The sequence below is a fragment of the Vibrio sp. DW001 genome (genome assembly GCF_029016285.1).
Lineage (GTDB): Bacteria > Pseudomonadota > Gammaproteobacteria > Enterobacterales > Vibrionaceae > Vibrio.
In genome coordinates, this window is the sequence record NZ_CP091975.1 from 3402619 (window position 1) to 3633304 (window position 230686).

At 42.2% G+C, this 230686-nt stretch carries 202 protein-coding genes, 13 tRNA genes, 9 rRNA genes, 1 pseudogene and 1 riboswitch (2 of these 226 running past the window's edge); of the genes and pseudogenes, 95 read left to right on the top strand and 130 right to left on the bottom strand.

Annotated elements, in window-relative coordinates; all coding sequences use genetic code 11:
- The 18 genes from L3V77_RS15490 to L3V77_RS15575 all read right to left on the bottom strand — a co-directional run.
- Positions 1-512 carry the 5' portion of a DUF6701 domain-containing protein gene (locus L3V77_RS15490; protein WP_275134939.1) on the bottom strand. The gene continues 3967 nt to the left of window position 1, outside the view, so only the first 512 of its 4479 coding nucleotides appear in the window; its start codon is at positions 510-512; its stop codon lies beyond the left edge, outside the window.
- Between the two features lie 2 nt (positions 513-514).
- Positions 515-985 (bottom strand): hypothetical protein, encoded by a 471-nt coding sequence (locus L3V77_RS15495; protein WP_275134940.1) that lies wholly within the window; start codon positions 983-985, stop codon positions 515-517.
- Positions 975-1739, bottom strand: coding sequence for a prepilin-type N-terminal cleavage/methylation domain-containing protein (locus L3V77_RS15500; RefSeq protein ID WP_275134941.1), 765 nt, complete (start codon positions 1737-1739; stop codon positions 975-977). The genes L3V77_RS15495 and L3V77_RS15500 overlap by 11 nt, the downstream gene beginning before the upstream one ends.
- Positions 1739-2347, bottom strand: a complete 609-nt coding sequence (locus tag L3V77_RS15505) for a prepilin-type N-terminal cleavage/methylation domain-containing protein (protein WP_275134942.1) — start codon at positions 2345-2347, stop codon at positions 1739-1741. The genes L3V77_RS15500 and L3V77_RS15505 overlap by 1 nt, the downstream gene beginning before the upstream one ends.
- On the bottom strand, positions 2337-2822 hold the full coding sequence (locus tag L3V77_RS15510) for a prepilin-type N-terminal cleavage/methylation domain-containing protein (RefSeq protein ID WP_275134943.1): 486 nt from the start codon (positions 2820-2822) through the stop codon (positions 2337-2339). Before L3V77_RS15510 ends, L3V77_RS15505 begins: the two co-directional genes overlap by 11 nt.
- Before the next feature lie 106 nt (positions 2823-2928).
- Positions 2929-3417 carry a type II secretion system protein gene (locus L3V77_RS15515; protein ID WP_275134944.1) on the bottom strand — a complete coding sequence of 163 codons (489 nt, stop codon included), beginning with the start codon at positions 3415-3417 and terminating at the stop codon, positions 2929-2931.
- A gap of 153 nt (positions 3418-3570) precedes the next feature.
- Positions 3571-4113 (bottom strand): prepilin-type N-terminal cleavage/methylation domain-containing protein, encoded by a 543-nt coding sequence (locus L3V77_RS15520; protein WP_275136794.1) that lies wholly within the window; start codon positions 4111-4113, stop codon positions 3571-3573.
- 77 nt (positions 4114-4190) lie between these two features.
- On the bottom strand, positions 4191-4544 hold the full coding sequence (locus L3V77_RS15525) for a hypothetical protein (RefSeq protein ID WP_275134945.1): 354 nt from the start codon (positions 4542-4544) through the stop codon (positions 4191-4193).
- Positions 4545-4651: 107 nt separating this feature from the next.
- Complete coding sequence (locus L3V77_RS15530; RefSeq protein WP_275134947.1) at positions 4652-5884, bottom strand: type II secretion system F family protein; 1233 nt, start codon at positions 5882-5884, stop codon at positions 4652-4654.
- A 46-nt stretch (positions 5885-5930) separates the two neighbouring features.
- A complete protein-coding gene (locus L3V77_RS15535; protein WP_275134948.1) occupies positions 5931-7658 on the bottom strand; it encodes a type II/IV secretion system protein in 1728 nt (575 codons plus the stop codon).
- On the bottom strand, positions 7648-8721 hold the full coding sequence (locus L3V77_RS15540) for an MSHA biogenesis protein MshN (RefSeq protein ID WP_275134949.1): 1074 nt from the start codon (positions 8719-8721) through the stop codon (positions 7648-7650). The genes L3V77_RS15535 and L3V77_RS15540 overlap by 11 nt, the downstream gene beginning before the upstream one ends.
- Entirely contained in the window at positions 8718-9563 is an 846-nt protein-coding gene (locus L3V77_RS15545; RefSeq protein ID WP_275134950.1) for an AAA family ATPase, read from the bottom strand. The genes L3V77_RS15540 and L3V77_RS15545 overlap by 4 nt, the downstream gene beginning before the upstream one ends.
- 2 nt (positions 9564-9565) lie before the next feature.
- Positions 9566-11194 carry a pilus (MSHA type) biogenesis protein MshL gene (gene mshL, locus L3V77_RS15550; RefSeq protein ID WP_275134951.1) on the bottom strand — a complete coding sequence of 543 codons (1629 nt, stop codon included), beginning with the start codon at positions 11192-11194 and terminating at the stop codon, positions 9566-9568.
- 21 nt (positions 11195-11215) lie between these two features.
- Entirely contained in the window at positions 11216-11491 is a 276-nt protein-coding gene (locus L3V77_RS15555; protein WP_275134952.1) for an MSHA biogenesis protein MshK, read from the bottom strand.
- A gap of 52 nt (positions 11492-11543) precedes the next feature.
- Entirely contained in the window at positions 11544-12185 is a 642-nt protein-coding gene (locus L3V77_RS15560; protein ID WP_275134953.1) for an MSHA biogenesis protein MshJ, read from the bottom strand.
- Entirely contained in the window at positions 12186-13652 is a 1467-nt protein-coding gene (locus L3V77_RS15565; RefSeq protein ID WP_275134954.1) for an MSHA biogenesis protein MshI, read from the bottom strand. It abuts the gene before it with no gap.
- A gap of 18 nt (positions 13653-13670) precedes the next feature.
- Positions 13671-15662, bottom strand: coding sequence for an RNase E specificity factor CsrD (gene csrD, locus L3V77_RS15570; protein ID WP_275134955.1), 1992 nt, complete (start codon positions 15660-15662; stop codon positions 13671-13673).
- A gap of 271 nt (positions 15663-15933) precedes the next feature.
- Entirely contained in the window at positions 15934-16515 is a 582-nt protein-coding gene (locus L3V77_RS15575) for a single-stranded DNA-binding protein (protein ID WP_275134956.1), read from the bottom strand.
- Positions 16516-16831: 316 nt separating this feature from the next.
- Between L3V77_RS15575 and L3V77_RS15580 the strand changes: the two genes are divergently transcribed.
- From L3V77_RS15580 to L3V77_RS15595, 4 genes are all read left to right on the top strand, one after another.
- Positions 16832-17455 carry a LuxR C-terminal-related transcriptional regulator gene (locus L3V77_RS15580; RefSeq protein ID WP_275134957.1) on the top strand — a complete coding sequence of 208 codons (624 nt, stop codon included), beginning with the start codon at positions 16832-16834 and terminating at the stop codon, positions 17453-17455.
- A gap of 103 nt (positions 17456-17558) precedes the next feature.
- Positions 17559-18434: a UTP--glucose-1-phosphate uridylyltransferase GalU gene (gene galU, locus L3V77_RS15585; protein WP_195704484.1), complete on the top strand. Its 876-nt coding sequence runs from the start codon at positions 17559-17561 to the stop codon at positions 18432-18434.
- A 143-nt stretch (positions 18435-18577) separates the two neighbouring features.
- Positions 18578-21412, top strand: a complete 2835-nt coding sequence (gene uvrA, locus L3V77_RS15590; protein ID WP_275134958.1) for an excinuclease ABC subunit UvrA — start codon at positions 18578-18580, stop codon at positions 21410-21412.
- A gap of 124 nt (positions 21413-21536) precedes the next feature.
- Entirely contained in the window at positions 21537-23369 is a 1833-nt protein-coding gene (locus tag L3V77_RS15595; RefSeq protein ID WP_275134959.1) for a Wzy polymerase domain-containing protein, read from the top strand.
- Positions 23370-23397: 28 nt separating this feature from the next.
- Here the strand turns inward: L3V77_RS15595 and L3V77_RS15600 are convergent, their stop codons facing one another.
- Entirely contained in the window at positions 23398-24519 is a 1122-nt protein-coding gene (locus L3V77_RS15600) for an alanine--glyoxylate aminotransferase family protein (protein WP_275134960.1), read from the bottom strand.
- 221 nt (positions 24520-24740) lie between these two features.
- A riboswitch (Lysine riboswitch) is annotated at positions 24741-24918 on the top strand.
- Positions 24919-25075: 157 nt separating this feature from the next.
- Between L3V77_RS15600 and lysC the strand changes: the two genes are divergently transcribed.
- Positions 25076-26377 (top strand): lysine-sensitive aspartokinase 3, encoded by a 1302-nt coding sequence (gene lysC / locus L3V77_RS15605; RefSeq protein WP_275136795.1) that lies wholly within the window; start codon positions 25076-25078, stop codon positions 26375-26377.
- A gap of 110 nt (positions 26378-26487) precedes the next feature.
- On the opposite strand, the gene metH is transcribed toward lysC, so the two are convergent.
- Positions 26488-30168 carry a methionine synthase gene (gene metH / locus L3V77_RS15610; RefSeq protein WP_275134961.1) on the bottom strand — a complete coding sequence of 1227 codons (3681 nt, stop codon included), beginning with the start codon at positions 30166-30168 and terminating at the stop codon, positions 26488-26490.
- A 193-nt stretch (positions 30169-30361) separates the two neighbouring features.
- On the opposite strand from metH, the gene L3V77_RS15615 reads away from it, so the two are divergent.
- Positions 30362-31681, top strand: coding sequence for a sodium:proton antiporter (locus L3V77_RS15615; RefSeq protein WP_275134962.1), 1320 nt, complete (start codon positions 30362-30364; stop codon positions 31679-31681).
- A 172-nt stretch (positions 31682-31853) separates the two neighbouring features.
- On the opposite strand, the gene metA is transcribed toward L3V77_RS15615, so the two are convergent.
- The 13 genes from metA to L3V77_RS15680 form a co-directional block, all read right to left on the bottom strand.
- Positions 31854-32798 carry a homoserine O-succinyltransferase gene (gene metA / locus L3V77_RS15620; protein ID WP_275134963.1) on the bottom strand — a complete coding sequence of 315 codons (945 nt, stop codon included), beginning with the start codon at positions 32796-32798 and terminating at the stop codon, positions 31854-31856.
- A 216-nt stretch (positions 32799-33014) separates the two neighbouring features.
- Positions 33015-33091: transfer RNA gene (locus tag L3V77_RS15625), tRNA-Asp, on the bottom strand.
- 94 nt (positions 33092-33185) lie between these two features.
- Positions 33186-33301 (bottom strand): 5S ribosomal RNA (gene rrf, locus L3V77_RS15630).
- Between the two features lie 122 nt (positions 33302-33423).
- Positions 33424-36316: ribosomal RNA gene (locus L3V77_RS15635) — 23S ribosomal RNA — on the bottom strand.
- 392 nt (positions 36317-36708) lie between these two features.
- Positions 36709-36784: transfer RNA gene (locus L3V77_RS15640), tRNA-Ala, on the bottom strand.
- Between the two features lie 86 nt (positions 36785-36870).
- Positions 36871-38423: ribosomal RNA gene (locus L3V77_RS15645) — 16S ribosomal RNA — on the bottom strand.
- Between the two features lie 548 nt (positions 38424-38971).
- Positions 38972-39087: ribosomal RNA gene (gene rrf / locus L3V77_RS15650) — 5S ribosomal RNA — on the bottom strand.
- A 122-nt stretch (positions 39088-39209) separates the two neighbouring features.
- Positions 39210-42102, bottom strand: a 23S ribosomal RNA gene (locus L3V77_RS15655).
- 386 nt (positions 42103-42488) lie between these two features.
- A tRNA-Val gene (locus tag L3V77_RS15660) sits at positions 42489-42564 on the bottom strand.
- A 52-nt stretch (positions 42565-42616) separates the two neighbouring features.
- A tRNA-Ala gene (locus tag L3V77_RS15665) sits at positions 42617-42692 on the bottom strand.
- Between the two features lie 32 nt (positions 42693-42724).
- Positions 42725-42800 (bottom strand) — tRNA-Lys (locus L3V77_RS15670).
- Between the two features lie 89 nt (positions 42801-42889).
- Positions 42890-42965, bottom strand: a tRNA-Glu gene (locus L3V77_RS15675).
- 160 nt (positions 42966-43125) lie between these two features.
- Positions 43126-44678, bottom strand: a 16S ribosomal RNA gene (locus tag L3V77_RS15680).
- Together the 16S, 23S and 5S rRNA genes with 6 tRNA genes alongside form the textbook arrangement of a ribosomal RNA operon.
- 359 nt (positions 44679-45037) lie before the next feature.
- Here L3V77_RS15680 and L3V77_RS15685 point away from each other — a divergent pair.
- Complete coding sequence (locus L3V77_RS15685) at positions 45038-45223, top strand: hypothetical protein (RefSeq protein ID WP_275134964.1); 186 nt, start codon at positions 45038-45040, stop codon at positions 45221-45223.
- Positions 45224-45311: 88 nt separating this feature from the next.
- Here L3V77_RS15685 and L3V77_RS15690 read toward each other — a convergent pair whose 3' ends face one another.
- The 7 genes from L3V77_RS15690 to dusA all read right to left on the bottom strand — a co-directional run bounded on the left by L3V77_RS15690 (position 45312) and on the right by dusA (position 52279).
- On the bottom strand, positions 45312-46091 hold the full coding sequence (locus L3V77_RS15690) for a phosphoadenylyl-sulfate reductase (RefSeq protein WP_275134965.1): 780 nt from the start codon (positions 46089-46091) through the stop codon (positions 45312-45314).
- Positions 46084-47799 (bottom strand): assimilatory sulfite reductase (NADPH) hemoprotein subunit, encoded by a 1716-nt coding sequence (gene cysI / locus L3V77_RS15695; RefSeq protein ID WP_275134966.1) that lies wholly within the window; start codon positions 47797-47799, stop codon positions 46084-46086. Before cysI ends, L3V77_RS15690 begins: the two co-directional genes overlap by 8 nt.
- Positions 47799-49616, bottom strand: a complete 1818-nt coding sequence (locus tag L3V77_RS15700; RefSeq protein WP_275134967.1) for an assimilatory sulfite reductase (NADPH) flavoprotein subunit — start codon at positions 49614-49616, stop codon at positions 47799-47801. The genes cysI and L3V77_RS15700 overlap by 1 nt, the downstream gene beginning before the upstream one ends.
- Positions 49617-49739: 123 nt before the next feature.
- Complete coding sequence (locus L3V77_RS15705) at positions 49740-49970, bottom strand: hypothetical protein (protein ID WP_195704494.1); 231 nt, start codon at positions 49968-49970, stop codon at positions 49740-49742.
- Between the two features lie 186 nt (positions 49971-50156).
- A complete protein-coding gene (locus L3V77_RS15710) occupies positions 50157-50804 on the bottom strand; it encodes a TIGR04219 family outer membrane beta-barrel protein (protein ID WP_275134969.1) in 648 nt (215 codons plus the stop codon).
- Positions 50805-50887: 83 nt separating this feature from the next.
- Complete coding sequence (gene pspG, locus L3V77_RS15715) at positions 50888-51097, bottom strand: envelope stress response protein PspG (RefSeq protein WP_195704496.1); 210 nt, start codon at positions 51095-51097, stop codon at positions 50888-50890.
- A gap of 192 nt (positions 51098-51289) precedes the next feature.
- On the bottom strand, positions 51290-52279 hold the full coding sequence (gene dusA, locus L3V77_RS15720) for a tRNA dihydrouridine(20/20a) synthase DusA (protein ID WP_275134970.1): 990 nt from the start codon (positions 52277-52279) through the stop codon (positions 51290-51292).
- A gap of 137 nt (positions 52280-52416) precedes the next feature.
- Here dusA and L3V77_RS15725 point away from each other — a divergent pair, with 137 nt between their 5' ends.
- Complete coding sequence (locus L3V77_RS15725) at positions 52417-53478, top strand: site-specific integrase (RefSeq protein WP_275134971.1); 1062 nt, start codon at positions 52417-52419, stop codon at positions 53476-53478.
- A gap of 96 nt (positions 53479-53574) precedes the next feature.
- Here the strand turns inward: L3V77_RS15725 and L3V77_RS15730 are convergent, their stop codons facing one another.
- On the bottom strand, positions 53575-54102 hold the full coding sequence (locus L3V77_RS15730; RefSeq protein WP_275134972.1) for a hypothetical protein: 528 nt from the start codon (positions 54100-54102) through the stop codon (positions 53575-53577).
- 137 nt (positions 54103-54239) lie between these two features.
- Positions 54240-54827 carry a S24 family peptidase gene (locus L3V77_RS15735; protein ID WP_275134973.1) on the bottom strand — a complete coding sequence of 196 codons (588 nt, stop codon included), beginning with the start codon at positions 54825-54827 and terminating at the stop codon, positions 54240-54242.
- A 136-nt stretch (positions 54828-54963) separates the two neighbouring features.
- On the opposite strand from L3V77_RS15735, the gene L3V77_RS15740 reads away from it, so the two are divergent.
- The 7 genes from L3V77_RS15740 (at position 54964) to L3V77_RS15770 (ending at position 58517) form a co-directional block, all read left to right on the top strand.
- Positions 54964-55224: a pyocin activator PrtN family protein gene (locus L3V77_RS15740; protein WP_275134974.1), complete on the top strand. Its 261-nt coding sequence runs from the start codon at positions 54964-54966 to the stop codon at positions 55222-55224.
- A complete protein-coding gene (locus L3V77_RS15745) occupies positions 55221-55394 on the top strand; it encodes a hypothetical protein (protein ID WP_275134975.1) in 174 nt (57 codons plus the stop codon). Before L3V77_RS15740 ends, L3V77_RS15745 begins: the two co-directional genes overlap by 4 nt.
- 2 nt (positions 55395-55396) lie before the next feature.
- Positions 55397-55636, top strand: a complete 240-nt coding sequence (locus tag L3V77_RS15750) for a hypothetical protein (RefSeq protein WP_275134976.1) — start codon at positions 55397-55399, stop codon at positions 55634-55636.
- Between the two features lie 40 nt (positions 55637-55676).
- Complete coding sequence (locus tag L3V77_RS15755; protein ID WP_275134977.1) at positions 55677-55898, top strand: hypothetical protein; 222 nt, start codon at positions 55677-55679, stop codon at positions 55896-55898.
- 144 nt (positions 55899-56042) lie between these two features.
- Positions 56043-56234 carry a hypothetical protein gene (locus tag L3V77_RS15760; RefSeq protein ID WP_275134978.1) on the top strand — a complete coding sequence of 64 codons (192 nt, stop codon included), beginning with the start codon at positions 56043-56045 and terminating at the stop codon, positions 56232-56234.
- Between the two features lie 42 nt (positions 56235-56276).
- Positions 56277-58160: a replication endonuclease gene (locus L3V77_RS15765; RefSeq protein WP_275134979.1), complete on the top strand. Its 1884-nt coding sequence runs from the start codon at positions 56277-56279 to the stop codon at positions 58158-58160.
- A 120-nt stretch (positions 58161-58280) separates the two neighbouring features.
- Positions 58281-58517 carry an ogr/Delta-like zinc finger family protein gene (locus L3V77_RS15770; RefSeq protein ID WP_275134980.1) on the top strand — a complete coding sequence of 79 codons (237 nt, stop codon included), beginning with the start codon at positions 58281-58283 and terminating at the stop codon, positions 58515-58517.
- 100 nt (positions 58518-58617) lie between these two features.
- On the opposite strand, the gene L3V77_RS15775 is transcribed toward L3V77_RS15770, so the two are convergent.
- On the bottom strand, positions 58618-59973 hold the full coding sequence (locus L3V77_RS15775) for an SIR2 family protein (protein ID WP_275134981.1): 1356 nt from the start codon (positions 59971-59973) through the stop codon (positions 58618-58620).
- Positions 59974-60182: 209 nt separating this feature from the next.
- Positions 60183-60497: a hypothetical protein gene (locus L3V77_RS15780; protein ID WP_275134982.1), complete on the bottom strand. Its 315-nt coding sequence runs from the start codon at positions 60495-60497 to the stop codon at positions 60183-60185.
- A 504-nt stretch (positions 60498-61001) separates the two neighbouring features.
- On the opposite strand from L3V77_RS15780, the gene L3V77_RS15785 reads away from it, so the two are divergent.
- The 5 genes and pseudogenes from L3V77_RS15785 to L3V77_RS15805 all read left to right on the top strand — a co-directional run bounded on the left by L3V77_RS15785 (position 61002) and on the right by L3V77_RS15805 (position 64108).
- Positions 61002-61184: an ogr/Delta-like zinc finger family protein gene (locus L3V77_RS15785; protein WP_275134983.1), complete on the top strand. Its 183-nt coding sequence runs from the start codon at positions 61002-61004 to the stop codon at positions 61182-61184.
- 134 nt (positions 61185-61318) lie between these two features.
- Positions 61319-61471, top strand: a complete 153-nt coding sequence (locus L3V77_RS15790) for a hypothetical protein (protein ID WP_275134984.1) — start codon at positions 61319-61321, stop codon at positions 61469-61471.
- 247 nt (positions 61472-61718) lie between these two features.
- Positions 61719-62747 carry a P2 family phage major capsid protein gene (locus tag L3V77_RS15795; protein ID WP_275134985.1) on the top strand — a complete coding sequence of 343 codons (1029 nt, stop codon included), beginning with the start codon at positions 61719-61721 and terminating at the stop codon, positions 62745-62747.
- A gap of 76 nt (positions 62748-62823) precedes the next feature.
- Positions 62824-63198 (top strand): annotated as a pseudogene (locus tag L3V77_RS15800) (GPO family capsid scaffolding protein); the annotation flags it as partial.
- 535 nt (positions 63199-63733) lie between these two features.
- Complete coding sequence (locus L3V77_RS15805; protein ID WP_275134986.1) at positions 63734-64108, top strand: VOC family protein; 375 nt, start codon at positions 63734-63736, stop codon at positions 64106-64108.
- A gap of 1332 nt (positions 64109-65440) precedes the next feature.
- Here the strand turns inward: L3V77_RS15805 and L3V77_RS15815 are convergent.
- Entirely contained in the window at positions 65441-66007 is a 567-nt protein-coding gene (locus L3V77_RS15815) for a hypothetical protein (protein ID WP_275134987.1), read from the bottom strand.
- Positions 66008-66747: 740 nt separating this feature from the next.
- On the opposite strand from L3V77_RS15815, the gene zur reads away from it, so the two are divergent.
- Positions 66748-67248 carry a zinc uptake transcriptional repressor Zur gene (zur, locus tag L3V77_RS15820; protein ID WP_195704498.1) on the top strand — a complete coding sequence of 167 codons (501 nt, stop codon included), beginning with the start codon at positions 66748-66750 and terminating at the stop codon, positions 67246-67248.
- Between the two features lie 11 nt (positions 67249-67259).
- Positions 67260-67721 carry a chemotaxis protein CheX gene (locus L3V77_RS15825; protein WP_195704499.1) on the top strand — a complete coding sequence of 154 codons (462 nt, stop codon included), beginning with the start codon at positions 67260-67262 and terminating at the stop codon, positions 67719-67721.
- Between the two features lie 128 nt (positions 67722-67849).
- On the opposite strand, the gene pgi is transcribed toward L3V77_RS15825, so the two are convergent.
- On the bottom strand, positions 67850-69502 hold the full coding sequence (gene pgi, locus L3V77_RS15830; RefSeq protein WP_275134988.1) for a glucose-6-phosphate isomerase: 1653 nt from the start codon (positions 69500-69502) through the stop codon (positions 67850-67852).
- A gap of 316 nt (positions 69503-69818) precedes the next feature.
- On the opposite strand from pgi, the gene L3V77_RS15835 reads away from it, so the two are divergent.
- A complete protein-coding gene (locus tag L3V77_RS15835) occupies positions 69819-70238 on the top strand; it encodes a secondary thiamine-phosphate synthase enzyme YjbQ (RefSeq protein WP_275134989.1) in 420 nt (139 codons plus the stop codon).
- A 48-nt stretch (positions 70239-70286) separates the two neighbouring features.
- Here the strand turns inward: L3V77_RS15835 and L3V77_RS15840 are convergent, their stop codons facing one another.
- Genes L3V77_RS15840 through L3V77_RS15850 form a run of 3 tightly spaced genes read right to left on the bottom strand, consistent with a single transcriptional unit; the run spans position 70287 to position 74004 of the window.
- A complete protein-coding gene (locus L3V77_RS15840) occupies positions 70287-71501 on the bottom strand; it encodes a BamA/TamA family outer membrane protein (protein WP_275134990.1) in 1215 nt (404 codons plus the stop codon).
- On the bottom strand, positions 71498-72595 hold the full coding sequence (gene alr, locus L3V77_RS15845; RefSeq protein ID WP_275134991.1) for an alanine racemase: 1098 nt from the start codon (positions 72593-72595) through the stop codon (positions 71498-71500). The genes L3V77_RS15840 and alr overlap by 4 nt, the downstream gene beginning before the upstream one ends.
- A gap of 14 nt (positions 72596-72609) precedes the next feature.
- Entirely contained in the window at positions 72610-74004 is a 1395-nt protein-coding gene (locus tag L3V77_RS15850; RefSeq protein ID WP_195704504.1) for a replicative DNA helicase, read from the bottom strand.
- Between the two features lie 229 nt (positions 74005-74233).
- Here L3V77_RS15850 and L3V77_RS15855 point away from each other — a divergent pair, with 229 nt between their 5' ends.
- Entirely contained in the window at positions 74234-74959 is a 726-nt protein-coding gene (locus L3V77_RS15855) for a DUF481 domain-containing protein (RefSeq protein WP_275136796.1), read from the top strand.
- A 71-nt stretch (positions 74960-75030) separates the two neighbouring features.
- On the opposite strand, the gene rplI is transcribed toward L3V77_RS15855, so the two are convergent.
- From rplI to fkpA, 17 genes are all read right to left on the bottom strand, one after another.
- Positions 75031-75483 (bottom strand): 50S ribosomal protein L9, encoded by a 453-nt coding sequence (rplI, locus tag L3V77_RS15860; RefSeq protein ID WP_275134992.1) that lies wholly within the window; start codon positions 75481-75483, stop codon positions 75031-75033.
- Between the two features lie 33 nt (positions 75484-75516).
- Positions 75517-75744, bottom strand: coding sequence for a 30S ribosomal protein S18 (gene rpsR, locus L3V77_RS15865; RefSeq protein WP_000090471.1), 228 nt, complete (start codon positions 75742-75744; stop codon positions 75517-75519).
- Positions 75745-75816: 72 nt separating this feature from the next.
- Positions 75817-76236, bottom strand: a complete 420-nt coding sequence (rpsF, locus tag L3V77_RS15870) for a 30S ribosomal protein S6 (protein WP_195704507.1) — start codon at positions 76234-76236, stop codon at positions 75817-75819.
- A gap of 265 nt (positions 76237-76501) precedes the next feature.
- Positions 76502-77236: a 23S rRNA (guanosine(2251)-2'-O)-methyltransferase RlmB gene (gene rlmB / locus L3V77_RS15875; protein WP_275134993.1), complete on the bottom strand. Its 735-nt coding sequence runs from the start codon at positions 77234-77236 to the stop codon at positions 76502-76504.
- A gap of 32 nt (positions 77237-77268) precedes the next feature.
- The gene (gene rnr, locus L3V77_RS15880; RefSeq protein WP_275134994.1) at positions 77269-79761 is read right to left on the bottom strand and encodes a ribonuclease R; all 2493 of its coding nucleotides are present in this window, start codon (positions 79759-79761) and stop codon (positions 77269-77271) included.
- Positions 79762-79904: 143 nt separating this feature from the next.
- Complete coding sequence (locus L3V77_RS15885) at positions 79905-80543, bottom strand: tetratricopeptide repeat protein (protein WP_275134995.1); 639 nt, start codon at positions 80541-80543, stop codon at positions 79905-79907.
- A 354-nt stretch (positions 80544-80897) separates the two neighbouring features.
- On the bottom strand, positions 80898-82196 hold the full coding sequence (locus tag L3V77_RS15890; RefSeq protein ID WP_195704511.1) for an adenylosuccinate synthase: 1299 nt from the start codon (positions 82194-82196) through the stop codon (positions 80898-80900).
- A 124-nt stretch (positions 82197-82320) separates the two neighbouring features.
- The gene (locus L3V77_RS15895; protein ID WP_275134996.1) at positions 82321-83253 is read right to left on the bottom strand and encodes a ChaN family lipoprotein; all 933 of its coding nucleotides are present in this window, start codon (positions 83251-83253) and stop codon (positions 82321-82323) included.
- Between the two features lie 255 nt (positions 83254-83508).
- On the bottom strand, positions 83509-84693 hold the full coding sequence (tuf, locus tag L3V77_RS15900) for an elongation factor Tu (protein WP_275134997.1): 1185 nt from the start codon (positions 84691-84693) through the stop codon (positions 83509-83511).
- Positions 84694-84836: 143 nt separating this feature from the next.
- Complete coding sequence (gene fusA / locus L3V77_RS15905) at positions 84837-86933, bottom strand: elongation factor G (RefSeq protein WP_275134998.1); 2097 nt, start codon at positions 86931-86933, stop codon at positions 84837-84839.
- Between the two features lie 170 nt (positions 86934-87103).
- Positions 87104-87574 carry a 30S ribosomal protein S7 gene (rpsG, locus tag L3V77_RS15910; RefSeq protein ID WP_195704514.1) on the bottom strand — a complete coding sequence of 157 codons (471 nt, stop codon included), beginning with the start codon at positions 87572-87574 and terminating at the stop codon, positions 87104-87106.
- A 97-nt stretch (positions 87575-87671) separates the two neighbouring features.
- Positions 87672-88046 (bottom strand): 30S ribosomal protein S12, encoded by a 375-nt coding sequence (rpsL, locus tag L3V77_RS15915; protein WP_005417208.1) that lies wholly within the window; start codon positions 88044-88046, stop codon positions 87672-87674.
- A gap of 240 nt (positions 88047-88286) precedes the next feature.
- Positions 88287-88562, bottom strand: a complete 276-nt coding sequence (gene tusB / locus L3V77_RS15920) for a sulfurtransferase complex subunit TusB (RefSeq protein ID WP_275135000.1) — start codon at positions 88560-88562, stop codon at positions 88287-88289.
- Positions 88563-88571: 9 nt separating this feature from the next.
- Positions 88572-88931, bottom strand: coding sequence for a sulfurtransferase complex subunit TusC (gene tusC / locus L3V77_RS15925; protein WP_275135001.1), 360 nt, complete (start codon positions 88929-88931; stop codon positions 88572-88574).
- Positions 88928-89320, bottom strand: a complete 393-nt coding sequence (gene tusD, locus L3V77_RS15930) for a sulfurtransferase complex subunit TusD (protein ID WP_275135002.1) — start codon at positions 89318-89320, stop codon at positions 88928-88930. Before tusD ends, tusC begins: the two co-directional genes overlap by 4 nt.
- Positions 89317-90039, bottom strand: a complete 723-nt coding sequence (locus tag L3V77_RS15935; RefSeq protein ID WP_275135003.1) for a transcriptional regulator — start codon at positions 90037-90039, stop codon at positions 89317-89319. Before L3V77_RS15935 ends, tusD begins: the two co-directional genes overlap by 4 nt.
- A gap of 147 nt (positions 90040-90186) precedes the next feature.
- Positions 90187-90999, bottom strand: a complete 813-nt coding sequence (gene fkpA / locus L3V77_RS15940; protein WP_275135004.1) for an FKBP-type peptidyl-prolyl cis-trans isomerase — start codon at positions 90997-90999, stop codon at positions 90187-90189.
- A gap of 136 nt (positions 91000-91135) precedes the next feature.
- Between fkpA and L3V77_RS15945 the strand changes: the two genes are divergently transcribed.
- Both L3V77_RS15945 and L3V77_RS15950 read left to right on the top strand, forming a co-directional pair.
- On the top strand, positions 91136-92119 hold the full coding sequence (locus L3V77_RS15945; protein WP_275135005.1) for a hypothetical protein: 984 nt from the start codon (positions 91136-91138) through the stop codon (positions 92117-92119).
- Complete coding sequence (locus L3V77_RS15950; RefSeq protein ID WP_195704521.1) at positions 92112-92339, top strand: SlyX family protein; 228 nt, start codon at positions 92112-92114, stop codon at positions 92337-92339. Before L3V77_RS15945 ends, L3V77_RS15950 begins: the two co-directional genes overlap by 8 nt.
- Positions 92340-92403: 64 nt before the next feature.
- Here L3V77_RS15950 and L3V77_RS15955 read toward each other — a convergent pair whose 3' ends face one another.
- The 5 genes from L3V77_RS15955 to kefG form a co-directional block, all read right to left on the bottom strand.
- Positions 92404-93357, bottom strand: coding sequence for an isoaspartyl peptidase/L-asparaginase (locus tag L3V77_RS15955; RefSeq protein WP_275135006.1), 954 nt, complete (start codon positions 93355-93357; stop codon positions 92404-92406).
- 119 nt (positions 93358-93476) lie between these two features.
- Positions 93477-94085 carry a peptidylprolyl isomerase gene (gene slyD / locus L3V77_RS15960; protein ID WP_275135007.1) on the bottom strand — a complete coding sequence of 203 codons (609 nt, stop codon included), beginning with the start codon at positions 94083-94085 and terminating at the stop codon, positions 93477-93479.
- Positions 94086-94189: 104 nt separating this feature from the next.
- Positions 94190-94387 carry a YheV family putative zinc ribbon protein gene (locus tag L3V77_RS15965; RefSeq protein WP_275135008.1) on the bottom strand — a complete coding sequence of 66 codons (198 nt, stop codon included), beginning with the start codon at positions 94385-94387 and terminating at the stop codon, positions 94190-94192.
- Between the two features lie 22 nt (positions 94388-94409).
- Positions 94410-96206 carry a glutathione-regulated potassium-efflux system protein KefB gene (gene kefB, locus L3V77_RS15970; RefSeq protein WP_275135009.1) on the bottom strand — a complete coding sequence of 599 codons (1797 nt, stop codon included), beginning with the start codon at positions 96204-96206 and terminating at the stop codon, positions 94410-94412.
- On the bottom strand, positions 96190-96786 hold the full coding sequence (gene kefG / locus L3V77_RS15975; RefSeq protein WP_275136797.1) for a glutathione-regulated potassium-efflux system ancillary protein KefG: 597 nt from the start codon (positions 96784-96786) through the stop codon (positions 96190-96192). The genes kefB and kefG overlap by 17 nt, the downstream gene beginning before the upstream one ends.
- A gap of 181 nt (positions 96787-96967) precedes the next feature.
- On the opposite strand from kefG, the gene L3V77_RS15980 reads away from it, so the two are divergent.
- The 3 genes from L3V77_RS15980 to L3V77_RS15990 all read left to right on the top strand — a co-directional run bounded on the left by L3V77_RS15980 (position 96968) and on the right by L3V77_RS15990 (position 100289).
- Positions 96968-98884 (top strand): ABC transporter ATP-binding protein, encoded by a 1917-nt coding sequence (locus L3V77_RS15980; RefSeq protein WP_275135010.1) that lies wholly within the window; start codon positions 96968-96970, stop codon positions 98882-98884.
- On the top strand, positions 98881-99342 hold the full coding sequence (locus L3V77_RS15985; protein WP_275135011.1) for a TIGR02444 family protein: 462 nt from the start codon (positions 98881-98883) through the stop codon (positions 99340-99342). Before L3V77_RS15980 ends, L3V77_RS15985 begins: the two co-directional genes overlap by 4 nt.
- Before the next feature lie 215 nt (positions 99343-99557).
- A complete protein-coding gene (locus L3V77_RS15990) occupies positions 99558-100289 on the top strand; it encodes a glutamine amidotransferase (protein ID WP_275135012.1) in 732 nt (243 codons plus the stop codon).
- Positions 100290-100326: 37 nt separating this feature from the next.
- Here the strand turns inward: L3V77_RS15990 and L3V77_RS15995 are convergent, their stop codons facing one another.
- Positions 100327-100779, bottom strand: a complete 453-nt coding sequence (locus tag L3V77_RS15995) for a hypothetical protein (protein WP_275135013.1) — start codon at positions 100777-100779, stop codon at positions 100327-100329.
- Between the two features lie 90 nt (positions 100780-100869).
- Entirely contained in the window at positions 100870-101466 is a 597-nt protein-coding gene (locus L3V77_RS16000; protein ID WP_275135014.1) for a LysE family translocator, read from the bottom strand.
- A 127-nt stretch (positions 101467-101593) separates the two neighbouring features.
- Here L3V77_RS16000 and L3V77_RS16005 point away from each other — a divergent pair, with 127 nt between their 5' ends.
- From L3V77_RS16005 to crp, 5 genes are all read left to right on the top strand, one after another.
- Positions 101594-102985 carry a PLP-dependent aminotransferase family protein gene (locus L3V77_RS16005; protein ID WP_275135015.1) on the top strand — a complete coding sequence of 464 codons (1392 nt, stop codon included), beginning with the start codon at positions 101594-101596 and terminating at the stop codon, positions 102983-102985.
- Positions 102982-103953 (top strand): hydrolase, encoded by a 972-nt coding sequence (locus L3V77_RS16010; protein WP_275135016.1) that lies wholly within the window; start codon positions 102982-102984, stop codon positions 103951-103953. The genes L3V77_RS16005 and L3V77_RS16010 overlap by 4 nt, the downstream gene beginning before the upstream one ends.
- Before the next feature lie 15 nt (positions 103954-103968).
- Positions 103969-104181 carry a YheU family protein gene (locus tag L3V77_RS16015; protein WP_275135017.1) on the top strand — a complete coding sequence of 71 codons (213 nt, stop codon included), beginning with the start codon at positions 103969-103971 and terminating at the stop codon, positions 104179-104181.
- A gap of 90 nt (positions 104182-104271) precedes the next feature.
- Positions 104272-105141: a phosphoribulokinase gene (locus tag L3V77_RS16020; protein ID WP_195704533.1), complete on the top strand. Its 870-nt coding sequence runs from the start codon at positions 104272-104274 to the stop codon at positions 105139-105141.
- 246 nt (positions 105142-105387) lie between these two features.
- Complete coding sequence (gene crp / locus L3V77_RS16025; protein WP_102523323.1) at positions 105388-106020, top strand: cAMP-activated global transcriptional regulator CRP; 633 nt, start codon at positions 105388-105390, stop codon at positions 106018-106020.
- Positions 106021-106098: 78 nt separating this feature from the next.
- Here the strand turns inward: crp and L3V77_RS16030 are convergent, their stop codons facing one another.
- Positions 106099-106572, bottom strand: coding sequence for a GNAT family N-acetyltransferase (locus L3V77_RS16030; protein ID WP_275135018.1), 474 nt, complete (start codon positions 106570-106572; stop codon positions 106099-106101).
- 139 nt (positions 106573-106711) lie between these two features.
- Here L3V77_RS16030 and L3V77_RS16035 point away from each other — a divergent pair, with 139 nt between their 5' ends.
- From L3V77_RS16035 to L3V77_RS16045, 3 genes are all read left to right on the top strand, one after another.
- A complete protein-coding gene (locus tag L3V77_RS16035) occupies positions 106712-106936 on the top strand; it encodes a hypothetical protein (protein ID WP_275135019.1) in 225 nt (74 codons plus the stop codon).
- Between the two features lie 166 nt (positions 106937-107102).
- Positions 107103-107276 (top strand): hypothetical protein, encoded by a 174-nt coding sequence (locus L3V77_RS16040; RefSeq protein WP_275135020.1) that lies wholly within the window; start codon positions 107103-107105, stop codon positions 107274-107276.
- Positions 107273-107446 (top strand): hypothetical protein, encoded by a 174-nt coding sequence (locus L3V77_RS16045; protein WP_275135020.1) that lies wholly within the window; start codon positions 107273-107275, stop codon positions 107444-107446. Before L3V77_RS16040 ends, L3V77_RS16045 begins: the two co-directional genes overlap by 4 nt.
- Positions 107447-107498: 52 nt before the next feature.
- Here the strand turns inward: L3V77_RS16045 and groL are convergent, their stop codons facing one another.
- A complete protein-coding gene (gene groL, locus L3V77_RS16050; RefSeq protein ID WP_195704534.1) occupies positions 107499-109145 on the bottom strand; it encodes a chaperonin GroEL in 1647 nt (548 codons plus the stop codon).
- 69 nt (positions 109146-109214) lie between these two features.
- Positions 109215-109505 carry a co-chaperone GroES gene (locus L3V77_RS16055; protein WP_275135021.1) on the bottom strand — a complete coding sequence of 97 codons (291 nt, stop codon included), beginning with the start codon at positions 109503-109505 and terminating at the stop codon, positions 109215-109217.
- A 253-nt stretch (positions 109506-109758) separates the two neighbouring features.
- Between L3V77_RS16055 and L3V77_RS16060 the strand changes: the two genes are divergently transcribed.
- Positions 109759-110028, top strand: coding sequence for a DUF3624 domain-containing protein (locus L3V77_RS16060; protein ID WP_275135022.1), 270 nt, complete (start codon positions 109759-109761; stop codon positions 110026-110028).
- Positions 110029-110055: 27 nt separating this feature from the next.
- Here the strand turns inward: L3V77_RS16060 and L3V77_RS16065 are convergent, their stop codons facing one another.
- From L3V77_RS16065 to argC, 5 genes are all read right to left on the bottom strand, one after another.
- Positions 110056-111540, bottom strand: coding sequence for an alkaline phosphatase (locus tag L3V77_RS16065; RefSeq protein WP_275135023.1), 1485 nt, complete (start codon positions 111538-111540; stop codon positions 110056-110058).
- 388 nt (positions 111541-111928) lie between these two features.
- Positions 111929-113803, bottom strand: coding sequence for an argininosuccinate lyase (argH, locus tag L3V77_RS16070; protein WP_275135024.1), 1875 nt, complete (start codon positions 113801-113803; stop codon positions 111929-111931).
- Between the two features lie 138 nt (positions 113804-113941).
- Positions 113942-115153: an argininosuccinate synthase gene (locus tag L3V77_RS16075; RefSeq protein ID WP_275135025.1), complete on the bottom strand. Its 1212-nt coding sequence runs from the start codon at positions 115151-115153 to the stop codon at positions 113942-113944.
- An 88-nt stretch (positions 115154-115241) separates the two neighbouring features.
- Positions 115242-116030, bottom strand: a complete 789-nt coding sequence (gene argB / locus L3V77_RS16080) for an acetylglutamate kinase (protein WP_275135026.1) — start codon at positions 116028-116030, stop codon at positions 115242-115244.
- Positions 116031-116038: 8 nt separating this feature from the next.
- On the bottom strand, positions 116039-117043 hold the full coding sequence (gene argC / locus L3V77_RS16085) for an N-acetyl-gamma-glutamyl-phosphate reductase (protein WP_275135027.1): 1005 nt from the start codon (positions 117041-117043) through the stop codon (positions 116039-116041).
- A gap of 156 nt (positions 117044-117199) precedes the next feature.
- Here argC and argE point away from each other — a divergent pair, with 156 nt between their 5' ends.
- The 3 genes from argE to L3V77_RS16100 all read left to right on the top strand — a co-directional run bounded on the left by argE (position 117200) and on the right by L3V77_RS16100 (position 122169).
- Complete coding sequence (argE, locus tag L3V77_RS16090) at positions 117200-118366, top strand: acetylornithine deacetylase (protein WP_275135028.1); 1167 nt, start codon at positions 117200-117202, stop codon at positions 118364-118366.
- Between the two features lie 234 nt (positions 118367-118600).
- On the top strand, positions 118601-121234 hold the full coding sequence (ppc, locus tag L3V77_RS16095) for a phosphoenolpyruvate carboxylase (protein ID WP_275135029.1): 2634 nt from the start codon (positions 118601-118603) through the stop codon (positions 121232-121234).
- Between the two features lie 395 nt (positions 121235-121629).
- Positions 121630-122169: a PadR family transcriptional regulator gene (locus L3V77_RS16100; RefSeq protein ID WP_275135030.1), complete on the top strand. Its 540-nt coding sequence runs from the start codon at positions 121630-121632 to the stop codon at positions 122167-122169.
- A gap of 77 nt (positions 122170-122246) precedes the next feature.
- Here L3V77_RS16100 and metF read toward each other — a convergent pair whose 3' ends face one another.
- The 3 genes from metF to L3V77_RS16115 all read right to left on the bottom strand — a co-directional run bounded on the left by metF (position 122247) and on the right by L3V77_RS16115 (position 126976).
- Positions 122247-123134, bottom strand: coding sequence for a methylenetetrahydrofolate reductase (metF, locus tag L3V77_RS16105; RefSeq protein ID WP_275135031.1), 888 nt, complete (start codon positions 123132-123134; stop codon positions 122247-122249).
- A 269-nt stretch (positions 123135-123403) separates the two neighbouring features.
- Positions 123404-125809 carry a bifunctional aspartate kinase/homoserine dehydrogenase II gene (locus L3V77_RS16110; RefSeq protein ID WP_275135032.1) on the bottom strand — a complete coding sequence of 802 codons (2406 nt, stop codon included), beginning with the start codon at positions 125807-125809 and terminating at the stop codon, positions 123404-123406.
- Positions 125810-126976: an O-succinylhomoserine (thiol)-lyase gene (locus L3V77_RS16115; RefSeq protein ID WP_275135033.1), complete on the bottom strand. Its 1167-nt coding sequence runs from the start codon at positions 126974-126976 to the stop codon at positions 125810-125812. It lies immediately after the preceding gene.
- 217 nt (positions 126977-127193) lie between these two features.
- Between L3V77_RS16115 and metJ the strand changes: the two genes are divergently transcribed.
- Positions 127194-127514, top strand: a complete 321-nt coding sequence (gene metJ, locus L3V77_RS16120; protein WP_195704547.1) for a met regulon transcriptional regulator MetJ — start codon at positions 127194-127196, stop codon at positions 127512-127514.
- 156 nt (positions 127515-127670) lie between these two features.
- On the opposite strand, the gene L3V77_RS16125 is transcribed toward metJ, so the two are convergent.
- Positions 127671-128930 (bottom strand): malic enzyme-like NAD(P)-binding protein, encoded by a 1260-nt coding sequence (locus L3V77_RS16125; RefSeq protein ID WP_275135034.1) that lies wholly within the window; start codon positions 128928-128930, stop codon positions 127671-127673.
- Between the two features lie 177 nt (positions 128931-129107).
- Complete coding sequence (gene rpmE, locus L3V77_RS16130) at positions 129108-129323, bottom strand: 50S ribosomal protein L31 (RefSeq protein ID WP_195704549.1); 216 nt, start codon at positions 129321-129323, stop codon at positions 129108-129110.
- A 319-nt stretch (positions 129324-129642) separates the two neighbouring features.
- Between rpmE and priA the strand changes: the two genes are divergently transcribed.
- The 7 genes from priA (at position 129643) to rraA (ending at position 137361) form a co-directional block, all read left to right on the top strand.
- A complete protein-coding gene (gene priA, locus L3V77_RS16135; RefSeq protein ID WP_275135035.1) occupies positions 129643-131844 on the top strand; it encodes a primosomal protein N' in 2202 nt (733 codons plus the stop codon).
- 180 nt (positions 131845-132024) lie between these two features.
- The gene (cytR, locus tag L3V77_RS16140; protein WP_195704551.1) at positions 132025-133029 is read left to right on the top strand and encodes a DNA-binding transcriptional regulator CytR; all 1005 of its coding nucleotides are present in this window, start codon (positions 132025-132027) and stop codon (positions 133027-133029) included.
- A gap of 131 nt (positions 133030-133160) precedes the next feature.
- A complete protein-coding gene (locus L3V77_RS16145) occupies positions 133161-133709 on the top strand; it encodes an SPOR domain-containing protein (RefSeq protein WP_275135036.1) in 549 nt (182 codons plus the stop codon).
- 134 nt (positions 133710-133843) lie between these two features.
- Positions 133844-134362, top strand: coding sequence for an ATP-dependent protease subunit HslV (gene hslV / locus L3V77_RS16150; RefSeq protein WP_275135037.1), 519 nt, complete (start codon positions 133844-133846; stop codon positions 134360-134362).
- Between the two features lie 29 nt (positions 134363-134391).
- Positions 134392-135726: an HslU--HslV peptidase ATPase subunit gene (gene hslU / locus L3V77_RS16155; RefSeq protein ID WP_195704554.1), complete on the top strand. Its 1335-nt coding sequence runs from the start codon at positions 134392-134394 to the stop codon at positions 135724-135726.
- A 100-nt stretch (positions 135727-135826) separates the two neighbouring features.
- Entirely contained in the window at positions 135827-136744 is a 918-nt protein-coding gene (locus L3V77_RS16160) for a 1,4-dihydroxy-2-naphthoate polyprenyltransferase (protein ID WP_275135038.1), read from the top strand.
- Between the two features lie 77 nt (positions 136745-136821).
- On the top strand, positions 136822-137361 hold the full coding sequence (rraA, locus tag L3V77_RS16165; protein WP_275135039.1) for a ribonuclease E activity regulator RraA: 540 nt from the start codon (positions 136822-136824) through the stop codon (positions 137359-137361).
- 105 nt (positions 137362-137466) lie between these two features.
- Here the strand turns inward: rraA and L3V77_RS16170 are convergent, their stop codons facing one another.
- Complete coding sequence (locus tag L3V77_RS16170; protein ID WP_275135040.1) at positions 137467-138096, bottom strand: response regulator transcription factor; 630 nt, start codon at positions 138094-138096, stop codon at positions 137467-137469.
- Positions 138097-138831: 735 nt separating this feature from the next.
- Between L3V77_RS16170 and L3V77_RS16175 the strand changes: the two genes are divergently transcribed.
- From L3V77_RS16175 to L3V77_RS16190, 4 genes are read left to right on the top strand one after another with little or no spacing between them, the layout of a single operon-like run.
- Positions 138832-139506, top strand: coding sequence for a hypothetical protein (locus tag L3V77_RS16175; RefSeq protein WP_275135041.1), 675 nt, complete (start codon positions 138832-138834; stop codon positions 139504-139506).
- 17 nt (positions 139507-139523) lie between these two features.
- On the top strand, positions 139524-139853 hold the full coding sequence (locus L3V77_RS16180; protein WP_275135042.1) for a carbon storage regulator: 330 nt from the start codon (positions 139524-139526) through the stop codon (positions 139851-139853).
- A gap of 5 nt (positions 139854-139858) precedes the next feature.
- Positions 139859-140533 (top strand): C39 family peptidase, encoded by a 675-nt coding sequence (locus L3V77_RS16185; RefSeq protein ID WP_275136798.1) that lies wholly within the window; start codon positions 139859-139861, stop codon positions 140531-140533.
- 12 nt (positions 140534-140545) lie between these two features.
- Positions 140546-141115, top strand: coding sequence for a hypothetical protein (locus tag L3V77_RS16190; RefSeq protein WP_275135043.1), 570 nt, complete (start codon positions 140546-140548; stop codon positions 141113-141115).
- 54 nt (positions 141116-141169) lie between these two features.
- Here the strand turns inward: L3V77_RS16190 and L3V77_RS16195 are convergent, their stop codons facing one another.
- Positions 141170-142132, bottom strand: a complete 963-nt coding sequence (locus L3V77_RS16195; protein ID WP_275136799.1) for a transporter — start codon at positions 142130-142132, stop codon at positions 141170-141172.
- 303 nt (positions 142133-142435) lie between these two features.
- Entirely contained in the window at positions 142436-142678 is a 243-nt protein-coding gene (gene zapB / locus L3V77_RS16200; RefSeq protein ID WP_275135044.1) for a cell division protein ZapB, read from the bottom strand.
- 324 nt (positions 142679-143002) lie between these two features.
- On the opposite strand from zapB, the gene glpX reads away from it, so the two are divergent.
- The 3 genes from glpX (at position 143003) to L3V77_RS16215 (ending at position 145222) form a co-directional block, all read left to right on the top strand.
- A complete protein-coding gene (gene glpX, locus L3V77_RS16205; RefSeq protein ID WP_275135045.1) occupies positions 143003-144010 on the top strand; it encodes a class II fructose-bisphosphatase in 1008 nt (335 codons plus the stop codon).
- Positions 144011-144173: 163 nt separating this feature from the next.
- The gene (locus L3V77_RS16210; protein WP_275135046.1) at positions 144174-144797 is read left to right on the top strand and encodes a metalloregulator ArsR/SmtB family transcription factor; all 624 of its coding nucleotides are present in this window, start codon (positions 144174-144176) and stop codon (positions 144795-144797) included.
- A 98-nt stretch (positions 144798-144895) separates the two neighbouring features.
- Positions 144896-145222, top strand: coding sequence for a DUF3135 domain-containing protein (locus L3V77_RS16215; protein WP_275135047.1), 327 nt, complete (start codon positions 144896-144898; stop codon positions 145220-145222).
- A 10-nt stretch (positions 145223-145232) separates the two neighbouring features.
- Here L3V77_RS16215 and L3V77_RS16220 read toward each other — a convergent pair whose 3' ends face one another.
- Together L3V77_RS16220 and L3V77_RS16225 are read right to left on the bottom strand one after the other, a co-directional pair.
- Entirely contained in the window at positions 145233-145661 is a 429-nt protein-coding gene (locus L3V77_RS16220) for a DUF805 domain-containing protein (RefSeq protein WP_275135048.1), read from the bottom strand.
- A gap of 17 nt (positions 145662-145678) precedes the next feature.
- Positions 145679-146026, bottom strand: coding sequence for a 5-carboxymethyl-2-hydroxymuconate Delta-isomerase (locus L3V77_RS16225; protein WP_195704566.1), 348 nt, complete (start codon positions 146024-146026; stop codon positions 145679-145681).
- Positions 146027-146257: 231 nt separating this feature from the next.
- On the opposite strand from L3V77_RS16225, the gene tpiA reads away from it, so the two are divergent.
- Complete coding sequence (gene tpiA, locus L3V77_RS16230; RefSeq protein WP_275135049.1) at positions 146258-147028, top strand: triose-phosphate isomerase; 771 nt, start codon at positions 146258-146260, stop codon at positions 147026-147028.
- Positions 147029-147227: 199 nt separating this feature from the next.
- Here tpiA and pfkA read toward each other — a convergent pair whose 3' ends face one another.
- The 3 genes from pfkA to L3V77_RS16245 form a co-directional block, all read right to left on the bottom strand.
- On the bottom strand, positions 147228-148190 hold the full coding sequence (pfkA, locus tag L3V77_RS16235) for a 6-phosphofructokinase (RefSeq protein WP_195704568.1): 963 nt from the start codon (positions 148188-148190) through the stop codon (positions 147228-147230).
- Positions 148191-148487: 297 nt separating this feature from the next.
- Positions 148488-149396: a CDF family cation-efflux transporter FieF gene (fieF, locus tag L3V77_RS16240; protein ID WP_275135050.1), complete on the bottom strand. Its 909-nt coding sequence runs from the start codon at positions 149394-149396 to the stop codon at positions 148488-148490.
- A 145-nt stretch (positions 149397-149541) separates the two neighbouring features.
- A complete protein-coding gene (locus L3V77_RS16245) occupies positions 149542-150051 on the bottom strand; it encodes a CpxP family protein (RefSeq protein ID WP_275135051.1) in 510 nt (169 codons plus the stop codon).
- A gap of 182 nt (positions 150052-150233) precedes the next feature.
- On the opposite strand from L3V77_RS16245, the gene L3V77_RS16250 reads away from it, so the two are divergent.
- From L3V77_RS16250 to L3V77_RS16260, 3 genes are all read left to right on the top strand, one after another.
- On the top strand, positions 150234-150920 hold the full coding sequence (locus L3V77_RS16250; RefSeq protein WP_275135052.1) for a response regulator: 687 nt from the start codon (positions 150234-150236) through the stop codon (positions 150918-150920).
- Complete coding sequence (gene cpxA, locus L3V77_RS16255; RefSeq protein WP_275135053.1) at positions 150920-152296, top strand: envelope stress sensor histidine kinase CpxA; 1377 nt, start codon at positions 150920-150922, stop codon at positions 152294-152296. The genes L3V77_RS16250 and cpxA overlap by 1 nt, the downstream gene beginning before the upstream one ends.
- A gap of 118 nt (positions 152297-152414) precedes the next feature.
- On the top strand, positions 152415-152894 hold the full coding sequence (locus L3V77_RS16260; protein ID WP_275135054.1) for a tRNA (cytidine(34)-2'-O)-methyltransferase: 480 nt from the start codon (positions 152415-152417) through the stop codon (positions 152892-152894).
- 48 nt (positions 152895-152942) lie between these two features.
- Here the strand turns inward: L3V77_RS16260 and L3V77_RS16265 are convergent, their stop codons facing one another.
- On the bottom strand, positions 152943-153461 hold the full coding sequence (locus tag L3V77_RS16265; RefSeq protein WP_275135055.1) for an FxsA family protein: 519 nt from the start codon (positions 153459-153461) through the stop codon (positions 152943-152945).
- 291 nt (positions 153462-153752) lie between these two features.
- Here L3V77_RS16265 and aspA point away from each other — a divergent pair, with 291 nt between their 5' ends.
- From aspA to L3V77_RS16295, 6 genes are all read left to right on the top strand, one after another.
- Positions 153753-155204, top strand: coding sequence for an aspartate ammonia-lyase (gene aspA / locus L3V77_RS16270; RefSeq protein WP_275135056.1), 1452 nt, complete (start codon positions 153753-153755; stop codon positions 155202-155204).
- A gap of 168 nt (positions 155205-155372) precedes the next feature.
- Positions 155373-157187, top strand: coding sequence for a protein-disulfide reductase DsbD (locus L3V77_RS16275; protein ID WP_275135057.1), 1815 nt, complete (start codon positions 155373-155375; stop codon positions 157185-157187).
- 318 nt (positions 157188-157505) lie between these two features.
- Complete coding sequence (locus L3V77_RS16280) at positions 157506-158141, top strand: response regulator transcription factor (RefSeq protein ID WP_275135058.1); 636 nt, start codon at positions 157506-157508, stop codon at positions 158139-158141.
- Positions 158142-158351: 210 nt separating this feature from the next.
- A complete protein-coding gene (locus L3V77_RS16285) occupies positions 158352-158618 on the top strand; it encodes a DUF4212 domain-containing protein (protein ID WP_195704578.1) in 267 nt (88 codons plus the stop codon).
- Between the two features lie 12 nt (positions 158619-158630).
- Positions 158631-160334: a sodium:solute symporter family protein gene (locus tag L3V77_RS16290; RefSeq protein ID WP_195704579.1), complete on the top strand. Its 1704-nt coding sequence runs from the start codon at positions 158631-158633 to the stop codon at positions 160332-160334.
- Positions 160335-160460: 126 nt separating this feature from the next.
- Positions 160461-161069, top strand: coding sequence for an NUDIX hydrolase (locus L3V77_RS16295; protein WP_275135059.1), 609 nt, complete (start codon positions 160461-160463; stop codon positions 161067-161069).
- A gap of 45 nt (positions 161070-161114) precedes the next feature.
- Here the strand turns inward: L3V77_RS16295 and L3V77_RS16300 are convergent, their stop codons facing one another.
- Positions 161115-164549 (bottom strand): PAS-domain containing protein, encoded by a 3435-nt coding sequence (locus L3V77_RS16300; RefSeq protein ID WP_275135060.1) that lies wholly within the window; start codon positions 164547-164549, stop codon positions 161115-161117.
- A 93-nt stretch (positions 164550-164642) separates the two neighbouring features.
- Complete coding sequence (locus tag L3V77_RS16305; RefSeq protein ID WP_275135061.1) at positions 164643-165809, bottom strand: 3-phenylpropionate MFS transporter; 1167 nt, start codon at positions 165807-165809, stop codon at positions 164643-164645.
- 187 nt (positions 165810-165996) lie between these two features.
- On the opposite strand from L3V77_RS16305, the gene L3V77_RS16310 reads away from it, so the two are divergent.
- The 7 genes from L3V77_RS16310 (at position 165997) to recG (ending at position 175544) form a co-directional block, all read left to right on the top strand.
- Complete coding sequence (locus L3V77_RS16310) at positions 165997-167823, top strand: DUF294 nucleotidyltransferase-like domain-containing protein (protein WP_275135062.1); 1827 nt, start codon at positions 165997-165999, stop codon at positions 167821-167823.
- Between the two features lie 2 nt (positions 167824-167825).
- Positions 167826-168461 (top strand): 3'-5' exonuclease, encoded by a 636-nt coding sequence (locus L3V77_RS16315; protein ID WP_275135063.1) that lies wholly within the window; start codon positions 167826-167828, stop codon positions 168459-168461.
- 232 nt (positions 168462-168693) lie between these two features.
- Entirely contained in the window at positions 168694-170634 is a 1941-nt protein-coding gene (acs, locus tag L3V77_RS16320) for an acetate--CoA ligase (RefSeq protein WP_275135065.1), read from the top strand.
- Positions 170635-170977: 343 nt separating this feature from the next.
- Positions 170978-171430 (top strand): type II 3-dehydroquinate dehydratase, encoded by a 453-nt coding sequence (gene aroQ / locus L3V77_RS16325; RefSeq protein WP_275135066.1) that lies wholly within the window; start codon positions 170978-170980, stop codon positions 171428-171430.
- A gap of 64 nt (positions 171431-171494) precedes the next feature.
- The gene (gene accB / locus L3V77_RS16330; protein WP_275135068.1) at positions 171495-171941 is read left to right on the top strand and encodes an acetyl-CoA carboxylase biotin carboxyl carrier protein; all 447 of its coding nucleotides are present in this window, start codon (positions 171495-171497) and stop codon (positions 171939-171941) included.
- Between the two features lie 15 nt (positions 171942-171956).
- Positions 171957-173300, top strand: coding sequence for an acetyl-CoA carboxylase biotin carboxylase subunit (gene accC / locus L3V77_RS16335; RefSeq protein ID WP_275135069.1), 1344 nt, complete (start codon positions 171957-171959; stop codon positions 173298-173300).
- A 165-nt stretch (positions 173301-173465) separates the two neighbouring features.
- Positions 173466-175544, top strand: a complete 2079-nt coding sequence (gene recG / locus L3V77_RS16340) for an ATP-dependent DNA helicase RecG (protein WP_275135070.1) — start codon at positions 173466-173468, stop codon at positions 175542-175544.
- Between the two features lie 28 nt (positions 175545-175572).
- On the opposite strand, the gene envZ is transcribed toward recG, so the two are convergent.
- The 3 genes from envZ to greB form a co-directional block, all read right to left on the bottom strand.
- Positions 175573-176916, bottom strand: a complete 1344-nt coding sequence (envZ, locus tag L3V77_RS16345; protein ID WP_275135071.1) for a two-component system sensor histidine kinase EnvZ — start codon at positions 176914-176916, stop codon at positions 175573-175575.
- 59 nt (positions 176917-176975) lie between these two features.
- Positions 176976-177695 carry a two-component system response regulator OmpR gene (gene ompR, locus L3V77_RS16350; protein ID WP_195704591.1) on the bottom strand — a complete coding sequence of 240 codons (720 nt, stop codon included), beginning with the start codon at positions 177693-177695 and terminating at the stop codon, positions 176976-176978.
- Between the two features lie 161 nt (positions 177696-177856).
- Positions 177857-178333, bottom strand: a complete 477-nt coding sequence (gene greB / locus L3V77_RS16355; RefSeq protein WP_195704592.1) for a transcription elongation factor GreB — start codon at positions 178331-178333, stop codon at positions 177857-177859.
- 188 nt (positions 178334-178521) lie between these two features.
- On the opposite strand from greB, the gene prmA reads away from it, so the two are divergent.
- From prmA to fis, 3 genes are all read left to right on the top strand, one after another.
- Entirely contained in the window at positions 178522-179409 is an 888-nt protein-coding gene (gene prmA / locus L3V77_RS16360; RefSeq protein WP_275135072.1) for a 50S ribosomal protein L11 methyltransferase, read from the top strand.
- A gap of 133 nt (positions 179410-179542) precedes the next feature.
- A complete protein-coding gene (gene dusB, locus L3V77_RS16365) occupies positions 179543-180511 on the top strand; it encodes a tRNA dihydrouridine synthase DusB (RefSeq protein ID WP_275135073.1) in 969 nt (322 codons plus the stop codon).
- 24 nt (positions 180512-180535) lie between these two features.
- Positions 180536-180832 (top strand): DNA-binding transcriptional regulator Fis, encoded by a 297-nt coding sequence (gene fis / locus L3V77_RS16370; RefSeq protein WP_195704595.1) that lies wholly within the window; start codon positions 180536-180538, stop codon positions 180830-180832.
- A 444-nt stretch (positions 180833-181276) separates the two neighbouring features.
- Here the strand turns inward: fis and L3V77_RS16375 are convergent, their stop codons facing one another.
- Complete coding sequence (locus L3V77_RS16375) at positions 181277-181744, bottom strand: Lrp/AsnC family transcriptional regulator (RefSeq protein ID WP_275135074.1); 468 nt, start codon at positions 181742-181744, stop codon at positions 181277-181279.
- A 109-nt stretch (positions 181745-181853) separates the two neighbouring features.
- On the opposite strand from L3V77_RS16375, the gene L3V77_RS16380 reads away from it, so the two are divergent.
- From L3V77_RS16380 to L3V77_RS16410, 7 genes are all read left to right on the top strand, one after another.
- Positions 181854-183014, top strand: a complete 1161-nt coding sequence (locus L3V77_RS16380; RefSeq protein ID WP_275135075.1) for a cystathionine beta-lyase — start codon at positions 181854-181856, stop codon at positions 183012-183014.
- Between the two features lie 91 nt (positions 183015-183105).
- Complete coding sequence (locus L3V77_RS16385; protein WP_275135076.1) at positions 183106-184272, top strand: Xaa-Pro peptidase family protein; 1167 nt, start codon at positions 183106-183108, stop codon at positions 184270-184272.
- A 134-nt stretch (positions 184273-184406) separates the two neighbouring features.
- Complete coding sequence (locus L3V77_RS16390) at positions 184407-185786, top strand: APC family permease (RefSeq protein ID WP_275135077.1); 1380 nt, start codon at positions 184407-184409, stop codon at positions 185784-185786.
- Between the two features lie 252 nt (positions 185787-186038).
- Positions 186039-186812, top strand: coding sequence for an aspartate/glutamate racemase family protein (locus tag L3V77_RS16395; RefSeq protein WP_275135078.1), 774 nt, complete (start codon positions 186039-186041; stop codon positions 186810-186812).
- A gap of 96 nt (positions 186813-186908) precedes the next feature.
- Positions 186909-188057: a M20 aminoacylase family protein gene (locus L3V77_RS16400; protein ID WP_275135079.1), complete on the top strand. Its 1149-nt coding sequence runs from the start codon at positions 186909-186911 to the stop codon at positions 188055-188057.
- Between the two features lie 209 nt (positions 188058-188266).
- Positions 188267-188647: a Rid family detoxifying hydrolase gene (locus tag L3V77_RS16405; RefSeq protein ID WP_275135080.1), complete on the top strand. Its 381-nt coding sequence runs from the start codon at positions 188267-188269 to the stop codon at positions 188645-188647.
- A gap of 319 nt (positions 188648-188966) precedes the next feature.
- Positions 188967-189542, top strand: a complete 576-nt coding sequence (locus L3V77_RS16410) for a hypothetical protein (protein ID WP_275135081.1) — start codon at positions 188967-188969, stop codon at positions 189540-189542.
- Positions 189543-189640: 98 nt separating this feature from the next.
- On the opposite strand, the gene L3V77_RS16415 is transcribed toward L3V77_RS16410, so the two are convergent.
- Positions 189641-189985: a DUF3316 domain-containing protein gene (locus L3V77_RS16415; RefSeq protein WP_275135082.1), complete on the bottom strand. Its 345-nt coding sequence runs from the start codon at positions 189983-189985 to the stop codon at positions 189641-189643.
- A gap of 200 nt (positions 189986-190185) precedes the next feature.
- A complete protein-coding gene (locus L3V77_RS16420) occupies positions 190186-191187 on the bottom strand; it encodes a substrate-binding domain-containing protein (RefSeq protein ID WP_275135083.1) in 1002 nt (333 codons plus the stop codon).
- 172 nt (positions 191188-191359) lie between these two features.
- Here L3V77_RS16420 and nhaC point away from each other — a divergent pair, with 172 nt between their 5' ends.
- From nhaC to L3V77_RS16435, 3 genes are all read left to right on the top strand, one after another.
- On the top strand, positions 191360-192829 hold the full coding sequence (nhaC, locus tag L3V77_RS16425) for a Na+/H+ antiporter NhaC (protein WP_275135084.1): 1470 nt from the start codon (positions 191360-191362) through the stop codon (positions 192827-192829).
- A gap of 62 nt (positions 192830-192891) precedes the next feature.
- Entirely contained in the window at positions 192892-194061 is a 1170-nt protein-coding gene (locus tag L3V77_RS16430; protein ID WP_275135085.1) for a MalY/PatB family protein, read from the top strand.
- A gap of 118 nt (positions 194062-194179) precedes the next feature.
- The gene (locus L3V77_RS16435; protein WP_275136800.1) at positions 194180-195073 is read left to right on the top strand and encodes an ROK family protein; all 894 of its coding nucleotides are present in this window, start codon (positions 194180-194182) and stop codon (positions 195071-195073) included.
- A 131-nt stretch (positions 195074-195204) separates the two neighbouring features.
- On the opposite strand, the gene zntR is transcribed toward L3V77_RS16435, so the two are convergent.
- The gene (gene zntR / locus L3V77_RS16440; RefSeq protein WP_275135086.1) at positions 195205-195603 is read right to left on the bottom strand and encodes a Zn(2+)-responsive transcriptional regulator; all 399 of its coding nucleotides are present in this window, start codon (positions 195601-195603) and stop codon (positions 195205-195207) included.
- A 218-nt stretch (positions 195604-195821) separates the two neighbouring features.
- On the opposite strand from zntR, the gene purH reads away from it, so the two are divergent.
- On the top strand, positions 195822-197414 hold the full coding sequence (purH, locus tag L3V77_RS16445; RefSeq protein WP_275135087.1) for a bifunctional phosphoribosylaminoimidazolecarboxamide formyltransferase/IMP cyclohydrolase: 1593 nt from the start codon (positions 195822-195824) through the stop codon (positions 197412-197414).
- 201 nt (positions 197415-197615) lie between these two features.
- Complete coding sequence (gene purD / locus L3V77_RS16450; RefSeq protein WP_275136801.1) at positions 197616-198905, top strand: phosphoribosylamine--glycine ligase; 1290 nt, start codon at positions 197616-197618, stop codon at positions 198903-198905.
- 113 nt (positions 198906-199018) lie between these two features.
- Here the strand turns inward: purD and L3V77_RS16455 are convergent, their stop codons facing one another.
- The gene (locus L3V77_RS16455) at positions 199019-199717 is read right to left on the bottom strand and encodes a DUF1481 domain-containing protein (RefSeq protein WP_275135088.1); all 699 of its coding nucleotides are present in this window, start codon (positions 199715-199717) and stop codon (positions 199019-199021) included.
- A 41-nt stretch (positions 199718-199758) separates the two neighbouring features.
- Positions 199759-200031 (bottom strand): nucleoid-associated protein HU-alpha, encoded by a 273-nt coding sequence (gene hupA / locus L3V77_RS16460; RefSeq protein WP_195704611.1) that lies wholly within the window; start codon positions 200029-200031, stop codon positions 199759-199761.
- 269 nt (positions 200032-200300) lie between these two features.
- Here hupA and L3V77_RS16465 point away from each other — a divergent pair, with 269 nt between their 5' ends.
- Positions 200301-201350 carry a hemolysin family protein gene (locus L3V77_RS16465; protein ID WP_275135089.1) on the top strand — a complete coding sequence of 350 codons (1050 nt, stop codon included), beginning with the start codon at positions 200301-200303 and terminating at the stop codon, positions 201348-201350.
- Positions 201351-201426: 76 nt separating this feature from the next.
- Here L3V77_RS16465 and L3V77_RS16470 read toward each other — a convergent pair whose 3' ends face one another.
- Positions 201427-202014, bottom strand: a complete 588-nt coding sequence (locus L3V77_RS16470) for a DUF416 family protein (RefSeq protein WP_275135090.1) — start codon at positions 202012-202014, stop codon at positions 201427-201429.
- Positions 202015-202083: 69 nt separating this feature from the next.
- Here L3V77_RS16470 and L3V77_RS16475 point away from each other — a divergent pair, with 69 nt between their 5' ends.
- Together L3V77_RS16475 and L3V77_RS16480 are read left to right on the top strand one after the other, a co-directional pair.
- On the top strand, positions 202084-203010 hold the full coding sequence (locus tag L3V77_RS16475; RefSeq protein WP_275135091.1) for a D-2-hydroxyacid dehydrogenase: 927 nt from the start codon (positions 202084-202086) through the stop codon (positions 203008-203010).
- Positions 203010-203597, top strand: coding sequence for a uracil-DNA glycosylase family protein (locus tag L3V77_RS16480; protein WP_275135092.1), 588 nt, complete (start codon positions 203010-203012; stop codon positions 203595-203597). The genes L3V77_RS16475 and L3V77_RS16480 overlap by 1 nt, the downstream gene beginning before the upstream one ends.
- Before the next feature lie 70 nt (positions 203598-203667).
- Here the strand turns inward: L3V77_RS16480 and hemE are convergent, their stop codons facing one another.
- Both hemE and nudC read right to left on the bottom strand, forming a co-directional pair.
- The gene (gene hemE, locus L3V77_RS16485) at positions 203668-204735 is read right to left on the bottom strand and encodes a uroporphyrinogen decarboxylase (protein WP_275135093.1); all 1068 of its coding nucleotides are present in this window, start codon (positions 204733-204735) and stop codon (positions 203668-203670) included.
- Between the two features lie 250 nt (positions 204736-204985).
- Positions 204986-205768, bottom strand: a complete 783-nt coding sequence (nudC, locus tag L3V77_RS16490) for an NAD(+) diphosphatase (protein WP_275135094.1) — start codon at positions 205766-205768, stop codon at positions 204986-204988.
- A 184-nt stretch (positions 205769-205952) separates the two neighbouring features.
- Here nudC and rsd point away from each other — a divergent pair, with 184 nt between their 5' ends.
- Positions 205953-206447 (top strand): sigma D regulator, encoded by a 495-nt coding sequence (rsd, locus tag L3V77_RS16495; protein ID WP_275136802.1) that lies wholly within the window; start codon positions 205953-205955, stop codon positions 206445-206447.
- Between the two features lie 245 nt (positions 206448-206692).
- Here the strand turns inward: rsd and rpoC are convergent, their stop codons facing one another.
- The 12 genes from rpoC to L3V77_RS16555 all read right to left on the bottom strand — a co-directional run bounded on the left by rpoC (position 206693) and on the right by L3V77_RS16555 (position 220664).
- A complete protein-coding gene (rpoC, locus tag L3V77_RS16500; RefSeq protein ID WP_275135095.1) occupies positions 206693-210898 on the bottom strand; it encodes a DNA-directed RNA polymerase subunit beta' in 4206 nt (1401 codons plus the stop codon).
- A gap of 120 nt (positions 210899-211018) precedes the next feature.
- Entirely contained in the window at positions 211019-215047 is a 4029-nt protein-coding gene (gene rpoB, locus L3V77_RS16505) for a DNA-directed RNA polymerase subunit beta (RefSeq protein WP_275135096.1), read from the bottom strand.
- 242 nt (positions 215048-215289) lie between these two features.
- Complete coding sequence (gene rplL, locus L3V77_RS16510; protein ID WP_195704621.1) at positions 215290-215655, bottom strand: 50S ribosomal protein L7/L12; 366 nt, start codon at positions 215653-215655, stop codon at positions 215290-215292.
- Positions 215656-215712: 57 nt separating this feature from the next.
- Positions 215713-216207, bottom strand: a complete 495-nt coding sequence (gene rplJ / locus L3V77_RS16515) for a 50S ribosomal protein L10 (RefSeq protein WP_275135097.1) — start codon at positions 216205-216207, stop codon at positions 215713-215715.
- Positions 216208-216542: 335 nt separating this feature from the next.
- Positions 216543-217247, bottom strand: a complete 705-nt coding sequence (rplA, locus tag L3V77_RS16520; RefSeq protein ID WP_275135098.1) for a 50S ribosomal protein L1 — start codon at positions 217245-217247, stop codon at positions 216543-216545.
- 4 nt (positions 217248-217251) lie between these two features.
- The gene (gene rplK, locus L3V77_RS16525; protein ID WP_195704624.1) at positions 217252-217680 is read right to left on the bottom strand and encodes a 50S ribosomal protein L11; all 429 of its coding nucleotides are present in this window, start codon (positions 217678-217680) and stop codon (positions 217252-217254) included.
- 131 nt (positions 217681-217811) lie between these two features.
- Positions 217812-218360 (bottom strand): transcription termination/antitermination protein NusG, encoded by a 549-nt coding sequence (gene nusG / locus L3V77_RS16530; RefSeq protein WP_195704625.1) that lies wholly within the window; start codon positions 218358-218360, stop codon positions 217812-217814.
- Between the two features lie 12 nt (positions 218361-218372).
- Positions 218373-218750 (bottom strand): preprotein translocase subunit SecE, encoded by a 378-nt coding sequence (gene secE / locus L3V77_RS16535; protein ID WP_195704626.1) that lies wholly within the window; start codon positions 218748-218750, stop codon positions 218373-218375.
- A 227-nt stretch (positions 218751-218977) separates the two neighbouring features.
- Complete coding sequence (tuf, locus tag L3V77_RS16540; RefSeq protein ID WP_275134997.1) at positions 218978-220162, bottom strand: elongation factor Tu; 1185 nt, start codon at positions 220160-220162, stop codon at positions 218978-218980.
- Positions 220163-220368: 206 nt separating this feature from the next.
- A tRNA-Gly gene (locus L3V77_RS16545) sits at positions 220369-220443 on the bottom strand.
- A gap of 34 nt (positions 220444-220477) precedes the next feature.
- Positions 220478-220562 (bottom strand) — tRNA-Tyr (locus L3V77_RS16550).
- A 26-nt stretch (positions 220563-220588) separates the two neighbouring features.
- Positions 220589-220664, bottom strand: a tRNA-Thr gene (locus L3V77_RS16555).
- A 207-nt stretch (positions 220665-220871) separates the two neighbouring features.
- Here L3V77_RS16555 and coaA point away from each other — a divergent pair.
- Positions 220872-221795, top strand: coding sequence for a type I pantothenate kinase (gene coaA, locus L3V77_RS16560; protein WP_275135099.1), 924 nt, complete (start codon positions 220872-220874; stop codon positions 221793-221795).
- 48 nt (positions 221796-221843) lie between these two features.
- Here coaA and birA read toward each other — a convergent pair whose 3' ends face one another.
- Positions 221844-222797 carry a bifunctional biotin--[acetyl-CoA-carboxylase] ligase/biotin operon repressor BirA gene (birA, locus tag L3V77_RS16565; RefSeq protein ID WP_275135100.1) on the bottom strand — a complete coding sequence of 318 codons (954 nt, stop codon included), beginning with the start codon at positions 222795-222797 and terminating at the stop codon, positions 221844-221846.
- The gene (murB, locus tag L3V77_RS16570; protein WP_275135101.1) at positions 222798-223838 is read right to left on the bottom strand and encodes a UDP-N-acetylmuramate dehydrogenase; all 1041 of its coding nucleotides are present in this window, start codon (positions 223836-223838) and stop codon (positions 222798-222800) included.
- Between the two features lie 65 nt (positions 223839-223903).
- Between murB and L3V77_RS16575 the strand changes: the two genes are divergently transcribed.
- Together L3V77_RS16575 and pssA are read left to right on the top strand one after the other, a co-directional pair.
- The gene (locus tag L3V77_RS16575) at positions 223904-224329 is read left to right on the top strand and encodes a GNAT family N-acetyltransferase (RefSeq protein WP_275135102.1); all 426 of its coding nucleotides are present in this window, start codon (positions 223904-223906) and stop codon (positions 224327-224329) included.
- Positions 224330-224549: 220 nt separating this feature from the next.
- Positions 224550-225890, top strand: coding sequence for a CDP-diacylglycerol--serine O-phosphatidyltransferase (gene pssA, locus L3V77_RS16580; RefSeq protein WP_275135103.1), 1341 nt, complete (start codon positions 224550-224552; stop codon positions 225888-225890).
- Between the two features lie 501 nt (positions 225891-226391).
- On the opposite strand, the gene L3V77_RS16585 is transcribed toward pssA, so the two are convergent.
- From L3V77_RS16585 to L3V77_RS16615, 7 genes are all read right to left on the bottom strand, one after another.
- A tRNA-Asp gene (locus L3V77_RS16585) sits at positions 226392-226468 on the bottom strand.
- Between the two features lie 94 nt (positions 226469-226562).
- A 5S ribosomal RNA gene (rrf, locus tag L3V77_RS16590) occupies positions 226563-226678 on the bottom strand.
- Positions 226679-226800: 122 nt separating this feature from the next.
- Positions 226801-229693: ribosomal RNA gene (locus L3V77_RS16595) — 23S ribosomal RNA — on the bottom strand.
- Positions 229694-230129: 436 nt separating this feature from the next.
- Positions 230130-230205, bottom strand: a tRNA-Val gene (locus L3V77_RS16600).
- A gap of 31 nt (positions 230206-230236) precedes the next feature.
- Positions 230237-230312: transfer RNA gene (locus L3V77_RS16605), tRNA-Lys, on the bottom strand.
- A gap of 89 nt (positions 230313-230401) precedes the next feature.
- A tRNA-Glu gene (locus tag L3V77_RS16610) sits at positions 230402-230477 on the bottom strand.
- Between the two features lie 125 nt (positions 230478-230602).
- Positions 230603-230686: ribosomal RNA gene (locus L3V77_RS16615) — 16S ribosomal RNA — on the bottom strand; it runs 1469 nt beyond the window's last position.

Below are 230686 nucleotides of genomic sequence, written 5' to 3' on the forward strand. Positions count from 1 at the left end.
CCAAATTCAAATACCGCATCATCGCTATATTGGCGACCAAAATTAGGCAATGAATCTTCGCAGCTAAAACTCGTCGTGTCATATATCTCACCAACAACATTTATATTGCCATTTTTTAGAACTTTTGTGATGCTATCTAGCGGCGCTCCCCAGGTGTTGGTATTGATTGATTTACGATAATAATTTAATTGATTCGTTGACGCATCATATGAAATAGCGGCGTTATATTGGTCCTGGAATGTGTTCCAATTTCTATATAAATCAGTATCGTATATTTCTGCCGTTTCTCCGGACGCTCGAGGTTGACTTGTACTTAGCACCCAAAAATCTTCATGATTACCGGGTTGTTGTATTTCTACGCCTTGCTCATAGAAAGCCCCATACAGATCAAAATAGATAGTAAAATCAGACTGACCTTTTACTGAACAGCTCGCATTATTCGCGGGTCCAGGGTCAAACCCCCAAGTAACAGATGAGAATAAAAACAAAGATATCGTAAGATAGAACTTCATATTCATTGCTCCACAGCCCTAAGCCAAACTTCTTGCTCACGCTGCACTTGAAAAATAGCGACAGAGCTGCAAATAGCCACGGTCGTTACGCGGAAATACTTAAGATCATCGGGCAGAGATGATACTGGTGCCGTACAGGTTACCTGTGGTGTGGAACAAGGCAGTCCTTCTTTTAAGTCTTCCCTTGCACTCGTGTTACCGCTAATGGAACTACAGTTGGTTACAAGCTCTGAAAGGCTGCCATCACCCCCAATTGGGTATAGCCGTGTTAGCGCCCATTCACTAGCCGAATTTGCTAAAAACCAAGCTTGGGTACCCAAGTTCTCTCTTGTTAACGTATCCTGATTCGACCATTTTATGCGCATTAAATTAGAGGCGAGCAAACTCATCACGACGACAATAAACACCGCCATAATGATCATATTCCCATGCTGCCTTTTCGACTTAGCACCGAACCTCTGCTTAAGGGACATTTAACACCTGCACATCATGTTTATAAGAGCTCTCTTCACCATTGCTATCAAATAATAGATCCATATGTACTAGACCTCCCCTCTGAAGGGTCGGCTCTTTGTAATAAAATTGACTGCCAGAGAAGCGCAGTCCATCACCCAGCGTACTTTTACTGCCTGAACCCACGCTTTTTGAAATAACCCCAGTGCTAGCAATACAATAGGACACCTGATTAGAATACGTATAGTAACGATTAGCGATCGAGTGGCTATCGAAATTGTCATTTACTTGATACGCATAAACCCCTGCACTTAGGGCTACCTCAATACAGCTCGTAACATTGGTATCGCGACACCCAGCTAAAGAGAGTGAACGACTATTGTCACTAAGATCACCGGGTTGACTCGGATTAATCGTAAGTCGATCCCCACTCGCTCCGCTTATGCGTTTCCCTTGATTATCAACAACGAACTGAAGCGTTCGATCGACCTCATTTCGTGAATAAAAACCCGCATTGTTGATAGGATAAAAGGTTAAACACTTATCGCCTTGGGAATCGTTCACGACATTAAAACTATTGGGTACTGCGTGACGAATTTCTCGTGTTATTTTTTCTATTACAAATCGAGCTTGATTCTGAATTCTCTGTCTATCAATGCTATCCGCATAGCCTCTGGACCCCATTTCTATTACTGAACTGGCACCAATAAAGATGATGCCCATAATAATAATAGTCATCACCATTTCAATAAGAGTAAAACCTTTAACTCTCATTAATAGTTTCCTCTATGAGCAACAAAATCGTACGAACCATAACTGCCCGCAACAATCTCTACTCTCACTTTCTTAAACTGGCTAGAACCACCAACACTCACTTTATCAACGGTCACATTAGCGGTGAAATTTGGATATTCATTACTAATAGAATTACCTAAAACATCACTCAAGCTCCCAGCTTCGCTCAATTCTTCATTACAATTCGCTTTGCTCGCGTCATTTGTATACCAACAACCGATATAATCATCCACGTCATTGAAATTTTCCGGTTGGCGAGTCGTGCCATCTAACTCATCAGTACCGGTGTCTGGGCCTAAAGATGTCGAACAAGGTACAGCGTTTCCGTTGGTATCATTTTCACCGCAACGAATGATCCCGCCATCGGGATCGCTATTATGATCATACCCTCTGGCTAAAATTTCTGTTGTTAAGCTGTTGGCTAATGCAGAGGCGCGGACTTCGTAATGTGAGCGAGCAGAGTCTTCTATCTGCGGGAATAGAAACGAAGTCAATGACACCATCGCAATACCGATAATAACGATAGCAACAATACTCTCTATTAGAGTAAACCCAGCCGATTTTATAGCAAAACGATTAGCAACCATAAACATACCCTACGCTATTAATACAAACACCGACGGTTTCCGTAGGGCTTTTTATATCAATTCTTACATTACTTGGTGTCGGTTCGCCTAGCAGGTCAAAATCCACCGTCATACTGGGTTCAAAGGTTACCTCTTCAGGTAATACTAGGTTATTACTACGTGAACTATCAGTGGCACTGCAGCTGGCTACGGAACCTAAACAACTAATGGTATTAATGGTATTACTGGTATTACTGACGACGGATAAACGGTATTCGTCTGAAAGGGTATTGGTACTATCTATATTCGATTGCATACGACCAAGCTGGATCTGGCGTATGATCGATATGGCTTGTTCTTGAGCGGCGTAAGGAGAAAAACTGGAGGAACCGATATAGCGGCTAGCCGCATAGACGGAAAGTATGCTAAGAAGGAGAATGACAACGACTAATTCAACAAGAGTAAAGCCGTTGTGACTGTCTGAGGTCGACTTCATAGATACCACACTTAAAGATCAATGCTAAGTATAAAATATGTTGTTAATAATAAGGCCAGCAACGTTTACTGACCTTATATTTAAATTAACACATCACATCGTCACATTATTTACAATCAGTCACGTTGACATTTACTGTTGGCGTGTTGCCACTTTGAGTTGGTTCTATGTATTCAACATAACATTTTGTAATCCCTGCATATGCCGTAATTGAGTCAGAAGCCAATGTCGCTCTATAGGTCGTCCCATCAGTGCTCACAAAACCAGCCCAATCCGTAGCATTGCCCAACCCAGTAACAGCTTCAGGCAAATCAGTAGCAGTAGGGTAACCAAATACAGTATTAATTGTAGTCGAACCTTCAGTAATTGAAGCGCCTGTAGCGCCTTTCGCTAACGACTCGATACCTTCAATGGCGGACTTACCAAATACAATACCACCAGCGCCATTAACTGCACCCGATAGACCTTGAATAGCCGAAACACGTGCATCTTCTTGCAAGTTCAAAAACCTAGGGGCCGCTGTAACAGCCAGAATACCCAGAATAACAATGACCACAACCAATTCGATTAGGGTAAAACCACCTTGTCTCTTCATAACTCACTCTCTCTAAATGAAATGTAACAAGCTCAGACCAACTGAATACTTGAATTTACTAATGAATGTCTACATTGCTGTCACTATAAGTAATAGCCAAGCAACAATACTTATCAATAGCGATATTTAAAGTAAACATCGCCATGTTAACGGTTAGTTGGTTAGGTTCACCAATACACGACCTGTCGTTATGTCGTACTCAAAATTATGATTAGTCGAGCCTTCCAACTGTGTGTAGGTGCAGGTGCCACTGTTGGTTGCCGCAGCAGAGTACCTTGCATCCGCATCCGAGGTATCATTTTCAACCACCGTTGGTGGGTTTTGAAGCAAGTTTTCCATCAACTCTAAACAAATCGCGTTTGTTGCACCTGTTGCACCCGAGTTCGCCGTACTTGATACAGCAAGTGGATAACCGTCGCGAAAGCCACTGTTATTCGATGAATCGGTGAGAATAAAGTCGACGCCGTCGTAATCGACAACATTAACATTATTAACCTGCGGCCTAGATTCTGCTTCCCATTGAGCTCGAGCAGAAAGCACCGCCGTTGCAAATCCGCCTGCAACCCCTTCAATACTTGCTTTTTTTGCTTCGTCAGTGATATCCAAAAACTTTGGCAATGCCGCTACGGCTAATAATCCGACCACAACAATGACAATGACCAATTCAACTAAAGAAAAACCAGTCTGTTTTTTCATACTGTCTTCTACCTTTTTTTCTGGAGCGCATTCTATATGCATAATTTATGTACTTGGTTAATTTTGCGTCAACTAATTCATTTAATTGATGTATCAATATTAATAGATAATTTTTTATCTATAATTTTCAATATTATAACATCGTGTTCTGTATAACTATAACTACAAATATAGTCATTTTTAATATTATCACTTTTTATGCTGTCTAGAGGACGCCCAAACACCTCTTTACTTTCATTTAACAACAAAAGCCAATAGCCACAATCAATGACACCTTCTTTTATCGGTAAGGGCCAACCTTCTGAATTAAAATGAATTTCTTTTTTATCCACTATCATCGTTTCTGGCCGTTTTTGAATCAACCAGTTCTCTTTATAGAAATTCGCTTTATTCAGCATTCTTTTTGCAGCGACCGCATACGCGGTTTCCATCGTTGTAACCTGTAGTTTATTCCCTATGGATAGAACGGATAGCGTCAATATGGATATCAATAATAGCCATACTGCAAATCGAGGTGATACCGACGGAATCACAATGGCTATCCTTTTCCCTGTATCGCGTCCAGCATCCCCCACATTGGTAGAAATATCCCCAACGCTAAGATCAATACAATACCGGCTACAAACACCAACAATATAGGTTCAATTCTCGCGGTTAATGTTTTAAGATCATAGTCAACTTCTCGATCATAAAAATCGGCCACTTCTAATAATAGCTCATCAATACGACCCGTCTCTTCACCTACGGAGATCATTTGAATAACTAATGGGGTAAAAATACCACTTTTGATGGCGGTATTTGAAACCGTACCCCCCGCTTCTATTGAACTTTTCATTGCCAATAGTCGCAATTCAAGGAATCGATTTCCCATCGCTTCTGCTGATAGCGCAATGGATTGGTTCAGTGGCACGCCTGATTTCAGCATGAGAGCAAACGTTCGTGAAAATCTCGCCATTTGAGCCCGGGTGACAATGCTACCTACTATGGGCATTTTTAGTCTAAAACCATCCCACTTCTCTCTGCCACTAGGGTTTGATGTCCATGTTTTAAACGCAAATAAGGCACCAAATATTCCAGCAATAATTGCCCCCCAATATGAGACAACAAAATTGGACGTGCCAATCAATATTCGTGTAGGTAATGGTAGGTCAACACCAAATCGACTAAACATACTGGCAAACTGAGGGATGACGAAGTAGTTCAAGATACCGAGTGCAAGCGTAACAAAGACGATGACGAAAGTAGGATATCGCATTGCGCTTTTTATTCGCTTTCTCGTCTCCAACTCTTGTTCATAGTAATTACTTAGCTGAAGCAATACCTCATCCAACCGCCCCGTATTTTCGCCCACGCTAATCATAGAAACAAACAGAGAGCTAAATACGTTGCTATGCATTCCCATTGACGCCGAGAGATTTCGCCCGTTAGTCAGTTCGGACACCACCTCTTCTAACGCTTTTTTAAGTTGTTTATTATCTGTATTAGAGGCCAATCCATTGATAGATCGTAGCAATGGAACGCCAGCTTTAGTCAGGCTATACATCTGACGACAAAATATAACCAGCACTTCTAACGGAATCGATGGCGTAAACAGTTTAACAAGATCAAAATTGGCTATTCCGCCGCCAGACGCACTACCAATAGTAATAGAGGTAGGAATAACCCCTCGATTCATCAAGGTGTCTGCAGCCAGCTCTTCAGTGGGAGCTTCTACATCTCCTACCACTTGTTTGCCATCTGAGCTTCGTCCCTGATATCGATAATTTGGCATGGATTATTTCTGACTCCGCATATTAGGGTCGGTTGACCTGTCGTGATTATAAATAGATAGGTTCTTTAGTGCCTGAAGCGTCACCTTCACCAAGGCCTAATACTTCATCCACACTCACTACACCTTGTAGAGCCAACTCCATTGCAGAAGTAAGCAAAGGTTTATACCCGGACGCTTTTCTCGCTTTTTTTGCAAATCCAACGGTGTCATCAGCACGAAGGGCGTCCATCATATCTTCTTCAAACTCTAACAGTTCAAATACACCAATACGACCTTTGTAGCCCGTCAGGTTACAGTTTTGACATCCACGTCCTTTCGAGAAGGAAGCATCGAGCTGATTAGGAAATCGGCTCTCTATCCAGATTTTCTGTGCGGTATCTAGTTCTGCCTTCGTACTACAATCTGGGCAGATCTTCCTAATTAATCGTTGAGCGAGCACCGCTCTTACGGAACTTGCGACAAGATAACCTGGCGCCCCCATATCGATCATCCTAAGAGCACTATCCACAGCATCATTCGTATGCAAAGTACTCAAAACTAAGTGACCAGTTAATGCGGCACGTAACCCAATTTCAACGGTCTCTTGATCTCGCATCTCACCCACAAGGATAATATCTGGATCTTGGCGTAAAAACGTCCGCAGAACGGTTGAGAAATCTAGATTGATTTTTGGGTTAACTTGAACCTGATTAACCCTTGGCAATCGATATTCAACGGGATCTTCTGCCGTGATTATCTTTTTAGACGCGTCGTTTAATTCTGACAGTGCACCATACAGTGTCGTTGTTTTCCCGGACCCTGTCGGGCCAGTGACCAATATCATGCCGTGTGGACGCTTGAGCTGATGCCTAAACCTTTCGAGAAGGTCTTTTGGTAGTCCTGATTCTTCTAACTTCCGAACCCCTGTTGTTTGATCCAAAAGACGCATGACAACCGACTCACCATGTTGAACGGGCATAGTAGACATACGTATATCAATGGAATGGCCTTTAGACCGAATATTAAATCGACCATCTTGAGGCAGCCTTTTTTCCGATATGTCTAAATTTGCCATCAGTTTTAATCGAAGGACCAATGCTGAGGCGATATTAACTTCATTCAATAACGTTTCATGCAAGATACCGTCGATTCGCTGCCTTAAACGCAACACATTCGAATCCGGTTCGATATGGATATCAGAGGCACCTACTTGTACGGCGTCTTCAAACAAAGAGTTGATCAGCTTAACAACGGTTACCTCATCACTATCGGCACCTTCCGTCAGACCAAAATCAAACGAATCCGTCGTTTGATGCTCTGCCTGTAGCTGCTCTGCAAATGAAGCGATCTCTTTGGTTCGGCGATAATAGCGGTCAAAGCCATCAACGAGTTGATGTTCCAATGAAATAACAAACTCTAACGTATATTGAGAAAGCCTTGTTAAGAGTGACTCTTGCGCAGGCAAATCAGCGGGATCACTCATTGCAACTCGCAATGTATCTCCATTTTTACCAATAACGAGAGCACGAAGTCGACGAGCATGTACCTCTGGTAGTAATTGAACCGCATCTATATCGATATCAGCACGACTGAGATCTATAACGGGTAACAACAACTGCTGAGAAAGAAATTCCAGCATCTGTGTTTCAGTTAAGAAACCCAACTGAATAAGCGTATCGCCAAGTTTTCTACCGGTCTTTTTTTGAGCAAGTAGAGCCTGTTCAACAGCCTGCTCTGTGATAATGCCCTCTTCTACCAACAAATCACCGAGTCTTTTTCTTAGTTTAATTTGCACCAGACGCGTCCTCTAGACTATTGAGAATGTTCAGGCGATCTCGTATAAATGATTGAGTCTGTTTTGAGACACCCACTCTTTCCGTTGCTTCTAGATACGATTTTTTCGCTTCTGGGTACATCATTTTCCTTTCTTGCTGAATGGCTAACCCTAACCACCACCGTGCATTATCTGGCTCTTTTTCTACTAACATTTGATAGGTTTCAAATGCGACAGCTGAATTCTTAATTTGCTGAGCAAGCGCTGCACGCATCGCAAGATAATCAGTATCCACATTCTGCGGTAAATAGATTAATGGACTCAACGCAGCTTCAGGTTGATTTTCCTTTACTAAGATTTTAGATAGAGCAATGCGAAGTACCTGGCTGTCTTCATTTAGTCTAATTCCATGTTGTAATAACTCGGCCGACTTGCGTAGATTTTTTTTGCCATAATAGAGTGCAGCCAGCCGCTTACGTGTTTCTTCATCCGATGATTGGTACCTCAGTGCGGTTTCAAATTCGGTAATAGCGCCATCTAAATTATTACTATCAAGCTCTTTTTTTCCTCTTTCAATCGCATAATTAGCCAACTGCAGAGGGCTCAGTTCTACTTGTTCCACCGCCATGGTACCTGCGCCTATAGAGCTCTCTTTTTCAACGATCGTCATGGATGGCTTAATTGGGGTATCTTTTTGCTTTGCTGGCGTCGATACCTGCGCGACTAAGACTGGTACAGCGATATTGGTGGCTTCTGTCGCTGTTGATTCGGCATAGACACTGATGTTTGCATTCTCGATTACCTTTGACGTTGGCGAAGAGTTCACCGAGGTCACTATCGTTGGCTGGATTAATTGAGCATCTTGTGTCGGTATAGATAATGGCTCTGCTATTGGTGTGCTAATTGTTGTCATCTGTTGCGAAACGGCCCAACCACCAATACATAGGCTTAAAGTAAACCCACCGACCGCCCAAGCCAAATTACTCGCACCTTTCACTGCCGTAATTTCTGCTCTCACTATCTTTGATACTTTGTCTACATCTTTATTCGCGATGTCGGCTAGGGCGTTATTAATCACACTCATGTCTGTCTCCAACCCCATAATATCGGCGTTTTGTATTTTGGTTTGAGCGCATCATAGGTATCTTGAATTGCGTCGTATATAAATTGGTTTTTTATTATTTTTTCTTGATTTCCAAACGCTAGAATCAGACTTTTATGGCAAATCTGATTGATCAGTCTAGGTATACCTTTGCTTGCTTTCCATATCGCTTTTTTCTGATTTAAAGAGAAGAGTAATTTGTCTCCACCACTCATCTCTATACGATATTGTATGTAGGCGCATGCCTCAGAAATGGTCAGTGGACGTAACTTGGCGCTAAAAGTAATTCGTTGTCTGAACTGTCGCATATGATTCGCTTCCAAACGCTCATCCAATTCTGGCTGACCAAACAGAACGATCTGTAAGAGCTTTTTGTCTTCCGTTTCCAAGTTACCGAACAAACGCAGCGTCTCTAAAGCTTCATCACTCAATGCCTGAGCTTCATCGATCAAAGTGATTACCTGCTTTCCATGTAAAGAGAGTTCCAACAACTTATCTTGAATCGCATCAACCATCTGACCCGGTTCGACATGCCCAATACCTAACTCTTTCGCAATCGCAGAACGTAGACCCTCACCTGAAAGAACGGGGTTGGGTAGATAAACCAGCCCAACATTATTCGGCAGCTGATTTATTAACATACGGCAAACCATGGTTTTTCCAGTCCCTACCTCGCCTGTAACCTTTATCACACCTTCACCCATCTTCACCGCAGACATGACCGTCTGGAGTGCTTCATAGTGTGGCGCTAGTCCTTGAAATAGCTCGGTCATTGGAGTCAATCCAAATGGCGTTTTTTCAAAGCCAAAAAAGGTTTGGTACATGATTACTCCGAGTCGGGGAACCACTCCTGCAAAAGATCACGAGAACGTTCTACTTCCTGCTGCCATGTATGTACACCAACAACCGTTGGTTTAAGTAAAATAACTAGCTCTGTTTTTTCGGTATATTCAGATGTGTTTCTAAACAAGTGACCTAGCCCAGGAATATCACCTAACAACGGCACTTTTGATACCCTGTCGAAGGTATTCGATTTCATCAAACCACCTATCACGACAACATCACCGTCTCGCGCCCTGATGATTGAATCGGACTCCCGAATCGATGAGCGAGCCATCGGGGCATCGTTAAGAAATTCATAGGTTTTCTCTTCTACATCAATGACGGCAGGATGAACGTGCAACATGACGTTTCCTTTTCCGTCTATCTGAGGAGTCACATCTAGAGATATACCTGAGAAAAATGGCGTTAACTCATACTCCGTTGTTGGAGTACTTGTATCTCCGACTTCGATATAATCTATTGTGACTCCAGTTACAAAGTACTCATCTACTCCAACTTTGATTACGGCCTTCTGGTTGTTAGCTGCTGTTACGCGCGGGCTCGAAAGCACGTTAAGATCGCCCTGCGTTGACATGAAACTCAACACGGCCTCAAAATTGCCATCGGAGATGGTGACATTGGTTTGACCACCTAGAAGTTCGCCTATCGTATCTTGCCCTGGTAATATTGTGGACACAGCCGTTCTGGCAATATCAACTGAACCGCTGCCTATAGACGCACCGATATTTGACCAGTTGATACCTTGTTGGTAACCATCGCTGAGTGTCACTTCTAATATCTTGGCTTCCAAAATCACTTGTCGTTGCAATCTCTCGTGAGAGATACTCAAAAACTGCTTAATATCCCGAATTTCACTAGGTTGCGCTCTAACCGTTAAGACACCGGCTTGCGGATTTACGGTCACGCTTCTTCCGTCTTCAGAGCCAATTAGACTCTCTACTGTGCTTTGAAGCTGAGACCAAAAATCACTTTCACTTGTGGTTTCAATGGTTGTTCCGCCGGTATTGCTGCTTGAGCTAGAATTGGAATTCGATGAACGGTTCGAATTTGACGAGTTCGAATTAGAATCACTATCGCTATTATCGTCATCATCTTCTGTAGAGACGGTACTGGTCGTAATACTGGTTAATGAGCGACCATTCCTTTTTAGTTGCAGATAATCAACAGGTAAGGTTTCTGTACGCATCCCTGCAGGGTAAACCTGTATGATTTTTCCTGTTTTAATAATGTCATAACCGTACATATCTCTTGCAACATTAAGTACCTCATCCAAGGTTACATCCGATAAATTAACCGTCATTCGACCAGAAACATTAGGATGAATTACGGCGCTATATTCCGTATCATTAATGATGCTGGCAAAAAATGTTTTGGCTTCAACGCCATCAGCCTGAACTCTGAATCGTTTTAAAGAGGTGAAAGCGATACCTGTATTGTTATCTAGTTCTGGCATCAAATCTGCTTGAACCGAAGCTGGCAACTCATCAAGACTTCGATTATTGGCATTATTCGCAGCTTCATTAAGTTCTTGCTTTATCTCAACAGGATCTCGGTGCCCCATTGAGCACCCCATCAATGACACAATTATAATTCCAACGACAACTTTACGCATAATAAGTATCAAACCTTAGTTCTAATTCTTTATATCTAATTTAAACAGAGCCAAATGATGCACAACATTTCCTCGCACTATTGTTACTTCTTTCTGTGTGATCTTTTTTACTTTGTAACCATTAATGAGATCGTTCACATTGGCCAACTTATCATCCAGCACCGCATAACAATTAGATTCCTCTCTGCACACAATACTTTGCAGAATAGGCACCGGATATGTTTTTTTTGTTTTTTTGCTAACAGCCGTCTTAGGTGCTACCCAATTTAAAGGGGCTGTTGGGTCTTGAGCTGCCACCGTATTCGATGCAACAAATATCAGGCACAATCCCACCAAATTCATTCGACAATTAACCACCAATGAACTCCTGTCTTGTTCCTAAGGTATATACCACCAGCACTAATTTCGCTTTAGGGTATGCGTCAACTTCATACTCAAAACTGCGCCAAAAATATCTCACCTTCATCGACTCTAATGCTGCAAGATAAGCCTTAATATCAAAATATTTTCCAGTCAGTTCTAACCTAACAGGATGTATAAAATAGCCCGCATGTTCGTTGGCGTCCGATAAGATTGCCTCTGCGGGAAGAGACTGAAGCGAGATAAGTTTAAGCGTCACGCTATTATCTAGAACCGTTTCAAGTACTTCAGCCATATCAGACGGCGAGAGCAACCCACCTACAAATTCAGCCAACTCAAATGAAAGATCCTGACTTTCATCAGATAACCGTTCTAATTGTATATCCAATTCGACATTAGGGTCAGAGAGTAATTGCTCTTTAAGCGCCGCTATTTCTGTTTCGAATTTGGTAATCAGTATTGATTCAGCCTTGTTCTGCTTCTTCTTTGCTGTACTTAGATTTTGAATAGGGTCAATTAATAGAGTGAGTAGGATAAAAAATAGCGCGACTAAACCGCCACCTGAAATTAACCATTTTTCTCGCTGAGATAACAATGCGAATTTTTCTGACAGCTGGTTCCAGCTCTGCATTTATTCTTCTCCTACAGAAAGAGCATTTTTTGATTCAACTTGAGTCACCAGTTCAAACGTAACGATGTCCTCTTCGTTTCGGCCAATATTCAAACTTTCAAAAGTTCTTCCTATCAGGTTAAGTTCCGTTTTAAATTGCTTGACCCATTTAGGAACACTACTTGGTGTCCTTGCTAACCCTTTGAGATTAAGTATTTTCTCATTCAGTTCTATATGAGATATCGAGATATCATCTCTGCCCAATTCAGACAGTGATGCCATGACGCCGGAATACCCTTCTTTCAAAGAATCATCAAATTGATTAATCGCCTTAAGCGTCGCTTTTTTCGCATCAATGTCAACAGTTAACCTGTCAATCGCTTTGAGCTTCGCTGGATTAGGTTTATGATTCGCAACTTGATAGCTAAGCGTTTCAAATTCATCCGCTAATCGTTCTTTGTTCCTTGTCTTTACCGTCAACGCCTGATCTATCTCAGCTAATTCGTAGTTCATATAGCCGTAATATCCCCCCATAACTAACGAAAGAAGAAGCCATGACGAAAAAACCGCTTTTAAAGTGAACCGTTCTTTTTTAGGCTTAAGGTGGGCAGGATATAGATTTATACCGTCATCAGGAATCAGTGGAAGCGTATTGCATAGTACCTGACCACATGACAGTTGGTCAGCCATATTCAACGCAGAAACTTGAGCACTCAAACGCTCAGATAAAGCACTAACTAACTCTTCCGTATTGTCCTCATCACAAAGTACTAGTAGATGATTGAGAGCCGCATCACGCAACTGAGATGACAAGTAATCGATTGATCTTTGCAATTCAAGAGCAATACTATCGAGCTGTAATTCACTTGAAGCCACTCCAGTCAATGGCGGTACAACACCTCGAATGACTCTTTGAAATCTATTTTTCGTCTCTACAAAAGCACTTATTTTATAGCTGTCTTTCATTCCGCGATAAAGCAGCATGAAATTATCTACATCACTCTGTACATACCCCCAAACTTCATCTTCTGGAACAATTCGAGACAAAGCAATATTCGCATTATCCAATATACCAATAAGCGGAGTTAGGTATTTTTTACTCAGAACATAAGCCTGTGCCCGTCGACCATCCGGCAACAAAGAAGCATCAGCTACTATATCCGTCACTCTTTCATTTACCAGATCTTTCAATAGAAACGGCAACGCAACCGACCATTCGTCTTTAGGAAGTTCTGGCTTATCTATTTGATAAATTTGATAATAGTTAGAGCTAAAAACAACCGTTGCCGAATACTTATTACTGGTAAAAGAACTAAGCGCAACTTTCAGTGCCGCATCCCAACTAGACTCAATTGGAAACAGTAACGTCTCTTCATTGGCCTTATCAGAAGACCTGATATAAATAGCATCAACTTGAATGACGATTCTAAGTCGATCTTTATTATTAGATGAAGAAGTTAATTTACTAAATAGTGAACGAACATTCATATAGTTTACACATTTTCCTTAAAACTTCTTACGCCAACGATTTCTACCGCCAACCTGTACCTTGGGAGCTTCAGGTTTAGGGATGATCTGATTTTCGGCTTGGAACATTCTTCCTTGGCCACCATCAACACCTAATTCAACCAAACAATTCCATTCTTTTCCACGCTCAACACCAACAGCGATGAGCTGTGTTTTCGTTCCTTCACAAGCGCCAATTAAGCTACGAATAAATAGTTGATTTTCTTGTCTCTGCTCTATTTTCTTAACAAGACTTCTATGTAGTTTTAGATAGTCGATATCTAAGTCTTTAATGTAGTGGGTACTGGTTATTGTTCGTCCAGCCTGCCCTATTATAACCTCACAACCTAGCCCTGAAATCATTCGAACAACAGGTCGCATATAATCCAAATTATTGACTATCTGCCCCTCGACAAATTCAAAGCTTAATTTGCTTCTTGTTTCTGCCGTTAATTGTAGCAGTTCGTCCCTTAACCATCTGAAATTCATTCGATCTTTAAATGGTAGAACGTTCAAGTTTATAGAATAACATGTCCCAAGAGTGGTTGTTTTAATAAATGTGAGAATCGTTTTGACAACCAATTGATCCATATGAGATTCATAGCCCACTTGCTCAATAGCGGACATAAATCTAGAGGCTTTTAATATACCAACACCGTCGTCATCTATCCTTGCAAACAACTCATTGTGCAACAATTTGATTTTATATGAAGAACGGTTTATTAGATAACAAGGCTGTTCAAAGATAAGTACTCGTTCATTCGAAAAGGACTTATCAAATAATGTACGCCATCTCACTGTCCCACGCGAATCGCCAATGACTTCCTTCTTATGAAAGCGACTCCAATTGTTACTGTTTTGTAGTTCAGCACTCTTTAATGCCGTTTCTACTTCACTCAAAATATGACCTCGTCGCTCTCCTTCTGAATACATGGTGATCCCAATATGACACCAATTATCATTATCCATCGAGTCTATCAGTGATACTTTCTCTAATTGACGCACGCATTGGTTAGCCAGAACTGAAATATCTTTACCATTTTGATGAGGAATTAAAACGGCAAACTCTGATTCAAAATATCGTGCAAATACCACGTCAGGAAAACGCTGAACAATATTTGAAATTACGCCACCAACTTCAACGATGAACTCATCACATCGCTGTTTATCCACTCCTTCAGTTAAACTGTCCCAGTCGTAAACCCGAAAAAGAACAATCGCTCCCATCGCACCACTTTCTTGCAATGCAGATTCCAATTTAGAATCAAACAACACTCTATTTGCCGCACCCGTCAATTGATCCAAAAAGGTGTGAGTACGAATGAAAGTATCGAACCGACTTCGTTCTTGCCGTGCATCCTGAAGCTCATCAATGATTACATCAAGGGCTTCACTTGCTGTATACGGCCATTCTTTGTGATCACCTTTAGCATATTGAGCGACTCTGCCAGCCAAGATCATTCTTCCTCTTTCTTCTAATAGTTCAGAGCCTCTAAGTTGCTTTTTCAACCAATTAACACCCTGAAAAAGGCAAAATAAAATGAGAGCAATAGCCAAAGATACCGACGACAAAGCGCTAAAAGAATGACTCTGTTCTAGATACGGCGACAGAACCTTTATATTGATAGAGAATCCGTCATTTTTTTCTAAGGAATAACTTTTTTCGTACAGACGAGATGTATCGATTTGAGTAGAATTGTTGACGTAGTGGTAGACCCGTTCTTGAGAAGATAAAAGCTCTAATTCTATGATATTATTTGCTTGGGAAAGTAGAGGTATCCAACCTTCTATATTCTGTACATCTTTATCTTCAACAAGTGATTTGTCGATAACGGATACGATGCCATCAACTTGTTGATTGAGATATTCTTGGCCGATACTCCGAAATGTAAGTGTTCCACCAACAAATAAAATAAACATTGCACCTATAACGATAATGGTGACAAAAGCGGTCAGTCTTGTACTCAATTTAAGAGTTGGGGTGTAACGCATGAATAGCAAAATCCTTTTAACTATTTTATCCCAGAATCCAGTTTACACTTTTAGCTCTACTTACTTCTTGTAAATATGAACCTTTCTGTACGATATGTGAATGCATGATTACGTATTAATTCGAATCTAGCTCTCAATTTATACAAAAGTCAGTAACGAGTTTTATCCATTCGTTGAATGCTTAAGGACTCCAAAAAGAATAGCGCTTTTATTTTAACATTAAAAAGCCCGCTAAAGCGGGCTCAATTTGGAACGTCAATGTTGATATTCGTTAGAATGGAATATCGTCATCAAAGTCCATAGGTGGTTCATTATATTGCGGTTGTGCCTGCTGAGGCGCTTGTTGAGGTGCTTGCTGAGCGGCCTGTTGAGGCGCACGTTGAGGTGCCGCTTGTTGTTGCGGTGCTTGTGCTTGCTGAACAGGTTGCTGAGGTTGCCCCCACCCTCCTTGTTGAGATTGTTGGCCTTGGCCTCCTGATGCTGGAGCACCACCTTGACCTTGGCGACCACCAAGCATCTGCATTACACCGTTGAAGCCTTGAACTACCACTTCTGTTGTATAACGGTCTTGACCGCTTTGGTCTTGCCACTTACGAGTCTGCAATTGACCTTCAATATAAACTTGAGATCCTTTACGTAGATACTCGCCTGCAACTTCTGCCAATTTTCCGAACAAAGCAACTTTGTGCCATTCCGTTTTTTCGCGCTGCTCTCCAGTCGCCTTGTCACGCCAGCTTTCTGAAGTAGCAATAGTAATATTCGCCACTGCACCGCCGCTTGGCATATATCGAACTTCTGGATCGCCACCTAAGTTGCCAACCAAAATAACCTTATTAATTCCACGGCTCGCCATGATCTGCTCCGTATACATGTTTTATTAAAAAATATAAGGCGACAAGAATACCATGAACTTTAATAGTCTCAACCTTTCTTGTCTCTCAAAGCCAGAACTTAGTATGAATTAAAGAACCAACTGCACATATAAACTTCTGATTATCTTTCGAGCGGGCACTCAAGTTGATGAAACAAACAGGCCATATTCATCTTTTAAAATCAACATTATACGCAGATTTATTTAATTCACTGAGATAGTCAATGACAATTTAAAATCCATCAAGCTAAGGTAGAAGAACATTTCCAATTGAGAGAGAAGTGCGATGAAGGATAAAATGAATATCGTACACATTGAAAATGATTCTTACTGTTCAATCCAACTCAACAAGTTGTTACAAAACAACCACTACAGCTACTATAATGAGATATCGGCATCAGAAATCGAAGACGCTATTTATCTAGGTGGCACTTTCTTATATTTCATTGATTTCAAAACAGCGATAGACGTCTATAAGCAAATAGAGACGCTGACCGAAAGCAACAAATATTGTTTTACTGTGATTTATGATGCTCCTAAGAAGATTGCAACTTCAGAGCTGGTCAAACTGGGTAGATTAAGAGGATATTTCTATGTGAGCACTAATGATGAAGAGGTCTTCGATAGCATAAATAGGCTACTTAAGGGAAAAAGTTCACTTCCCGAAAATATATCCTATCAATTGATCGAGTATTACCAATCGCTGATTCTTCGCTTTAGCGAACCCTATAGCATCAATTTAACTCAAAGAGAGATACAAGTATTAGAACGTCTTCGTCTTGGATTATCAAATAGTAAACTAGCCGACGAGCTTTTTGTCAGTGAACACACTGTCAAATCTCACCTGTATAAAATTTTCAAAAAAATTAGCGTGTCTAAAAGAACTCAAGCCATCGCATGGGCTCACAAATATTTACCTTGATCTAAAGTTTTTAGTTGTATGAACCAAATATACAGATTTTTCATATCGCTGTGATATTCTACTAACGATAATAATTAAGAATTGTTCTGTATAGGGTTTATCTATGATCAAAAAATGTCTATTTCCGGCTGCTGGCTATGGCACCCGCTTTCTCCCAGCAACGAAATCCATGCCTAAAGAGATGATGCCTGTCGTAAATAAGCCACTCATCGAATACGGTGTCGATGAAGCAATTGAAGCTGGCCTCACTGGTATGTGTGTTGTCACTGGTCGTGGAAAGAATACGCTTATCGATCACTTCGATAAAAATTATGAGCTGGAACATCAAATTAACGGCACCAATAAAGAAGAGTTGCTTGATGATATTCGTAGAATTATGGATTCTGCTCATTTTACTTATATACGACAGCGAGAAATGAAAGGCTTAGGTCATGCCATTCTTACTGGTAAAGAATTGATTGGCGACGCTCCTTTTGCTGTTGTACTAGCCGATGACTTATGTGTAAACGAAGAAGGCAATGGTGTACTAACTCAAATGGTTGCGCTTTATAAGCAGTTTCGTTGCTCCATTGTTGCTGTACAAGAAGTACCAAAAGAAGATATTCACAAATATGGTGTTATCTCTGGAGAAATGATTAAAGACGATATTTATCGTGTTGATGATATGGTCGAAAAACCTGAACCAGGGACGGAACCAAGTAACCTCGCTATTATTGGCCGCTATATTCTAACCCCTGATATCTTCGATATCATTGAAAATACAGAACCCGGCAAAGGCGGTGAGATTCAGATCACCGATGCCCTTTTACAACAAGCGAAATCGGGTTGTGTATTGGCCTATAAATTCAAAGGTCGCCGCTTTGACTGTGGCAGCGTTGAAGGCTACATAGAAGCAACCAACTATTGCTATCAAAATCTTTACAAAAAAGATGAGCAAAAGGTTGAGTTGGATAAGCGAACCACTGAAAAAAACATGTAAATCATCTTTTCTTATGACAAAAGTGCTGCTATCCCGCAGCATTTTTTGTGCGTAGGATATCAACTGTTTTTTTATACAGTATTTCTTGCAGATAAATTTGACTGTGCGATACTTGAGCGATAGCAAGTAAAGTGAGCAGAAAAATGGATAAGATAGAAATTCGAGGCGCTAGAACCCACAATCTAAAGAATATTAATTTAACCATTCCCCGCGATAAACTGACCGTTATTACGGGTTTGTCAGGGTCGGGTAAATCATCACTAGCATTTGACACCCTCTACGCAGAAGGCCAGCGACGATATGTAGAATCATTGTCCGCGTACGCTAGACAATTTCTATCCTTAATGGAAAAGCCAGATGTAGATCATATTGAAGGGCTTTCTCCTGCGATATCTATAGAACAAAAATCCACTTCACATAACCCTCGTTCTACCGTTGGAACTATTACTGAAGTATACGATTACCTCCGACTACTTTACGCACGCGTCGGAGAGCCTCGCTGCCCCATACACAAAGCACCACTGACAGCTCAAACGGTTAGTCAAATGGTTGATAAAGTTTTGGAGCTTCCCGAAGGCTCTAAAATGATGCTACTTGCGCCTATTGTTAAAGAGCGTAAAGGTGAGCATACCAAAACGCTAGAAAATCTAGCGGCTCAAGGTTTCATTCGCGCGCGCATTGATGGGGAAACTTGTGATCTAACCGATCCACCAACATTAGAACTCCATAAAAAACACACTATAGAGGTTGTTGTCGATAGATTTAAAGTAAGAGATGACCTCCATCAAAGACTTGCAGAATCATTCGAAACCTCATTAGAGCTGTCTGGTGGTATTGCCGCGGTGTGTTGGATGGATGACCAAAAGAAAAACGACATTATTTTTTCTGCAAACTTTGCCTGCCCACATTGTGGGTACAGCATGCAGGAACTAGAACCGAGATTATTCTCATTCAATAATCCGGCGGGGGCTTGTGCAACATGTGATGGATTAGGTGTACAACAATACTTTGATCCAAGTAGAGTCATCCTTGATGATAATCTAAGTATTGCAGAAGGTGCGATTAAAGGCTGGGATCAAAAAAATTATTATTACTTTCAAATGTTGACATCCTTGGCCGATCACTACAACTTTGACCTATTTTCTCCATTTAAATCTTTATCTAAAAAAATTCAAGATACTATTTTAAAGGGGTCAGGAAAAACAGAAGTCGAATTCAAATATATCAATGATCGTGGAGATATCCGCGTTAAGCGACACCCATTTGAAGGGATCCTTAATACATTAGAAAGACGTTATCGAGAAACTGAATCCAATACTGTTAGAGAAGATTTAACCAAATATATTTCTACAAAGTCTTGTACTAGTTGTGATGGCACTCGTTTGAGAACTGAAGCCAGAAATGTTTTTCTTGAGGATACACCATTACCCGATATCGTTGAAATGAGCATCGGTGATGCAATAGCGTTTTTTGAAAGCCTTTCTTTATCTGGGCAAAAAGCGCAAATAGCTGAAAAAGTAATGAAAGAGATTAATGACCGTTTACAATTTTTGGTCAATGTGGGCCTCAACTACCTTAATCTATCACGAAGCGCTGAAACGCTTTCCGGTGGTGAAGCCCAAAGGATTAGGCTCGCAAGCCAAATTGGTGCGGGATTAGTAGGTGTCATGTATGTACTTGATGAACCATCAATTGGCCTACATCAGCGTGATAATGAACGCTTACTAAAAACACTCACCCATCTTCGGGATCTAGGTAATACAGTACTCGTCGTAGAGCATGATGAAGAAGCTATTCGCGCCGCCGACCATGTTATTGACATCGGCCCTGGAGCTGGAATTCACGGTGGTAGAGTCGTCGCAGAAGGAACAATGCAACAAATTCTTGATAGCCCTGAGTCTCTCACCGGTCAATATTTAAGCGGTGTAAAAGAGATCAGTATTCCGAAAAAAAGAACGCCTAGAAACACAAAAAAAACCGTCGAGTTGATTGGAGCAACGGGAAATAATCTAAAAGATATAACCTTTTCCCTACCGGTAGGGTTATTTACTTGTATAACTGGTGTATCGGGTTCAGGAAAATCGACTCTAATTAATGACACCTTCTACAAAATTGCTCAAACTCAGCTAAACGGCGCAACAACCGCGGTGCCGGCCCCTTATAAGAAAATAAAAGGTCTAGAGCACTTCGACAAGGTCATCGATATTGATCAAAGCCCAATAGGCCGAACACCCCGTTCAAATCCAGCCACTTACACTGGTATTTTCACTCCAATTCGAGAGCTATTCGCTGGTACACAAGAATCTCGTTCACGAGGTTATAAACCAGGGCGATTCAGTTTTAACGTCCGTGGTGGCCGGTGTGAGGCTTGTCAAGGTGATGGTGTTATTAAGGTTGAAATGCACTTCTTGCCTGATATTTATGTGCCATGTGATGTTTGCAAAGGCAAACGCTACAACCGTGAAACCTTGGAAGTAAGATACAAGGGGAAATCTATCGATGAAGTGCTGCAAATGACGGTGGAAAATGCTAGAGAATATTTTTCCCCGGTGCCAGTGATTGCACGAAAACTACAAACATTGATGGATGTTGGTCTATCTTATATACGACTAGGTCAAGCCGCTACAACGCTTTCTGGTGGCGAAGCACAACGAGTAAAACTTGCAAAAGAACTATCTAAACGCGATACAGGCCAAACACTATACATCTTGGATGAACCGACAACAGGCCTTCATTTCCACGATATTCAACAACTATTAACTGTACTACATAGGTTAAGAGACCACGGTAATACCGTTGTGGTTATTGAGCATAATTTAGATGTAGTCAAAACGGCTGATTGGGTAATTGATCTCGGGCCTGAAGGTGGTAATGGTGGTGGCGAAATTATAGCTGAAGGAACACCAGAAGACGTCGCTAAGGTTAAAGGGTCTCATACAGCACGGTTTTTGAAACCCATGCTAAAATCTAAAAAATAGTCCAGAACAAATATGTGATTTTAAACATCACCCGCGTTAAAAACAATAGACTCTAGGTAGTCTTTAAAAAAAAAGGTACAGTAGAAAAGCGAGCGAAGCTCGCTTTTTATTTAGGGATCCAATAATGGCTATCATTCACCTTAGTGGGACAAGACTCGCTCCTCAGAAAGCTAAGGCGCCGCTTAACCGCACATTTATGTTCGCAATTGGCTTTGTATTTATCATCGCCATGCACATTTATATCCCAAATTTAGATGGCATAGGGTTAGCTCTCCCATTCAATACCCTCATTTGGGCTTGCCTTGGATTAATCATTGCCATTGGCTTCTACCATATTGCTAGCACAAAGCGGATTCGCTACACCAAGTTAACCATTGTCCTATTGATCTGTTGTCTCATACTAACGTTACCTATTTTTTATCCAATAGCTAATCTCTGGCTCCTCACACTACCTCGGCTCGCTAGTCTTTGGTCTGGATGGTTATTTTTCGTCGTATTGCAGCAATTTAATCTCAGTAATCTCCATAAACAACGTTTACTTTGGTTTATTGTCATCGCCGCCATAATCGAAGTAATACTTGGCTATGTTCAGTTTTTCAATTTATTACCGAAGGAACTACTTGGTTCCAACACATTCACTAAAATGCCCTTTGGTATTTTCCAAGACCCCAGTGTCATGGTTAGTTTCATATCTACTGGTCTCGTTATCTCTGGGTATTTGCTTGCGAGACAACAAAGAAAGTATGGTCAAAAAGTAAGTCGAACACTGTTTCTTTACTTAGTACCACTGATCACTGCCCCCTTAATTATCATTCTTGCACGTGAATTAGAATGGATAGGTACGGCATTCGGTTTTGTTATTATTGCAACCTATCTGTATCGCTTCTCAACACCACAAAGATTCAGCGGTTGGATATCATCGTCAGTGGCCGGAATAGGGTTTGGTTTGATGCTTATTTCCGCCAATAGCGTTGACGCGCAGTCCTTTCAAAAACAACAAATAGAAAGATCTACGTTATTTCCACAAGCGATAGATATGCTCATAGAGAAACCTTTTACTGGATACGGATATGGTCGATTTGAACCCGAATATATTTTGTATTCTGCAAGACAACATCAATTAAATTCGGATTATCCGGTAGGATATTCATCTGTCGAGCATCCATTAAATGAAACTCTTTATTGGGGAATCGAAGGAGGACTGATTCCAATTGTAGGTATTTTCCTTGCGATGATAATGGTGCTGTTCAAAATATACTCTGCACGTAGAGGAACTCGATTAGCCATATTTAGCCTATTTATACCTATCGTGCTGCATAGCCAGATGGGCGCACCTTTTTATCATTCGGCTATTCATTGGTTAGTTTTCATCATACTTTTATATTGGATCGATCAAAGAACCTCAAAATACAAAATCCACTCTATTTCTAAGATTACTAAGGTTCTGATAAGAAGCACTAGCTTTGTTGTTCCAACGGTCACATCTGCTTATATGTTGATGGCATTACAAACCAATATGACATTGTTCAGGTTTGAACACTCTTTTCCAAAAGACTCAAGAATTCTGACACAGACTGTCTATCCCATATCACAGCAATTGCGCTACGAGTGGAATCTATACAGTGCCTCTCTTAAGCAAGGGTTATTAACCGGCGATGCGCTTGCCATCAAACAGTACATAGTCTGGGCTTTACAAGCCATTAGACAAAAACCACAAGAATTATATTACAGCAATCTGATCATGGCTTATTTAGGTTTAGGTGAAATAAGCAAAGCAAATCAAATACGTTCAGAAGCCAGCTTCTTATTTCCAAATCATGACTTTTCAACCATAGACATAGAACCCATTGCTGTAGATGAAGAGTACAACCAAAATGCTGAAAATAATGTGATTGAAGAAGAGAGTAATTCGATTGAGTCTGATACTAGAAAAGAAGAGGGAGCGACTAAAAAGTAGAGTGGTACAAACCACCCTACTTACGAACTTATTGATTTAAAGTCTCGTCCAACGCTTTTAGACATAGAGCCACGTTTTCATTTCTCGAGGCGTACCCCATCAACCCTATACGCCATGTCTTTCCAGCTAATGCTCCTAAACCAGCACCTATTTCTAAGTTATAGTCATTAAGTAGCGTTGCTCTAACGGCACCATCGTCTACCCCTTCAGGTATATAGACGGCATTGAGTTGTGGCAGTCGATAATCTTCATCTACTACAAATTGAATCCCCATCAACTCTAAACCAGTCTTTAATTTTTCATACATGATCTGATGCCGTTTCCATGCATTCTCCAACCCTTCATTTTTTAGTAACAACAAGGCTTCATGCAGAGCATAAAGGCTATTCACCGGTGCCGTGTGATGATAGCTACGTTTACCTTCACCATTCCAGTAACCCAATACTAAACTTTGATCTAAAAACCAACTTTGCACAGGTGACTGTCTATTTTGAATGCGCTGAATAGCCGCTGCAGAAAAAGTCAAAGGAGATAGACCAGGCACACAGGACAAACATTTCTGACTACCGGAATACACGGCATCTAATCCCCATTCGTCTACTTTCAACGGCACGCCTCCAAGCGAAGTCACCGCGTCAACAATGGTCAAGACCCCTCTCTCTTGTGCTAAAGAAGCCAAAGCTTGTGCGTCACTGAGAGCACCTGTAGAGGTTTCAGCATGTACGAAGGCTAAAATTTTTGCATCAGAGTTAGCGTCAAGGGCATCTCTTACTTTTCTAACGTCAACAGGTTCGCCCCATTCATTATCAACCACGACAGCTTCACCACCGCAGCGGATGACATTTTCACGCATCCTTTCACCAAACACACCATTTCGGCACACAACCACTTTATCGCCAGCTTCTACTAGGTTGACAAAACAAGCCTCCATACCAGCACTACCGGGTGCAGATACCGCAATAGTAAACGTGTTCTCTGTTTGGAAGGCGTATTTAAGAAGCTGTTTTAGTTCGTCCATCATATTGATAAATAATGGGTCAAGATGCCCTATCGTTGGACGACTCAACGCTTGCAAAACTTGCGGTGATATATCTGAAGGACCGGGGCCCATTAATGTTCTATGAGGAGGTATAAAGCTCTGTATCGTCATAATTATTCCTTTTATAAGACGCGTAGGGTATTAAAGACTAACTCATAATTCACCATCCAACAATTCGACTCTAGTATAGAGGTCAAACCACTTGTTCAAGGACCGTTTGTACATTGTATAAATACTGGGCAAATATTAGTTTTAGCAATTGACATTTAGACGTCAACATCGTTCAATGAATAGGTCTGGATTTGTTTGAACTTGATTTAGATAATTCGCTTTATAGCAGAAGAGGAGCATTGCCCAGGCAAGTGTTTTGTGGAGCCTTAACTCCGAGACAAAGCAATCAGGGGGAGCAGTGCCGAGATGATATTTCATTGAGTGTGAATAATTATCGGTTGAGTAGGCTGAATCCTACCAATTGTCACCAACCTTGTTTGGTGAAGAGCTTCTGAGGTCCGCATCCATATCTAATGCTTTTCCTCTGCTCTAGTAATCTCTCTTCAATATAACAAAAATAGAAATACTGTTAATTTGAATACATACAGGGAGAAATGCCGTGAGCGCATTCAATGTAGCAAAATTTGGTGGCACAAGCGTCGCCAACTTTGAAGCCATGAGCCGTTGTGCTGAAATAATCGAGAACAACCCAAACACAAAACTTATCGTCATTAGTGCTTGCTCTGGTGTGACAAACTTGTTGGTTGAGTTGGCTAATGGTGTTCAAGACGAACAACGTCGTCGTGTTGTCATTGAACAACTTGAAGATATCCATTATGCCATCATTGATAAACTCGCCGACCCTTTAGAAACAGAACAATCAGTTGCCTCTTTATTAAAGAGCGTGGCATCGGCTGCTGAAGCGGCATCATTCCAAAGTAGCGATAAACTCACAGATCACATGGTTGCTTATGGCGAACGGATGTCAACCCACTTGCTCACTCAAATACTAAGAGAGCGCGGCTTAAGTGCGGTACGTTTTAACATTCGCGATATGATGAGAACCAACAGCGCCTACGGAAAAGCAGAACCAGAACTAGATTCGGTTGCCAAACTAGCACAAGAAAAACTCATCCCTTTATGCCGCGATAATGTTGTCGTTACACAAGGCTTTATTGGCGCTGATATAGATGGTAATACTACGACATTTGGCCGTGGCGGCAGTGATTATAGTGCAGCATTAATCGCAGAATCGGTTGAAGCTTCTGGCCTTGAGATTTGGACCGATGTTCCTGGTATTTACACGACAGATCCACGCATAGTAGCGAAGGCAGCACCCATCCCTGAAATCAGTTTCAGTGAAGCCTCCGAAATGGCCAACTTCGGAGCCAAAATACTACACCCATCGACACTAGTTCCCGCATTGCGCCATGGTATTCCCGTGTTCGTAGGTTCATCTAAAGAGCCAGAAAAAGGAGGGACTTGGATCAGACAAAAAGTAGGAAGTTCACCGCTGTTTAGAGCATTAGCATTACGCGGAAACCAAACCATGGTAACGCTGCGTAGTCCGAATATGTTTCAAGCGTATGGTTTCTTAGCCGACGTGTTTAAAATTCTAGCGAAGTATAAGATTTCCGTTGATCTAATCACTACATCAGAAGTAAGTGTATCGCTTACTCTTGATCAAACGAACACATCCGGTGGCGCGCCAGAACTACCCATTGACGCCCAAAAAGAGCTTGAAGAACTTTGTACTGTAGAAGTAGAGCAAAATCTCTGTTTGGTCGCGCTTATTGGCAACAATATGAGTGAATGCAAAGGTTACGCAAAAAAAGTATTCAGTACATTAGAAGACTTCAATCTACGCATGATTTGCTATGGTGCGAGTCCGCACAATTTGTGCTTCTTAGTACGTTCTGTTGATTCCCGTCGGGCCGTTCAGGATCTACATAGAGAATTATTCGAGCTACGTGAGTAATGGTCTTCGAATAAAAAGGCTTGGTATCTTTAACCAAGCCTTTTTATTCATCCTTCTTTGTCTTCTATCGTGTCGTCAAAGTCTGTCATGTTTAGCAATAGCTTCCACTACTAGCTGATGTTAGGGCCTAACCACTTCTCCGCATCAAGAATATTCCAACCTTTACGCTCTGCATAATCCTCAACCTGATCTTGTTGTATCTGAGCCACAGCAAAAAATCGCGAATCAGGGTGTGAAAAATACCAACCCGAGACTGAGGCTCCAGGCCACATTGCAAAACTAGATGTCAAAGACATACCAATCGATTCTTCAACATTAAGAAGCTCCCATAAAGCACCTTTCTCTGTATGCTCAGGACAAGCTGGGTAACCAGGTGCAGGCCTAATACCTTGGTATTTCTCTCTAACAAGATCTTCGTTGGATAACATCTCCTCGGGAGAGTAACCCCAAATTTCTCTACGCACTTTTTCATGTAAACATTCTGCAAAAGCTTCTGCTAATCGATCTGCTACAGCCTGAACCATGATTGCATTGTAATCATCACCTTCAGCTTTAAACTTATCGGCCAGTTCGCGCTCACCAATACCACCTGTAACCGCAAAACCTCCAATCCAATCCTTTTTACCACTCGATTTGGGGGCAATATAATCACTCAAACAATAGTTAAAGCCTTTAGGCTTTTCTGTCTGCTGACGTAAATTGTGAAGTACTTTTGCAACTTGCGTACGTGATTCATCAGTATACACTTCGATATCATCACCAATGCTTGCGGCAGGAAGTAAAGCACAAATACCACTTGCTTTAAGTAGGCCTTCACGTTCTATTTTGTCCAGCCATTCATTCGCATCGTCAAATAATCTTTTCGCTTCTTCACCGACTTCTTCATGTTCAAAAATCTTAGGGTACTTACCCATAAGCGTCCAAGTCATAAAGAACGGGGTCCAATCTATATAGCGTCTTAAGCTCGCCACATCGAAATTTTCAAAAACGTGTACACCTAATTTTGCCGGTTCTGGGGGGGTATAATTCTGCCAGTCAATCGCGACTTTATTATCTCGTGCTCTTTGTAATGAAACAGGCTTTGTGCGTGGTTTTTTACGATTATGCTGATCTCGAACTTTGACATAGTCTTGTTCGACTTTTTCAACAAACGCTGGACGCAATTCATCTGAAAGTAACGATGAACAAACACCAACAGCACGCGAAGCATTATTTACGTAAACAACTGGATGGCTATAATTCTGTTCAATCTTGACAGCGGTATGGGCTTTCGATGTCGTCGCGCCACCGATTAATAGTGGAAGATCGAAACCCTGTCGTTCCATCTCTTTGGCTACATGCACCATCTCATCTAACGAAGGTGTAATCAAACCTGACAAACCAATGATATCGACCTTCTCTTCCTTCGCCACCTTGAGAATTTTTTCGCAAGAAACCATCACACCAAGGTCAATTATCTCGTAGTTATTACACTGTAAAACGACACCGACAATATTCTTGCCTATATCGTGTACATCACCTTTGACTGTCGCAAGCAGGATTTTTCCATTTGCACGACTCTCTTCTTTCGAAGCATTAATAAAGGGCTCTAAATGCGCGACCGCTTGCTTCATTACCCGCGCAGATTTAACCACTTGAGGTAAAAACATCTTTCCCTCGCCAAACAAATCACCGACTACATTCATGCCATCCATCAAAGGGCCTTCAATGACGTGTAGTGGCTTAGAAGCATTAACTCTTGCTTCTTCTGTATCTTCGACGATAAATTCTGTAATGCCTTTAACGAGTGAATGCTCTAACCTTTTCTCTACAGGCCAACTTCGCCATTCTTGAGTAGATGAATCTTCTTCTTTACCCACGGCATTACCACGATACTCGTTCGCAATGTCGAGAAGGTTTTCTGTTCCCTTATCCGTTCTATTTAGAATGACATCTTCAACTGCATTACGCAGTTTTTCCGGTACGTTGTCATATATTTCCAATTGCCCAGCATTAACAATACCCATATCCATACCATTTTTAAAACAGTGATACAGAAATACGGCGTGTATTGCTTCACGCACATAATTGTTGCCTCTAAAAGAAAAGGATACGTTAGAAACACCACCAGATATCATTGCGTATGGAAGATCGCGCTTGATATCCGCTACCGCATTAATAAAGTCTAATGCATAATTATTATGTTCATCGATACCCGTCGCAACTGCAAATATATTTGGGTCGAAAATAATGTCTTCCGGTGGAAAACCGACTTCATCAACGAGAACACGGTATGCCTCAGTACAGATTTGTAACTTACGATCACGTGTATCAGCCTGTCCAATTTCATCAAAAGCCATGACAATAACAGCAGCGCCGTAACGGCGGATAAGCTTAGCTTGGTGGATGAATTTTTCTTTTCCTTCTTTCAGGGAAATAGAGTTAACGATACCTTTTCCCTGAATACACTTCAGGCCGGCCTCTATTACTTCCCATTTTGACGAATCCACCATGATAGGAACTTTAGATATTTCTGGTTCCGTCGCGCAAAGATTAAGAAAACGCACCATACACGCTTCAGAATCAAGCATCCCCTCATCCATATTGATATCGATGACCTGCGCACCACTCTCAACTTGTTGACGCGCAACCTCTAAGGCTTCATCGTAAAGCTCATCTTTGATAAGGCGCTTGAAACGAGCGGAACCTGTTACGTTCGTTCGTTCACCCACATTGACAAACAGAGTGCCTCTATCAATGGTTACTGGTTCTAAGCCAGAAAGACGACAAGCCTTGGGGATATCTGGCAATGGTCGAGGTTCAACCCCTTCCACCGCTAATGCCATCAGCCGAATGTGTTCAGGGGTCGTTCCACAACAGCCTCCAACTATGTTTACGTAGCCGCTTTCAGCCCACTCGATAATATGCTCCGCCATATCCTCTGGCGAAAGGTCATATTCACCAAACGCATTAGGTAATCCCGCATTAGGGTGAACAGAAACATAGGTTTCAGAAATTCTAGACATCTCTACGACATACTGCCTAAGTTCGTCGGGTCCTAAGGCGCAATTCAGACCAAATGAGATAGGATTTACATGACGAAGCGCGTTATAAAATGCTTCCGTAGTTTGACCTGAAAGTGTACGACCAGACGCATCAGTAATTGTTCCGGAGATCATTACTGGTAACGTGATATTCAATTCTTCAAATACTGTATCGACAGCAAACGCACACGCCTTTGCATTAAGCGTATCAAATATAGTTTCGATTAGTATAAGATCTGAACCGCCTCGTATAAGAGCTTTCGTCGATTCTGAGTACGCTTCTACAAGTTCATCGAAACTGACATTACGAAAGCCTGGATCATTCACGTCAGGAGAAATTGAACACGTACGGTTAGTCGGGCCTAATACCCCAGCAACAAAGCGAGGCTTATCCGGTGTTTTTGCCGTCCACTCATCCGCAACTGCTCTAGCTAGTTGTGCTGCTTGGTAATTAATCTCTTCACTCAGACCTTCCATATCATAGTCAGCCATTGCGATAGTAGTTGCATTAAACGTGTTCGTTTCTAGAATATCTGCACCCGCCTCTAGATAAGCGGAATGGATTTCTTTAATCAAATCGGGCTGACTCAAGACTAGAAGGTCATTATTTCCTTTTAAATCTGAGTGCCAACTAGCGAATCGCTTTCCACGATAATCCTCTTCTTCAAGTTTATATCCTTGAATCATGGTGCCCATGCCACCATCGATTAACAAAATTCGCTTCTTTAGCTGATTCTCTATTATTTCTTTTACACTACTTCCAGACACGTTTAAGCCTCAATCCTTTTTAACTTTGTATCCATCCTATCACACAACAGGGAGAAATCTAGACGTCTAGACGGTTTTATAATTAGAATTTATATCACCCATTGTGCGTACGGTAATTTTTTATTATTCGTATTGATAAAGTTCGCTTTTCAACCGAAAATGGTGTCATAGAATAAAACTTTTGGAAAATTTGATGTACGTATACAACACCCTCTGTTTTTTAGCCGCCGCCGCAATGGCGATAGCCTTCGTCAATTCCAAAGTTGGTAAGCTTCAAACCACCATAGCTATTACTGCAGGTGCTCTCGTTCTTTCTCTGATTATGATTGTAGCAGGCCAAAATGGTTGGTTTTCACTTAATGAAGTCGCGGCAAATACAATAGACTCGATTAATTTTGAAGATTTTCTCTTAAAAGGCGTGTTGGGGTTCCTGCTTTTTGCTGGCGGGTTAGGTATAAACCTAACCAATATGAAAGATCAAAAATGGGAGATAACCCTACTTGCCTTGGGCGCGACTCTCGTCTCAACCTTCTTAATCGGTGCCATATTATTTGCGATAGTAAACTGGGTCTTAGGCATATCATTTGCTTTGGTCTACTGTCTTTTATTTGGCGCCTTAATTTCTCCTACTGACCCCATAGCCGTACTTGCTATCGTGAAGAAGCTCGATGCGCCTAAACGTATATCAACACAAATCGAAGGCGAGTCCCTATTTAATGATGGCTTCGGTTTAGTCATCTTTGTTACTCTTTTTACTATCGCTTTTGGCACTGAAACACCTACTGTCGGTTCCGTAACATTGTTATTCTTACATGAAGCTGTTGGGGGAATCGTCTATGGCGCGGCATTAGGACTGCTATTTCATTATCTTATAAGCTCAACAGATGATCATTCGATGGAGCTACTTTTGACCTTAGGCATACCTACAGCCGGTTATGTATTCTCTCAAGTAATCGAGGTATCGGGACCTTTAGCAATGGTAGTTTCAGGTATTATGATTGGTAACTGGACTCGTTACACAGGGTTTTCGAAAGAGAGTGAGCAACACCTAGATCACTTTTGGGAACTGATCGACGAGTTCCTCAATGGATTGCTTTTCCTACTTATCGGCTTGTCTATGCTTACCTTTGAGTTTCATTCCGAAGATTGGATTATCATGCTCATCTCAATACCATTGGTATTAGCAGCTCGCTATATCAGTGTCTTTCTTTCGTACCAAGTATTTAATCGATTCAGATTGTACAACCCATGGTCAGTAAGGATTCTTACATGGGGTGGATTGCGAGGCGGACTTGCGCTTGCCATGGCCATGGCGATCCCTGCCGGGATAATGGTTATTCCTGAAAAAAACATTGATGTGCGAGAAATACTGCTCGTAATGACCTACTCGGTAGTTGTATTTTCGATCTTAATCCAAGGGTCGACTATAACGCCACTCATTAATCGCGCAAAAGCTTGGGAAAGAAAAGAATCAGTTGAAACTGAATCGTTGCCTTCAGAGGAAAAGCACTAAGTCGTTTCGACTAATTTGATGATAATGGGTAGCGTTTATTACCTACAAAACACCACCCATAATCTATCGTCATTCCCCTGAGCACGAGAATATGTTAAGTCTTAAATTCCCATACCATGAGGATAATTAAATTTAATAACCTTTTATGGTTCGCTAGGAACAAACACCACGATTACTCGTCATCCTTCGTGAAATTTTCCTCCGAGAAATGTTCCAAATCATATGGTGTTTGTTGATAAACGCAGTAGTTTAACCAGTTAGAGAACAATAGATGACCGTGACTACGCCAACTCGCTATGGGGTCATTATCCGGATTATCTTTAGGGTAGTAATTAAGAGGGACCGTTGGTTCCATACCTTCACCTAAATCACGTACATATTCATTATGTAATGTGTGGGACTCATACTCTGGGTGGCCCGTTACGAAGACATTACGTTTATCTTTTGTCGCCGCCAAGTAAACCCCTGCTAGGTCCGAAACAGCAAGTATATCTAGATCGGTGTTTTCTTCTAAGTACTGGGCGGAAAAATCTGCATAGCGTGAATGTGGTGCCAAGAAGCTATCATCGAAGCCTCTTAAAAGTGGATGATACTTTTGTTGTATCTTATGAAAGTACACACCAGAAAGTTTTTCCTTACGCGTTTTCTTAGGCAATTCATAAAGTAACTTCAAACCAGCTTGGGCAGCCCAACAAACAAAAAGAGTCGATGTTACGTGTTTACGTCCCCACTGCATAATCGTTTCTAGATGGTCCCAATAAATAACATCTTCAAACTGGACTAAACCTAATGGAGCACCCGTTATGATCAAACCATCATAATTTTTTTCTTTCACAGTATTGAACTGGCGATAAAAATCATCCAGATGCTCTGTAGGTGTATTTTTACTCGGTCGGTCATCAATACGCAGTAGTTCAACATCGATCTGTAATGGGCTATTCGAAAGAAGCCTTAAAAATTGTGTTTCTGTTTCTATTTTTTTTGGCATTAAATTGAGAATAAGTACTTTTAACGGTCTGATCTCTTGTGTTGAGGCGCGAGACATCGGCATTACGAAGATATTTTCTTTCTTTAATACATCTGAAGCTGGCAGTTTATCTGGGATCCGTATCGGCAAGGCTTTATCCTTAAGCTATCTAGACGTCTATATAGCTAGCCTAATTCAAAATATAATATTTGTCGAGAAAGAATTGTTTCTGCCTCTTGTTTTATTCTTGTAAAAAAGCGAGCCAACGGAACGGCCACTCCTACTCCACAGGGTATTCTTTTCTTCTATAAACGCAAAAAAGCCCCAGCATTTCTGCTGAGGCTTCTGAACTTTTCTTGTAAGAACTGGCGGAGTGGACGGGACTCGAACCCGCGACCCCCGGCGTGACAGGCCGGTATTCTAACCAACTGAACTACCACTCCACATGGTATTCTTACGCTAATTAAAGTCTCATAAACAATGCTTTAACTAGTTTTTGCCTTTATCTTTCCTAAAAAAGATAAAAACGATGTTAAAACCTGGCGATGTCCTACTCTCACATGGGGAGACCCCACACTACCATCGGCGCTGTTGCGTTTCACTTCTGAGTTCGGCATGGGTTCAGGTGGGTCCACAACGCTATGGTCGCCAAGCAAATTTGGTCAAGCTTCCTATCACGATAGAAAACTCTAATAATCTGGATTACTGACTTAAATAAAAGTTCACACACATTCAATGTTCTTACATTGAGTCCACAAAACCCCTTGGGTGTTGTATGGTTAAGCCTCACGGGCAATTAGTACAGGTTAGCTCAACGCCTCACAACGCTTACACACCCTGCCTATCAACGTTCTAGTCTCGAACAACCCTTTAGGACACGTAAAGTGCCAGGGAAGACTCATCTCAAGGCTCGCTTCGCGCTTAGATGCTTTCAGCGCTTATCGATTCCGAACTTAGCTACCGGGCAATGCCATTGGCATGACAACCCGAACACCAGTGGTTCGTCCACTCCGGTCCTCTCGTACTAGGAGCAGCCCCTTTCAATCTTCCAACGCCCACGGCAGATAGGGACCGAACTGTCTCACGACGTTCTAAACCCAGCTCGCGTACCACTTTAAATGGCGAACAGCCATACCCTTGGGACCGACTTCAGCCCCAGGATGTGATGAGCCGACATCGAGGTGCCAAACACCGCCGTCGATATGAACTCTTGGGCGGTATCAGCCTGTTATCCCCGGAGTACCTTTTATCCGTTGAGCGATGGCCCTTCCATTCAGAACCACCGGATCACTATGACCTGCTTTCGCACCTGCTCGAATTGTCATTCTCGCAGTCAAGCGGGCTTATGCCATTGCACTAACCACACGATGTCCAACCGTGTTTAGCCCACCTTCGTGCTCCTCCGTTACTCTTTGGGAGGAGACCGCCCCAGTCAAACTACCCACCAGGCACTGTCCGCAACCCCGATAAGGGGCCGACGTTAGAACATCAAGCATACAAGGGTGGTATTTCAAGGTCGACTCCACTCCATCTAGCGACGAAGTTTCAAAGTCTCCCACCTATCCTACACATGTAGGGTCAATGTTCAGTGCCAAGCTGTAGTAAAGGTTCACGGGGTCTTTCCGTCTAGCCGCGGGTACACTGCATCTTCACAGCGATTTCAATTTCACTGAGTCTCGGGTGGAGACAGCGTGGCCATCATTACGCCATTCGTGCAGGTCGGAACTTACCCGACAAGGAATTTCGCTACCTTAGGACCGTTATAGTTACGGCCGCCGTTTACCGGGGCTTCGATCAAGAGCTTCGTCCGAAGACTAACCCCATCAATTAACCTTCCGGCACCGGGCAGGCGTCACACCGTATACGTCATCTTACGATTTTGCACAGTGCTGTGTTTTTAATAAACAGTTGCAGCCACCTGGTATCTGCGACTCCCGATAGCTCCATCCGCAAGGGATTTCACCGTCAAGAGCGTACCTTCTCCCGAAGTTACGGTACCATTTTGCCTAGTTCCTTCACCCGAGTTCTCTCAAGCGCCTTGGTATTCTCTACCCGACCACCTGTGTCGGTTTGGGGTACGATTTCTTATAATCTGAAGCTTAGAGGCTTTTCCTGGAAGCATGGCATCAATGACTTCATCACCGTAGTGACTCGACATCGGGTCTCAGCCTAACAATTTCCCGGATTTACCTAAGAAATTAGCCTACACCCTTGAACCTGGACTACCATCGCCAGGCTCACCTAGCCTTCTCCGTCCCCCCATCGCAATTATAAGAAGTACGGGAATATTAACCCGTTTCCCATCGACTACGCCTTTCGGCCTCGCCTTAGGGGTCGACTTACCCTGCCCCGATTAACGTTGGACAGGAACCCTTGGTCTTCCGGCGTGGGAGTTTTTCACTCCCATTATCGTTACTCATGTCAGCATTCGCACTTCTGATACCTCCAGCAGACCTTACAGTCCACCTTCAACGGCTTACAGAACGCTCCCCTACCCAACATAATAAATTACATTGCCGCAGCTTCGGTGTATAGCTTAGCCCCGTTACATCTTCCGCGCAGGCCGACTCGACCAGTGAGCTATTACGCTTTCTTTAAATGATGGCTGCTTCTAAGCCAACATCCTGGCTGTCTGAGCCTTCCCACATCGTTTCCCACTTAGCTATACTTTGGGACCTTAGCTGGCGGTCTGGGTTGTTTCCCTCTCCACGACGGACGTTAGCACCCGCCGTGTGTCTCCCGGATAGTACTTACTGGTATTCGGAGTTTGCAAAGGGTTGGTAAGTCGGGATGACCCCCTAGCCTTAACAGTGCTCTACCCCCAGTAGTATTCGTCCGAGGCGCTACCTAAATAGCTTTCGGGGAGAACCAGCTATCTCCAGGTTTGATTGGCCTTTCACCCCTAGCCACAAGTCATCCGCTAATTTTTCAACATTAGTCGGTTCGGTCCTCCAGTTGATGTTACTCAACCTTCAACCTGCCCATGGCTAGATCACCTGGTTTCGGGTCTATACCTAGCAACTCGACGCCCAGTTAAGACTCGGTTTCCCTACGGCTCCCCTATACGGTTAACCTTGCTACTAAATATAAGTCGCTGACCCATTATACAAAAGGTACGCAGTCACAGGACGCAATGCCTGCTCCTACTGCTTGTACGTACACGGTTTCAGGTTCTATTTCACTCCCCTCACAGGGGTTCTTTTCGCCTTTCCCTCACGGTACTGGTTCACTATCGGTCAGTCAGTAGTATTTAGCCTTGGAGGATGGTCCCCCCATATTCAAACAGGATATCACGTGTCCCGCCTTACTCGTTTTCACTTAAAATGATGTGTCGGTTACAGGGCTATCACCTTGTATCGCGATACTTTCCAGAATCTTCACCTGCATCATTAAAAGCTTAAGGGCTAATCCAATTTCGCTCGCCGCTACTTTCGGAATCTCGGTTGATTTCTACTCCTCCGGGTACTTAGATGTTTCAGTTCCCCGGGTTTGCCTTATTAACCTATGTATTCAGTTAATAATACTAGCTTTTGCTAGTGGGTTTCCCCATTCGGAAATCGTAGACTCAAGTGGCTTTTACTGCCTTATCTACGCTTATCGCAAGTTAATACGTCCTTCATCGCCTCTGACTGCCAAGGCATCCACCGTGTACGCTTAGTCACTTAACCATACAACCCCAAAGGGTTTCGCTTACGCGAAATAACAACGAATTGTTATTGTATTAGCAACCAAGGTTTCTATCGTTGCCTCATTATTTGAATGAGCGAGACAACATTTTCGATTTTGCCGGACTCAAATATTAAACATCTAACCGAAGTTAGGTGTTTCCAAGAACACTTGAATGTGTGTTGGTTTGTTATCACCGAAGTGACAACAAGATCCTAGAGTTTCCTTTTAAAAAAGGATCCAATAGGATTTGAGAACTTTTATTTTGATAAATAATAATCAATTATTTATCAGTCAGCTTTCCAAATTGTTAAAGAGCGAGATTTCATTCTACTTAAAGAAAAAAACCATTTTTAAATACTCTCATCTCCGTTGAGATAAAAACACTTAAAAATGGTGGAGCTATGCGGGATCGAACCGCAGACCTCTTCGCTGCCAGCGAAGCGCTCTCCCAGCTGAGCTATAGCCCCATTTACTAGGAAGTACAATTCCTTTCTCTTTTAACTTCTAAACCTATTTCAATCTGTGTGGACACTCATCATGCGCAATCATCGTTTAAGGAGGTGATCCAGCCCCAGGTTCCCCTAGGGCTACCTTGTTACGACTTCACCCCAGTCATGAACCACAAAGTGGTAAGCGTCCCCCCGAAGGTTAAACTACCTACTTCTTTTGCAGCCCACTCCCATGGTGTGACGGGCGGTGTGTACAAGGCCCGGGAACGTATTCACCGTAGCATTCTGATCTACGATTACTAGCGATTCCGACTTCATGGAGTCGAGTTGCAGACTCCAATCCGGACTACGACGCACTTTTTGGGATTCGCTCACTATTGCTAGCTGGCTGCCCTCTGTATGCGCCATTGTAGCACGTGTGTAGCCCTACTCGTAAGGGCCATGATGACTTGACGTCGTCCCCACCTTCCTCCGGTTTATCACCGGCAGTCTCCCCAAAGTTCCCGACATAACTCGCTGGCAATTAAGGATAAGGGTTGCGCTCGTTGCGGGACTTAACCCAACATTTCACAACACGAGCTGACGACAGCCATGCAGCACCTGTCTCAGAGCTCCCGAAGGCACGCCTGTGTCTCCACTGGCTTCTCTGGATGTCAAGAGTAGGTAAGGTTCTTCGCGTTGCATCGAATTAAACCACATGCTCCACCGCTTGTGCGGGCCCCCGTCAATTCATTTGAGTTTTAATCTTGCGACCGTACTCCCCAGGCGGTCTACTTAACGCGTTAGCTCCGAAAGCCACGGCTCAAGGCCACAACCTTCAAGTAGACATCGTTTACGGCGTGGACTACCAGGGTATCTAATCCTGTTTGCTCCCCACGCTTTCGCATCTGAGTGTCAGTATCTGTCCAGGGGGCCGCCTTCGCCACTGGTATTCCTTCAGATCTCTACGCATTTCACCGCTACACCTGAAATTCTACCCCCCTCTACAGTACTCTAGTTTGCCAGTTTCAAATGACCTTCCGGGGTTGAGCCCCGGGCTTTCACATCTGACTTAACAAACCACCTGCATGCGCTTTACGCCCAGTAATTCCGATTAACGCTCGCACCCTCCGTATTACCGCGGCTGCTGGCACGGAGTTAGCCGGTGCTTCTTCTGTAGCTAACGTCAAACAATAAGCGTATTAAACTTACTGTCTTCCTCACTACTGAAAGTACTTTACAACCCGAAGGCCTTCTTCATACACGCGGCATGGCTGCATCAGGCTTTCGCCCATTGTGCAATATTCCCCACTGCTGCCTCCCGTAGGAGTCTGGACCGTGTCTCAGTTCCAGTGTGGCTGATCATCCTCTCAGACCAGCTAGAGATCGTCGCCTTGGTGAGCCATTACCCCACCAACTAGCTAATCTCACTTAGGCTTATCCAATCGCGGAAGGCCCGAAGGTCCCCTCCTTTCCCCCGTAGGGCGTATGCGGTATTAGCTATCGTTTCCAATAGTTATCCCCCTCAACTGGGCAAATTCCTAAGCATTACTCACCCGTCCGCCGCTCGACGCCTATTAACGCTCCCGAAGGATTGTTAATTTCGTTTCCGCTCGACTTGCATGTGTTAAGCCTGCCGCCAGCGTTCAATCTGAGCCATGATCAAACTCTTCAATTTAAGTTCTTTTTGGCTCAATGAATACTGACTTTAAATTGCCTTTTACTTTAGATAACCAAAGATTAAATAGTAAAGTGTTCTTTAAAGTTCTATCACTCCAACAGAGTGATATTTAAATAACTGTGTTCAACGTTAATTCGCTTTCACTTTTAAAAAAGTAAAAACAAAATAAGCATCAAATTAGGTCACTCAGTTCATTGAAACCGTTGTTGATTTCGTGCCCTAAAGCAGAGAATCATCTTCGATTGTCATCAACGAGTGCCCACACAGATTGATATAGGTTTAAATTGTTAAAGAGCGTTCTAACTATCGAATCTTTATCAGTTTCAATCAGTTAGGGATGCGTATTCTACGCGTCCTGACTGTAAAGTCAAGATACAATTTTCAATCTATTCATTAAAAACGGTATATTGACTTCACTCAACTTTGAGCGAAATAAATGCCCGTATGTAATACGGGCAATCATAGTCATCCTACATAAAGTCTTACTTGTGCGCTTTATCTAGTGCTGTTTTATCTTTCCTAAAAAAGATAAAAACGATGTTAAAACCTGGCGATGTCCTACTCTCACATGGGGAGACCCCACACTACCATCGGCGCTGTTGCGTTTCACTTCTGAGTTCGGCATGGGTTCAGGTGGGTCCACAACGCTATGGTCGCCAAGCAAATTTGGTCAAGCTTCCTATCACGATAGAAAACTCTAATAATCTGGATTACTGACTTAAATAAAAGTTTTCACACATTCAATGTTCTTACATTGAGTCCACAAAACCCCTTGGGTGTTGTATGGTTAAGCCTCACGGGCAATTAGTACAGGTTAGCTCAACGCCTCACAACGCTTACACACCCTGCCTATCAACGTTCTAGTCTCGAACAACCCTTTAGGACACGTAAAGTGCCAGGGAAGACTCATCTCAAGGCTCGCTTCGCGCTTAGATGCTTTCAGCGCTTATCGATTCCGAACTTAGCTACCGGGCAATGCCATTGGCATGACAACCCGAACACCAGTGGTTCGTCCACTCCGGTCCTCTCGTACTAGGAGCAGCCCCTTTCAATCTTCCAACGCCCACGGCAGATAGGGACCGAACTGTCTCACGACGTTCTAAACCCAGCTCGCGTACCACTTTAAATGGCGAACAGCCATACCCTTGGGACCGACTTCAGCCCCAGGATGTGATGAGCCGACATCGAGGTGCCAAACACCGCCGTCGATATGAACTCTTGGGCGGTATCAGCCTGTTATCCCCGGAGTACCTTTTATCCGTTGAGCGATGGCCCTTCCATTCAGAACCACCGGATCACTATGACCTGCTTTCGCACCTGCTCGAATTGTCATTCTCGCAGTCAAGCGGGCTTATGCCATTGCACTAACCACACGATGTCCAACCGTGTTTAGCCCACCTTCGTGCTCCTCCGTTACTCTTTGGGAGGAGACCGCCCCAGTCAAACTACCCACCAGGCACTGTCCGCAACCCCGATAAGGGGCCGACGTTAGAACATCAAGCATACAAGGGTGGTATTTCAAGGTCGACTCCACTCCATCTAGCGACGAAGTTTCAAAGTCTCCCACCTATCCTACACATGTAGGGTCAATGTTCAGTGCCAAGCTGTAGTAAAGGTTCACGGGGTCTTTCCGTCTAGCCGCGGGTACACTGCATCTTCACAGCGATTTCAATTTCACTGAGTCTCGGGTGGAGACAGCGTGGCCATCATTACGCCATTCGTGCAGGTCGGAACTTACCCGACAAGGAATTTCGCTACCTTAGGACCGTTATAGTTACGGCCGCCGTTTACCGGGGCTTCGATCAAGAGCTTCGTCCGAAGACTAACCCCATCAATTAACCTTCCGGCACCGGGCAGGCGTCACACCGTATACGTCATCTTACGATTTTGCACAGTGCTGTGTTTTTAATAAACAGTTGCAGCCACCTGGTATCTGCGACTCCCGATAGCTCCATCCGCAAGGGATTTCACCGTCAAGAGCGTACCTTCTCCCGAAGTTACGGTACCATTTTGCCTAGTTCCTTCACCCGAGTTCTCTCAAGCGCCTTGGTATTCTCTACCCGACCACCTGTGTCGGTTTGGGGTACGATTTCTTATAATCTGAAGCTTAGAGGCTTTTCCTGGAAGCATGGCATCAATGACTTCATCACCGTAGTGACTCGACATCGGGTCTCAGCCTAACAATTTCCCGGATTTACCTAAGAAATTAGCCTACACCCTTGAACCTGGACTACCATCGCCAGGCTCACCTAGCCTTCTCCGTCCCCCCATCGCAATTATAAGAAGTACGGGAATATTAACCCGTTTCCCATCGACTACGCCTTTCGGCCTCGCCTTAGGGGTCGACTTACCCTGCCCCGATTAACGTTGGACAGGAACCCTTGGTCTTCCGGCGTGGGAGTTTTTCACTCCCATTATCGTTACTCATGTCAGCATTCGCACTTCTGATACCTCCAGCAGACCTTACAGTCCACCTTCAACGGCTTACAGAACGCTCCCCTACCCAACATAATAAATTACATTGCCGCAGCTTCGGTGTATAGCTTAGCCCCGTTACATCTTCCGCGCAGGCCGACTCGACCAGTGAGCTATTACGCTTTCTTTAAATGATGGCTGCTTCTAAGCCAACATCCTGGCTGTCTGAGCCTTCCCACATCGTTTCCCACTTAGCTATACTTTGGGACCTTAGCTGGCGGTCTGGGTTGTTTCCCTCTCCACGACGGACGTTAGCACCCGCCGTGTGTCTCCCGGATAGTACTTACTGGTATTCGGAGTTTGCAAAGGGTTGGTAAGTCGGGATGACCCCCTAGCCTTAACAGTGCTCTACCCCCAGTAGTATTCGTCCGAGGCGCTACCTAAATAGCTTTCGGGGAGAACCAGCTATCTCCAGGTTTGATTGGCCTTTCACCCCTAGCCACAAGTCATCCGCTAATTTTTCAACATTAGTCGGTTCGGTCCTCCAGTTGATGTTACTCAACCTTCAACCTGCCCATGGCTAGATCACCTGGTTTCGGGTCTATACCTAGCAACTCGACGCCCAGTTAAGACTCGGTTTCCCTACGGCTCCCCTATACGGTTAACCTTGCTACTAAATATAAGTCGCTGACCCATTATACAAAAGGTACGCAGTCACAGGACGCAATGCCTGCTCCTACTGCTTGTACGTACACGGTTTCAGGTTCTATTTCACTCCCCTCACAGGGGTTCTTTTCGCCTTTCCCTCACGGTACTGGTTCACTATCGGTCAGTCAGTAGTATTTAGCCTTGGAGGATGGTCCCCCCATATTCAAACAGGATATCACGTGTCCCGCCTTACTCGTTTTCACTTAAAATGATGTGTCGGTTACAGGGCTATCACCTTGTATCGCGATACTTTCCAGAATCTTCACCTGCATCATTAAAAGCTTAAGGGCTAATCCAATTTCGCTCGCCGCTACTTTCGGAATCTCGGTTGATTTCTACTCCTCCGGGTACTTAGATGTTTCAGTTCCCCGGGTTTGCCTTATTAACCTATGTATTCAGTTAATAATACTAGCTTTTGCTAGTGGGTTTCCCCATTCGGAAATCGTAGACTCAAGTGGCTTTTACTGCCTTATCTACGCTTATCGCAAGTTAATACGTCCTTCATCGCCTCTGACTGCCAAGGCATCCACCGTGTACGCTTAGTCACTTAACCATACAACCCCAAAGGGTTTCGCTTACGCGAGATAACAACGAATTGTTATTGTATTAGCAACCAAGGTTTCTATCGTTGCCTCATTATTTGAATGAGCGAGACAACATTTTCGATTTTGCCGGACTCAAATATTAAACATCTAACCGAAGTTAGCTGTTTCCAAGAACACTTGAATGTGTGTTGGTTTGTTATCACTGAAGTGACAACAAGATCCTAGAGTTTCCTTTTAAAAAAAGGATCCAATAGGATTTGAGAACTTTTATTTTGATAAATAATAATCAATTATTTATCAGTCAGCTTTCCAAATTGTTAAAGAGCAAAGATTTTATACTTATCGTAATAAGTGAAAACCATTTTTAAATACACTCAAAGAATATACTTAAAGATGGTGGGCGATACTGGGCTCGAACCAGTGACCCCCTCCTTGTAAGGGAGGTGCTCTCCCAACTGAGCTAATCGCCCACAGTTTTCTGTTTTATAATATAAAACAAAACTGTGTGTTTCTTTTCAAGAATGGTGGAGCTATGCGGGATCGAACCGCAGACCTCCTGCGTGCAAGGCAGGCGCTCTCCCAGCTGAGCTATAACCCCATCTTGAGTTTTAATTCTTTCATGGGAAAGAATGGTGGGTCGTGCAGGATTCGAACCTGCGACCAATTGATTAAAAGTCAACTGCTCTACCAGCTGAGCTAACGACCCAGTCTTGTTTTCTTTCTTAGGTAACGCAAGTTATAAGGCAGTTTATATACAATAAACAGCAGACAACTTAACGGATCATAAGGAGAAAATGGTATCCCGTAGGGGAGTCGAACCCCTGTTACCGCCGTGAAAGGGCGGTGTCCTAGGCCTCTAGACGAACGGGACACAGGTGTATAAAAGTGTTGGGCACTTTTATAATTGTACTTGCAATTAAGCAGGTACAATTTCATCTCCACTTTTTATACAAAAGTGAAAACAAAAAATCTCTTTGCTTTTCTAAACCTATTTCAATCTGTGTGGACACTCATCATGCGCAATCATCGTTTAAGGAGGTGATCCAGCCCCAGGTTCCCCTAGGGCTACCTTGTTACGACTTCACCCCAGTCATGAACCACAAAGTGGTAAGCGTCCCCCCGAAGGTTAAACTACCTACTTCTTTTGCAGCCCACTCCCATGGTGTGACGGGCGGTGTGTACAAGGCCCGGGAACGTATTCACCGTAGCATTCTGATCTACGATTACTAGCGATTCCGACTTCATGGAGTCGAGTTGCAGACTCCAATCCGGACTACGACGCACTTTTTGGGATTCGCTCACTATTGCTAGCTGGCTGCCCTCTGTATGCGCCATTGTAGCACGTGTGTAGCCCTACTCGTAAGGGCCATGATGACTTGACGTCGTCCCCACCTTCCTCCGGTTTATCACCGGCAGTCTCCCCAAAGTTCCCGACATAACTCGCTGGCAATTAAGGATAAGGGTTGCGCTCGTTGCGGGACTTAACCCAACATTTCACAACACGAGCTGACGACAGCCATGCAGCACCTGTCTCAGAGCTCCCGAAGGCACGCCTGTGTCTCCACTGGCTTCTCTGGATGTCAAGAGTAGGTAAGGTTCTTCGCGTTGCATCGAATTAAACCACATGCTCCACCGCTTGTGCGGGCCCCCGTCAATTCATTTGAGTTTTAATCTTGCGACCGTACTCCCCAGGCGGTCTACTTAACGCGTTAGCTCCGAAAGCCACGGCTCAAGGCCACAACCTTCAAGTAGACATCGTTTACGGCGTGGACTACCAGGGTATCTAATCCTGTTTGCTCCCCACGCTTTCGCATCTGAGTGTCAGTATCTGTCCAGGGGGCCGCCTTCGCCACTGGTATTCCTTCAGATCTCTACGCATTTCACCGCTACACCTGAAATTCTACCCCCCTCTACAGTACTCTAGTTTGCCAGTTTCAAATGACCTTCCGGGGTTGAGCCCCGGGCTTTCACATCTGACTTAACAAACCACCTGCATGCGCTTTACGCCCAGTAATTCCGATTAACGCTCGCACCCTCCGTATTACCGCGGCTGCTGGCACGGAGTTAGCCGGTGCTTCTTCTGTAGCTAACGTCAAACAATAAGCGTATTAAACTTACTGTCTTCCTCACTACTGAAAGTACTTTACAACCCGAAGGCCTTCTTCATACACGCGGCATGGCTGCATCAGGCTTTCGCCCATTGTGCAATATTCCCCACTGCTGCCTCCCGTAGGAGTCTGGACCGTGTCTCAGTTCCAGTGTGGCTGATCATCCTCTCAGACCAGCTAGAGATCGTCGCCTTGGTGAGCCATTACCCCACCAACTAGCTAATCTCACTTAGGCTTATCCAATCGCGGAAGGCCCGAAGGTCCCCTCCTTTCCCCCGTAGGGCGTATGCGGTATTAGCTATCGTTTCCAATAGTTATCCCCCTCAACTGGGCAAATTCCTAAGCATTACTCACCCGTCCGCCGCTCGACGCCTATTAACGCTCCCGAAGGATTGTTAATTTCGTTTCCGCTCGACTTGCATGTGTTAAGCCTGCCGCCAGCGTTCAATCTGAGCCATGATCAAACTCTTCAATTTAAGTTCTTTTTGGCTCAATGAATACTGACTTTAAATTGCCTTTTACTTTAGATAACCAAAGGTTAAATAGTAAAGTGTTCTTTAAAGTTCTATCACTCCAACAGAGTGATATTTAAATAACTGTGTTCGACGTTAATTCGCTTTCACTTTTAAAAAAGTAAAAACAAAGTAAGCATCAAATTAGGTCACTCAGTTCATTGAAACCGTTGTTGATTTCGTGCCCTAAAGCAGAGAATCATCTTCGATTGCCATCAACGAGTGCCCACACAGATTGATATAGGTTTAAATTGTTAAAGAGCGTTGCTTCTCGGTTGCTGTAAAGCTTTCCTTGAAGCGGACGTGCATTCTAGCGATTTAAAGTGAAGAGTCAAATACTTTTTCATTTTAATTTCGAAGGGCTTTTTCAAGCTGCTCGTCTTACTGATTTCTCTGCAAAGCCTTGTGGGCTCTACCGTGTCAGTGAGGCGCATTATAGAGAACGAATTATCTTTGGCAATACTTTTTTTGTCTTTTTTGAAGAAAAAATGGCACTTGAATCCAATTAGAAATCTACGTGCCATTTTTACCACTTTACTCATAGGTCGCTAACAAGTTATCCACAGACTTATTATAAACTGACTATAAAATAACCATTTATATGCCTGAACCAGCTTCTTGGAAGTCGTCATCTTCATGAAGTCCACATTCTCTTTTCAATCCGAAAAATCGTGTCTCTTCTTCTGACATTCCCGGTTCCCACTTTTTTGTCGTGTGAGTATCACCAACAGACAAATAACCTTGATCCCGTAACGGATGATATGAAAGGCCGTTTTCTACTATATAGTAGTGCACGTCTTTATTAGTCCAGTCTGCAATGGGCAAAAACTTGAACACACCATTTTGTATAGACAAGATGGGCAGGTTTGCCCGAGAGCTGGATTGCTCTCTCCTCAATCCTGAAAACCAAACTTTCGCCGAAAGATCATTGAGCGCCCTTCTCATAGGCTCGACTTTATTTATCTTATTATACTTCTCAATTCCGCTTACGCCTTGTTCCCATAATTTACCGTGTCTTGCTTCCTGCCAAACGGCGCTTTCTATCGCACGAAAAACCTTCAAGTTTAGATTCAGCTGTTCTGCTAACTCGTCAATAAAGAGGTAAGTCTCAGGAAACAGGTAACCTGTATCAGTTAAGATTACGGGAATATCTGGCTTAATCTCATTCGATAGGTGCAGCATCACTGCGGCTTGAATACCGAAACTCGACGAAACCACATGATTCCCAGATAAGTTTTCTATTGCCCACCTGACACGCTGTTGGGCTGATAGTTGTTCTAACTCGCCATTAATTTCAGCCAATTTCAGACTTTGCTCCACTTTATTTAAAATTAATAGTTCATTTAAACTAAGCGCAGTATTAAAGGTATCAAGCATAAAAGTCTCTCTTAGAGATAATCACTTCCTCAATAATCCCTACTCGTATAGTGAAGTCGCCAAAATTCTCATTCTCGTCCCGCTCTGTTGCCCATCGGCCAATCAATGCATCTAAGTCTTCTAGAATCTGCTTGTCCGTGATGTTCTCTTTATACATCTTTGGCACCCGAGTCCCAGCTCTATTTCCACCTAAATGTAGATTGTACCTACCTGGTGCTTTACCGACTAAACCCACTTCCGCTAACATTGCGCGGCCACAGCCGTTTGGACACCCCGTCACCCTTAGAATAATGTTGTCTTGTTCTGGCAAGCTGTGTTTCTTCAAAATGTCTTCTACATCTGTAACAAATTGAGGCAGCATTCGCTCCGCTTCGGCCATCGCCAATGGACACGTTGGAAAAGCAACGCAAGCCATTGAATTTTGTCTTTGAGGTGAAAGCGTGTCATCAACTAATCCATGAGCACGAGCGATAGCGTCAATTTTGTCTTTTTGATCCGCCGTCACTCCTGCGACAATTAGGTTCTGATTCGCGGTCATTCGGAAATCACCTTTGTGAATCTTGGCTATCTGTGCCACACCTGATTTTAGTGGCTTATTCGGAAAATCAAGTAGTCGGCCGTTTTCGATGAATAAAGATAGGTGGTACTTACCGTCAATTCCTTTTAACCAACCAATACGATCTCCGCGTGTTTTAAATTCATACGGTCGACTATTTAGAAATTGAATATTCGCTCTTTTCTCTACTTCCGCCTTAAACACGTCAATACCAACTCTATCTAAGGTATATTTAGTTTTTGCATTTTTACGGTTAGATCGATTACCCCAGTCACGTTGGGTCGTAACAACCGCAGCGGCAACGTCTAATGTTTTATCCAAAGAGATAAAACCAAAGTCGTCCGCTTTTCTTGGGTATGTAGAAGTATCGCCATGCGTCATGGCAAGTCCACCACCGACAAGTACATTAAACCCTATAAGTTTTCCATCTTCCGCTATGGCCACAAAATTAAGGTCATTCGCATGAACATCAATATCGTTGTTCGGAGGAATAACCACTGTCGTTTTGAATTTACGAGGCAAATAGTTACTTCCAAGAATCGGTTCTTCGTCCGTCGTTTCAACTTTTTCGCCGTCTAACCAAATCTCAGCATAAGCACGAGATTTCGGCAATAAGTGCTCACTTATTTTCTTCGCCCACTCATAAGCTTCTTGATGTAATTCCGATTCAATCGGGTTGCTAGTACACAATACGTTCCGATTGACATCACCAGCAGTAGCAATAGAGTCAATACCAATGGCATTAAGTGTTTGATGCATTAACTTAATGTTTGGCTTTAAAACACCATGAAACTGAAATGTCTGTCTTGTTGTGAGTCGAATGCTTCCATAAGAGGTGTGCTCTTCTGAAAACTTATCTATGGCTAACCATTGCTGTGGAGAAATAATCCCCCCGGGCATACGCGCTCTAAGCATGACATTATGCAATGGCTCTAACTTCTGCTTTGCACGTTCCGCACGAATATCTCTATCATCTTGTTGATACATGCCATGGAAACGAATCAGTTGAAAATTGTCATTTGTAAACCCACCGGTAATTTGGTTCTTCAGGTCTAATTTAATTGTTCCGCGAAGGAAGTTACTCTCTCTTTTAAGACGCTCATTATCAGAAAGAGGACCTAATTCTTCGCCTATCACTACTTGTTCACTCATTAGTACACATCCCTCTGATAACGCTTCTGTTTACGTAAATTATTAATAAATTCTTCTGCTATTTCTTGGCTTAGCTGACCATGCTTTTGAGCAATAGTAATTAGCGCATCATTAACATCTTTGGCCATTTGAGTCGCGTCTCCGCATACATAGATATATGCACCTTGTTCAATCCACTGCCAAATCTGTTCTGCGTTTTCTAATAGCCGATTTTGAACATAGACTTTTTCTTTTTGATCTCGACTAAAAGCAACGTCTAACTTTGTCAAAAGACCAGATTTAAGATGCTTTTGCCATTCAACCTGATAAAGGAAATCTTGCGTTAAGGTTCTATCGCCAAAGAACAACCAATTTTTCCCTTCTGCACCTCTATTATCACGTTCCTGCACGAAACTTCTGAATGGTGCGATACCGGTACCGGGGCCTATCATGATTAACGGTGCATTGTCGTCTGCTGGCAATTTAAAGTTGTTATTGTTTTCAACGAATACCTTAACTTCACTCCCTTCTTCAAGGCGTTGTGAAAGGAAACCCGATGCTCCACCATGACGTTGTTCTTCACCTTTTTTGTACTCGACAAGTCCAACGGTTAAATGAACTTCATCTTCAACTTCGGTTTGAGCTGAAGCGATAGAATAGAGGCGTGGTGTTATCTTGCGGAAAAGCCCAACCAATTCTTCAGCTGATAGCTTCGTTTTCTTTTCAGCAAGTACATCAATTACCTGAGTATTCGATGCGTATTGACGTAACTTATCTTTATCTTCAACAAGTTTTTGTAACTTTTTGCTACCTGAAAGCTCTGCATATTTAGTGACAAGTTGTGGGTTACTCGCGGTAATTTCATATTTGGAAATAAGGGCATCACGAAGTGATACACTTTCCCCTGATACATCGACACTCTCAACACCTGAGAGTCCAGCTTGATTAAGAATCGCGTCAACAAGATCCGTTCCATTCTCATACCATACACCCAGGGCATCACCTGGCTGATAAATGATACCTGAACCATCCAAATCGATTTCGATATGACGAACATCTTTACCAGAATCACGACCTGTAATTTTTTGAATAGTTAGTAGAGAAGCTGTGTATGGGTTCTGTTTTGTATAATGACTAAGACCCGTCTGGGCAGAATTCAGCGTCTGAACGGCTCCAGAAGAAATGGAACTAGATAACGCTTCTTTAACTTTACTTAATGCATCGGTACTCCATTGCTCTGCTAATTCATCATAATCAACATCGCAATCAAGTCGCTCGATAAATGCAGTTGCTCCCAATTTAGCTAAATACGTATCAAAGTCTCTACCCGTTTGACAATAAAACTCATAGCTTGAATCACCTAGAGCGACAACGCCATATTGTAAACCATCCAATTTTGGTGCCTTTTTCGATTGCAAGAATTCGTGCAATTCAATGGCATTATCTGGCGGTTCTCCTTCACCATTGGTCGAGGCCACAAAAATCACATGTGTTTCTTTAGCTAGGTTCTTACCTTTATAATCACTTGCATCAAATAACTCTACAGCGATACCTTGAGCTTCTGCCGCCGATTTAATGGACTCCGAAACACCTTTTGCATTACCTGTTTGGGACGCAAAAATAATAGATAGCTTGCCCGTTGGCTCTGAGCCATTTGCAGCCGATGTTTGGATATTCGGTGCATTTACTCCAGAAGACTGGGTCTGACTTAAACCCCAAAAATAACCGCTAACCCAAGCTAACTGCTGGGGAGACAGTTCTGATATGGCTTGTTTTAACTGACCTGCTTGTTGGTCATTTAGCGGACTTGCTAGTGCTGAGAGTTCCTTCGATAACATTGTCACGACATTCCTATTAGTTGCGTGACTATAGATTAACCACTCACGCTAATAACAAGAAAGAATAGAAGTTCATGTTTTATAACTTTTTGAGATAAGGAGATTTTAAAAAGAGATGTTTCGTTATTTTTGTTCAACCCTAACCTGATTAAATCCAACGGCCATTGCCGATTTAGAGGCCAAATCTAAATCAAGATATTGACATCCTTCACCTTCAGAGTCGGTCAATAACACAAGCCCACCATGAGCATGTCTAAATTCAACTATCCAGCTTCCATCTTGCACCGAAGGCTCGATAATGGCCTCAATAAGCTGATTTTCCCTATATAACGTTCTTAATTCTGTCAGCGTCATAGCAACTTTCCTTATCGCCCATTAGCCAAATAATGCCGCATTCGAGTGAATATTATCTGTAACACGTAATTTAAGCATGGCTCATAAGCTTACATATGTTAAATAATTTTTAGTTTTTATTGTTAATAGGTATAAAAAAGCACCACGTAATAACGTGATGCTTTAAAAATCAAATAATGTTGTTATCTACAAAACAACACTGACACCGATAAACCAACCATCTACGAATACCGTTGCTTCATTCTCTTTATCTTCATAGAAAGTGTAATCCATGACTCGATACCCTGTTCTCAAAGCAACATCCACCGTCTGTAGAGCAAGGGTGTATTCGAAGCCTGCAATAAAGTCGGCCGTTTTTTTATTTCCACTGTTATAGAAATCGAACTGCCCAATGATATCGATATCGGTCTTTGGGATACCTATTGCTCCATTCGCGTATAGGCCCCATGTTGTCATATTGAAATTTTCATCCGTACCTAAATAGGTGTATCGGCTATTTTGGTAATTTGATGCATTGAGACCAAGATCGAGAGCTAAAGTATCGTGCTCTATAACATCGTAATAGAACGTAAAATCATATTTATCAAAAGCCGTTTGCTGAGAATCAATTTCACTGTATCTAAACTTAAAATGCGGAGCGTATGGGAGATCAGTTTCTAATATGAGGGTTAAAAAAGGCGTTTTATCTTCATCATAACGTACATCATTGACCTTGGTACTTCCCCACCAATAATCTAAACCAACCTCACCACGGTAAAAATCGTCTGCCATTGCCGATTGAGCAAACAGTGTCATTGCACAGCCAAACAACAACTTTTGTCCCATTTGTACCATTTCTGTCTCCCTTTCATTAACCCTTCAGTAACTCTTTGATACTAGCATAGTTAATAATATAGAAATTCAACAGGTTCAATCCATTAACGAGCAGACACAATGTAATTTTTGTAAACCCACACACCAATTGCGATCACAATAATCCAAGGCAATAATTTAATTATAAAACCGACCATACCCATCAAAAACATGACAAATATTGAAACGCCTAGTGCAATGAACACCGTCATCATACTAAGTCCAGTAAAAAATAGGATACCGATAAACATTATAAAAAATAGTAATTCGAACATAACACTCTCCTGTTGATTCCCACACCTGATTGATTCGATTAAACATGGGATTGACAGTTAACAAAGCAGGATTCAAGCCACATTTTATTTTGTTAAAAGTTCTTACATATCAAGTAATAAAGAACTGTCAAAATGAACTCTGGTGGTTAATCACTCTTTTAATGGTAAATTTCACCACCAACATGGTGAAATTTACACGTTAAGTTCTTTTGGTATTTTTGCTAATGCTGCTTCTACCACTTCAATACCTGCCCCTTTTTTATGCGCATTTTCACTGATGTAACGACGCCATTGACGTGCTCCAGGCATGCTTTGAAAAAGCCCCGACATATGACGTGTGATATGCCCCAACTGAGCCCCGTTTTCTAATTGGCTTTCGATATAAGGGTACATTTCATGAACCACTTCACTGCGTTTTTTAATTGGCTTTTCTCGCCCGAAAATTTGTTGATCAACTTGAGCAAGCATATAAGGGCTCTGATAGGCTTCTCTACCAACCATAACACCATCAACATGCTCTAGATGTTCAATAGATTCGTCTAATGTTTTCACTCCGCCATTTAAGCCAATATTCAAATGTGGAAAGTCCAATTTCAACTGATATGCTCTTTCGTAATCTAGAGGTGGAATCTCTCTGTTTTCCTTCGGGCTTAAGCCACTTAACCACGCCTTACGTGCATGAATAGTAAAATCATCACAACCACCAAGTTCATGCACTTTAGTAATAAAAGTAGTTAAGAACTCATAGGAATCCAAATCATCAATACCAATGCGTGTTTTAACGGTAACTGGTATATCAACCACATCTTTCATTGCTTTAATACAATCAACAACGAGATCGGGCTCTGCCATCAAACAGGCACCAAAACGTCCGTTTTGAACACGATCAGAAGGACAACCTACATTCAGGTTAATTTCATCATAACCACGTGTTTGCGCCAATTTTGCACAAGCAGCTAAATCCACCGAATTAGAACCACCCAACTGTAACGCAAGAGGATGCTCCTCTTCGTTATAAGCTAAAAAGTCACCTTTACCATGAATGATCGCGCCTGTTGTCACCATTTCTGTATAGAGCAACGCCTCTTGAGTCAACAAGCGATGGAAGTATCTACAGTGCCTATCCGTCCAATCGAGCATGGGCGCAATGGAGAAGCGTGAAGAGCTGTAATTGTGAGTCATACCTTGTATAGCCTTGTTTCTATTGATTTTGATTACTGATCGCAAATACGTGTAAACACATTGAAATACCCTAAAATACTTGTTATAGATCCCCTTGTAGAACCCCTCATTCAAAAGGGGATCCGGAGGGATACAAAATGGCATATTTCAATATAGAGCGAAGAACCCTAAGTAATGGTGAGCCACGCTACAAAACCACAGTGTTTGTAAAGAAGAATGGGCGCATAGTACACCGTGAAAGCAAGACGTTCAAAAAAAAGGCTTTGGCTAATTCGTTTGGTAAAAACAAAGTGACCGATATTGAAGCCAATGGTTTAAACAGCGCGACCATTTGTACTATTGGTGAGTTAATCGATTTGTACATGAATGACAAAGACTTATACGACAAAGACGGTAGAACTAAGCGCTATTGCATCAAGCTTTTGCGTGATTGCCAGATATCTAAAATTATTACTAACGAGTTAAGAACCAGTGACCTAATAGAACATTGCCGAGATAGAAGAAGCTCCGGAGCAAAGCCTGCTACCCTTTCTCATGATATAAGCTACCTCAAAGCGGTTATGAAAAAAGCCCAGCCAGTATTCAACATTGACGCTCAAGTAAGTGTTTTTGATGAAGCCTTTACTGTATTGAAAGAAATGGAGCTGATTGGGAAAAGCGAAAAGCGCACCAGACGCCCAACTGATAATGAACTAGACAAACTAAGAGACGCTTTGGTTCAAAGAGAGCGGCACCATGCGAATACTATTCCTCTAACAGATATGCTCGATTTCAGCATTTTGAGTTGTATGCGAATCAGTGAAGTTTGCGGCCTAAAGTGGGAAGACTTAAACCAAGAACATAAAATCATTCTTGTGCGTGATAGGAAAGACCCACGAAAAAAACAGGGGAATCACATGATAGTCCCGTTACTTGGTGGCGCGTTCGACATTGTGATGAAGCAATCTCAACAAGGGGATCTTATCTTTCCACATAATCCGCGCAGTGTAACGGCCGCATTCCAGAGAGTGAGAAACAAATTAGGCATTGAAGATTTACGTTACCACGACTTAAGGCGAGAAGGAGCAAGTCGATTATTTGAAAAAGGCTACTCGATTGAAGAAGTAGCCCAAGTAACAGGACATCGAAATTTAAATACTTTGTGGACGGTATATACCCAGCTTTTTCCACACAAACTTCATGACAAATTTGATAATTGATACAGCAAGCACGGTTAGATGTACTGATTAATAGTCAATCTTACACATCAAATAGTAAGCCTAACTTTGTGAGGAGTTTTCGCATATATTATCTCATTACCCTTTTTGCCCTTTTTGTGCAATATCTAGCTTGTCAGTTACTAACTTTATTAGTTCTTTTGATTGTGGCAAAATTTCTTGAAGTACTCTTAACTCTTTGAGAAGGAACTTTTCAGCTTGAACATATTGCTCTAAAACCAAATATGAATTTCCAAGCCTGTAATATCGAGTTAGGTTATCCTCTAAACAAAAATCACTCTCAATTTCTACAATCTGAAAAGTTAATTTAGTAAGTTCAACTACCCTTTTAGCATTTAGCTTTTTATCTTTTTCCGCTGATAAGTAAAAATCTGCGAGGTGCGTAAATCCTGCACATGCCTTCCCAAAGCCTTTTTCTAGATTATATTGCAAAGGATCTTCAATATTATCATCTAAATCTAAAATCGCTCTTATCGTGAATTCTTGACCTTCAAATAGCGGTTTAATATTTTGAAGGCTATTATTAATTTCATCATCAAAACTAGTGGTAGCTGTTGAAACGCTAGAAAAAAAACAGAGTAATGTCGCAATAAATTTGTATTTCATTTAAATTTGATCTCGCTAATTATTATTAGATAATCGAATAGTCTAGGTTATTAAATAACCCTCTGGCTTGTGGGCAGAAGTCATAATGTTCAAACCTTAAGTTGAAAACCGACAGATCACATGATGAGTAACTCAGACTACAACCTCTGACAACAGCCAGTAACTCTACCCATGATGATAAATTGCCTATCTTGCATTTCACCTCGGGTTATCTCCCAAGTTTTGTATTTATCATTATCGCTCATCACTTGTACGCCGTCTTTAACGCGCTGTAACCGCTTGATAAACAACTCTCCTTCCCAATCAAATACATAAATTCCATCATTGACGAAGTTTTCAATGGCTTCAATTGCAACTAAAGAACCATCTTGCAAAGTAGGCACCATACTATCGCCTTGCATGTATAGCATTTTTGCCTTAATTGCACTGCTAATACCCAACACCAATCTAAGAGATTCACTTAACTCGACCACTCTACTCGGTTCGTATTCAACTAATGAACCTGCGCCTGCGGATGCAGCAACATCATACAGTCGAACTGCAATAGCATCTTTTCTTGAAGTTATTTTAACTTGCTCATAAATGCGCTCGGGGATTTTACCTCTGATTCTCCATCCTTGGATGGTATTAGCTGCTATTCCTAAAAAATCAGCTAAGTCTTTGTTTTTAGTGGTTCCAGTGGCAATTTTCAATTCATTTAATGCTTCATCAAATTTATCTGACACAAAAAATCCTTACAATAAGGTTGTATTAACCCTTAGTATAGAGTTATATTAATTACAACGGAGTTAAAATAACTCGCAAGTACTTAGAACTACTTACATCATACCGTAGGTATGAAATGAATTCAGGAGATATGTCATGAATACCGCATTCGCATTAATGGCCAGATTTGAAGGTACTGTCATTCCACTCAAAGACATTAGCGAGGAATTCTTAGGAATAACACCCAAAACAGCCAACGCCAGAGCCAATTCCAGACAGCTAGAAATCCCCGTATTTCAGTTACGCGAATCAACTAAAGCACCTTACTTGGTGAAAGTTGAGGATCTCGCACATTACATCGACCAATGCCACAAAGTAGCAAAAGAAGAATGGCACAGCGTGAGAGGTACAGCATGAACACACCAGTACACAGCATCAATATAGATTTTTCACATTCGAGTGAAGCAAAAGTTCTCTTGAAATGTGTGACCGCCGGAAAAGTTATTGCCGCGCATCGAGACTATCTCGAAGCCGTTCAAACACAGCTCATTGATGCTATCCAACTGCTAGAAAGCTTGGAAGCATAACGATGAGAATTCAAACCGATACCAACCTACTTTTCGATGATGAGCATCCAGAGTGTTTTTACATAATTAGCTCTGCTGAGGGCCAGTTATTCGCTTTTGTTCAGTGCCTTGATGTTGGGGGCAATAAAAAGCCAAGACCAAAACGCTATTGGGGCGCGTGGGATTGGGATGCGCCTGAGCAGTCCATAAAGCATATTTTAAAAAATGGTGGTAAATGGCCTCAACTATCAAGCAACGCTTAACCCGCTAACGAGCAAACGAATAACTACAAGGAAATCACTAATGGTCACTATCTCAATTGATATCAACACCTTTGAAGAAGCCTTGAATCTACAAAATGTTGCGTCTATCAGGCACAACGCACTATTAAAAGGCAATGCAGACAGTGTCAGCACTAGCCAAGCTTTAATCAGCCTAATGTGGAAGCAAATCTACGTTGAAGCAGGTGCCGCAATGGAAAGGTTACAAGCCGACCAAGAAGGCGACCCCGATTATCTGGATTAAGAGGGCTTTGTTATGGCAATCGCTCCTCCTATGGAATTGAAGTTAATGATTAAGCGCTTCCAGTATAAACACGCTAAATCAGAGCGTCGAAAAACGCTCATTATCCATCAGGCCAAGAAGCTAAAACGCTCGGTGAGGTGAATCATGTCCCGCAATAAAAAGTACGAATTAGCCCAACATGAGAAAGGACTCAAAAAGGTCACGGTATGGGTTCCGGTTGAGCGTGAGCCGGAATTTAAAATGCTTGCGTCGGCGTGTTGTGACCATCGGAATTTAACCTTTAACACCTTGCGCGATGTGCAATCAGGAAAGTTTGTTTCCTTAGAGCGTATATAGCGTTTTTGGCTCCCGTCACTGGTGACAGCATGAAGAAGAGGCATGAACAGACCCATGATAGTATCTAGCTTTCAAACACACTTTTACCCAACACTGCCTAAGTTTGTGGTGAGTGATATAAACAAAAAAGTTTATGCCCGTTCAAAGCGTGAAAACGCATCCCGTAGCAGTCTTGAATCCTTCGCGATGGAAACCACAAAGAAAAGCTTTCTGTCTGCCGATCATATCGAACGCCGCTACCCTTTTGCCAGTCGCCGAATTGATCGTAACGAATATCGCAAAATCACCCGTTACACCGAACGTAAAAAAAGGCGCATCGGTAAAATTCAAACCAGTATCAAATCCGACATGCACGCCTTGACGCACGACATTTTAATGCTTGATGAGAAGCGTAAAACGTTTGGTTTAACGCTTGTCACTCACCTACAAAAATTGATCCTTGAGTTTGATGGTGACGGCGATGAGCATCACCTTCGCTTACTGTGCCGAAAGCTGTCTAAATTAATAAGGCATTATCACATCACACCGCCTCGATTACCCAAGCGCCCTACTTTTGAACAGTACTTTACCGCTATCACTAAGATGACCACAGACGATTGGATAAACGACCGATTAGAGCGTTTAAAGTTCGAGTACATCGAGTATTCACAAATCTCTCTTGGTCGAGTGGGTAACAATGCCAATCAATCAAAGTACGTCAGCGCCATGACGCTCAATAACTTTCTAGAAGCGCAAGACAAACAAGCTAAGTTCTTAGCCGATTACTGTATCTACAATGCCGATGAAGACATCAGCGTTGATTTAGAAAATGTCTTCATGGCAAGCACATCGAACCCAGAGAACCGCCGTATTGAAATGATGGTAAGAAGTCGAGGCTTTGAAGAGCTGGCCGACGCTAAAGGTTATACCGCTGCTTTCATTACTTGGACGCTTGCCAGTCAGTACCACCGGAACAGTAAAAATTGGAATGGTGCCAACCCGAAGGAGGGACACCAAAACCTAATGAAACAGTGGTCACGAGCAAGGGCGATACTTGCTAAACAAGGTGTAGATTACTTCGGTTTTAGAGTGGCCGAGCCACACAAAGACGGAACCGCGCACGCGCACTATTTCTTGTTCTGCAAAGAAGAAGAAAAAGAACTCATTGTTTCCACACTGCGAGATATTGCCATTGAAGAAGATAAACAAGAGCTTTACTACAAGACGGTTAACGGGAAATCAGTTAAGCGAAATAAGCCGGTACTAAGGGCGCGTTTCGATTGCAAATTTTGCGACCCTTCCAAGGGTGGCGCAACGGCCTACATTGCTAAATACATAGCAAAAAATCTGAATGGATCACACATGTCCGAAAGCGACAAAAAGGCCGCGCAATCGGTGCGCGCTTGGGCTTCCCTTTGGCGTATTCGTCAGTTTCAGCAATTCGGTGGTGCGCCTGTTTCTATTTGGCGCGCACTGCGCAAAACCTCGGCCGAGGAAATCAAAGCACTAAAGTGTGATGAATTATCCGAGCTACACGGCCATGCGGATAAATCACGTTGGAAGGACTTTGTTCAAGGCATCGGTGACGCGCAAATTACCTATGAAGAGAAAGAGAACCGCTATTTTGAGACGGTAAAGAAAATCGTTGGGTTCTCCTTCATGCACCATTGCGTTAACACCATCAAAGCGCAGTGGGAAATCATTAGAAAATCCGATTTGAAAGCAACCCAAAAAAGGGACGGAGTCCCGTCTCGGAGCACTGAAAATAACTGTAACCCTGCTCCTAAAAAACCAATTTCACCGCTAGAAAAAGCCCTTATGGACTTAACCGGATGGAATATTAAACGGGTTCAATGTTTGGTTAAACCGCTAACACTGGGGATAAAGGTCACCATCGATGACATGACCACCGTTAGCATTCGAAATGGACGGTTAGCCGTGAGTTAAACGCGGCGGTAACACAATTTTAGCTGTTAATCCCAAACGGCCATCAAGCGAAGCAAGCCTGATTTGCTTGAAGGGCGTTTCAACAAACGAAGTGCGTTAGAGTTTTAAGAGGGGGAACCGATGTTAATCACCTGTCCAAAGTGTGAGAGCAAAGCACTAATAGCCACATCGAGAGCCATGACCAAGGACACCCGCGAGGCGTATTGCCAATGCCTAAATTTAAACTGTGGGGTAATTTTTGTGACCTACACGTCTGTGCATCGGATAATTGAGCCTGTTGGGGGGAAGCCTAACCCAGAACTCCAACCTGAATTGTGCAGGCCGGAGGACTTAGAGCAGATTGAGTTGTTTAGGTGATATAAAAAAACAGTTCTAATGCTGTTATAAAGGCCAGAGATCATTAGATAAAAGCTACTAATCTAAATACCTCTCACCTTCAAGAAACTATAACCAGAGATTAAAGTTCGACCTCATAATCCTCTTTATTTTTCACTTTCTGCAACAAATCGACGGTATGTTGAGAATATTTGTGCGCAAAGGACTTAGCGCCCGTCTTAATGGTTACGTGGTATCTATTATCGGTAGCTTTGATATTTACCCCTTTATCTTCCCATACAGTATTCAGTAAATTCTCTGCATAATTCCAATAACTACCCCCAAGTTTCTTAGCTACAGCTGTTAGAGTAAAATCGAAATTTGCATTAAACATCTGGGCGTCAGTAAGTTGAGTTATGCCAAATAATGTCGGTAATAATTCAGAGTTCTCTTCTATGTCTTGTAGCATTTGAAAATTAAAAGGCAACTCTTGTTTAGGCAAATTAGAGTTAACCAGTTGATAAGTTCGAGCTAATAACGATCTCATTAATCTTGGATTAACCGTTATTTCTGGAGTACATGACGATAAAGCATCAAAAATCCATTTAAATTCAGATGCATATATTACTTTTAAGCGAACACTGCGTGTGGCATCTATGGTAACTAATTGCTCTGTTGGCAGATCTTGTTTCGTCTCTGAATCAGAATCAAAGCACACCATATAAATATTGGGGATTAGCTCATTATTAGGAGCAAGTATTTCATCTATATCAGAAAGGATACCTTTGATATTCGAATCAGTGCCACTATAGCCAAAAAAGAATAGTGGATGTTCGGCAAAATACGTCAATAACTTCGCACTCAAATACTTTTTCCGCTTGTTAAAATCTGAGTAATCTTCTGAGGTCAAAATAACAGTGTCGTACTTTGACGAACACCCATGGATTTTGAGAATCTCACCATATGATGTGTAGTTTGCTCTTACTATTTCTTGCCCTACCACTTTATGGTAATCAGGGAATATCTTCTCTAATGCATTATCATAGTTGGTTGTAATGATTGAATGAGGTTTGACTTTTTTAAGTGACTCAATTTCAGCAGAGTAGGCGTTAGTTTCTATGTCAAAATTATCTGCTAGATTATTTATGTAAGATACTACCTCATACTTGATATAACTGTCTTTTGTGACTTCTGGCTCGAACATTTCATCGGGAAACCTTCCTTGCCCTTCTTCCCAAGCCCACTCCGAATAGAGGTCTGCAAAAACTGACGCTATTTTGGTATTATCTTTTTCATATTGTTGTTGGTAATAGGCGAAACGTTTCGTTATTAATGGGCAACGCTCTGCCAAGTCAAACATTAACTTATCCCAACAAGGCGCATCAAAGTACCTCTGTGACATGCCAGACCCTACGAATAAAATTGGTTGAACTTGTAGGTTTTCCATACATGATTGCATGTCGATTTTTATGGAGGCTTTATATTGTTCGTAATCCATTTAACGGTCCTATATAACCTAACGATTTAATTTATTCGCACCCTCATTAGGTATGCATAAAATATGAAATAGTTGTTGAATTGGAAGAACGTTCGCTTCCGGAGATAATATTACGAGGTGTAACCTTAAAGCACTTATTTATACTCGTTTTTTTTGGATCAAAAAAGTATGTTAAGACCTAAAATTAAATATTATCGTTCGCCTACTCATTAACTTAAAACACCCCAATCTCTTGAGACAAACCAGTTTGTTTGCCATGTAACAAACTCAATCGGATCAAAATTTTGATCTAAGAACTCCATTGCTACTATTTGGTCAGGCAAAAGCGACAAAACATGGTTTTTATTGTCACTTTCATAGTCCCATAGATGATAGCGGTCATCTTTATTATGTGCACGACGACTTGGACCAAAATCCATAGGAGCACATAAGCGGTGTAATTGCCTTCCATCCTCTTTTGAGAAAAATGTCATACTAATTTTTGATTTACTATGAATAGAATCAATAAATTGAGTTTTCTGCATAGCTTACTCCTTATATGCAACCAGAGTTACAATAAGACCATATTTATTAGATGGTTTTTGTGCACTTCCTCATATTTACCATGAGGACATAACAAATACATTTTGACCAAAATCGTCAATCTCTAGGTCTCCTTTTACTTCCTGTACGAAATCTAATCACCAGTCCAAATAACGTAAATTCGCATTTTTTAATAAAAACGAACGAATGCGATCCTGTCCGTTTTTCAAAACTCGCTTCAAGCCTTTATATATCAAGGTTTCGCGCGATTGTCGCTTGCGCCCCATTTTGCGCATAATTAACAGGTGCAATTGTAGCGCGGAGGGGTGGGTGAGTCCGAACGGGGCCTGCGCGCGCTGTTTGCGCGCAAAAAAGCGCACGAATGCGATCATCGCCGTTTTCAGCCATTCTCTATAAATCAGTTTTAGAAAGTCATTGAATATTCAGAAGATCACCGAGTTGTTACCGTCATTCTATCCGCGTCATTTAGAACTGAGGGAAAACGTATGTATGTAACGTGTCCGATTTGCTATTCCAAAGCGCACGTCATTAGCAAACAGAGACAAACAGCCAAGCAGAGCGAACATTTATGTCAGTGCTCTAACTTGAATTGCTCTTCTTCTTTCAAGGTATCTCTAAGCCTGATTGGAGGTATTAACCTTCCAAAGAAACCGGAGGCCACATGTTAGCTTGCCCTAACTGCGGTGCGAAATATCGAATCGTAACTTCGCGGATAATTTCCAATGAAGTAAGGGAATTTTGCTGCCATTGCACAACGTGCCAGGCACGATTTCGCCAGTACGCTGTATTTGAAGAATTTATTGTGGAGAATTCCAATAGCCAACCCCCTGATGAGCAGGCACAACCCGAAGTAGCAAAGAGACGAGAGAAGATTATTAGCATGCTGACCCCATCACAACGACCGCCGAGTGATGAGCCTGTAGGACCAGCGATGGTATTCAAGCAAACCGTTTGATAAGTAACAGACACAAAAAAGCCGCTCAGCGAGAGCGGCTTTAGAGTTTTCCAACAGAGGACTGTGAGATAAGAAACTGAAGAGGAAACCAAACTCACCCCGCCATAATACCCAACCCGCTGCCGCAATCTTGCTTATCACCTTCTAGAACCGCTATCTAGAATTCTATCCAGTGCATTTACGTCTTTTAAATCGGTTAAATAGAACCTCACGAAATAGATCCATTTAATAACCAACAGGACAACCCATGGACACAAACACAGATATTAAATTCCGCGCATACAAAGACGATAAGCAAAAACAATATGACACCCTTAACCAAGACGGGGGGTTTTATGTCGAGAGTTCACAGGCCAGAGGCGAACTCATCCGAATGAGAAAAACGGATGAATTTCTCAATCGCATCAACCTCGTTCTAGTGGTGCGAGATATGGACAATTCGATAGGCTTAGGCAGTGGCAAGCTCATTGCAGCACGTACCGATACTGCCAAGGGCGGAACACGCATACCGCGCAAAATAAACCCGAGCACTGGAATGCCTTATGAATGTAAACAAGTTAACTTTGATTCTGCTATCTCCTACGAAACGATGGATGCTTGGGCGCACCATGACGACTTTAACGACTGTTTTGAGCGTGAAATGCAAAAGCATGCGAACTTAGATTTAATCCGCGTCGGCTTTTTTGGTAAAGAGACCGCCGATGATTCCGACGAAGCACTTAACCCCAACGGCGAAGATGTAACAGAAGGTTGGATTCAAGCGTTAAGAGACCACAGAGAAGCGTCTATCCTAAGCCCAGAGAGCGAAGAGATACGCATCGGTGAAGATGGGCACTACGCAACCGTTAATGAAGCCGTGTCCGCTGTGAAGGCGAAAATAGCCCCCCGTCATCGTGACGTAAATGACCTCATTGTATTACTTGGCAGTGATTTAGTGGCTCATGATGCGGCAAGCTTCTATCAAAAACGTGTTGATCCTAAGCAACCCGTTCACCAAATAGAAATGCGACAAATCAAAGAGTCTTATGGTGCTATGCCTGCCTTTATGCCGTCCTGTTTTCCGGCACGGGGCATCATGGTGACCAGTTTTGACAACCTATCCATTTACTTCTTAGCCCGCGCCTTTAGACGTTCATTTGGAAGACGCAACGATAGACTCAACCGTCTAGAGAGCTTCGAATCAATGTCGTTGTGTTACATCATTGAGCAATTAGACAAAGCCGCTGCTATTGATTTTGACGCCGTAAAATTAAACAAGAGTGGTGTTTGGAAATAACCCCACGATTATCAACCGAAGAGCCGTAAGCCACTTAATAGCGCAGGCTCATTCCATACGATGAAGAGAACGACTTATGTTTATATCTGATCCTATCTGTATTTTGACCGCGGGCGTGTCCGTTGGTGGTAAAGAAATCAGCCAACAAATTATCGACGAAATGGCAGAAAGTTATAATCCAAGCGTTTATACCGCTCGCATAAATAAAGACCAAGAACGAAGAGGTGAAAAGCTCGGCTCTGTTGCTTCATTAGAAAAGCAGGGGAACAAGCTCTATGCGGTGCTAAAGCCTAACTCAAAGCTATTGCATACCGTTGAGCAGGGGCAACTACTACACGCTGCTTGTGAGTACATAGAGGAGTTTGCAGGCACAGGTAAAGCTTACTTAACAGGCCTAGCTTTAACGGATAATCCGGCCTCTTTGGGTACCACTCAAATTCACCTTTCAGCAACGTCGAACAACAGCGTTGTGAAGAAGAATTCATTCTATAAAAAAGATGATCAAATTAGCGTGTTAAAAAGCAAAATAACGACGTTATCGGCTCAACTCGACAGCCTAACCATACAGGCTAATGCACTCACCAATGAGTCAGACAAAGAAGAAGAGGAAGACATGTACCTTTGACCTTTCATAACGTCAAAATACAAAAAGGCCACTATTTCTAGTGGCCTTCTTTTTTGCATAAATATGCAATTGTAATGGCAGGGGTGGAGAGATTCGAACTCCCAACACGCGGATTTGGAATCCGCCAGACAAAAATCTAGGCACAAATATGTTGAATGAGCCGTTGCACGACTGAGTTAATCAACGTCCGTAGCATAATCTTTAGTATAGATATAATGAAAAAAAAGGGGACGCATAACTATTGTTAAGATACTTTAGGGTATAGCTTAAAGGGTTCTAGTGTCAGTTTAGCATCGAAATATAAATTGATATTCTTAGTCTGGATATATCAACTATACAAATCACGAGTAGAGGAATAACGATGGAAGCTAAAATAAGTACTATAAATTTAGGAGTAGCGGATTTAGAGCGTTCCTATGCCTTTTATCATACAGAATTAGGATTGCCGACAACACGCGAGCTTGATGAGGGCATTATACTTATCCAAACATCTGACACTTGCTTGGGGCTATATTTATTGGATGAGTTGAAGGAAAACGATTCTATTGGTTCTTCAGGAATAACTCTGGTTCACAACACAAAAAGAAAGGAAGAAGTTAATGAATTCCTTCTCAGAGCGGAAGCTGCTGGCGGGAAAATAGAACAACAAGCACAAGATGTTTTTTGGGGTGGTTATTGTGGTTGTTTCTCTGATCCTGATGGTTATATGTGGGAGATTACTTTTGAAGAAGGTTAAGAGCACACCTCTTACGTTAGCATAACAATTGATACTAATTTGAATCCATAACAATGTTACGAATAATTAGTCTAAACAAGCTTGGAGTATAAGTTTGTTAAAAACATAGCATCATGATCAAGAATTCTCATCACTAATGGTCAATATATGGATCTTTTTCAATAAACACATAAAAATCAACTCGCTAAAGATGAAAAAAACACCCTGAGGTGCTTCTATCTCAAAGAGTATATATTAGAAGGTTCCCTATAGATCCCCTCAATACGCCAATATCACTGTATATAAAGCCAGTATCACCAATCGAGCATAGGGGCAATGGAGAAGCGTGAACTAGCGTATTTACTGGGTTTATCGGTGTTCATAAAAATTTAGTCTCAAAATATACTGCGTAATAAGGCAACAGAGTATCTAACAATTACCTACTTTATCTCCTGTAGTGCTTTAAAGCCTTCTTTTAAAGTAGGACAACAGCAATCGATACCATTGAGGTACCAGACAACAAAACAGTGACTTAGGGTTCAAAGTAACGGTAATCGTTAAAAATAATGCGCGCATTATACACAGGGAAAGCAAAACACTGAAAAATAAAGCTCTAGCTAAATTATTTTACATAAAAGGAGTGGCAAAAATTGAATATCAAGGGGGACTTAACCAGCCAAATCCGGTCCCCCTTTCGGTACTCCTCGATATGTTTATGAAAGGCCCCGACTTATAGGACAAAACAGGACGCACCATACAGTATGTCATTAGAATTCTTAGAGACTGCGACATTGCAAAATTACAAAGCAATGAGCTTATGACGAGCGACTTGATAGAGCATTGCAGAAACAGAAAAGGCGCAGGTGCCGGACCTGTGACTATTTGTCATGGTATTGCTTACCTTCAGCTCTGTAATAAAAAAAGCGAAAACCGTTTTAATTGATATGGAGTGATTGGTAAAGTGAAAAAAAGGCACATCGGGAAGTCAAACTAACGTAAATTAAATCTTAGATATTATCTGTATCTCTAATTACTCTGAGTATACTTTTTTCATCAGAAGAGCTTGGATGTTCCTTATGGGAAGAGTTCTAATATCATCTTCCCTTCCGTTAATTGGAATTACACCACCTTCTCGGAGAGCCTTAGCAATCATTCCCATTGTTCCAAATGAAGCTATTATAATAGGGATGACTAACCACCCTGCCCCTCGCCAATAAAAAACATTTTATTAACCTTTTTTGTCATTTACACCCTAAATGCAATTGTAATGGCAGGGGTGGAGAGATTCGAACTCCCAACACGCGGATTTGGAATCCACTATGTCAAATTCAATTTAGTGTAGATGAATAATATTTAAAAAGAATCTAACTCTTCATCAGTAGGTAAATACAGTATCCATCCGGGAACGCTTTCTTCGTCGACATAGAGATTTAGTACTTGTTGAGCATCCGCCATAGAATTATCATCAAAATGAAAAGTAAAAGTATCGTCTCGATACGATGTCCCTGCAATAGCGTCTTTAGATAAGGTTACGTTACTAGCCTTAATTATTTGTTTGCTCGACACATCCTTTTCAAGGTAATTCATGGTGTCATTAAAAATACGGCGTGCATTAGGAGTACAACGGAGTGTCTTTATCGTATAGTTGCCCGGTTCTATATCGCTAAAAATCACATATTGGGCATCATAATCTGGATATAAAGTAAGAGTTAAGGGGGAGTTGTCATCACTTTCTTCACTAAACATTAAAAGTTGTAAGGTCTTACATGGGAAATTCTGCTGTGTAACTTCAAATGTGGTGAGTACAGCCAATGCTCCTTTTCCATTGGGCTCTTCAAGAGTATATATGTTTTTCTCTGTATGTGATGCGCATCCCGCTAGCGCTAAAATTGCTAAAAGTACCACTGCGTTTTTTTTCATAATTAGTTCTTATTTTATTGTTTTAATTGATTAAAACGACAGAATACTATTTTGATTTTTTTTAACAAGTATATGACTGGATAAGTTAGAACAAACCACAAAGACTTAAGAGGGTTTAAAGATTCATGTCGATGCAGGTGCGCACATAATCTGTTTCAAATTAGATGATGCTTAAAATCATATATGTAATAAATGAAAGTCTGCTTAAGGTTCAATGACCAAAATCATTAATACTACAGAGCACCGATAGATCCCTTCAATATGCCAAAGTTACGGTATATAAAGCCAGTACCACCAATCCAAGATGGGCGTAATGCAGACACGGGAACTAGCGTATTTACTGGGTTTATCGGTGTTTATAATGATTTAGTCTCAAAACATGTTGCGTAACAAGGCCTCAAACTAGCTACATTCTACCTGAATTACGTTCTGTAGCGCTCTTGAAAGTCCTCCAATTGGAAATACTACAATGATGAGTAGATTCGTCAACGACAAAGCAGCAATTCAAGGTTTAGAGTAACGGTAATCGTTACAAAGAGTTCACGTATAATACACAAGGAAGACAACATTCTAAAAAAAGCGTACGCTAAGTCATTCTTCTCAAATGTAATTTGGTTTTGCCACTAACGTCAGAGATCTAGAGAAAGTTAGCATTTTTACCTTAAATATTAATTTTGATTTTCGATTAACTTGATCCCTCATTACCTTTCGCTTAGGGTATGAATTGCTTTCCAAGTATTATGTTTGGAAAATTAGTGTATTATTATAAAAGTCCAGTTTTAAAGGTGGCTGATTTGGACATTATGTTACTTGAGCATGTATCAGGTATTTGTGAGGCTCGTGGGGTTAGATTTACACCCCAGAGAAAAAGAGTATTTGAACTGATTTGCACCAATAAAAGTGCATCAAGTGCTTACGATCTACTGGAACAACTAAAAGAGAGTGAACCTCAAGCTAAGCCACCAACAATATATAGAGCGCTAGATTTTTTGCTAGAACAAGGGTTCATCCATAAAGTTGAATCTAATAATAGCTTTATATCCTGTTGCTCATGTGGTCAAAATGAGCATTACTCCCAACTTCTAATTTGTGACCAGTGTGGTAATGTTGCTGAACTACAAGATGATAATCTGATGACCTTGCTTGCTGGCAATGCCGAAAAGCACGGGTTCAAAATAACAAATCATGTCCTTGAAACACACGGTACCTGTAAAGCGTGTCTTTCAATCATGAAACAATAAGAAAGAGTGTTATGCGCGCTGAATTTGTAAACCCGTTTTTAGCTTCTTTGATGAACGTATTAAAAACAATGGCCTCCCTAGAGCTGAAACCGCTAAAACCGAGAGTCAAAAAAGATGAAATCGCTCGTGGTGATGTATCTGGCCTGATTGGTATGGTAGGTGACAAAAGTAAAGGCTCGATGTCTATTACTTTTGATGAAGGTCTCGCACTAGAGATCATGCAGAATATGCTGGGTGAACGTCCAAACGGTATTAATGAAGAAGTCACTGATATGGTGGGTGAAATCACAAATATGGTTACTGGTGGAGCGAAACGAATTTTATCTGATAGTGGCTTTGAATTTGATATGGCGACCCCTATCGTTGTATCCGGTAAAGGGCATACTATTCGCCATAAATGCGACGGGGCAATAATTATAATGCCTTTCACCTCCGAATGGGGTAACGCGTTTATTGAGATCTGCTTTGAATAAAACTGATTTTTAAAACCACAAATAAAAAAGGTTGATGTGATACATCAACCTTTTTTTGTTTTTCAAGACGTAATACTTAAATAGCTTGCTCTTAATAAGCAGGACCAAGCTATTTAACATCTCATCTATTAAGCTTTGTACGTTTTAAATGCGTTAATTAGACCATTTGTTGAACTATCATGTGAATCGATTGGTGATTCATCGGCTAGTTCAGGCAGAATTTGGCTTGCTAACTGTTTACCAAGCTCGACGCCCCATTGGTCAAATGAGAAGATATTCCAAATAACACCCTGCACAAAGATTTTATGCTCATACATGGCAAGCAAGTTGCCTAATGTACGGGGAGTAATTTGCTTGACCAAGATAGAGTTGGTTGGTCTATTACCTTCAAACACTTTAAATGGTACAAGGTCTTTGACTTCTTCAGCTGTTTTACCTGCTGCAATAAATTCAGCTTCTACTTGTCCTTTACTCTTACCGAAAGCAAGCGCTTCCGTTTGAGCAAAGAAATTAGACATCAACTTCTGATGGTGATCACCGGCTGGATTGTGGCTGATTGCAGGCGCAATGAAATCACAAGGAATCAATTTAGTGCCTTGATGAATTAACTGATAAAACGCATGCTGTCCATTTGTACCAGGCTCACCCCAAATAATTGGGCCTGTTTGGTAATCAACAGCTTCGCCATTGCGATCCGTGTATTTACCATTAGACTCCATGTTACCTTGTTGAAAATAGGCCGCAAAGCGATGCATATATTGATCATAAGGTAAGATTGCTTCTGATTCTGCACCATGAAAATTATTGTACCAAAGGCCGATCAAAGCAAGAATAACGGGTACGTTTTTCTCAAATGCAGTGTCAGAAAAATGATTATCCATATCGTGAGCGCCTGCCAACAGCTCAATATAATTATCATAACCGACACAAAGTGCAATCGACATACCAATGGCTGACCAAAGTGAGTAACGACCACCAACCCAATCCCAAAATTCAAACATGTTTTCAGTATCAATTCCGAACTCTGCGACTGCTTTTCCATTTGTAGAAAGCGCTGCGAAATGTTTCGCTACGTGGGCTTCGTCACCTGCGGTGTCAAGGAACCAAGTACGTGCTGAGTGCGCGTTTGTCATCGTTTCTTGAGTAGTAAATGTTTTCGATGCAACCAAGAACAATGTTGTCTCAGGATTCACTTTTTTCAATGTTTCTACGATATGAGTACCATCAACATTCGAAACGAAGTGCATGTTTAAATGGTTTTTATAAGGTGTTAACGCTTCCGTTACCATATAAGGGCCAAGGTCCGAACCGCCGATACCAATGTTTACAACATCAGTAATCGCTTTGCCTGTATAGCCTTTCCAGTCACCTGAAATAACACGATCGGTAAAGCCTTCGATCTTTGTCAAGACCGCATTTACATCAGGCATGATATCTTTGCCTTCTAGCATGACTGGTTTGTTACTGCGGTTACGAAGAGCACAATGTAATACTGCGCGGCCTTCTGTTTGGTTGATTTTCTCACCCGAGAACATCGCGTCGATTGCTGCCTTCAGTTCTGTCTCATCGGCAAGAGCAAACAATTTTTCCATTGTCTCTTGATTGATTAAGTTTTTTGAATAATCAACCAGAATGTCGTCACCAAACTTAGTAGAAAAGTTTTCAAAACGATCTTCGTCTAATGCAAATAACGTATCAAGTTCCATATCTTGTGCTGATTCAAAATGCGTTGTTAAAGCTTTCCAAGCCTTTGTTTGCGTTGGATTAATATTTTTCAACATAGTCTCTGCCCCGATGCCACAGTAGGTTAAATTCAATTAAACGTAGACGAATTTCTACGATAACTGAATAGCCAAATTAAAAATAAAATTTTCTCGTTATTGAAAAATGAGCGTTTATTTCGATGAAAACTCGCTTTGAAAGCCGTATTTCAACGATCGACAGTCTCAATTGGCTCTTTTATTATAATTAGAGTGTGATTATGACGTAACTGCACAGATTTAGTATTGAGTTACATCAGTTCTCAATTTGATCACTAGTTTTACCTGTTCGGCGTTATAATTTAAAGTACTTTCTACAAAGTTGAGTAACTTTCCTATGTGGCAACAAGCGACGATTCACTTACCGCCTAAAAGCAGGGGTTTTCATCTCATTTCAGATGAAATCCAGCAAAACGTTCAAGAAATTTCGACCATATCAATAGGCCTTCTTCATCTGTTTATTCAACATACCTCCGCAAGTTTGACACTTAATGAAAATGCAGACCCAACGGTACGATCCGATATGGAAAGCCACTTTAATAAATTTGTGCCAGAAAGAGCGAGTTATTATCAACACATATATGAAGGAGATGATGATATGCCTGCACACATAAAAGCATCACTACTTGGTGCCAGTATTACCATCCCTATCAGTAATGGAAACTTGGCTCTGGGTACTTGGCAAGGTATCTATTTAGGAGAACACAGAGAGAATGGCGGTTCAAGAACCATCATCGCGACAATTTCTGGAGAATAACCGTAAACTCTATTCGTATCGGAGGTTCTATTGATGCCTCCGATTACATTAAAATGGTTGATTCACCATTACACGAAAAATATTATCTTCACTTCCCCATGCAACCTCAGTACGAACAACGATGCCCTCTACTTGAAAACGAATCGCACCACCGGCGCTCCATTTCATATCTTCATGCAGGGTCTTTAAGTCATATTCATCTGCTACTCGTCCTATATCCGTAAACGCGACCCATTGCCACCATGGCACATTATATAGGCTGAATACTGGCCATGAACCCAAGGGTTGCCATTCAGGCATCACTCTATATTCCGCGGTGTAACTGATAGCAGATCGGCCGTGAAAACGCCCGGCAGTAAAACTTCGCAATCGAAATAATCCACCAAGCTTTACACTTTCATATTCAGGAGGGCGTTGGCATTGATTGTTTGAACAATTATTCCATGTGGGGGTATCTGCCGTATAAACACTGAATGCCAGAACTTGCTTATTGAAAAAATCGTTTAGGGGGCCGATATCCCAGTACTGGCTATTATGTAAGGCCACTATCGCCCACTGGCTATCATTTTTGTATTCTGGAGAATAGGTTACTTCGATTTGCGTTCTAGACCCCTCTGTTGGGTTCCTATTGTCGTTCTGATTATTCCAATCAAATTCTAATTTAACTCCCCACGTTTCTTCGGCGCTTTGATCGTTTGTACTTAACTCTCTAGAGGCAAAAAAAGGTTGGATTTCAAATGAGCTAACACCACTTGTAAATGCGTTCGATCCTTTGACCTCTCGATTAGGCGTATAACCCGCTGCTACACCAAGGTTTTTACCTTCTCCCCACGGCAAAATATATCGAAAAGAAAAACGATACTTTTCTTCAATACCTGTTGTCTCTGTTACATCCACTGACGAGGAGTTATTGTTGCCTTGATCTCCAAGGTAATAATCGTAATCTACAAATTTACCATTATACAATTCAACGCCTAATAACCAGTTTCCAGGTGCCTGATAATTAGCAAGTGCCCCGTAAGTTACATAAGTATCTTTGTCAGAATAGAGCCCCATGACCAATAGACTCATCTGGGGTTGTAGAATACCCGTCGCTACACCAGCAACACCAACCGTATTACCCATGGAGTCTGAGGTGAAAAAGAAGGGAACAACAGCAGAATCTGGAACCCAATTTGGCCAGCCATTACTGTATGCTGGTGTACTGCATACCAATAAAATAAAAGATGAAATGAGGCTAACAAGGAGGATTAAAGCTTTCATTCATTTCGCTCAGTGAGATATTGCATCTCAACTCGAGGGGTTAACTTAGTAACCAGTTCATAGGCGATAGTACCAATATGTTTCGCGACGTTTTCCACTGGCAGTGGCGCTCCCCATAGAATAACCTCATCGCCTACACGATCTACTGCTTCTGGCCCAAGATCGACAGTAAGCATATCCATTGATACTCGTCCCGCAATAGGCGCTATTCTACCGTTAACCCAAACGGGTGTTCCATACGGAGCCGTTCTGGGGTAACCATCACCGTATCCGATTGCGACAACCCCGATCTTAGTATCACGTTTGCTGGTCCAGATAGCACCGTAGCCCACGCTTTCACCTGCCTTGACGTCTCGTACAGCAATTAAGCATGATTTAAGGGTCATAACAGGCTTGCAGTGGTAATCTGTCGCGTCATCGTCTGAGAACGGTGACACGCCATACATAATAATCCCGGAGCGGTTCCATTCTAAGCGACTTTCAGGCCACACAAGAATACCCGCTGACGCCGCGATCGAGCGTTCACCTTCATACGGTTCGGTTAATTCTAGAAATAATTTAGTTTGCTCTAACGTGACTGAGCTTTGTTGTTCATCAGCGCAGGCAAAATGGCTCATAAAACGAATCGGCTTGGCAATATTATCGCAACGATTAATTCGATCAACAAAGTCAGAAAAATGCTCTGGTCTAACACCAAGTCGGTGCATACCACTATCAAGCTTAACCCATACTTTGACTGGCGTTTCGAGTGTTGCCTGCTCTAAAGCCTCAAGTTGTTCAATACTATGAACCGCGGTCTGAATATTATTCGTCGTCAAAATAGGCAAATCAAGAGAGGAGTAGAACCCCTCTAAAAGCAGGATAGGTTTTACTATCCCTCCCGCCCTTAATTGCAGAGCTTCTTCTATGCGGGCGACACCGAACGCGTCCGCGCTGTCTGAGTTTTGAGCGATTTTCAATAAGCCATGACCATAGCCATTAGCCTTAACTACAGCCAATAACTTACTGTTAGGCGATTTTTGACGAATAATATCTAGGTTGTGTCTAAGTGCTTGTAAATCAATAATGGCAGTGGCTGCTTTCATATAGCTCATGAACTATAACCTTATTATTCGTCGTCAAATGCAGGGCCTGCATAGTTATCAAATCGAGAATATTGACCTTGAAAGGTAAGTCGAACAGAGCCGATTGGTCCGTTACGTTGCTTACCAAGAATAATCTCAGCAATACCTTTCATCGTACTATCTGGATGGTAGACCTCATCCCTATAGATAAACATAATCAAGTCGGCATCCTGCTCGATGGAACCCGATTCACGTAAATCGGAGTTTACTGGTCGTTTATCGGCACGTTGCTCTAGGGAACGGTTTAACTGCGAAAGCGCAACAACCGGGACATTCAGTTCTTTAGCCAAGGCTTTAAGCGAGCGTGAAATTTCTGCAATTTCTAACGTACGATTCTCGCTAATAGAAGGGACACGCATTAATTGAAGGTAATCTATCATTATCATGCTTAAGCCTCCATGTTCACGTGCCACTCGTCTTGCACGCGAACGAAGTTCGGTCGGTGTTAGACCTGAACTATCGTCAATCAACATATTTTTCTTCTCCATTAGAATGCCCATGGAAGAAGAAATACGAGCCCAGTCTTCATCATCTAACTGACCCGTGCGAATCTTGGTTTGATCAACTCGAGAAAGTGAAGCAAGCATACGCATCATTAGCTGTTCTGCAGGCATCTCTAATGAGAATATAAGTACTGGTTTATCTTGAGACATTGCTGCGTTTTCACACAGGTTCATTGCAAACGTCGTTTTCCCCATAGACGGACGAGCTGCAACGATGATTAAGTCGGAACCTTGTAAGCCAGCTGTCTTTTTATTGAGGTCAGCAAAACCCGTATTTAACCCAGTAACACCATCTTGAGGTGACTTGTAAAGTATCTCAATACGTTCAAGCGTTTTTTCCAAGATGGAATCCACACTTTGAGGACCTTCATTTTCACCTGTTCTTTCTTCGGCAATGGCAAATACTTTACTTTCTGCAAGGTCGAGCAAATCTTCAGATGTTCTACCTTGAGGATCATAGCCCGCATCCGCAATTTCATTCGCAACACCAATAAGGTTACGAACTAATGCTCTCTCGGCAACGATATCTGCATAAGCATTAATGTTCGCTGCACTTGGCGTATTTTTGGCAAGATCCGCTAGGTAAGCAAAACCGCCAACCTCTTCAAGCTGTTCTCTTTGCTCTAGGAACTCAGATAGCGTAATAAGATCTAATGGGTTGCTATCTTCTAATATCGCTTTAACACCTTCAAAAATATGACGATGCGGTCGACTATAAAAATCTTTTGCTACCACTCTTTCTGAGACAGTATCCCAACGTTCATTATCCAGAAGCAATCCCCCTATCACTGACTGCTCAGCTTCCAGAGAATGAGGTGGAACCTTAATTGCGTCTACTTGGGTGTCGGCAATATTTTTGTTTCGGATTTCGACCATGGTGATACTCAATAACTAGTTATAGCGCCACATTATAGCGGTATTCCATCATTTGTAATCCCCAAATAGAAAAAACGAGAATTAACATCGCCTTGACGAATAGATATGCTACATACTTATACTATTGTGCCCATTCTATCAGCGAGCGTGTTTCGTGTATTTTAGGTTATTCCCACCATGCATCCGGATTGCTAACGGATTGATAAGTTGCGGATTGATAGTGAGCGGACTGTTTTTCAGCACATCAACGTTGGCAGAAGATAGCCTTGATGACAACCACGAAAGCTCGCCATTAAAATCAGAGATTGAATTTGGTTATCAGTCCCATACAGGGAATACTGATTCCCAAGCATTGAATTCACGTGTGGATGCAGAATACACCTCTGGCCGTCACCGACATTCTGGCGAGTTTAAACTGCATAAACTAGACAAAAATGGAGAAGAGGATAAATTTCAACTGACATTTGAAGCACAAAGTGACTACAAATTAGGCACAGGCATTTATCTGTATGGCGGGTTCAAAGGCATTGACTCTAGGCACAGCGCCTATTACAAAGATTACACCTTATCGGGAGGCCTCGGTTATCAGGTCGCAAACTCAAAAGATTTATTGGTTGAAATAGAGCTTGGGCCGGGTTACCGATATCAGGAACCGAATCTAGATGAGCTCGACGATGATGACATAATCTTCCCAAATATTGTCCAAGAACCTATTTTTAGAGGGCAATTCAGCTCCAACTGGCAAATAATCGATAGCTTTTCCCTTTCAGCTAAGATCACATTAACGACGGGGGAAAGTAACTCTAAAGTGGATACGGAGTTGAGTGCGATCAACAATATTACTGATGATATTGCTTTAAAAATCGTTCATGAAAAGCAATCCCATAGCAAAGTACCTAATGGTTTAAGCGATACAGAGTCCAGCTTATCGGTAAACTTATTATTTATTTTCTAAACGCTGAATAACAAACATAAAAAAACACCAGCCAATGGCTGGTGTTTTTTCGTCGTCATCTGGTACTGAAATTACTCAGCAGCAACAACTTGTAGTGTAACTGTAGCAAATACTTCTGAATGAAGTTGGATGCTAACGTCAAACTCACCAGTGTTACGAAGAGCGCCTTCAGGAAGACGAACTTCACTTTTAGCGACTTCAACGCCTGCCGCAGTAATTGCGTCAGCGATGTCACGAGTACCGATAGAACCGAATAGTTTGCCTTCGTCACCAGCTTTAGATGCGATAACAACCGCTTCTAGAGCATTAACTGTCTCAGCACGAGCTTCTGAAGCAGATAACTGCTCAGCAACTTTAGCTTCAAGTTCAGCACGACGAGCTTCGAACATTTCAATGTTAGACTTAGTCGCCATAACTGCTTTATTCTGTGGAATAAGGAAGTTACGAGCATAACCAGATTTAACATTAACTGTATCGCCAAGGCTACCTAGGTTACCGATTTTATCAAGTAGAATAACTTGCATTGTTTAATCCTCTCTCTTAATAAAACGTACCGATTACTGATGCTTATCAGTATAAGGTAGTAGTGCTAGGTAGCGCGCACGCTTAATAGCGCGAGCTAATTGACGCTGATATTTTGCGCTTGTACCAGTAATACGACTAGGTACAATTTTACCAGCTTCAGTGATGTAATTTTTAAGAGTTGCTACGTCTTTGTAATCAATCTCTTGTACGCCTTCTGCAGTAAAACGGCAGAATTTACGACGACGGAAGAAACGAGCCATGGGCTATCTCCTGATCTTAAATTTTTGATTAAGTATGTTGAGTAATTATTAACGACCTAAGGTCAATAATAATTACTCAGCTGCTTCTGGCTTAGCTTCTGTACGCTCTTCACGGTCATCACGACGTGGAGCACGTTCATCATCACGACGTGGAGCACGTTCTGCACGCTCTTCACGTTGTTTAAGCATAATAGACTGCTCAGTAACTGCAGCTTTAGTACGCATGATCATGTTACGTAGAACTGCATCGTTAAAACGGAAAGCAGTTTCTAGTTCGTCAATCACATCTTGACCAGCTTCTACGTTCATAAGAACGTAATGAGCTTTATGAAGCTTGTTGATTGGGTATGCCATTTGACGACGACCCCAGTCTTCTAAACGGTGAACAGTACCGCCAGCTTCAGTGATAGAACCAGTGTAACGCTCGATCATGCCAGCAACTTGCTCGCTTTGATCAGGGTGCACCATGAATACGATTTCGTAATTTCGCATGTTTGCTCCTCACGGATTAGTAGCTTCCACAAATGGCCCGGTCGTCCAAGGGAAGCAAGGAACTAGTATAAAATGACCGAGAATTAAGGACGGCAAATATTATAGAAAAAAGGTGTCAATGACAAGGGGTATTTTGGCTATTGAATCTAGAATATCGAGCAGGCTCCGCCCTATTAGAAATATTATACGATTTAGCACGTTATATAACGAATAGAGGGAGCTCAAACAGTAAGTGTTTACGAACACCTACGAGTCAAAACTGAAACTAACTTCTTTGCCTAATTGCTTCGAATAGACAAACGCCTGACGCAACGGAGACATTTAGGCTCGACACGCTGCCCGCCATGGGGATCTTAATTAAATCATCACACGTTTCTCGAGTTAAACGACGCATTCCGTCACCTTCTGCTCCCATAACGATTGCCAACGGCCCCGTTAATTTGGCTTGATATATGTCGTGCGTAGCTTCACCTGCAGTACCTACAATCCATACTCCTTGCTCTTGAATTGCACGCATAGTACGAGCCAAATTTGTCACACGGATGAAAGGAATCGTTTCTGCGGCGCCACATGCAACTTTGCTTACTGCAGCAGTCAATGGTGCTGACTTATCTTTTGGCACAATTACAGCGGCAACACCCGCAGCGTCCGCATTACGTAAGCAGGCCCCTAGGTTATGAGGATCGGTTACCCCATCTAGAATAAGAAGCAGGGGTTGCTTTTGTGTCGATAAGATTTCATCTAAGTCATTTTCGTTCAACGTTTTCGCCGATTTAACGCGACCAATAATACCTTGGTGGTTTGCACCTTGCGCTTTGTCGTCCAACGCTTTTCGACCCATTTGTTGAACCGAAATACCAAATTGTTGCAATTGCTTAATTAGCGGCATCAAACGATCATCGTGACGACCTTTCAATACAAAGGCTTCAATAATACGCGCAGGATCTTTCTCTAACACTGCTTTTACTGCATGGATACCGTAGATAAATTCGTTACTCATTTTTTACTCTTTTAAATGCTTTATTTAGATAATTAGCTTTTACTATCAGACTGATTATTTTCGGTTTTTTTAGCCTTAGCTTTTTTTGACCTTGGCTTTTTCTTTCGAGCTTTTTGAGCCTTGCTTTTTTTGTCAGCTGACTTAGGTTTGCCAGCCTCTTCAGTTGTTCCGTCAGGTCGCTTGGTTGGCTCAACCATCGCTTTTGCTTTTCCACCACGTCGTTTTGATTTCGACGCTGTTTTTTTAACTGAAGGGGCTTTTTTGTCTGCTTCTGTCGCTCGTTTCTTAGCTGTTTTACCTTTGCCACGCGGTTGACGACTTGTTTCAACTAATTCAAAGTCTATCTGCCTATCATCAAGGTTAACAGATCGCACTTTAACTTTAACGCTATCACCCAAGCGGTAGATATTACCAAAACTTTCGCCCTTCAGGCGTTGGCCTATAGCATCAAAAATGTAGTAATCGTTAGCCAATGAAGATATATGCACTAAACCATCTATATGTAAATCAGATAAACGCACAAAGAAGCCAAAGCCAGTTACGTTAGCGATAACACCATCAAGTTCCTGACCCACGTGGTCTTGCATATATTCACATTTAAGCCAATCAGACACTTCTCTTGTTGCATCATCTGCTCTACGTTCCGTTATTGAGCACTGTTCACCATATACGTCCATATCATCAAAGGAATAATGATATCCACCAGTAGGCGTCCAACGGTCAGTGTTACGGCCGGCTTGCTTAGCTGTAAGATATTTTATCGCCCTATGTAAAAGAAGATCAGGGTAACGGCGTATCGGCGAAGTAAAGTGTGCATAGCGCTTTAATGCTAAGCCAAAGTGCCCTGCGTTGTCTGGACTATAGATCGCTTGCTTCATCGAACGCAGTAGCATGGTTTGAATCAGCTCTTTATCAGGTCGTTCCCCTATGGTTTGCATAAGGTGAGCGTAATCCGTTGGCGAAGGGGTTAATCCACCACTTAGGTTTAGCCCTAACTCACCAAGAAAATCTCTAAAGCCCGTTAGCCTTTGTTCTCCTGGGGTTTCATGGACGCGATAAAGTGCTGGTTCTTTAAGTTTCTCCACCAAAGATGCCGACGCGATATTCGCTAAGATCATGCACTCTTCGATAAGCTTGTGCGCGTCGTTACGAATCACTGGCTCAATGCGATCTATCTTACGTTCTGCATTGAAGACAAATTTGGTTTCCAATGTTTCAAACTCTATCGCACCGCGTTGGTCTCGCGCGCCTTTCAACACCTTGTACATGTTGTATAGCTCTTCAAGGTGAGGGACAAGTTCCCCATACCTTACTCGAAGTTCTTCATCCCCTGCGAGAATGTCACCAACCTTCGTATAGGTAAGACGAGCGTGTGAGTTCATTACCGCTTCATAGTGCTTATAACCTGATAACTTACCTGTTTCAGAAACAGTCATCTCGCAAACCATACAAAGCCGGTCTACCTGAGGGTTTAACGAACAGAGCCCATTTGACAAAACTTCAGGTAGCATTGGAACCACTTGAGAGGGGAAATACACTGAGTTGCCTCGATTTATCGCCTCTTTGTCTAATGCTGTTCCTGGTCTTACGTAATAACTTACGTCAGCAATTGCGACCCATAACCGCCATCCACCACTTGGCTTCTTCTGACAAAAAACGGCGTCATCAAAATCACGCGCATCTTCTCCATCAATGGTCACTAGAGGGAGTTCTGTGAGATCAACTCTTCCTACTTTTGCTTCTTCAGGAACCTCTTCACCCAACCCTTTAATTTGTTTGTCGACGGCTTCTGGCCAAACATTGGGAATTTGATGCGTGCGTATAGCGATCTGCGTTTCCATTCCCGGAGCCATATTTTCACCAAGCACTTCAATTACTCGACCAGCCATGCCTCGTGAACGACTGCCACGATCGGTAATCTCAATGACCACGACATTACCCATTCGTGCGTGCATTTTTTCTTTTTCAGGGATCAGAATATCTTGATGGATTCGCGAATCGTCCGGAACAACATAGGAGTAACCTTGCTCTAAAAAGAAGCGTCCTACGATCTGCGTTTTGCGCTCTTCGAGTACTCGAATGAGTCGACCTTCTTTTCGGCCACGCTTATCTGTTCCTGCTGGTTGAACAAGAACATAGTCTCCATGAATGATCGTGCGCATTTGATGATGTGGTAATAGGACGTCGTTCTCTTTTCCAACACTCCCTTCAGGGCGAACCCAACCAAATCCATCACGATGCCCAATTACGTAACCCTTGATCATCTCAAGTTTTTCAGGCAACGCGTAGCATTGACGACGGGTGAATACGAGCTGCCCATCTCGTTCCATTGCCCTCAGTCTACGACGCAACCCTTCATATTGTTCTTCTCCCGATAAACTCAACGCCTCAAACAAGTCGTTTCGGTTCATTGGAACATTCGCTTGTTTCAAAAATTCAGTGATAAATTCTCGACTTGGCACTGGATTTTCATATTTTTCTGCTTCGCGATCAGCGAATTCATCTTTGGGTGTATTGTCTGACATGGGCAACCTGCTTTAGCAAGATAGGAGTTATTTTAAGTATATAGAAGTGTGGGAAAAATGAGTAACTAAAAAGACAAACGCCCCATTTAAATAGAGCGTTCTTAATACGGTATGTTCTTAAAGGTTAGCGCGTCTTATATAAGCTACCAAAAAACCTCTCGCCTTTTTGCTTTCGCAATAATATTTTGCGGCATCCGTGAGGCTAAACCATCTCTTAATACAGTAATTCTTTTATGTTGCCTTTTATTTGCAGTAACCGAATTATATAACCATCGATAAGCGTCTTCATAATCCAGTGGACTGCCGTAATCACGGAGGAGTAATTCGGCTAAATGGATTCTCGCATTTAAATTACCCATAGCTGCAGCTTCCCGCAGGTAGGGGATGGCCCGTTCTTTATCTTGTTGAACGATCGTGCCTCTAGAATAGTAACGACCTAACTGCTCTAAGGCAGCAGGTAAGCCTTGATGAGCCGCGTTTTCTATATAATAAAGGCCTAATTCTACATCTTTTTCTACACAAACCCCCCAAGTCAGCATATCTCCGTAAAGCAGTTCATAAGCAGGTAAGCTGATCCTCGTTGCACGAGCAACGATATCTTCTACCAACTGACATCTATCTGCTTTTACTCGCTCTAGGTGTTTGTTGTTGTTAATCAGTTTTATTAGCTCAGCTTCTGTATATATAGGCACTGGTTCACCCACGTTAGCAATCTCAGCTTTCGCCTTCGAGAGGGGTGACAGCACTAATAACAGGGAAGCAGCTATAAGTTTTAGCTTCATACCTGCACTCTTTAATCATACCGTGATTACTTATCGGCAGTTTACTGCCTCACTTTAGTCAAATATAGATCCTAAAAGTGATCTTTGTTCAGATCTTATACCAAGCTGAGTAAGTTTGTGACCAATATAAATACCATTCCGCAGAAACTAAATACATCCTTGTACACTTATTCACGGGTTTCCCTGTCCATTGATAATTACCCTATTATATCCATATCGCTGACTCGTTAATGACCCAGCTATTGTATTATAACGCAACAAACAAGAATTATTATTTGAGCTGGCTGTTAACACAAAAAAGCCGACTACATAATGTAATCGGCTTTTACTGAGACTTCTTTACCCTTATAGCAGTTAAACGCTAAACGGGTGAACTCGAATGATGGTTTCGTGACGGTCAGGACCTGTTGAAACGATGTCGATAGGAACGCCTGTAAGCTCTTCAATACGTTTAATATAATCAAGAGCAGCTTGAGGCAGTTCATCTAGTGACGTAGCACCAAATGTATTATCGCTCCAACCTGGCATTGTTTCGTAGATAGGTGTCGCTTCTTCGAAAGCTTCAGCGGCCATCGGAGAAACTTTTAGTACATTACCATCTTTCATTTCGTAGCCAATGCATATCTTAAGCTCTTCTAATCCATCAAGAACATCAAGCTTAGTCAGGCAGAAACCAGAAATAGAGTTGATTTGGATAGCACGACGCATTGCAACGGCGTCAAACCAACCACAACGACGTTTACGTCCAGTTGTTGCACCAAACTCATGGCCTTTAGTCCCTAAGTGGTAACCAACATCATCATCAAGTTCCGTTGGGAAAGGACCTGCGCCTACACGGGTACAATATGCTTTCGCGATACCGAGAATGTAGCCAATATGACGAGGACCAAAACCGGTACCAGCAGCAACACCACCGGCCGTTGTATTTGAAGAGGTGACATAAGGATAAGTACCATGATCGATATCTAGAAGCGTACCTTGTGCGCCTTCAAACATGATTTTATCACCACGTTTACGAGCGGCATCAAGTTCATCCGTTACATCAATAACCATCGAAGTAAGCAAGTCAGCATAACCCATCACTTGCTCTAGTACGTCTTCATAACTTACAGCTTCTGCTTTGTAAAAATGAACAAGTTGGAAGTTATGGAAATCCATCACTTCTCTTAGTTTCTCAGCAAAAGTTTCTTTATCGAATAAATCACCAACACGAAGACCGCGACGAGCCACTTTGTCTTCATAAGCTGGACCAATACCACGGCCAGTAGTACCAATCGCTTTCTTGCCACGAGCAAGTTCGCGCGCTTGGTCTAAAGCGATGTGATAAGGCAAAATAAGTGGACAAGCTTCAGAAATGAATAGGCGTTCACGTACTGGAATGCCGCGCTCTTCAAGAGGTTTCATTTCTTCAAGTAGTGCATCAGGAGATAATACGACACCATTACCGATAACACACTTTACGTTATCGCGAAGAATGCCTGATGGTATTAGGTGGAGAACGGTTTTTTCACCGTCAATGACTAAAGTGTGACCCGCATTGTGACCGCCTTGATATCTAACGGTATACTTTGCATCTTCTGTTAACAGGTCTACAATTTTTCCTTTACCTTCGTCACCCCATTGGGTGCCTAGAACGACTACATTATTTCCCATCTTTCCAGTTCTGATAGCTAGTTAAAAATGGATTCTAGCACCTAACTCAACATCTTGCAGTCATTTTTTGAGCATAAAAACTTCATAAAACGGTAAGAGTCTAATTACACAAGAAATATCCTATTTAATCACAATTCAACTGCTCATTTTTCTTCCCTAAGAAATGAAAACTTGGGTCGTACTTTTCGCCTGAGACATATAAAGGCGGATTAGGAAGGACATTAAGTTGATATTTATCAACACTATCAGTTGCGATTATAGACACCGGGTCAACAACTACAATCTTTCGTTCCGGAGCGAGTTTATGTACCGATGCGCCAACACCTAAACCTCCTTCGGTGTGAAATTTTCCTGCCGTTAGAATCACTTTATGGTTTGGGTATTTATTCAATATTCTGACTATGCTTTCCCCCATGGTTTCATCACGCGTTATTTGAGCGGCAAAAAGAGTGTTTATTTTTGCTTCTGTCCCATGATGCATGGTGGCGATAAATTTCTTCTTGTATGGGCTATCTCCCGTCTCAATTTCCTGCGCGACAAATGATCTCTTTTCATCCGGTAATTTATTTAGGTAGCCTAACCCTTCCTTATTTATACACCGAACAATGTCATTCGGTGCATTTGCTGCAATAACAGGTACTACATTGATTTTTGCATACTCAATAAGCGGCCGATAATCACTTGGGTAATTAGACCAAGCATCTCCTTGTTTAATAAGAGCTTGCTCGCCAATATTCCCTTTTAGGTAATCATCAATTATTGACTGCTTATCTCGTGAGAACTGTTCCATGGCCAAAACAAAAGCAATATTTTCAGCATCAAGTGCTTGTAATAAATCCGCTTGAAAGTGATGAACACCAGAATGAGAATGCCACTCTCCAACTAAAACCACATCCGCCGTCGCTATTTCATCTACAAAGGTGCTTAGGGAAATAGGAGCACCAGACCGAGTGAGTTGGTAGTCGTACATATTAGAGAGATCGTAAGCATGTTGCGTCTGTTTTTGCACGCAACCAACGGATAGGAACAACACCAGCAAAAAGGAGATTCTTCGCATAATAAACTATTAATTTCTAAAATAAATCATACCCACAGTATGGCTTATTTCTTATAAAATCAAATCAATACCAATAACATTAGGTGTGAACTCTGTTTCATTCACATTGACCACAAACTCATTTAGCTCGGTATCCGCTCACAAACAACATTGTTTTTTTCAAAGACAAACGACATGCATTAAAAAAGGAAGCCTAAGCTTCCCTTTTTTAATGCATGTTCTTTCGAACACGTATTATTACAAAATCAATCGAGATTATTCGAAGATTTTAGCAACAACACCAGCACCAACAGTACGACCACCTTCACGAATCGCGAAGCGTAGACCGTCATCCATTGCGATTGGAGCAATTAGCTCAACCGTCATTTGAATGTTGTCGCCTGGCATTACCATCTCTACACCTTCCGGTAAAGTGATGTCGCCTGTTACGTCCGTTGTACGGAAGTAAAACTGTGGACGGTAACCTTTGAAGAATGGAGTATGACGACCACCTTCATCTTTAGAAAGAACGTAAACTTCTGATTCAAACTTCGTATGAGGAGTGATTGAATTTGGAGCCGCCAATACTTGACCGCGCTCTACGTCTTCACGTTTAGTACCACGTAGTAAAGCACCAACGTTCTCGCCTGCACGACCTTCGTCAAGCAATTTACGGAACATTTCAACACCAGTACAAGTCGTAGTAGTTGTCTCTTTGATACCAACGATAACAACTTCGTCACCAACTTTTAGGATACCACGTTCGATACGACCCGTTACTACTGTACCACGACCTTGAATTGAGAATACATCTTCAATTGGTAGTAGGAACGGTAGATCTACTGCACGCTCTGGCATTGGGATATAGTTGTCTAGCGCTTCTGCTAGCTCAATGATCTTATCTTCCCACTCTTTCTCACCGTTAAGTGCGCCTAGAGCTGAACCTTGAATTACTGGAAGATCATCACCTGGGTATTCGTATTCAGAAAGAAGTTCACGAACTTCCATCTCTACTAGTTCTAGTAGTTCTTCATCATCAACCATGTCACATTTGTTCATGAATACGATGATGTAAGGAATACCAACCTGACGTCCAAGTAGGATGTGCTCACGAGTTTGTGGCATAGGGCCATCTGTCGCTGCTACTACTAGAATACCGCCGTCCATTTGCGCAGCACCAGTGATCATGTTCTTAACATAATCGGCGTGTCCTGGGCAATCTACGTGTGCGTAGTGACGTGCTGGTGTATCGTACTCAACGTGAGACGTTGCGATAGTGATACCGCGCTCACGCTCTTCTGGAGCGTTATCGATTGATGCGAAGTCTTTCGCTACGCCGCCGTATACTTTTGCAAGAGTAGTACAGATAGCTGCAGTTAGAGTTGTTTTACCGTGGTCAACGTGGCCAATAGTACCAACGTTTACGTGCGGTTTCGTACGTTCAAATTTTTCTTTAGACACGATCGTGTTCCTTCCTAGTTATGATTCGCAACGGAATAAGCTCCGATGCGCGCCAGAATTTGCTATATTATGCGCCAACTCGCGTTAGCGCAATATTTGAACTCATTGATCTTCCAAAAAAGAAGAAAAATGTGTCCTGTTTTTTAACCACGTTCTGCAATGATTGCATTTGCAACATTTTTTGGCACTTCAGCGTACTCACTAAACTCCATAGAGTAAGAAGCACGGCCTTGTGTCGCAGAACGTAAATCAGTTGCGTAACCGAACATGACAGACAACGGGACTTGTGCACGAATTATCTTCAGGCCAGCTGTCCCCTCGTCCATACCTTCGATGATGCCGCGACGACGATTAATATCGCCGACAACATCACCCATCCAGTCTTCTGGAGTCGTTACTTCAACTTTCATCATAGGCTCAAGCAGAACTGGTTGCGCTTCTAATGCACCTGTTCTAAAAGCCATGGAGGCAGCGATTACAAACGCCATCTCACTTGAATCTACTTCATGATAAGAACCATTGATCAATGTAGCTTTGATATCCAGAACTGGGTATCCTGCAAGCACACCATTATTCATCTGCTCTTCAACGCCTTTCGCGACAGAGCCAATAAATTCTTTTGGTACCGTATCATTAGCAATTTCGTTAACGAAGACAAAACCTTCGCCAACTTCTGATGGTTCTAGTTTCAGCCATACGTGACCGTATTGCCCTTTACCACCATGTTCGCGGATAAATTTACCTTCCGCTTTCGCTGTACCGCGAATAGTTTCACGGTAAGCAACTTGCGGATTACCAACGTTGCAGTTAACGTTAAACTCGCGCTTCATGCGATCAACGATGATATCTAAGTGTAGTTCACCCATGCCAGAAATCAGTGTCTGGCCAGTTTCGTCATCCATGTCAACACGGAACGATGGGTCTTCTGCCGCTAGCTTTCCTAACGCGCTTGTCATTTTTTCTTGATCAGCTTGAGAGCGTGGCTCTACAACAATCTGAATAACTGGTTCTGGGAATTCCATGCGTTCTAGTACAATCTTATGGTTCTGATCACACAGTGTTTCACCAGTAGTGACATCTTTTAAGCCAATAATAGCCGCAATATCACCTGCTCGCACTTCTTTCACTTCTTCACGCTTATTTGAGTGCATTTGCACAATACGTCCTAAACGTTCACGCTGCTGCTTCACTGAGTTATAGGCCATTTTACCGCTTTCAACAACACCAGAATAAACACGAATGAAAGTTAATGTACCCACAAATGGGTCCGTTGCAATTTTAAACGCTAACGCTGCAAACGGTTCACTGTCATCGGCATGACGCTCTATTTCATTCTCGTTTTCATCGATGCCTTTAATTGCAGGCACATCAACTGGAGAGGGAAGGAAATCAACGACAGCATCAAGAACGGCTTGTACACCTTTGTTTTTAAAAGCACTGCCACAAGTAGCAAGCACGATTTCATTGTTAAGAGTACGAATACGAAGACCTTGTTTGATTTCAGCTTCTGTTAACTCGCCTTCTTCAAGGTACTTATCCATCAATTCTTCGTTTGCTTCAGCCGCAGCTTCAACAAGTTCTGTTCGGTATTCTCCCGCCATTTCTTGCATGTCAGCTGGAATGTCTTCGTAAGTGAAGGTCATGCCTTGATCGGCTTCATTCCAGTTGATGGCTTTCATCTTGATAAGGTCAACGACACCTTTAAACTCATCCTCTGCACCAATGTTTAACTGGATTGGAACTGGGCTGGCACCAAGACGATCTTTAATCTGATCAATCACTCGTAAGAAGTCAGCACCTGTACGGTCCATCTTATTCACAAATACTAAGCGAGGCACATGATACTTATCAGCTTGACGCCAAACTGTTTCAGATTGTGGTTCAACACCAGATGCGCCACAGAATACAACCACGGCACCATCAAGTACGCGTAAAGAACGTTCTACTTCGATAGTAAAATCTACGTGCCCAGGAGTGTCGATGATATTAATACGGTGTTCGTCGAATTGAGCTTCCATACCACGCCAGAAGGTCGTAGTAGCGGCCGAGGTAATGGTAATGCCTCGTTCTTGCTCCTGCTCCATCCAATCCATGGTTGCAGCACCATCGTGCACTTCGCCGATTTTATGAGATAGGCCTGTATAGAACAGAATACGTTCACTGGTCGTTGTTTTGCCTGCATCAACGTGAGCAACGATACCAATATTACGGTAGCGCTCAATCGGAGTTTTACGAGCCACGATTCTATCCTCTTACTATAGGGACTATTAATGTTTGAAAATATCTATTTGTTTAGAATCAATGCGCTACGCAGAAACAGAAACAAAAAACTATTTTGAAACAATAATATAAGCTTGGTTTTTCCAAAGGAAAAGCACTGCGAAGGACTTCGCAGTGCTTAAAGGTCTTATTACCAGCGGTAATGAGCGAACGCTTTGTTCGCATCTGCCATACGGTGAACGTCTTCACGTTTCTTAACAGCAGTACCTTTGTTCTCTGACGCATCTAGCATTTCAGCAGCTAGACGGTAAGCCATAGATTTTTCACCACGCTTACGCGCAGCTTCAACCAACCAACGCATAGCAAGTGCGTTACGGCGAACCGGACGAACTTCTACAGGGACTTGGTAAGTTGAACCACCCACACGGCGAGATTTAACTTCTACCGTTGGACGAACATTTTCAAGAGCTTCATCAAATACAGCTAAGTGATCTTTACCAGATTTCTCAGCCATAACTTCTAATGCAGTGTAAACAATTTTTTCTGCAGTAGATTTTTTTCCGTCAACCATAAGGATATTGACGAATTTTGCCAGCATTTCAGATTTAAATTTAGGATCTGGAAGGATCTTACGCTGACTAATTACGCGACGACGTGGCATAGGAATTTCTCCGTTGTCTTCTTCAGGTTATCCAAAACTTTTCAGTTTCTTCAAAATACAAAATAATTTAGTGTTTGGCCTTACTTAACGGATTTCATTAAGACTTAGGTCGTTTCACACCGTACTTAGAACGACCTTTCTTACGGTCATTTACGCCTGCACAGTCAAGTGCACCACGTACTGTGTGGTAACGTACACCTGGAAGGTCTTTAACACGACCGCCACGGATTAGAACAACTGAGTGCTCCTGAAGGTTGTGACCTTCACCACCGATGTACGAAGTTACTTCGAAACCATTTGTCAAACGCACGCGACAAACTTTACGAAGCGCTGAGTTAGGTTTTTTAGGTGTAGTAGTATATACACGAGTACATACACCACGTTTTTGTGGGCACGCTTCTAGTGCTGGCACGTTGCTTTTAACAACTTGCTTTGCACGAGGCTTACGTACCAACTGGTTAATAGTTGCCATTAACTAGCTCCTGGTTTGCTGAAATTATGCTTCATGAAAAATCTAACCCTACTATGAGGGACGCAAGATTTTATGCACGGAAGGAAGGTCTGTCAAGGTATTTAGGGATCTTTTTGATCGTAAGGGAATGAACAATCGGTGGTCTTATTGCTTAAATCTTAGTCTAAAGTTATTAAGCATGGCTTTTATTAGAAATAACGTACTCAACTATATCAAAATCACCACATAGCCAATATGACATCATTCCCATGTGATAGAAGAGGAATGCTTTTCTGTCAGTTCCACAAACCCAACGAAATCGACCGTTTTTTGGGTACTCTCGAGTAGTAGACCTCTGGCTTCTACGTCAGCTATAAGGCTATAAGGTGCGTTAGTGGTGGCGACAAGATAGGCATTGGCTTTGTGTCCCTTTACCGCGGCATATACTGCGTCTTCTACTAAAAGCAGATCATCGCCTTTCACTACATTAGCGGAGGCTTCATCTAGCGAGCGGTAATGTTTAACAATATGTAGCATGTAAGTCCCTTAAAAAGTAAGCAGCTTATCGCAACCGTGTAGCTGTTTCGCAAGGTCATCGGTGTTTAGTCGGACGACATCAACTAAAACCAACTTTGCTTCGGCCATACCATTCGCTTTCAAAGAGGCAGAACAAACGTATATCTCTTCTATGTCATAAAGGTCCATAAGCTTAAACGCTGGCACATAATCTCTAGAATAAATAGAAGCCGTATTTTGATTTGTCATTAACTGAGTGACTCCATCGCCAATAAAAAACACCGCGATATTTTCACTGTAAGCAGAAGCTGCTAATAATGCGTCTAATCCTTCACGCCCTTTTGCCGAAGAATGTGGATGAGAACGGAAGACAAAACCAATCTTCTTCAAAATTGAACCACTCTGTCTTGCGTCAATAACGCCTCAGCTAAACTACCCAAACCGGCTTGTTCAAAACCATTAGTCAGATTAAAGCTTTCTCGTTTGTTTTGAGTGGCTTCTTCTTGGCTCAATACGCCACGACGCAATGCGGCTGCGACACATGTTTCTAAACGGATGTTATGCTCAATAGCCAGTTTTTGCCAAGCTACCGTTAAGTCAAACTCATCGTTGGCTGGCACCACCAGTTTAGAACCATTGGTTACCCCTTCTTGATAGAAAAATACGGAGACGAGTGTATGACCTTTCTCAAGCACTGCATTAGCAAACGCATATGCGTTTCTTGCCGACTGAGAGCCATATACGCTGCCGTTAACAACAAGGGTGTAACCTAAACTCACTTTTCTCCATCCTCAGTTTTACGCTGACGAATATAAAGATAGACGGTATGTTTGGAAATGTTCAAGCGGTCCGCAACACGGTTAATCGCATCTTTAATATCAAAAATGCCTTTGTCGTAAAGCTCCATGACAATCTGGCGGTTTTTAGTATTATTCGATACCGACTTATCTGCATTGATATCTTCTATACTCTGTTCTACGGTTTGGTCAACCAATTCAACCACATCGCTTGCAAAATTTACTGCAGAGGCTGCTTCTTTTGCCTCATCTGTTGGCATGAAAGATTCCAGAACTTGAGAGAATGGAGCATCTAGATTGATATTGATACAAAGCAAACCGATGACACGATTATTGCCATTACGAATAGCGATAGTGATAGATTTCATCAACACCCCACCCTTCGCTCGAGTAAAATAAGGTCTAGAGAAATTACGCTCGGAACCTTCAATATCCTTAAGCATTTTCAGCGCCATATCCGTAATTGGCGATCCTACATGTCTACCCGTATTCTCACCATTGGCTATCTTGATCGCTGATGTATCTAAACTCTCCAATGAATGAAGAACAATTTCACAGAATGGTCCGATTAAACCAGCAAGACCATCCACTACAGCTTCATAGGATTTTAAAATGGTCAGATCATGCTCGCTAAATGGTTCAACAAATACGGAATCCATTTCGAGTAACGCTTCTGCGTGAACGATTTCTGATGTAGCCACTATTTATAGCCTCGATTTAAAAATCAACAAATTAGTGCAAGTTTATCAGAAAATTTGAATTGCGCATCGTTTTGATCAGTTTGGTTTGTCGTCAAAAAAAAAAGGCTCGGATATCCGAACCTTTTTTAATCGTTCTTTTTGAAGAAATTATTCCGCAGCAGGTGTTTCTGCTGGTGCTTCTTCAACTTCACCGTTATCAATGCTGATCAATTCAACTTCAAAAACGAGAGTTGAGTTTCCAGGAATAGTCGGTGTATCTTGTGGTCCGTATGCTAACTCTGGTGGGATAACAAACTTATATTTTGACCCTACAGACATAAGTTGCACGCCTTCAGTCCAACCAGGGATCACTCGATTAAGAGGGAACGTAGCCGTTGCATCGCGATCATATGAACTGTCAAACTTAGTCCCGTCGATTAATGTCCCAACATAATGCACTTCAACCGTATCGGTTTCAGCAGGCTTATCACCCTCTGCTGGTGTCATTACTTGGTAAAGAAGACCAGATTCAGTTTTCATTACGCCTTCTTGCTTTTCAAATTCAGCACGGAACTCTTCGCTTGCCTTCATTGCTGCTTCAGCATCTGCTGCTGCTTTTGCCTGCATCTTTTCGCTAACGGTTTTTTCAAAACTTTCAAGCGCTAAGCGTAGTTCATCGTCTGTCATTTTTTCTGTATCAGCAAAAACATCTTCAATACCTTGAAGTACAAGTTCTTTCTTTAGCTCAATACCAATTTCAGTTGAGCCTTCAATGCTCGATTCAATGTTCTTAGCGAAATAAAGACCGAAAGCGTACGCCGCTTTGTCTTCTTCTGTTTTAAAGTGAACTGCTTTTTCAGCCTCAGCTTGTGCCTGCTCTACCACTGGAGCCGCTTCAACTTTGGGTGTTTCTTCTTTTTGACAACCTACAGCCAACATTACAGTTGCAGCGAGTAGGGACACTTTAAACAAAGGTTTCATTAAATTCTCCAAATTAATGGCATAGCCATTTACGTCAGTACACAGTTCTCATCAAATATAATGAAATGTGCAAAATTATTGGTGTATCAATATACTAGGTATATGCCTCTCGACACAAACTGGATTCTTGATAAGAATGCGAATAATCTCTCATTATATGCTATTGGGTATTGTCATCACTCTGTTAAATGGTTGTTTTTTTTCATCTCAAGATGAAGAAAGGTGGACCATTGAGCCAAAAGGCACCACTAGTTTTGCCCTTAGTAGAGATGCCCGCTTTGCATTACTTTACTCAAAAGAGCGTCAGTTGTTACTGTGGGACCTACAAGAAAACCAAGAATTAGCCTCTTTAGGTAAACAGGATCCCGATGGGAACACAGTTTCCCACATACGTATTTCTGATAACAGTCGCTATGCCGTTACATCCACACAACTCAACTTTGCTGTTTGGGATCTTTCCTGGAGCCAAGCGGAAGGTCTTTGGTCTGTCTCCGATGGGCTAATCCGGGATATAGATATATCAAGCAATGGCGAACAAGTATTATTAGGCCTATCTAATAGAAAGGCCATTTACGTCAATTTAGTCACCGGAAGGCGATTAGAGTTCCTTGCTCACAGAGAAAAAGTCAATACCGTCGCAATTTCCTCGAACGGTAAGTTTGCTTTAACCGGCGGTAATGATTACAAAGCTTATTTCTGGAGTACCGACACTGGCCAACCACTATTTCAATTTGAACATAAGGCAAGAATTAACAGAGTTGCTCTGCAACGAGATGGTAAGTATGCATTTACGTCAGATGGAGCAAGTGATAGCTTTATCTGGGATCTTAAGACAGGTAAGAAAATTTCAGCACTTAAGTCTCTTTCAAGGCAACTAGTGTTCTCTAGTGCGCGTTTTTCCGATGATGGGAGTTACTTAGTCACCGGTTCTCCAAACGGACGAGTAATGCTTTGGGATACACAAACAGGAAAACGTTTAGACGGATGGGATGTGGAACCACTAAAAGATACTCGCCCTCCACGTGCAGTCGTGTATGATGCCGCCTTTGACCGTCAAAACAGAATAATATCGGCGAGTTCTGCTGGTATTGCACAGGCTTGGAATATAGAAGATGACTAACAATACGATTCAAGAATTACAGCAACGCATCGAAGATCTAGAATATAAAATGGCTTTCCAAGAGCAGACGATTGATGAACTAAACGAAGCGCTTAGCCAACAACAACTGCTGATCACTAAGATGCTAGATCAGATGAAATATGTCGTAGGGAAGGTAAAGAATCTAGATCCTTCGAATATGGCAGATGCTTCTGAAGAAACACCTCCACCACATTACTAGATGTGAAAAGTACGTTTAAGATTAAGAAGCAATTTTGAATTAGGAAAGGCTAGTCGTTCAGTACCTAGCCTGCCACTTCATCTACAAATATTGCCACTTTTAATTCACCAGACGTATCTATACTGGCGCGATACATACCTGAACTGTTCATTGCATTATGAATGTTTCCTTGGTGATCAATAGCGATTAACCCACCTTCACCACCCATCAATTTTAGCTCACCTTGTATAACCATTTCACTCGCGGTATACACGTCTTCTTTAAGATATCGCATTCGAGCAGCGACATCGGCTGCCACCATTTTTCGAATAAAACACTCACCCATACCGGTAGTAGAGATAGCAACATTATGATTTTCAGCAAAGGTACCGGCACCAATAATGGAAGAATCACCAACGCGACCATATTTTTTATTGGTTAAGCCGCCTGTACTTGTGGCGGCAGCGAGATTACCTTGCCGGTCCAGTGCAACGGCCCCAACCGTTCCAAATTTCTTGTCGTCTGGAAACTTAGATTCAGAAAGACCGAATATGCCCGCTTCTTTCATTGAGAGTAACTGCTCATAACGGCGATCAGTGAAGAAATAATCTTGCTCGGTGTAATCAAAACCATTTTCAAAGGCAAATTGTTCAGCCCCATCACCGATTAGAAATACATGTTCACTTTTCCTCATGATTTCGCAAGCAAGCTCTATTGGGTTTTTAATATGTTTAACCCCGGCAACCGCGCCAGCCTCCATCTGCTTGCCATGCATCACAGAGGCATCCATCTCAACCATTTCTGTATGGGTCAAAACCGAGCCTTTTCCAGCATTAAAATGGGGACAATCTTCTAACACCTTTACCGCTGCAACGGCTGCGTCTAAGGCATCTCCATCTTGTCTCAAAATGTCATATCCTGCCCGAACAGATTTTTCAAGAGCCCTTCTTATCTCGCTATTTAGTTCTGGTGTTAGATTTTTTTTTAGGATAGTTCCGGCGCCACCATGGATAGCAAATGCAAATGGAGATATCGACATAAATCGTCCTTAATCTATAAACAAAAAAACCCTAAATATCTCATAATGAGTGCTTAGGGTTTTATTTTAATCAAATCTAAACCAACACCAAAGGTTTATTGGTTTAAGGTTAATCAATCTTAGTGTGAACAACCACAACCGCCGCCGTTTTCACCTTTTTCTTTACCGCCGCCGCAACAGCCTTCTTTTTTGCCTTCGCCGTGATCGTGCCCTTCGCCACCACAACAACCACCTTCATGATCATGGTCGTGACCACAACCACCTTCATCATGGATGTGACCGTGTTCCAATTCTTCTGCTGTTGCTTCGCGAGTTGCCATTACTTCGACATCAAATGTCAGTGTTTGACCTGCAAGCATGTGGTTACCGTCGACGACAACTTCGTCACCATCCACTTCTGTTACTTCAACAGGGATTGGACCTTGATCAGTATCGGCTAAGAAACGCATACCGACTTCAATCTGCTCTACACCTTGAAATACATTCGCAGGGACACGCTGTACTAACGCATCATTATGTTCACCGTACGCATCTTCTGGAGTAAGGGTTGCTGTGAATTTGTCCCCTGCCTTTTTACCTTCAAGCTCGGCCTCAAGGCCTGTAACAAGGTTGTTGTGACCATGTAAATAGTCTAAAGGATTTTCTGCTGTTGCTTCATCAACTACAACACCTTCTTCAAGCTTCACTTGGTATGCAAGGCTTACAACAACGTTCTTTTCAATATTCATTTCTGCTCCAAAGAGAATTAGGGGTAGTTAAACTTTCTACCAACAAGATTTATATATGTTCCGAATAGGGGCTATTATGGGGGCAAAAAAAAGAAACTCAAACCCTAGGGCTTAAAAAAACCGATCATATCGTCATTCGCATGCTCTGATGACTCAACAGATTTAGGTAGCCGTTTATCTATATGGCCGCATTCAACGCACTCTACCATTTCAATACTATTCTCTACCCACCAACGAAGTGAATCTTGACTAGAGCACTTCGGGCAGCTTGCTCCCGCAATAAATCGTTTTTTAATTTTCATCGTAATTTAACCTATTCGAATTCTATTTCCAGTGGTTGGTCGATTGGTTATCGGTTTCCATCTCTTGACCGAATATCTCTTCTAACTCTTTTCGAGACTCTTTTGAGCGCTGGGCAAGGTCGTTATCATCGGTATGTTTAGGTAACAGCTCTTTTAGCATGGCGTTATCCAGCTTACGAAAGTGGTCCTCTGATCTTTTTGCCTGATACGGATGCATCCCTAGTTCAACGAGTAATTGCCTTCCCAAATCCAATGCGCCTAAAAATGTTTCACGCGAATAATTTGGTACACCATGATTTAATAACTGATAAGCCTCGACACGGCTTCGAGCACGAGCAAGAATTTTCAGGTTAGGAAAATGTTGTTGGCAGATTTCCACAATATGTAAGATCTCATCAGGACTATCGGTACAGGCAACTAAGGCTTCTGCTTTATCAGCGCCTGCTGCACGTAATAGATCCAACTGAGTCGCGTCACCATAAAACACTTTGTAGCCATATTTTCTCAACAACCTTATTTGGCTCGCATCACTTTCTAATACGGTAATCCGGATCTTATTGGCATACATCAGTCGACCGACAACCTGACCAAAGCGACCAAAACCCGCAATAATCACTCTTGGATTTCGATCAATCACATCTTCTTGCGCAAGCCCTTCATCATTGTTAATTATTGCAGAAAACCATTTCTTCTGTGCAAGCAGTAACAACGGTGTGGTCACCATAGATAAACTGACCACAACCAACAAAAAAGCAACCAACTCGGGGTCTAATAAATTCTCGGCTTGTGCTGCCGTGAACAGAACAAAAGCAAACTCACCACCTTGGCTCAAAATCGCAGCCATTCGACTCCGAGCCTTTGCTTGCGTACCAAAAAGACGGGCCAAAATGTAGAGGATAACCCCCTTTATTACGACAAGACTGACAACAGCCAATAATATTTTAAAAGGTTCTAAAATGATAAGGCCTAAGTTTACTGCCATGCCTACTGCGATAAAGAATAACCCTAACAACAAGCCTTTAAACGGTTCAATGGCCACTTCTAATTCATGTCGATATTCACTCTCCGCAAGCAGAACACCAGCGAGAAAAGTACCAAGTGCCATAGACAAACCTAGGCTTTGCATGATTAACGCTATACCAATAACCACAAGAAGAGCAGCCACGGTAAACAACTCTCGTACACCGCTTGTCACAACATATCGAAATAATGGGCGCAGTAGGAAATGGCCACCAACGAGCAACACAATAATAGAACCAAAAGTCGTCATGGTATCGAGCCAATCCCCCCCCCCGTTACCTCCGGCAAGTACAGGCAATATAGCCAACATTGGTATCACAGCGATATCTTGGAATAATAGAACGGCAAAACCGGATTGACCTGTTTCTGTGCCTCCTAACCCCTGCTCTTCAATAACTCGAAGGGCTATCGCAGTAGAAGACAAAGCTAACCCCATCCCTACCACCAAACTGGTTTGCCATGATAGCCCAAAGAGACTCGCGATGCTGGCAAGTACGCAAGAAGTCACCACAACTTGAGCACCACCTAAACCTAGAATTGGATTTCTCATCTGCCATAGTTTTTTTGGGTTAAGTTCTAGTCCGATAAGAAAAAGTAATAACACCACACCAAATTCAGCAAAATGAAGGATAGCGTCAACATCACTGATTAACCCAAAACCCCACGGTCCAATCGCGACACCAGCAAGTAGGTACCCCAAGACAGAACCTAGGCCCATTCGTTGTGCAAGTGGTACGGCAACAACGGCTGCGGATAAAAAAATCACACTGCTTTGCAAAAAATCATTCGTCATTGCCATCAGCTAAGTCCTCCGATTTTTCTACTTCGTACGATTCCCATGGATTCATTAACCAATGACGGTAGGCTTCAGCATGCTGTAATCGTTCCACATCAGTGATATGCCTAGCCCAATGTAAAACTATCGGCTCCATCCAGTTCATTCGACACAAACCCGCCGTTAACTCAAATGGCTGTAATATCTCTTCCATTGGGTATTTGTTATAGCCTGACGGGTCAAAAGCTTCTCGTGCACCTCCGGTTGTAATTACACTACGCCAATGCTTTCCCTTTAAAGCGCAGTTGTCACCAAAGGCAAAGCCTTTACCCAACACTCGATCCATCCATTCTTTCAAAAGCGCAGGGCAAGAGTACATAAACAAAGGGTGTTGAAATACGACGATATCATGAGACAGCAAAAGTTGATGTTCTTTTTGAACATCAATAAAAAAGTCTGGATACTGGGCATAGAGATCATGAACCGTTACGTGCTCGAGATCTTGTATCTTTTTTAGCATCACATTATTGGCAACAGAAGTACCCGGTTCCGGATGGACAAAAATCACCAAAATACGTGGTAGAGGCATAGTCGCGTCTATCATTCCTTGAAGAGCTTCCTTTTGCATTTAGTTATCATCGATAGTTTACTCAAACCAATGATATGCTAGCTTTATTCATTTTTTAGTATCAAACATCATATCGCAAATTGCATAATGATCGACTTTTATTCTCAGAACGCCTACTATTCCCGCGTTTAAACCATTTCCTATCAATAAGATTTCTATGATTACGTTTTCAGATATTCAACTGCTGCGAGGCGGTAAAGCTCTCCTAGAACAAGCCACTGCGACTATTCATCCCGGAGATAAAGTCGGTTTAGTGGGTAAAAATGGTTGTGGTAAATCCACACTATTTGCGCTACTAAAAGGCGAACTTTCCATTGACGCCGGATCCTTTGCTCAACCCGCACACTGGGAACTCGCTTGGGTTGCGCAAGAAACCCCGGCTCTAGAACGTCCGGCTCTGGAATATGTCATTGATGGTGATAGGGAATATCGAAATCTAGAAGCTCAGTTAACTAGAGCGGAAGAGGTTGATAATGGCACCTTGGTTGCCGAACTACATGGAAAAATAGAAACTATAGGTGGGTACACTATACGAGCTAGATCGGCCGAACTACTCAATGGTTTAGGTTTTAGTCAAGAGCAGATGAGCTGGAATTTGACCCAGTTCTCTGGTGGTTGGCGTATGCGACTAAACTTGGCACAAGCCCTGTTATGCCGTTCAGATCTGCTACTACTCGATGAACCAACCAACCACTTAGATCTCGATGCGGTTATGTGGCTAGAAAAATGGCTGCAAAACTATCCAGGAACACTTATTTTGATCTCTCACGATCGGGATTTCCTAGATCCAATCATAAATCGAATTATCCACGTAGAAAATCAGCTTCTTAATCAATACACCGGTAACTATTCGTCGTTTGAAAATCAGCGTGCTGAAAAATTGGTTCTACAGCAAGCCATGTTCCAAAAGCAGCAGAAGCAAGTTAACCATATGCAGAGCTATATCGATCGTTTTCGCTATAAAGCCTCTAAAGCAAAACAAGCTCAGAGCAGAATCAAAGCCCTAGAAAAGATGGAGAAGGTTCTTCCTGCTCAACTGGACAACCCATTCAACTTTGAGTTTCGTATTCCTTCTGCTCTACCAAACCCAATATTAATGATGGATGAGGTCTCGGCAGGGTATGACGACAACCTTATTTTAGAAAAAATTCGACTAAACTTAGTTCCCGGTAGTCGAATCGGCCTTTTAGGACGAAATGGAGCGGGTAAATCCACTCTAATTAAACTGCTTTCCGGCGAACTTGCGCCACAAGGTGGCGATCTCACCTATTCACAGGGTGTCAACATCGGCTACTTTGCCCAGCACCAGTTAGAGACCCTTCACCCTGAAGAAACGGCATTGCAACATATGATGCAAATAGCCCCAAAACAGACAGAACAAGAACTTAGAAACTATTTAGGTAGCTTTGGATTTCATGGTGACAAAGCATTAGATAAAGTCGCTCCTTTTTCAGGAGGAGAAAAAGCCCGCTTGGTTCTAGCGTTAGTGGTTTGGCAAAAACCAAACCTATTACTACTCGATGAACCAACCAACCATCTTGACTTAGATATGCGTCAAGCATTGACGTTTGCATTGCAAACTTTTGAAGGTGCGATGGTTATCGTCAGTCACGATAGATATTTACTGCGCGCGACAACGGACGATCTTTATCTTGTACACGACCGCCAAGTTTCCCCCTTTGATGGTGATCTAAATGATTACTACAAATGGTTGACGGAGCAAAATAAAGCCGATAAAAAAGAGGCAGCACAAGATCTTCCCGCTAAGAGTGGGTCTAATAATGCGACATCGAAGAAAGAGCAAAAGCGCAAAGAAGCCGAATTTCGCAAACAAACCGCGCCACTCAGAAAAGAGCTGGAAAAACTTGAAAAGAAAATGGATAAGCTTGGCGTAACGCTCGCGGAAACCGAACAAGAGTTATTAGACACATCACTGTACCAGGCTGAAAATAAAGCTAAACTTAACCAAGTATTAGCACTTCAAGCAACATCTAAATCTTCTCTAGAAGATATCGAACTAGAGTGGATGACTATTCAAGAATCGTTAGAAGAGATGGAACAAGTATTTAAATGACAAAACTCGCTTCTTTTTCACTCACCTTAGAACGTTTATGGCAATTCAGTTTGCAGTATTACAACGTGCGAGGCGTTAAAGAAGCGTGTCTTTCTCTACAAAACAATTACCACGGAAATGTCAATTTGTTACTTTTACTGAAGTGGTTAGATGAACAAGAGCTTATTTTCGATGAACATGATTGGACAAAAATCCAACACTGCCTTCATCGCACTGAAGAACTACTTTTACACTTTAGAACTTTACGAAAAAAAACAAAATCGCACCTACCAGCCACGCTATACCGAGAATCTTTAGAGTTTGAGTTATTACTAGAGAAGCAACAGCAGTCCGATTTAGTCGACTGCATAAACTCCATAGAGTTCGCATTAAATAAAGCCGAACCACTGACATTACGCTACTGCCGCTCACTCAATGCAGAACACCTCTTTAATAATTTCCCCAAGCCCTCTAGCTAAGATGTTGTCAAAAAATCCTTGAACCATTTCATTGATTTATCTACATTAAAAAGAGATGGATAAATCATTAAACACCAAAATTTCGTTTAAATGAATCTGTTACTTATAGAAAAGAACTCGTTATGAGGCCGATATAAACCGTCATTTACTGTATAAGTATTGGCTTGATTATAGGTCAAATAGTTTTTAGATCATGGATGGTCAAAAGGGTAAAAATGAAAAAAATAATCATCGTAAATGTGGGATCAGCACCCGAAGCACAATATAAAAAATTTGGTGATTTTGAAATTTGGGCAAAAAATGCCATTACAGAACAAAAACTTACTTCAGATAAACAGACCCTCGACATCATTTTTCACGACGGTATATTGAACCCACTCCCCAATTTAGACACGATTGCTGGCGTGATTATTATGGGGTCTTTATCCATGGCGACAGAAAAAGCAGATTGGATGCTTCGCCTCTCAACAGAAATATCTCAACTTGTTCACAACCAGATACCCTTATTAGGCATCTGCTTCGGTCATCAACTTATCGCACAAGCGATGGGTGGAGAGGTAGGTTACCACCCTAAAGGACTCGAGATAGGCACTGTCGATATATATAAATTAAGCGCCGCAGAACACGATCCTATTTTTGCTCATTTACCCGCACACTTTTCCGTCCATGCCGTTCATTTCCAATCGGTATTAACGCTACCAAAAACAGCTACACTGTTGGCTAGTAATGATTTTGAGCCTCACCACGCCTTTAGAATAGGGAAATGTACTTGGGGTGTTCAGTTTCATCCAGAATTTACAGCGGACATTATGCGGCTTTCACTCGCAGGTTTGAGAAGCGAAGTTACAGAAGATTACACATATAAGCAGACAAAAATAAAAAACTGTATCGAATCGAGAAGCTTACTATTAGAGTTTGCTAATTTCTGTTCGCGTACCAATAAATAAGCAGTTACAGTCATGGTAACTGCTTATTTAATCTCATTTATTCTGGTAAATGATTGTATTTTAAGCCAGCTTCCTGAAGTATTTTTTCCAATGTTTCTTGAATCATAAACTCGGGTTCTTTCCTTGCTAATGACGTTCTGTAAGATTCCCCAGAAATAAGTAAATGTCTTTTATCATTGCGTGCGTCTATTTTTATTTGTATTAAATAATTGGTGATATCCCACTGCCAATTATCTACATAAGTAATGATCACATCTGCATTTTTAGGCGATCCATTTTCCTCAATAGGGGTTGCGGGGTAACCAAGCATTGTCAGTTTATCAGCAATAATATAATGCATGTTACGTTTGTCAGGACCAAAATGCTCTACGTAAACATTTCCAAAATCTTTTAATTCTTGCCCTGGAGACATTGTCGCCTCCAGTCTAGTGGCGCATCCACTCGACACCATCACCAATGCCAAAATCACTAAAACCTTAATTTTCTGCATAATTTAATATCCAATTAGTTTAATATCAATCTATATTAAACCATTACAAATCATATGCCTGTGCTTAAGATCAAATTGAAGAAAGGATTTTTACCAAATAAACACAACACAAATAGCAGTCAACGATCCCATACAAAGGTTAAATCGTCTCCAAGCAAGTGTGCTTGATAACCAGCGACCAATTAATGTTCCAAAACCAACCCAAATAGATGACGTTTGTATCTGAGTAATCCAAAAAATTACCGCAATAACCAATATTGACCACCAATATTCATTACCTTGCAATGAAAATGAGCCTATTGCCGTGACCATCATCATCCATGCTTTGGGATTAAGGTACTGAAATAACGCCGCCTCCACAAATGTCATTGGCTTACTACCTGCATCTCCGTGTTCGGAAACGGGTTTTGCATTAGCGATTTTCCAAGCTAAGTAAAATAAATAACTGCTGCCCACCCATTTCATCGCATCTTGTATAACCGGGTATTGCTGGAAGATGAGGCCAAGGCCTGAAGCCAACAATAGAATCATGCTCATTAAACCGACACCGATACCAAAGGCATGTGGCAAAGATCGTCGATAGCCAAAGTTGGCACCTGAAGCCGTTAACATGACGTTATTTGGTCCCGGTGTTCCTGTCATTACAATCGCGAACATCGCTATTGAGATAAAAAATTGCCATTCCATTTTGTATTCCTCACACCCTAGACATTGTATCGGTACAATTTCTAATTTCTGGTTGATTTTCTCGTTTTTTGCGTACAAAATGACCATAACAATGCATCATCTAAAGATCAAAGGATTTATTGTCACCATGACAATCATAGATTTTCAGTTATCCGATACAAACAAAACGCCTAAATACAAACAGATCGCAGAGCGATTGGCTGAGCAAATTGAAGCCGGTCATTTAGTGGCGAACGATAAACTACCCACCCATCGCCTATTGGCCGACAAATTAGGTGTCACCGTTGGCACGGTGACACGAGCTTACTCCGAAGCAGAACGAAAAGGCTTAGTGGAAGCACGAGTCGGGGCTGGCACCTATGTGGTAGACAAAAAAAAGGCATATTGGGCATTTGATCAAGGGGATAATTATGAGTCAAACGAATGCAATTTCGGCTTCAATATCCCTCCTATGTTTGACCGCAGCGACATGCTAAAAGAAGCAATGGAGAAGGTCGCTCAATCACCCCAAGCGCTCAACCAGTTTATGATCTATCAAAAACCAACGGGCATTGACTCCCATAGAGAGATTGTGGCTGATTGGCTAAATGAACATGGCGTTCAACTTGACGCAGAAAGATTGTTGTTTTGTTCTGGTGCACAGCATGGGATGCAGATGGTATTTGAGGCATTCACTCGAGCAGGAGACACCATTTTAGCGGAAAAGCTTACGTATCCTGGTTTGATTAGTTTAGCCAAACAGAAACAGCTAACCGTTAAAGGTATTGAAATGGATGAAGAGGGGATTATCCCTCATGCGCTTGAAGCGGCTTGCCGGCAATTTCAAGCTCGATTTATCTATTTAACCCCTACATTACAAAATCCTACAACAGCAACCATGTCCTTAGAGCGGCGTATCGCTATACTAGACATCTGTAAACGACATGATCTATATGTCATAGAAGACGATGTGAATGGCCTTCTTCCAGCAGATGCCCCACCACCAATGGTTAACTTAGCACCTGAACAGGTTTTTCATATTGGTGCTTTTTCCAAATGTCTCGCTCCGGGGTTACGTGTGGGTTACATTCAACCCCCCAGTAAACTGCACCCTCACCTTAGTATTACGTTGCAAAACCATAGCTGGATGATTAGTCCATTACTTACCGCATTAACCTGTGAGCTGCTTCGTTCCAACAAACTTGAACATACCTTAGATTATATCCGGACTGAAATGAGAGGAAGGCTAGAACTCGCGCTGACCTATTTATCTAATTTTCAACTCCAATACACCCACGACTGCTTCCACCTTTGGTTAACACTGCCTGACCATTGGCGCTTAAGCGACTTTGTCCAAAAAGCAGCATATGATGGCGTTATCGTAAAGTCAGCGGAACTATTTACGCCGCCAGCCGCGAATGTACCTCCTGCCGTACGACTTGCATTAAGCTCTCCAATCGATCAAGATCAAGTAGAAGCTGGGCTAATTAAGTTAAAAGCCTTATTAGATAGTACCCCAATCAGTGACTTTACTTTATGACCGAGTTTAACGCAGCAAGAGGGTTAACCAATCCTCACGTACAGACCGTTATTCCAAGAATGATTCGGAAACAACCGCTTTTTTATGCTAAATGGCAGACACTAGAAACACCAGACGGCGACTTCCTTGATCTTGCTTGGAGTGAAGATTGGACTAGCCCAACGGTAAAAGAAAAACCTATTTTTGTCCTTTTTCATGGCTTAGAAGGCAGCTTTGAGAGTCCGTACGCCAATGGCTTGATGCACGCTTTTTCTCAGCAGGGTTGGCTATCTGTCATGATGCATTTTCGAGGCTGTAGCGGCAGACCCAATCGACTAGCAAGAGCCTATCACTCAGGTGAAACCGAAGACCCTCGTTTCTTTTTAGAGCATATACAAAACATGTTCCCAGATCAGCCGAAGGTCGCCATTGGTATATCGCTTGGTGGAAACATGCTGGTTAATTATTTGGCCAAATACAGTCACGACCCTATAGTAGAAGCGGCCACCGTCGTTTCTGCACCTCTTGATTTAGAGGCATGTTCATCAAGAATTGAACAAGGATTTTCCAAGGTTTACCGAAACTACCTATTATCCTCTCTAAAGAAAAATGCGTTACAGAAACAGAATCAACTTGTGTCGGAACTTGGCGTTTCAACGCAGGATCTAAAGGCCTTAAAAACGCTTTATGGCTTCGATGATATGATAACGGCACCGTTACATGGGTTTAAAAATGCTAACGATTATTATCAACAATGTTCTGGCATCCATGTTATTAATAAGGTCAACATCCCCTTGCAGGTCATTCATGCCGAAGACGACCCATTTATGACTCAAGCGGTAATACCCAACTTTCCATTGAACAAAAACATACACTACCGCCTATTTAAACAAGGTGGTCATGTGGGCTTTTTGTCCGGAACCTTGACTAAACCCATTTTTTGGCTGGAACAAGCAATACCCAAGTATTACCAACACATCGCATCATGAATAAAAGTAGGCTTTATGATCATTCCATGGCAAGAAATAGATAGTGAGACGCTTGAAAATCTAATCAAAGAGTTTGTATTGAGAGAGGGGACAGATTACGGCCAAAGCGAAACCACCTTAGACGATAAAGTCAATCAGGTACGAACCCAGCTTAAAACAGGAGAAGCGGTGATTGTTTTTTCTGAGCTTCACGAAACCGTCGACATAAAACTCAAGCGCGAGTTCTGATAACAAAAAGTAAAGCGTTTATTCTTTTTATAGAATCTCATACACTAATTTCATATCAGCATTATCATCAATGTAACGACAAGGAATCTCATGTCAGCAAAACATCCGATTATCGCAGTTACAGGTTCATCTGGCGCAGGAACAACGACGACATCTGAAGCATTCAGAAAAATGTTCAGTATGATGGACGTGAAAGCCGCGTGGGTGGAAGGTGACAGTTTTCACCGATTTACCCGTCCGGAAATGGACATTGAAATTCGAAAAGCCAAAGAACAAGGCAAACACATAAGTTACTTTGGTGCGGAAGCCAATAACTTCCCTGCCCTTGAACAGTTTTTTAGAAAATATGGTGATGAAGGTCAAGGCCAAGTAAGACGATACTTACATTCCTTTGATGAGGCTGTGCCTTATAATCAGATGCCCGGCACATTCACTCCTTGGCAAGACTTAGCAGAAGATAGCGATGTTCTATTTTATGAAGGCTTACATGGTGCAGTTGTCGATGGCGATATCAATGTTTCACAACATGTTGACTTATTAATCGGCATGGTCCCCATTGTGAACCTTGAGTGGATCCAAAAATTTGTACGAGATACGCGAGACAGAGGCCATTCACGAGAAGCCGTGACCGACTCCATTGTTCGTTCTATGGATGATTACCTTAACTACATTACCCCTCAGTTTTCACGGACTCACATAAACTTCCAACGGGTTCCAACTGTTGACACCTCAAACCCACTGAACGCGAAAGCGATACCGAGTTTGGACGAGAGCTTTGTTGTAATTCGATTACGTGGAATGAAGAACGTAGACTTCCCATATCTTTTAGCCATGATTGATGGCTCTTTTGTTTCTCGCCATAATACTCTGGTGGTGCCAGGAGGAAAAATGAGTTTTGCTATGGAATTAATAATCAGACCGGTTCTACAACAATTAATAGAAACCGGGAAAATCGGCTAAAAATTGAGCCTGAATGCAGTTTAGTTCTGATACCGTGACGATGTGCACAGTTTTGCTTAGAGAAACGGGAAATCAGGGCGATCAAAATCAAGAAATTGACTGCAAAAAAGGATACTATTCTTAACCTATATACATGTGTAGCTTGCAGCTATGAATTTAAAATCTTATGCTAACGTCACCAATAATATGGGGATACAGCAAAGGAAAGCTGCTGGCACAGGCCCTACAGATAATAGTGAGATAATTATGGTTCTTGGTAAACCTCAAACCGATCCAACGTTAGAGTGGTTTCTTTCGCATTGTCATATTCATAAATATCCTTCCAAAAGTACGCTTATTCACGCTGGAGAAAAAGCGGAAACTCTGTATTACATTGTGAAAGGCTCTGTAGCTGTGCTTATCAAGGATGAAGAAGGTAAAGAGATGATTCTTTCTTACCTTAACCAAGGAGACTTCATCGGTGAGCTAGGTCTATTCGAAGAAGATCAAGAGCGTACCGCATGGGTTCGTGCTAAATCACCATGTGAAGTAGCTGAGATTTCGTTTAAGAAATTCCGTCAGCTTATTCAAGTTAATCCTGACATTTTGATGCGTCTTTCAGCTCAAATGGCAAGCCGTCTACAAACGACTAGCCAAAAAGTTGGTGACTTAGCATTCTTAGATGTGACGGGTCGTATTGCTCAAACACTTCTAAACTTGGCAAAACAACCAGATGCGATGACTCACCCAGACGGCATGCAAATTAAGATCACTCGTCAAGAGATTGGTCAGATTGTAGGTTGTTCACGTGAAACCGTTGGTCGTATTCTTAAGATGCTTGAAGAACAGAATTTAATTTCTGCTCACGGTAAAACTATCGTAGTTTACGGTACACGTTAATACCGTCACAAACAGCACTGATTAAAAAGCAGCGTTTACGCTGCTTTTTTTATGCCATAAGAAAAGACGCGCATTGGTTTATAATCGCAGCTCCATCCTATAATTAATGAGTGTTTGCCCTCTAAGATCCACTTGTCGCTCTTCTATTACCTTAAACCCATAGTGTTCAAAGAAAGGCTTCGCAGTAATACTGACATGTGAATAGAGTCGAGGAATTTTGCTTTTATTACCTTGCTGGAGGATTTGTTGCATTAAAGCACCAGCAATCCCCATACTTTGATGATTGTGATCGACATAAAAATGGCCAATCAACCCATCAGATTGAAGATCGGCATAACCCACTATCTTGTTATCAACTTCGGCGACAAAAGGCACAAGCTTATCCAGAAGTACCTGCCATCTATCAAGCGTAATTTCATCTGATGCCCAAGCTTCTATTTGCCTTTCAGAGTAGTCCTTTCTATTTACACTACGCACAGTATCAAAAAACAACGCTCTCAACGTACAGGCGTCTTCTGGGGCATATGGTCGTATCCGGATAGTACTTTGCACTTCGTCACTTCTCTTCTAACTTATAATTAATATTTGGTAAGCCTAACCAGTAATTGAACCATTTTCTACACGCACAAAAAACCGAAGCGATAAAACTTCGGTTTTTTACTACAACAAGGTTTAGGGTTCTCTAAACTGTGTGACTAGAGAGCAAGGCGAATACGCGGAATGTACGTCTGTACATGAGCCCAATCAACACCGCTATCAAACTATCAAACTATCAACGATAAGAGCAGACCATTACTACTCGCACAAAAAAACCGAAGCGATAAACTTCGGTTTTTTACTACAACAAGGTTTAGGGTTCTCTAAACTGTGTGACTTGAGAGCAAGGCGAATGCGCGGAATGTACGTCTGTACATGAGCACAATCAACGCCGCTATCAAACTATCAACGATAAGAGCAAACCATTACTACTCGCACAAAAAAACCGAAGCGATAAATTTCGGTTTTTTACTACAACAAGGTTTAGGGTTCTCTAAACTGTGTGACTTGAGAACAAGGCGAATGCGCGGAATGTACGTCTGTACATGAGTACAATCAACGCCGCTATCAAACTATCAACGATAAGAGCAAACCATTACTACTCGCACAAAAAAACCGAAGCGATAAACTTCGGTTTTTTACTACAACAAGGTTTAGGGTTCTCTAAACTGTGTGACTTGAGAGCAAGGCGAATGCGCGGAATGTACGTCTGTACATGAGTACAATCAACGCCGCTATCAAACTATCAACGATAAGAGCAAACCATTACTACTCGCACAAAAAAACCGAAGCGATAAACTTCGGTTTTTTACTACAACAAGGTTTAGGGTTCTCTAAACTGTGTGACTTGAGAGCAAGGCGAATGCGCGGAATGTACGTCTGTACATGAGCACAATCAACGCCGCTATCAAGTCATTCAGTGACGAGAAGCTAAATCCTTCTTACATCATGCCTGGCATACCACCCATACCACCCATGCCGCCCATATCAGGCATTCCACCTGAATCTTTAGCTGGCATATCGGTAATCATCGCTTCTGTTGTGATCATAAGACCAGCAACCGATGCGGCAAACTGTAGCGCACTACGAGTAACTTTAGTTGGGTCTAGGATACCCATTGCAATCATATCACCGTATTCGCCTGTCGCAGCGTTGTAGCCATAGCTACCTTCACCAGCTTTAACGTTATTAGCAACGACAGAATCTTCGTCACCCGCATTTTCAACGATTTGACGCAATGGCGCTTCCATAGCACGAAGTGCAACGCGAATACCTACGTTTTGCTCTTCGTTAGCACCTTCAAGACCAACGACTTTCGATGCTGCACGAATAAGTGCAACACCACCACCAGCAACAACGCCTTCTTCAACGGCTGCGCGAGTAGCGTGAAGTGCATCTTCTACGCGATCTTTCTTTTCTTTCATTTCAACTTCAGTTGCTGCACCGACTTTGATTACTGCAACACCGCCAGCGAGTTTCGCGACACGTTCTTGTAGCTTCTCTTTATCGTAGTCTGACGTTGCTTCTTCGATTTGTTGACGAATTTGAGATACACGCCCTTGAATCATTGCTTCTTGACCGAGGCCATCAATGATCGTTGTGTTCTCTTTAGTGATAATAACGCGCTTAGCTTGACCAAGGTCTTCTAGCGTTGCTTTCTCAAGTTCTAGACCAATTTCCTCAGAGATAACCGTACCAGAAGTAAGTACTGCGATATCTTGAAGCATTGATTTACGACGATCACCAAAACCAGGCGCTTTAACGGCCGCAGCTTTCACAATACCACGCATGTTATTTACAACGAGTGTAGCTAACGCTTCACCTTCTACATCTTCTGCAATGATAAGCAGTGGGCGAGATGCTTTTGCAACCGCTTCTAATATTGTAAGTAGTTCACGAATATTAGACACTTTCTTGTCGATAAGAAGAATGAATGGGTTTTCTAGTTCAACCGAACCCGCTTCTTGGTTTGTGATGAAATATGGCGATAGATAACCACGATCAAATTGCATGCCCTCTACAACATCTAGTTCATCCTGAAGTGCTTGACCTTCTTCAACGGTAATAACACCGTCACGGCCAACTTTTTCCATTGCTTCTGCAATGATGTTACCAACAGTATCATCTGCATTTGCAGAGATAGTAGCAACCTGTGCGATAGCCTTAGAGTCCGCACAAGGAACAGATAGACCTTTCAACTCTTCTACCGCTGCGATAACCGCTTTGTCGATACCGCGCTTAAGGTCCATTGGGTTCATACCCGCAGCAACGGCCTTAAGGCCTTCAGTAATGATAGATTGAGCAAGTACTGTCGCAGTTGTTGTACCGTCACCAGCAGCATCATTTGCTTGAGATGCTACTTCTTTAACCATTTGTGCGCCCATGTTTTGGAACTTGTCTTCAAGTTCAATCTCACGCGCTACAGATACACCATCTTTAGTAATCGTTGGTGCACCAAAAGATTTGTCTAGTACCACGTTACGACCTTTTGGTCCAAGTGTTACTTTTACCGCATCAGCTAGAACGTTAACACCTTCTAGCATCTTGATTCGTGCTTCGTTACCAAATTTTACGTCTTTAGCAGCCATCTTTAATATCCTTTCCTAAATTCTATTTCTAATTGCTTGTCGTTTAAGAGTGAATTACTCAACGCTTGCTTATTCAACAATAGCCATGATGTCGTTTTCAGACATGATCAACACTTCTTTACCGTCAATTTTCTCAGTTTTAGTGCCGTAACCTTCTGCGAAAATGATAGTATCACCAACTTTAACGTCCAAAGGCTGAATATTACCGTTTTCTAAAATACGGCCATTGCCTACCGCTAGAACTATGCCGCGAGTAGATTTCTCCGCAGCAGAACCTGTTAGAACAATGCCACCTGCAGATTTTGATTCAACTTCTTTGCGTTCAACGATAACACGGTCGTGTAAAGGACGAATATTCATTGGGTCGTCTCTCCTGATTGTTGTTTCCATTAATGTAATTTAGTACTGAATTATCAGCGCGTGAAAGTTAAGTGGGGGACAAGAGGCAAAATCCCAAGGGGAAAAACAAAATTTTTACGATAGAAGTCATTTTTTTTTAGCCTAAACCGAGTTTTTTAGACAAAAGTCCGTTTTTATATGACTCGACGTACTAATTGCACTGCACCTCAGACTAGTTCAGAATCGAACTAAGTGTCTAACTGGTACAAAAATCATGGCTTGTAAGGATTGTGAAGATAACTGGTTTTGGAAAAAAATAGGTCGTTGCAAACGATGTATGGACCAACTAACCGTGCTTTCTGTTCTTTGTTGGATCGTATGGTGGTTTGGTTACAGAGATGACTTTAAAAGTGTCGAATCCATTGCATTAATATTTTCTGGTTTTGCCTTTAATATTCTTCTTTTTTTGCACCTCTGGTTTAAATTTGTGATATTCCCAATGCAAAAAAGAAGACATCGCGACGGTAAAAAAAACCGCCCGTAGGCGGCTTAAAGTAGGTTGATACTCTTTCTATTTAGACAGATTTAATGCTTCATTCATAACATGATAAAGATAATTCTGCTCAACCACACCTTGGAACAGGTAAGCCTGAGGACCTCGAGCAAATACGGCTACATCTTCCCCTGAGTGAGTTTCTGAACTTAAACGAACGAGTGACTGTTGCTTATAATCTAACGCTATTACTTGCGACTCGGTTAAGTCAGAACGCTCTCCTTTAACGGCACCTGGACCATTTCCATAGGTGAGCGTGGTGTACTTTTTACCAAACTCATCTTGGCTAAACTTACCTTTTGATTTTGATAAACCCAAAATATTGTTACCGCGAGCTGAGTAACCATTCATTACAAGTGTATGCGCGTGGTCAGCAGTAACAATGACTAAGGTGTCGTCTAAGTTCGTCTTCTCCAACGCCGCTTTGATTGCCTCATCATAAGCAATTGTATCTTCTAGCGCACGTTTTGCATTGCCATCATGGTGAGCATGATCTATACGTCCAGCCTCAACCATCAATACATAGCCTTCTTTATTTTTAGACAGTATATCAATCGCTTTAGAGGTCATTTCTGCAAGAGAAGGTTCATCATTACGACGATCCGCTTCATATTTCATGTGACTGCTTTCAAACAAACCAAATGCGCGGGTTGTATTTGCATCAAGCTTGTCGAAACCCGTTTGATCATAGACATATTGACCTTCAGGGTGTTTAGCCTGCCACTCTTCTACAAGGTTACGGCCATCTTTACGTTTTCCGTTCTTACCTTCTGAATCCGTCACACTTGCCGGTAAAAATTCACGGCGACCGCCACCAAAAGCGACCTGAATACCGTCACCTTTATCAAAGTTCACAAACTGAGTGGCAATATCGACACAACCTTGATTTTTAGCAATATTAGGGACATCGTGCTCCCAATTACGATCGGCGCTATGCGCATACGTTACCGCAGGTGTCGCGTGAGTAAGCCGTGCTGTACTTACAACACCAACCGACATACCTCGTGCAGCCGCGAGTTCCCAAGCGGTTGTCGTCTCATTACCTAACGCCGTATTACAAAAGCCACGCTGTACATTGTCATTGACCGAGATAGTACCCGCTTTGGTCTTAACACCTGCGACCATCGCAGACGCTGTGCCTGCCGAATCAGGAACCTGCATATCTGTATTGTATGTTTTAACCAATGCCGTATGAGGTAAGCTTTCCATCGCCAAGCTATATTCTTCCCCTAATAAACCGCGACGTTGACCTTCAAAGATACGGGCTGCCGTAATAGTACCAACGCTCATTCCATCACCAATGAATAAGATGACATTTTTTGCTGGCTTGTCGATTGGCATCGTAGTTTTCGCTTTGGCGATAGCGGCTTGTGCTTCGGTGTACCACACATCGTTTTGTTGTGGAATTTCAACCGCTGTTGAGGTGCTTGATGCATTGCTGCTACAACCTACTAGGCCTACGAGTAAACCGCTGATAGCGAGTGTTAACTGACGTCCTTTCACAAGGTTTCTCCAATTTAGAATTAATTGATTTATTGCATACATGATTAACAGCTAAATAGGCTAACGAACGATATGTGACAGGAGATAACACTCAAGTGAAGATTTTTTGAAGGTTTTGTTAACTGGTAATGATATAACATAACAAAAACAATGCGTTATGTTGTTCCAATCTAAGTAATTTTATGCATAGTTATACCAATTTCACTCACTAACTGGCCATAAAAAGAAAAAGCCCCTAATCCAAACCGGATAGGGGCTTTCTTAGATTCTTCTAAGAAAAAGCAGTGGTACTTAATAAGACCGGGCTTTTCCTAAAATGTTCCCAAAAAAGATCATTTATTTATTAGATATGCTATTGCCTACCTCTTTTACGCTTTATTTCAATAGATTAGGCAACGCTAACACGAATAATTGTTTGCTCACAAAGATCAATCTCTAACGCGACTTCATCACAAGCGTGGATTCTCGGACACTGCTCACAATCTTTCAGTACTTTTTCAGGAAGCAAGCTTTTTGACGTCGGTAAGAAATTCTGCTTCATAAAGAACTCAGGAGTACGAGTTAGTACAAAAACTTTCTGTATCGCCATCTGCTTAGCTTTCGTCACTAAGTGTTGCACGATTGCGGTACCTTGGCCTTGTCTGTGCCACCCAGCTTCAATCCCTAACGATCGTATTTCAGCCAGACCGGAATCATATACATAAAGTGAAGCACAACCGGTAACCTCACCTTGATGCTCTACCACAGCGAAGGAACCAATATCTCGAATAAGCTCACTGCGATTACGAGGTAAGTTTTCACCCATATTAGACCAATAAGCAACCATCCCCTCTAATGCGTCGATATCGGTGAGTCTTGCAACCCGTACCTTAATTACAGAGACATTTCTCTTTTCTAAACGTTGCTGTGCATGATCGACAGCATAAGCGACCTGCTGAGGAGAAACCCCACCAAGTGCAGAACGTTTCTCTAGACATGATTCGATCGTCAGTATTTCGTATACGTCATCTTCAATAACGTCAGAAAACACCTTCAGTTCCTCAATTGATAGCTCTTCTAAAGCACACCCTTTTTCTATCGCCCCCACTACCGCAACACCGACGATATGATGCGCTTCACGGAATGGAATATCCTTCGCAACTAAATAATCAGCTAACTCTGTTGCATTTGCATAACCTTGCTTGGCCGCTTCTAATGTACGTTCACTGTTTACTTTCAAACCATCGAAGCAAAGCGCCGCCATTTCCATGCAATCGTTCCACGTATCTAACGCATCAAATAACCCTTCTTTGTCTTCTTGCATGTCTTTGTTATAAGCAAGAGGAAGAGCTTTAACCGTCATCATCATGGCCGCTAATGAACCATATACACGTCCACATTTGCCACGAATAAGTTCTAATGCATCCGGGTTTTTCTTTTGCGGCATCAAAGATGAACCAGATGTGACGGTATCGGCTAACTCTATGAAGTTAGACTCGCCTGAATTGTAGAAGATCATATCTTCAGCAAGACGAGAAAGGTGCAGCATTGAAATAGAAGCAATAGACATCAGCTCCATCACATGATCACGGTCAGAGACTGAATCTAAACTATTACGAGTGGCCCGACGAAAACCCAAATTATGAGCAAGATCTTGACGATCCATTGGATAAGCGGTTCCCGCTAGGGCACCAGAACCCAATGGACAAGTATCAAGACGGTTTATTGCATCTCCCAATCGGGAGTAGTCACGCTCAAACATCTCTACGTAAGCAAGGCACCAATGGGCAAATGTTACTGGTTGCGCTCTTTGTAGGTGTGTATAGCCGGGTAAAACAGTACCTTGATGCTGCGATGCAACATCAACGAGTTGGTTTTGCAGACGATCTAGAACAATAAGTAGGTGTTGACCTTGTTGACGACACCATAACTTTAGATCGGTCGCTACTTGGTCATTACGAGAACGGCCTGTGTGAAGCTTCTTGCCAAGATCACCGACTTTACTAATAAGTTGTTGCTCTACCCAACTATGAATATCTTCTGAATCAGATTTAAGAATCTGCTCAGGGTCTTCCATTACTTCTAACTTCAATTCGTTTAAAGCTAGCTCTAATTTTTGCTGTTCTATCTCGTTTATAACGCCCACAGAACGTAATGCTTTGGACCAGGCTATTGAACCGACAATATCTTGCTCAGCTAATCGGTAATCAAAGCGAAGTGAATCGTTGAACTCTTTGAACCGAGTATCTGCTGCTTGGGTAAATCTGCCACCCCATAATGCCATTGTGTATCTCCTGATCTAAACGGAAGCTAATTATTATAGTTAGTTAGTGTGCTATTAGGTGCTAAACACCCGGTTGTAGATACTAGCGATATACAACCGAGAATCAAGCTTCTGTTATATTACTTTTGCGAATTACCTTTACTTCTGCATATTCATAGTACGAATACGGCTTGCTAATGAATACAAACGGATGAATCCTTCGGCATGGCTTTGGTCATAGACTTCATCTTCACCAAATGTCGCAAATTTTTCACAATATAGACTGTTTTCAGAACGTTTCTGAGTCGCCGTAGCTTGACCCTTGTAAAGTTTAATCACCACCTCACCGTTGACGTCTTGAGCAAGGTTCTCTGTTGCAGCAAGGATAGACTCGCATAACGGAGTAAACCAACGGCCATCGTAGATTAGGTGAGCGGCCTTCACGCCTAACTCTTCACGGAACTCAAATGAGCTTTTGTCCAGTACGAGTTGTTCAACGGAACGGAGCGCTTCCATCATAATAGTGCCACCCGGCGTTTCATAACAACCACGTGACTTCATTCCTACTAAACGGTTTTCAACGATATCAATACGCCCAATGCCGTGCTCAACACCTTTCTCATTCAAATACATTAGTGCGTCGTATGGCTTCATATCTATACCATCAACAGCAACAACTTCGCATTTTTCCACTTTGATTGTTACATATTCGGCTTTGTTAGGTGCCTCTTCAGGGCTTTTTGTCCATGCCCAACAATCATCATTTGGTGCATTCCACGTTTTTTCAAGAACACCACCTTCTGTTGAGATATGCCATGCATTTGCATCACGAGAGTAAATCTTTGTTAAAGACGCGGAGCATGGAATATTGCGCGCTTCTAGATAATCTAAACACTCTTCACGGCTCACTAAATCCCACTCACGCCAAGGGGCAATAACGTGTAGATCCGGGGCCAACGCGGCAAATGCACCTTCAAAACGGACTTGATCATTCCCTTTACCGGTACAACCGTGTGCAAGTGCATCCGCACCAACCTTCCGAGCGCACTCAACCTGCGCCTTAGCGATTATTGGGCGAGCCATTGAGGTACCTAAAAGATATTTACCCTCGTACAATGCACCCGTTTTTAAAGAAGGATAGATATAATCCTTAACCATCTCTTCTTTAAGGTCTCCTATATAGACTTCAGACGCGCCAGAAGCGAGGGCTTTTTCTTCAACGCCTTCTAACTCTTCAGCACCCTGTCCAACATCCGCCACAAAAGCGACCACTTCACAGTTATAATTCTCTTTCAACCATGGAATGATTACTGATGTGTCTAGACCGCCGGAATAGGCTACGACTACTTTTTTTACTTCAATCTTGCTCATTGTATTTCTCCTGTTCTCCCGGACTGCTCTGGCGGTCAGTACATCGGGTATAAATTCTGTTGTGTTAAAAATTATGTTTATCTAAATTTTACTGCGGCAAGAACTGCGTACCTATGCTCTTACCTGCGAATAATTCGCTTAATTTGTCTGGATAACGCCACGTTGCAACTTCAATTGGTCTGCCAAGTTCGTTAGCGGCATCAAGTGCCGCTTCTACTTTGACGATCATACCGTCTGTAATAACCTTGCTTTGAATCAGGGCCTGTGCCTGAGTTTTGTCTAGGTTGGGCAGCAAGTGCCCCTTTCCATCCAATACGCCACTGACATCAGAAAGCAACACTAGCTCTGCGTCTAAAGCGCTTGCTACGGCGACCGCGGCTTGATCGGCATTCACGTTCATCATCTGGCCCTTGTCCGTTAGGCCAATCGAGCTAATAATAGGTAATGCACCTGTGGCTAATATCGCTTTCACCACCGCCGGGTCACCGGCGCTCGCTTTACCTACTGCGCCGAGTGCAGGGTCCAACTCTTCCACCGTACAAAGACCACCGTCTGCCAAGCAAAGTCCGACGGCTTTGAGTCCGTTTTTGACGGCTTCACCTTGCAGTGATTTGTTGGCAGTCCCAGCCAATGCGCCCGCAATAACCGGTATTTGGTCATAAGGTGTAACCCGTAACCCATTTTTCTTCACTGTCTTAAGTTGAAGCTTTTCCATCAGTTCATCAACAAGGTAACCCCCGCCATGAACGATAACGAGTTCCCTATTTGCCTGATGCTTATAGTTATCAATAGCGTTAAAAAGCTTGCCTAGAGTGTCGGTACTTGAAAGTGCTGCGCCGCCTAGCTTAATCACTAATGGTTTTAGATTTTGATTCATATTTATTCTCACAGAAGCGAAGTAAGCGGCTCAAAGCCGTTACGAATATTTAAGCACTGCATCGCGTGGCTAGATGCGCCTTTCAAAAGGTTATCGATAGCCGAGACAACGATGACGTGTTCACCTTCCACCTTCCAACCGATATCACAAAAAGGTGTACACTCTACATCTTGTACCTTGGGAATACCTTGCTGCTTTAAGCGAACTGCAGGTTTGTTTTGATAGGCTTTCTCGAAGGCGTTACTCACATCTTCAGCCGTTACACCAACAGCAAGTTTCATTGTAATCGTGGCTAAGATGCCTCTTTTAAAATTACCTAAATGTGGAATAAAAATTACATCGCAGCCAAGATGAGACGCAATTTCAGGTTTGTGCCGATGGCTGAACAGCCCGTAAGGTTGTAGGCTCACTTCACAAAAGCTATTGCTCATGCTCGCTTTGCGACCCGCACCCGTTACACCACTTGTCGCGTTAATAACTGGCCATTGATTGAGGTCTAACATGTTCATTTCAACCAGTGGTTTTATCGCGAGTTGTGAAGCGGTGGGGTAACAACCCGCAACTGCAATGAGGTCTGTATTTTTGATCGCTTCCTCATTCCACTCAGCGAGGCCATATACCGCGCCTTTAAGTAGATCAGAATGTTGATGGTCAAAACCATAATATTGGGAATAAAAGTCATCGGCTTGGACGCGATACGCCCCAGACAAATCAAAAACCTGACAACCCTGTGCCAAAAACTCTGGAGCCAAGTCATGACTAACTTCGTGAGCCGTCGCAAGAAAAACAACATCGCACGCCTCGGCGACAGCTTGAACGTCCGTCAAAGGTTGAACGAGCATTTCAACAACACCAGAAAGTTTACCGTGTAATGCGCTAATCTTTTTATTCGCGTCTAGGCTATTGGCGGAAACATACAATCCTGTTAGCGTTAGCTCTGGATGTTTTGTGACCATGAGAGCGAGTTCCGCTCCGGTATAACCGCTTGCACCAATAATTGTGGTTTTTAACATCTTAACTTATCCAAATATTTGGGTAACTGACGACAGTCAAACTTGACTATTCATACTCAAAAAACGTCATTATTCGGTTTTTTATTCATAAATAATGATTTAATATGCTTTTTAACGTCTTAATGGTTATCTGTCAATAGGAGAAGCGAAGATAATATGCAATTACCTAAATTTATCGATGTATACAAGGGACTCATTTCGACCTCTTCTATCAGTTCAACAGACCCAAGTTGGGATGAAGGGAATAGCCAAGTCATCGAATTATTGGCTGATTGGTTAAAACAGATGCACTTTGAAGTGGATGTGGTTGAGGTTGAAAAAGGCAAATGCAACTTAATTGCTAAACGGGGTCAAGGCGAAGGCGGCTTGTTATTGGCAGGACACACTGACACAGTCCCCTTTGATCAAGGACAGTGGAGTTTTGATCCACATACACTGACCGAATCAAACAACCGTTTTTATGGGCTAGGTACTGCGGATATGAAAGGGTTCTTCGCTTTCATTATTGAAGCGGTAAAAAAAGTAGATTGGAAAAATCAAACTAAACCTCTGTATATTCTGGCGACATGTGATGAAGAAACAACTATGCTCGGCGCGCGTCACTTTACCGATGATGCTCCGATAAAACCGGATTATTGTATTATCGGTGAGCCAACTAGTCTGGTACCCATTCGCGGTCACAAAGGACATGTAGCCAATGCAATCAGAGTCACCGGCAAATCTGGCCATTCTTCAGACCCAGCATTGGGCGTTAACGCCATTGAGATAATGCATGAGGTAATGTATGCCCTAATGCAGCTAAAAAACCAGTTGGTGAAAGAATACCACCATCCAGGATTTGCTATTCCATCACCAACGTTAAATTTAGGGCATATCCATGGAGGAGATAGTGCAAACCGAATTTGTGGTTGTTGTGAGCTCCATTACGATGTAAGACCTCTGCCTGGAATAAGCCTTGATGGCCTAGACAACATGTTGCGCGGTGCGTTAAAAGAAGTGGAAGCGAAATGGCCGAACCGTATTGAGATCCGCCCTTTGCATGAACCTATCCCAGGGTATGAATGTTCCAACGAACACTCTTCCCATCAACATTCATCACAAGAACACAGTTTCATTGCAGGGATGGAAGCCATATGTGGAATGGAATCAGAGACCGTAAACTATTGTACTGAAGCACCTTTTTTACAACAGTTGTGCCCAACATTGGTTTTAGGTCCAGGATCTATAGATCAAGCCCATCAGCCCGATGAATTCTTAGCGTTTGAATTTATCGACCCAACTATTAATATTCTTTCTAAGGCAATTCGTCAGTATTGCTTCTAATCTTTAATCATAAGACTTCATTATTGAACTTATGCTTTCGATGCCATGTATAGGGTTGTGAAATTTTATTTCACAACCCTATACATGGCATCTGTTCTAGACATGATCCCAGTCAAATTAACACCATTAAAATCATTGTGCCTTTGTCTTTATTTGACTCAAAGCACAGATATTAGCTAGATTGTACAACTGGGAAGAAAATACACTGTAATTAAATTACGAGGCAGAAAGGAAATGAACGAGAAATATGCTGCTTTAAAAAGTAACGTGAGAACACTAGGTCACTTACTTGGCAACACAATTAAGAATGCGCATGGCGAAGAGATCTTAGAAAAAGTCGAACTGATACGCCAACTTTCAAAGTCTGCCGAGAGAGAAAACGATCAAGAAGCTCGTGAAGAACTCATTCAGGTAATATCTAACCTACCAGATAACCAGTTAAATCCGGTTGCAAGGGCCTTTAACCAATTTCTAAACCTAACGAATATAGCAGAGCAATACCATACGATTTCTCGCCATTGCGATGCGAATATCTGCGAACCAGACGTCATCCACACACTATTTTCAAAGCTCACGCAAAACAGTGTGAGCAAATTAGACACTGCACAGTCAATTAAAGATCTCAATATTGAACTGGTTCTTACTGCACATCCGACAGAGATAGCTCGTCGCACCATGATAAATAAATTGGTGAAGATTAATAAGTGCCTTTCACAGCTCGAACTTAGTGACCTATCTCCTAGAGAACGTGTAAAGCAAGAACGTCGATTAGAACAGCTGATAGCTCAATCTTGGCATTCTGATGATATGCGTAAAGAACGCCCAACACCGCTTGACGAAGCTAAGTGGGGCTTCGCTGTTGTTGAAAACTCCTTATGGCAAGCCGTGCCCGAGTTTCTGCGTGAATTCAATGACAGAGTAACTGACTACCTTGGCGAAGGGCTCCCTATTGATGCTCGCCCGATTCATTTCTCTTCTTGGATGGGTGGCGATAGAGATGGAAACCCATTTGTTACCCACGAGATTACTCATGAGGTTCTACATCTGTCACGCTGGAAGGCGGCCGACCTCTACCTAACCGACATCATTGAGCTCGTCAGTGAGCTTTCAATGATCGAATGCACAAACGAATTAAGACAACTAGCTGGTGATGCACATGAACCTTACCGTGCTGTACTTAAACAGATAAGAACACTACTCACAGACACGCTCGAAGTACTGGATGCGAAAGTAAACAAAACCGACGTCCCTAACAAAGCCATATTAGAGAATGTAAGCCAATTATGGGATCCACTCTACGCCTGCTACCAATCATTGCATCAATGTGGAATGGGCGTCATAGCTGACGGAGCATTGCTAGATAACCTTCGTCGAGTTAAAGCATTTGGTGTCCATCTTGTACGCTTAGATATCCGCCAAGAGAGCACTCGCCATTCAGATGTACTATCTGAACTTACTCGCTATTTAGGTATTGGCGATTATGACCATTGGAATGAACAAGATAGAATTTCTTTTTTAGTCAATGAATTAAGTTCAAAACGTCCACTTTTGCCTCGTAACTGGCAACCCTCTGAACAGGTACAAGAAGTTTTAGACACCTGTAGGATAATTGCGAGTCAATCTCGCGAAGCTTTCGGTTCTTATGTTATTTCAATGGCACGCACCGCATCGGATGTGTTAGCCGTTCACTTACTGCTTCAAGAATCTGGCTGTCAGTTCCGTATGGACGTATGCCCACTATTTGAAACACTTGATGACTTGAATAATTCAGAAGCCGTCATCAAACAGTTGCTCGAGATTGATTGGTATAGAGGTTTTATCCAAAACCACCAAATGGTCATGATTGGCTATTCTGACTCAGCTAAAGATGCAGGGGTTATGTCTGCGGGTTGGGCCCAATATAGTGCCATGGATGCTTTAGTACGTGTTTGTGAAGAAGCCAACATCGAACTCACACTCTTCCATGGCCGTGGAGGCACCATTGGCCGTGGTGGTGCGCCAGCACATGCTGCGTTACTTTCTCAACCACCGAAAAGCTTAAAAGGGGGGTTGCGTGTAACGGAACAAGGGGAAATGATCCGCTTTAAACTTGGGTTACCGGATATCGCGGTAAACAGCTTTAACCGCTACGCCAGCGCGATTCTTGAGGCCAACCTTTTACCGCCCCCAAGCCCGAAACAAGAGTGGCGCGACCTAATGGAAGTCTTGTCACAAGTCTCTTGTGAAGCATACCGTTCAATCGTTCAGGGGGAGCCAGATTTCGTTCCTTACTTTAGAGCGGCGACCCCAGAACGAGAGTTAGGCAAGCTTCCTCTCGGATCGAGACCATCAAAAAGAAATCCTAACGGTGGAGTCGAAAGTCTAAGGGCGATTCCATGGATATTCTCATGGAGCCAAAATAGATTGGTTCTACCCGCTTGGTTGGGTGCAGGTGAATCGATACAGTACTCAATCGACAAAGGACACCAGAACCTATTAGAAGAGATGTGTCGTGAATGGCCTTTCTTCTCTACTCGCCTTGGTATGTTAGAGATGGTGTACACCAAAACCAATATCGAAATCTCTCGATATTACGATCAGAGGCTAACGGACAAGTCACTTTGGCGAATAGGCGATCAATTACGGGACCAACTGCAAAAAGATATTAAGGCCGTTCTCAATGTTGAGAACAACGAAAACTTGATGCAGAGCGACCCATGGGGGTTGGAATCTATCCGATTGCGTAACGTCTATGTTTTGCCTATGAATATTCTTCAAGCTGAGCTTCTATACCGAACTCGCCAGTCAGATCAACCCTCTTCAGAACTAGAAGAAGCATTGATGGTGACAATAGCAGGTATTGCTGCTGGCATGCGCAACACTGGGTAGAGTAAAAGACCAGAAATGGGACAGTATGACCAAATAAAACAGCATACTGTTCTGTTTGCAATCCAATTCGAGAGGTTTATCATCCTTTTGAGACAATTTGCCCTTTTTTTTTATTTTTACAACAAAATTTAGTGGTATGCTTACGCCCCGTTGTGCCCCAAAGATCGACTATACTCATAACAGGCATAATAATATGGAATCAAACTCCGCAAGTATCTAGGTGGAATTCGGCTGAAGATAGGGAATGACGAACAAACATAGATTTGTCGTTATTCTGAACTGCTAATAAGCAGATCTGTCGTTATTCTGAACTGCAAAATAATTAGTGTCACAAAAAGCACGGAAGCAGTTCAAAGTTGTGAGTTATTTGTATTACTAATTATTGGATTTAAGATATGTCATTACCACACGTAATCCTTACCGTTTTAAGCACTCGCGATGCTACCGGATATGATATAACCAAAGAATTTTCATATAGCATCGGCTATTTTTGGAAAGCGAGTCATCAGCAAGTTTATCGAGAGCTCAATAAAATGGCTCAAAATGAACTCGTCACCTGTGTTTTACATCCTCAGGATGGCAAACCAGATAGAAAAATTTACTCCATTGCCGAAGCTGGGCGCCGTGCACTCGGTGAATGGTTTGAGCAACCAACAGCACAAGCAACAATAAGAGATGAGTTCAGCGCTAAGTTAATGGCTTGCGCAATCCAACCTACTGCTCCTTTCAAAGAACAAGTATCTATACTTATTGGTGAATCTAAACAGCTAGTCAGTCATTACAAAGAGATTGAAGCGACTTATTATGGTGATCCAACTAAGCTAGACAAGCACGCTAAATTAGAACGCCTTACTTTAAGACGTAACCTATTAATACGTGAAGCTTGGATTGATTGGGCGGAGGAAGTTGTTGCTGAATTGAAATCCATGGACTAAAACGGCTTCGTTCTAGTCTTTGCTTTTAAATAAAAAGGGCTCATGTGAAAACATCGACCCTTTTTATTTATTACCGTTTATCTTGTTGGTCTTACTCCTAATGTATGGCACAACGCAAAAGTCATTTCAGCACGATTAAGAGTATAGAAATGAAAGTCCTTTACGCCTTCCCTGCTTAAAATTCTTACCATATCAATAGCTTGGCTAGCACCAACCAATTGGCGAGTTGTTGGATCATCTTCTAAACCACTAAATTGCTGTGCCATCCAACCCGGTACTTTCACGTTATTCATTGCGGCAAAACGAGAAGCTTGCGTAAAGTTAGAAACGGGCAGAATTCCCGGTATTATCTCTGCGTCAATACCCGCACTCACACAACGGTCTCTGAATCTTAGGTAGCTTTCAACATCAAAGAAAAATTGAGTAATTGCACGGTTAGCACCTGCATCCACCTTTCTTTTTAAATTAAGCAAGTCTGATTGGGCACTTTTTGCTTCTGGGTGAACCTCTGGAAACGCCGCCACTGAGATATCAAAATCATGTCGTGACTTGAGCAGAGTAACCAAGTCCGATGCATACATATTTGGAACACCACCACCAGCTGGAATATCACCGCGTAGTGCGACGATATTGCGTATACCATTTGCCCAATAGTCATCCGCAATACCTATAAGCTCATCACGGCTTGCGTCAATACAGGTTAAATGTGGCGCGGCCACCAAGCCTGTCTGATCTTTAATTTCTTTGATAATAGAATGGGTACGGTCACGTTCACCAGAGTTTGCCCCGTAGGTAACCGACACAAATTTAGGTTGAAGTGTTTTCAAACGGTGCACAGAGTTCCACAATGTTTCTTCCATTTTTTCACTACTTGGCGGAAAAAATTCAAAAGAGACATTAATATCACCAAGCTCTGCGATATTCTGATTTAAGGCATCTAGATGACTAGCGTGTGAATAACTCATAGTTCTCTCTCATTCGGGCTGATCGAATTTGTATTTCCGTTTTGACGTTTAGACGTCTATATGTCTGTAGAATGTAATGAAATGAGATTAATGTCAACATGATGTTCATGAAAATTTTTCATGATATTGGTGAGAGATATTCAAGAGTTATGTCGGATGTACTAAGGTTGGTTAACATGAATTCGACTCTGGAGATAGATCGATACATCCATAGCAATGATAAGTAAAACCGCCACTGCCCCTTTAAAGACAGTGGCTAGCGTTTATATTTAAAACAGATTTGATAATCGATTAATATCCGATTGAATCGCCCCGGCGGTCACTTCTCTGCCCGCACCTGGTCCTCTAATCACCAACGGGTTGTCCTTATACCAAGCACTTTCTATCGCAAAGATATTGTCACAGGGAAGCAAGTTAGCCAATGCATGCTCTTTATTTAGTGCCTCAATGCCTACGGTTGCCTTACCACCTTTTTGTAAACGAGCCACATAGCGCAGTACTCTGTCTTCACGCTGTGCTTTTTCTAGGCGTTCGGCTAACTGTTCGCTTAGTAACTGACCTTGATCAAAAAACTGATCGATGGACAGGTCTTTCAACTCGTCCGGAACAAGAGAGGCCACTTTTACGCTCTCCGGTTCAATCGTCAACCCTGACTCACGCGCCAAAATAATGAGTTTGCGCATTACATCTGACCCGTCTAAGTCGCAACGAGGATCTGGTTCCGTTAACCCTTGTTGCCAAGCCAATTCAACCAATTCGCTAAATGGGATAGACCCATCAAACTGTTGGAAAAGCCACGATAGAGTACCTGAAAATATGCCAGAGAATGCGGTGATTTCATCGCCACTTTCGCGCAAATCGCGAACCGTATGATTGATCGGTAACCCTGCACCCACGGTTGCATTATATAGCCAATGACGCCCTGTTTTTGCAAATGCATCCTGTACTTTATGGTAAAACTCACTTGAAGCAGAGCCCGCCACTTTATTGGCAGAAATTAGGTGTAAGCCTTTTTCAGCAATATCGGGGTATTTCATTGATACCGCTTCACTCGCCGTCACGTCTAATACGATTACCTCATCATACTCTTGTTGGTGACTGAGTTGCTCTAGCCATTCATTACCATCACTTTCTATTGCTTCATCTTCATAACGACTAAGTACACTCGAGGCCTCAATACCGGCCATATTCATCCAATATGTCTGGCTACCCACTACACCTATTAAATCAAAACTCATACCTCGACGTTTTTCTATTTCACCTTTCTGTTTAGCGAATAGTTCGAGCCAACTAGAACCGATATTGCCTTTACCACATAAAACCAAACCAACTCGCTTTTGTGCCTGAAAGAGTTGAGTGTGAATTCCCTGAACTAAAACAGAGGTGTTAGACGTACGTAAAACGGCCGCTAAGCTCAAACCCGATTCCGCTTCACACATAAATTCGACGGGTGCATTTTTTAACTGCTGATAAAAGCCATGGCTATGAATCGGGTTTTTCGTTACACCAGCACCAACAGCGGCGACCATTGAATAGCCTTCTTTAAGCCGAATATCTGCCTCCGTTGCCGAGTCATGTAGATAACTAAGGGCACCAGATGCGACTTCTGCTGTGTAAGCAAGAAGCAGCTCGCCTTGATCCGCTTGGACTTCATAAGCCAACGGTTGTAATTGAGCACGTTGGAGTCTTTGTAACACTTCTTCTTTGGCTCTTTCAAATTCATGTGCGTGGCTAAATATCAGCTCAATAAGCAAAACTTCATCAAGGGAGGTCACTATCTTTGCCCCTCTACCCGAAGCCAGTACTCTTTCGATTCTGGTTGAGCCGGCTTCTGGTTGGTAACTACATCTAAGCTCTAAATCCATTGCACTTTGGGCCACGGGTTGCAGTGTTCTGCTATGTAACACAGGTGCCGCCAACCTAGCTAGCTCACTGGCCTCATCTAAGCGTAGAAGAGGCAATAAACAGGCATCATTAACCTTTCGAGGATCGGCACTATAGACACCGCAGACATCGCTCCAAATGGTCACTCTATCAGCTTCCGCTAATGCACCAATGACAGTGGCAGAGTAATCAGAACCATTTCGGCCAAGCAAAACCGTATCCCCTTGACGATTCTTGGCCATAAAACCTGTAATCACTAATCGGTGTTGAGAATGCTGTGCCAATACTTCTTTCAATAATGGCCATGAGCTTGAACGATCAACCTCTGGTTGCGTGCCGATATCCGCTCTCAAAAAGTCACGTGAGTCGATAGCAACTGCCGCCATTTTTGCTTGACACAAGAGTTGTGAAAGCAACCTTGAAGACCACACTTCACCAAGCCCAAGAACCTCGGCTTCTTGCTCTAATGTTAATGGGGCTTGTAAATCACCTAGGGCAGAAAACTCGGTATGAAGATGCTCCAACATTTTATTGGGTTCATCCATTAACTGCTGTATCAAATCCGACTGAAATCGACGCAATTCCATCAATATTTCATGTGCCGTTCGTCCATCTTTCTTTAGAGCACTCAGCCAATGGATGAGTTGATTGGTCGTGTCTCCAGCCGCAGAAACAACAATTAAATCTTCACTTTGAGAGTACTCGGCAAGAATATTCCTTACTCGTTTATAACACTCTGGATTGGCTAAACTACTTCCACCAAATTTATGAAGTTGGCGCATAACGGTCATTTAAACTGTCTCCTGAACTTTTTTAAATGCATTATCAAGATCTTCGATAAGGTCTTCACTATCTTCTAGCCCAACCGATAGCCTTAACAGTGTTTGTGCTATTCCCGCTTCTTTTAAGGCCTCTTCACCCATTGCTCGATGTGTCATCGAGGCAGGATGACAGATTAAGCTTTCTACGCCACCAAGCGACTCTGCTAGTGAAAAGAGCGATAAAGCGCCAACAAACTCTTTGAGCTTATCCATCGGGCCATTAAAATCAAAACTCAACATAGAACCAAACCCAGATTGCTGCTTTTTCGCAATTTCGTGGCCCGGATGATCTGGCAAACTTGGGTGATATATAGTGCCTACAAGGTCCTGTTTTGAGAGAAAAGCTAGGATCTCTCGAGAACTCTCTTCATGAATTCTCATCCGAGCACCTAAAGTTCGTATGCCGCGTAACGTCATGTAGCTATCAAACGGCGTACCTGTCGCCCCAATACAGTTTCCCCACCACGCAAGCTCTTCAGCATGTTCTTCTGTCTTGGTGACGATAACTCCCCCAATCACGTCCGAATGACCATTAATATATTTGGTTGTAGAGTGAATCACAAAATCTGCACCTAGATCTATAGGCTTTTGGTATATAGGTGTCATGAAGGTATTATCGACTGCGACCAGCGCACCAACAGCGTGCGCTTTCTCGCACGTTTCTTGAATATCAACCACTCTAACCAATGGATTAGACGGCGTCTCTAGTAGCACCAGTTTCGGTTTTTTAGCTAATGCTTCATCCAGTGCGCTTAGATCGGACTGATCAATAAATAAAACGTTAAAGTCCCCTTTTTGAGCCCGAGTATTAAAAAGTCGGTAGGTACCGCCGTAACAATCATTCGGTGCAATAATAAGGTCATCAGGCCCAATAAAAGTAGAAACCCAGAGGTTTAACGCCGACGTTCCGCAATTAGTCACTACCGCACCCTTTCCCGACTCAAGATCGGAAAGGGTTTGCTCTAACATGCCCCGATTTGGATTTCCTGAACGGGTATAATCATATTTAGGCACATCACCAAAACTTGGAAAGCTATAATTGGTAGACAAGTAAATTGGAGGCACAACGGCATGAAACTGAGAGTCAGATTCAATGCCCGTTCGAACGGCGATAGTGGCGGGTTTCTTTTGTTTCATGTGCTAGCTTTCCTTTGCGATCAATTCAGTTATCATTTTTCTTTATCCGCTAACTATAACTGAATCTCGAACGTTAGAATTAATAACAAGACACTTTACTGGTAGTTTTTTAAGACGTCAATAGCTCTAGACGTCTATATGTCTTTGCTTATGGCAGTAAATCCCGCTAGAATTCTATCCCATAATTGTTTTATGACTATTTTGACAAAGGTGAGCAATGGCTGATTGGAATGGCGAATACATAAGTCCATACGCAGAACATGGAAAAAAGAGTGAGCAAGTTAAGAAGATCACCGTTTCCATCCCTCTGAAAGTTTTGAAAATTTTGACTGATGAGCGAACTCGTCGTCAGATAAATAACCTACGACACGCAACGAATAGCGAACTGCTTTGCGAAGCATTCTTGCACGCTTATACGGGTCAACCATTACCAACAGATGAAGATTTGAGAAAAGATCGTCCTGATGATATTCCAACTGAAGTTAAAAAATTAATGACAGAAATGGGAATTGAATTTGAAGCGTTTGACGAAGAATAATTAACCAGTTGGGAAAGTACTTCACCCAATTGAATTAATTGCACAAGCGCGATTACTTTTCTATTTACTTAATACTCATAACCCCGTCATTCCTGTTTTCTCAGGAATGACGGGGTTATGAGATAAAAAATCTATGTCTTCTATTTTGAAGCGCTTTTAGCACATGTAGTTCTCTGGTAGTTCAATTCTCGCAACACCAGACTCTACTGCGGCTACCGCGACGGCTCTGGCAACACGTGGAAGCAAACGTGGGTCCATTGGCTTTGGTATAATATACTCTTTACTGAACTCAAGTTTACTTACCCCAGCAGCCTTCAATACACCTTCCGGTACAGGTTCTTTAGTCAATTGACGAATCGCTTCAACTGCGGCCAATTTCATCTCTATGTTTATTTCACTTGCACGCACATCTAACGCGCCACGGAAAATAAACGGAAAGCAGATAACATTGTTTACTTGGTTTGGATAGTCTGAACGACCCGTCCCCATAATTAAGTCATCTCTGACTTGGTGTGCAATCTCGGGTTTAATTTCAGGATCTGGATTTGAGCAAGCAAATACAACGGGTTTATCAGCCATCAATTTCAATGCTTCAGCTGGTAACAGATCTGGCCCTGATACACCTAAGAACAGATCAGCACCTTCAATAACATCCTCCAACGTACGTTTGTCTGTATTGTTGGCGAACATTTTTTTATATTCATTTAGATCTTCGCGACGAGTATGGATAACACCCTTGCGATCCAACATGTAGATTTTCTCACGCTGAGCGCCACATTTAATCAGAAGTTCCATACATGCTGTAGCGGCAGCACCAGCACCAAGACAGACGATGGTTGATTCCTCAAGCGTTTTACCTTGAAGCTCTATGGCATTAAGCATGCCTGCTGCTGTAACAATTGCAGTACCATGTTGGTCATCATGAAACACAGGTACATCACAACGCTCGATAAGTTGACGTTCAATCTCAAAACAATCCGGGGCTTTAATATCTTCTAAATTGATACCACCAAAGGTATCCGCGATGGCTGCGACGGTGTTTACAAACTCTTCAGTAGTCCGGTGCTTAACTTCAATATCGATGGCGTCTAAATTAGCAAACCGCTTAAAAAGCAGAGCTTTACCTTCCATCACTGGCTTTGACGCCATTGGACCTAAGTTACCTAAACCTAAAATAGCAGTACCATTAGATATGACAGCAACCGTATTACCCTTTGCCGTGTACTTGTACACGTTATCAACATTCTGTGCTATCTCCCGTACTGGCTCGGCAACGCCGGGGCTATATGCCAGCGCTAGATCTTCAGCAGAATCGGCAGGTTTAGTGAGTGCTATCGCCGTCTTACCTGGAGTCGGGTAAGCGTGATAATTAAGTGCTTGTTGACGAAAGTCATCTTGTTGGGTGTCTTCGGACATCAGATTTATTTCCAGTTGTAATTGGCAGGGGAGGTTTTTGGTATTCAGATAGATAGTAAATGATCGCGACAAAACTTCCTACATAGAAAAAGGTTTAAGTCATAAAGTTTATTTTACTGTGAGATCAAAAAAAGGACGCATAAGCGTCCTTTTTTATTCGGAATTACAACATAGCAATTACTTGCTAGATAGTGCACCGAAACGTTTGTTGAAGCGATCTACACGTCCGCCAGTATCAACGTTACGTTGCTTACCAGTGTAGAACGGGTGACATTTGTCACATACGTCTAGGTGGATAGATTCTTTTGCAAGAGTTGAGTTAAACTCAAAAGAATTACCGCAAGAACAAGTTGCGCTAACTGCTTTGTATTCTGGGTGGATACCTGTTTTCATGGGAAAACCTCATTATAGGCCGTGTCGCCATTCGATTCTAAGCCGAACACCACACGTATTTACACAAATTGGCATAAATTGATATACCGTCAAGGCGCAGTATACTAATGAAACACGCCATTGGAATCAACTTATTTGAATCTTTTTTCAACAAATTCTTCTTTTCGCGCCTAAATGACTCGCTCTGCGCACATTTTTGTCTACCACTTCCCCCTCGTAGTATGACACTTTCGTTCCAGCCAATGAGCATCTCTCGTAATTACATTGCGCATCAACTACACTATCCCCCTCGTTTCATTAAGCTGACTACTCATCAATAATGCGTCCAACCATTGCTCAAATTGCCCTACCAGTGCCGCTAGACAAGAGGTTTGATTATCTCATTCAAGCTCATCAATTTCCGGTTATCGGTGGTCGTGTATCCGTTTCATTTGGTAGGCAAACACTTGTTGGAATAGTTACTGCAATGGTTCATCAATCTGATTTCCCAATAAATCAACTAAAAAGCATCAAGCAAGTATTAGATGTCGAGCCTATTTGGCCTGATAACCTTTACACACTTCTTAATTGGTGCAGTCAATTCTACCAGTACCCTTTGGGCGAAACTCTTAGTAATGCGCTACCAACGGCTCTAAGAAAGGGCAAAGCTGCTGAATTTGCCTCGCTTATAGAATGGCAGATCACTGAAACGGGCAAAAATCAATTAATGAGTGGTCTTGGTCGCGCCGTGAAACAAGCCAAGGTAATGCACTTACTTGAAAATGGTCCGATAACACATCAGCAAATGATTGATGAAGCGATCTCCAGTTCAGTGTTAAAAACCTTGGATGAAAAAGGTTGGATTGTTTCTACAGAAACAAAACCCAAGACGGCTCGTTGGCCTGAGGAACTAGAAAATGCAGGTGAAAAACCAAAATTAAACGAAGAACAAGCGGTCGCTATCGCCACAGTAAACAGCAATAACAACTTTGGTTGTTATCTATTAGAAGGCGTAACAGGATCTGGAAAAACAGAGGTTTATCTGAATCTAATCAAACCTATTTTAGACGTTGGCAAGCAGGCCCTGGTTCTGGTCCCCGAGATAGGACTCACACCACAGACCATCAATCGATTTAAAAGAAGGTTCAATGTTCCTGTTGCCGTTATTCATTCTGGATTAAATGATACAGAAAGGCTCAATGCTTGGTTATCAGCAAGAGATAAACAAGCCGGCATTGTTATCGGTACCCGATCCGCATTACTGACTCCGTTTAAAGATCTCGGCATTATTATTGTTGATGAAGAGCACGACACGTCTTATAAACAACAAGATAGCTTGAGGTATCACGCTCGAGATGTGGCCATAATGCGAGCACATAAAGAAAATATCCCTATTGTTTTAGGCTCGGCCACGCCTTGCTTTGAAACCTTGCAGAATGCCATATCAGGCAAATATCATCATCTTATATTAAGTAAACGAGCAGGTAATGCTCTACCAGCGACACATAAAGTTTTGGATATAAAAGGACTCTATTTAGAGGGCGGATTATCGGCGCCTCTAATTGCTGAAATGAGAAAGCACTTAGAGTCGGGCAATCAAGTAATGTTGTTTCTAAACCGCAGAGGGTTCTCTCCTGCATTAATGTGTCATGAGTGCGGATGGATAGCGGACTGTAAAAGGTGCGATGCATACTACACCTACCATCAAAATAAAAATGAAATGCGATGTCATCATTGCGGCTCTCAACGCCCAGTAGTCAGTCAATGCCAAGGCTGTGGTTCGACGCAACTCGTCACGGTAGGTGTGGGCACAGAACAATTGGAGCAGCAACTCAAAGTACTATTCCCTGAATTTAAAACATTGAGGATCGATCGCGATAGCACAAGACGAAAAGGCTCATTGGAAGCGGCATTAAAAAACATTCGGAACAATGAAGTTCAGATACTTATTGGCACTCAGATGCTCGCCAAAGGTCACCACTTTCCTGATGTCACTTTAGTCGGTTTACTTGATGTGGATGGTTCTTTATTCAGCAGCGATTTTCGAGCCTCAGAGCGTTTGGCTCAACTCTTTATTCAGGTTGCAGGTAGAGCGGGTAGAGCAAGTAAACCAGGTGAGGTTTTATTGCAAACACACCACCCAGATCACCCTTTATTACAAGCACTTCTCTACAAAGATTACCACCACTTCGCACAAACCGCGTTGCTAGAAAGGAAGCGGGCGAAGCTCCCTCCTTTCACCTATCTAACGCTATTTAGAGCGGAAGCAAATAACAGCGATTTAGTAGAAAATTTTTTGAGACAGATCAGACATACACTTGAGTCCAATCCATTATTTGACAACTATTCTATGATCATGGGACCCACACCTGCGCCTCTAGCAAAACGGGCAGGGAAAGCGCGATGGCAACTCCTACTGCAAACACCACACAGAAGCACTATGCAAAAACTTTTACATAGTGCAAAGGCCGCCATACAGTTGTTACCTTTAGCCAAGAAAGTTCGCTGGTCTATAGATATAGAACCCCAAGACTTAAGCTGATGATTCATCACGCGAATGCATCATGCTTTTTATATTCGCCAATGCGACAAAGCTCACACAACTTATGCAAAATTTGTTACTCTACCCGTAAATTACATTTCTCTAAAGCAATACACTTAGAGCATAAACATATAGTTACATAACAGTTATCATCGTTAGGATATCAGAGGTTAATTATTTATGGCGACAATGAAGGATGTTGCCCAGCTTGCGGGTGTTTCAACCGCTACGGTCTCTCGCGCTTTAATGAACCCAGAAAAAGTTTCTGCGTCAACTAGAAAACGTGTAGAAGACGCTGTACTAGAAGCTGGATATTCCCCAAACTCTTTAGCTCGAAATCTCCGTAGGAATGAATCAAAAACAATTATCACCATCGTTCCCGATATTTGTGACCCATATTTTACAGAGATCATTCGTGGTATTGAAGACGCAGCGATGGAACATGGTTATCTAGTTCTACTTGGTGATAGCGGCAAACAGCAAAAAAGAGAAAGCTCTTTCGTTAATCTGGTTTTTACTAAACAAGCTGACGGTATGTTACTGCTTGGTACCGATTTACCATTCGATGTCAGTAAACCCGAACAAAAAAACCTGCCTCCTCTGGTAATGGCTTGTGAATACGCTCCGGAATTAGAACTACCAACCGTGCATATTGATAACTTAACATCGGCATTTGAAGCTGTTAATTATCTAACCCAAATGGGTCACAAAAAAATTGCGCAAATTTCTGGTCCAGAAAAGGCAGCGTTATGTAAGTTCCGACATCAAGGTTATCAGCAAGCTTTACGTAGAGCCGGAATAGCACTCAATTCAACTTACACCACTCAAAGTAATTTTACCTTTGAAGGTGGTGCTAAAGCACTTAGAAAACTACTTTCATTACCGGATGCGCCAACAGCCATATTTTGCCACAACGATACCATGGCGATTGGTGCAATACAGGAAGCGAAAAAACTGGGCTTGCGTGTGCCTCAAGATCTGTCCGTGGTTGGTTTTGATGATATTCAATTCTCACAATATTGTGATCCTCCATTAACCACGGTTTCTCAACCTCGTTATGAGATTGGGCGCCAAGCAATGTTAATGATGCTAGAACTACTTAAAGGTAGAGATGTAAGAGCGGGTTCAAGATTACTTGAGACAAAACTCGTTATTAGAAATAGCGCTGCTCCCCCTAGAGCCTAGTGATTCAATCTGAATTAGAGATCTCTAGTTCACTCTCGAGCGGTGCTTTATGGCGCCGCTTTTTAAACTACAATTGTCTTCCAGATACATTTTGGATTACCATATTGATACCTAAATTTGGCTGACATGTTATGGCAAATAGAGATTACGTAAAACGGGGCCAAGGCACTCGTAAAAGCACGAGAAGCAAAAAGACTCCTACAAGAAAACCGTGGAAAGCGGGTTTACTTGCCGTCCTTTTATTAGGAGGGTTTGGTTATGGCCTATATATATTGAGTAATGACCCTGAGCCCCCTATTCCACCTGAAGTGAAGCAAACATCCAAACCTAAGACGACAACCAAAAAGAAAACCAGTTTGCCGGAATTGCCCAAAGAAGAATGGGATTACGTGAAATCTCTACCAAACAAAGAGATTGAAGTTGAAGCAAAAAAACAGGTCGTATCAACCGTTCCATATATTATGCAATGCGGTGCCTTTAAGTCGCTGAGCCAGGCAGAAGAACGCAAAGTTAATATTGCCTTTCAGGGCATCAGCAGCAAAATTCGCAAAAAAGAAGGCAGCAGTTGGTATAAGGTGGTTTTGGGGCCATATAAGCTCAAACGAAACGCTGAAAAAGACAAGCACGCATTACAAAGAGCCAAGATTGAACCCTGTGCTATTTGGAAAGAAACCCAATAAGCGACGCAAAAACAGAATATTATCCCCCCAAAAGCGAGATAGTTAGCTATCTCGCTTTTTTCATCCTTGAAATCCTTCTAGATTATCCTCATATATTCGCTATCTCACTAGTAAAATGAAAAGAGGCTATTCTCGTGACTACCATTGTATCTGTACGTCGTAATAATAAAGTTGTTATTGCTGGTGATGGACAAGTATCTCTAGGCAATACTGTAATGAAAGGTAATGCTAAAAAAGTTCGTCGTTTGTATAACGACAAAGTGATTGCAGGGTTTGCAGGCGGCACCGCTGACGCGTTTACTTTATTTGAACGTTTCGAAAGTAAGCTACAAATGCATCAAGGTCACCTCACAAAAGCCGCCGTTGAACTCGCCAAAGACTGGCGCAGTGATCGTGCACTTCGTAAACTAGAAGCGATTCTAGCTGTCGCAGACGAGACAGCTTCACTCATCATCACGGGTAATGGTGATGTGGTTCAACCAGAGAACGACTTAATTGCTATTGGATCTGGCGGCAACTTTGCTCAAGCTGCGGCTATCGCACTCTTAGAAAATACCGAATTGGATGCACGTGAAATAGCAGAGAAATCACTAAACATAGCGGGTGATATTTGCGTATTTACTAACCATCACCACACAATCGAAGAATTATAATTCTCTGCTCAGAACTGAGGAATAAATACATGTCGGAAATGACACCCCGTGAAATTGTTCACGAATTAAACCGCCACATTATTGGCCAAGAAAAAGCAAAACGTGCGGTGGCTATAGCACTGCGTAATCGCTGGCGTCGAATGCAACTTGATGAAAGTTTACGCGTAGAAGTAACGCCAAAAAACATTCTGATGATTGGCCCCACTGGTGTAGGTAAAACTGAAATAGCACGCCGCTTAGCCAAACTTGCGAATGCACCTTTCATCAAGGTTGAAGCCACTAAGTTCACGGAAGTCGGTTACGTTGGTAAAGAGGTAGAAACCATCATTCGAGACCTTACTGATGTTTCGATTAAAATGACCCACCAGCAAGCGACTGAGAAAGTAAAATATAGAGCTGAAGAACAAGCTGAAGAACGTATTCTAGACGCACTACTCCCACCAGCACGCGATGCATGGGGCGAGAATGAGAAACAAGAAGATACCTCGTCGAACACACGTCAGATTTTCCGTAAAAAATTGCGTGAAGGAAAACTAGACGACAAAGAGATAGATATTGACGTGGCGGCTCCGCAAATGGGTGTAGAGATAATGGCGCCTCCTGGAATGGAAGAGATGACCAATCAGCTTCAAGGTATGTTCCAAAATCTAGCGGGCAACACACAAAAGAGCCGTAAGATGAAAATCAAGGACGCCTTCAAAGCGCTAATAGAAGAAGAAGCCGCCAAACTCGTCAACCCTGAAGAGCTAAAAGAGCAAGCTATCTACAATGCTGAAAATAACGGTATCGTGTTTATAGATGAGATTGATAAAATCTGTCGGCGAGGTGAAAGCTCAGGCCCTGATGTGTCCCGTGAAGGTGTACAGCGTGATTTATTGCCTCTGATTGAAGGCAGCACAGTATCAACCAAACACGGTATGGTAAAAACAGACCATATTCTATTTATTACCTCTGGTGCATTCCAAGTATCGAAGCCTTCAGACTTAATCCCTGAACTTCAAGGTCGTTTACCTATTCGAGTAGAACTAGAAGCGCTTTCAAGCCATGACTTTGAACGCATACTAACAGAACCAAAAGCTTCCTTAACCGAACAGTATATCGCCTTACTAAAGACAGAAGATGTTGACATCGAGTTCTCTGAAGATGGCATCCATCAGATAGCTGAAGCCGCGTGGCGCGTAAATGAAACCACTGAAAATATCGGTGCCCGTCGACTGCACACTGTCATGGAGAGATTGATGGATGAAATATCCTTTGACGCAACAGAAAAACCCGGCTCTAAGATGGTAATAAACTCAGCCTATGTACACGAACGTTTGGCTGAGTTTATTGAAGATGAAGATCTCAGTCGATTTATTCTTTAATTAATAAATCTTGATCAAGCCCATCTACCTCTTTAGATGGGCTTTTTATTATTTGTGCAATTGGTATACTGCTCTCAATAATGTAAGGTAAACAATCTCAATGAAGCAGTCACTTGTAATCTGGTTAGACGCAGCAAGGCCAAAAACACTACCACTCGCACTCGTCACTATAACGACGGGCAGCAGTTTGGCCTACTCCAATGGTAATTTTTCTTTTGCTGTTATGGCCCTTGCTCTACTTACCGCGATTCTTCTACAAATATTATCTAATCTAGCCAACGATTATGGTGATACCCAACAAGGTACTGATAACGATGACCGCTTAGGGCCAACCCGTGCAATGCAATCAGGTGTCGTCACTCAGAGAGAGATGAAACATGCAATTCTCCTAAATATTTTCTTAACGATTATCTCCGGTTTGGCACTGATTTTCTATTCACTAGAAAGCTTTACCAATATCCTCGCATTTTTAGGTTTGGGTCTACTCGCTATATTAAGTTCCATTGCTTATACCGTCGGTAATAGACCTTATGGTTATGTTGGGCTTGGCGACTTATCTGTATTTGTATTTTTTGGATTACTCGGTGTTGGGGGAACTTATTTTCTTCACACTGGAATTATTGATTTTGATATTTTCATCCCTGCTATAGGATGTGGATTATTAGCTGTCGCTGTACTTAATATTAATAACATGCGTGATATCGATAATGATCGTGCATGTGGCAAAAAAACTATCGCAGTAAGACTGGGAGAACAACCAGCGAAGTATTATCATATCGTATTGATTGGGTTAGCCTTTGTCTCTTATGTTTACTACCTATTTAGCCACAGTACGACTATTTGGATAATTGTTCCTTTCTTTTTATCTGCTATTACGTTGGCAAAACATGGTAAAGAAGTACTCCAATCAAGCTCTCCCGTCGCCATTGCGCCAATGATGCCCATCATCGTCAAATGCGCTTCAATTACTAACATTTTGTTTTCATTGGTAGTTGTAGCTCAAACAATAGTTAGATAATTGAGCCTTGTCATTGCATTGACTCAATGAGTCGATATAATTAAAAACCTTTCAGTAGCAAATAGAAGACAACGCATATGGAATACAACACCTCTGCACTTTGTGATATTTACTCAGACCAAGTCGATGTAGTAGAACCAATGTTCAGTAACTTTGGTGGAAGTGCCTCATTTGCAGGTCAGCTTACTACCGTAAAATGCTTTGAAGATAACGGTATTATACGTTCCATATTAGAAGAAGATGGCGCTGGTCGTATTCTATTAATCGATGGTGGTGGTTCATTACGTAGGGCTCTTATTGACGCGGAAATTGCTACATTAGCAGAAGATAACGACTGGGAAGGCATTGTTGTTTATGGCTGTGTTAGAGAAATCGATGAGTTAGAAGATATGAGCATTGGCATTCAAGCTATCGCATCAATCCCTGTTGGCGCAGCAAGTCAGCAAATTGGTGAGATAGACGTTCCTGTCAACTTTGGGGGCGTAACCTTTTTACCTGAAGATTATCTTTATGCTGACAATACCGGCATTATTATTTCACCAGAACCATTGGACGCAGATCTAGAGATTATTGAAGAAATCGATGTTGAAACCGACGACAACGATTTTGAGCGCTAGGTAATTTGTCAAAACTATTCTTCTGACATTATGACATTACACTGTACCCATATGAAAAGCGGCCAACTCGGCGGCTTTTTTAATTTATAACAACGACAATCTCATTTATAAACTGGCCCAATCATTCCCTTTAAGTTGCTCTAACGCATCATGACGGCAATGTACGTTCATTTTCTTGTATAGTTTATAAATATGCGTTTTAACCGTACTTTCTGCTAAAAATAAATCGTTAGCAATTTGCTGATTTGATTGGCCATTGGCAATATGGGATAGGATTTGCCTTTCTCTCTTTGTAAAGTCTAGTTGCAAGGTATTAGCAAACACACTAGGGTGCCTATAATACCTCACCATTTTTTCTAAACAGTTACGAGGCATCCACATACCCCCACGCAAAATATGGTGGACACTTTTTCTAAGGTGCTCTATAGGGGCCGTATACGGAAGTACCCCTTTAACGCTCTTCCATTTCATTATTTTTTCTTCTACACTCCCTTTGGGTGCGCTGAATATAAGTATATCGTAGCCCAGCCCATCCACAAAAAAATCATTACAAAGTCCATCTTCAAGTACTGAAAAATCGAGCATGACCAAATTAATATCTTCTTGAACTCTATGCAATTTAAGTTCTTTAAGCGTCATATGCTCTACTTCTAAATCTGGCATTTCTGATAGTTCTTTTTTTATTAAACTTATTTTAAATATTTCATCCCCAACGACAACCAATTTATATCGCATAACATCACCCTCACCCTCACCACCTATTCATATAATACTCACACATAAATTCACAACTCATTTTTAAATTAAATTTGATACCAAGTATAATCCAAACTGGCGTTAACATCCAAAATCACATGATAATTAATATATAATTTCATTGATAGAAACATATCGAGCTCCATATCAAGAATTGTTGCATTTATTTCACGAACATTTGAATTAGCATCATAAAACCACAATCATATAAAATAACCAATACTAATAAATTACAACAAAAAATAATAAATACAATTAGTTAGAAATATTACATTCCATTAGATAAAACTTTTTAACAAAACGCAATATCCCAATTAATGCTTTTATTACAATGATTTGTATAAATTAAAAAATGAAGTTGAATATAGGCATTAACTCCAAAATCATACTACTAATAAAAAGGTTTATATTACAAAAAAATAAGTACTCGAAAAACAGCACTTCGAGCAATCAATAAACACAACCGTCTAATACTCTCATAAAAAACCACCAAATTATCAATATTTTTCATATAGTTAAAATGACAGTAATTACATAATTTCAATAAAAATCCGCACTGAAAATAGATTTCTCATTGATGAGACTCTAATATTTTGCATTTTCCCTATACTCAACATTACCTACCTCAGATAGGTACGAGCAACAATATACAGCAATATACTTTTATAAGTTAACAATACAAAGAAGTAACTCAATAAAATATGGAGCACAATCATGAAATTTAATAAAACAACTCTAGCTATGTCTATTCTCGCTTTTACATTCACTTCTGGATCGGTTTACGCTATAGGTGATGATATTACTACTGATGATATTGGTATCGATAATGATGATATCAGTCTATTAAGTGACAATAACACTGAGCTTCTTAGTGATAATGATCTTCAAAATGTTGGTAACTCTGATAATGATCAATACGACAGCAACAATGACTATAATGCCGAAGATTTCGGAAACGTCGATGATGTAGGTAATGTGGACGATTCTGGTAATGTGGAAGATTCTGGCAATACAGACGACAGCTATAACGATGTATTAAGTCATAACACCCTCCAATCGCAAGCTTGGGATAACGACTCTACGACGAACACTGCCACTAGCGTTATCGATATCGATCTTACTGCTGTAGTGAACTATTCCGATATGGATTCGAGCGTATCTGGAGCCACTGTTTCTTATGGCGTGACCGATACTGACGCAGACTTTGCTTTATTTGGTCTCGAAGTTGGTGGACGTGACAGAGATAGAAACGCAATGTCAGTGAGTCAACAAAATAACATTAATGGTTCATTTAATGCTGCAGCGGGTATTACAACCGCAGCTCAAAATGCCGGTAATGCATCTTCAATTCAACAATCGGTATCTACCAACGCGACAATTATGCCGTAAGAGATTTGGAGAAAGTCATGCGTACAGCGCTATTGCTAATAGGCACTATGCTTTCGGCACCATCTATTGCAGACCAATTATTGCTTCCTGATGACGCAGTTATCTCTGAAGAAGAATTGGAAACCTCTCGAGGTGGTCAATATCTAGTCGATATTGATTATGTTTCAGCGACATCTGAACTCGATGGCTCTAGTGTTGGCAACAATGCATTGGGAACCTACTCTGGTAATAATGTGATTACCAATGGTTCACTAAGCAACAGTTCTGGTATTTCGAATGTCATTCAAAATACGGGTAACAATGTTGTTATTCAAAACTCAACTGTCGTGAACTTAACGTTGCATTGATGAATATGAAATATTTCTTATTAACTTGGGTTGCGGTGCTTTTAAGCACCTCAACCCTTGCATTAGATTACTTCCCAAGCAGAGGGGTTTATAATGTTGTTGTAAAAAGTTATCAAGAACAATTATTTGGTGATGTACTTCGCCAAAAATATGACTTTAGTTGCGGTTCCGCTGCCTTAGCTTCATTACTCTCTTATCACTATCAAACACCTTCAAACGAAGAAACTATATTTACGGTCATGTTTGATAAAGGTGATCAAGAGCGTATCAAGCAAGAAGGGTTCTCACTCTTAGATATGAAACAGTACTTAGAAGGTATTGGTTTTGATGCTGATGGATTCCAGTTGAGCACCACCAAAATAAAGAAGGTTGGCGTTCCCGGTATTACCTTAGTTAATTTTGATGGCTATATGCACTTTGTATTGGTTAAGGGCATAAATTCAGAACATGTCATTATTGGTGACCCATCTAGAGGAACAGTAAAGATGCGTGTAGAAGATTTTAATCGCTATTATCAAGGAATAATTCTTCTCATAAAGAACCATGCTGAAAAAGGGAAAGCGTCATTTATTTTTGATGACAGCTTTGCAATTTACACACCATCACCTGTTAATTCTGCGGTAGCTCGTGATTCACTCGGTATTTTTAGCACGACACTCCGAGAATCAGGTGAAAACTAAAAGGAACGCGTTATGAAAAAACAAGGTTTAAGAATCTTTAGCATTTCGCTGTTGCTATGTACCTTACCTGCATCTGCAATGTCCATCAAAGATGTAGGAGTGCCGCTATCCAACACCGAATTAAGTCAGTATCGAGGGGGCTTTAGCTTTCCGTCTAATCGATTTATAAACATCGGTATTAGTATCACCACATCTTTAAATGGTAGAACTTTTTTCAATTCGCACATCGCTAACCTTTTGATTAAAAATGGACAAGTTGAGCTAGACACTCAAAAACCAGCAAGTGACACGGGCATAACTAATGTTATTCAAAATGGTTCAGGAAATCAATTTGAGGATATTTCTCAACTTAAGGACGAGCAGCATAAAATTACTAGACAACATTTAACAAACACTACTCAAACTGAGAAACCAGTGATTAACAGTTCCGACACCATCAACAACATTATCCAAAATACCGTAAACAATAGTGTGCTTGGAATATCAACTGTCGTTGATATAAATGCGCCCGGAGCAATAATATTACAGAGTTCACAACTAAGAATGAAGTTAGACGATGCGATCATGTTAAGCCTGCCATAAATCCGCGATCAACACGACTTGTTTTGATTACCGGATGGTTTTAACACTTCCACTCTAGAAACTATAAGGTACCCTGATTGTTAGTTGAAAATCAGGTGTATCTTCTGTCAGCCCTGCTGCGGCACTTACGTTTACCGATAATTTCGGATTAATGGCCAAGTTGGCACCAAAGCTTACCGTATCCAATTGTAACAGTTGAGCACTATCAGCACTGGCCCCATTCACTTCACTTTTAAGGATGGTTTTGTGAGCAAGACCAAGAGAAAAAGAGAAATTAGGATTAACAGCAAAACCCATCCCAGCCCCTAAAGAGATCGTATCACCGAGAGTAATTTCTGCCTCACTGTCGCCAAAATCAACTGTATCCTTAAAATTGTATATATAACCAAGATTCACAAAAAGAACCGCAGGATCTGTCGGATAAATCATTGTCAAACTCGGTTCAACACTCCAAAAACCCGATCCCGTTGGTACATCGGTAAACGTATTGGTTGTTGTATCAAGATCCAAATCATAAGGGGATTTACCCGTTGTCGATTTAACCTTTAACCCACCAACCCAAAATGGCGCGCTGTCCATATTTAATTGATAACGCAATGCCGCTTCTATATCTCCCATGGCAGATCCATCTAACGTCAACACTTCTGTGTCATCAGAGGCGCCATCTTGAATTGGTCGCGTAGAAATTTGATCATTTCGATAAACCCACGGAATACGTACTTCAGCTTCAAGTCGATTGGTAATACCATATCGTCCCGTTAGTCCTACGGTGATAGTAGTACGATCTGAGTCACTGACCTCTATTCGCCCAACGATTAACGTTGGCAAAATTGTATATCCTACGATAGAAACTTTATTTGATGAGTTCTGAGAATAATTAAATGAGGCGTCTAAAACAAAGGTACCCCGTGGCGTCAATACACCGGGCTGCTCAAATACATCCGCTACCGTTTGGATTCTTTTTTGAGGCTCTTCTTGTTGAGGTTGGTTTGATGGGCTTTGTTCGCCTTCAGCCAAACATACCGTTGGCAATAAACTGCAGCACACCCAATATAATTTACTATTGATTTTATTCACGGCTCACCTCTCCAACACTATTATTTTTTACTCATTAAGAAGTAATAGTTGTTGTACGAGGAAGACGCCATAATGCTTAAGGACCAAATCATCCGCATCAAATAATGTTAGAAGTACTACTTGATATATAAAAAATAGACTGCTGCTATTTTCAATACTCTGATAGACAGCTGAACAAGAGTAAAGAGAGTACCAGTGCCATCGCTCTGATAATCTCTTTACTCTTGTTCAGACGAGAAAACGTTACTCAACGTCTTCCATTTTACCGAGTAAAATGCGAATTCTTTGTTGCCAAGCTTCATGCTCTTCGAGCATCTGGTGGTTTTGCTGCTCTAGGTTAGAACAGTTATCTCTTAGTGACGTTGTTTCTTGCTCCAAACCTTGGTTTTTTTGCTTAACTTCTTCTAACTCCATCTGTAATAGAGTGATGGTATCAACGGCTGTTTGGATTTTTGTTTCTAACTGCTCTAGCACTTCTAAAGACATACATTCTACCTTTACTTTTGTTCTGGTTGACTAAAAGGTTATTCAGTCACGAATAGCTTCATTCTACTCACGCTTTTCAATATAAACACGTCTAATATCATGATTTTTGAGTTACATGCTCATTTTTAGAGCACCAAGCTGCATTATCCTGAATTTTCACGTGTTCCGTCAATGCTCACATCGCTCTAAACCTACCTAAATATATACTTCTACTCAATCAAACTAAGTGACCAATGAAACAGGGCCAAAAAGGCAAACGTTTACTATTTTGTATGATAGAATCCCCGCAATTTTTTACCTCTTTTTTACTATTTTGGAGTAGTCATGAAACGCGATTTAGCATTGGCATTTTCTCGTGTAACCGAAGGTGCCGCGCTTGCTGGTTATCATTGGCTTGGACGTGGCGATAAAAACGCCGCAGATGGGGCCGCTGTTGAGGTAATGCGTACGCTACTCAACAAAACAGAAATAAAAGGCGAAATTGTTATCGGTGAAGGTGAAATCGATGATGCGCCAATGCTGTTCATCGGGGAACATGTTGGGTTAGGAGGAGATGCCGTAGATATTGCTGTCGATCCTATTGAAGGCACTCGCATGACCGCAATGGGTCAAGCAAACGCTTTGACTGTCCTTGCTGCTGGCGAAAAGGGCAGTTTTCTTAAAGCACCTGACATGTACATGGAAAAGCTCGTGGTTGGCCCACAAGCAAAAGGTGCTATTGATTTAGACAAATCACTGACAGAAAATTTAGAGAATATCGCTAAAGCGATGGGGAAACCGCTAAATACACTAGTGGTGACAACCTTAGCTAAACCACGTCACGATAAAATAATTAAAGAGATGCAAGAGATGGGTGTCCGCGTCTTTGCTGTTCCAGATGGCGATGTCGCGGCGTCTATTCTCACTTGTATGCCCGATAGCGAAGTCGATGTAATGTATTGTATTGGTGGCGCTCCAGAAGGTGTTATATCCGCCGCGGTTATTCGTGCACTTGATGGTGACATGCAAGGCCGCTTGCTGCCGCGCCAGGAAGTGAAAGGCGATACCGAAGACAATCGTATCCACGGCAACCAAGAACTGGCTAGGTGCAAAGAGATGGGCGTTGAGGCACGTGTTGTATTAAAAATGGAAGACATGGCATCTAGTGACAATGTTGTTTTCTCAGCAACGGGGATCACGAAAGGCGACTTGCTCGAAGGGATCACTCGCAAAGACAATATCGCCACAACGGAAACGCTAGTGATTAGAGGTTGTTGTAGAACGATTCGTCGCATCAAATCTATCCACTATTTGGATCGTAAAGACCCTGAGATTAAAGACTTCATTCTTTAATTTGCCCCCAACAGCTCACAAAGCGCAGCTATTTTAGCTGTGCTTTTTCATTTGTCGGCTAATTAACCTAAACATAGGTTAGTTAAGAATTTGCTTTATTAATTACTTTATTCATAATGAAAGCTGTAGTTATAAGTTACGAGCATAACCTTAGGTACTTTCGGTGAAAACAGCGGATAGAATATTACAAAAACTCAAAAGAGAAGGTTCTTTGACAGCAAAAAAACTGTCCGAAGACCTCGATATGACGAGCATGGGTGTGCGACAACACTTACAAGCGTTAGAAGAGAACGGATTACTTGAATATTTTGATTTAAAAGTAAAAATAGGACGCCCTACCCGTCATTGGCAGATCACACCTAAAGGCCATGAGCGATTTTCTGATCGCCACGGTGAGCTAACGGTTCAAGTCATCGAGGCTGTTGGGGCACTTTTTGGTGAAGATGGCATAAAGAAAATCGCATTAGAAAGAGAAAAACAGACGTTGGAAAAATACAGTCAAGCACTATCAGAATGTAAGGACCTTAAAGGTAAGTTACAACAACTGAAACAACTGCGTGAAGATGATGGCTATATGGCTGAGCTAACAGAGATTGAGAATGGTTTCGTCTTAATCGAGAACCATTGTCCAATCTGTAAAGCCGCGCAAAGCTGCCCCAGCCTATGTCAATCAGAACTCAATGTGTTTCAACAATTGCTTGGCGAAAGCTGTACAATCATCCGCACCGAACACATTATCAAAGACGATAGAAGATGTGTTTATCACATTCAAGAAGCAAAAGGTTAGATCGCTGATTTTTTAGTCAAATACCGTTTACTTATCAGATCTCATTTTATTGGCTACACTTATATAATGTAATTTGTAATTAAATATAGGTGGAGCTTATGGATCAAGCTCAATATGAACAAACACTTCCATCCTTTGATGAACTGGTCGAATTGGCTCAAAACAACCCGAAAGGGTTCGAGCAATTCAAACGCAAAGCGTGCGAACAAGCGATAATCTGCGCTTCAGAAGAGATGGTACCCAGATTGCGAGCACAACAGAGTCATATAGATCGCGTAATTAATCACTGCAAAAACCCCTATCACATCAATATAGTCTTAGCCCGCGAACTAAGCTTGCAGATCTCTAAGATGCATGAGGTTTTAGAAGGCGATCAATCGACTAGGCGAAGCGCAGAAATCATTCCTTTCGTTCCGCGCCATTGAGTTTATAGCCTTATCTTGTTGGACAAGGGCCGTATTGGTTCTCTTTCTGATCGCCTTCAAATAAGCCGCATTCAGCAAAAATCCATGCCCCACATGCCATCGCAGAAAGAGACATAGCCGACTGAAACATAGTCGGTTGAAATACGTTTTCGACGCCAGCTAAGGGAACCATGAACCGAGTTAATACCAAAGGAACGTGCAATCCTAACCAATACAATGACTTATTTCTATCATGCCAACGCTTTGCCGTTATCGCCAAATCTGGAATAACCAACAAAACTAAAATCGTAGGTAACACCATGTTATCCGATTCAGGAAACAGTTTTTTCACCAAAGTGGCGACAGAAATAATCATCAGAAAATAGAACGCATTCCACAACCAAAATGTTCGACGACTTACTCTTCCTCGAAATGAGAACAGCAGTTCAGGTATTGACATCAATGTTTACCTTAAAATTAATTAAGTACCTTTTGGAAGGTACCTCTATCCATATCACGTATGTTCACCGACAAGCTTTTTACCGTTCCAGCCTGCGCAGTAAGAACATCAATTAACTCATGAGACAGGCTCTTTTTTTGTTCATCTGACCGCCCAGCTAACATTTCAAAGGTAATATGAATAAAACCTTCACTGTCATCATGCTCGCCAATCAACCAATGGTGGCACCTCAACGCGCGCGATTTCACATCATCAGCTTGAAATAGACCACAGCTCAGCGCTACCTGATGGAGATCTTCCAATAACCCTTGAATGTTCACCCTATCCTCGACGGAATTAGTGTATTCCAATATTATATTTGGCATTAGTTATTTATCCTTAAGTCAGATTGATTCAAAATACAGCAATCCAAGCAAATTTCTAAAATTTAGCTATTATTTTGTATGCTGGATCAAATTTGATTAACAACCGTCCAGTTCAAAAACCAAAGATTCGATGAAGAAATGATTCGTGTCATGATCTAATGGGCTTTATCTGTTATATTCTTTCGAAATATTGTTTATTTTTTACATTAATTACTTTTTGGAGATATTCTTATGCGTCATCCTGTAGTTATGGGTAACTGGAAACTTAACGGTAGCAAAGCAATGGTAACTGAGCTACTAAACGGACTTAACGCTGAGCTTGAAGGCGTAACTGGCGTTGACGTTGCTGTGGCTCCACCAGCACTTTATGTTGACCTAGCAGAACGCGTAATTAAAGAGGGTGGCAGCAAAATCATCCTTGGCGCTCAAAATACTGACCTAAAAAACAGCGGCGCATTCACTGGTGATATGTCTCCAGAAATGCTTAAAGACTTTGGTGCTACTCACATCATTATCGGTCACTCAGAACGTCGTGAATACCACAATGAATCTGATGAGTTTGTTGCTAAGAAATTTGCATTTCTTAAAGAAAATGGCCTAACACCTGTACTTTGTATTGGTGAGTCTGATGCACAAAACGAAGCTGGTGAAACATTAGCGGTATGTGCTCGTCAACTCGACGCAGTAATCAAGACTCAGGGCGTTGAAGCACTAAACGGCGCTATCGTTGCTTACGAACCAATCTGGGCAATCGGTACAGGCAAAGCAGCAACGGCTAAGCAAGCTCAAGACATTCATGCAGCAATCCGAGCTCACATCGCACAGTCAAGTGAAGACGTCGCTAAAAATCTTGTTATCCAATACGGCGGTTCTGTTAAAGATAGCAACGCAGCAGAACTTTTCGGCATGCCTGATATTGATGGCGCGCTAGTTGGTGGTGCAGCACTTGATGCAAAAGGCTTTGCAGCAATCGCTAAAGCAGCAGCAAAAGCAAAAGCTTAATTAGAGCCTATGCCTATAGCTTAGTAGTAATTAAAGTCAGCCTCGGCTGGCTTTTTTTGTTTTTTGGCGTAGCTAAAGCCCACCAGCAAAGCAAATAGTCGATAATACTTCCTACATCTGTGTCTTAGAATGCACTTAGGGTGTAAAAAAACGGCCACTAGTCTCCTAATGGCCGTTTCAATTATTCTCTAATTAAATCTTAGAACAACTCATCTGCAACTTTATATAAGTCCGTGCGAACTGGACGTTTCATGTTCTCGATAGCATCGATAATATCATGGTGAATAAGTTGCTCTTTCTGAATTCCAACACAACGACCACCTTCACCTTCCAATAGAAGATGAACGGCATAGTTACCCATACGAGAAGCTAATACACGGTCAAATGCCGTCGGACGACCACCACGTTGAATATGGCCTAGAACGGTGGCACGGGTTTCACGCCCTGTCGCTTTTTCGATATCTCTTGCAAGCTCATTGGCATCCATCATTAGCTCTGTAAGCGTAATAATTGCGTGCTTTTTACCTTTGGCAATCCCGTTCTGTAAGCTCTCAATCAGCTCTTCTTTACTCCAAGGTTGTTCAGGAGTAATTATGTACTCACAACCACCTGCGATCGAAGCCATCAAGGTTAAATCACCACAGTGACGACCCATAATCTCAACAATAGAGATACGCTGGTGCGACGATGATGTATCACGCAGACGGTCAATGCTATCAATAACCGTATTAAGCGCTGTTAAGTAACCAATCGTGTAGTCAGTTCCCGCGATATCGTTGTCGATAGTGCCTGGTAAGCCAATACATGGGTAGCCCATCTCAGTCAGCTTCTTCGCTCCCATGTAAGAACCATCGCCACCGATAACAACTAGAGCTTCAATCCCATGCTTCTTCAAGTTCTCAATCGCTTTTTCACGCGTAGCGACTTCTCTGAATTCTGGAAAACGTGCAGAGCCCAAGAATGTACCACCACGGTTAATCACGTCAGAAACACTAGAACGGTCTAACTTTTCAATGCGATCTTCGTATAAGCCTTGATAGCCATCGTAGATACCATAGACTTCGACACCCGCAGTAAGTGCGGTACGGACTACGCCACGAATTGCTGCGTTCATCCCAGGGGCGTCTCCACCACTTGTCAAAACACCAATCTTCTTAATCATGCTCACCCTCGATTTTCAAATCAAATTTACAAATTTTAATTGCCAATTTGTCACTACTTAATGTTACTAAATAACAAAATCGGCAGAACTTTTAATAGTCATTTTCTATACCCGCTCATTGCGCTTTCTTGCGTTCTAGTAAGCCAGTAAATGATGTGTTTTTTTCAATTATGAAAGAGTATTACATTTTGTGCGATAACTTAGTTGATTCACATCAGAATCAGTTTCAGTTTCCATCATTCAAACAAAAGATAGCTCAAAATAGTCATTTTTGTTGATGTAATTTCTGAAATAAATTTACCAACCCAGTTCTTTTTGCCCTTTTTCAGATCCATATACAACAGAATAAGGGTCCTGATGAATCAAAACATCCGCCCTTGGAAAAGCGTTAATCAGTCGTTCTTCAACCTCATCAGAGATCTCATGAGCTCGAATCAATATCATATTGTCTTCCAATTCCAAATGTAGCTGAATAAATCTTACCGGTCCTGCCATCCGTGTTCTTAACTGATGTACACCTAAAACACCTTCAACAGACATGGCCACTTCACGGATTGTATTGAGCTCGTCTTCTGGTAACTGCCTATCCAATAGAGATTGTATTGCCTCTAATGTCATCTTAATGGCGCTAATCAATATAAAGACCCCAATACCAACGGCAAACGTCGCGTCCGCTTGGCTCACTCCAAAATAACTCAAACCAAGAGCAACCATGATCGCAATATTCATGTATATATCTGTCTGGTAATGCAATGAGTCTGCAGATATTGCTTGGCTTCCTGTCTTTCTCACTACATGTTTTTGAAACATGACTAACCCCGCAGTAACAACGGTAGCAAATAAACTTACATAAACACCGTATTCTGGAGAGGTCAATTCGTGCGGACGGAAGAATCGGTCAACACCATTAAGGATAAGAAAACAGGCGGATCCAGAGATGAACATAGCTTGAGCCAATGCCGCTAAAGACTCCGCTTTCCCGTGACCAAATGTATGCTGTTCATCCGCGGGTTGAAGGGCATATCGAATGACCACTAGATTTACACCCGATGCCGCTAAGTCTAGTAACGAATCAATCAGTGATGCTAATAGACTAACCGAGCCAGTAACCCACCAGGTGGCCAGTTTAACTATCAGAAGTAATGTCGCAATTCCGGTCGCCATCCATGCAGCCATTGAAACTAGGCGAGCGTATTCTTCTTTCATATCAGATCAATTTAGGAAGATTTACTTGGATTATAGCCATGATTTTGTGACTTGGGTATCATTTTATTTTTGCAGAAGGTAACACGAAGAAAAGCAGCACAATGCTGCTTTTTTTAGGCGGTTGGAAAACTAAATGAACGAAGTATTATTTGTTTCTACTTTTGCCCTTTCCCATACGTTCGGACATTTCATCCATACGCTCTGCTTGCAATTCTTTTAACTGTTCTTTTTGCTCGTCCGTTAAAATACTCATCATTTCATGTTGAGAAGCTAACATCTTTACACGGCGTTCCGTTTGTTTCTCAACCATAGACGCAGCGAGTTCTTCCGCTTTTGCTTGGTCAAAATCTGCGGCTAATACGAGGTCTTGCGTTGCCGCGTGTTGCGCTCTCATCTCAGCTTGGCGTGCTTCTCTGTTTGTGTCGCGGTCAGCTTGCATCTCGTCACGTTTAGCTTCGCGTAAATCGCGAAATTGATCTTTTTGCTCTTCCGTTAAATCTAACTGGCGAATTAAGCCTTTATCAAAATTTCCAAATTTGCCGTGATGGCCGTCCATATCTGAACCACCTTTACCACCAAATGCAAATGCACTTGCTGTTGCAAAAAGCATAGGAAGGGCAGCTGCCGCAATGACTAGTTTTTTCGTTGTTTTCATAGGTTATTCCTCACGTTATTCTTTTTAGGTAGCTGCCTTCACAGCGGTTAAGCATAGAATAGAGGCTGCACAGTAAAGTAACGTCTAGAAAGCGTAAAAAAGCGTAAAGACAAAACAAGTGGTTAAGTTTATAGGTAAGATCAATCATACTAAACGTAACAAATGCATTAGAGGTAGTAGGAATGGCCAATATCTTATTAGTTGATGACGACACAGAACTCACAAGTCTGCTGAAGGAAGTGCTTACATTTGAGGGCTTCAATATTACCGAAGCTAACGACGGTGAAGCGGGACTTGCCGCCGTAAATGACAAAATTGACCTCATATTGTTAGATGTCATGATGCCTAGAATGAATGGCATGGATATGCTTAAAAAATTACGTGAATCTTGGCAGATCCCTGTTCTTATGCTCACAGCGAAGGGCGAAGAGATAGACAGGGTCATCGGCCTAGAACTAGGGGCAGATGACTACCTCCCTAAACCATTTAGTGACCGAGAATTGCTCGCTCGAATTAAAGCCATTCTTAGAAGAACACAGACAAACTCGGCCTCAAAACCTACTGACTATATCGAATATCAAAACATCAAAGTTTATCCTGGTAAACAGGAGGCCTATGTTGACGAAATACTTTTGGAACTAACAACAACCGAATTCGCACTACTTACCCATTTTATCCAACATCCCGGGGAATCGTTAACAAAAGAGGTATTGAGCCTAGATGTTCTGGGTAAACGTTTGGCACCATTTGACCGAGCAATTGATATGCATGTATCCAACCTTCGCAAAAAATTACCTGAACGCAGCGATGGAAAACCACGAATCAAAACCTTAAGAGGGCGTGGCTATCTACTCGTTGAGGAGGGATAATGAGACTCCCAAAATTCTCCAACCTTTATGGACGTATATTTGCCATTTTTTGGTTTACTATGTTCTTGGTATTGATCGCCGTTCTGCTTGTACAAGACTCAGATCCAAGGCAAACGCATCGTATTCAACAAAATAATATTGAAAGACTTTCAAACTTTGCCGAACACCTTGAAGATAAATACAAAAACCACCATTCCATTAATGATGTATTCTTTCGGGTTAATGACAAAAGGAAAGGTGACAGAAAAGATGGAAAACCGGTAATATATTTCTCAGATCTCAATGGCAATCTAATTGGCGTCAATAGCCGAATGCAGCGACGTGCAATACAAAACTTTATTACTAGTTTAGAGTCTCTGGATAAACCTCAGCAAAGGTTATATGGTCGTTACATGATAGCGGGTCCAATGCCGGTGACGATTGCTAATCAACAAGTACTTCTATTTATTGCTGGAGAGTGGGATCAAACCCCACCATTTCTTCTTCAACTATTTGATCAACCCGTCCGACTCCTGCTACTCGTCATGTTTATCAGTACCCCTTTACTGCTTTGGTTAGCTTACGCGTTAAGTAAACCCGCTCGCCTGCTTGAAAATGCAGCGAGAAGAGTCGCTAATGGTGAGTTTATTGAAGACCCAAATCTAGAAAAAGGAAGTTCTGAGTTTCGTGAGGCTGGCGCAGCTTTTAATCAGATGGTATTAGCAATTAATCAAATGATATCGGGTCATCAAAGGCTACTTTCTGATATTTCTCACGAGCTTCGTTCTCCCCTCACTCGCTTAAGAATGGCGAACGCTTTAGCGACAAGAAAACAAGGTGAATCAGCAGAGTTAACACGCATCAATACGGAAGCTGAGCGATTAGAGAAAATGATCAGCGAGTTATTGGAACTGTCTCGCATGCAAGTGAATAGCCATCAAGTAAGAGAGACCCACTCAGCGACGACCCTTTGGGAAGAAATTATTGCAGACGCTCAATTTGAAGCGGAACAAAAAGAGAAATCATTAATCTATAGCCAAATACCTAGCTGCTCCATTACTGGTAACCCAAACCTACTGATGAGTGCCATTGAAAACATTGTTCGTAACGCTATTCATTATGGCCATACCTCTATTCGCGTCGGTTTCACTCAAGTCAACAATACACTTTCCATCTGTGTTGAAGATGATGGTGATGGCGTGCCAAAAGCAGAGCTTACTGACATCTTTAGACCTTTTTATCGAGTGTCCACAGCGAGAGATAGACATTCAGGAGGAGCAGGGTTAGGCCTCGCGATAACTGAAAGTGCAGTACGCCAACATAACGGCACCATTCGCGCAGAAGAAAGCGTTCTAGGGGGATTAAAAATCACCATTACCCTACCAACAGAGACATAACCTGAACACAACTCATGTTTGTTATACCGAGTTCAGGTTAATTAGGGTCAGTTCTTCTTTGAAACCGAACTGACCCTAGTTATACTCGCTCTTCCAGCAACCAATTACGTTGATAATCATGCTCGACATTGCACTATTTGAACCAGAAATCGCCCCAAATACCGGTAATATCATCCGCTTAAGCGCCAACTGCGGAGCGAACTTGCACCTTATTGAACCGTTAGGCTTCGATCTGGAAGAGAAAAAAGTGCGCAGAGCGGGCTTGGATTACCACGATCTTGCACGAGTAAAAAGGCATAAGGATCTGGCGGCGTTTATGGATTACTTGGAAAATGAACGTGAAGGGTCATTCAGAATTTTTGCTTGTACAACCAAGACTACAGGTCATCATGTAGACGCAAAGTTCCAAAAAAATGATGTGTTATTATTCGGTCCCGAAACGCGTGGATTACCTGCAGATTTGATTGAAAGCTTACCGTTAGAGCAGAGAATCCGTATCCCTATGATGCCAGATAGCCGAAGCTTGAACCTCTCTAATGCGGTTGCCATTATTGCCTTTGAAGCATGGCGTCAATTAGGGTTTGAAGGCGCTATTTAATTAAGAAAGGATAAGCTTCTAGGTGATCGTACCTAGAAGCCAAAGGTTCTAATTCAGACGATTATTTGATCCATCATTGTTGTCATCATCTTTTTTTTCATACTCTCCTTCGAAAGTATTGCCATCATCACGGGGTGATTGGAAAGGATCTTGTCCAAACGGACTTTGACCAAATCCACTTTGTGTGTGAAAGCCACCACTTGCCATCGTATTAACCTTGACTCTTTTCATCAACTCTTTCGCCATTTTTGCTCGAGGCGCAGGCAATAAAACAAGCATTCCAAATGCATCCGTCATAAAACCAGGTGTCAATAGAAGCACGCCTGCGACCGCTAACATAACCCCTTCAATGATTTGTTGAGCCGGCATTTCACCTTGTTGCAAACGTCCCTGCACTGACATGAGTGTCGCAATGCCTTGACTGCGCACAAGCGATGCACCAGCAAATGCAGTAACAAGCACCAACGCTATGGTAGGCCACAATCCAAGAAACCCACCGACTTGAATAAATAGACCTATTTCGATAATAGGGACACAGATAAAAAGCAATAATAAAATAGGAAACACACGCTCTCCAACTATAAATTTGGTCAATAAGTTTGGTTAATTAGTTTACTTGTAAAACCATAAAGCCAACAGTGCAATTACGATATTTTACAGTATTAATGCAAATGATCGTTATTTTACAAAATACAGAGCAGAAATATGACCGAGCGGCTATTTTTATAATACAATTTGAGTATGATTTATATCAAAAATCACAAGAATTTTATACTAACTAAACTATCAAAAGTAAGCTACAAAGCAGAAATGGCCAGTCATTCATTATTTTTTGGAATAATCATCCGAGGCTAAACTATGAACAAACTAAATAAAACAGCGCCAAAATCGAAACCTGCCACAAGAATTGAACACGACCTCCTCGGCGAACGCCACGTCCCCATTGATGCTTACTACGGAATTCATACACTCCGTGCAATAGAAAACTTTAATATCTCAAACAACACCATATCCGACGTGCCTGAATTTGTACGCGGAATGATAATGACAAAAAAAGCAGCGGCTCTGGCAAACAAAGAACTGAGTGTTCTTCCTAGTGATGTTGCCAACCATATCATTAAAGCCTGTGACCTTATTTTGCAAACGGGCAAGTGCATGGATCAATTTCCATCCGATGTTTTTCAAGGTGGTGCCGGCACATCGGTCAATATGAATACCAACGAAGTGATCGCCAATGTTGCTTTGGAATTGATGGGCAAAGAAAAAGGACAATACGAATTTATCAATCCAAACGATCATGTCAACAAGAGCCAATCAACTAACTGCGCCTATCCGACAGGGTTCCGCGTTGCGGTTTACACCAGTATTTATCACCTTATTGAAGCCGTCGAATACCTCAAAGGCGCATTCGATTTAAAGAGCGAAGAGTTTAATTCGGTTATCAAAATGGGACGCACTCAACTTCAAGACGCAGTGCCGATGACTGTTGGTCAGGAGTTTCGCGCTTGGTCTGTAACTATCAACGAAGAGATCCGCAATCTAAAATACATTGCGGAGTTGTTGTTAGAGGTAAACCTTGGAGCAACGGCCATCGGTACAGGTTTGAACGCCGCAAGCGGGTATCAAGTACTCGCCGTTAAGCACCTCGCTGATGTTACCGGATACCGTTGCGTCCCTGCTGAAGACCTGATAGAAGCGACGTCAGACTGCGGTGCTTATGTCATGGCGCACAGTGCGCTAAAACGACTTGCCGTAAAACTATCGAAGATCTGTAACGACCTGCGATTGCTCTCATCAGGCCCTCGTGCAGGCTTTAACGAGTTAAACTTGCCAGAACTCCAAGCGGGTTCATCGATTATGCCTGCAAAAGTCAATCCAGTTGTGCCTGAAGTGGTCAACCAAGTCTGCTTTAAAGTGATGGGCAATGACACCACCATCGCATTTGCAGCAGAAGGAGGGCAACTTCAACTTAACGTCATGGAACCTGTTATCGCTCAAAGCATGTTCGAATCATTAGACTTATTAAAAAATGCCTGCGTTAACCTACGTGACAAGTGCGTTGATGGCATCACCGTCAACAAAGAAGTGTGTGAAAATTTTGTATTCAATTCTATTGGTATCGTCACTTACCTCAACCCATATATTGGCCACCATGAGGGCGATATTGTCGGGAGAATTTGTGCCGAAACAGGTAAGAATGTTCGCGAAGTTGTACTTGAAAGAGACCTACTAACCGCAAAACAGCTAGACGAAATATTCTCTGTAGAAAACTTAATAACGCCCCAGTACAAGGCGAAGCGCTACGATTAACGCTATATTCTTGCTGACATAACCCAAAAATAAAGGCGGCTTCAGTCTCCTTTATTTTTGTTCATGTTAGTTTATTCACTATTTTTTCAACTATTCTCTAGTATGATGAAACCTTTATAGACCTTGCTCGGTCTTATCTTTATCTTATTTGGCTTAGTAGTTACTTATATGCGCGTTTTTTTCACCCTAGTACTTATTGGATTACTCTCATTTTCTGGTTCAGCTCTCGCACTTTTTGATAGTAATAGCTCATCGAGTTCAGGTGTCGGCTTTAATAACAACAATTCTGATTTTGTTACGGTCCAACAAGCCTTTCCTTTTTATGCAAGTCAAATAGGAGATACGGTTCATCTCGAATGGGATGTACTGGAAGGTTACTACCTATATCAACAACGCCTCTCCATTAGTGTCGAAAACGCCCAAATTGATGCATTAAATATCATCGATGGCACGCCATATAAAGATGAATTCTTTGGGTCGGTCAATATCTATACCGAACCTTTAAGCGTTAAGGTTCCTTTGCTTTCTGTTAATGACGGGGCGAAACTTATCGTCCAATATCAGGGCTGTGCAAAAGCAGGCTTTTGCTACCCACCAGAAACAAAAATAATTGACCTAAAACCGATTTCACAAGCAAGTACTCCGGCGGGAATTGCTGACTCTATAAAAAACAATACCGCAAATCTAGAAGCCAACTCAGCAAAGAAAGCACCATCATTAAGTAAAGAATCTGAACTTGCCGTAAGTCTAGCCGATAGTTGGTGGACGCCTCTCATGTTTTTAGCGCTCGGTGTTGGCTTGGCGTTTACGCCATGTGTCTTCCCTATGTACCCTATCCTTACTAGCATTGTATTGGGCAGTGGAAAACTCAGCCCAGCGAGAACGTTTGGTCTTTCCTTCGTTTATGTTCAAGGCATGGCCCTAACTTACACCTTACTCGGTCTGATTGTCGCCTCGGCAGGGCTTCAATTTCAAGCCGCTCTACAGCATCCGTTTGTACTGATCGGTTTGAGTATCCTGTTTGTTTTACTCGCGATGTCGATGTTTGGCTTGTACACCATTCAGTTACCAAACCGTATTCAAACGTGGCTAAGTCAACAAAGCAATAAGCAACAAGGTGGCAACCTAGTTGGTGTATTCGCTATGGGCGCTATTTCTGGGTTGGTTTGCTCACCCTGCACCACTGCACCATTATCTGGTGCTCTACTTTATGTCGCACAAAGTGGTGACCTATTAACAGGTGCCGTGGCGCTCTATGCACTTGGTTTGGGCATGGGTATTCCACTCATTATTGTGGCCGTATTTGGTAATAAGTTACTGCCAAGAGCTGGTGCATGGATGGATAGAGTTAAAATTTTATTTGGGTTTATTCTTTTGGCTGCTCCCGTCTTCTTAATCGAAAGAATTATCCCTGAGCAATGGGCGATCACCTTATGGGGTATTTTAGGGGTTGCGGCCTTTGGCTGGCTTTATCATGCTAAGAATAGTTTGGAATTCGGGGGATGGAAGCAGAGTTTTATCGGTATTATTGCTGTTTTAGGCTTGGTTGCTTCGGTAATGCCTGTATATAACCAATGGTTTGGGGATGGGTCTGTGAATGCTTACCAACCGCAAGTAACCTTTACTCGTATCAGCTCTGTCGATGAACTAGATAAACAACTTGTACTGGCAAATAAAGCCAACAAACCAGTCATGTTAGACTTTTATGCCGATTGGTGTGTGGCCTGCAAAGAATTTGAAAAATATACCTTTCACACGCCAGAGGTAGAAAGCAAATTAAAAGACTTTGTGCTATTGCAAGCCGACGTAACTAAGAATAGCCCTGACGATATCGAACTATTTAAACGTTTAAAAGTAATGGGGTTACCAACCGTTGATTTTTGGGACGCAAATGGGAACTATGTCACCAACGCAAGATTAACGGGTTTTGTCGAAGCAGAACCGTTTCTTAAGCATCTAGAAAACCAAATCATCGGCAATTAATTCTGCCTACAGCCTGAGAGGATTCGTCGAACACGATGTAGTAGATACGCCGATAAACAACATGAACGTAACCCCCTCTGTTGCGTTCATCTGTCTTACGAATCATTCCCAATCATTTCAGCTTCGTCACATTTATGATCCATCGAACAAAACAACATCTCAAAAAACCGTAATTTCATGTATCGCCAACACTAAATATTGCTTAAAAGTCGATACTGTTCAGAAATTTAGCGTACAAATATTGTTCATTGCCACAAAGCATACAATACTTAATTTTGAAGCTATTATTAAACTAAATTATAAAGAGCCCTTAACGTCATGGAATCGACTTATACCATCATCATAGCTGATGACCACCCACTGTTCAGAAATGCATTATTTCAATCTGTACACATGGCGATCAGTGGTGCAAATTTACTCGAAGCGGACTCGCTTGAAGCTTTATTAAATTTGCTCAACAAAGAGGCCGAACCCGACCTCCTTTTACTCGATCTAAAAATGCCAGGTACTAATGGCATGTCAGGCCTTATTCAGTTAAGAGCTGAGTACCCGGATCTACCTATTGTGGTCATTTCAGCAAACGAGGAACCAAATGTTGTCGCCCAAGTGAAAACCCATGGCGCCTTTGGATTTATTCCAAAATCAAGCGATATGCGCGCTCTTATTAGCGCCCTAAATCAAGTATTAAACGGTGACCCTTTCTTCCCAGAAGAGCTTCTCAAGAACAGTAATGTTAATACTGATCTTGCAGAAAAACTCGCATCGCTTACCCCCCAACAATATCGAGTACTTGGCATGCTGTCGGATGGCCTACTAAATAAGCAAATTGCGTATGAATTAAGTGTCTCCGAGGCGACGATCAAAGCCCATATGACCGCCATCTTCCGTAAATTAGGTGTACAAAATAGAACCCAAGCTGTCATTCTTCTTCAACACCTTGAGTTTGAGAGTTAGACCTTAGGTGTAGAGTATTAGACCTTAGGCTATGTTAATAAATTGTTAACGTACGTTTTTTATAACCGACCTATCATAAACGCCCTAAATACGGGCGTTTTCTTATTTCTTCGCTCGACTAAAGTTGCACTGAGATATTTTTAGAGTACTGCTAATCTATATTCCGTAACAGTTTGTTAACACCCAATAACTAAACGGAAGGAGAAGGCAATGTCATTCGAATCCTCGGATCACGCTCAAGCCTACTGGAAGGAAAACCTAAAAATCATGGGCTCACTACTCGCAATATGGTTCCTAGTGTCATTTGGCGCTGGTATTTTATTTGTAGACGCTCTAGATACTATCAAAATTGGTGGCTTCAAATTAGGTTTCTGGTTCGCTCAACAAGGTTCAATCTACACATTCGTAGTGTTGATTTTTGTTTATGTTGCGCGCATGAATGCGCTCGATAAGAAATATAACGTACAGGAAGATTAAGAGGCTTTAGAAATGGATATTCAAACTTGGACGTTTATTCTTGTCGGTATTACATTTGCGCTGTATATCGGCATAGCAATTTGGGCTCGCGCTGGCTCAACAAGTGAGTTCTACATTGCAGGCGGTGGTGTTCACCCAATCGCAAATGGTATGGCAACGGCGGCAGACTGGATGTCAGCGGCATCGTTTATTTCAATGGCAGGTATCATTTCATTCATCGGTTACGATGGTGGCGTATATCTAATGGGCTGGACAGGTGGTTACGTACTGCTTGCGCTTTGTCTTGCACCTTACCTACGTAAGTTTGGTAAATTTACCGTACCCGATTTTATCGGTGACCGTTATTACTCTAGAACCGCTCGAATGGTCGCCGTATTTTGTGCAATCTTCGTATCGTTCACTTATGTCGCAGGTCAGATGCGTGGCGTAGGAGTGGTATTTGCTCGCTTCTTAGAAGTTGATATCAATATGGGTATCATCATCGGAATGGGTGTGGTGTTCTTCTATGCTGTTTTAGGTGGCATGAAAGGGATTACCTATACCCAAGTTGCTCAGTACTGCGTACTTATCTTTGCTTTCATGGTTCCAGCAATCTTTACCTCTCTTATGATGACCGGCTCTCCAGTTCCGCAACTTGGGTTCGGTTCAACCGTGACAGGCAGTGACGTCTACCTATTAGACAAACTTGATGGACTAACACAAGAGCTTGGCTTTACAGCCTATACCGATGGGTCGAAGAGTATGGTTGACGTATTCTTTATCTGTGCGGCTCTAATGGTTGGTACTGCGGGACTACCTCACGTAATTATTCGCTTCTTTACGGTTCCTAAAGTATCTGATGCGCGTATCTCCGCAGGTTATGCACTGATATTCATCTCTATACTTTACACAACAGCGCCAGCAGTGGCCGCGTTTGCTCGTGTGAACATGATAGAGACAATCAATGGACCAGACATGCAAGGAGTCCAAGGTACTGATGCACCGACTTGGTACAAAAACTGGGAAAATACAGGTCTAGTCGCATGGGACGATAAGAATGGCGACGGTAAGATGTTCTATTCTGGCGATGAACGCAACGAGATGAAAATCAACCGAGATATCATTGTACTGGCGTCACCTGAGCTAGCTCAACTTCCAAACTGGGTCGTTGCCTTACTGGCAGCTGGTGGCTTGGCAGCAGCACTATCGACAGCAGCAGGTTTGTTACTGGTCATCTCAACTTCGATATCTCATGATTTATTGAAGAAAGGGTTTAGGCCAAATATGACGGATAAACAGGAGTTGTTTGCTGCTAGGATGGCCGCCTTCTTCGCTATTGTCTGTGCAGGTTATTTAGGTATTAATCCACCAGGTTTTGTAGCGCAGGTTGTGGCTTTTGCCTTCGGCTTGGCAGCCTCCTCCTTCTTCCCAGCAATCATCTTGGGTATCTTCTATAAGAAGATGAATAAAGAAGGTGCTATCGCAGGTATGCTTTCTGGTATCGTATTTACAACGGCTTATATCGTCTACTTCAAGTTTATCAACCCAGCTGCAAACGTGTCTGATAACTGGTTGTTTGGTATTAGCCCAGAAGGTATCGGTACATTAGGTATGTGTGTGAACTTCATCGTGTCTATTGTTGTAAACAAATTCACGGCTGAAGTACCACAAGACGTTCAAGATTTAGTTGAGTCTATCCGTTACCCTAAAGGTTCTGGTGCCGCTCACGACCATTAATCAAAACTTTGATTAAACCAAAAACCGATGCCTTATGCATCGGTTTTTCTTTTTCTGTGAGCCATATTCCTGCTTAATAATGTGCTTTAACTATCATAGTTATCTCTTTTGATACTGGAATAGCTCATGCACTCACTAATAAAAGAAATCCACGCGATTGCTCAAACGGGTCTTCACTATGTTAAAGATCCTTTTGATAAAGAACGATATGAAAGACTAGAACAGATAAGCCACGAGCTTTACGCAAAGTATAGTGACGTAGATATCACGACCATTGAAAAATTCTTCTTTCCCGAAAAAGGTTACGCCACACCAAAAGTGGACGTGCGGTGCTGCGTAATCAAAGACAATAACGTGTTATTAGTGAAAGAGAAATCAGACGGAAAATGGACGCTACCTGGAGGTTGGGCGGATCAGAACGAAGCCCCTATGGAGGGTGTAATTCGAGAAGTAAGAGAAGAGTCTGGTTACATTATAAAGAATTGCCGCTTGTACGCTGTTATCGATAGAGATAGTCATGCATATGAACCCAAATATCCAACCACTATCTACAAACTCTTTTTTGTTGCTGAAGCCGTAGAAGGCGATTTTATTGAGAATACTGAAATCTCAGACATTGGATTTTTTCCTCTGGATAAACTTCCTATCCTCTCACACGATCGAGTACTTGAAGAAGATATACGATCGGGTTATCGCGCCTTTAGTCGGCCGATTATTGACGTGCAGGTAGACTAATTCATCACGACAGTGATTTAAACTCACTTATGGTAGTTAATGCTCCTAGCCATTAACTCGGTTAAGAACGGCTCTAAGTTTTAATGGTTTAACTGGCTTAGCGATGAATCCGAACCCGTTCGATTTTATCGCACTTAGCATATCTTCCGTTCGATCCGCACTGATGATAATGCCTTCAAAACTATCACCTAAACGTAATCGACATTGCTGTAGCACCTCTAGCCCAGTCCTGTCATTATCTAATCGATAATCAGAAAATATTACGTCAGGAATCCAATCATCGTGTATCAACTGTAGGCTCTCGACTAGATCTTGTGCCGTTCGAACATCACAGCCCCATCGCTCTATTAAATTTCTCATCCCAGTGAGTATATCTCGCTCATTATCCACACAAAGCACCTTAACATTTAATAATGCTATATTGTTTTGTGTTGGAGCCGTCACGATATCAGCCTCAGTGATTTCACCTCGATCCAACATAATTGAAAAAACGGAACCTTCACTGGGCCATGAACGCAAACCAATATCATGTTCTAGTACTCGAGCTATGCCTCGAGAAATAGCGAGACCAATACCAAGTCCTTGGGATACATGGCTTGGGTCACCACGGGTAAACTCATCAAAAATCTCCGATTGTTTCTCTTGGGCAATGCCAACTCCATTATCCCAAACTTCTATTCTTACTTGACCTTTTATTCGACGAGTACCCAATAACACCTTCCCTTTCGGATTATATCGAAAGGCGTTTGTTAAAAAGTTCTGTAGCACACGACGTAACAACTTGGGATCAGATTGAACAATGAGGTTGGATGGAATCATTTTGAAATCAATGCCTTGTTGCTTCGCTAACGCACTGAACTCTGCATTAAGGTTATTCAAAACTTCGTTGAGTTTAAATCCTCTTATATCTGTTTTTAGTTTTCCTGATTCAAGTCTGGAGATATCCAATAGGTCACCAATTAACTCTTCCGCCGCACCCAATGCACTTTCTATGTGGTTAGACAATTGCTTGGTTTCACTCTCTTTTGCCACCTCAGAAAGTGACGATGCAAAAAGCCGTGCTGCATTAAGTGGCTGCATTAAATCATGGCTTACTGCCGCTAAAAACCGTGTTTTAGATTGTGATTCAGTATTTGCACTCCGTGTGGCGGACACTAACCGTTTATTGAGGTCTTCGAGCTCTTGCGTCCGCTCTAGTACTCTCGACTCTAAGTTCTCATTCACCTCTTTTAACGTCTTTTCGGCTTCTCGGAATACGGTAATATCAGAAAAACTCATCACGAACCCACCACCAGGCATAGGGTTCCCCTGCACTTCAATAACCGTTCCATCTGGATAGACACGCGAGGAAGTATGTTGCGTACCACACTCTAAGTGATAGACACGCTTGCGAACATGATCTTCTGGATCACCCGGCCCACACAACCCCATTTGTGCATTATGACGAATAACTTCCGCTATCGGCCTCCCGATCTGAATTAACCCCGACGGGAACTCAAACAGCTCTATATATCTCTGGTTCCATGCTACGATCCGAAGCTGTTTGTCGACGACGGTAATCCCTTGGCTAATATGTTCAATCGCACCTTGCAGCAACCCACGACTAAAATCATACAGTTCAGATGCTTCATCTACTATGGTCGCTACCTCTTCCAATTGCATGTTTTTGCCTTGGAGAGCAGAAGTAAGCACTAACTTAGCGGAAGATGCACCGAAGACGCCAGCTAATACTCTTTCAGTATGACGAATCAACCCAGATGAAGCCTGTTGATTAGGCTGCAAGGTATGTTCTTCTTGTCGCCAATAATGATTAAAGGCCGTTCGCGCCCGAGTTCGACCGACAAATCGGCCAGCCAACATTTCAAGCTCCAAAACCGTAACTCGGCTTTGATACAAACTTATATTTTCACTTTCTGGTAACGGTGTTCCAACAAAGGCAGCCGATTGTAAGCGCTCACTTAGGCTAGAGCGTGTTACCAGTGAAATGAATATATAACAGAGAGTATTGACGATAACACTCAGTGCCATCCCCCAATCAGATGAAGTAAGTGACCAATCCACTAAAAATTGCGGGGGTCGAATGATCCACAACAAAAAATTACTTTCTGAATCACCAGCCAGCATACTGGTTTGGCTCATTAGCGTGACGAGCCAGATTGTGAAGCCAGCTAACAAACCAACGTAGACACCTTTTTTGTTACCCAATCGCCAATACATGCCACCAATAAGTGCAGGAGAAAATTGGGCAATCGCCGCAAAAGAGAGCAAACCAATAATCGATAACGACTGGATATTATCCAGCGCCATGTAGAAACCCCAAGCACCGAATAAAATAAGCAGAATCAATACCCGACGAACATTAAGCAATAGCCCCGAAAAGTGTGTATGAGCATGATGGGAAAGTTTTATCCTACGAAGTAACAGTGGGAAAACGAGATCATTAGAGACCATAATGGCTAGGGCAATAGTAGACACAATCACCATACCGCTCGCGGCCGATGTTCCACCTAAAAATGCCAATAGTGCAATGTCATTTGCTCCTACAGAAAGCGGCAAACTGATCACATATGCATCTGCAGGACTTCCAGCTAAAAGGCTTTGCCCTACCCAAGAAATGGGCAAAACAAACAATCCAATGAGCACTAGATAAGCAGGAAATACACGCCTTGCAACATGGAGATCTTGTGCTCGTTCATTTTCAACAACCATAGTGTGGAACTGCCTTGGCAAGCAGACTATCGCCGCCATCGTCAGTAAGGTATGTATGACTAATGCCGGAACGTTTGGTGGTTTGTAGGTCTCTATCGCTATATCGATTAATTCAATGTCAGGGCTACTCAATGCGAGATAAAATATAAATAATCCCACCACCAAAAAAGCCGCAAGTTTCACAATGGATTCAAAAGCAACGGCCATCATCATACCGCGATGATGTTCTGTATTGTCGATATGACGCGTTCCAAATAGGATGGTAAATACCGCCAACGCCCCCACAACAAACCAAGATACATGGCCATCTTCATAGCCCAACTTAGAGGTAAGTTCTGGGGCGATGATATCTAACCCCATCGTTATACCCCTTAATTGCAGTGCAATATAAGGCAATATTCCCACCACCGCGATCAAGGTAACGGTAACCGCTAACCCTTGCGACTTGCCGTACCTTGCCGCTATAAAGTCAGCGATAGAGGTAATGTGTTCTCGTTTCGCAATTAATATAAGCCGCGCGAGTACTCGCCAGCCAAATACAAAAACTAAAATTGGAGCAATATAAATCGGAAGAAATGACCATGGGTTATTACTGGCTTGTCCAACGGTTCCATAAAATGTCCATGAGGTACAGTACACAGCAATAGATAGGCTATAAATCCACGGACGCCAACGCGACAACCACTTGGTTTGCCTGTCACCATACCATGCGATTAAAAATAGAATCCCGAGATACGCTAAAGTCACAGGAACAACAATCCATCCTTGCATTAAACCTTCCTTGAACCGTTTTTAGACACAAAAAAAACCGGAATACTCGATTCCGGTTTTAGTGTAGTAAAACAACTGTTAATTCTCAGGTGGTTAGCTCTCAATCTGTGGCTCAGGTAGCCCTTTTTTTGGATCCACCCTAACAAAGAGCGCCAAAATACCCATTGAGGCCATAACCCAAAATACGTTCGCGTTCCACAACTCAAAACCTACGCCACTTAATGCCGTCATTACCGCAGTAAACGCCCCCATAGGAATGGCATTGTACAACGCTTGTAAAGGCACCATTTCGTTCTGCTTTGCTCGCTGAATATATTGAATGGCGGCTAGATGTGCGGTTGCAAACGTCACACCATGCAATAATTGAATCACGCCCAATGCCCAAACATCCGTAACCGTAGCGGTTAAAGACCAACGCAGTGCAATACCTGCAGAAGCCATCAAAAACATAGTTCGCAGGCTCATACCGCTAAACAGCCTTCTGCTGATTGCAAAGACAGTAATCTCTGCAATAACACCAATACTCCATAGGTAACCAATCACATTCTCCGGATGACCTATCGATTTCCAGTAGATGGTACTAAAGCTGTAATACGCAGCATGACTCCCATGAATGAGGGAGAGTAAAACCAAAAATCGAAACACATCCGGTCTCTTTACCAAAGCAAGCAGTTTGGGCCTAACCGAATCCTCATCAGTCACACTGACGGGCGGAGGGTTTGGGGTTCGCATAGACAATAAAAGACCAACAGCGGTACCCGCTAGCGCAGTATGAACAATCATATCTGTGCCATATAGCGAAATTAAGTAACCGACGACTGTTGAACCAAATATAAAGGCGATAGAGCCCCACAAACGCGTTCTTCCGTAATCAAGTTTGCCAAGCTTCGCGTAGTAATTTGTCATCGCATCAGAAAGAGGGATTGCAGGACCACAGCAAAGATTGAATAGAATGGTGGCACCCGCCATCATCCAGAAGTTTCCACCAGTGAAGAAGTGAAACCAGATAAAAATAACGGAAAAAAAGCTGAGCCAACGTATAGCCGGAAGTAGGTGCTCTACTTTATGTAGTCTAGGTGTAATGAAAAGGTTCGCAATAAATCGAGTCGCAAATGCCAGCCCCATCAACAAACCTATATCACTTGCCGAGACGCCCTGCTCTTTAAACCAGAGTGCCCAAAATGGGATATATACGCCGTAAGCGAAAAAGAAACCAATAAAGTACTGCGAAATCCAGCCATAAGGCGATGGGGAAAACATAATTAACCTAGCTATTTAAAGTGTTATAGAAATCGCCGCCATTATGCCTACGATCCCTTAACTTAAAAAGGGAACAATTGTTAATTTTCCATTCCCTATTATTCCACCATTAGACCAAAGTCGTCTGGAGGTTAAGGAGAAACTTGCCAGACTAGTAAGTAAGGTTTTACTAGGAGTAAATCTTGCCATGCCTGACAAGTTTAATATGCAATCACCCCCATTTGACCGTTTATCTGAAACGCAGCAATTAGAATTACGTTCTTCTCTCGATGTCGCCTACTACAGAGAAAAAGATGTGCTACTGAAGGCGGGTGAAAAATGTCATTTTTTGCATATTCTAATTAAAGGTGCGGTAGAAGAACGCTCAGCCGACGATCTGGAGATATTTGCCCATTACGCCAACGACGATATTTTTGACGTTCGCTCTCAATTTGATGACTTCGCAAAACATAAATATGTCGCGCTAGAGGATACATTATCCTATCTATTACCTACTCAAAAGTTTCTCGATCTGTACAACGCAAATGGTCAGTTTGCAGCCTACTTTGATACCAACTTAGCAAAGCGCCAGGAGCTAATTGAGGCAGCTCAACAGCAACAAAACCTTGCAGAATTCATTTTAACCAAGGTGGATAGCACAATTTATCACCCTCCTTTAGTCCTTAAACCTGATCTCCCCTTAATAGACGTCACAAAAATGCTAAAAGAAAAGGGGGTAGATGCGGCACTTGTTAGACTTAGTGATAACGACAAACGAGTGTTAGAAAACGCCAACGAACATCCGTATGCCATTGTAACCAGAACCAATATGCTGCACGCCGTCATGTTAGAAGAACAACCATTGGACACCGCGGTTGGTGATATCGCCACCTTCCCTGTATTCCATGTTGATGATGGTGATTTCCTGTTTAATGCAATGATAACCATGACAAAACAGAAAATGAAAAGGGTAATGGTGTGTGAGGGAAATGACGCCGTAGGCATGTTAGATATGACCCAAATATTAAGTGCATTCTCTACCCATTCCCATGTTCTGACTCTAAGCATTGCGCGAGCGAGCAGTATCGATGAGTTAGCGCTTGCTGCAAACAAACAGAGAAACTTAGTTGAGAGCTTAATCACCAACGGTATTCGTACTCGATTTATCATGGAGCTAATCTCTGCGGTCAATGAGCAGATAATTGAAAAAGCGTTCGAGCTCGTCGTTCCACCCGCTAACCATGATGATATCTGCCTAATTGTTTTAGGTTCAGAGGGCCGTGGAGAGCAGATATTAAAAACCGATCAAGATAACGCCCTGATCATCAAAAATGATGTAGAGATAGCAAACCTACCCTCTATTATGAATAACCTAACACACACGCTACAACAACTTGGATATCCACTCTGTCCCGGCAAAGTCATGGTAAATAATCCAGATTGGGTGAAGCATAGCGCTGACTGGGAAAAAACACTCAGCAGTTGGATATCAGCCGCAAGACCCGAACAGGTAATGAAGCTTGCCATCGTCGCTGATGCTCATGCGGTCGCGGGCAATAAGGCACTGCTAACGCCAATTAAAAACTACTTGATAAAACGAATGGCGAATCAAGAACTTATTCTCGCTGAGTTCACTCGCCCTGCCCTGAACTTTTCGATACCACTAACCTTGTTTGGAAAAGTTAAATCATCCAAAGAAGGGGTCGATATCAAAGGAGGAGGTATATTTCCGATCGTTCATGGGGTTAGGGCTTTGAGCCTAGAGCATGCCCTTGATATAAATAACACCTTCGACAGACTTATTGCTCTTCAAGAGAAGAACGTGTTAGAAAAAGAAACCGCAGAGAACCTCAGCGAAGCATTAAAACTTTTCCTAAAACTTCGTCTGACACAGCAGTTGTCCCAACAACACAGCCACAACAAAATTGAACTCAAACTATTAGACAGAACTGAACGTGACCTACTTAGACACAGCCTGCACGTGGTGAAGAAATTCAAGCAGTGGCTCGGTTATCATTATCAAATTAGGGATTAGTCATGAATTGGCTTAGGCGCAACTGGTGGCACTACAAGCTCAAAGAATCACCTTACCGTGACCTCTTCGTTGCACCTATAAATCAAGAGTTAGTCTCTCTTGATTGTGAAACAACCAGCCTAGATCCTAAAAGGGCTGAGTTGGTCACCATTGCTGCAACCAAAATCATTGGAAATAGGATCATTACTAGCGAACCATTCCATGTACGGCTTCGAGCACCGCAATCTTTGGATTCGGGTTCCGTACGAATTCACCGTATCCGTCACCAAGATCTCATCGACGGCATAAGCGAGAAAGAGGCACTAAAAGCATTAATTACATTTATAGGTAATCGTCCATTAGTCGGGTACCACATCCGTTATGACAAAACGATATTAGATATCGCGTGTAAAAAACAGCTTGGGTTTCCATTGCCCAACAAGCTCATAGAGGTCAGTCATATCTATCATGAAATGTTAGAGAAACACCTCCCTAATGCTTATTTTGATTTAAGTTTAGATGCGATATGCAAACACCTGAACCTACCACCTCAAAACAATAAACATGACGCACTGCAAGACGCCATCTCTGCCGCATTAGTCTATGTTCGATTAACTTATGGTGATTTGCCAACGCTAAGTTCGGCTTATATGCGATAACTTTATTAGTTATACCGCTGAGATTTATAACCCGCAGCACAAGTTAATAAAAAAATTCAAAAAATAACCAATATTGAACGACCCAACGTCTCAATTTATCCTAAAGTCTAATTGAGAAAAAACGCGTATTAACCGACAGTTATAACGATTAGTTAGGTTATAAAAATCAATAGCACAATGCTTATCAAAATGAACTCAATGGAAGTTTGCTTAAATCACAAGGAGAGAAGCAATGAGTGTGTATCCAGTCAAAGATAGTATTAAAGCCCTGACCCATGCAGATAACGATACTTATCTATCCATGTATCAACAGTCTGTCAGCGATCCAGAAGGATTCTGGGGGGAACACGGCAAGATTGTTGATTGGATAAAACCTTTCACCCATGTCAAAAGCACTTCATTTGATACCGGTCATGTTGATATTCGTTGGTTTGAGGACGGTACACTTAATGTCTCAGCTAACTGTATCGACCGCCATCTTGCAGACAAGGGCGATGAGGTCGCGATTATCTGGGAAGGTGACGATCCTAATGTAGACAAGAGCCTAACCTTCAATGAACTACATAAAGAAGTATGCCGTTTCTCCAATGCATTGAAAGAAGCCGGCGTTCGTAAAGGCGATGTGGTATGTCTTTACATGCCGATGGTACCAGAAGCAGCAGTTGCCATGTTGGCATGTACTCGTATCGGGGCCGTTCATACTGTTGTATTTGGTGGCTTCTCGCCAGAAGCACTTTCAGGGCGCATTATTGACTCTAATGCAAAAGTTGTGATCACCGCGGATGAAGGTGTTCGCGCAGGACGAGCCGTTCCACTTAAGAAAAACGTTGATGAAGCATTAACGAATCCAGAAGTAAAAAACATCAGCAAAGTGATGGTACTTAAGCGTACTGGTGGTGATATAGATTGGCACGAACATCGTGATATTTGGTGGCACGAAGCCACAGCGAAAGCTTCAGATGACTGCCCACCAGAAGAGATGAAAGCAGAAGACCCACTATTTATTCTTTACACTTCAGGCTCTACCGGTAAACCGAAAGGCGTGCTGCATACTACTGGTGGTTATCTCGTTTATGCCACCATGACCTTTAAGTATGTGTTTGATTACCATGATGGCGATACTTTTTGGTGTACAGCGGACGTTGGTTGGATTACCGGTCATACGTACCTCGTTTATGGTCCTCTTTCAAACGGCGCTAAAACTATCTTGTTTGAAGGTGTACCAAATTACCCCAATACCAGCCGAATGAGCGAAGTGGTAGACAAGCATCAAGTCTCTATTTTGTATACGGCACCAACCGCTATCCGCGCCCTTATGGCGAAAGGTGATGAAGCGATTAAAGGTACCAACCGTAGCAGCCTTCGCATTATGGGCTCTGTCGGCGAGCCCATAAATCCTGAGGCGTGGGAATGGTATTACAAAACTATTGGTAATGAAAAATCACCCATTGTGGATACATGGTGGCAAACCGAGACTGGCGGTATTCTCATCTCACCTCTTCCGGGCGCGACAGATTTAAAACCGGGATCCGCTACACGGCCATTCTTTGGTGTTCAACCCGCCCTTGTCGATAACATGGGTAACATCGTTGAGGGTGCAGCAGAAGGTAACCTCGTTATTCTTGATTCTTGGCCAGGGCAGATGCGTAGCATTTACGGCGACCATGACCGTTTTGAACAGACCTATTTTTCTACATTTAAAGGCATGTATTTTACCAGTGACGGCGCTCGTCGAGACGAGGACGGTTATTACTGGATCACTGGGCGTGTTGATGATGTATTGAACGTGTCTGGCCACCGTATGGGTACGGCAGAGATAGAATCAGCACTCGTGGCCTTTAGCAAGATAGCTGAAGCAGCCATTGTGGGGGTTCCTCACGATATTAAAGGCCAAGCAATTTACGCCTATATCACATTGAACGATGGTGAATATCCAAGTGCAGAACTGCACAAAGAAGTAAAAAACTGGGTTCGCAAAGAGATAGGTCCAATTGCAACACCAGATGTACTTCACTGGACTGATTCTCTGCCAAAGACTCGTTCAGGCAAGATCATGCGTCGTATACTGCGAAAAATTGCAACCGGTGATACAAGCAACTTAGGCGACACATCAACACTCGCTGATCCTAGTGTTGTTGACAAACTTATCGCTGAAAAAGCAGATATGTCTTAAGAATCATAAGTAAGATAACTCCAACCATTTGCGCTACTTTATGTAGCGCTTTTTTTGTCTCAAATTCAGCCATCGTTTACAGCGACGCATCTAAACTTCAATAAGATATCTTATTTTACGGATAATTTTTGTTCGACGAGTTGTCAAAAATGTTAACTATGTAACAATTAGAAAGCTGAGAACAAAGAGATTAGACCAGTAAAATGCTGCTATTTGCAGTGAATTAGCTATAATCGGGGTCTAAAATGATGAATGATTGAAAATTGACTGAAAAATCATTAAAACTGTCTATAATATTATAGATATATTGAATCAGATCTAATTAAAGGAAGATAGGCACAAGATGACTGCAAAGTTACGCATTCTACTTTTAAACGGTCCAAATCTTAACCTATTAGGGGTTAGAGAACCTGGTCACTACGGTTCACAGACCCTAGATCAGATAGTGGATAGTTTAATGATTCAGGCCAACAGTGCAGGTGTTGAACTTCAGCACCTACAATCAAACAGAGAATATGAACTGCTAGAAGCCGTTCATGCCGCTCATAATAATGTTGATTTCATTATCATCAATCCGGCTGCATTTACCCATACCAGTGTTGCACTACGTGATGCTTTGTTAGGTGTGGCCATTCCTTTTATCGAAGTACATTTGTCCAATGTTCATGCTCGTGAACCTTTTCGCCATCACTCTTATCTATCCGATAAGGCGATAGGCGTTATATGTGGACTAGGTGCTCAAGGTTACCAATTTGCTTTGACGGCAGCGATAGAACAACTGACGTCAAAATCGTAAAGAACTAATTTCGCTTCACTCTGTCATAGAGTAAAGGCGTCCAACAGATAAAGAGAACGAAAAGATGGATATACGTAAAATAAAGAAACTTATCGAACTAGTAGAAGAATCTGGTATTTGCGAACTTGAGATCTCAGAAGGTGAAGAATCAGTACGCATCAGCCGTAACAGCCCAGCACAATTTGCTCCTATGCAATATGCAGCACCTGCACCCGCACTTGCACCTGCCGCCGTCGCGCAAGTAGCAGAAGCCGCCCCCGTTATAGCAGAACCTGCTGGTCACAAAGTTCTTTCACCAATGGTCGGCACTTTCTATCGCTCTCCAAGCCCCGAAGCAAAATCATTTGTTGAAGTGGGCCAAACTGTTTCTGCTGGTGACACTATTGGTATCGTAGAAGCAATGAAAATGATGAACCAAATCGAATCTGATAAATCTGGTGTTGTAACCGCAATTCTAGTCGAAGACGGCGCAACAGTAGAATTCGATCAACCACTTGTTGTTATCGAATAATAGAGGCGATTCACTATGCTGGACAAATTAGTCATCGCGAACCGAGGTGAAATTGCACTTCGTATACTTCGCGCTTGTAAAGAAATAGGTATCAAAACAGTGGCGGTCCACTCCACCGCTGACCGAGACCTAAAACACGTATTATTAGCCGATGAATCTATTTGCATCGGTCCTGCTCGTGGTATTGATAGCTACTTGAATATTCCTCGCATTATTTCAGCCGCGGAAGTTACTGGCGCAGTTGCTATTCACCCGGGTTACGGTTTCCTGTCTGAAAACGCAGATTTTGCAGAGCAAGTTGAACGTAGCGGCTTTATTTTTGTCGGCCCTAAAGCAGAAACTATCCGCATAATGGGTGACAAGGTATCGGCGATTAGTGCAATGAAGAAAGCAGGTGTGCCATGTGTACCTGGTTCTGACGGCCCTCTAGATGATGACGCAAGCCTTAACAAAGCTCACGCAAAGCGTATTGGCTATCCGGTAATTATCAAAGCCTCTGGTGGCGGTGGTGGCCGTGGCATGCGTGTTGTTCGTGGTGAGGCTGATCTCGTTGAAGCCATCGCAATGACACGTGCAGAAGCAAAAGCGGCATTCAATAACGAAGTGGTTTACATGGAGAAATACCTTGAAAACCCTCGTCACGTTGAAGTACAAATTATTGCCGATGGTCAAGGTGGTGCTATTCATCTTGGTGAGCGTGATTGTTCAATGCAACGTCGCCATCAGAAAGTGGTGGAAGAAGCGCCTGCTCCAGGTATCACTGCCGAAATGCGTAAGTTCATAGGCGAACGTTGTACCCGTGCATGTATTGAAATTAACTATCGTGGTGCAGGTACCTTTGAGTTCTTGTATGAGAATGGTGAATTCTACTTTATCGAAATGAATACTCGTATTCAGGTAGAGCATCCGGTCACGGAAATGGTAACAGGTGTTGATCTTATTAAAGAACAGCTTCGTGTTGCAGCAGGTCAGCCACTGTCGTTTACTCAAGACGATATAAAAATAAGTGGACACTCAATCGAATGTCGAATCAACGCTGAAGATCCTGTGCGCTTCTTACCTTGCCCGGGCACGATCAACCGATTCCACGCACCAGGTGGTATGGGGGTTCGTTGGGAGTCGCATATCTATACTGGCTATACGGTTCCACCTCATTATGACTCGATGATAGGCAAACTTATTACTTACGGAGAGAATCGTGATGTGGCCATTGCACGTATGAAAAATGCGTTAAGTGAAATGATCATCGAAGGCATCAAAACCAACATATCCTTGCAACAAGAAATTATGAATGATGAAAACTTCCAACATGGCGGGGCTAACATTCATTACCTTGAGAAAAAACTTGGTCTACAGTAAGTAAGCTAGAATTACTTCAATGCTTTGAAAGCACTCTCTTTAGAGTGCTTTTTTATTGGAGCTTAGTTCTAACTACGCCATACTATTGCCAAACTTAAAGACCTGTACAAATAGACAGTAAAGTGCTTGAATGTCAGGGCAAAGAACTAAAAAGTGAGTTTACTTATGTCACAGCTTTTATCCGCTATTCCAATCACATCATTAGTTGGTGTTGGAGCAAAGGTTGCCGAGAAGTTGAATAAAGTAGGCTTACATACCGTTCAAGACCTTTTGTTTCACCTGCCTTTACGTTACGAAGACCGCACTAGAATTTACCCAATGGCTAAGGTTCATTCAGGTCTATGGGCTGCCGTGCAAGGAAAAGTAATGAGCGTCGATACTATCTTTGGCCGAAAAAAAATGCTCAGCGTAAAGATAAGCGACGGCAATGGTACATTAACCCTGCGCTTTTTTAATTTCACTGCAGGGATGAAAAACAACTTCTCAGAGGGGAAGCAGGTTCACGCTTATGGGGAAATAAAACGTGGTAGTTATGGCTTGGAAATTGTACATCCAGATTATAAATTCTTTGCACCAACAACCACACCGGATATCGAACAAAATCTAACACCGGTCTACCCAACAACAGAAGGCCTGAGACAAAACACCCTTAGAAACCTCAGTGAGCAAGCCTTATCGTTATTAGACAAATCAGCCGTTGAAGAGCTTCTTCCTAATGGCCTGTATAACAATCAACTCACATTAGCTCAGGCATTGCACACTATCCATCGCCCACCACCAAATATTAATATAGACGATTTTGATGAAGGAAAAACACCCGCTCAACAACGTCTTATTATTGAAGAACTAATCGCCCAAAATTTATCCATGCTCGCAATTCGAAATAAAAGCCAACAAGACACCGCATTGCCTTTACCTGAAACGGGAGGTCTTAAAGAAAAACTTTTAGCTCAGTTGCCTTTCTCCCCCACTAATGCACAAAACAGAGTGGTTGAAGAGATAGAAGCAGACTTAGTTAAACCTCACCCCATGATGCGTTTAGTACAGGGTGATGTAGGTTCAGGTAAAACATTGGTTGCTGCACTGGCGGCAGTAAGAGCAATATCACATGGGTACCAGGTGGCACTCATGGCACCTACCGAATTGTTAGCAGAGCAGCACGCATTAAATTTCACGAATTGGTTAGAACCTTTAGGTATTCAAGTCGCTTGGTTAGCGGGAAAATTGAAAGGAAAAACCAGACAAGCGGAGTTAAATAAAATTGTCTCTGGCGACGCTAAAATGGTGGTTGGAACCCACGCCCTCTTCCAAGACCACGTTGAGTTTAACCAACTGGCGTTAGTCGTTATTGATGAGCAGCATCGATTTGGTGTTCATCAGCGGTTAAAGCTGCGAGAAAAAGGAGAAGCGCAAGGCTCTTTTCCTCATCAACTCATCATGACCGCGACCCCAATACCTAGAACCTTGGCGATGACAGCCTATGCCGATTTAGAAACGTCGATCATTGACGAATTACCACCAGGACGAACACCAATCCAAACCGTGGCTATCCCAGATACAAAAAGAAGCATGATTATCGATAGGGTTCAAAATGCTTGCTTAAACGAAAGGAAGCAAGCCTATTGGGTCTGCACGCTTATCGATGAATCTGAAGTATTAGAAGCGCAAGCGGCTGCGGATACGGCAGAAGAGCTACAAAGGCAACTACCAGGCCTAAAAATAGGTTTAGTGCATGGCCGAATGAAATCAGCAGAAAAACAAGCCGTAATGTTGCAGTTCAAAAACAATGAGTTGCATTTATTGGTTGCGACAACGGTTATTGAAGTCGGCGTTGATGTTCCCAATTCCAGTCTAATGATTATCGAAAATCCCGAACGTTTAGGGCTTGCTCAACTTCACCAGCTTCGTGGACGTGTCGGGCGTGGAACCATTGCGAGTCATTGTGTATTGCTGTATCACTCTCCTCTGTCTAAAACAGCACAAAAACGTTTAAGTGTTTTACGTGAAAGTAATGATGGTTTTGTTATCGCCCAACGTGACTTGGAAATTAGAGGTCCGGGAGAATTATTGGGGACAAAACAGACGGGTATCGCCGATTTGAAGATTGCTGACTTAGTCAGAGATCAAAGGCTTATCCCTGAAATTCAACGAATGGCCAGATTCATACATGATCAGTACCCAGACAATGCAAAATCAATCATCGAGCGCTGGCTAGGCGAACGAGATATTTACTCAAACGCTTAGACATGTTGGCCGCGCACTCGCTTAAAACTTAGGCTCTTTTTGTCCGTTTATTAAGCCTATTTTGTCGAGAACTCGCAGGGAAATTGAGCTGTACTCGTAACCCGCCTTCAGAACGATTAATCACTGAGATAGTGCCACTATGTTGAGTGACAATACGTTTTACGATAGCTAGGCCTAAACCCGTTCCTTCACTGCCTCTCGCTGAGTCACCTCGCGTAAAGGGTTCAAAAAGCTTATCCGAATGCCCTATATCGATTCCAGGCCCATTGTCTTCAACACTTACCCAAATAGTGAGCCTATCTGCGGTTGTGCCCGTTGCTATTCGCACCCAGCCGTTGCCGTATCTTTCCGCATTCACCACTAAATTAGTTAACGATCGCTTTACTTCAATCTCACTACCCAACAGGAAACAATCTTCCCGCGAAATATCGGTTTCTATATCAATGGATTCATCCTTGATAGCGACAGATACAGCCAATGCTAGGTTATTAAGGTCGACATTATCGAAGCCTTCTTTGTTAACCGGTTTCAGGTAATCCATAAACTGACCAATAATCTCATTGCACTCTTCGGTATCTTGAATAATACCTTCAGCCAGATAACTGTCTTTTGGAGACATCATTTCTGTCGCTAATCGTATCCGAGTCAATGGAGTACGCAGATCATGGCTTATTCCTGCCATCAAAAACGCTCTATCCTCTTCAAGAACTTGGATGTCCTTTGCCATCTGATTAAAGGCATGGGTTACGGCCTTTATTTCATTCGCGCCTCTTTCCGCTAAAGGAGGTGGAAATTCACCTCTTCCCACCATTTTCGCGGCACCTTCTAGCGCCATCAAAGGCCTATTTTGGATTCTTACAAAAACCCAACCCGCAAATATAATAAGAACCGCCATTAACAGGCTATTTCGAAACAACGGTATGAAGTCTTCTTCTTGCAACTCCGAAAGCGGGATCCGTAATAAAACATTGGGTAATTGATCTATCTTTATCCACAAAATATAGCTTTCACTATCCAGAGCTAATCTAACTTCAGCGTCACTGCCAAGCTCTTGGCTCATATGCTCACTCAAAAAATCAATGCTGGTCGCCGTGTCGAACTCTTCACCAATCGGTTCATCTTTATGGTGCGCCGTTACCCCCAACTTCTCTAACAGCTTTCTTCTCGATGGCGCTTCTAGATATACCCCGTTCTCAATCTCGACATAGTCATCCAGCATTAAGCTTACTTCATGTGCCAATATACGATTAAACTGTTGTAAACTCGGCAACAGTGCGTAATTGAATATCGCAAAATAGGAATAAGCCTGACTCGCAAGCAACACCAGAATAAAAAGTAAAACGGTTTGGGTACGTGAACTACGGATGAGCATAAATGCCTCGAAATAATAAAGCCCTTAAGAGAGCATCTTAAGGGCTTTTCAATAGAGAATTAAGCGTTTTTACCATCGGGGACAAATACATAACCTAATCCCCAGACCGTCTGAATATATCGTGGATGGCTTGGATCTTCTTCTAGCATTCTTCTTAACCGAGAGATCTGCACATCGATAGAGCGTTCCATTGCAGAATACTCTCTACCTCTTGCCATGTTCATCAGTTTGTCTCTCGACATAGGTTCTCGGGCATTATTAACCAGCGCTTTAAGCACGGCAAACTCACCAGACGTTAAAGGCATAAACTCATCACCTCGGAACATTTCTCTCGTTCCAAGATTCAAGCGAAATTCACCAAATTCAATATTCGTTTCTTCCGAGCTTGGTGCGCCGGGAGCTTCAACAATTTGTCGACGTAATACCGCTTTAATACGTGCAAGTAACTCACGAGGATTAAAAGGCTTAGGTAGATAATCGTCCGCCCCAACTTCAAGTCCGACAATTCTGTCTATCTCGTCACCTTTTGCCGTCAACATTAATATTGGGATCATATTTTCTGCCGTTCTTAGGCGACGACAAATCGAAAGGCCATCTTCACCCGGAAGCATAAGATCCAACACCACTAAATGAAAGGTCTCGCGCTTAAGCAATCTGTCCATCTGCTCCCCATTTGCGACACCACGAACCTGAAAGCCTTGTTCAGATAGATAGCGCTCTAGCAAAGATCGGAGACGAGCATCATCATCAACGACTAAGATTTTATGGTTCTCTTGCATTCAACTTCTTCCAATTAATGTATGGCTTATTATTAAGCGTAGATAATAATAACCTAATCGCATATCTATAGAGTAAATTGCACGTCAAAAATTGTTAGCATTCATGTCAGAATCAACAATAAGATTATTCACTTAAAGCATAGCAAGCCATAAATAGCCCACTATTTCTCATACTCAATTGAATTGATAAACCACTCTTTGTCACCTTCCGGTGTCTTCACCGCAAACTCGTCGTCGACTTCTTTTTTGAGTAAGGAGCGTGCCATAGGTGAATCGATAGAAATGTACCCTTTCGCATCACCGTAGATCTCTTCAGGGCCGACAATACGGAATTTTTTTGTTTCACCGGCTTCATTTTCAATTTCAATCCAAGCACCAAAAAAAACTTTGCCTTCCTGCTGTGGTGAATAATCAACAATAGTAACTTCTGGTAAAAACTTCCTCAAGAACCGAACGCGCCGGTCTATCTGGCGCAGTATGCGCTTGTTAAACGTGTAATCAGCATTTTCTGAACGATCACCTAGCCCTGCAGCCCAAGTGACTATCTTGGTAATCTCAGGGCGTTTCTCATTCCAAAGGTGATCATGCTCTTGCTTAAGCTTGTTATAACCTTCTCGGGTGATCAGTTTTGTTTTCAATACAACACTCTCAATTCAATCGAACCATATAGAAATGGTTCGTTGTTCTAGATATTTAACCAGTATATCCACTAATTGTACATCCACAGAGCCTCATTACTCTATACGCGACTAGATGAACCATTCGAATTCCAATGACTTTCTGCTAGACTCCCCCACAATTCAAACTGATCAAAAAGGTCGTTTTCATGCCTTGGATTCAAATAAAACTCAATGCGACAGCAAAAGATGCTTTGCAAATTGGTGATATGTTATCTGAAGAGACAGGGGCACTTTCCGTCACTTTTCTAGATGCGAAAGACACACCAATTTTCGAACCTCTGCCGGGAGAAACTCGTTTATGGGGAGAAACGGATGTCGTTGCATTATACGATGCAGAAATAGACACCACATGGGTGATCCAACAAGTTACCCGTTCTGGACTATTTCCAAACGACTTTGCATACAAAGTTGAACAACTGGAAGATAAGGACTGGGAACGTGAGTGGATGGATAATTTCCACCCAATGAAATTTGGTGAGCGGTTGTGGATCTGTCCTAGTTGGCGTGATGTTCCCGATCCTAGTGCCATTAATGTCATGTTAGATCCTGGCCTAGCCTTTGGTACTGGCACCCATCCAACCACGTCTCTTTGTTTAGAATGGTTAGAAAGTATCGACCTTGAAGGTAAAACTGTCATCGATTTTGGTTGTGGTTCAGGAATCCTCGCGGTCGCTGCCATTAAACTTGGTGCAAACAAAGTTATCGGAATTGATATAGACCCACAGGCTATCACCGCCTCAAAAGAGAACGCGAGGCGCAATGGGGTTGCCGATCAACTAGAATTATTCTTACCGCAAGATCAACCTGAAGGTCTTATTGCAGACGTTGTTGTCGCCAATATTCTTGCAGCACCGCTACGTGAACTGTCACCCGTGATTAAAGGCTTGATCAAATCGAAAGGTCTGTTAGCAATGTCGGGTGTATTAGACACACAAGCAGAAGATGTTGCGAACTACTACAGAGATGAGCTCGATATCGACCCAATTGTTGAAACTGAAGAGTGGTGTCGTATTTCAGGAATAAAAATATTGTAGTTGCATACGCCTAATTGATTGAATTTTAGGCAATTTGGAAAACAATTTGTAAATGCTCAAAAAATAGTCTTTTCACGCATCGAAAAAATGCGTAAAATGCGCGCCCTTGCTAGATTAGAACTGTGAAGACCTTTTGAGAATCGGAAATCATCAACTTAAGAACAATTTGATTGTTGCGCCTATGGCTGGCGTCACCGATCGACCCTTTCGAGAGTTATGCCTTCGATATGGAGCAGGAATGGCCGTCAGCGAAATGATGTCGTCTAACCCTAAGCTCTGGAAAACGGCTAAATCTAAGCAACGCATGGTACATAAAGGTGAATCGGGCATTCGCTCAGTACAGATTGCGGGTTCTGATCCTAAGTTAATGGCAGAAGCAGCTCAATATAGTGTTGAAAACGGTGCACAAATCATCGATATCAATATGGGTTGCCCAGCTAAAAAAGTGAATTCAAAGCTGGCGGGGTCAGCTCTGCTAAAACACCCAGAGATGATTGAAAAAATCTTAACTGAAGTGGTTAATGCAGTAGATGTACCAGTAACACTGAAAACCCGTACAGGTTGGGATACAGACAATAAAAACTGTATCGAAATCGCTAAAATGGCCGAAGGCTGCGGCATACAAGCTTTTGCTCTTCATGGAAGAACAAAGGCCTGCATGTACAAAGGCGAGGCAGAATATGACAGCATTAAAGCCGTCAAAGCGGCTATCTCTATACCCGTTATTGCCAATGGTGATATCGACAGTGCAGAGAAAGCCAAACAGGTTTTGGAATACACCGGAGCCGACGCTTTAATGATTGGTCGGCCTGCCCAAGGTCGTCCGTGGATTTTCCAGGAAATCTTACACTATTTGGAAAACGGCACCACTATGCCTGAACTTCCGACGAAGGAAGTAAAGGAGATTTTACTTGGACATGTTCAAGAGCTTCATCTCTTTTATGGTGAGTTTCTTGGCCCCCGTATTGCTCGTAAGCATGTGGGTTGGTATCTGAAAGAACATCAACAAGCTAGTGAGTTTCGCCGTACCTTCAACGCGATAGATGCTGCAAGTCAGCAACTGGATGCACTCGAAGGTTACTTTGTACAATTTGTTTCATAAATTACTAGAAGAGCTAGACATAATATGTTCGAACAAAATTTAACTTCCGAACCACTAACAGTATCTACTGTAACTTCACAAGATCAAATCACTCAGAAACCACTACGTGACTCTGTAAAAGCATCTTTGAAAAATTATCTTGCTCAGTTAAATGGCCAGGACGTTGACGACCTGTACGAACTAGTATTGGCTGAAGTTGAACAACCACTACTAGACACCATCATGCAATACACTCGTGGCAACCAAACACGCGCAGCAAATATGATGGGTATCAACCGTGGTACTCTTCGTAAGAAACTAAAAAAATACGGCATGAACTAGAAATTAGTTTATAAACTATTGATTTAAAAAGCCAAGAGAAGAGATTTTCTTGGCTTTTTCTTTGTGCATTACGCAAGAGAAATGAAAACTAACCCCCGACACTTTACGTAGTTATGGTGCAGTCTGATTTTTCCGACCTCCGTGGTAATTACGCAAACAAAACAATCGCATAGAATTATACCTGCCCGAGCTTAATCGCATTAATACTCAAAATCTCATTTTCGACTCATGCGAATAATAATAAACTTCAAGATAATTTCTCAAATGTATCAGCGTCGAAGAAAAACTTCTCTAGAGCCAAAACTAATAACTGTCCGATCAGGTCTGAACTTTCATTACAGTTAATTTCGTGCATATGATAGCGCATCGTGAACACCTGTCCTCGCTATTGCGTATGCCTGTGCTCACCTTTGCCGAAATACCTATCCTAATGGCCATAAATTATTATATTGATTGGTGTAGCGTTGCTTTTACGCGATCCATCGCAATGATTGTTCTAAACCATTTAACATTTTTATTATTATAAAATAGCTCTTTACTAATATTTTCATACTCTGCCATGGTTGGTACTCCAAGCACTAATATAAAATCAGCTTCTCCCGTCACGTAATAGCATTGCTGTATTGCAGGACCAGAAAAACTTGCTTTTAGTGCCTCAATATCGGATGTATGGGCTCTTTCGATATGCACCTCAACAATAATAGTAATAAGTTGCCCTACCTTTTCAGGCGCAATTACAGCAGTATTCGCGCAAATAACACCTTCATCTTCCATCTTTTTTATTCTTCTTTGTATTGAAGCAGGCGATAAACAAACTTTATCTGAAAGGATTCTGAGTGGTGTCTTATTATCCTGTTGTAGTGTGATTAGTATCTCTCTATCGAAACTATCTAGTGTATTTGGCACGTTCATTGGGAAAATTTCTCATTATTATAGTTTATTGAGAGCGCTATTCTTATTCCAAAAGAGATATTATTTCAAGTGTTGATAGATAAATAATAAATTAATTAAGGAAATAATAATGCATTGGCAAACCAAGTTGGCCCAACCTCAAACATTAGCCGCTTCGGGCTTTAAATCTTTAGTAACACCTACGTACAGAGGTTCGACAGTATTATTTGATACACAATCAAAAGTGGTTGATGGTTGGCAGCAAAAAGAAAATGGCTACAGCTATGGTTTATATGGCACACCTACCACTCTTGAATTAACAGAGCGTATCGCTCAGTTAGAAAATGCCCACCACACTTTTGCGGTCCCAGGTGGCCAAGCAGCAATAGCATTGATTTACTTTGCCTTATGTCATAGTGGAAGCCATGCATTGGTGCCATATAGTGCTTATGGGCCAAATAAAGAGATGGCTCAGGGAATGCTTAAAGACTTAGGGATAGATGTTGAAGCATATGATCCTATGTTAGGCGCTGATATTGCCGGGCTTATAAAAGAGAATACGTCATTAATCTGGGTAGAAAGTCCAGGTTCAGTAACCATGGAAGTACAGGACATTCCCGCAATTTGTGCCGCTGCTCATGAGAAAGGCGTTATGGTTGCGTTAGATAATACTTACGCTGCTGGTGTGCATTTTGATGCCTTTGCGCATGATGTTGATATCAGCATGCAGGCGCTGACTAAATACATTGGTGGACATAGTGACTTATTATTAGGCACGGTTTCCGTCAACTCTGAAGAGCTCAAAATGAAAGTGGGTTCTAGATATAAGCAGTTAGGTTTAGCCGTTTCTCCAGACGACTGTAGTCTAGCGCTTCGCGGGTTACAAACACTTGCAGTTCGACTCGCCCACCTTGAAAAGTCGACGTTAGAAGTTGCAAATTGGCTAGCAAAACACCCCAACGTTCAACAAGTATTGCACCCTGCTTTACCTTCTTGCCCTGGCCACGAATTTTGGAAACGTGATTTTACCGGCTCCAGCAGCGTTTTCTCATTCATATTTAAAGATGACTTAAGTGCTTCTCAAGTTGAAGAATTTATCGATTCCTTAGAACTATTTAAAATAGGAATGAGTTGGGGTGGAGTAACAAGCCTCGCATTAGTTTACCCAGCGATTGAAAGACCAAATAAAGATTATGAAGGTCGTTTGGTTCGATTGAATATCGGATTAGAAAGTACAGACGATTTAATTTCAGATTTACAACAAGCAATAACCAAAATTACTAATAAATAATAACACCAATAATAACACCAATAATAACACCAATAATAACACCAATAATATTAATAATAATAATGATTTAACTGAAACAGAAGAGGTATATATGAATAAACCTAATCGTGGTTTTACTCTACAAGAGTTTGAAGATAGAACATCTAGAGCGCAAAAAGTGATGCATGAAAAAAATCTTGATGCGATGATTTTTACCACCGAACCTAATGTTCGTTATTTTACTGGTTTTTTTTCCCAGTTTTGGCATAGCCCAACTCGTCCTTGGTTTGTTGTGGTTCCTGCTCAAGGGAAGCCTATCGCGGTTATTCCAGAGATCGGAGCCAAGGGGATGGCTGAGACATGGATCGATGACATTTTCACATGGTCATCGCCAAGACCAGAAGATGATGGCATTAGCTTATTGGCCAATACATTGAATACGCTCCCTCGTAAGTATGGGCGAATCGGTGCCACGCTTGGTATTGAATCTCACCTTCGTATGCCAGTTAATAATTACCTTCAGTTAACAACACTAGTAAAAAGTGATTTTGTTGACGTTTCACTGGCTGTTCATGAACTGCGCCAAATTAAGTCACCAGCGGAAATAGCAAAAACTCGTGAGATCTGTCGAATCACCAATGAAGCCTTCGACAAAGTGCCTTCCTATGCTCAAACGGGCATGAGTGAACGGGATATCTGTAAGCAGTTTAGTTTAGATCTCAGAATGGAAGGGGCAGATGAAACGCCTTTTGTTATTGCAGGATCTGGCCCTGATGGCTACTACGATATTCTGATGGGTCCAACCGACCGCATTATAGAGCCTGGCGATGTTTTGCTAATTGATACTGGTGCGGTATGGGATGGCTACTTTTCTGACTTTGACCGTAACTGGGCCTTTGGAAGTGCTAGCGAAGAGATTAAATCGGCTTATCGCGCAACTTACGAAGCGACAACGAAGGGCTTTGAAGCAGCATGCTGTGCCGGAGCAACAACGACTGATATCTACAATGCAATGTGGCAAGTGTTAGAAGAAAAAGGTGCTCTTGGCAATGATATTGGTCGCGTAGGCCATGGTTTGGGTATGGAACTAACCGAAAGACCGTCAAACACGTCAACCGATAATACACCTCTTAAGCCGGGCATGATTATGACTCTAGAGCCAGGCATGACATATGCGCCAAATAAAATGATGTTGCATGAAGAGAATATTGTCATTACTGAAGATGGTGCTGAATGGTTATCAAGACGAGCAGAACCTGAACTGATCATCATTGATTAATCGTACCGAGAGAGAAGCCTTAGCTTATCGAAACTAAGGCTATACAAGGGGTAGCAATATGAATTTTCAACAATATACGAAAATTACGTGTTTAACGGGATATCCACAAAGCACTTATAAGGGAGCAAACTAAAATGTCAAAATCTGGAGATGTGGGTCATAGTGTTCTTGGAAAATGGACATTATTGGCTATGGGTATCGGTATCACTGTCGGTGCTGGACTATTTTCACTCGTCGGGGCAGGTATAGGCCTTACTGGGCATGCCTTGTGGTTAGCATTTGGTATCGCCATAGTGTTCGGGATTTTTTATAACATACCTATGTTATTTGCCAGCGGTTCACTTGTTTTAGATGGTGGGCCTTACGCTCTAATCAGCAGGATACTCGGGAAAAAATATGCAGGTATGTATGTTGTAAGCTTCTTCTTGTATTTCCCTACCGTCGCCATTTATGCTTTGGCGCTAGGGTTTTATATAAACTCTTTGCTTCCAACGGTCACTCCTTCTGCAGGTGCGATAGCTGGTTTAACGGTGTTCTATATTATAAATTTATTTGGACTAGATACCTTATCTCGATTCCAAAACATGATGACAACGTTGCTTATGGTTGGTATCGCAACATTTATCTTGATTGGTTTCGGCCAAGTTGATTTTGCCCTTCTTACACCAAGTACTAACCCAGATTTTGCTTCACAAGGTAATATGGGTATTTTCAAAGCGGCTTGTTTGCTCTCGTTTGCAACATACTGCCAATACTATTTGATGTACTTCAGTAAATACGCCAAGAACCCTAAGAAAGATATTCCATTTGGGATGATAGGTACGACCATTACAATTGTCTTTATTTATATTGGGGTTTCAGTCGTTGCCTCTGGTGTTCTGCCTATTGATGAAGTTGCGAATCAACCTTTGACACTTGTTGCTCGAGAAGTTCTTTCCGCTCCAATATTCGTGTTCTTCATGATTTGTGGTCCATTCATGGCGCTATCAACGACCATTAACAGTGTTTACGCCTCTTATGTACAACCTATTCAGGCTGCAACGCATGATGGATGGTTCCCGAAAAGCTTTGCTGTTACCAACAAACGAGGCACTCCTTGGAAAATATTAACGCTTTGCTGGCTAGCGTCTATGCTACCCATCCTTCTTGGTTGGGACATAAGCACCATTGCAAATACCTACATTCTTACTGATATTTGTATTGGTATCTTTATGATGGTAGCAATCGCGATGTTGCCTAAAAAATTCCCTAGTGCTTGGGCAACACGAGAGTTTGGTAAAAATGTTCCTTTATGGGGGTTCTATACACTAGTGGGTCTTGCTGGTGTAGTGCAAGGCATACTTATATACAACTCAATTACTTCCATTAAGTTATACATTGTAGTTGTAACTGCAATAGCCTTTATTTCTGGCATTTTTTATGCCATTAAAAAAGACAAGGAAATTAACGTTAATAGCCCGAATAGTGAGACAGAAATTAATCCAACCACCAGTTCGTTAGTGAATGAACAGTAATTATCTTGAGGATGAACGACTGAAATTATTTTTAATAATCTAACTTAGAAATATCACCCGACAAAATATTACTCTTACTAATTATTAATAGTAGCTTAAATATGGCATTAGCTGAGCACCGAGATAATACTATTCAAAGAAGATTAGTATTAACGAATGACAGTACTGTATTTATAATTTCGAATAATTCACGAACAAGAAATATGGTGTGATACAAAAAATCTGCCACAGCGAATATAAAAGGATATTAATATGAATTTTGAACAATTTAATGAATTTGAAGTTAAACTTAAATTTGAACCTGCTCCTCGTCCAAATAAAGCGCATATTGGACTTGTACAATTAGCAAATGATCATACTCTCGAAACGGACTGGTCTCATTTACTTGGTGAACAGGCTGCACTGTTTAGTAATCGAGTCTTTAAAGAAAATGGAATGACTCCCGAAGCGTTGGATAACGTAGCTACGAGTATCGGTCAATCTGCTCTGTTAGTCGCTGACGGCCTCCCAATGGATGTGATGGCGTTTGCTTGCACTTCTGCATCATTTGTTATTGGTGAGGAGAAGGTATCAGCCTTGTTAACTGAAGGCCGAGGTGATATCCCGACGACAAACCCGTGGAGTGCTGCTAAAGCTGCATTTAAACATCTTAACGCAAAAAAAATCGCAGTATTTTCTCCTTATCCAACAGATGTAAATATACAACTTAAGGAACAATTAGAGGGATCTGGGTTTGAATTGGTTGCTATAACTTCATTAGGTATTATGGATGATAATATGATTCATAAAGCACCACTAAGTAGTTTTGAAGAAGGTATTGAGGTATTAATCAAAGATACTGGGGCAGAAGTGATTTTTATGTCCTGTACAAGTCTTCGTGCCGTAGAACACATTCAATACCTTGAAGAAAAATATGGTGTACCAGTTATTTCTAGTAATTCGGCACTATTTTGGCATTCAATGCACCTTTGTGGGAAAAAAGCAGTTTGTCCGGGCTATGGCAAGTTGTTGAATAGTGATATTTAATATTGTAAATATTAAATATCGACACTAATTGTTACACAGGTAAAAGGGATGATTATTTCAAAATATTCCTTTTACCTAATTACTTAGGGTTGTTCTATGAATTTAGAAAAAAGAGTTATTGAATGGCGACATTTCTTTCATCAGAATCCAGAATTTGGATTTGAAGAAACGTTAACTTCTGATTTTGTTGCAAGTACACTCGAAAGTTTTGGTATTGAAGTTCACAGAAATATTGGAAAAACAGGTTTAGTTGGCATACTGAAGAAAGGAAACAGTAAAAAATCCATTGGGTTGAGAGCAGATTTTGATGCGCTAAAATTACAAGAAGCCAATGTGTTTGACCACTGTTCAAAGACTGACAATATGATGCATGGTTGTGGTCATGATGGGCACACAGCAATGCTTCTTGGTGCAGCGTTACAACTATCACAACATTGTGATTTTGATGGTACCGTTTACTTTATATTCCAACCTGCAGAAGAACAAGGTACCGGTGCAAAAGCAATGATTGATGATGGGCTATTCACACGTTGGTCAATAAACTCAGTCTACGCAATGCACAATATGCCAGGAGTTGAACTAGAAACCTTTTTAATCAGCCCAAATTCAATAATGGCAGCAGAGAATCATTTTAGAATTGAAGTTCTGGGTGAAGGTGGCCATGCGGCACTACCACATTTAGGCAATGACCCTCTTATTGCGGCATGTCATATAGGTACAGCGTTACAAACCATAATTACTCGAGACTTAGACTCTATACACGAACCTGCCGTATTGTCGGTCACGAATATAGAGACAAACGGTGGAGCTAATGTTATCCCTACCGTTGTAACGCTGTCTGGAGACACCCGTTGTTTTTCTGATGAAACACAGGAAAAAATCAAGACTAAAATGGAACGTGTCATTTCAGGTCAATGTGCCTCCGCAGGACTAAAATATAATTTTGAGTTTTCCAATTGTGTTTTGTCTACGGTTAATGACCCTGAAAAAGCTAAGATTGCCGCCCGAATTGCAGGAGGCATTGTGGGAAACGAGAAAGTAGATATTACTTGTAAACCATACTGTACTTCAGAGGATTTTTCTTTTATGCAAAGAGAAGTTCCAAGTTGCTATATTTTGGTTGGGAACGGTGCGAGAGGAGAGAGAGGCGGGGTGCCATTACACCTTCCTACATACGACTTCAATGATGACTTATTAATGACTGGCGTTCAATTTTGGGTGGAATTAGTTCGAGATCAACTTTAAATACTCACTAAAACTACATTTATTTAATATCATATTTGGCAAGTAATATAACCATAAGAAAATGTATTTAAGTTTCACATATTAAGTAGAGTCTAATCAGGCACTACTAGTTCGGTGTTAACTATGACCAAAGCAACGAAAAAATAATCAATTTATTTTGTAAAAAACATTTAGCTTACATGGATAATCGTATATATAACGGAGAAAAAATGAAGGATATAATCAACTCAAAAAATGCCCCTCAGGCTATTGGTCCATATTCTCATGGGACTACTTTTGACCAATTAATATTTACTTCAGGTCAATTACCTATTGATGCAAATACTGGTCAAGTAGTTGATGGAGGAATTTCGGAACAAAGCATTCAATCTCTCAAAAATTTAACCTCTGTTATCGAGGAAGGGGGAAGGTCTACAGATACAGTGCTAAAGACGACTTGCTATCTTGCTAATATCGAAGATTTCCAAATGTTCAATTCGATCTATGCAAAACTATTTGGTACAAATAGTCCTGTAAGAAGTTGTTTTGCTGTTAAATCGTTACCTTTAGGAGTTTTAGTCGAGGTAGAGGCAATCGCGCATAAAATATAAGAGGTAATAATACAGTCCTTTATAGTTTGAGCGCCTCATAAACATACGGGACGTTTTAGTGTGGAAAGTTTCAGAGCAGCAGTCAGTCTATGTCTTGTCCCGGTTCTATCCGCGCTATTTGGAGTGGTGGTGAAGAAGTCATTTGAAGTCGTCGTCATTTAAATTATACCGCCTATTTGAAAAATTCTAATCTCGGTCACTGCATTTCTTACTTAATTTCAATAGAACGCTACCTCACCAATGTTTATGACGATCGTCAATTTTTAACTGTGTTTGTTTTGTTAAGGTACTGGTACCGCCTTCAGAATAAGGAAAGATCTTGTTTAAGAAAATTGCGTTAAGCACCCTACTTGCAATAGCCTCGTCAAGCGTATTTTCGGCGCCTATTGAATTTCAAAAAATACCAGAAATCATGCAAAAATTTGATAACGCTGAGATCTTCGTTAAGAAATCAGTAACACTGGGACGGTTACCAATAGCCGCAGAGATTGGAACTCAGTTCGCTACCTATGTTTCAGATGGAAAGGGAGGAATAACACTAGAGACCCAAAATATCATGTCTGACGATGTCGTTATTGCCAGTATGCCCAAGCCTATTGTTGAAAACATTTATAATCAATGGTTAATACCTAAATCTAAATGGGTAGATACCTACGGACCATTACCGACGTCTAGCGAATTTAAACCCTTTAAACGAATTAAAACTATTAAAGCGATTAAGATAGATGACAGAATATTGAGTCTATTGGAAAGTAAAGATGGTGAAACAGCGACGATACAAGTCAGCTGGGATACGAATGGGATGGTTGTCTATAAGGATGGATACCTAGCGAACTATGAATACGGTATTGCACCGGATGAAATGAAAGCCAACTATGAAAAGGTTGATAAGTAATTAACATCAATAAAAAACAATAGTAACCAAAACTCAAATATAGAAAAAGCCAATAGACCGAAATCTATTGGCTTTCTAAATTTTAAAACAGCGTGATACTAGTCTTTGTTGTTTACGCGAGCGTCGAAATGATAATCAACATTCACGATCGCGCGATAAGAAATTTCACCGCGGGCTTTAGAGAACTCTTCAATCGTCACAATCGTGTCGTCTAACTGGATATTAGAAACGGAATGTTCACCAATAGGTGCTAGTTTGAATTGTAATTCAGAACTGCTCGCGGTTTCCAATGCATCAACGTAGTCAAAACCCGCTTCGTACGCGGCCGCTTTAGACGCGAAACCAACTGTTGATAAGTTTGTTTCACTATAAACCGATTGAGTACCTGCAAATGCAGTTGCGCTCATGAGTATCGTTGCGGCTAGAACGGTTAATTTTTTCATTTTATTTACCCTTAAAGTGTCTATTTAAAATGAGTGACGACTTGTTGGGGTAACAGCCCCTCTCACTCGATGAGGCAATTATTCACTATTTTCATGTGACGCGCATCACATGAAAACACCATTCATTATGGACAATCTAGCATCAATAATAGGAAAGCTTCTCGCACGACGATTCACAGCATCAAAGAGATCACTCTTACTCAGTGATGCTCAGCTTTAAGTGCCGTCACTGATTCGCGCTTTATTAATAAAGGATGGAACGCGCGTGAAACAGTACTGTTTATCCCTTCTAAAGAAATACGTGCCGCATTGATTGCCATACTTTCGATTGGGCTACGGATAGTGGTTAATTTTGGTGAGAAATAGCACTGTGGTAATACATCATCGAATCCGACGATGGACAATTGTTCTGGCACCAATATTCCGTGTTCTTTGAATACTTGAATAGCCGCTGCTGCATAAAAATCATTAAACGCAACTAAAGCCGTCATGGGTAACCCTTTGTTTAAAAAATTGGTTGCCGCCAGTGCGCCTCCTTGCTCTCCAAATGGAGCCTCTTCAACCCAGTCAGGGTTAAACTCAATTCCTGCATCATCGAGTGCACGACGGTACCCGTCAAAACGAAGGAACTTATCATCAACTTCAATTTCACATGACAAATACGCTATGCGTCGATGTCCTTGTTCAATGAGATAGCTGGTTGCCTGATAAGTGCCTTCGCTATTATCCAACCATACACACTGATCTTCGATTGTTGGCACACGTCGATTGATGACAACAAACCCAGGAATTTGCTTCGCATATTGAATCAATGCTTGATCACTCATTGTTTTGCTATGAATGACAATATTTTTACACCCTTTACTTAGCATGAATTTGATCGCATCTTCTTCACAGTCAGAGTCATAATTGCCACTGGCGACAATCATTTTCTTTTCATATTGCTTCGCAATTTTCTCTACACCTTGACTCAATAATCCATAAAATGGCGAATTGAAACGGCTAACGATCAATCCAATTGCATTCAACCCCTGGTTGATAGTAAGACGTTGATTTCCTTTTATTTTATATCCAACCTGAATCATGGCACTTTCAACTAACTGTACGGTTTCTGGTGACACACTCAGTGATTGATTAATGACACGAGATACCGTTGCAGTCGATACTCCTGCTGCCTGTGCAACATCGTTTATTGTAGCCACTATTAAACTTCCTTTTGAATCGAATGTAATTTACATTAAAAATGACAATAATTACATTATTGACGTTCATCACAGATCCCGAAAAAGAGAAGATATATGCTAATACTGTGATTAAAACGATTATAAACCCCAATATGTACTTTCTACATATAATAACTTGGATGTAATTTACATGAAAAGCAAAACTATATCTACCCCAACTGTTGGATTGGCGTTACTGCCGATACTAACAATGCTCATCTTATTGATTGTGGGCTATGGCGTATTTGGCTTACCCATCGAAAGCTTATTATTAGGATCGGCAGTTGTCGCTTCTGGAGTAGCCTGGAAATTAGGTTATGGTTGGGACGATATCCAAAGCGCAATTACTGAACGTCTTGCTAAAGCTTTGCCTGCTGTATTTATATTGGTACTTGTCGGCGGTTTGATTGGCAGTTGGATGATTGGCGGCACCATTCCAATGCTTGTCTATTACGGCCTTAAAGTCATTAGCCCTGAATATTTAATTTTTACAGCATTCTTAGTCACTAGCTTTGTATCCTTGTGTACTGGTACCTCTTGGGGTTCTGCGGGAACCGTTGGTGTTGCGCTAATGGGGGTAGCCACAGGTATGGATGCAAATCTTGCTGCCGTTGCTGGTGCAGTGGTTTCTGGCGCTTACTTTGGTGACAAAATTTCACCACTTTCTGATTCTACAAATTTCGCTCCTGTTGTTGCAGGGACGGACCTTTACTCCCACATACAACATATGTTGTGGACAACAATTCCTGCATTTTTGTTGGCTTCAATTGTGTTTTTCTTTGCTGGAAACAGTGACGTTTCGGCGGAAACACCTGAAAAAATAATAGCCATTTTGGCAAACCTTGACGAACTATTCTCACTGAATATTTTCTTGTTGTTACCACCGATTCTTATTTTATGGGGCGCCATACGTAAACTTCCAACGATTCCACTCATGGTCGCCGCCATTGCTATTGCCATTGCGAATGCCATGATTTTCCAAGGTTTCGACTTAAACACAGCACTTACTTCCATGTTAGGCGGCTTTAATGCTTCCATGTTTACAAGCTCAAGACTTGGTGATGTTGCCGTTCTTAGTGACGTATTAACGTTAGTAAATCGCGGTGGCATGACTTCTATGATGGGTGTTGTCCTTCTTGTTTTCTGCGCGTTTTCATTTGCTGGCACACTAGCACTCACTGGTAGCCTAAACGTATTAGTGGGATTGCTTACAAAAGGTATCAAAGGAACAGCAAGTTTGATTGGAGCAACCATTGCTACCACTTTCATTGTTGTATGTACAACATCAGATGGGAAGCTTGCACTTTTAATTCCTTCAGAAATATTCCGTGATATGTATAAGCGTATGCAACTCGACGCTAAAAATTTATCTCGTACGATTGAAGATGCAGGGACAGTTATTGAGCCATTGATTCCTTGGACCAATGCAGGCGTGTTTATGGCGGCTACGTTAGGCGTATCAACCCTTGATTACTTACCGTGGGCAATTCAAAACTATTCTGGTGTTATTTTTGCGATGATCTGGGCTTATAGCGGCATCGGGATCGCTAAACTCAAAACAGAAAAAAATGCCGACGACATACAAACACAAAATAAAGCGGCAAACGCTGCAACTATTTAGTTTAGACACTACGAACCTTTAGGAAGCACGAATCAGTGCTTCCTGTTTTTGACGAGGACATTATGCAACACGAATTAGATACCGTTATCAATCGCTACGATACAGACTGCCTAAAATGGGATTACATGGAAAAGTGGCTCGGTGTTCCAAAAGGAAAGGCGTTACCAAGCTGGGTATCTGACTGGGATTTTAAAGCCCCCGACTTCATTACTACACCACTTAAAGAACGAATTGAACATGGGATATTTGGCTATTCTGAGCGTGGTGATGAGTATTTTAACTCCGTCATCGATTGGTGGTCGGATAATCACCAGGTTGATCTAAAAAAGGAGTGGTTCCATACCACACCGGGAAGCCTACCCGCTATCGCGATGCTGATTGAACGTTGGAGCAACCCTGGCGAACGAGTTCTTGTTTTTAGCCCGGTCTACCACGCGTTCTATCGAACGATTGAAAATACAAATCGTGAGCTTGCTGTTTCTCCGCTTGAAAACCACAACGGCTATTACACTATTAACTTTGATGACCTAGAAAATCAATTAAAGTCAGGAATAAAGATCCTCATGTTCTGCAACCCACATAATCCTGGTGGACGCGTGTGGACAGAAGAGGAAGTGACAAAGGTTTGTGCACTTTGCCACCGATACGACACATATATTATTTCAGATGAAATTTGGGCTGACATCGTATTTAACGGATATACATTCTTTAGTTGTTTACGAGTCAATCCGGACTATCTGAATAAAATGGCCGTATGCATCGCTGGCACGAAGTCATTTGGCTTACCATCGATGCGCTTAACCAATACTATGATTCCGAATGAACACGAAGCAAAAGCGCTGAAGTCGAAATTGCTCGCGTATGGGATGGATGTGTACAGCTCATTGAGCTTATTGGCAAACCAAGCCGCGTATCGCCATGGTAGAGCATGGCTGGATGAAACACTTGGTTATCTAGAAAATAATAATCGAGTGCTCGCTAACTTCGTTAACGCGGAACTGACTAAGGTTACCTATCTTCCACAAGAATCTACCTATCTTGCATGGTTGGATTGCAGGGCATTAGAACTAAGCGATAACGAACTCGAAGAACAGCTTCATCTCGCCGGAGTCATTCCGACGATGGGTTATAGTTTTGGCGAGCAAGGGAAAGGGTTTATTCGTCTAAACCTTGGTTGCCCAACTTCTATATTGAAAGAAAAGATCGTTCGTTTACGCACAGTACTTAAGTAGCACCGAACTCTGATTCCATTTCGTACAACAAATAGAGTCGCAAGCCTTTAATTTGCTGCTCTATTTCCTATTCACACTATTCTTATTTTGCCCACGAGAAGTCACAACAATGAATACGATAAGATTTGGCCTTGATATTGGCGGTACAAAAATTGAGTTACGAGCATACGGTCACAATAGTAACGAGTTACTGAAAATGCGGGTAGAAACACCTAGCAATTACACCGACTTTATAGATGCAGTTGTCAACCTTATTACTAAAGCAGAGAAAACCCTCGCGACAACAGCAAGTATAGGTATTGGTTTGCCTGGGGCCATTTGTCCTAAAACACACACGATTAAAAATGCCAATTGCCTCTTTTTAAATGGGCATGACTTACAAGAAGATTTGCGCCTCATTTTAAATCGTAAAGTCTACATAGCAAACGACGCCAACTGTTTCGCATTATCGGAAGCAGTTGATGGTGCCGCCGCTGGAAAACACGTTGTTTTTGGCGTGATTCTAGGGACAGGCTGTGGTGGCGGTTTTATTGTAAACCAACAATTACTTGTTGGGGCAAATGCAATATGTGGGGAATGGGGGCACAACCCATTGCCTTATTTTAGCCACGAAAAAGACGGCATAAATCAGGCTTGTCACTGCGGGCGACAAAATTGTATTGAACGATTCATCTCCGGAACGGGGTTTGAAATGCAATATTTACAGCGTTTTTCTGATTACAAATCTGCGCCAGAAATCATTGAAGCACTTCAACGTGGCGATCAAAAAGCGAAGCTGGCTTACTATCAACTGGTTGACCAGATTGCCCGAAGTTTTGCCTATATCGTCAATATTATTGACCCTAATGTGATAGTCGTCGGCGGTGGGATGTCTAATGTTGTTTCTTTATACGCAGATGTACAAAGACAGATGAAACAATATGTATTTAGTCCTGACAGCAACACCCCTATTGTTCAGGCAAAATTCGGTGATAGCAGTGGCGTTCGCGGGGCAGCATGGTTGCCATGTTAATTAGAGTATCTTCTGTTCACGAATTGAGTAGCAAAGAATAATACTGATATAACCCAATCACTTCTATTCGCTTGGGCTATATCGACTTCTAAGTTGAATAACGGTTCTGCATAACAAGCTATCTTTCACCATTACTTCAGCGCCTCCAAAATAGAGCAATGACTTGCGTTGTCATTACTGTGTCCGCAACAAGCGTCGTTAATTTTCTTTAGAGCGTTTCGAATTTTAGTCAACTCCTGAATTTTCTCATCAATAAGGAGTAGTTTTGTTGATGTAATGCCTTTTACTTCTGCACAGCTATGTTGTGTGGCTTCAAGGCGAATCTCTAACAACTCTCTAATCTCATCGAGACTCAACCCAAGTCGCTTGGAGTTTAAAATAAAGTGGACTTGCTCAAGGCTATTTTCAGAATAAATACGATAACCAGAATCACTGCGCCCGACGGGTTGAATAAGACCGTTTTTTTCATAGAATCGAAGCGTATCAGTCGTCACGCCGCCTTTTTTTGCCAGTTCTCCAATCAGGTACATATTTATTCCTTATCTTTTCTGTCTAAAAAATAGACTGATTTTAATTATTTATGTGAAGCCAATCGATTGCGCGAGCATTTCAAGTGCAAATTGGGTAGAATACGCGCCATCATTTTTAACAAATTTATACCCTCGTGCTTATTTATTAAAACCTAGCACCTGACAATAAACGTATCTCTTATACAATTATTTCTGTGAATTCAAGGAAAATGGAAGCAATGAATAACGCCCGCCCAATCCGTCGCGCTCTTATCAGCGTATCAGACAAAACTGGTATTGTTGAGTTCGCTCAGGCTCTTTCTGACCGAGGTATTGATATTTTATCTACTGGCGGTACTGCTCGCCTGCTTGCAGAACAAGGCATTTCTGTTACTGAAGTTTCTGATTATACAGGCTTTCCAGAGATGATGGATGGTAGGGTGAAGACCCTGCACCCTAAAGTTCATGGTGGTGTACTTGGCCGTCGAGGCCAAGATGATGCGGTTATGACACTGCACGGTATCGATCCTATTGATATGGTTGTAGTTAACCTGTACCCATTTGCAGAAACCGTTGCGAAAGACGGTTGCACATTGGCTGATGCCGTTGAAAATATAGACATCGGTGGGCCTACGATGGTTCGCAGTGCCGCGAAAAATCATAAAGACGTGACTATTGTAGTTAACGCTTCTGATTACTCCCGCGTCATCGCTGAAATGGATACAAATGAGAAATCACTTACATTAGAAACTCGTTTTGATCTTGCTATCGCTGCCTTCGAACATACCGCCGCCTACGACGGTATGATTGCTAACTACTTTGGTACTATGGTCCCTTCCTATGGTGACAATAAAGAAGGTGACGAGGAGTCTACGTTCCCTCGCACGTTTAACCAGCAGTTCAAGAAGAAGCAGGATATGCGCTACGGTGAGAACAGCCACCAAGCAGCGGCTTTTTATGTCGAAGAAAACCCTGAAGAAGCCTCAGTTTCAACAGCTCGTCAAATTCAAGGTAAAGCGCTTTCATACAACAACATTGCGGATACCGATGCCGCTTTAGAATGCGTTAAAGAGTTTTCTGAACCCGCTTGCGTTATCGTTAAGCACGCAAACCCATGTGGTGTCGCGCTTGGCAAAGATATCCTTGAAGCCTATAACCGTGCATATCAAACCGATCCTACATCGGCGTTTGGCGGCATTATCGCCTTCAACCACGAGCTCGATGCAGCGACAGCACAAGCGATTGTTGAACGTCAGTTCGTTGAGGTTATCATTGCGCCAAGCATATCGGCAGAAGCGATTGAAATAGTCGCAGCGAAGAAAAACCTGCGTCTACTTGAATGTGGTGAATGGACAACAAAAACAACGGGCTTCGATGTTAAACGAGTGAATGGGGGCCTTCTTGTTCAAGATCGCGATCAAGGTATGGTGACGCACGATGATCTAACCATTGTATCCAAACGCCAACCAACAGAAGAAGAACTCAAAGACGCGCTTTTCTGCTGGAAAGTAGCAAAATATGTGAAATCTAATGCCATTGTCTACGCGAAAGGCGACATGACCATTGGTGTTGGCGCCGGCCAAATGAGCCGCGTATACTCTGCTAAAATTGCAGGTATTAAGGCTGCAGATGAAGGACTAGAAGTACCTGGTAGCGTAATGGCATCTGACGCTTTCTTCCCGTTCCGTGATGGCATAGACGCTGCAGCAGAAGCTGGAATAAAATGTGTTATTCAGCCGGGGGGATCTATGCGCGATAATGAAGTTATTGAAGCCGCTGACGAACACGGTATGGCGATGATCTTCACTGGCATGCGTCACTTCCGCCATTAATAAGATACTCAGATTTAAGCTATAAATACATAACTTGGTGAATTGAATATTTTATCCCTATTCAGTTTTTAAAATGAATTATTCATTTTAAAGCAAAGCCATTCTTTCTAATTCAAGGAAAGCGCGCGGAGTTTATAAGCATAAATGAGCACACTTGACACGGAAGTTGAAAAAATGGCGCAGCTATTAAAGGAAATAAAAATGGATGTATTGATCATAGGTGCAGGCGGTCGTGAGCATGCACTCGGTTGGAAAGCGGCACAAAACCCAGATGTTGAAACCGTTTATGTTGCACCGGGTAACGCGGGGACGGCCCTCGAACCAAAGCTATCTAATATTGCTATCGATGTGGAAGATATTGATGCCTTGGTGGCTTTTGCAAAAGAAAAAGCCATCGAACTAACGATTGTAGGCCCAGAAGTCCCGTTAGTACTTGGTGTTGTTGATGCATTCCGCGAAGAAAACCTACCTATTTTTGGACCAACAAAAGCCGCCGCACAACTAGAAGGTTCAAAGGCATTCACTAAAGACTTTTTGGCTCGCCACGACATTCCGACAGGTTGGTACGCGAACTTTACCGAGATTACACCCGCAATCGAATATGTTCGTGAGAAAGGTGCACCAATCGTTATTAAAGCCGATGGTTTAGCCGCTGGTAAAGGTGTCATCGTCGCAATGACATTGCAAGAAGCTGAGGATGCGATTAGAGACATGCTTGCGGGGAATGCTTTTGGCGACGCCGGTAGCCGAGTCGTTATCGAAGAGTTTCTTGAGGGCGAAGAAGCAAGCTTTATAGTCATGGTTGATGGTAAGAGTGTCTTGCCAATGGCCACCAGCCAAGATCATAAACGCGTCGGCGACAACGATACGGGCCCAAATACTGGTGGTATGGGGGCTTACTCTCCAGCACCCGTAGTAACACCAGAAATACATACTCGGATTCTGGAAGAAGTGATCTATCCAACCGTTCGTGGTATGGAAGCAGAGGGTTACCCTTATACTGGCTTTCTTTATGCGGGATTGATGATTGATGCTGATGGCACACCTAAAGTCATCGAATATAATTGTCGATTTGGTGATCCGGAAACACAACCAATCATGATGCGCATGGAGTCTGATCTTGTCGACTTATGTTTAGACGCGCTTGATGAGAACCTTGAAAATGCTGAATCACATTGGGATCCACGCGCTTCTATTGGTGTGGTACTTGCTGCTGGTGGTTACCCTGCTGATTACGTAAAAGGTGACGTTATCTCTGGACTGCCTACTGATGAAATAGAGGGTGAAAAAGCATTTCATGCTGGTACAAGTTATAGAAACGGCGATGTTGTGACTAATGGTGGTCGGGTACTTTGTGCAACAGCACTTGGAAATACCGTGTCAGAAGCTCAGCAGCGTGCCTATAAGCTTACAAAACGCATTAGTTGGAATGGTATGTTCCATCGCAATGATATCGGTTATAGAGCGATAGAGAGAGAAAACAAGAAATAACCTTTCTCGATGTTCTGACATAAAAAAGGCGCTCAATGCGCCTTTTTTCAATTGTGTCACAAGACTGAATCCGTCATCTAGTCAAACTCAACCTCTATCCGGCTTCACTATACTCATTCATCTTCTATAAAAACGGGTCTTTCTACACAATCAAAACTTTCATCTTCTAGCATCAATAGATCTTTAACGACCAATTTACCCAGCGAAGTGGAACTAATAAACGCGGCATAACTGTCTAGACTCGCAAGGCGGTTTATAACAAAGGTTGGCAATGTCTGATTAAATTCTATGTTCTCGAATGTTTCGGCATCACAGCTATTAAACACCTTCCCATCCCAATACCCTTGCATCAAGCTAGAACCGTTCTTATCCTGCTGTTCAGTGACGGTCTTAATAGATTCAGCCTCATTCAAAAGCATTTGAATCTGCTGTGTTGTCAAAGGAAGCACCTTACCATCAAGCCGATATTGCTGGTAAACCGCCTCTCCATTATTGTCAAAACGTAATTGAATTCGATACGGCACGAGCTCATATGACTCTTGTCGTTGCATTCCTTCTCTGACAATTTCTCTTACGACACTCTTTCTCCAACGATAGTCTGATTTATACCAGCCATAATCACCCGAAGCGACATAATCGGAAGCTGAATAAGGAAGATCTAATCGCTCTGTATACCAATAAAAACTCGTTGCATCACCAGCAGATTGACCACCAGTCATCGTATTGAATAATTCAGTATTGCTTGTCGTTGGGCTAGATGAGCAGCCCAAAAGAAATGAGGATAAGAGAAGAGGTATAATGTACTTTTTCATAAAGAGTATGACACCGAGCACTTGGCTCGGTGTCAATAATATTACTTCACTGATTCTTTCAGTGCTTTACCTGCTACAAATGCAGGTACATTAGCGGCAGAAATTTGAATCTCTTCGCCAGTCTTTGGGTTACGACCAGTACGAGCTGCACGGTGATTTACTTTGAATGTACCAAAACCAATTAGTTGAACTTGGTCACCCTCTTTTAGTGTATCAGAAACACTACTTAGAGTTGCTTCAAGTGCAGATTTTGCTTGAGCTTTAGATAGATCCGCTTTTTCAGCGATAAAGTCGATTAATTGGGTCTTGTTCATTAGGTTTCCCTTCTTATGTGTTATCGAATCCGAACCACTGTAATGCATAAAGGCCCCGTCTGGCAAAGGTTTGTCTAGGAAGTTACCCTAAAAAGACGTAAGTTTAGGTTGAATATGAGTAATATCTCACAATTTGATACAGTTTTCTGTGCCGTAATTGTTGCTTATCATGCCGTAACACGAGTAAATACAGTATCTAAGCACTATATATCGTACATAAATAGTTTTGATTTATTGATACACTACACAGGAATGACCTTAAAAAATTCATGTTTCTATTAACTTTATATATAACCGTAGCCATCGGTGTTTCATTTGTTTGTTCAGTACTTGAAGCTATTTTGCTCAGCATTACCCCAAGCTACTTAGCTCAATTAAGACAAAGAAATCATCCTTCGGCTCCAAAACTAAGTCAACTCAAAGGAAATATTGACCGTCCTTTGGCATCGATACTGACTCTTAATACCATTGCCCATACTATTGGAGCGGCGGGTGCAGGTGCGCAAGCCGCAACTGTATTTGGTAGCCAGTGGTTAGGTTTGTTCTCTGCTGTTTTAACATTGGGGATATTACTGCTTTCAGAAATAGTTCCAAAAACCATAGGTGCAACCTATTGGAGACAATTAGCTCCAATCGCCGCAAACCTGCTTGGTTGGATGGTATGGGCGTTAACTCCATTTGTTTGGCTTTCAGAGCAGATAACCAAGCGTTTGGCACGTGGTCATACTCCTCCAAAACTACGCGACGAAATTTCTGCGATGGCGATGCTTGCCAAAGAGAGTGGCGAGTTCAATGAAGGTGAATCTAAGATACTACACAACCTACTAACGTTACCTGATGTCCCAATTACACAAATCATGACACCTAGGCCCGTCGTCTTTAGAGTAGAAGCCGAACTCACCATTAACGAGTTTATAGAGCAACATAAAGATATTCCTTTTTCCCGGCCGCTTATATACAGCCAACAAAAAGACAATGTTTTAGGGTTTGTACATCGATTAGAGCTGTTCAAGATGCAGCAATTAGGCAGCGGTGAACAGCAATTGGGTGCGGTGATGCGACCCATTAATGTTCTGCTTAACAACACCGTGTTACCTAAAGCGTTTGACCATATGATGAGCAATCGACTTCAATTGATTTTGGTTGTAGATGAATATGGCACTATTCAAGGCATTGTTACCCTTGAAGACATGTTTGAACATCTGATAGGTGAAGAGATTGTCGATGAGGCTGATAAAACAACAGACATGCAAGAGTTGGCTTATCAAAGATGGGAAACGTGGAAAAAACTGCATGATGTAAAAGATAGTAGCGATTAAAGTACTCTTCTTGAAACTTGAAGCGAACGTTGTTCTTTTGAACAGACGGAGTTCGCTTCAAGATTCTGAATTCACATTAAGCTGAAATACCTAAGTTACTTACGCCTTCATCTTTAATTTCTTGACGTAGACCTTTAATCAGATCGATATCTCGCCTCACTGCATCCTTGAGAGGTTTATATATTGCCCATTGAACATCCCATTCAGTACAAACCGCTTCGTTTTCTTTTTGATTTTCATTGGTGATCTCATCGCAGCCTTGAGCTTCTTCTAGCTGGGCAACCGTCATCACTGACAACTCACTCACCGACAACATGTTCTCAAACAAATAGTCTCTATCAAGTAGACCATGAATCAACGTTGATAAACCTTTACACGCATCGATTGCAGGGTAGACACCATAGAAATCGAAATCTTCGGATGAAGGGATCAGCTCTTCCAGTTTTTCTAACTGACGTTCGAAATTTATTTTTGCACTTTTTACTGTCATCAACTCCCAGATGCTATCTAGGATATCTCGATATATACGCGATTCTGCAAATTCTGTATTCTCGCAAAAAACAACATAGTTCGGATACATACGCTCACACAAACAAGCCATGAAGGTTATTTGTTGCCATGGTTCAAACTTCTCAAGTCGCACTTGCAGTGGATTCTGTAACATAACAGCTCTATGGTTTATAAATAATCAGCGGCAGTGTACTTGATAAAGTAAAGGGAAAAAAGAAAGCAGATGGATAATTTTAAAAACAAAGTCAGAATCATTACTGAATATAACGACGAATACATCGAAATGCTTAATCAAGCAGAATTACCTAATCTTATAATTACCGACAAGAATAACGACGCGAATATTATTTTAGGGTCCCCTCCATTAATCGCCCCTATTGTCGATGAATTCTGTCACCTTGAATGGATGCAATCCGCCTATGCCGGTGTTGATTCGTTAATAAGCTCAGAGCTTCGACAAGATTATCAACTCACCAATGTGAAAGGGATCTTTGGCGAGCAAATATCTGAATATGTTTTGGCCTACACTATCTCCCACTTTAGACATTTCAACACATACCGAACTCAACAATCTGAGAAGCTTTGGTTACCTCATAGATACCGGACTGTTTCAGGCAAAAAAATGTTGATTTTAGGTACGGGAGCAATAGGCAATTACTTGGCTAAATCTGCTTCATCTTTTGGATTACATACCATCGGTGTCAATCGTACGGGGATTCCACCAAAGGATTCCGCTTTTGCAGACATTGTACACATTGAACAGGTACATGATGTTTTGGCTGAAATGGACGTCGTTGTGTCTACGCTACCTAACACCGTACAAACTGTAGGTATATTCGACCAAACGTTTTTTTCTTATTGCCAACAGGCCCTGTTTTTCAATGTTGGTAGAGGCCCTTCAGTCCATACTGAAAGCCTTCTATTCGCCCTTCAAAACGACAATATTTGTCACGCCTTCTTAGATGTATTTATCAATGAACCGATTTCTCAAGCTTGTCCTTATTGGCTCAATCCTAAAGTCACCGTCACTCCTCACATTGCGGCGTGCAGCTTCCCTGAGCAAGTATTTGAGATTTTCAAAGAGAACTATCTATTATGGAAGAGTGGCTTCAGCCTGTTAAACACCATCGATTTTGAAAAGGGCTACTAATGAATGTTAGTGACCTACTTACAGAGATAAAGGCTTGTAAGCTCTGTGAATCAGAACTTGAACTCGGCGCCAACCCGGTTATACAGGCAGATAAAGACGCTAAGATTTTAATTATAGGCCAAGCTCCCGGGGTTAAAGTACATAAAACGTCTATACCTTGGAATGACCCTAGTGGAGATAGGCTCAGAGCCTGGCTAAATATTGATAAGAGCTGTTTTTATGATCCTAAAAACATAGCCATCATGCCAATGGGTTTTTGCTATCCGGGAAAAGGCAAAAGTGGCGACCTTCCTCCAAGGAAAGAGTGTGCTCCACTTTGGCATGGAAGCGTATTATCTCTGCTGCCAAAGATAGAGTTAACGTTACTGATTGGCCAATACGCTCAACATTATTATTTGCCAGATAAGCCAAGAACGCTCACAGAGACCGTCCATCAATGGCACCGATGGGCACCAATCATTATTCCTCTTCCACATCCGTCCCCGAGAAATACGTTATGGCTTAGAAAGAACCCGTGGTTTGAAGAGGATATTGTTAAGCACTTAGCTGAAAAGGTGGAAAAAATACTTTCTCGAAAAGAATATTGAGCTCTCACGAAGCCCGAGTCTAGAACCTAGAAGCGAACAAAGTGAGTGCCCAAGTTACAAAGTGTCTGATCTATTTATGGTATGGCTTAGATAGCTCGTGTACCGCTTCTACAAACACGCCAGCATTTTCAGGTGGCACGTCTAAATGAATACCATGACCTAAGTTGAATACATGGCCTGTGCCTGTGTCACCAAAACTTTTTAGAATAGTCGATACTTCTTCCTGAATTCGTGGAGCAGGTGCATATAGGATTGACGGGTCCATATTGCCTTGTAAAGCCACCTTCTCGCCAACGCGTGCTTTCGCATTTTCGATGTCGATAGTCCAATCTAGACCTATTGCATCACAGCCTGTTGCGGCGATCTGTTCAAGCCACATGCCACCATTCTTAGTGAACAAGGTAACTGGGACGCGACGACCGTCATTTTCACGAATAAGACCATCTACAATTTTTTGCATGTACTGAAGTGAAAACAAGTTGTAATCGCGTGGAGTCAACACGCCACCCCAAGTATCAAATACCATCACCGATTGTGCACCCGCTTTGATTTGTGCATTAAGGTACTCAATAACACTATCGGCAAGCTTATCCAATAATAGATGAAGAGTAGCGGGCTCTGCATACATCATTTTTTTGATTTTGGTGAAGGCTTTAGAACTACCACCTTCAACCATATAGGTTGCGAGTGTCCAAGGACTGCCAGAAAAACCAATTAGCGGCACTTCGCCTTGTAGATCTTTACGAATTTGACGCACTGCATTCATTACATATTGAAGTTCGCCTTCAGGATCAGGAAGACCAATTTTCTCGACATCCGCTTTACAGGTAATAGGACGTTCAAATTTCGGGCCTTCACCTGTTTCAAAATGTAGTCCTAAACCCATAGCATCAGGAATAGTCAAAATATCGGAGAAAAGAATGGCGGCGTCTAATGGAAAACGACGTAGAGGCTGAAGCGTCACTTCAGAAGCCAATTCAGCATTACGACAAAGGGACATAAAGTCACCTGCTTGACCGCGAGTTTCTCTGTATTCAGGTAGATAACGGCCAGCTTGACGCATCATCCATACAGGGGTGTAATCCACAGGTTCTTTCAATAGAGCGCGTAAATAGCGATCGTTTTTTAATTCGGTCATTCCGTCATTCCAATTTGAATTTATTTTTTTCAAAAGCTTATTCTAACACTCTTTAAATATGCTGCTATACGAGCTTTGAGCCCTAGATCATGTTATTACGTTTTTAATCAACTATTCTTTTGCGTCTCATTTCCGAGCATGGTACTAATCTTTCCGCTAGCGAAAACAATAATAATATTAGGTAGCTAAAAATACCTAAACATCTCATAACGACATCTTACTTACCCCCTCCGTTTGCGGAGGGTTTTTTTTATCCTAAACTTATGATTTCAACCGTCTTATCAATCAGCGCACGAGCAATGGTGCCTTTTGGCGCTACAACTGGCATCTCTTCTGGAGTAAACCATTTAACATCAGCGAGCTCAGTATAATCCGGCTGAATATCACCTGAATCATAGTCCGCTAAAAAACCTATCATCATGTTGGTTGGAAATGCCCATGGTTGGCTACCAAAATAACGAATATTCTTTATATTAACACCCGTTTCTTCTTTTACTTCTCTTGCAACACACTGCTCTAACGTCTCCCCGACTTCCACAAAGCCAGCAATAACCGTATACATTCCCCCTTTATGTTGAGGATGTTGTGCCAACAATATTTTTCCCTCATCACGTACCGCAACGATGATGCACGGAAAAATACGTGGATAGTGTATTGTGCGACACTCACCACATTGCATTGCAATTTCATTATGGTTCAGAAAGTTTCTACCACCACATTGCGCACAAAACCTTTGTGTCTGTGTCATATGTCCATACTGGACGGCTTTACTCGCCAATAAAAACAACGCTTCTGGCATAAGCAAATGATCTCGAAGAGAGACTAATTCCACTACCTGATCAACATCTGCTTCATTTACCCACATTACTGGCTTAGCTAAATACTCACCGATTAGAATTGCTTTATCTAAAGGCAAATTCAATGCCTTAGCTGTTCCTAATGGCATTTCATTTTCAATTAGCCAGATATCACTGCCATTCACTACGATCCAATAAGCGTCGACATCAGCATTATTAACACTTTTTTTTAACATCCTTTGACCTCACCGCTTGAAGTTCATCCATTTTACTGGCAATCTAAATTCATACCAGAATTAGTCGTCATGTAATAATATATACACATTACTTTTGGTATCAAGAAGATAAACATTTGTATTAAGTGCCTCAGTTTATGGGGTTTTCGGTTGACGCTATGTGCGCAATCTGATCATGAGGGACATGGTCATGTTAAATAAATTAAAAAAAACACAAGAACAATGGGGTGGTTCCAGTGAAGTTATCGATCACTGGCTTGATACACGACAAATCGTTATCGTCGAATATTGTCATCTCGCAGCATTGAAACCGAACACCTATAAGAAAGCTGTGGGAAAACTGCCGACGCCTGATGAACTGCAAAAATATTGTCAGCACCTTGTCGATTACATTTCAGAAGGTCATTTTAAGATCTATGAGATGGTCATGGATAAATGGAAATCAACAGGTTTTTCCCCCACTGACGAAATTAACCAGACCTACGGTAAAATAGTACTGACAACTGATCCTCTATTAAATTTCACCGACAAGTATGCCAATGTTGGTAAAGATGATCCTCTAGAAGATTTGGATAATGATTTATCACTCATTGGAGAGATTATAGAGACACGCTTCGAGGTTGAAGACCAACTCATCCAAATGATAGCGGACAGCTTAGCGGTACCTCCAGGCGCATAGTATTCGCACAGAATACATTGCCTAGAATAAGCACGATTCACATATGTGATTGGTGCTTTTTTTACTTCTCCTTCAAGTTGACCTCTATACCTCTCTGTAAAACGAATATTCATCGCATTGATGATGAGATCACGTGTTTACCTATCTATCGCAATAGTCATTATTCACTTCGCCACATTACAGAGGCATTTAACAGGCACAAAAAAAGCACCCGAAGGTGCTTTTTAATAAGGCTTTGTTAATACTTACTCTTCTGAAGAAAAGCCTGCATTAAGAAGTGCCGCTAGATTGTCTGTTGCTTGTTCAGCAGATGGTGCTTCTGGACCACCGCCTGCACGTAGCTTTTGACGCTCTTGGTGATACGCAAAACCAGTACCAGCTGGAATCAAACGACCAACAATAACGTTCTCTTTCAGACCACGTAACTCATCACGCTTACCAGAAACCGCTGCTTCTGTTAGTACGCGAGTCGTTTCCTGGAACGAAGCTGCAGAGATGAATGATTCAGTTGCTAGTGATGCTTTCGTAATACCTAGTAGCTCACGTTCAAAACGTGCAGGTTCTTTACCTTCAGCTTCTAGAGCACGGTTAGCAATCTTAACATTAGCAAATTCAACCTGCTCGCCAACAAGGAACTCAGAGTCACCCTTGAATGTGATAGTACATTTTCGAAGCATTTGACGAACGATAGTTTCAATGTGCTTATCGTTAATCTTAACCCCTTGCAGACGATATACTTCTTGTACTTCGTTTGCGATGTAAGAGGTTACTGCTCGGATACCACGTAAACGTAAGATATCATGCGGTGTTTCAGGACCATCAGCGATAACATCACCGCGTTCGATCTTCTCACCTTCAAATACGTTCAACTGACGATGCTTGGCTATCATCTCTTCGTAATGCTCACCACCATCTCTAGTGATAATCAAACGACGCTTACCTTTTGTCTCTTTACCGAACGACACAGTACCTGTGTGTTCAGCAAGAATCGCAGGCTCTTTAGGCTTACGAGCTTCAAATAGATCAGCAACGCGAGGAAGACCACCAGTGATATCTTTGTTTCCACTCGATTTCTGAGGGATACGAGATAACGTGTCACCGATGCCAACTTCTGCACCATCTTCGATTTGTACAATCGCTTTACCTGGTAAGAAGTAGTGAGCTGGCATATCAGTACCAGGAATCATTACATCTTTACCCTTCGCATCAACAAGTTTGATAGCTGGACGCATATCTTTACCTGCTGTAGAGCGAGCGGCTGGGTCAGTTACTTCACTTGAAGAAAGACCTGTTAGATCATCAGTTTGACGAGTAACAGTCACACCATCAATCATATCCACATATTGGATACGACCGGCCACTTCAGTGATGATTGGCATTGTGTGCGCTTCCCAGTTAGCGACGATGTCACCAGCTGTAACGTCTTGATCGTTCTTCTTACTCAGCATAGAACCATAAGGAAGCTTGTGCTTCTCTTTCGTACGGCCAAACTCATCAATAATAGTAAGCTCAGATGCGCGAGAGGTAATAACTAATTTGTCATCTTTATTGATAACAAATTTAGCGTTATGAAGCTTCACTACACCCGTAGTCTTAGCTTGAATGCTGTTCTCTGCTGCTGCTGTCGATGCAGCACCACCAATGTGGAACGTACGCATTGTAAGCTGTGTACCCGGTTCACCGATAGACTGAGCAGCAATAACACCTACTGCCTCGCCTTGGTTCACTAGGTGACCACGTGCTAGATCACGACCATAACATTGTGCACAACAACCGAAGTCTGCATCACAGGTAACTACTGAGCGCACTTTCATGCTATCTACAGAGTTTTCTTCCATGATTTGACACCACTTCTCATCAATCAGAGTATTACGTGGGATCAGTACATCATCAGTACCTGGTTTCTGTACATCTTCAGCAACAACACGACCAAGAGCCAACTCAGAAAGTGCAACTTTAACGTCACCACCTTCAATGTGAGGCATCATGTCGATACCTTCGTGAGTGCCACAATCGTGGTCATGAACAACAACATCTTGAGCAACGTCGACTAAGCGACGAGTCAAGTAACCGGAGTTTGCTGTTTTCAATGCCGTATCCGCTAGACCCTTACGAGCCCCGTGCGTTGAGATAAAGTACTGAAGTACGTTCAAGCCTTCTTTAAAGTTTGCGGTGATTGGCGTTTCGATGATTGAACCATCTGGACGAGCCATCAAACCACGCATACCCGCAAGCTGACGAATCTGTGCAGCAGAACCACGAGCACCGGAGTCAGCCATCATATAGATGCTGTTAAACGATTCTTGTTGTTCTTCTTCGCCGTCACTATTAATCACTGTTTCAAAAGAAAGGTTATCCATCATTGCTTTCGCAACACGGTCATTGGTAGATGCCCAAATATCGATAACTTTGTTATAACGTTCACCAGCAGTAACAAGACCAGATTGGAACTGTTCCTGAATTTCGCGAACTTCTTCTTCTGCAGCAGAGATTTCAGTGTACTTAGCCGCTGGAACGACCATGTCGTCGATACCAACAGAAACACCAGAAAGTGCAGCGTATGCAAAACCTGTGTACATAATTTGATCAGCAAAGATTACTGTATCTTTAAGACCAAGCTTACGATATGCCTCGTTCAAAAGGGTAGAAATTTGTTTCTTACCAAGCTTTTGGTTAACAAGACTGAATGGTAGACCAGTAGGAACGATGTTCCATAGCATTGCACGACCAACCGTCGTATCAACCATGCTAGTGTTCGTCGTTCTGTCACCATCTTCATCTACAACAGTTTCAGTGATACGAACTTTAACGCGAGCATGCAACTCAGCAGACTTAGTACGGTATGCTTTCTCAGCTTCAGCTGATCCAGCAAGGTACATGCCCTCACCTTTAACGTTGATCTTGTCACGAGTCATGTAATAAAGACCCAATACCACATCCTGAGAAGGTACGATAATAGGGTCACCTGACGCTGGCGACAGAATGTTATTCGTCGACATCATCAGTGTACGTGCTTCAAGTTGAGCTTCCAGAGTTAGAGGTACGTGTACCGCCATCTGGTCACCATCGAAGTCAGCGTTATATGCCGCACACACAAGTGGGTGTAGCTGAATCGCTTTACCTTCGATTAGTACTGGTTCAAACGCTTGAATACCTAGACGGTGAAGTGTAGGTGCGCGGTTTAGCAATACTGGGTGTTCACGAATAACGTCATCTAGGATATCCCAAACGATCGCTTCTTCGCGCTCTACCATTTTCTTAGCTGCTTTGATCGTCGTTGCCATGCCACGAGTTTCTAGCTTGCTGTAGATAAACGGTTTAAATAACTCAAGTGCCATCTTCTTAGGAAGACCACACTGGTGTAGACGTAAATATGGACCAACTGTGATTACAGAACGGCCAGAATAGTCAACACGTTTACCTAGAAGGTTCTGACGGAAACGACCTTGCTTACCCTTGATCATATCAGCAAGAGATTTCAGAGGACGTTTATTAGAACCTGTAATTGCACGACCACGACGACCGTTATCTAGAAGCGCATCGACAGACTCTTGCAACATACGTTTTTCGTTACGTACGATGATGTCCGGAGCAGCTAACTCTAGTAGACGCTTCAAGCGGTTGTTACGGTTAATCACACGACGGTATAGGTCGTTAAGATCAGACGTTGCAAAGCGACCGCCATCTAGTGGTACTAGAGGACGTAGATCTGGTGGCAATACAGGAAGAACCGTTAAGATCATCCATTGTGGGTTGTTACCAGACGTGATAAATGCTTCAACAAGCTTCAAGCGCTTAGTGATTTTTTTACGCTTAGTTTCTGAGTTAGTAGTCTCAAGTTCTTCGCGCATTTGTTCTGTTTCAGCGTGCAGGTCCATCGTTGAAAGCAGATCTTTGATCGCTTCCGCACCCATCTTCGCTGTGAACTCATCACCCCACTCTTCTAGACGATCAAGATACTCATCTTCTGTGAGCATTTGACCTTTTTCTAGATCCGTCATACCAGGTTCTGTTACTACGTACATTTCAAAATAAAGTACGCGTTCGATATCACGCAGTGGGATATCCATTAACAGACCGATACGAGACGGTAGTGATTTAAGGAACCAGATATGTGCAACTGGAGACGCAAGTTCAATGTGGCCCATACGGTCACGACGAACTTTAGTTTGTGTAACTTCAACGCCACACTTCTCACAGATAACACCACGGTGTTTTAGACGCTTATATTTGCCACAAAGACATTCGTAGTCTTTAACTGGTCCAAATATGCGCGCACAGAAAAGACCATCACGTTCTGGTTTGAACGTACGATAGTTGATCGTTTCAGGTTTCTTAACTTCACCAAAAGACCATGAACGAATCATGTCCGGTGAAGATAGACCGATTTTGATAGCATCAAATTCTTCGGTCTTATGCTGTGCTTTTAGAAAGTTTAATAAGTCTTTCACAATCAGCTCCTGTAAGGAGTTAAAAGGAACTCGCTAGATGGATTAACCATTCAATAGCGAGAACCTTTCTACCGATAATCCTGTTCCATCCCTATAAAGAGTTTTTATAGGGTAACTGGATTACTCTTCGTCTTCTAGCTCGATGTTGATACCTAGTGAGCGAATCTCTTTCAACAATACGTTGAACGATTCTGGCATACCAGGTTCCATGCTATGGTTTCCGTCTACGATGTTCTTATACATCTTAGTACGACCATTCACGTCATCGGACTTAACAGTCAACATTTCTTGTAGAGTGTAAGCAGCACCGTATGCTTCTAGTGCCCATACTTCCATCTCACCGAAACGCTGTCCACCGAACTGAGCTTTACCACCAAGTGGTTGCTGAGTTACGAGGCTGTAAGAACCAGTAGAACGTGCGTGCATCTTGTCATCAACAAGGTGATTCAGTTTAAGCATGTACATGTAACCTACGGTTACAGGACGCTCAAATTCATCACCAGTACGGCCATCAAATAAACGCAACTGACCAGATTCTGGTAAGTCACCCAATTTCAACAGCTCTTTGATTGAAGATTCTGGAGCACCATCAAATACCGGAGTCGCAATAGGTAAGCCACCACGTAGGTTTTGTACCAATGTACGAACTTCATCATCAGATAGAGCCGCAATGTCTACTGTCTGACGCGTTTCACCAAGATCATAAACCTTTTGCAGGAAGTTGCGGAACTGATGTAGTTCTTGTTGTTCCTTCAGCATTTGGTTGATCTTGTCACCGATACCTTTCGCAGCTAGACCCATATGAACTTCTAAGATCTGACCAATGTTCATACGAGACGGTACACCCAGTGGGTTAAGTACGATGTCAACAGGCTGACCTTTTTCATCGTAAGGCATGTCTTCAACAGGGTTAATCTTAGAGATTACACCCTTGTTACCGTGACGACCGGCCATCTTATCACCAGGTTGGATACGACGCTTAACCGCTAGATAAACTTTAACAATCTTAAGAACACCAGGTGCTAAATCATCACCTTGCGTAATCTTACGACGTTTGTTTTCAAACTTCTTATCGAAGTCTGCTTTAAGCTCGTCCCACTGCTCAGCAAGTTGCTCAAGCAATGATTGAAGCTCATCGTCTTCTAGTGTTTGTTCTAGCCACTGTTTACGGTGAATAGAATCTAGCTTAGCTTCAGAGTAACCGCCTGAAACAAGTACAGCTCTAACACGAGCAAGTAGACCACCTTCAAGAATTTCAAACTCTTCAGTAAGGTCTTTCTTCGCTTCTTTAAGCTGCATTTGTTCAATTTCCAATGCACGCTTATCTTTCTCAACACCGTCACGAGTGAAGACTTGAACATCGATAATCGTACCTGAAACAGAGTTTGGTACACGTAGTGATGTATCTTTAACATCGGATGCTTTTTCACCAAAGATAGCTCGTAAGAGTTTCTCTTCAGGAGTTAGCTGAGTTTCACCTTTAGGTGTCACTTTACCAACTAGGATGTCACCACCCTTCACTTCAGCACCAATATAAACGATACCTGACTCGTCTAGTTTAGACAGAGCAGACTCACCTACGTTTGGAATATCCGCAGTGATCTCTTCAGATCCCAGCTTAGTATCACGTGCCACACAAGATAATTCTTGAATGTGGATAGTCGTGAAACGGTCTTCCTGAACGACACGCTCAGAAACGAGGATTGAATCCTCAAAGTTGTAACCGTTCCAAGGCATGAATGCCAAGCGAATATTTTGGCCAAGCGCCAATTCACCAAGGTCTGTTGAAGGACCATCAGCAATAACATCACCTTTTGCTACTGGTTCGCCAGGTAGCACGGTTGGGCGTTGGTTAATACAAGTATTCTGGTTAGAACGCGTATATTTAGTTAGGTTATAGATGTCGATACCGGCTTCGCCAGGTACCAATTCAATTTCATTAACCTTAACCACGATACGAGATGCGTCTACTGACTGAACCGTACCGCCACGTTTTGCTACCGCAGTAACACCTGAGTCGACCGCTACGTTACGCTCGATACCAGTACCTACAAGAGGCTTATCTGCGCGTAATGTTGGAACCGCCTGACGTTGCATGTTCGCACCCATAAGGGCACGGTTCGCATCATCGTGTTCTAGGAACGGGATAAGCGATGCAGCGACAGATACAACCTGATTGGTTGCAACGTCCATGTAGTTAACTTGGTCACGTGGATGAAGACCAGATTCACCTTTCTGACGCGCCGTAACTAATTCTTCTCCGAAGGCATTAGTTTCAGTTAGCGTAGAGTTCGCCTGAGCGATGATGAATTGCCCTTCTTCAATAGCTGACAAGTAATCAACATCGGAAGTCACAATACCATCAACAACGCGACGGTAAGGGGTTTCTAGGAAACCAAAATCGTTACAGCGTGCAAACGCAGACAACGAGTTAATAAGACCGATGTTTGGACCTTCAGGCGTTTCAATCGGGCATAAGCGACCGTAGTGAGTTACGTGAACATCACGTACTTCAAAGCCTGCGCGTTCACGAGTAAGACCACCAGGACCCAATGCAGAGATACGACGTTTATGCGTCACTTCTGATAACGGGTTGTTCTGATCCATAAACTGTGAAAGCTGTGAAGAACCAAAGAATTCTTTAACAGCTGCAGAAATAGGTTTAGCGTTGATAAGATCTTGAGGCATGATTGCATCAAGGTCACCAAGGCTTAAACGTTCTTTCACCGCACGCTCAACACGCACTAAACCAACACGGAATTGGTTTTCAGCCATTTCGCCTACGCTTCGTATACGACGGTTTCCTAAGTGGTCGATATCGTCCACTACACCTTTACCGTTACGAATGCCGATAAGCTTCTTCATTACTTCGATGATGTCGGTTTCGTCAAGAATACCTTGCTCACCAGCATCTTCACGACCGATAGAACTGTTAAACTTCATACGACCAACAGTCGATAGATCATAACGTTCTACAGCGAAGAATAAGCTCTGAAATAAAGCTTCTGCCGCATCTTTTGTTGGTGGCTCACCAGGACGCATCATACGATAGATTTCAACTAGCGCAGAAATACGGTCAACCGTGCTATCGACACGTAATGTGTCGGACATGAATGGACCGTGGTCTAGATCATTAGTGAACAGAACCTGTAAATTCTTGTGACCCGCTTGAGAAAGGTTTGCCAACGCTTCTAAGCTAATCTCTTGGTTCGCCGCAACGATAATTTCGCCAGTATCTTCATTGATATAATCTTTTGATGATACTTTACCAACGATGTACTCAACTGGTACTTCGATGGACTCAACGCCATCTTTTTCAAGATTGCGGATGTGACGAGCCGTAACACGACGACCAGTTTCGATGTAAGTCTTACCATTCGCTTCAATATCAAAGTTTGCCGTCTCGCCACGCAGGCGTTCAGGGACCAAGTCCATCATAAGGGTTTGGTCTTTCACTTCGAAGTTCACTTTGTCGAAGAAGATATCAAGGATCTCTTCTGTCGTCTTTTGCAGTGCACGAAGAATGATAGAAGCAGGCAGTTTACGACGACGGTCGATACGTACGTATAAATTATCCTTAGGATCGAACTCAAAGTCTAACCATGAGCCACGGTAAGGAATAACACGTGCGTTATATAAAACTTTACCTGATGAGTGGGTTTTACCCTTATCGCTATCGAAGAACACACCTGGGCTTCGATGCAGCTGGGATACGATAACCCTCTCAGTACCATTAATTACAAAGGTACCATTATCAGTCATTAATGGGATCTCACCCATGTAAACTTCTTGTTCTTTAATGTCTTTTACGGTACCTGCTGGTGCATCTCTATCAAACACAACAAGGCGCAATTTTACGCGCAATGGTTTTGAATAAGTTACACCACGAATTTGACATTCTTTAACATCAAAAACTGGTTCACCAAGACGGTAGCTAACGTATTGCAGCTCAGAATTGCCGTTATAGCTCTGAATAGGAAATACAGAACGAAAAGCGGCTTCAAGACCGTGTTGTCCTTCAGGATCCTGTTCGATAAATTTATCGAAGGAATCAAGCTGGATTGATAGCAAATATGGAATGTCCAAAACTTGTGGACGAGTACCAAAATCCTTACGGATGCGCTTTTTCTCGGTATAAGAGTAAACCATGGGGTTCCTCAGCTCGCTGATAAGTGACCCAATCTACCCAATCATTTTCTAAACGAAAAGAGCGGGGCAGTACTAGCAACTGTTTACTGTAGACCCTATGCAAGCTGACTTACATAGCGGTTTTTTGCTTGGATATTGGTATCTAAACAGCAGGAAAATTCACCAATACCCTACAGCGCAAAAAGGCCGGTGGTTATAAAACCACCAGCCATCAGCCTTTCGGCTAAGCTAAGTAATTATTATTACTTAACTTCAACAGTTGCACCAGCTTCTTCTAGAGTAGCTTTCAGTGTTTCTGCTTCTTCTTTAGATACAGCTTCTTTAACAGCAGCAGGAGCGCTATCAACTAGGCCCTTAGCTTCTTTAAGGCCTAGACCTGTAGCAGCACGTACCGCTTTGATTACAGATACTTTATTTCCGCCAATAGCAGTAAGCATCACATCAAATTCAGTTTGCTCTTCTGCAACTTCAGCAGCAGCGCCACCAGCAACAACAGCTGCTGCAGCAGAAACGCCGAATTTTTCTTCCATAGCTTCGATAAGCTCTACAACTTGCATTACAGACATTTCTGCAACTGCATCTAGGATTTGCTCGTTAGTAATAGACATAACAATTCTCTTTTAAGTCAACAATTAGTTTATTTTGCAATCAGTACAAAGTGAGGCTTATGCCGCAACTTCTTCTTTCTGATCGCGAACAGCAGCGATTGTACGTACCAGCTTGCCAGCTGAAGCTTCTTTCATGCACATCATTAGGCGTGCGATAGCTTCGTCGTAAGTTGGTAGTGTCGCCAATACATTAGCGTCAGTAACTACGCCTTCAAATGCAGCAGCTTTGATCTCAAATTCTTTATTCTCTTTCGCGAAATCTTTAAAGATACGCGCAGCAGCACCTGGGTGCTCGTTAGAGAATGCGATCAAAGTTGGACCTACGAATACGTCTTGTAGACATTCGTAAGCTGTGCCTTCTACAGCGCGACGTGCTAGTGTGTTGCGAACAACTCTCATATAAACACCCGCTTCACGAGCTTGTTTACGTAGAGTAGTCATCGCGCCAACAGTAACGCCACGAGAGTCAGCTACAACTGCAGAAAGTGCATCACCGGCTGCTTCGTTGACTTCAGCAACAATTGCTTTTTTGTCTTGAAGGTTTAAAGCCATCTTGGATTTACTCCTGGTTGTCGTTACACCACCCAATATTCATAAATAGATATCGGGAGTTAATACGGTGCATTCCCAGATAAAAGCCAATCGAAATAAATTTGACTTTCTTCGGTTCGGGCACCGTCTACGTAGGTAAACATTAAGTTTCAAATATAAAATTCGAAACGCCTACGGTCTTGGACGGAGACTGCAATAGCCAGGCATTTCAACGTTTCTCTCAAACAAATAACTAAATTTGCTCAATAAAACCATCAAAATGACCTTTAAAAACGCAGTCCCAACCACAAATTAAATAGGCGCGGAATTATACATGAATTCCGCGTCTATGCAAATTAGCTTGCTACAGTGTTCAGGCTAGTCTGATCGACAGCAACACCAGCACCCATCGTTGTAGAGATGCTGATTTTCTGTAGGAAAACACCTTTCGCTGAAGATGGTTTCGCTTTCTTAAGTGCAACTAGAAGAGCTTCTAAGTTCTCTTGTAGGTGAGCTGTTTCGAAAGAGGCTTTACCAATAGTAGTATGGATAATGCCGTTCTTATCGTTACGATAGCGAACCTGACCTGCTTTAGCATTTTTAACTGCTTGTGCAACGTTAGGAGTTACCGTACCAACCTTAGGGTTTGGCATAAGACCGCGTGGACCTAGGATTGTACCTAGTTGTCCAACAACGCGCATTGCATCTGGAGAAGCAACAACAACGTCAAAGTCCATAACACCTTTTTTAACTTGCTCAGCAAGATCTTCCATACCTACGATATCTGCGCCAGCTTCTTTAGCTGCTTCAGCGTTAGCACCTTGAGTGAACACTGCAACGCGAATGTCACGGCCAGTACCGTGCGGTAGCACAGTTGCGCCACGTACGTTTTGGTCAGATTTACGAGCGTCAATACCAAGATTAACTGCTACGTCAACACTCTCTACAAACTTAGCTGTTGCTAGTTCTTTAAGAAGAGCGATTGCTTCGTTGATTTCGTATTGCTTAGTTACATCAACTTTGTCGCGTATTACGCGCATGCGTTTAGTTAGTTTTGCCATAATCTTAACCCTCTACCACTAGGCCCATTGAACGAGCAGTACCTGCGATAGAACGTTTCATTGCTTCAACGTCAGCGCCAGTCATATCTGCAGCTTTTGTTTCTGCAATTTCTTGCAGCTGAGCGTCAGTTACAGTACCAACTTTCTCAGTATTTGGACGACCAGAACCAGACTTAACGCCTGCTGCTTTCTTAAGAAGAACAGCTGCCGGTGGAGTCTTAGTTTCGAACGTGAAAGAACGGTCGCTGTATACAGAGATAACAACTGGGATCGGTAGACCTTTCTCAACAGATTCTGTTTTTGCGTTAAACGCTTTACAGAATTCCATGATGTTCACACCGTGTTGTCCTAGAGCAGGACCTACTGGTGGACTTGGGTTCGCCATACCTGCTGCAACTTGCAGCTTGATATAAGCTTCAACTTTCTTAGCCATGATATTTCCTAATGCTTGGGTTCAAACGCTAATCTTTTGATCAGCTCCCCGCTTTTTTAATAATAACCTGTAAAAAGGCGCGAAATTATAATCAGATTTCGCGCCTTACACAAGCATAAAAAGATGTTTTTTTAATCAAGTTTCTCAACTTGACCAAATTCAAGCTCAACTGGTGTTGCACGACCAAAGATCGAAACAGACACTTTAATGCGGCTCTTCTCGTAATCTGCTTCTTCAACGGTACCGTTAAAGTCTGCAAATGGACCATCGTTAACACGTACCACTTCACCAGGTTCAAACATCGTCTTAGGACGAGGAGCTTCGCTCGCTTGTTCTAGACGGTTCAAAATGGCATCAGCTTCTTTGTCTGTGATAGGAGCTGGACGGTCAGAAGTACCACCAATGAAGCCCATTACACGTGGAACGCTACGTACAAGGTGCCATGATTCATCGTTCATCAACATCTGAACGAGAACATAACCTGGGAAGAATTTGCGTTCACTTTTGCGGCGTTGGCCAGCACGCATTTCAACTACTTCTTCTGTAGGAACAAGAATTTCGCCGAAGTAATCTTCCATCGTGTGCATTTTTATATACTCACGAAGAGATTGAGCAACACGACCTTCATAGCCTGAAAAAGCCTGAACCACATACCAACGTTTTTTTGGAGCTTCACTCATGAATTAAAACCCTCATGCACCAGTAACTAAGGCAACTAGACGAACCATAATGCCGTCAATTCCCCAAAGTATTAAAGCCATAATAATACATACGACCAAAACGATTAGTGTTGTTTGCATAGTTTCTTGGCGCGTAGGCCAAACTACCTTACGAACTTCCATACGAGATTCGCGTGCAAAACTAATCGCTGTTTTACCTTTTGCTGTAGTTGCAGACACACCAAGAGCTGCTGCGATTAAAACAACAACCCCTGCTACGCGTAATACAACCGACATTTCACCATACAGGTAATTACCCACTACAGCAGCGGCTAGCAGAGCAAAAGCGATAATCCACTTAAATGTATCTGCTGCACTTGAGCTATTAGGAGTTTCAGCATTTGCGTTCATAAAACCAACCTGTTACAAGTCTTAACTATAGACGACAACAACCCCGCTGCTGCAGGGCTCATTCTTAATACATCAAAAATACTAATGCACCGATCAGCCAAAATACACATATTGACTCGAAAATTCTTTGTTTTTCAACAAGATCGACATAAAAACAGCCAACCCTTTTTTCATGTGCTTAAAAAGGGCATCAAATGATGCCCTTTTTACTAGCCGTTCGTCAAATCTTATTCGAAGATTTTAGCAACAACACCAGCACCAACAGTACGACCACCTTCACGAATCGCGAAGCGTAGACCGTCATCCATTGCGATTGGAGCAATTAGCTCAACCGTCATTTGAATGTTGTCGCCTGGCATTACCATCTCTACACCTTCCGGTAAAGTGATGTCGCCTGTTACGTCCGTTGTACGGAAGTAAAACTGTGGACGGTAACCTTTGAAGAATGGAGTATGACGACCACCTTCATCTTTAGAAAGAACGTAAACTTCTGATTCAAACTTCGTATGAGGAGTGATTGAATTTGGAGCCGCCAATACTTGACCGCGCTCTACGTCTTCACGTTTAGTACCACGTAGTAAAGCACCAACGTTCTCGCCTGCACGACCTTCGTCAAGCAATTTACGGAACATTTCAACACCAGTACAAGTCGTAGTAGTTGTCTCTTTGATACCAACGATAACAACTTCGTCACCAACTTTTAGGATACCACGTTCGATACGACCCGTTACTACTGTACCACGACCTTGAATTGAGAATACATCTTCAATTGGTAGTAGGAACGGTAGATCTACTGCACGCTCTGGCATTGGGATATAGTTGTCTAGCGCTTCTGCTAGCTCAATGATCTTATCTTCCCACTCTTTCTCACCGTTAAGTGCGCCTAGAGCTGAACCTTGAATTACTGGAAGATCATCACCTGGGTATTCGTATTCAGAAAGAAGTTCACGAACTTCCATCTCTACTAGTTCTAGTAGTTCTTCATCATCAACCATGTCACATTTGTTCATGAATACGATGATGTAAGGAATACCAACCTGACGTCCAAGTAGGATGTGCTCACGAGTTTGTGGCATAGGGCCATCTGTCGCTGCTACTACTAGAATACCGCCGTCCATTTGCGCAGCACCAGTGATCATGTTCTTAACATAATCGGCGTGTCCTGGGCAATCTACGTGTGCGTAGTGACGTGCTGGTGTATCGTACTCAACGTGAGACGTTGCGATAGTGATACCGCGCTCACGCTCTTCTGGAGCGTTATCGATTGATGCGAAGTCTTTCGCTACGCCGCCGTATACTTTTGCAAGAGTAGTACAGATAGCTGCAGTTAGAGTTGTTTTACCGTGGTCAACGTGGCCAATAGTACCAACGTTTACGTGCGGTTTCGTACGTTCAAATTTTTCTTTAGACATGAGTTGTCCCTCTAGGTACGGATTTAGGTGGCTTTGATGACCACGCAACCAAAAAATATTGGTAATTAAACTTTCTTAATAACTAATAATATATCAAAAGGAAATACTTGCTTCAGAGCTGGTGCTGATACCTAAATTTTAATTGGGTATCTCACCCTTACCAAAGGTGCGCTGTATCGACTGAGCTATAACAGCACTCAAATAGATGGAGCGTGCAGCGGGAATCGAACCCGCATCATCAGCTTGGAAGGCTGAGGTAATAGCCATTATACGATGCACGCACAAGTGGCTCTGAGAGCTATATCCTTAAGAATATGGTGGAGGGGGACGGATTCGAACCATCGAAGGCGGAGCCGGCAGATTTACAGTCTGCTCCCTTTGGCCACTCGGGAACCCCTCCAAAATTTCTCTTTCTTTAAAAGAAAGTGGTGCCGACTACCGGAATCGAACTGGTGACCTACTGATTACAAGTCAGTTGCTCTACCTACTGAGCTAAGTCGGCACATAAGTGGAGCGCATTTTATGGGATGATCTTTTCTCTTGCAATAGGAAATTTGAAATAAATGTGCTTTTCCTAAACTTTCTAGTTTTTAGACCACTTTTTACGCAGTTCAAAGTGAATAATCATCGATATGCAAGCTAAGTCGCTTGAATTCATTCTTAGTTAATGTATTTTCCTCTCTTCATTATCTGTTTATATCGAGTTTTTATGAGTCCTTTCATGTCTTTTGATCGCAACCGTTGGGCAGAGCTGAGAAATTCAGTACCCATGACATTGTCTGAAGCCGACCTTAGAGAACTGCAAGGCATTAATGAAAAGCTGACTATGCAAGAAGCGGTCGAGATTTATCTGCCTCTAACTCGACTACTCAACCTTTATATATCTGCTAGGCAAAGTAGAAATTCAGTGCTAAATCATTTCCTAAATAAAAAAGAACATTCTCCCCCGTTCGTTATTGGAATAGCTGGCAGTGTCGCCGTCGGAAAAAGCACCACAGCACGCCTATTGAAAGCCCTTTTATCCAGATGGGAGATGCATCCAAGAGTTGAACTCATTACAACCGATGGATTTTTACTACCAAACAAAGTGCTAAACGAGCGCGAGATAATGACCAGAAAAGGATTCCCAGAATCCTATGATATGAAGGGCCTTGTTCAGTTCGTTTCAGACATTAAGGCGTGTAAGAGACATGTAGTTGCGCCGGTATACTCCCATATAACGTATGATATTACCGACGAGAAAAAGGTTGTTGACCTTCCTGACGTACTGATTATTGAAGGACTTAATGTACTGCAAAGCGGAATGGACTACCCCCATGACCCACATCGAGTCTTTGTTTCTGACTTCGTAGATTTTTCTATCTTTGTAGACGCAGAAGTTCATCAGATTAAGAAGTGGTATGTAGAGAGATTTATGGAGTTTAGAAGAAGTGCGTTTAAAAAACCGGGTTCTTATTTTTCTCATTATACTTCTTTAACAGAGCAAGAGTCAGTCAATAAAGCAATGAGTATTTGGGACAGTATAAACGGGAAAAACTTGGCACAAAATATACTACCTACCAGAGAACGCGCTCATTTGATTCTTAAGAAAGGTGGCAATCACATGGTTGAAGAAGTTTTACTACGAAAATAGTCATTAAAACTAGCGTTTTTAGATGACGTTTAAACGCTAGTTAATTGGCTATTTTCTCAATGAAATTTCGCCGCCTATATAGCTCTTTACCTCATTTTCGGTTTCAAGAAGTATGGCACCTTGATCATTGATACCTCTCACAATCCCTTGTATTTCTCTATTGCCTATAATCAACCTAGCCGGGCGTCCAATGAAATTATCTAGACGATTCCATCTCTCAGTAATCCCATTCATTCCTTCGAATTCATATTTCTCTAACGTCGTATTCCAGGTATTGATAAGAGTGGCGACAAGTAGGTTCCGATCGGGTTGCTCATCAATGACCTGTGATAACGATGTCCATGGTTGATCAATGCCTTCTATTGCTTCAGGCATATCTATATTCATCCCCATCCCAATAACTAGGTTCGCAGCGCCTCCGGCTTGTCCATTCATCTCAACTAAAATACCGGCCAATTTCTTATCTTGATAATAGAGGTCATTTGGCCATTTCAGCTTGATGCCATGTATTCCTATTGACTCCAAAGCCTCTACTATCGCGACACCGACAACGAGACTAAGTCCCACTGATGCCGCCATTCCTGCTTCTAAGCGCCAATACATCGACAAATAAATGTTGCTACCAAATGGAGATACCCACTGGCGACCTCGCCTGCCACGGCCATTAGATTGATATTCAGCAATACACACCGAACCACTCTCAATCGCCTCTGTGTTATCCAGTAGGTATTGATTAGTTGATTCGATCACCGGGATGAGTTCGACTTTTTTAGATGTTAAATGCTCTATCGTATTTTTATCTAAAAGTTGAATCGGTTTGGATAATCGGTAGCCTTTTCCTTGAACGCTATAAATGTCGAGTCCCCAAGACATAATACCTTTTATCTGTTTGCCAATAGCAGCCCGAGAAATACCCAGCTCAGCCCCTAGTAATTCACCCGATACAAACTCTCCAAACGAAAGAAGTTTTATTATTCTTAATTTTACACTGTGATCTTTCATCTATTCGCTAACCATTTTTTGTAAATAGGTTTCTTTTGTGGAACTATAAAATCGCACTTCATGCTCAAGTGATATTTGGTATTTATCTAAAACTTTGCTACGAACTTTCGATGCCAATTCAATAATATTTGCGGCTGTTGCATCACCCAAATTGATCAAGACTAAAGCTTGTTCATCATGGACTTGAGCACCTCCGATACGGAACCCTTTTAGCCCACTTTGATCGATCAACCATCCAGCAGCGACTTTCATACCAACGCCACTTGGGTAGGCAACTAGTTCTGGAAATTGAAGAGATAACTGATCAAATTTCTGCTGACTTATCACCGGATTTTTGAAGAAACTACCTGCATTCCCCACCACATTAGGATCGGGTAATTTACTCGTTCTCATGTTACACACTTCATCAAAGATTCGCTTGGCTGTTAAGTCTCTTTTAGGTAGTGCTCTTAAATTTCCGTAAGTGACAACGGGATGCCACTGCTTAGGTAATTTAATACCAACAGACACTATGATGACTTTTTCGTACAACTCTTTTTTAAAAATCGAGTCTCTATATCCAAATTTACACTCGGTATTGTTTAATCGAGTGATTTCAAAAGAGCTCAGATCGAGCACATCAACATATTCGCAGACATCTTTAAATTCTACGCCATATGCACCTATATTTTGGATAGGCGCGGAGCCAGCACAACCAGGTATTAAGGCAAGATTTTCGAGACCGTAATAGCCTTGTTCAATTGACCACTCCACGAGATTAGGCCAGTCTTCTCCACCATTTACATGTAGCTTCCAACCGCTTTTTGTCTCTGACGCGTCTATACCAGACAAATGATTAATGATAACTACGCCTTCAAAATGACAGGTAAACAAGACATTACTTCCTTTGCCTAACAATAGTTTCGGCAACCCATTCCACTCTCTATTTTGATACACAAAAAGAAGTTCTTCTTGGGATTCGACAATAACCAGTACGTCGCATGTAACGTCCACACTGAAGGTATGGAATGATTTAAGATTGGCTTTTTTATGTATCTGCATGGCATTCGGAGATAAACTAGTAATAATAATATTCTACCCTATTGGCTCAATAAGCGCAGTTTTGAATGAATCGACTTGATATAAAAAAGCTAGATCCGTTATTGATACCGCTTGTGCAGAAGTTGTATAAGAAGCATTACAAATCAGGAAAAGCAAAGAGTGATGAACTGATATACGTAGCTTACTGTCAATCCGACCTTTGTGGTGTCGTACGTCTCAGGACTATAGGCGAATGTCGTTTGCTTACGGGGATGTTGGTTATTCCTGAATATCGTAAAATGGGTATAGCGCATCTCATGATGAGGCACTGTATTAATGAGACACTAAGCTCAACCGACTATTGTTTCGCCTATGCTAATTTGCAACCTTTTTACCATCGACACGGATTTGAATCGGTAAAAATTGAATCTTTGCCAGCAACGCTCAAACCGCTGTTCATACGCTATTGTCAAAGTGGCAAAGATCTCATCCCTATGCGATTTTCTGTATAATCCTATTTTCAGTCTTACTCGATGGGCTCTTGAGCCGTTAAAAGTGCGTCTAATCCCAATTTCTCACAGACAAGATAAGAAAGAGGTGTCCAATCTCAATAACTTTCAATACCATTAACGATCACTTACCAAATAATGCAGTAAGTATTAGCCACTTTATGGTTTCCTTTGGTAAAATCCGACCCTGATACTTTTTGATTTCTGAGGCAATTCACACTATATGATGGCGTTAAATAATCCGTTCAAACAGATGCCAACAATCGCTTTGGACCCAGAGCAGTTTGACGTACTACATACAGCAAAAGCATTTAGGGAGTGTTTGTTAAAGCATATCCGTAATGCTCAACAGCGAATCTATATCGCGGCGCTGTATCTCGAAGATGATGACGCAGGTAGAGAGGTACTAACCGCTATCTATCAAGCTAAGCAAAATAACCCTGAGTTAGATATTGCTATATGTGTCGATTGGCACAGAGCACAAAGAGGATTAATCGGGGCTGAGCACTCTGAAGGAAATGCTAGTTTTTACAAAGAATTTTCAGACAAATATGAACAGAAAGTCCCTGTCTACGGCGTCCCTGTTCGAGGAAGAGAAGTATTTGGGGTTTTGCATCTAAAAGGTTTCATCATTGATGATACTGTCATATACAGTGGTGCTAGCCTCAACAACATTTACCTCAATTTTAACGATAGGTATCGCTTTGATCGATACCACGTAATTAGAAACCAGTCTTTAGCGAATTCGATGGTCACCTTCATTCAAGACGACATGCTGTCTCATCCAGCAGTAAATAAACTCTGTAGCGACGATAAACCCAAGACTAAAGACATTAAACTAGCAATTAGGCAGTTCCGTTCTACCCTTGCGCAATCTAGGTATCAATTTCAGAACGAAGCTGTGAATAGTGATCAGGTAGCCATTACGCCCTTAGTCGGTATAGGCAAGCGTCGGAACAGGTTAAATCTCAGGGTAAACCAGCTCATTGCGTCTGCTAAAGAAGAAGTATTGATCTGTACGCCTTATTTCAACTTCCCTAAAAGTGTTGCAAAAGAAGTTAAGAAAGCACTCAGACGTGGCGTAAAAGTTACTATTGTTATCGGCGATAAAACAGCGAATGATTTTTATATCCCTCCGGAAGAAACGTTTAAAACAATCGCTGGCTTGCCTTATCTGTATGAGATGAACCTTAGGCGATTTGCGAAAACTAATGAAGCAAATATGGCAAGTAGAAAACTATCTATCCAGCTTTGGAAGCACGATAAAAATAGCTACCATTTGAAAGGGATTTGGGTTGATAAAACCCAGATGCTATTGACCGGAAACAATCTCAATCCGAGAGCTTGGAGTCTCGATCTGGAAAATGCACTGTTGATTCAGGATAAGCATCATCTTCTGACAGCAAAATTTGAAGCAGAATTTCAAAATATCCTAAAACATGCTGATTTGATCGGCAGCTACAAGCAATTAGAAAAACTTGACACTTATCCAATGGAAGTTCAAAAGCTCATTAGGAAAGTGACACGAGTTAAAGCTGACAGGGTACTTAAAAAGATTTTGTAGATTTTAATAGAGAGCCTTCACTACGCTCTCTAATTAAATATCGACACCTGTCTATCAGTTCACAAAAAACACCCGCGTCCGAGCATGCTGAGGGGTTATTGTCCTATAAAAACATTAACCCGACAACGGTTCCTTCATGTCGCTAAAAGCCTCAGCATTTCTTGTAAGAACTGACGGAGTGAATGGAATTCCCTTTCCGTTTACAACCCCGCGCTCTTCCGGCGTGACAGGTCGGCCTCCCTTAACAAAAAGCAAACCAACTGTGCGCTCATTTCAGAGGTTATTCTAATAGTAAGCTACACGTTTATGACCTATATGGATGTCATTCCGTCGACCGCTCAGACATCCTTGTACGCTTAGCAATGGACCTCCCTGCCCATTGATGTCGGCTCCATAGTAACCATATTGTTGTTCAGGTCATTTTCCTGATTTCTATTAATCTATAAACGCAAAAAAGCCCCAGCATTTCTGCTGAGGCTTCTGAACGTTTCTTGTAAGAACTGGCGGAGTGGACGGGACTCGAACCCGCGACCCCCGGCGTGACAGGCCGGTATTCTAACCAACTGAACTACCACTCCACATGGTATTCTTACGCTAATTAAAGTCTCATAAACAATGCTTTAACTAGTTTTTGCCTTTATCTTTCCTAAAAAAGATAAAAACGATGTTAAAACCTGGCGATGTCCTACTCTCACATGGGGAGACCCCACACTACCATCGGCGCTGTTGCGTTTCACTTCTGAGTTCGGCATGGGTTCAGGTGGGTCCACAACGCTATGGTCGCCAAGCAAATTTGGTCAAGCTTCCTATCACGATAGAAAACTTTAATAATCTGGATTACTGACTTAAATAAAAGTTTTCACACATTCAATGTTCTTACATTGAGTCCACAAAACCCCTTGGGTGTTGTATGGTTAAGCCTCACGGGCAATTAGTACAGGTTAGCTCAACGCCTCACAACGCTTACACACCCTGCCTATCAACGTTCTAGTCTCGAACAACCCTTTAGGACACGTAAAGTGCCAGGGAAGACTCATCTCAAGGCTCGCTTCGCGCTTAGATGCTTTCAGCGCTTATCGATTCCGAACTTAGCTACCGGGCAATGCCATTGGCATGACAACCCGAACACCAGTGGTTCGTCCACTCCGGTCCTCTCGTACTAGGAGCAGCCCCTTTCAATCTTCCAACGCCCACGGCAGATAGGGACCGAACTGTCTCACGACGTTCTAAACCCAGCTCGCGTACCACTTTAAATGGCGAACAGCCATACCCTTGGGACCGACTTCAGCCCCAGGATGTGATGAGCCGACATCGAGGTGCCAAACACCGCCGTCGATATGAACTCTTGGGCGGTATCAGCCTGTTATCCCCGGAGTACCTTTTATCCGTTGAGCGATGGCCCTTCCATTCAGAACCACCGGATCACTATGACCTGCTTTCGCACCTGCTCGAATTGTCATTCTCGCAGTCAAGCGGGCTTATGCCATTGCACTAACCACACGATGTCCAACCGTGTTTAGCCCACCTTCGTGCTCCTCCGTTACTCTTTGGGAGGAGACCGCCCCAGTCAAACTACCCACCAGGCACTGTCCGCAACCCCGATAAGGGGCCGACGTTAGAACATCAAGCATACAAGGGTGGTATTTCAAGGTCGACTCCACTCCATCTAGCGACGAAGTTTCAAAGTCTCCCACCTATCCTACACATGTAGGGTCAATGTTCAGTGCCAAGCTGTAGTAAAGGTTCACGGGGTCTTTCCGTCTAGCCGCGGGTACACTGCATCTTCACAGCGATTTCAATTTCACTGAGTCTCGGGTGGAGACAGCGTGGCCATCATTACGCCATTCGTGCAGGTCGGAACTTACCCGACAAGGAATTTCGCTACCTTAGGACCGTTATAGTTACGGCCGCCGTTTACCGGGGCTTCGATCAAGAGCTTCGTCCGAAGACTAACCCCATCAATTAACCTTCCGGCACCGGGCAGGCGTCACACCGTATACGTCATCTTACGATTTTGCACAGTGCTGTGTTTTTAATAAACAGTTGCAGCCACCTGGTATCTGCGACTCCCGATAGCTCCATCCGCAAGGGATTTCACCGTCAAGAGCGTACCTTCTCCCGAAGTTACGGTACCATTTTGCCTAGTTCCTTCACCCGAGTTCTCTCAAGCGCCTTGGTATTCTCTACCCGACCACCTGTGTCGGTTTGGGGTACGATTTCTTATAATCTGAAGCTTAGAGGCTTTTCCTGGAAGCATGGCATCAATGACTTCATCACCGTAGTGACTCGACATCGGGTCTCAGCCTAACAATTTCCCGGATTTACCTAAGAAATTAGCCTACACCCTTGAACCTGGACTACCATCGCCAGGCTCACCTAGCCTTCTCCGTCCCCCCATCGCAATTATAAGAAGTACGGGAATATTAACCCGTTTCCCATCGACTACGCCTTTCGGCCTCGCCTTAGGGGTCGACTTACCCTGCCCCGATTAACGTTGGACAGGAACCCTTGGTCTTCCGGCGTGGGAGTTTTTCACTCCCATTATCGTTACTCATGTCAGCATTCGCACTTCTGATACCTCCAGCAGACCTTACAGTCCACCTTCAACGGCTTACAGAACGCTCCCCTACCCAACATAATAAATTACATTGCCGCAGCTTCGGTGTATAGCTTAGCCCCGTTACATCTTCCGCGCAGGCCGACTCGACCAGTGAGCTATTACGCTTTCTTTAAATGATGGCTGCTTCTAAGCCAACATCCTGGCTGTCTGAGCCTTCCCACATCGTTTCCCACTTAGCTATACTTTGGGACCTTAGCTGGCGGTCTGGGTTGTTTCCCTCTCCACGACGGACGTTAGCACCCGCCGTGTGTCTCCCGGATAGTACTTACTGGTATTCGGAGTTTGCAAAGGGTTGGTAAGTCGGGATGACCCCCTAGCCTTAACAGTGCTCTACCCCCAGTAGTATTCGTCCGAGGCGCTACCTAAATAGCTTTCGGGGAGAACCAGCTATCTCCAGGTTTGATTGGCCTTTCACCCCTAGCCACAAGTCATCCGCTAATTTTTCAACATTAGTCGGTTCGGTCCTCCAGTTGATGTTACTCAACCTTCAACCTGCCCATGGCTAGATCACCTGGTTTCGGGTCTATACCTAGCAACTCGACGCCCAGTTAAGACTCGGTTTCCCTACGGCTCCCCTATACGGTTAACCTTGCTACTAAATATAAGTCGCTGACCCATTATACAAAAGGTACGCAGTCACAGGACGCAATGCCTGCTCCTACTGCTTGTACGTACACGGTTTCAGGTTCTATTTCACTCCCCTCACAGGGGTTCTTTTCGCCTTTCCCTCACGGTACTGGTTCACTATCGGTCAGTCAGTAGTATTTAGCCTTGGAGGATGGTCCCCCCATATTCAAACAGGATATCACGTGTCCCGCCTTACTCGTTTTCACTTAAAATGATGTGTCGGTTACAGGGCTATCACCTTGTATCGCGATACTTTCCAGAATCTTCACCTGCATCATTAAAAGCTTAAGGGCTAATCCAATTTCGCTCGCCGCTACTTTCGGAATCTCGGTTGATTTCTACTCCTCCGGGTACTTAGATGTTTCAGTTCCCCGGGTTTGCCTTATTAACCTATGTATTCAGTTAATAATACTAGCTTTTGCTAGTGGGTTTCCCCATTCGGAAATCGTAGACTCAAGTGGCTTTTACTGCCTTATCTACGCTTATCGCAAGTTAATACGTCCTTCATCGCCTCTGACTGCCAAGGCATCCACCGTGTACGCTTAGTCACTTAACCATACAACCCCAAAGGGTTTCGCTTACGCGAAATAACAACGAATTGTTATTGTATTAGCAACCAAGGTTTCTATCGTTGCCTCATTATTTGAATGAGCGAGACAACATTTTCGATTTTGCCGGACTCAAATATTAAACATCTAACCGAAGTTAGGTGTTTCCAAGAACACTTGAATGTGTGTTGGTTTGTTATCACCGAAGTGACAACAAGATCCTAGAGTTTCCTTTTAAAAAAGGATCCAATAGGATTTGAGAACTTTTATTTTGATAAATAATAATCAATTATTTATCAGTCAGCTTTCCAAATTGTTAAAGAGCAAAATGTTCAATGCTTATAAAAATAAGCCAATCACATTTTCTAAAGACTTTCAGGGACCACAATAAACCAATAATTAGTAACCATTGGTTTGGATATGACACCAAAAATACTTAGAGAATGGTGGGCGATACTGGGCTCGAACCAGTGACCCCCTCCTTGTAAGGGAGGTGCTCTCCCAACTGAGCTAATCGCCCACGTTTGTTTTAATTCCTTCGTGGGAAAGAATGGTGGGTCGTGCAGGATTCGAACCTGCGACCAATTGATTAAAAGTCAACTGCTCTACCAGCTGAGCTAACGACCCAGTCTTGTTTTCTTCCTTAAGTAAGGCAAGTTGTAAGACAGTTTATATACAATAAACAGCGGGCAACTTAACGGATCATAAGGAGAAAATGGTATCCCGTAGGGGAGTCGAACCCCTGTTACCGCCGTGAAAGGGCGGTGTCCTAGGCCTCTAGACGAACGGGACACAGGTGCATAAAAGTGTTGGGCACTTTCACACTTATACCCGCAGTTAAGCAGGTACAAATACTCTCTTTACTTTTCTAAACCTATTTCAATCTGTGTGGACACTCATCATGTGCAATCATCGTTTAAGGAGGTGATCCAGCCCCAGGTTCCCCTAGGGCTACCTTGTTACGACTTCACCCCAGTCATGAACCACAAAGTGGTAAGCGT

Excerpts from the sequence above, each read along its gene's own strand:
- L3V77_RS15495 (WP_275134940.1), bottom strand. The coding sequence starts at position 985 with ATGTCCCTTAAGCAGAGGTTCGGTGCTAAGTCGAAAAGGCAGCATGGG.
- L3V77_RS15500 (WP_275134941.1), bottom strand. The coding sequence starts at position 1,739 with ATGAGAGTTAAAGGTTTTACTCTTATTGAAATGGTGATGACTATTATT.
- L3V77_RS15505 (WP_275134942.1), bottom strand. The coding sequence starts at position 2,347 with ATGGTTGCTAATCGTTTTGCTATAAAATCGGCTGGGTTTACTCTAATA.
- L3V77_RS15510 (WP_275134943.1), bottom strand. The coding sequence starts at position 2,822 with ATGAAGTCGACCTCAGACAGTCACAACGGCTTTACTCTTGTTGAATTA.
- L3V77_RS15515 (WP_275134944.1), bottom strand. The coding sequence starts at position 3,417 with ATGAAGAGACAAGGTGGTTTTACCCTAATCGAATTGGTTGTGGTCATT.
- L3V77_RS15520 (WP_275136794.1), bottom strand. The coding sequence starts at position 4,113 with ATGAAAAAACAGACTGGTTTTTCTTTAGTTGAATTGGTCATTGTCATT.
- L3V77_RS15525 (WP_275134945.1), bottom strand. The coding sequence starts at position 4,544 with ATGGAAACCGCGTATGCGGTCGCTGCAAAAAGAATGCTGAATAAAGCG.
- L3V77_RS15530 (WP_275134947.1), bottom strand. The coding sequence starts at position 5,884 with ATGCCAAATTATCGATATCAGGGACGAAGCTCAGATGGCAAACAAGTG.
- L3V77_RS15540 (WP_275134949.1), bottom strand. The coding sequence starts at position 8,721 with ATGAGTGTGATTAATAACGCCCTAGCCGACATCGCGAATAAAGATGTA.
- L3V77_RS15545 (WP_275134950.1), bottom strand. The coding sequence starts at position 9,563 with ATGTACCAAACCTTTTTTGGCTTTGAAAAAACGCCATTTGGATTGACT.
- mshL (WP_275134951.1), bottom strand. The coding sequence starts at position 11,194 with ATGCGTAAAGTTGTCGTTGGAATTATAATTGTGTCATTGATGGGGTGC.
- L3V77_RS15560 (WP_275134953.1), bottom strand. The coding sequence starts at position 12,185 with ATGCAGAGCTGGAACCAGCTGTCAGAAAAATTCGCATTGTTATCTCAG.
- L3V77_RS15565 (WP_275134954.1), bottom strand. The coding sequence starts at position 13,652 with ATGAATGTTCGTTCACTATTTAGTAAATTAACTTCTTCATCTAATAAT.
- csrD (WP_275134955.1), bottom strand. The coding sequence starts at position 15,662 with ATGCGTTACACCCCAACTCTTAAATTGAGTACAAGACTGACCGCTTTT.
- L3V77_RS15575 (WP_275134956.1), bottom strand. The coding sequence starts at position 16,515 with ATGGCGAGCCGTGGAATTAATAAGGTTATTTTGGTTGGCAACTTAGGT.
- L3V77_RS15580 (WP_275134957.1), top strand. The coding sequence starts at position 16,832 with ATGAATATCGTACACATTGAAAATGATTCTTACTGTTCAATCCAACTC.
- galU (WP_195704484.1), top strand. The coding sequence starts at position 17,559 with ATGATCAAAAAATGTCTATTTCCGGCTGCTGGCTATGGCACCCGCTTT.
- uvrA (WP_275134958.1), top strand. The coding sequence starts at position 18,578 with ATGGATAAGATAGAAATTCGAGGCGCTAGAACCCACAATCTAAAGAAT.
- L3V77_RS15595 (WP_275134959.1), top strand. The coding sequence starts at position 21,537 with ATGGCTATCATTCACCTTAGTGGGACAAGACTCGCTCCTCAGAAAGCT.
- L3V77_RS15600 (WP_275134960.1), bottom strand. The coding sequence starts at position 24,519 with ATGACGATACAGAGCTTTATACCTCCTCATAGAACATTAATGGGCCCC.
- lysC (WP_275136795.1), top strand. The coding sequence starts at position 25,076 with ATGAGCCGTTGTGCTGAAATAATCGAGAACAACCCAAACACAAAACTT.
- L3V77_RS15615 (WP_275134962.1), top strand. The coding sequence starts at position 30,362 with ATGTACGTATACAACACCCTCTGTTTTTTAGCCGCCGCCGCAATGGCG.
- L3V77_RS15690 (WP_275134965.1), bottom strand. The coding sequence starts at position 46,091 with ATGCTTGATACCTTTAATACTGCGCTTAGTTTAAATGAACTATTAATT.
- cysI (WP_275134966.1), bottom strand. The coding sequence starts at position 47,799 with ATGAGTGAACAAGTAGTGATAGGCGAAGAATTAGGTCCTCTTTCTGAT.
- L3V77_RS15700 (WP_275134967.1), bottom strand. The coding sequence starts at position 49,616 with ATGTTATCGAAGGAACTCTCAGCACTAGCAAGTCCGCTAAATGACCAA.
- L3V77_RS15705 (WP_195704494.1), bottom strand. The coding sequence starts at position 49,970 with ATGACGCTGACAGAATTAAGAACGTTATATAGGGAAAATCAGCTTATT.
- L3V77_RS15710 (WP_275134969.1), bottom strand. The coding sequence starts at position 50,804 with ATGGTACAAATGGGACAAAAGTTGTTGTTTGGCTGTGCAATGACACTG.
- pspG (WP_195704496.1), bottom strand. The coding sequence starts at position 51,097 with ATGTTCGAATTACTATTTTTTATAATGTTTATCGGTATCCTATTTTTT.
- dusA (WP_275134970.1), bottom strand. The coding sequence starts at position 52,279 with ATGACTCACAATTACAGCTCTTCACGCTTCTCCATTGCGCCCATGCTC.
- L3V77_RS15725 (WP_275134971.1), top strand. The coding sequence starts at position 52,417 with ATGGCATATTTCAATATAGAGCGAAGAACCCTAAGTAATGGTGAGCCA.
- L3V77_RS15730 (WP_275134972.1), bottom strand. The coding sequence starts at position 54,102 with ATGAAATACAAATTTATTGCGACATTACTCTGTTTTTTTTCTAGCGTT.
- L3V77_RS15740 (WP_275134974.1), top strand. The coding sequence starts at position 54,964 with ATGAATACCGCATTCGCATTAATGGCCAGATTTGAAGGTACTGTCATT.
- L3V77_RS15745 (WP_275134975.1), top strand. The coding sequence starts at position 55,221 with ATGAACACACCAGTACACAGCATCAATATAGATTTTTCACATTCGAGT.
- L3V77_RS15750 (WP_275134976.1), top strand. The coding sequence starts at position 55,397 with ATGAGAATTCAAACCGATACCAACCTACTTTTCGATGATGAGCATCCA.
- L3V77_RS15755 (WP_275134977.1), top strand. The coding sequence starts at position 55,677 with ATGGTCACTATCTCAATTGATATCAACACCTTTGAAGAAGCCTTGAAT.
- L3V77_RS15760 (WP_275134978.1), top strand. The coding sequence starts at position 56,043 with ATGTCCCGCAATAAAAAGTACGAATTAGCCCAACATGAGAAAGGACTC.
- L3V77_RS15765 (WP_275134979.1), top strand. The coding sequence starts at position 56,277 with ATGAACAGACCCATGATAGTATCTAGCTTTCAAACACACTTTTACCCA.
- L3V77_RS15770 (WP_275134980.1), top strand. The coding sequence starts at position 58,281 with ATGTTAATCACCTGTCCAAAGTGTGAGAGCAAAGCACTAATAGCCACA.
- L3V77_RS15775 (WP_275134981.1), bottom strand. The coding sequence starts at position 59,973 with ATGGATTACGAACAATATAAAGCCTCCATAAAAATCGACATGCAATCA.
- L3V77_RS15780 (WP_275134982.1), bottom strand. The coding sequence starts at position 60,497 with ATGCAGAAAACTCAATTTATTGATTCTATTCATAGTAAATCAAAAATT.
- L3V77_RS15785 (WP_275134983.1), top strand. The coding sequence starts at position 61,002 with ATGTATGTAACGTGTCCGATTTGCTATTCCAAAGCGCACGTCATTAGC.
- L3V77_RS15795 (WP_275134985.1), top strand. The coding sequence starts at position 61,719 with ATGGACACAAACACAGATATTAAATTCCGCGCATACAAAGACGATAAG.
- L3V77_RS15805 (WP_275134986.1), top strand. The coding sequence starts at position 63,734 with ATGGAAGCTAAAATAAGTACTATAAATTTAGGAGTAGCGGATTTAGAG.
- L3V77_RS15815 (WP_275134987.1), bottom strand. The coding sequence starts at position 66,007 with ATGAAAAAAAACGCAGTGGTACTTTTAGCAATTTTAGCGCTAGCGGGA.
- zur (WP_195704498.1), top strand. The coding sequence starts at position 66,748 with ATGTTTGGAAAATTAGTGTATTATTATAAAAGTCCAGTTTTAAAGGTG.
- L3V77_RS15825 (WP_195704499.1), top strand. The coding sequence starts at position 67,260 with ATGCGCGCTGAATTTGTAAACCCGTTTTTAGCTTCTTTGATGAACGTA.
- pgi (WP_275134988.1), bottom strand. The coding sequence starts at position 69,502 with ATGTTGAAAAATATTAATCCAACGCAAACAAAGGCTTGGAAAGCTTTA.
- L3V77_RS15835 (WP_275134989.1), top strand. The coding sequence starts at position 69,819 with ATGTGGCAACAAGCGACGATTCACTTACCGCCTAAAAGCAGGGGTTTT.
- L3V77_RS15840 (WP_275134990.1), bottom strand. The coding sequence starts at position 71,501 with ATGAAAGCTTTAATCCTCCTTGTTAGCCTCATTTCATCTTTTATTTTA.
- alr (WP_275134991.1), bottom strand. The coding sequence starts at position 72,595 with ATGAGCTATATGAAAGCAGCCACTGCCATTATTGATTTACAAGCACTT.
- L3V77_RS15850 (WP_195704504.1), bottom strand. The coding sequence starts at position 74,004 with ATGGTCGAAATCCGAAACAAAAATATTGCCGACACCCAAGTAGACGCA.
- rplI (WP_275134992.1), bottom strand. The coding sequence starts at position 75,483 with ATGCAAGTTATTCTACTTGATAAAATCGGTAACCTAGGTAGCCTTGGC.
- rpsR (WP_000090471.1), bottom strand. The coding sequence starts at position 75,744 with ATGGCTCGTTTCTTCCGTCGTCGTAAATTCTGCCGTTTTACTGCAGAA.
- rpsF (WP_195704507.1), bottom strand. The coding sequence starts at position 76,236 with ATGCGAAATTACGAAATCGTATTCATGGTGCACCCTGATCAAAGCGAG.
- rlmB (WP_275134993.1), bottom strand. The coding sequence starts at position 77,236 with ATGAGTAACGAATTTATCTACGGTATCCATGCAGTAAAAGCAGTGTTA.
- rnr (WP_275134994.1), bottom strand. The coding sequence starts at position 79,761 with ATGTCAGACAATACACCCAAAGATGAATTCGCTGATCGCGAAGCAGAA.
- L3V77_RS15885 (WP_275134995.1), bottom strand. The coding sequence starts at position 80,543 with ATGAAGCTAAAACTTATAGCTGCTTCCCTGTTATTAGTGCTGTCACCC.
- L3V77_RS15890 (WP_195704511.1), bottom strand. The coding sequence starts at position 82,196 with ATGGGAAATAATGTAGTCGTTCTAGGCACCCAATGGGGTGACGAAGGT.
- L3V77_RS15895 (WP_275134996.1), bottom strand. The coding sequence starts at position 83,253 with ATGCGAAGAATCTCCTTTTTGCTGGTGTTGTTCCTATCCGTTGGTTGC.
- rpsG (WP_195704514.1), bottom strand. The coding sequence starts at position 87,574 with ATGCCACGTCGTCGCGTAATTAGTCAGCGTAAGATCCTTCCAGATCCT.
- rpsL (WP_005417208.1), bottom strand. The coding sequence starts at position 88,046 with ATGGCAACTATTAACCAGTTGGTACGTAAGCCTCGTGCAAAGCAAGTT.
- tusB (WP_275135000.1), bottom strand. The coding sequence starts at position 88,562 with ATGCTACATATTGTTAAACATTACCGCTCGCTAGATGAAGCCTCCGCT.
- fkpA (WP_275135004.1), bottom strand. The coding sequence starts at position 90,999 with ATGAAACCTTTGTTTAAAGTGTCCCTACTCGCTGCAACTGTAATGTTG.
- L3V77_RS15945 (WP_275135005.1), top strand. The coding sequence starts at position 91,136 with ATGCGAATAATCTCTCATTATATGCTATTGGGTATTGTCATCACTCTG.
- L3V77_RS15950 (WP_195704521.1), top strand. The coding sequence starts at position 92,112 with ATGACTAACAATACGATTCAAGAATTACAGCAACGCATCGAAGATCTA.
- L3V77_RS15955 (WP_275135006.1), bottom strand. The coding sequence starts at position 93,357 with ATGTCGATATCTCCATTTGCATTTGCTATCCATGGTGGCGCCGGAACT.
- slyD (WP_275135007.1), bottom strand. The coding sequence starts at position 94,085 with ATGAATATTGAAAAGAACGTTGTTGTAAGCCTTGCATACCAAGTGAAG.
- L3V77_RS15965 (WP_275135008.1), bottom strand. The coding sequence starts at position 94,387 with ATGAAAATTAAAAAACGATTTATTGCGGGAGCAAGCTGCCCGAAGTGC.
- kefB (WP_275135009.1), bottom strand. The coding sequence starts at position 96,206 with ATGGCAATGACGAATGATTTTTTGCAAAGCAGTGTGATTTTTTTATCC.
- kefG (WP_275136797.1), bottom strand. The coding sequence starts at position 96,786 with ATGATAGACGCGACTATGCCTCTACCACGTATTTTGGTGATTTTTGTC.
- L3V77_RS15980 (WP_275135010.1), top strand. The coding sequence starts at position 96,968 with ATGATTACGTTTTCAGATATTCAACTGCTGCGAGGCGGTAAAGCTCTC.
- L3V77_RS15985 (WP_275135011.1), top strand. The coding sequence starts at position 98,881 with ATGACAAAACTCGCTTCTTTTTCACTCACCTTAGAACGTTTATGGCAA.
- L3V77_RS15990 (WP_275135012.1), top strand. The coding sequence starts at position 99,558 with ATGAAAAAAATAATCATCGTAAATGTGGGATCAGCACCCGAAGCACAA.
- L3V77_RS15995 (WP_275135013.1), bottom strand. The coding sequence starts at position 100,779 with ATGCAGAAAATTAAGGTTTTAGTGATTTTGGCATTGGTGATGGTGTCG.
- L3V77_RS16000 (WP_275135014.1), bottom strand. The coding sequence starts at position 101,466 with ATGGAATGGCAATTTTTTATCTCAATAGCGATGTTCGCGATTGTAATG.
- L3V77_RS16005 (WP_275135015.1), top strand. The coding sequence starts at position 101,594 with ATGACAATCATAGATTTTCAGTTATCCGATACAAACAAAACGCCTAAA.
- L3V77_RS16010 (WP_275135016.1), top strand. The coding sequence starts at position 102,982 with ATGACCGAGTTTAACGCAGCAAGAGGGTTAACCAATCCTCACGTACAG.
- L3V77_RS16015 (WP_275135017.1), top strand. The coding sequence starts at position 103,969 with ATGATCATTCCATGGCAAGAAATAGATAGTGAGACGCTTGAAAATCTA.
- L3V77_RS16020 (WP_195704533.1), top strand. The coding sequence starts at position 104,272 with ATGTCAGCAAAACATCCGATTATCGCAGTTACAGGTTCATCTGGCGCA.
- crp (WP_102523323.1), top strand. The coding sequence starts at position 105,388 with ATGGTTCTTGGTAAACCTCAAACCGATCCAACGTTAGAGTGGTTTCTT.
- L3V77_RS16040 (WP_275135020.1), top strand. The coding sequence starts at position 107,103 with ATGAGTACAATCAACGCCGCTATCAAACTATCAACGATAAGAGCAAAC.
- L3V77_RS16045 (WP_275135020.1), top strand. The coding sequence starts at position 107,273 with ATGAGTACAATCAACGCCGCTATCAAACTATCAACGATAAGAGCAAAC.
- groL (WP_195704534.1), bottom strand. The coding sequence starts at position 109,145 with ATGGCTGCTAAAGACGTAAAATTTGGTAACGAAGCACGAATCAAGATG.
- L3V77_RS16055 (WP_275135021.1), bottom strand. The coding sequence starts at position 109,505 with ATGAATATTCGTCCTTTACACGACCGTGTTATCGTTGAACGCAAAGAA.
- L3V77_RS16060 (WP_275135022.1), top strand. The coding sequence starts at position 109,759 with ATGGCTTGTAAGGATTGTGAAGATAACTGGTTTTGGAAAAAAATAGGT.
- argH (WP_275135024.1), bottom strand. The coding sequence starts at position 113,803 with ATGGCATTATGGGGTGGCAGATTTACCCAAGCAGCAGATACTCGGTTC.
- L3V77_RS16075 (WP_275135025.1), bottom strand. The coding sequence starts at position 115,153 with ATGAGCAAGATTGAAGTAAAAAAAGTAGTCGTAGCCTATTCCGGCGGT.
- argB (WP_275135026.1), bottom strand. The coding sequence starts at position 116,030 with ATGAATCAAAATCTAAAACCATTAGTGATTAAGCTAGGCGGCGCAGCA.
- argC (WP_275135027.1), bottom strand. The coding sequence starts at position 117,043 with ATGTTAAAAACCACAATTATTGGTGCAAGCGGTTATACCGGAGCGGAA.
- argE (WP_275135028.1), top strand. The coding sequence starts at position 117,200 with ATGCAATTACCTAAATTTATCGATGTATACAAGGGACTCATTTCGACC.
- ppc (WP_275135029.1), top strand. The coding sequence starts at position 118,601 with ATGAACGAGAAATATGCTGCTTTAAAAAGTAACGTGAGAACACTAGGT.
- L3V77_RS16100 (WP_275135030.1), top strand. The coding sequence starts at position 121,630 with ATGTCATTACCACACGTAATCCTTACCGTTTTAAGCACTCGCGATGCT.
- metF (WP_275135031.1), bottom strand. The coding sequence starts at position 123,134 with ATGAGTTATTCACACGCTAGTCATCTAGATGCCTTAAATCAGAATATC.
- L3V77_RS16110 (WP_275135032.1), bottom strand. The coding sequence starts at position 125,809 with ATGACCGTTATGCGCCAACTTCATAAATTTGGTGGAAGTAGTTTAGCC.
- L3V77_RS16115 (WP_275135033.1), bottom strand. The coding sequence starts at position 126,976 with ATGAAACAAAAGAAACCCGCCACTATCGCCGTTCGAACGGGCATTGAA.
- metJ (WP_195704547.1), top strand. The coding sequence starts at position 127,194 with ATGGCTGATTGGAATGGCGAATACATAAGTCCATACGCAGAACATGGA.
- L3V77_RS16125 (WP_275135034.1), bottom strand. The coding sequence starts at position 128,930 with ATGTCCGAAGACACCCAACAAGATGACTTTCGTCAACAAGCACTTAAT.
- rpmE (WP_195704549.1), bottom strand. The coding sequence starts at position 129,323 with ATGAAAACAGGTATCCACCCAGAATACAAAGCAGTTAGCGCAACTTGT.
- priA (WP_275135035.1), top strand. The coding sequence starts at position 129,643 with ATGCGTCCAACCATTGCTCAAATTGCCCTACCAGTGCCGCTAGACAAG.
- cytR (WP_195704551.1), top strand. The coding sequence starts at position 132,025 with ATGGCGACAATGAAGGATGTTGCCCAGCTTGCGGGTGTTTCAACCGCT.
- L3V77_RS16145 (WP_275135036.1), top strand. The coding sequence starts at position 133,161 with ATGGCAAATAGAGATTACGTAAAACGGGGCCAAGGCACTCGTAAAAGC.
- hslU (WP_195704554.1), top strand. The coding sequence starts at position 134,392 with ATGTCGGAAATGACACCCCGTGAAATTGTTCACGAATTAAACCGCCAC.
- L3V77_RS16160 (WP_275135038.1), top strand. The coding sequence starts at position 135,827 with ATGAAGCAGTCACTTGTAATCTGGTTAGACGCAGCAAGGCCAAAAACA.
- rraA (WP_275135039.1), top strand. The coding sequence starts at position 136,822 with ATGGAATACAACACCTCTGCACTTTGTGATATTTACTCAGACCAAGTC.
- L3V77_RS16170 (WP_275135040.1), bottom strand. The coding sequence starts at position 138,096 with ATGCGATATAAATTGGTTGTCGTTGGGGATGAAATATTTAAAATAAGT.
- L3V77_RS16175 (WP_275135041.1), top strand. The coding sequence starts at position 138,832 with ATGAAATTTAATAAAACAACTCTAGCTATGTCTATTCTCGCTTTTACA.
- L3V77_RS16180 (WP_275135042.1), top strand. The coding sequence starts at position 139,524 with ATGCGTACAGCGCTATTGCTAATAGGCACTATGCTTTCGGCACCATCT.
- L3V77_RS16185 (WP_275136798.1), top strand. The coding sequence starts at position 139,859 with ATGAAATATTTCTTATTAACTTGGGTTGCGGTGCTTTTAAGCACCTCA.
- L3V77_RS16190 (WP_275135043.1), top strand. The coding sequence starts at position 140,546 with ATGAAAAAACAAGGTTTAAGAATCTTTAGCATTTCGCTGTTGCTATGT.
- zapB (WP_275135044.1), bottom strand. The coding sequence starts at position 142,678 with ATGTCTTTAGAAGTGCTAGAGCAGTTAGAAACAAAAATCCAAACAGCC.
- glpX (WP_275135045.1), top strand. The coding sequence starts at position 143,003 with ATGAAACGCGATTTAGCATTGGCATTTTCTCGTGTAACCGAAGGTGCC.
- L3V77_RS16215 (WP_275135047.1), top strand. The coding sequence starts at position 144,896 with ATGGATCAAGCTCAATATGAACAAACACTTCCATCCTTTGATGAACTG.
- L3V77_RS16220 (WP_275135048.1), bottom strand. The coding sequence starts at position 145,661 with ATGTCAATACCTGAACTGCTGTTCTCATTTCGAGGAAGAGTAAGTCGT.
- L3V77_RS16225 (WP_195704566.1), bottom strand. The coding sequence starts at position 146,026 with ATGCCAAATATAATATTGGAATACACTAATTCCGTCGAGGATAGGGTG.
- tpiA (WP_275135049.1), top strand. The coding sequence starts at position 146,258 with ATGCGTCATCCTGTAGTTATGGGTAACTGGAAACTTAACGGTAGCAAA.
- pfkA (WP_195704568.1), bottom strand. The coding sequence starts at position 148,190 with ATGATTAAGAAGATTGGTGTTTTGACAAGTGGTGGAGACGCCCCTGGG.
- fieF (WP_275135050.1), bottom strand. The coding sequence starts at position 149,396 with ATGAAAGAAGAATACGCTCGCCTAGTTTCAATGGCTGCATGGATGGCG.
- L3V77_RS16245 (WP_275135051.1), bottom strand. The coding sequence starts at position 150,051 with ATGAAAACAACGAAAAAACTAGTCATTGCGGCAGCTGCCCTTCCTATG.
- L3V77_RS16250 (WP_275135052.1), top strand. The coding sequence starts at position 150,234 with ATGGCCAATATCTTATTAGTTGATGACGACACAGAACTCACAAGTCTG.
- cpxA (WP_275135053.1), top strand. The coding sequence starts at position 150,920 with ATGAGACTCCCAAAATTCTCCAACCTTTATGGACGTATATTTGCCATT.
- L3V77_RS16260 (WP_275135054.1), top strand. The coding sequence starts at position 152,415 with ATGCTCGACATTGCACTATTTGAACCAGAAATCGCCCCAAATACCGGT.
- aspA (WP_275135056.1), top strand. The coding sequence starts at position 153,753 with ATGAACAAACTAAATAAAACAGCGCCAAAATCGAAACCTGCCACAAGA.
- L3V77_RS16275 (WP_275135057.1), top strand. The coding sequence starts at position 155,373 with ATGCGCGTTTTTTTCACCCTAGTACTTATTGGATTACTCTCATTTTCT.
- L3V77_RS16280 (WP_275135058.1), top strand. The coding sequence starts at position 157,506 with ATGGAATCGACTTATACCATCATCATAGCTGATGACCACCCACTGTTC.
- L3V77_RS16285 (WP_195704578.1), top strand. The coding sequence starts at position 158,352 with ATGTCATTCGAATCCTCGGATCACGCTCAAGCCTACTGGAAGGAAAAC.
- L3V77_RS16290 (WP_195704579.1), top strand. The coding sequence starts at position 158,631 with ATGGATATTCAAACTTGGACGTTTATTCTTGTCGGTATTACATTTGCG.
- L3V77_RS16295 (WP_275135059.1), top strand. The coding sequence starts at position 160,461 with ATGCACTCACTAATAAAAGAAATCCACGCGATTGCTCAAACGGGTCTT.
- L3V77_RS16300 (WP_275135060.1), bottom strand. The coding sequence starts at position 164,549 with ATGCAAGGATGGATTGTTGTTCCTGTGACTTTAGCGTATCTCGGGATT.
- L3V77_RS16305 (WP_275135061.1), bottom strand. The coding sequence starts at position 165,809 with ATGTTTTCCCCATCGCCTTATGGCTGGATTTCGCAGTACTTTATTGGT.
- L3V77_RS16310 (WP_275135062.1), top strand. The coding sequence starts at position 165,997 with ATGCCTGACAAGTTTAATATGCAATCACCCCCATTTGACCGTTTATCT.
- L3V77_RS16315 (WP_275135063.1), top strand. The coding sequence starts at position 167,826 with ATGAATTGGCTTAGGCGCAACTGGTGGCACTACAAGCTCAAAGAATCA.
- acs (WP_275135065.1), top strand. The coding sequence starts at position 168,694 with ATGAGTGTGTATCCAGTCAAAGATAGTATTAAAGCCCTGACCCATGCA.
- aroQ (WP_275135066.1), top strand. The coding sequence starts at position 170,978 with ATGACTGCAAAGTTACGCATTCTACTTTTAAACGGTCCAAATCTTAAC.
- accB (WP_275135068.1), top strand. The coding sequence starts at position 171,495 with ATGGATATACGTAAAATAAAGAAACTTATCGAACTAGTAGAAGAATCT.
- accC (WP_275135069.1), top strand. The coding sequence starts at position 171,957 with ATGCTGGACAAATTAGTCATCGCGAACCGAGGTGAAATTGCACTTCGT.
- recG (WP_275135070.1), top strand. The coding sequence starts at position 173,466 with ATGTCACAGCTTTTATCCGCTATTCCAATCACATCATTAGTTGGTGTT.
- envZ (WP_275135071.1), bottom strand. The coding sequence starts at position 176,916 with ATGCTCATCCGTAGTTCACGTACCCAAACCGTTTTACTTTTTATTCTG.
- ompR (WP_195704591.1), bottom strand. The coding sequence starts at position 177,695 with ATGCAAGAGAACCATAAAATCTTAGTCGTTGATGATGATGCTCGTCTC.
- prmA (WP_275135072.1), top strand. The coding sequence starts at position 178,522 with ATGCCTTGGATTCAAATAAAACTCAATGCGACAGCAAAAGATGCTTTG.
- fis (WP_195704595.1), top strand. The coding sequence starts at position 180,536 with ATGTTCGAACAAAATTTAACTTCCGAACCACTAACAGTATCTACTGTA.
- L3V77_RS16375 (WP_275135074.1), bottom strand. The coding sequence starts at position 181,744 with ATGAACGTGCCAAATACACTAGATAGTTTCGATAGAGAGATACTAATC.
- L3V77_RS16380 (WP_275135075.1), top strand. The coding sequence starts at position 181,854 with ATGCATTGGCAAACCAAGTTGGCCCAACCTCAAACATTAGCCGCTTCG.
- L3V77_RS16385 (WP_275135076.1), top strand. The coding sequence starts at position 183,106 with ATGAATAAACCTAATCGTGGTTTTACTCTACAAGAGTTTGAAGATAGA.
- L3V77_RS16390 (WP_275135077.1), top strand. The coding sequence starts at position 184,407 with ATGTCAAAATCTGGAGATGTGGGTCATAGTGTTCTTGGAAAATGGACA.
- L3V77_RS16395 (WP_275135078.1), top strand. The coding sequence starts at position 186,039 with ATGAATTTTGAACAATTTAATGAATTTGAAGTTAAACTTAAATTTGAA.
- L3V77_RS16400 (WP_275135079.1), top strand. The coding sequence starts at position 186,909 with ATGAATTTAGAAAAAAGAGTTATTGAATGGCGACATTTCTTTCATCAG.
- L3V77_RS16405 (WP_275135080.1), top strand. The coding sequence starts at position 188,267 with ATGAAGGATATAATCAACTCAAAAAATGCCCCTCAGGCTATTGGTCCA.
- L3V77_RS16415 (WP_275135082.1), bottom strand. The coding sequence starts at position 189,985 with ATGAAAAAATTAACCGTTCTAGCCGCAACGATACTCATGAGCGCAACT.
- nhaC (WP_275135084.1), top strand. The coding sequence starts at position 191,360 with ATGAAAAGCAAAACTATATCTACCCCAACTGTTGGATTGGCGTTACTG.
- L3V77_RS16430 (WP_275135085.1), top strand. The coding sequence starts at position 192,892 with ATGCAACACGAATTAGATACCGTTATCAATCGCTACGATACAGACTGC.
- zntR (WP_275135086.1), bottom strand. The coding sequence starts at position 195,603 with ATGTACCTGATTGGAGAACTGGCAAAAAAAGGCGGCGTGACGACTGAT.
- purH (WP_275135087.1), top strand. The coding sequence starts at position 195,822 with ATGAATAACGCCCGCCCAATCCGTCGCGCTCTTATCAGCGTATCAGAC.
- purD (WP_275136801.1), top strand. The coding sequence starts at position 197,616 with ATGGATGTATTGATCATAGGTGCAGGCGGTCGTGAGCATGCACTCGGT.
- L3V77_RS16455 (WP_275135088.1), bottom strand. The coding sequence starts at position 199,717 with ATGAAAAAGTACATTATACCTCTTCTCTTATCCTCATTTCTTTTGGGC.
- hupA (WP_195704611.1), bottom strand. The coding sequence starts at position 200,031 with ATGAACAAGACCCAATTAATCGACTTTATCGCTGAAAAAGCGGATCTA.
- L3V77_RS16465 (WP_275135089.1), top strand. The coding sequence starts at position 200,301 with ATGTTTCTATTAACTTTATATATAACCGTAGCCATCGGTGTTTCATTT.
- L3V77_RS16470 (WP_275135090.1), bottom strand. The coding sequence starts at position 202,014 with ATGTTACAGAATCCACTGCAAGTGCGACTTGAGAAGTTTGAACCATGG.
- L3V77_RS16475 (WP_275135091.1), top strand. The coding sequence starts at position 202,084 with ATGGATAATTTTAAAAACAAAGTCAGAATCATTACTGAATATAACGAC.
- L3V77_RS16480 (WP_275135092.1), top strand. The coding sequence starts at position 203,010 with ATGAATGTTAGTGACCTACTTACAGAGATAAAGGCTTGTAAGCTCTGT.
- hemE (WP_275135093.1), bottom strand. The coding sequence starts at position 204,735 with ATGACCGAATTAAAAAACGATCGCTATTTACGCGCTCTATTGAAAGAA.
- nudC (WP_275135094.1), bottom strand. The coding sequence starts at position 205,768 with ATGTTAAAAAAAAGTGTTAATAATGCTGATGTCGACGCTTATTGGATC.
- rsd (WP_275136802.1), top strand. The coding sequence starts at position 205,953 with ATGGTCATGTTAAATAAATTAAAAAAAACACAAGAACAATGGGGTGGT.
- rpoB (WP_275135096.1), bottom strand. The coding sequence starts at position 215,047 with ATGGTTTACTCTTATACCGAGAAAAAGCGCATCCGTAAGGATTTTGGT.
- rplL (WP_195704621.1), bottom strand. The coding sequence starts at position 215,655 with ATGTCTATTACTAACGAGCAAATCCTAGATGCAGTTGCAGAAATGTCT.
- rplJ (WP_275135097.1), bottom strand. The coding sequence starts at position 216,207 with ATGGCTTTAAACCTTCAAGACAAAAAAGCAATTGTTGCTGAAGTCAAC.
- rplA (WP_275135098.1), bottom strand. The coding sequence starts at position 217,247 with ATGGCAAAACTAACTAAACGCATGCGCGTAATACGCGACAAAGTTGAT.
- rplK (WP_195704624.1), bottom strand. The coding sequence starts at position 217,680 with ATGGCTAAGAAAGTTGAAGCTTATATCAAGCTGCAAGTTGCAGCAGGT.
- nusG (WP_195704625.1), bottom strand. The coding sequence starts at position 218,360 with ATGAGTGAAGCTCCAAAAAAACGTTGGTATGTGGTTCAGGCTTTTTCA.
- secE (WP_195704626.1), bottom strand. The coding sequence starts at position 218,750 with ATGAACGCAAATGCTGAAACTCCTAATAGCTCAAGTGCAGCAGATACA.
- tuf (WP_275134997.1), bottom strand. The coding sequence starts at position 220,162 with ATGTCTAAAGAAAAATTTGAACGTACGAAACCGCACGTAAACGTTGGT.
- coaA (WP_275135099.1), top strand. The coding sequence starts at position 220,872 with ATGAGTCCTTTCATGTCTTTTGATCGCAACCGTTGGGCAGAGCTGAGA.
- birA (WP_275135100.1), bottom strand. The coding sequence starts at position 222,797 with ATGAAAGATCACAGTGTAAAATTAAGAATAATAAAACTTCTTTCGTTT.
- murB (WP_275135101.1), bottom strand. The coding sequence starts at position 223,838 with ATGCAGATACATAAAAAAGCCAATCTTAAATCATTCCATACCTTCAGT.
- L3V77_RS16575 (WP_275135102.1), top strand. The coding sequence starts at position 223,904 with ATGAATCGACTTGATATAAAAAAGCTAGATCCGTTATTGATACCGCTT.
- pssA (WP_275135103.1), top strand. The coding sequence starts at position 224,550 with ATGATGGCGTTAAATAATCCGTTCAAACAGATGCCAACAATCGCTTTG.